Origin of the sequence: Pseudomonas sp. DNDY-54 (assembly GCF_019880365.1) — a bacterium.
Classification (GTDB): Bacteria; Pseudomonadota; Gammaproteobacteria; order Pseudomonadales; family Pseudomonadaceae; genus Stutzerimonas; species Stutzerimonas stutzeri_P.
On sequence record NZ_CP082271.1, the window covers coordinates 452,021 to 678,958 of the forward strand.

The following is a 226,938-nucleotide window of genomic DNA, read 5'->3' on the forward strand; positions in this document are numbered from 1 at the left end:
AACCCGTGAAGAGCTTGCGGAAATCGAGGATTCGTCTCGCTTTTACGAAGAGGACGGTGCGGTCTTCATGACCACCACCGTGGTGATGGGAATCGCCGATCGGCGTCCGGAAAATGCAGAAGTGACCTTCGTGCTAACCAAACGGTGCCTCGTAACGGTCCGATACACCGAGCTCAGTGCGTTCCGGCAGTTCGAAACAAAGAGCGCTCGGCAACCCTCAACCTTTTCCTCCAGCCACCAGATTTTCCTTGCCTTGGCCGACGCGGTGGTGGACCGCATTGCCGACGTACTGGAAAGCGTTCAGGTCGAGCTACAGACCTTGTCGCGATGCATCTTCGACAAGCGGAAAGAGCAGCGAACAGACTTGCAACAGATCATCCAGCAACTCGGTCAGCACCGCTCGTTGCTGTCGCAACTGGGCGAAAGCCTGTTCAGCTCCAATCGGTTGATCGCTTTTTACCGTCTGCATGCCAATGAGCCGGGGCAGGGCGTCGCCAAAGGACTGCTGAAAGCGTTGGAGCGGGACGTACGGTCACTGGGCGAGCATCAGGCGCGTTTGCTGGGTGACATTGCGTTTCTGCTTGATGCCACCTTGGGTCTGATCAACATTGAGCAGAACGCGATTATCAAGGTGTTTTCCATCGCGGCTGTGCTGTTCCTGCCGCCGACGCTGGTCGGTACCGTGTACGGCATGAACTTCGACCGCATGCCGGAGCTCAGCTGGCCGTTCGGTTACCCAATGGCCCTGGGCATGATGGTGGTGTCGGCGATCATCCCTTACGCCTGGTTCAAGTTTCGCGACTGGCTCTGATCAGCCGAAAAAATGCAGCACGATGCAGAACGCGCCGAGCACCGCCCAGACGCTCCCGAAGATGACAGGGGTGCGTAGAGAAAACATCAGCGTACGCTTGTAACGCTCACCGCCTGCCGGGGTGTTGCCTTCGCCGAACAGTGCCGAGTCGTTGTTGGGTAACAGGCCAACAGTCCCTTCAAACTGAAGCAATTCACTCTGTTTGTGATGCCAGCGCTCGATCACGTTGTAACTCGCCCGGATGCCCGGTATGGCATGCAGCGACGTGACGAGTCCGAGTAACGCCAGCACCGTTGGCACCACCAGCCGAAACAGACTTCCCCAGTCAGGGTTGGTGTTGGCCATTGATGACGCGAAGGCGATGATCAGAAACGACTGCGACGACAGATAGCCGCTGGTGCGGCTGGCGAGCAGGGTGGACTCGAAATGAATTTCCGAGCGGTAGAAGGTCAGCCGCTCTTTTGGGGAGTCGAAGACTTCGCCGGCTTGGGTGTCCTGGTTCAGTAGCAACGTGCGCAGATCGGTCATGGTTGTCTCGAGCAAACAGTCGTCAGAGCGATAAAGAAACGTCTCTACTAGAGGCCGGCGGACGCCCCCAGAGTTCCGGCGGCTGCTAGTCGGCAGCGGGTCGGGACCTTGGGCGCGGCGGCAGTCGGGTCCGCCAGAGTAATGCTGCCAGGGCGATGAACGCGGATGACCAGCAGGCTGCGGCAACCAACCACCAGGCGTTGGTTTCGATGCCCAACAGCGGCGGTAGGACGCGCGCCAGCACCGCTATGCTGATCAACAAGGCAAAGGGATGAATCCAGGGCTGCGCATTGGCATCGTGGAAGCGATACAGCAGACGTGTGCGCACCATCACGCCGAATGTCAGGCTTCCCAGCGCACCGATGGTCAACACATGCAGCGTGGCATGGACGGGCAGCCATGGCCCGCTCATGGCAACCCCGAGCAGCACTAGGCCCAGCGAAAGCCAGGTGTAGCCAACGAGCAGGACCATCAAGTCGGGGCGGGCGTAGTAGCGCCATGGCTGCCAGCGCATCAGTCGGATCGCGCTGAGTGCACCGGCGGCAACCAGCATGCCCCCTGTCAGTCGCCCCAGTAGCGGCCAAGGCAGCAGGCTCAACCCAAGTGCCAGGCCCAGCAGGATCAGCACGGCACCTTCTAGTTGGGGCTGCACACGTGCGTCGAGACGGCGTCCTTCGCTTTGCGCGTGCCCCGCCAGTGCAGGCGCGATGATGCGTCCACCCATGAAGAACATCAGTACCGCGAAAAGAATCAGCGCCTGCTCCCGCAGCGGTAGCGACGGGCTGATGCCAACGCTGGCCAACAGGCTGGTCAGCCCGATTCCGATGACTACGGGTGCCACCGTCTGGTTGCGCCATTTCTTGGCGGCCCCGACAAAACGCGGCACTACCGTCCACAGCAGCCCGGCGGCAAATAACAGGTTGGCGCCGACTGCAAACCACGCGCCTGGAGAGAGAAGAAAACCGACACGTGCAGCTAACCAGCAAACGAGCAGCGCAAGCGTGAGCCGTTGAGGCTGGGGGCCAAGCAGATAGCCCGCAACAACCGCAAGCGCGTAGCCAAACAGCATCTCGTGAGCGTGGCCGGCAGGTGTGGTCAGTCCAGGCAGAGCCGGCACAAGGCCAAGCATGGTCAACACAGACCACGGCAGGACAAGGGCCGCATAGAGCGCGGCGGCGGGAAAGAACCAGGCGTTGGCGAAGGGGAGGCGCGGCTTGCGTGGGGCCATCTGCAACTCCGGGAAAGCTGGGGCGCGCGGGCGCCCCGTTACCGAGCGCCCGTGTCAGCGGCCGGCGAGGAGTTCGTGCCCGCGCTGAACAGCCGCGCGTACTTGCGCCGGCGCCGTCCCGCCGATGTGGTCGCGTGCGTTCACCGAGCCTTCAAGTGTCAGTACGGCAAAGACGTCGTCAGTGATCTGGTCGCTGAACTGCCGCAGCTCGTCGAGGCTCATCTCGGCGAGATCCTTGCGGGTGTCGATACCGTACTTGACCGCATGACCGACGATCTCGTGGCAATCACGGAACGGCAGGCCTTTGCGCACAAGGTAATCGGCCAGATCCGTCGCGGTGGAGAAGCCGCGCAGTGCCGCCTCGCGCATGATCTCGCGCTTGGGCTTGATTGCCGGGACCATGTCGGCGAAGGCGCGCAGGCTGTCGCGCAGCGTATCGGCCGCATCGAACAGCGGTTCTTTGTCTTCCTGGTTGTCCTTGTTGTAGGCCAGCGGCTGGCCTTTCATCAGCACCAGCAGGCCTGCCAGCGCGCCGAATACGCGGCCGGTCTTGCCACGCACCAGCTCGGGCACGTCCGGGTTCTTCTTCTGCGGCATGATCGAGGAGCCGGTGCAGAAGCGGTCAGGCAGGTCGATGAACTGGAACTGCGCGCTGGTCCAGAGCACCAGCTCTTCGGAGAAGCGCGACAGGTGCATCATCGCCACCGAGGCCGCGGCGCAGAATTCGATGGCGAAGTCGCGATCCGAGACGCCATCCAGCGAGTTGCCGGAAATGGCCTCGAAGCCCAGCAGTTCGCAGGTGATCTCCCGTTGGATCGGGTAGGTGGTGCCGGCCAGCGCGGCCGAACCCAGCGGCATGCGATTGGTGCGTTTGCGGCAATCGACCAGGCGCTCATAGTCGCGGCTGAGCATTTCGAACCAGGCCAGCAGGTGATGCCCGAAGGTCACCGGCTGTGCGGTCTGCAGGTGGGTGAAGCCGGGCATGATGGTGTCGGCTTCGGCCTCTGCCAGGCCCAGCAGGCCCTGCTGCAAACGCGTGATTTCGGCGAGGATGATATCGATTTCGTCGCGCAGCCACAGGCGGATATCGGTGGCGACCTGGTCGTTGCGCGAGCGGCCAGTGTGCAGCTTCTTGCCGGTGACGCCGATGCGGTCGGTCAACCGTGCTTCGATGTTCATGTGCACGTCTTCCAGATCGACGCGCCAGTCGAATGTGCCGGCCTCGATCTCGCTCTGGATGTCTTTCAGATTGGCGATGATCTGGTCACGCTCGGCGTCGCTCAGCACGCCAGCCTTTTCCAACATGGTGGCATGGGCGATGGAACCCATGATGTCGTGGCGGTAGAGGCGCTTGTCGAACTCGACGGAGGCGGTGAATCGGGCGACGAAGGCGTCGACGGGCTCGCTGAAACGGCCGCCCCAGGACTGGTTGGTCTTGTCGGTGCTCATGAATGCGCTCGCATAAATCGGTGGGCGAAAGAAGGCGCGAATAATAACAGGGTTCGGCAACCCCTCATCGGTCCGGCGAGGCGTCTGGGGACGTCGCGCCGGGGCGGTCCGCTACCGAATAGGCGTTTCAACCGGGGTCGGCGCGGCGCTTTTGGCGGTCAAGCCTTGAACTGGCCCAGGCTGGCGTCGAGTCGTTGCGCCAGGCTGCCCAATTCCCGGCCGCTGTTTGCGGTCTCGGTAACCGCTTCAGCTGATCGTTCGGCTTCGGTCAGGATCACTTGCACGCGTTCGCGTACGTTCGTCGCAGCGCCGGCCTGTCGTTCGGCGCCACGCGTCGCCTCCAGCACAGCCTCGTGCACCTGAGTCACGGCGAGTTGCAGTTCGCGTTGCAATTCGCGGCTAGTGGTGAGCGAGGCGAGGCCGCTGTGGGCCTGCTCACCTGCGTTGCCGATGGCCGCGACAGCCGCTCGAGCACCTTGTTGCAGGCTTTCGATGTGCGTCCGGATATCGCCAGTGGACTGCTGGGTCTTGCTGGCCAGCGCACGAACTTCATCGGCGACGACGGCGAAACCGCGACCACTTTCGCCGGCGCGGGCCGCCTCGATTGCCGCATTTAGCGCAAGCAGGTTGGTCTGCTCGGCAATCCCCTGGATTACCGTCAGAACCACCTCGATCTGTTCGCTCTGTTTGGCCAGTTTCTCGATCACCTCGGCACTGCTTCGTACGCCGTCACCGAGTGTTTCGATGGCTTTGCCAACTTGCTCGGAGATCGCTTCGTTATCTATCGACGACTGACGAATCGCCACGACCTGTTTCAGAGCGGCCTGCATGACCCGACTGTCTTCCTGGGCATGGTGCGTCATGTCAGCGAGTGCCTGCAGACTACCGGCCACCTCATCTCGCTGACGCCCAACGGCAGCGGATGCGGTGGTGCTGCGTGCGCCAAGCGCGGTGATTTCGGCGCTGGTCTGCACAGAAATGGTGCGGGCTTCCTGAACAATGGGCTGCAGTTTGGCCAGAAACCGATCGACCGCGTCCGCCATGTCGCCCACCTCATCGTTGCTGTGGATATTCACGCGCTGCGTGAGATCACCGTGACCTGCCGAGAGATCGCGCAGCGCGGTCACCAGCAAGCCCAGGCGATGCAGGACCCGGCGGCCCAGCACCAGCGTCACGGCCATCATCAACAACGCGCCGGTGACGACCAGGCCCAGGCTGATTTGCCACAGCAAAGCCGTGGCCGAACGTTTGACGGCCTGCTGGCTGTTCATGTCGATCGCTTCGGCCACTTCAGAGGCGGCGGCCAAGCGTGACCCAAGCGCTTTCGCGCTGTCGCTTGCGGTTGTGGCAAGGCCGGTCTCGACCAGGCTGGCGGTGCCCGCGATTAACGTCTGGAAGCGCCCATTGAACGCTGAGAGTTCCGTGGTTACCGCTGATGTGGAGAGACCCAGAATGACCTGGCCGATCTCGGCGCCTTTGGGATTGATCGCTGCCCTGGCGAGATAGAGCGCCGGGTCACTCTCGGCGGCAGACAAAACCTTGTCGAGCGAGGTTCTGCCTTCGCCTTTGTCCAGCAGCGCTTTGACCCTAGGGTCCTTTCGGTTCAGGTGGCGAGTGAGCTGGTTGCCGCTGGCGTCGAAATACACGACAAAAACGACTGCCGGGTTCTGGTGGGCCATCCTGACGAACTCGGTCAGCGCCGGAATATCGGCGTCCCAGATGGCCGCCGGTGCGACGCCGGCCAACAGCACCGCCAAGTCGTCGCCCGATTGCTTGAGGTGGCGTTCGAGCACGTTCTGCAGCTGTGTCTGCTCCTCGGTGAGCCGCTGCGTCAGGCCTTGCGCGAGTTCGCCTTGCATGCGCTCGGACAGACCGGACAGCCCATCCCGCACCTCGACATCAGCAGACTTAAGCTCGCCAAGCAGGCGCGCGGCGTCTTCGCCCAGGCTCGTCTGTATCTCTTGCTCAAGTGCGCCGATGGTGCTCCGTGTCAACGCCAGCGAAACAGCGACCTGCACCACCACCGCAGCACATAGCGTGAGAAATACCGGGCGTAGCAAGCGGCTACGCAAAGCGGAAAACAGCAGCACGGCTCAACTCCTGCCGCAGCGCGCGGCGTATGGTTTTGCGGGTTACGATGCAATCGTTACGCCATCATGGCGTTATCGGCTCGACCGTCCTGGTTCTTTAATCCGCGGCCTCGCATTGCCCTGTTGCAGTGCGGAACTTGCGAACGTCTAGTGCTACTGTTTCGCAACGCCTCGATAGACTAAGCACCTGCGGATGCGGCGGCGCATTTCGTGCCCTTTCGGTCTGCCCATTGCGTTGCGTCCTGGCTGCGCGGAAAACTCGATCCATGCAAATAAAAAGACTTGCCCGGCGACGCGCGGCTGCGCCAGCTGATGAATTCTTCGTGCCCGAACTGTGTGAGCCGGAAGCCCTGCTCGGCCTGGTACTGCTCGCCGAGTTGTTGGTGCTGGTACTGGTGTTGGCCGAGCCGATGCAACCGGGTTTCAACTGGCTGCGCTTGGCGCTGGCATCGCTGTTCGTTCAATGGGTGATGTTGCTGTCCGCCGGATTGACCTGCCAATTGCGGCCGCTGCTGGCGCGGCTGTCGCCCTGGCTGGCGGGGCTCGCCTGTTGTGCGCTGGTGGTCGGCCTGACGCTGGCCTGCACGGCAGTGGCTGATATCTACCAGCTGGGCGGACCGCTGATGCGCGTTGGCGAAGCCAACCTTTACCTCCGTCATGCGCTGATCAGCCTGATCATGTCCGGACTGCTGTTGCGCTATTTCTACCTGCAAAGCCAATGGCGACGGCAGGAGCAGGCCGAACTCAAGGCGCGCATCGAGTCACTGCAAGCACGCATTCGTCCACATTTCCTGTTCAACAGCCTGAACAGCATTGCAAGCCTGGTGGTGACCGATCCCGCCAAGGCCGAGCAGGCGGTGCTGGATCTGTCCGACCTGTTCCGTGCGAGCCTGGCCCGCCCCGGTACGCTGGTGCCTTGGCGAGAAGAGCTGGAGCTGTCACGCCGTTATCTGTCGATCGAGCAATACCGCATGGGCGAACGGCTGCGGGTTGAATGGCAAGTCGATGGCGTTCCGGACGATTTGCCGATTCCTCAGCTGACGTTGCAGCCGCTGTTGGAAAACGCGCTCATCCATGGAATTCAGCCGCGAATCGACGGCGGGGTGGTCAGTGTGGTGGCGCATTATGCTGACGGCGTGTTTCATTTGGAGGTCAGCAACCCATTTGATGAAACCGCTCAAACGCTGCCGTCTCGGGGGACTCAACAGGCGCTGCACAATATAGACGCACGACTAACGGCACTTTTCGGTCCCGCAGCGAGTCTCAGCGTGAAGCGGCATAACGCCCGTTACTACACCTGTCTACGCTATCCGTGTGCGACACAAAAGCAGGAAGCCAGAACCATATGAATGTGCTGATTGTCGATGACGAACCTCTAGCCCGCGAGCGCCTTGCCCGACTGGTAGGTGATCTTGACGGCTATCGTGTCCTGGAACCTTCCGCCTCCAATGGCGAGGAAGCGCTGTCCCTGATTGAGGAACTGCGTCCCGATGTCGTGTTGCTGGATATCCGTATGCCGGGCCTTGATGGACTTCAGGTCGCGGCCAAGCTCTGCGAGCGTGATGCGCCCCCTGCGGTGATTTTTTGTACGGCCCATGATGAGTTCGCGCTGGACGCGTTTCAGGTCAGCGCAGTGGGTTATCTGGTCAAGCCGGTGCGGCCCGAGCACCTGGCAGAGGCGCTGAAGAAAGCTGAGCGGCCGAACCGGGTCCAGCTCGCTGCGCTCACCCGGCCAGCGGCGGTTTCTGGCACCGGCCCGCGTAGCCATATCAGTGCCCGAACCCGCAAAGGCATCGAGCTGATCCCGTTGCCCCAGGTGATCTACTTCATCGCCGATCACAAGTACGTCACATTGCGCCACGAGGGCGGTGAGGTGTTGCTGGACGAGCCGCTCAAGGCGCTGGAGGACGAGTTTGGAGATCGCTTTGTGCGGATCCACCGTAACGCGCTGGTCTATCGCGACCGCATCGAGCGCCTGCAGCGTACCCCGCTCGGCCATTTTCAGTTATTCCTCAAAGGACTCGAAGGCGAGCCGCTTACGGTCAGCCGGCGGCATGTCGCCGGCGTCCGCAAATTGATGCAGAACCTTTGAACGGCCTCTGCTCATAGGCGAAACGCCCTCCAGCACTGCCTCGCATCGCGCGGGGCGCTGGGTTTGCTCTGCTGCCTTTCCTTGATTCGGGCCAACCCGTTTGCCGGGACCAGCCTGTTATCATCGTCGGCAGTCAATTGCAGGAATCGCCCATGTCTCGCGAAATTCGCATCGCCACCCGCAAGAGTGCCTTGGCCCTATGGCAGGCCGAATACGTCAAGGCGCGTCTCGAAGCCGCCCATCCAGAAGTGACCGTCAGCCTGGTGCCAATGGTCAGCCGCGGTGACAAGTTGCTCGATGCGCCGCTGGCGAAAATCGGTGGCAAGGGCCTGTTCGTCAAAGAGCTGGAGACGGCGCTGATGGAAAATCAGGCCGATATCGCCGTGCATTCCATGAAGGATGTGCCGATGGAGTTCCCCGAAGGGCTTGGCCTCTACTGCATCTGCGAGCGCGAGGATCCGCGCGACGCCTTCGTATCCAATCACTTCGACACGCTTGACGCCCTGCCGTCGGGCGCCGTGGTCGGTACGTCTAGCCTGCGTCGTCAGGCGCAGCTATTGGCGCGTCGTCCGGACCTGAAGATTCAGTTTCTGCGAGGCAACGTCAATACCCGTCTGGCCAAGCTCGATGCGGGCGAATACGACGCGATCATCCTTGCCGCCGCCGGGCTGATTCGCCTCGGTTTTGGCGAGCGCATCCGCTCCAACCTCACGGTAGAGGACAGTTTGCCAGCGGGCGGGCAGGGCGCGGTCGGTATCGAGTGCCGTACGGGCGATACCGAGCTGCACCGGTTGCTGCAATGCATGAACGACCCACACACGGCGCTGCGTGTCAGTGCCGAAAGGGCGCTGAACCGCCATCTTAACGGCGGGTGCCAGGTGCCGATCGCCTGCTATGCGGTGCTTGAAGACGATCAGTTGTGGTTACGCGGCCTGGTTGGCCAGCCGGATGGCACCTTGCTGCTTCGCGCCGAGGATCGCGCGCCGGCAATCGAGGCCGAAGCCTTGGGCGTCAGGGTCGCCGAAGCGTTGCTGGCGCAAGGCGCAGAAAAGATCTTGCAGGACATCTACGGCGAGGCCGGCGGGGCGTGAGCGCGTGGCGGCTGCTGCTGACGCGTCCCGCCGAGGAGTGCGTCGCGCTGGCTGCAGCCCTTTCCGATGTCGGTATCCATAGCGCCAGCGTGCCGCTGCTGGCCATCGAACCGCTTTCTGAAACGGCTGAACAACGCGCGGCGATGCTTGAGTTGGATCGCTACTGTGCCGTGGTCGTGGTGAGCAAGCCGGCCGCCAGGCTGGGGTTGGCGCGCCTCAAGCGCTACTGGCCGCAGCCGCCAGCCGGTCAAGCCTGGTTCAGCGTTGGGGCCGCAACCGGCGCCATCCTGAAAGAGCACGGTCTGAATGCCTACTGGCCCGATGTTGGGGATGATAGCGAGGCGCTGCTGGCCTTGCCGCGCCTCGCAGAGGCGCTTGATGTGACGAGTCCACGCGTGCTGATTCTGCGGGGCGAGGGTGGTCGTGAGCTCATTGCCGAGACGCTTCATCAACGAGGCGTTCTGGTGGACAAGCTTGAATTGTATCGACGCTACCTGCCGGATTATCCCCCCGGAATTCTGGCTCAAACGCTTCGCTCTGAACGGCTGAACGCGGTGGTGGTCAGCAGTGGGCAGGGTTTGCAGTCTTTGCGCGAGCTGGCGGGATCTGATTGGACCGCATTGCGTGAGCTACCCTTGTTCGTACCCAGCCCTCGTGTCGCCGAGATGGCGACTACCTTGGGTGCCAAAATAATAGTGGATTGCCGTGGTGCCGGAACCGCGGCTTTGCTAGCGGCGTTACGGGAACATCCCGAGCCCGCTTCCTAATGCAAAGGATGGAAACGTGAGCGAAGTAGACTCCGATAAGGCAGCGCAGCAACCATCGGGCAGCGATCCCGCCATCGTCAAAAAGCCCGTCAATACAGAGCCTCCGAAGGATTCGAAGACGCCGCCCAAGACGCCGCCACCTACCTCGCCCTCTGCCGGCGCATCCGACGCCCGTGGCGGCGGCAAGGCGATGGCTGGCCTGGCGCTGCTGGTCGGCCTGGCCGGTTTGGCTGCTGGCGGCTACAGCGTCTGGCAGACCCAGCAGCTCGCCGGGCAGGAGAGTCAACAGCTCAATGCGGCGCAGGCAGCACGTGAGCAAACTCAACAGTTGGAGCAGCGCAGTCAGCAACTGGCCAGCCGTCTTGGGAAGCTCGAGCAGCTACCCTCCGCAGAGCAGCTGGAGGAACGGCGCCGACTGCTTTCAGCATTGCAAAGCGATCAGCAACGCTTGTCGGGCCGGGTCGAGCAAGTGCTCGGCGCCAGCCGTGAACAGTGGCGTTTAGCCGAGGCGGAGCACCTGTTGCGCATGGCTATGTTGCGTCTGTCAGCGATGCAGGATGTGAACAGTGCTGAATCACTGCTCGCCGAAGCCGACCTTATCCTGCGTAAGCAGGACGATCCGGGCGCGTACGGCGCGCGGCAGAAGCTACTGGAGGGGCTCGAAGCATTGCGCAGCCTGCCGGAGCTGGACCGCACCGGGCTGTTCCTGCAGTTGGGCGCGTTGCGCAATCAGGCGAGTCAGCTCAGCGGTCTGGCACCGGAGTTCGAAAACGGGGTGAGCCAGTCCGAGACGCAGGGTGCCAGCGGTTGGAAGACGTGGCTGGACGAGCTGACGCGCTATGTGCGAATCGATTTCAACGCGGGCACCGATGTCAAGCCACTGCTTGCCGGCCAGAGCCTGGCGCAGGTACGGCTTGCCTTGTCGTTGGCCATCGAGCAGGCGCAGTGGGCAGTGCTCAACGGCAACGAAGAGGTGTATCGGCAATCGCTGGATCAGGCTGCCCGCCTGATCGAAGGTCATTTCAGCGAGGACAACGGCCAGAGCCGTGGATTGCGTGACCGCATCAAGCAGCTAGTGCCGCGCCAAGTCTCGGTCGAGTTGCCTGATCTCACGCCAGCATTGCAGGCCCTGCAGGCCTACGTACAAAAACGCGAGTCTCCAGAGGCGGAGGAACCTGAGGCAACCGAACGTGCCGAACGCGGCGAGCGTCCCGAAGAAGAAGCTCCGCAGCCGGCCGAGCCTGATCAGGCAGCTGAAGAGGGGCAGCGCACATGAAACGGTTGGCCATTATCCTCGTGCTGCTGCTGGCGGCAGCGGGCTTTATCGGTTGGGCCATCTATCAGGATGCGGGGTACGTCCTGATCAGTTATGACCAGTTTCGCTACGAGTCGAGCTTCTGGATTTTTGTCGGTCTGATTGGTTGCCTTTGGTTGTTCGCCACGGTGGTTCACTGGGTGCTTGGATTGCTTTACACCTCTGGTGCGTTGGTTAACCCGTGGTCCCGGCGGCATCGTGCGCGGCGCGTTGCCAACGCCTCGCGATCCGGGCTGCGCGAATTAGCCGAAGGGCAATGGAACCAAGCGCTGACGCATCTGAGCACAGCGGCCGAGCATGATCGTCAGCCGTTGGTGCATTACCTGGGTGCTGCTCGGGCCGCGAGTGAGCTGGGCGATTACGAGCAGAGCGACGCGCTTCTACACAAGGCAGCAGAGCGCGAACCCGAGGCCGGTTTGGCCATCGGCTTGACCCAGGCCCAGCTGCAAATCGACCGTGGCCAGTACGCCGAAGCGCGCGAATCGTTGAAAGCGCTGCATAGTGACCATCCCCGTCATCCCCGTGTGTTGACCCTGCTGCAGCAACTCTACGTACAGCTGAAGGACTGGCCTGCTCTGTGCCGCTTGCTGCCGGAGTTGCGCAAGCACCGCGTGTTACCTCCAGCGAAGCTGGATGAGCTTGAATTGCTCGCCTGGACTGCCGCGGTAGAGCAGGCAGGGCAAGGTGAAGTGGCGACTGCAGAGGACCCGCAACAAGGCCTCAATCAGTGCTGGCAGACCGTACCCAGCAAACTGCGCAATGAGCCACTGCTGATGCGAGCGTATGCGGATGGTTTAAGCCGGCTTGGGGCGGAGGAAAAAGCGGAGGAGGTGTTGTACGCCGCCCTCAAACGCCAGTTCGATGATCGCCTGGTTGAGCGCTATGGTCGCGTTCGCGGGCGCGAGCCTGCACGCCAGCTGGCCCATGCAGAAGGCTGGCTCAAAGCCCATCCAGAAAACGCCGAGCTACTGCTCGCGCTGGGCCGCTTGAGTTTGCGCAACGAGCTCTGGGGCAAGGCGCGCGACTATCTGGAGGCGAGTCTGCGTATGGAGCACCGAGCGGAAACCTGCGCTGAGCTGGCACGCCTGCTGGCCCAGCTGGGCGACAACGAGCGCAGCAACCGTCTCTTCCAGGAAGGGCTTGGACTGCTTGATCAGACCGGCGCCAGTCGATTGCCGGTGACCAGCCCCACCTAGCTAGCAGCATGGCGCGGACGTGACGAGCGTCCCGTGCCACTGCACGGAGTTCCGTATGGCTTGCAGCTCGCCGCGTCCAGCACTACCGTAGCGAACTTTTCCTGTCTGCGGAGTCACCATGAACCTGGCCAGCCCACGCTCGCTGTTTCTTCTGGCTTTCATCGGCAGTGCGCTGATGATGATCGCCGCACTGTATCTCGAGCATGTGGTCGGCTTGGCGCCGTGCCCCTTGTGCATCGTTCAGCGAATCTGCGTGATCGGTTTTGGATTGGTCTGCCTGATCGCAGCGCTGCACGGGCCGCACAAGACCGGTCGCCGGGTGTACTCGGTACTGGCGCTGCTATTTGCTGTTGCGGGTGGTGCCACGGCGATACGGCAGATTTGGCTACAGAACATGCCGGCTGACCAGCTGCCGAGCTGCCTGCCCAGCCTTGAATACATGATGGATGCGCTGCCGTTTCAGGAGATTGCCCGACTGGTACTTCACGGCACCGCGGAATGCGCCGAAGTCAGCTGGACGTTGCTGGGTATGAGCATCCCGGAGTGGACATTGCTTGCGTTCATCGCGATGGCGTTGTTTTGCTTCTGGCAGCTGCTGCGCCGCGACTGAAACTTTCTCTCGAGGCGGGCGAATGATCGCTGCGCTTGGTGGTCAATCCAGCAGCGCGAAGCATTGCTGACATCACCGCCCCGATGATTTTCATCCCTGCTGCTTGATGCTTCGATCGCCGCAGCATAGTCTGCTCTGGCGGCGTCGGTTTTCCGCCGAATGCGCTGCCACTCACCCAAGGCCGATATCCCAAGACAAAAAACCGTCTCGGAAGGCGCAACAAGCAACATCGATTAGGGAAGTGAGGTCATCATGCTCGAGAGCTGTCGGAACGCCCAGGAACGCTGGGGAGGTGTGCACCTGCTGATCGACCGCTGGCTGCAAGAACGCCATGCACTGATCAACGCATTCGATGAGCTGCATGTCAGCGACGCATCTGCCACGAGTCGCTCCACATTGCAAAAGTTTTGCGAAATACTCCTCGACTACGTGTCGGCCGGGCATTTCGAGATCTACGAGCAGCTGCTCAATGAAGCCGAAGCGTTCGGTGATAAGCGTGGGCTAGACCTGGCCCGCCAGATCTATCCCCGCATCGAAGCCATTACCGAGGTGGCTGTGGTCTTCAATGATCGTTGCGATAGTGGCGATTGTTTGGACAGCCCAGGCTTGCCGGAAGAGTTGAAGCGTCTGGGGCAGCTGCTGCACGAGCGCTTCGAACTTGAGGACTGCCTCATCGAAGTGCTCCACACCGCACACAAGCAGGCCGCCGCAACGGTTTGATGGTGCTCAGCTGAGCAAGGCCGCTGTCCTCTTCGATGGCGGGCTTGGTGGATCGTTGGGAACGTCAATCCGGCGGACCCATCCCGTCAGGAGGCGTCTTAATGCCCGCAAGGAAAGAATCGGTTTCGACTCCGCTGCATCTGCTCCAGCAGTTGTCGCAGAGCCTCGTGGTCCATCTGCGAAAGGCTTGCACTGAAGCCCAGAATGAGGCGGAAGGTCTGCTGGCCAACCTTGAGAAGCAGCGCGGCAAAACGCAAGAGAAGGTGATCAAGGCACGTGCCAAGCTTGATGAGGCGGGCAACGCTGGCAAATCGAAGGCACAAGCCAAGGCGCGGGCCAAGCTGTCAGAGCTGGACGACATGCTCGCCGTGCTGCAGGCGCGGCAGAATGAAACGCTGAATTATCTTTCCGAATTGAAACGCGACGCGGAACAGAGTCTGAAACTCGCCCAAGGGATCACGCAGGTTGAGAATGCGGCCGCCCAGGCGCTGGCGTCGCGCGGCAAGCCCGATGCCGCTCGTTCGTCGAATCGTAGCAAGGGTTCGCCACAGGCCCAGAAGCGCGCTACTGCCGAACCTGCCGCTAGCAAAACCGCCGCAGCTCGATCGTCCTCACGTGCGGCGCGTCCGGCTACCAACCCCTCCCCAAAAACCACAGCAGCCAAGAACAGCGCGGCGGAAAAGCCGGTCGCAGCGAAGGCGCCGGTGTCCACTGCGCCAACGCGTAAAGCGCCGAGTGGCGCCCGCCGGCGCCCCGCCAGTAATGCTGGGAAGCCCACATTAGCCGCGGATTCTGCATTGGCTGCCAAACCCTCGGTCGCTAAGAAACCGGCTCGCAAGCCAGCCGCAGCCAAGGGTGAGTCCGCCGCTCAGTCGTCACCCATCAACTGAGCGGTCGCCGCGCGTCGCAGTAGTTGTACTGCGACGCGCGTATCACCCTCTAGCCCAGCACACAGGCGATCCAGCCAGCCAGTTGAGTCATGACCGGCCGGCCATTGCTCGGCGACCGATTGCAGGCGCCTCAGCTGGACCTTCTCGGCGTCCAGCTCTAACGCTTTTACCCGTGCGCGTAGACCCGCCAATTCTTCATCCAGCGTCGCTTGCTGACGCCAGGTTTGGCGCACGCTGCGCAATGGCGCGACGACTTGGGTGCGCCAATCATCGCTGATTGCGCGCAACCGTTCGAGACGGGCTTCATCACAGCTAATGCCGCGGTGTTCCAGCCAGGCCCCGGTCAGCAGCAGGCAGACATCGGCACCGGCAGACTGCAATTCGAGGCAGGCGGCTTCCACGCCTGGCTGGGCATAGCAGCCAAGGGCGAAGGACCAAAGATCATCACGCTTCATAGGTCGGTTTTTTTCATAAGCACCCGGATGGATTTCCGGGCGACCTGATAAACTCCGCCGCCATTATGATCCGACTCCAGAACCTGACTCTACAGCGCGGGCCCCAGCGTTTGCTGGAAGGCGCCGAGCTGACCCTTCATCCTGGCCAAAAGGTCGGGCTGGTTGGTGCCAATGGCGCCGGCAAGTCCAGCCTGTTCGCATTACTGCGCGGTGAATTCACGCCCGACGGAGGCGATTGTCAGCTGCCTCCGGACTGGCGGATCGCCCATATGCGGCAAGAGGTCGATACGCTTGATCGCTTGGCCGTCGATTATGTGCTCGATGGCGACACGGAGTTGCGTCGTGTCCAGGGCGCGCTAGCGGTGGCTGAGGCGGCACATGACGGCACCGCTCTGGCGCGCCTGCATACTGAGTTGGACAATGCCGACGGCTACACAGCCGATGCCCGAGCGCGCAAGCTGCTTGCTGGCCTTGGCTTTGGGCACGAGCAAATGGATTTGCCGGTCAGCAGCTTCTCCGGCGGATGGCGGATGCGGCTGAACCTCGCGCAGGCGTTGATGTGCCCGTCCGATTTGCTCTTGCTCGACGAGCCGACCAACCACCTCGATCTGGATGCCATCCTCTGGCTGGAAGCCTGGCTGAAGAGCTATCCGGGCACCTTGATGTTGATCTCCCACGACCGTGATTTCCTCGACGAGGTGGTTGGCAATGTGGTGCACGTCGAACAGCGCAAGCTGACCCTCTATCGCGGAGGCTATTCGGCCTTTGAACGAGCCCGGGCCGAGCGGCTGGCACAGCAACAGCAGGCGTTCGAGAAGCAGCAGGCTCAGCGCGAGCATATGGAACATTTCATCCGGCGCTTCAAGGCCAAGGCGAGCAAGGCGCGCCAGGCTCAGAGCCGGATCAAGGCGCTCGAGAAGCTCGAGGAGCTGGCGCCGGCGCATATCGACTCCCCGTTCGATTTCGTTTTTCGTGAAGCGGACCGGGTTTCCAGCCCCTTGCTGGATTTGTCCGAAGGACGCCTCGGTTACGGTGAAAAAAAGTGGGTGCTGGACAAGGTCAAACTGCAGCTAGTGCCGGGTGCGCGGATCGGTCTGCTCGGCCCCAACGGCGCAGGCAAATCGACGCTCATCAAGACGCTGGCCAACGAGCTCCAGCCAATGGGTGGCCGCCTTCAGCGCGGAGAAAACCTCGTGATCGGCTACTTCGCTCAGCATCAGCTCGACGCGCTGGACGCCAATGCCAGTCCGTTATTGCATCTGCAGCGTATTGCGTCGGGTGAACGTGAACAGGTTTTGCGCGATTTCCTGGGCGGGTTCGATTTCCGCGGCAACCGCTGCGACGAACCGGTGCTCAATTTTTCCGGCGGTGAAAAAGCCCGGTTGGCATTGGCCCTGATCGCGTGGGGCAAACCCAACCTGTTGCTGCTCGACGAGCCGACCAACCACCTGGACTTGGAGATGCGTCTCGCCTTGACCCTGGCGTTGCAGGATTTTGAAGGCGCGGTATTGGTGGTTTCGCATGATCGGCATTTGCTCAAGAGCACGACTGACGAGTTTCTGTTGGTGGCCGAGGGGCGCGTCGTTACCTTCGATGGCGACCTTGAGGACTACGCGCGGTGGTTGGTGGACTACCGTGCCCGCCAGCAACCGGTAAGCGACGTTGAGCCTGCGGGCGACAAAACGGACAAGCGTGCTCTTCGTCAGGCGGCCGCCGCGTTGCGTCAGCAGTTAGCGCCGCTGAAGCGTAAAGCCGACACGCTCGAAAAGGATGTTTCCGCCGTGCATGAAAAACTGGCCTTGCTGGAGCAACGGCTCGGTGATGCGTCACTGTACGAATCGACACGGAAAGATGAACTGCGCGAGCTTTTGTCGAAGCAGGCAGACCTGAGGGTGCGCGAGGGCGAACTAGAGGAGGCCTGGCTGGAGGCACTGGAGGCGCTGGAAAGTCTGCAGCGCCAGCTCGAGGCCAGCGCATGAACGAACGACTGCTTATGCTTGCCCAGCATTGGCGCGACCCTTTGCTGCTTGCGCTGCAAGTGGTACTGATACTGTTCATCGCGTACTTGTTGCAACGATTGGTGGTGCGCGGATTGGGCAGGCTTGGCAGCCGTTACCCGCTGCCACCCGAGCTGCTGTTGCCGCTGCGTGGCGGTATCCGCTGGTTCATCATCGGCGGCGCGCTGATTATGGTGCTTGAGCGTTTCGGCGTATCGGCAACGGTGCTCTGGACTGCTTTTTCCGGCTTCGTTGCCGTGGCGGCAGTCGCCTTCTTCGCGATCTGGAGTGTGCTGTCCAACCTACTGTGTGCCGTTCTGATCATGGCCGTCGGACCCTTCCGCCTGGGTGATCTCGTAGAGTTGGTCGAGAGCTTCGACAAGCCGATCGTCAAAGGACGCGTCCTCGACATCAATATGCTCTACACCACGCTGGAGGAGGTGTCCGAGAGCGGAACCGGCGCGATCGTTCAGGTGCCGAACAGTTTGTTCTTCCAGAAAGTCCTGCGCCGTTGGCGCGGGACTGACATCCAACCTTCCAATCACAGCACACTCGAGTAACTCTCATGGAATGGCTTAGCAGCCCGGAAATCTGGGTCGCATTTCTGACCCTGACCGCCTTGGAAATTGTCCTCGGCATCGACAACATCATCTTCATCTCCATTCTGGTTGGGCGCCTGCCCAAAGAGCAGCAGCCCAAGGCGCGCTTCTTCGGGCTGGCCCTGGCGATGGGGACGCGGATCCTGTTGCTGTTGTCGATCGCCTGGGTGATGCGCCTGACCAACGACCTGTTCACGGTGTTCGAGCATGGCGTGTCCGGACGCGATCTCATTCTGTTCTTCGGCGGCTTGTTCCTGTTGTTCAAGAGCACCATGGAAATCTGGCACAGCGTCGAAGGTGAAGAGCAGCAGGACGGCACGACTAGCGGTGCGGTCAAAGCCGGCTTTGTCGGGATCATCTTGCAGATCGCAGTCATCGACATCGTCTTCTCGCTCGACTCTGTCATTACCGCGGTCGGCTTGGTGGACAACGTACAGGTGATGATCGCTGCGATCGTCATCGCGGTCGGCGTCATGATGCTGGCAGCGGGCACCATCAGTGATTTCATCGAGAAGCACCCGACGCTGAAGATCTTGGCGCTGTCCTTCCTGATCGTGGTGGGCACCTTGCTGGTCGCAGAGGCCTTTGGCGCCCACGTGCCGAAAGGCTATGTGTATTTCGCCATGGTCTTCTCGCTCGGCGTCGAAGCGATCAACATCCGTATGCGCAAGGCGATGAACCGCAAGCTGAAAGAGCCCGTCAAGCTTGGCAAGGACATCCCGGACTGAGACGGCTGTGCCGCTGCCGCCACGCGGCGGCAGTGTCGGCCTGAGGAACAACCATGACGATCGAAACCTGGCTTGCGTTCTTCGTTGCCTGTTGGGTCATTAGCCTGTCGCCGGGGGCCGGTGCGATAGCGTCGATGTCGTGCGGGCTGCAGTATGGATTCTGGCGCGGTTACTGGAACGCGATTGGGCTGCAGATCGCGCTCGCGCTGCAGATCGCCGTCGTCGCGGCCGGTGTCGGCGCGGTGCTGGCGACCTCATCGCTCGCGTTCAGCCTGATCAAATGGTTCGGCGTCGCTTACCTGTTGTGGCTGGCGTTGAAGCAATGGCGTGCCATGCCGGAGACGCTCGATGACAGCGCTGCACCGCGCCCGATTGGACGCCCGCTGGCATTGATATTCCGCGGTTTTCTGGTTAACGCGAGCAACCCAAAGGCCATCGTTTTCATTCTTGCGGTGCTGCCGCAATTCCTCGATCCGAATCGGGACCTTGTGGTGCAGTACCTGCATATGGGCATGACGATGGTGGTGGTCGATCTCGTCGTCATGGCGGGCTATACCGGTCTGGCGGCCAAAGTGTTGCGGTTGCTGCGCACGCCGCGTCAGCAGCGCCTGGTCAACCGCAGCTTTGCGGCCATGTTTGCGGGTGCCGCGGCTTTACTGGCGACGGTGCGGCGGGCCGCGGTATGACCGCATCTGGGCCGTTGCGGGTGTGGGTCGACGCGGATGCCTGCCCGAAGGCAGCTAAAGAGCAGCTGATCAAGTTCGCCCTCAAACGTAAATTCGAGGTGGTGCTGGTTGCTGGCCAGAGCCAGATAAAGCCGGCGTTCGCCTGTGTTCGGCTAATCGTAGTGCCGAGCGGCCCTGACGCGGCAGATGATTATCTAGTCGAACATGCCAAGCCTGGCGAGCTGGTGATCTGCAGCGATGTGCCGCTGGCCGACCGATTGGTCAAGAAGGGCGTGGCTGCGCTCGATTCGCGTGGTCGCGAGTTCGATGAGCGCAACATGGGTGACCGGCTGGCGGTGCGCAATCTCTTTACCGACTTGCGGGAACAGGGGCAGGCCAGCGGCGGGCAGGCGGCTTACGGTGAGCGGGATCGCCAGGCATTCGCCAACACCCTTGATCGCCTGCTAACACAGCTGGCGCGAGCCAGAGCCCACTAGGCGAAGCCGATTTCCCTCGCGCTACGGTGCTGTACGTCAGCCGCAGAGGTAAGTACCCGTCCCGACCGCCACCAGCACCTGCTCTTCGTTGTGCAATTCAGAGCGAACCACCGCTACCTTGTTGCCAGAGCGCAATAAGGTTGCGCTGGCGCTAAAGCGCGTGCCTCGGCCGGGGCGCAGGTAGTCGATGCGCAGATCGATGGTGCCCAGACGCGAAAGACGCAAGGCGCGCTCCTCGCTGGTGAGGTGTTGGTGCTTTTCGAACACCCCGATCATTGCCATCGCGCCGCCCACAACATCGAGCAGCGAAGCGATCACGCCACCATGCAGGATGCCGTGGAAGAAGTTACCGACCAGCTCGGGCTTCATGGGCAGGTGCATGACGACTCGCTCGCGAGATACCTCGTCCAGCTCGATGCCCAGATATTCGTTGAAGGGGATGCGCTCGAAGAGCTGACGCACGGCCTGTTGGTGCACTTTGACGGAATCGCTCTCGTTGGTTGGCATCAGTAGGGCTTCCTGGCAGACCAGTCAACGCTGCCGGAGCCAAGCAGAATTGACCAGTGGCGCGGCGGGAGTGCCGGTACGATTGGCCGTATAGCCCCACGCTAAACGAAAAATCCCGAGGCTTGCTCGGGATGGGGGAAGCCGAGGCGGTGATTACGCGTGGGTCAGCTCCAGCACTCGATCGACGAGTTTGTAGATGCCGGATGCCGCATCGCTGATTGACTGCGCGAGCATGTAGGCTGGGGTCGTCACCAGCTTGTGCTGGGTGTCTTCAACGATGTCTGTCACCTCACACGCCTGATGTTCGATTCCCATTTCTTTGGAAGCGGTTGCCGCCGGGTCGTCGTCATTGCCCAGCGTGCAGACTATGCCCGGGCCGAAGATCTGTGCCGCCATGGTGGGGGCGATACACATCATTCCGACCGGTTTTCCTGCCTTGACGAAGGCCTGCGCAACAGACAACACGTCCGGGAGGATCTTGCAGGCTGCCCCTTGTGTGGCGAAATCAGACAGATTCTTGGCCGCGCCAAAGCCGCCGGGCATGATCAGCGCGTCGAACTCCTCTGCATTCGCTTCGCGCAGGTCCTTGATCTCGCCGCGTGCCAGGCGTGCAGATTCGACCAGCACGTTGCGGCGCTCCGGCATTTCTTCGCCCGTCAGATGGTTGATCACGTGCATCTGGTCTATATCTGGCGCAAAACACTGAACCGTAGCGCCACGCTGATCCAGGCGCAGCAGCGTGATTACACTTTCATAGATCTCCGAGCCGTCGTAGACGCCACAGCCGGAAAGGATTACGGCGACTTTTCTGTTCATTAGAAGATACTCCTGGTCTGATTCATTGGCCCTACAGGCGAGCCGGGCTAAAGAACCTTCGATGCTAATCCCTGGCAGTGTTCCAGGTAAGCCCAAGCCTTCTAGCTTGGATATCTCAGGGCCGCCGGTGTTCAGTCCGCGTGGCCTTGGCTGATAGGCTTTCTTGCTGAGCCCGTATGATCAAAGCACTGGAAGTGCCTGCCGAGGGTGGCGACAATGAGCCTCTTCGGATGCCGGTACCGATGGCATTGTCATCGGCTTGTCATGATGCTGGCCTATAAACGTCATATTCGCCCGCCTTGCGGGCCAGGAGTGCGCTGTGAGTTTCGTTCCCGCCAATCGATTGTTTCCCGCTACGCGCCTGCGTCGGAACCGCCGGGACGATTTCTCCCGCCGACTGGTGCGCGAGCATGCACTGAGCGTGGACGATCTGATCCTGCCGGTATTCGTCCTCGACGGTGAGAATCGCCGCGAGCAGGTGCCGTCCATGCCAGGCGTGGAGCGGTTGTCCCTCGATCTGCTGCTCAAAGAGGCGGAGGAGCTGGTGGCGCTAGGGATTCCGGCGCTGGCGCTGTTCCCGGTGACGCCGTTGGAAAAAAAATCTCTCGACGCTGCCGAAGCCTGGAATCCGGACGGCATCGCGCAGCGGGCGACGCGCGCGTTGCGTGAACGCTTCCCTGAGCTGGGCATCATCACTGATGTGGCGCTCGATCCGTTTACCACGCATGGCCAGGACGGCATTCTCGATGATCAGGGTTATGTGCAGAACGACGTGACGGTCGATGCGCTGGTTCGCCAAGCGCTGTCTCATGCCGAGGCCGGTGCTCAGGTCGTGGCGCCTTCGGACATGATGGACGGGCGGATCCAGGCAATTCGCGAGGCGCTTGAAGTCGCCGACCACCATAACGTTCGCATCATGGCGTATTCCGCCAAGTACGCCAGCGCCTATTACGGCCCCTTCCGTGATGCGGTGGGGTCGGCTGCGAACCTGGGCAAAGGCAGCAAGAACACCTATCAGATGGATCCCGCCAACAGTAACGAGGCGCTCCATGAAGTGGGTGCTGATCTCGCCGAAGGCGCCGACATGGTGATGGTCAAGCCCGGTATGCCCTATCTCGATATTCTCTGGCGGGTAAAAGATGCCTTTCGCGTGCCAACCTTCGTCTACCAGGTTAGTGGTGAATACGCGATGCATATGGCGGCCATTCAGAACGGCTGGCTGAGCGAGGCGGTAATTCTTGAGTCGTTGACCGGCTTCAAGCGGGCCGGGGCAGACGGCATCCTCACCTATTTCGCCAAACAGGCGGCACAACAATTAAAACAGGGCCAGTGAGCCCTGCCGAGGCAGATTGATGACGACCCAGGTATTCAGCGAAAGCGAATTGCAGCGTGTGGCTAACGAGGCACAGCCCCTTGAGGCGCTGGCTACCCCGGCGCCTGAGCTGGAGAAGGTTGAGGACGCCCCGACACCGCAGGCGCCGCCGCCGAACCTGGACGACAACAGCCTCTACATCCACCGTGAGCTGTCACAGCTGCAATTCAATATCCGCGTGCTGGAACAGGCGCTGGATGAGTCCTACCCGCTGCTGGAGCGGCTCAAGTTTCTGCTGATCTTCTCCAGTAATCTCGATGAGTTCTTCGAGATTCGCGTCGCCGGGCTGAAGAAGCAGGTCACCTTCGCGCGTGAGCAAGCCGGTGCAGACGGCCTCCAGCCGCACCAGGCCCTTGCGCGCATTTCCGAGCTAGTGCATGAGCAGGTCAGCCGACAGTATTCGATTCTGAACGAGGTTTTGCTACCCGAGCTGGCCAAGCATCAGGTGCGGTTCATCCGGCGCCGTCACTGGACGGCCAAGATCAAGGCGTGGGTGCGTCGCTATTTCCGCGACGAGATCGCGCCGATCATTACCCCGATTGGCCTGGATCCGACCCATCCGTTCCCTTTGCTGGTGAATAAGAGCCTCAACTTCATCGTCGAACTGGAAGGCATCGATGCGTTCGGCCGTGACTCGGGGCTGGCGATCATCCCGGCGCCGCGGCTACTACCTCGCGTGATTCGCATACCCGAGGAGGTCGGCGGCGCCGGTGCCAATTACGTATTCCTGTCATCGATGATCCACGCGCACGCGGACGATCTGTTTCACGGCATGAAGGTCAAGGGCTGCTACCAATTCCGCCTGACGCGAAACGCCGACTTGTCAGTGGATACAGAGGACGTTGAAGATCTCGCCCGAGCGCTGCGCGGCGAATTGATCTCCCGTCGTTACGGAGATGCGGTGCGGCTGGAGGTGGTGGATACCTGTCCGAAGCACCTCGCCGACTTCCTGCTCAAACAGTTCAGCCTGAGCGAGAGCGAGCTTTACCGCGTCAACGGTCCGGTCAACCTGACCCGGCTGTTCAGCATCACCGGGCTTGATAGCCATCCAGAACTGCAGTACGCGCCATTTACGCCGGCGATCCCCAAGCTTCTGCAGAACAGCGAGAATATTTTTACCGTCGTCGGCAAGCAGGACATCCTGCTATTGCATCCCTATGAATCGTTCACGCCGGTGGTTGATCTCTTGCGTGAAGCGGCCAAGGACCCCTGCGTGCTGGCCGTCAAACAAACGTTGTACCGTTCCGGTGCCAACTCAGAGATTGTTGATGCCCTCGTCGAGGCGGCGCGTAACGGCAAGGAAGTCACTGCCGTCATCGAGCTGCGCGCCCGCTTTGATGAGGAGTCCAATCTCCAACTGGCAAGCCGGCTACAACAGGCCGGGGCCGTGGTTATCTATGGCGTCGTGGGCTACAAGACTCACGCCAAGATGATGTTGATCCTGCGCCGCGAAGACGGCGAACTCCGGCGTTACGCTCATTTGGGGACCGGCAACTACCACGCGGGCAATGCGCGCCTCTACACGGACTACAGCTTGCTGACGTCCGATGATGCACTGTGTGAGGATGTCTCCAAGCTCTTCAGTCAGCTGATCGGCATGGGCAAGACCATGCGCATGAAAAAGCTGCTGCACGCGCCGTTCACGTTGAAAAAAGCGCTGCTCGACATGATCGCCCAGGAAACCCAACACGCCAGCGAAGGCAAACCGGCGCATATCATTCTCAAGGTCAATTCCTTGACCGACGCGAAGATGATCCGTGCCCTTTATAAGGCCAGCCAGACGGGGGTGCGGGTCGATTTGATCGTGCGTGGCATGTGTTGCCTTCGCCCGGGGGTGATTGGCGTCTCGCACAACATTCAGGTGCGCTCGATAATCGGACGTTTCCTCGAGCACAGTCGAGTTTTCTATTTCCTCAACGCCGGCGACGAAAAGCTTTATCTATCGAGTGCCGACTGGATGGAGCGAAATCTGGACCGGCGCGTGGAAACGTGTTTCCCGGTCGAAGGGAAGAAGCTGATCACACGGGTAAAAAAGGAACTGGAAGGTTTTCTTACCGACAATACCCAGAGCTGGGTACTGCAGTCGGATGGAAGCTATGTGCGCAACAGCCCAAGCGGCAACCAGAACCCGCGTAACGTTCAGAACACGCTGCTGGAGCGCCTGGGCAGCTCGACCGCGCGTTGAGGCTGTCGCTGCGCGCTTGCCAGGCGGGCGGCGCAGAGGGCGATCAACGCACGGTAAGGATAAAGTCGATCCGTTTCAGCCATTCTGCCTCCAGCGCAAAGTCGGCCTGTGTCAGCGGGTTGTTTTCCAGCCAGCCTTGCGGAAAGGCTACGTCAAGGCTGTTGTCGCCGGCCCCGAGGGTAAACGCTGGCGCTTGCTGCGGGCCGCGGATGTGATGGAAAAGAATGGCGAATCGCAGGAGCACACAGAGGCGGGTGAGCTTCACGCCATCTTCGCTCAGCTCTTCGAACTTCTGCCGGGGGATGTTGCGGCGATGCCCTCGCACAAGCAACGCAAGCATCTGCTGATCCTGGCGTGAAAATCCGGGCAGATCGGAGTGTTCGATCAGGTAGGCGCCGTGCTTGTGATAGTGATAGTGCGCGATGTCCAAGCCCACTTCGTGAACACGCGCCGCCCAGCTCAGCAACTCTCGATGCCAGTCCTCGACCAAACCCCAATCGGAAGCGACCTGATCGAACGCCTCTAATGCTTTGCTTTCCACACGTGTCGCCTGCTCGGTATCGACGTGATACCGCTCCATCAGAAAGCTCAGCGTGCGGTCGCGAATGTCTTCGTGATGATGGCGGCCTATTAGGTCATAGAGCACGCCTTCGCGCAGGGCGCCTTCCGAGTGGGTCATGCTGGACAATTCGAGCGCGTCGAAAATCGCTTCAAGGATGGCCAGGCCCGCCGGGAAAATACTGCGACGGTCCGGCTTGATGCCATCCATGTCGAGCTTGTCCACGTCGCCGAGCTTGAACAGCTTGCGCTTAAGCCAGCCGAGCCCTTCGCTGGTGACTTGGCCGTTGCTCAATCCGGCACCCTTGATTGCCAGGCCGATAGCGCGAACAGTGCCAGAGGCGCCTACGGCATCCTGCCAGCCGAGCCGTCGAAGGCCGTGTTCGATACTCATAAGCTCCAAGCGTGCGGCGGTATAGGCTTGAGCGTAGCGAGCAGCGGTGATCTTGCCATCACGGAAGAACCGTTGGGTAAAGCTCACGCAACCCATCTGCAGGCTCTCGCGGAGCAGCGAGTCAAAACCTTGGCCCACAATAAACTCGGTACTGCCGCCACCAATATCGACCACCAGCCGCTTGCCAGGCGCCGCCGGAAAGGTGTGCGAGACGCCAAGGTAAATCAGTCGGGCTTCCTCACGACCGGAAATTACCTCCACCTGATGATCGATGATTGTCTCGGCCTGGCGAATGAACTGCGCACGATTACGCGCCTCACGCAGCGCATTGGTGCCCACCACCCGCACCGCGCCCTGAGGCAGATGATTGACCAGCTGCGCAAAACGGCGCAGGCAATCGAGACCACGCTGCATGGCGGCATCGTCAAGCATACGGTTTTCATCGATGCCGGCGGCCAGTTGCACCTTTTCGCCCAAGCGCTCGATGATGCGCATTTCGCCGTTGCTGGTACGTGCCAGGACCATGTGGAAGCTGTTCGACCCGAGATCGAGGGCGGCGATCATCGGAGAGGGTTCGGTGGCTGGTGGTCGCATTGGGCAGTCTCTGTGCAAAACCCCGACATCCTGACATGATCGCCCCCATCCGCCAACGCGTAGGATTGCTTCGCAGACAACCGCTCGCAGCGCCGGGCTCATAGCGTTTACCTATCGCTCCAAGCGACAGGCTGCGACTTTCGGTCCGTCCCAAGCCGGGCTATGATGGCGTCACTTTCGGTTTTGACCCTGGAGATCATCCATGAGCGAATACATCAACAATGTCACTGACAGCAGTTTCGAGCAGGACGTGCTCCAAGCTGACGGGCCTGTGCTGGTAGATTACTGGGCCGAGTGGTGTGGCCCGTGCAAGATGATCGCTCCGGTCCTCGATGAGATTTCCAAGGAATACGAAGGCAGGCTCAAGGTCTGCAAGTTGAACATCGACGAAAACCAGGAAACCCCACCGAAGTATGGTGTTCGCGGTATTCCGACGCTGATGCTGTTCAAGAATGGCAACGTCGAGGCCACCAAGGTGGGCGCGCTGTCCAAATCACAGCTGGCCGCGTTTTTGGATAGCAATATCTAATTGGGTACGGCTGGTTTTGAAAGCCCTCGCAAAAAGCGGGGGCTTTTTTATGACTGCAGGGTGGACGCTTCGCCTACACGGTGCTAAATTCGGCCTCGCGACGCTCTTCCGTCGCCCTCTTGCATGCCGTCGCCGACGCACTTCAGCCTCATAAAGCACAACGAACCTGTTCGTCTCTTGCTGCGCGGCTTCTCAAGCTAATCGCTTTCTTCATCCCTTCTGATCTCTCTCTATGAATCTGACCGAACTTAAGCAAAAGCCCATCACCGAACTGCTGGAAATGGCCGAACAGATGGGCATCGACAACATGGCCCGTTCGCGCAAGCAGGACGTGATTTTCTCTCTGCTGAAAAAGCACGCGAAAAGCGGTGAGGAAATCTCCGGTGATGGCGTGCTGGAGATTCTTCAGGATGGCTTCGGCTTCCTGCGCTCCGCGGATTCGTCCTATCTTGCCGGCCCTGACGACATCTATGTCTCGCCGAGCCAGATCCGCCGCTTCAATCTGCGTACCGGCGATACCATCGTCGGCAAGATCCGCCCGCCGAAAGAAGGCGAGCGCTACTTCGCGTTGCTTAAGGTCGACACGATCAACTTCGATCGTCCAGAGAACGCCAAGAACAAGATTCTGTTCGAAAACCTGACGCCGTTGTTCGCCAACAAGCGACTGACGATGGAAGCCGGTAACGGTTCCACGGAAGACCTTACTGGCCGGGTAATCGACCTCTGCGCCCCAATCGGCAAGGGCCAGCGCGGCCTCATCGTCGCACCGCCGAAAGCGGGCAAGACGATCATGCTGCAGAACATCGCCAGCAACATCACCCGCAATAACCCTGAGTGCCACCTGATCGTTCTGCTGATCGACGAGCGCCCGGAAGAAGTGACTGAGATGCAGCGCACCGTTCGCGGTGAAGTGGTTGCCTCGACCTTCGACGAGCCGCCGACCCGCCACGTGCAGGTCGCCGAGATGGTGATCGAGAAGGCCAAGCGCCTGGTCGAACACAAGAAAGACGTGGTCATCCTGCTCGATTCCATCACCCGTCTGGCGCGCGCCTACAACACCGTGATTCCGAGCTCTGGCAAAGTACTGACCGGTGGTGTCGATGCCCATGCCCTTGAGAAGCCCAAGCGCTTTTTCGGTGCTGCACGGAATATCGAGGAAGGCGGCAGCTTGACCATCATCGCCACCGCGCTGGTAGAAACCGGCTCGAAGATGGACGAGGTGATCTACGAAGAATTCAAGGGCACCGGCAACCTCGAGCTGCAGCTCGATCGTCGCATCGCCGAGAAGCGGGTGTTCCCGGCGATCAACATCAACCGTTCGGGCACTCGCCGCGAAGAGCTGCTGACCAGCGAGGAAGAGCTTCAGCGGATCTGGATCCTGCGCAAGCTGCTGCACCCAATGGATGAGAGCGCGGCCATCGAGTTCCTGCTCGACAAGCTCAAGGACACCAAGACCAACGACGAATTCTTCATGTCCATGAAGCGCAAGTAACCGTCTGGTTGTGTCACCGAGGCCGGGGAAACCCGGCCTTTGTCTGTCTGCAAGTTTTGGAAGTGCCTGCGTCAAGGCTAAACTCTGCGGCTCAATCCTGCCGGCCCACAAGAGGCTCAATCATGCAGTATCGTGATCTGCGCGACTTCATCAGCGGTCTGGAAAAGCGTGGCGAACTCAAGCGCGTCTCGACTGCTGTCTCTCCCGTTCTGGAGATGACGGAGATCTGTGATCGCACCTTGCGTAAGCAGGGGCCAGCGCTGCTGTTTGAGAATCCAACCGGATTCGAGATGCCGGTGCTCGGTAACTTGTTCGGCACGCCCAAGCGAGTTGCGTTAGGGATGGGGGCTGAGGAGGTCTCCGAACTGCGCGAGATCGGCAAGCTGCTGGCCTTTCTCAAAGAGCCGGAGCCGCCGAAAGGGCTGAAGGATGCCTGGAGCAAACTGCCGATCTATAAGAAAGTCATCAGCATGGCGCCCAAGACGCTCAAGGACGCAGCCTGCCAGGAAGTCGTGCTGGAAGGCGATGACGTTGACCTGGCCAAGCTGCCGGTGCAGACCTGCTGGCCGGGTGATGCGGGTCCGCTGATAACGTGGGGGCTGACGGTCACCAAGGGACCGAACAAGGAGCGGCAAAACCTCGGCATCTATCGGCAGCAGGTGATTGGTCGCAACAAGGTCATCATGCGCTGGCTCAGCCATCGCGGCGGTGCGCTGGATTTTCGTGAGTGGTGCGAGAAATATCCGGATCGGCCCTATCCGGTAGCGGTTGCGCTTGGCGCCGATCCGGCCACCATCCTCGGCGCAGTAACCCCCGTTCCCGATTCGCTCTCCGAATACGCGTTTGCCGGCTTGTTGCGCGGAAGCCGAACCGAGCTCGTCAAATGCATTGGCAACGATCTACAGGTGCCGGCGGGTGCGGAGATTGTCCTCGAAGGTTATATCCAGCCCGGCGAGATGGCCGATGAGGGCCCTTACGGCGATCACACCGGCTACTACAACGAGGTCGATCGCTTCCCGGTACTCACCGTCGAGCGCATCACCAAGCGGCGCGATGCGATTTATCACAGCACCTACACCGGGCGGCCGCCAGATGAGCCGGCGATACTGGGCGTGGCGCTCAACGAAGTGTTCGTGCCGATCCTGCAGAAGCAATTCCCCGAGATCACGGACTTTTATCTGCCTCCGGAAGGGTGTTCCTACCGCATGGCGGTAGTGACGATGAAGAAGCAGTACCCGGGTCATGCGAAGCGCGTGATGCTCGGCGTCTGGAGCTTTCTGCGGCAGTTCATGTACACCAAATTCGTCATCGTCACCGACGACGACATCAATGCGCGCGATTGGAACGATGTGATTTGGGCGATCACCACCCGCATGGATCCCAAGCGCGATACCGTGCTGATTGAAAACACCCCCATCGATTACCTTGATTTCGCTTCGCCGGTTTCCGGCCTGGGCAGCAAGATGGGGCTCGATGCCACACACAAGTGGCCAGGCGAGACCAATCGCGAGTGGGGCCGCGCCATTGTTCAGGATGAGGCTGTAAAACGTCGCGTCGACGAACTATGGACTGAGCTGGGCATCGACTGATGACCCCTAGCCGTTATTTTCAGGTTTTTGAATAGATGAAAGTTACGCTGCAACCCTCCGGTGCCGTGCTCGAAGTCCAACGTGGCGAGTTGATACTCGATGCCGCTCGACGCCTGGGCTACGACTGTCCCCAGGCCTGCCGCAACGGCAACTGTTTGATCTGTGCCGCTTTGCTGGTCAATGGTCGGGTCCGTCAGCGCGGTGAAACGCAAAGTCATGGTGAAGTGTTTGCCTGCCTTGCCGAACCTGAGGAGGACTGCGTTCTGCTGTGGGACGGCGTCCTATCACCCGGTGAGCTGCCCGTGCGCACGCTCAGCTGTCAGCTGATCAGTTGCGAAGATGTCGGTGGGGATGTGTATCGCGTTTTGCTCCGCGCGCCCGCCGGTAAACCGCTGCGCTACCACGCTGGACAGTATTTGTTGCTGGAGCGTGAAGACGGTGAGTTCAGCGCCTTTTCGCTAGCGTCCGCGCCCGGGCGTGGGCGGGAGTTGGAACTGCACGTCCTGGCCCGCGAATCATCTGCGATCGAGCTGCTCGAATTCATCCAGCGCAACGGCATAGTCAAAGTACAAATGCCGTTCGGCGACACGCACTTGGCTGAGCTGCCCAACGGCCCACTGGTGTTAATCGCGGCAGGGACCGGCATGGCGCAGATGCACAGCCTGATCGAGCACTGCCGGGCGGAAGGCTTCGCCCATCCAGTGCACCTGTATTGGGGGGTGCGTCGTCCAGAAGACTTTTATCAACTGCCGCATTGGGCGGAATGGCAGCATATGCCCAATCTGTTCCTTCATCAGGTGGTCAGTGACGTCTGTGGCTGGCCAGGGCGTTGCGGCATGCTGCATGAGGCTGTTTGTGAGGACTTCACGGACCTCTCGCCGATACACGTCTATGCCAGTGGCTCTCCGGCGATGATCTACGGCACGCTGGACGCGCTGGTCGAAGCGGGGATGGACGCCATGCAGATGCGGGCTGACGTTTTTGCCTATGCCCCGCGGGAGCCTTGAGTCGGGGCGCGTTGTAGTTATAAGCGCGCTTAGGTGTGCGCAGGGCATTTTCTAGCCGTTGCGGCAGAGCATCGGCCCAGAAGAGCGCGCAAAAAAGGGGAAAGCCGGCTGATCGGGCGCTAAGTAGACCCGGTCGGTTCCTATGATCAGCTATCAAAACGGCTCGCGTCAGGGGGCTGAGCTTTCTAACCGTCGCCTATGCGACTAAGCGACGATCCGGCCCGCGGCGCCAGCGTAAGGCGCCGTGTAAGTCAAAACACCACTGCAAGCCTGCCCTAGCGCACCTGGCGCTGCTGAAGGAGCAGGTTCTTGTACCCGCTTGCCGACAAGGTCTTCTGCGCCTGATCGAGCTGCTCTCGATTGGCATACGGGCCTACCAATACCCGATACCAGTCCTCGTCCCGTACGGTGACGTTTTCGACCCGGACGTCCTGACCCAGCAGAATGATCTGTGCTCGGACCTTTTCCGCTTCGGGCTTCTTGCGGAACGACCCTGCTTGCAAGAAGAACTGAGTGACCGGTGCCTTGGCGACCGTCGGCGGAGGCGGCGGTATCTGACCGTTGAGCGCCGCCTCGGCGCGTGCCGTGTCTATCTTGGCCGCCTCTTCGGGGGTGACGGGCTTGGCTGGTTCTGGCTTCGGCGCTTCGGGCGGCAGGATGACTTCGGATTCTGGCAGCAGTGTATAGAAGTCATATTTTGGCTTCACGGGCTGACCGGTTGCCGGCGCGGTACGCTTTGGTTGTTCTTTGGGTTTTGGGTTGTCCTTGGTGCGTTTGATCTCGTCGCCACCGGGCTCTAAATTCATCAGAAACACGATGAAACCGCCAATCACCAAGCCGCACACCAGCCAGACCCAGCCGGGAACGGGTTTTTTAGCAGGCGCCTGATAGCGGCTTGCCCCGCGCTTAGGGGCGGGTTTCTTCCGGGCGGCCACTTACATCCGCTCCAATGTTTCCAGACCGAGCAGCTCGAGGCCCTGCTTAAGGGTCTTGCCAGTCAAGGCAGCAAGGCGAAGCCGGCTCTGTTTCCGAGATTCGTCTTCCGCGGAGAGTATTGGGCAATGCTCGTAGAAGCTGGAGAACAGCCCTGCCAAATCGTATAGGTAGGCACACAGCACATGCGGAACGCCTTTGTCGCCAACACTGTTCAGTACCTCTGAGAACTGAGCGAGCTTTGCACCGAGGCTTTGTTCCTGCTCGGCTTCCAATCGAATCTCGCCGGACAGCCCGTCCATGCCGGTGCCGAGCTTGCGGAACACGCTGGCGACGCGGGTATAGGCGTACAGCAGGTAGGGGGCAGTGTTGCCTTCGAAGCTGAGCATCTGCTCGAAGTTGAAGCTGTAATCGCTGGTGCGATGCTTGGAAAGATCGGCGTACTTGACGGCACCGATGCCCACTGCACGAGCGATCTTGCGCAGTTCTGCTTCATCCAGCTCTGGGTTTTTACTCTTTACCAAGCTGAAGGCGCGTTGTTCGGCTTCGTCGAGCAAGTCGACAAGCTTCACGGTGCCGCCGTCGCGTGTCTTGAACGGGCGGCCATCGGCGCCGTTCATGGTGCCGAAGCCCATATGCTCGAGCTGCATGGCGCTGTGGACGAAGCCAGCACGGCGCGCCACTTCGAAAGTCATCTGGAAGTGCAGGGCCTGACGCTGGTCGACAAAATAGAGCGCGCGATCCGCTTTGAGTTGCTCGCTGCGGTAGCGCATGGAGGCGAGGTCGGTGGTTGCGTACAGATAACCGCCGCCGGCCTTCTGAACGATCACCGGAAGCGGATTACCTTCGGCGTTTTTGAACTCGTCGAGAAAGACGCACTGAGCGCCATTGCTCTCGCTGAGCAGGCCCTTTGCCTTTAACGATGCGACGATGTCGCTCAGTTCAGCGTTGTAGGCGCTTTCTCCCTTGACGTCATCGGGCGTCAGTCTGACGTTCAGACGGTCATACACTATCTGACAGTGTGACAGGGATATCTCGTTGAAGCGGGTCCATAGGCGCAGACAGTCAGCGTCCCCGGCCTGCAGCTTGACTACCAGTTCACGGGCGCGTTCAGCGAACTCGGACGAGTTGTCGAAGCGCTGTTTTGCTGCACGATAGAACTCTTCAAGATCCGATAGCTCGCTTTCGGCAACGGCGGGGTTTTCCTCCAGATAGGCCAGCAGCATGCCGAACTGCGTCCCCCAGTCACCCACATGGTTCTGACGGATCACCTCGTCGCCAAGATACTCGAGTACCCGGGCTACTGCGTCGCCGATGATGGTTGAGCGCAGGTGGCCGACATGCATCTCCTTCGCCAGGTTCGGTGAGGACAGGTCAACCACGACCCGCTGTGCGGGGCCTGCTTTGCGGACGCTCAGCTGCGGGTCGGCAAGAGCGGCATCAAGGCGCTCGGCCAACGCTGCGCTGTTCTGAAAGAAATTAAGAAACCCCGGGCCGGCGATTTCCACCTTGCTGAGGCCAGAGTCTGCCGGCAACGCGTCGATGAGCTTCTGCGCCAGTTCCCGGGGTTTCATCCCGGCCGGTTTGGCGAGCATCATCGCGATGTTGCTGGCGAAATCACCGTGAGTCTTGTCGCGAGTGTTCTCCACCTGAATGGTCGGACTCAACCCTTCCGGCAGCACACCTTCAGCGGTGAGGCGAGTCAGGGCTTGCTGGATCAGGTGGCGAATGCTGTCTTTCATCGTGTGCTCGGTCGGCCCAAAGGCTTTGGTCGAAAACTGGGCATTATCAGTGCCCGCGGGGCGAACCTTCAAGGCTTAAGGCGCTAAGTTGCACGCTGCAACTGGATTCGGATCGGGTCAGAACAGATCTATCGGGTCGACATCCAGCGACCAGCGTACCGTACGGCTACCTGGCAGCGCTTCCACCTGTGGCAGCCAGCCACTCAACAGCTTGTGCAGCGGCGCACGGGCGTTGGCCTGGAGCAGCAATTGTGCGCGGAAACGCCCGGCGCGACGCTCCATCGGAGCGGGCACCGGCCCGAGCAGCTCAATACCGCTTAGGCCAAGTTGTGCTATGAGGCGTTCCGCTTGGTCGCAGGCCTGGTCGAGGAAATCTTCGGCTTGGCCAGGTTTCACCGCTTCGGCGCGTAATAGCGCAAGGTGGCTGAACGGAGGCAGGCCGGCGGCACGCCGCTCGCTCAGGGCTTGATCGGCGAACGCGAAATAGCCTTGCTCCGTGAGCTGTACAAGCAGCGGGTGGTCGGCCAGATGCGTCTGAATAATCACCTTGCCGGGTTCTTCGGCACGCCCCGCGCGGCCGGCCACCTGCACGATCAGCTGGGCCATCCGCTCGCTGGCGCGGAAATCGGCCGAGAACAGGCCGCCGTCAGCATCGAGAATGGCAACCAGAGTGACGCGCGGAAAATGATGGCCTTTGGCAAGCATTTGTGTGCCGACCAGCAGGCAGGGTTCGCCTCGGTGGATGGTAGCCAGCAGCTGTTCCATCGAGCCTTTTCGCGAAGTGCTGTCGCGGTCGATACGCAGCACCGGATAGTCGGGAAAGATAGTGCTTAGCCGCTCCTCGGCGCGCTCGGTGCCGGCGCCTACGGGGCGCAGGTCGAGCTTGCTGCATTCGGGGCAGCTGCGTGGTGGTCGCTCGGCATGGCCACAGTGATGGCAGCGCAATTCGTGATGGCGCTGATGCAGGGTCATTCGTGCGTCGCAGCGTGGGCACTGGCTGAGCCAGCCACAATCGTGACACAGCAGCGAGGGGGCGAAGCCGCGGCGGTTCAGAAAAACCAGCACTTGCTGTCCGGCGGCCAGTGTCTGTGCCATTGCCTGCTGAAGCGGGCCCGAAATCCCGGAATCCAACGGGCGGCTCTTGACATCGAGGCGCAGGAAGCGCGGTGACTGTGCGCCGCCAGCCCGCTGGGTCAGCTTAAGGAGTGCATAACGGCCACTATGCGCATTGTGTAGGCTCTCCAGCGACGGAGTCGCCGACCCGAGAAGAATCGGCAGATTTTCTTGACGCGCCCTGATCACTGCCATGTCGCGGGCGTGGTAGCGCAGACCCTCCTGCTGTTTATAGGAGGCGTCGTGCTCCTCATCGAGAATAATCAGGCCCGGGTTTTTCATTGGGGTGAACAGTGCCGAGCGCGTACCGATGATGATGTCCGCCTCGCCGTCCCGTGCAGCCAACCAAGCGTCCAGGCGTTCACGGTCGTTGACGTTGGAATGCAGCAGGGCGATGCGGGCATTGAAGCGTTTTTCGAACCGCGCCACGGTTTGTGGGCCGAGGTTGATTTCCGGGATCAGCACCAGTGCCTGTTTTCCGGATTCGAGTACCTGATGGATCAGTTGTAGATAAACCTCGGTCTTGCCGCTGCCTGTCACCCCCGCTAGCAGAAAAGTCTGGAACCCGTTCATGCCGGCCCGAATGGCTTCGAGCGCAGCCCTTTGCTCCTGGTTCAGCGGCAGTTCCGGCTGCAGCAGCCAGCTACCTTGGTGTCGCTGACGTTCATGGCTGCGGCGTGTCTCGATACGCAACAAGCCTTTCTGCAACAACAGATCCAAGCTGTCCTTGCTCAGCTGAAGCTGGCTCAGCAGCGAGTGGGCGACGCCATGGGGGTGCTGGGCGATGGTTTTTAGCGCTTCTCGCTGACGTGGCGCTCGGCTCAATCGCGGGTCTTCCGGCCTTGCGCCGTTTGCTACGTGCCAGAAGCGTTCTTGCCGCGCCTCGGCTGGTTCGCCCTGGCGCAGCAGGACCGGTAGTGCCCAGCTGAGGGTATCGCCGAGGCTGTGCTGGTAATACTGAGCTGTCCACAAACACAATCTGAACAACGCGGGTGGAAGAGGAGGGCGGGCGTCGAGCAGCTCCAGCGCTGGTTTTAGCTTCGCCTCGGGAACCTCGCTATGACTGACAACTTCTACCAGAACCCCGACGATCTCGCGCCGGCCAAACGGTACCCTGAGTCTCACGCCGGGCAGCAGCGTCTCGTAGGGAGTGCCGGCCGGTGGAAGGTAGTCGAAGAGTCTGCGCAGTGGTGAGGGCAGCGCGAGTCGAAGTATGGGCTGGGGCACGGGGGAGTCCTTGGCGACGAACGACGATCTTAAACGATCCGTGCGTTAAGCCGGGGATGCGGGCTGATCGCTTTGTCTGCTACGCCACGCCTCGCGTCTGCTGGGCGATCAGCTGCCCTTGCATCACTACCCGGCTCTGGTATTATTCGCGCCCTTCCGTGCGGTACTCGACATAGGGTCGGGTGGCGGCACAAGTCTTAGAGGATTCTTCCATGAAAGCCGATATCCATCCTAACTACGTTGAAATCGAAGCCACTTGCAGCTGCGGAAACGTCATCAAGACCCGTTCGACGCTGGCTAAGAACTTGAGCATCGATGTTTGCTCTGAGTGCCACCCGTTCTACACCGGCAAGCAGAAAGTGCTGGATACCGGCGGCCGTATCGACCGCTTCAAGCAGCGTTTCGGTGTGTTTGGCGCCAAGTAAGCGGTCCCCGCGACGGGAATCCCATGAGATTTTCCGAGCACCTGAGAAAGGCGTCCCTAGTGGGCGCCTTTTTCGTTTCTGTCCTGCTGAGTTTTCAGGCGCAGGCACTTTGCTCCGTCAGCAAACCGCTGCAGCAAGTCCCAGTAGAAACGGTGATCGATGGCGATACGCTGCGACTCTCTGACGGGCGAAGCGTCCGCCTGATCGGTTTGAACGCCCCGGAGATAGGCCGTAAAGGCCGCCAATCAGAGCCATTCGCGCAGTCAGCCAAGCGACGGCTGCACGAGTTGGTGCATGCCAATGATGGGCGCGTAGGGCTTCGCTTCGGTCCACAAGCGCGTGACCATTACGGCCGCGCTCTGGCGCATGCGTTTAATGCGCGCGGGGAAAACCTGGAAGCGCTCATGTTGGCCGAGGGGCTGGGCTTCTTTGTCGCGATTGCGCCGAATACCGCGTTTGCTGAATGTCACCTCCTGGCGGAGCATCAGGCGCGTGCCGCCGGAAGGGCCATATGGCGTGATTCGCCTGTCATCCCGGCAGAGAGGTTGCGCCGCGGTGGGTTTGCAGTGATCACTGCGCGCGTCGAGCGACTGGACAGTAACCGAGGCGGCATATGGCTGGAGCTCGGAGGCTCAACGGTTCTACAGATCCCTCGTCAGGCCATCAGTCATTTCGGAAATACACTGCGTGACCTGGCTGGCAAGGAGATCGAAGCCAGAGGGTGGGTCATCGATCGCAAGGGGCGCGTAGATCTGTCGCACCAGGCGCGCTGGCTGATCAAAGTGAGCCATCCTTCAATGCTTGTAGTGCCCGACTAAGGCGCTGTGTATTGGCCCGAATTGGGTGCCATTCCAGCCCGACCTCTACGCTGAAAGTCTTAGGGTTGGCGCTTGACAGTCAGCGTTTCCCCTCAGCTTGTGACGGCGATCGGTCTTGGCGTATGCTCGGTCCCCTGTCTGTCCCAGTAAAATAAGCGGAAATGCCTCATGACTGACCTGAAAACCGCCGCTCTCGATTATCACGCCAAGCCCCGTCCAGGGAAGCTGAGTGTCGAGCTGACCAAACCCACCTCCACTGCACGCGACCTGTCGCTGGCTTACAGCCCGGGCGTAGCGGAGCCGGTCCGTGAGATTGCGCGCGATCCGGAACTGGCCTATCGATACACTGGGAAAGGCAATCTGGTTGCAGTGATTTCCGATGGTACGGCGATTCTTGGCCTAGGCAATCTAGGACCGCTGGCGTCCAAGCCGGTGATGGAAGGCAAGGGCGTCCTGTTCAAACGATTCGCCGGCGTCGACGTGTTTGATATAGAGGTCGACGCGGAAAGCCCGCAGGCCTTCATCGATACGGTGAAGCGCATCTCTATCACCTTCGGCGGCATCAACCTGGAAGATATCAAGGCGCCGGAGTGCTTTGAAATCGAACGGGCGCTTATCGAACAATGCGACATCCCAGTGTTTCATGATGACCAGCACGGTACGGCGATCGTCACCGCGGCCGGCATGCTCAATGCGCTGGAAATTGCTGGCAAGACGTTGGAGCAGGCCAAGATCGTCTGTCTTGGTGCCGGTGCGGCCGCTACCTCCTGCATGAAGCTGCTCGTGAGCATGGGGGCGAAGATCGAGAATATCTTCATGATCGATCGCAAGGGCGTCGTTCACGCCGGTCGAGACGACCTCAATCAGTACAAAGCGATATTCGCTCACGAGACAGAGAAGCGAACGCTGGACGATGCGCTTGATGGCGCTGATGTCTTTGTTGGCCTTTCCGGCCCGAACCTGCTGACCGCTGAAGGACTTCAGCGGATGGCTGCCAACCCGGTTGTGTTTGCTTGTTCGAACCCGGATCCGGAGATTAGTCCGGAGCTGGCTCACGCAACCCGTTCCGATGTGATCATGGCAACAGGTCGCTCGGATTATCCGAACCAGGTAAATAACGTGCTTGGCTTCCCATTCATTTTCCGTGGAGCGCTGGATGTTCGCGCGTCACGCATTAATGAGGAAATGAAGATCGCTGCCGCTGTCGCGCTACGCGATCTGGCCAAGCTACCAGTCCCCGCTGAAGTTGCTGCTGCCTATGGTGTCGAGCAGCTGCAGTTCGGGCGCGAGTACATCATTCCGAAGCCGATGGACCCTCGTTTGATTACGCTCGTCTCTGATGCCGTAGCTAAGGCTGCGATCGAAAGCGGCGTAGCGACACTGCCGTACCCATCAAACTACCCGCTCAAATCGGTTGACGACGTGTTCAACGGCTAACGAGATCATTGATGGTCACGTCTTGGTATCGCTAATGGCGGTACGTCCAAAACCCCAGCCGTTGGCTGGGGTTTTTTATTGGCATTCCGTTTTTGCTTTCCGCCTTAAGGAATCGCTTCGTTTGGCATTAGCCATTATGTTGGCTCCGCTTTCTTTACTGGGGCGAGTCAAGTAGCGGGCCTTCGATTTGCGACCTTCCCGTAATTAGTCAGAACAGATCGATTGGGGCTGCCTCGGATGCTGGTAATGGGCTGTCAGGCAAGGAGGAGCCGGGCATCAGCTCGCCATTCATGTCAGGTGGCGAATCTTCGCTTCGAAAAATCTCAAAGTAAGCATCAGGCGTGCCGGGCGCGGCAGCGCGGCCGCTTCTTGGATCGATCCTCAGAGTGAGAATGCCCTCAGGCTCGGCGGGTGCATGCTCGGGTGTGCCATCCAGCACCGAACTCATGTACTTCATCCATATCGGTAGCGCAACCGTTCCGCCATACTCGCGGCGACCGAGGCTCTGGGGTTGATCGAAACCGGCCCAGACGGTCGTGACGATATCGGCGTTGTAGCCGGAAAACCAGCTGTCCTTGGACTCGTTGGTAGTGCCTGTCTTCCCTGCGAGATCCCCGCGCCCCATCGAAAGGGCTTTTCTGCCTGTCCCTCGCTTGATTACATCCTGCAGCATGCTGGTCATGATGTACGCAGTACGCTCGTCGATAATCTGCTCGGCGTAGGTGGGCGACTGTTTGTCAGGCTCAAGCTCACCGGTCAGTGTCGTGTCGCTCTGTGCAAAGGTAGTTGCTACCGGCTCGCCTTCGTCTGTTGGCGCCGTGAGAGGCGAGTCTGGTACGCGCCTCGGATTCGCCTCGAATACCACTTTGCCGTCCCGGTCCTCGATGCGCTCGATGAGATAGGGTTCTATCTTGTAGCCGCCGTTGGCAAATGCAGTCCAGCCTATGGCGATTTCCATGGGGGTAAGTGTTGCTGTGCCGAGTGCTAGCGATAGATTCGCGGGAAGGTCTTCGGTTTTGAAGCCAAATCGCTTGATGTAATCGATGGTGTATGGAAGGCCGAGGGTCTGCAGCAGGCGAATCGAGACCAGATTGCGGGACTTATAAAGTGCCTCGCGCAGGCGGATCGGCCCGAGGAACGTGTTGTTGTCGTTCTTCGGGCGCCAAACCCGATCAAGACCTTCTTCGACAAAGACGATGGGCGAGTCGTTGACCAGGGTGGCGGGGGTAAAGCCCGCGTCCAATGCGGCGCTGTAAACAAATGGCTTGAAGCTAGAGCCCGGTTGGCGTTTTGCCTGGATGGCGCGGTTGTAGTTACTTTGTCCAAACGAAAAGCCGCCGGTCAGCGCCTCAATGGATCCGTCGAGCGGGTCAAGGGATACCAGGGCGCCCTGCGCTTGCGGTATCTGGCTGAAGAGTGTTTCGTCGGAGGTTATTCGGACACGGATGACATCTCCGGGCTTGACGATGTCCGAAGGTGATTTTGGTTGTGGGCCAAGGCTGTTCGTACTAAGGAATGGGCGAGCCCACTTCATGCTCTGCCAGCTGATCCGCCGTTCGCTGCCGTCTCGCAGCAGTGCAATGATTGTGTCCGCTGCGACTTCGCTGACAACAGCGGGTAGCAGGCCGGACTGATTGCGGAAGGCACCAAGCTCCTTCAGCCAGATCGCCTTGTCAGTGCCTGCCAACTGGGCTTCCGGGCCTCGGTAGCCGTGACGCTGATCGTATTCGATCAGCCCTTCCGTTAGCGCTTGGTTGGCGGCAGTCTGACGCGCACTGGTGGTGGTCGTGTAAACCCGAAACCCTTCGGTGTAGGCATCGCTGCCGAACCGGCCGACCATTTCGGCGCGGGCCATCTCGGCTATATAGGGGGCGTCGAGTTCAGGTGATGATCCGTGATAGGAAGCGTCAACCACTTCTGCAAGTGCTTGGTGATAACGGGCTTCGTCGATCTTTCCAAGTCGGTACATTCTGCCAAGAATCCAGTCGCGCCGTTCTTTGGCGCGCTCGGGGTTGGCGAGCGGGTTGAATGCTGAAGGTGCCTTCGGTAGCCCGGCGATCATGGCCATTTGCGCCAGGCTTAGCTCCTTCATAGTCTTGCCATAATAGACGTGAGCGGCTGCCTCGATGCCATAAGCCCGGTTGCCCAGGTAGATCTTGTTGACGTACAGCTCAAGTATCTCGTTTTTGCTCAGCTCCCGTTCTATCTGCAGCGCAAGGAGGATCTCATTGATCTTGCGAGAAAAACTCCGCTCGCTGCTGAGGAAGTAATTCTTCGCCACCTGCATGGTAATAGTGCTGCCGCCGGTCTGAATCTCTCCAGTCTTCAATAATTGCGTGGCAGCGCGCATCAGGCTGGATACATCGACGCCATAATGATTAGCGAAATTGTCGTCTTCGGCCGCCAATAGGGCTTCGATGAAGTCGCTGGGTATTTCATCGAAGCCCACGGGAGAGCGGCGCATTTCGCCGTATTCAGCGATCAGCTTGTGATCATCGCTATACACACGCAGTGGTATCTGCAGCTGTATGCTGCGGAGCGAGTCGACTGATGGCAGGTTGGGGCTGAGATAAAGAAATGCGCCACTGAGACTGAGCGAAAGTCCGCAGAAAATAGCCAGGCACGACCAGAGGAAAAACTTCAGAAAACGCATCAGGGTTCGTTGAATCCAGGGTGGGGAATGAGGTGTAAGCCGCAGACGATGCTGAAAGGAAAAACCGTTCACATTATAAGCGGTTTTTTTGCTAGGGAGCCATTTGCGCTTCTGTCAAGGCTGTTATCTAATGCGGACATACATAATTAATCCGTAAGTAGCGGATAAAGATAGGAAATCGGCCGTGCTAGGGCTCTTCACTAAGAAAGCGAACACGCTGCTTGGGATCGACATCAGTTCGACGTCCGTCAAGCTACTGGAATTAAGCCGCTCAGGCTCCCGCTACCGGGTTGAGTCCTATGCGGTCGAGCCGCTTCCGCCAAATGCTGTGGTGGAGAAAAATATCGCCGAGCTGGAGGGGGTGGGGCAGGCGTTGTCCCGGTTGCTGGCCAAAGCGAAAACCGGGGTGAAGTCGGCCGCTGTAGCGGTTTCCGGTTCAGCGGTCATTACCAAAAGCATCGAGATGGAATCGGGTCTGACCGACGATGAGCTGGAGAATCAGCTCAAGATCGAAGCGGATCAGTACATTCCCTATCCATTGGAAGAAGTCGCTATCGACTTCGAGGTGCAGGGTGCCGCAGCTCGCTCCCCAGGCCGAGTCGAAGTCCTGTTGGCTGCGTGCCGCAAGGAGAATGTTGAGATCCGCGAGGCAGCGCTCGCCTTGGCGGGGTTGACGGCTAAGGTAGTCGATGTTGAAGCCTACGCCTTAGAACGCTCCTATGGTCTGCTAACTCCCCAGTTAGGGGCGGGGCATGAAGAGTTGACTGTGGCGCTGGTGGATATAGGTGCGACCATGACGACTCTGAGCGTGCTGCATAACGGTAGAACAATCTATACGCGAGAGCAGTTGTTCGGTGGCCGCCAGCTGACAGAAGAAATCCAGCGCCGCTACGGTCTGTCGATGGAAGAGGCTGGACTGGCTAAAAAGCAGGGCGGGCTTCCAGATGACTACGACAGCGAAGTGTTGCAGCCGTTCAAAGAAGCCGTCGTTCAACAAGTTTCTCGCTCGCTGCAGTTCTTTTTTGCCGCCGGCCAATTTCATGACGTGGATTACATTCTTCTCGCCGGCGGCACGGCTTCGATTCAAGGACTGGATCGTTTGATTCAGCAGAAAATCGGAACCCAGACTCTAGTTGCCAACCCCTTCGCCGATATGGCCTTGAGTAACAAGGTCAACGCGGGTGCGCTTGCCAGCGATGCGCCGTCTCTGATGATTGCCTGTGGGTTGGCCTTAAGGAGTTTTGACTGATGGCCCGGATCAACCTTTTACCCTGGCGCGAGCAGCTCCGCGAAGAGCGTAAGCAACGCTTCCTTGTGTCGCTTGCGGGCGTCGCTGTCGTTGCGGTGGGTCTGCTGTTTCTTGCTGATCAGTATTTTACCCACGCCATTGAACGGCAAAACGCACGAAACGAGTTTGTTCGTAAAGAGATTGCGGTGCTGGATGCCCGCATTGCCGAAATCAAGGAATTGCGCGAGCGTCGGCAGCAATTGCTTGAAAGAATGAAGATCATCCAGGACCTGCAGGGCAATCGGCCAATCATCGGTCGGGTATTTGATCAATTGGTGCGAACGCTTCCCGACGGCGTCTATTTCACCGGGTTGAAAATGACAGGCAAGAACATCGCCATCGTCGGTGGCGCCGAATCAAACAACCGGGTCTCTAATTTGATGCGTAACTTGGACGGGTCGGAGTGGTTGGATGCGCCCAACCTGAACGAAGTGAAGGCTGTTACAGCCGGTGCGGTCGATCAGGAAAACGTATTCCAACTAACGGTACAGCAAACCCAGCCTGGCGCAGCGGTTGAAGGAGGTAAGCCATGAGTCTGGCAAGCTCTATGCAGGGCCTGCGCAGCGTCGATCTGTCCGAGCTGGACATGAACAACCTAGGCTCATGGCCCTCTGCGGTAAAGGTGATTGCGGCCGCTTTGCTGATGGCTCTGTTGCTCGGCGGCGGCTATTACTTTTATCTAAGTGATTTACAAGCCAGCCTGGATCAGGAAAAGGCTCAGGAAGAGACGCTGAAACAGCAGTTCTCCACGAAGGCGTTTCAGGCTGCAAACCTCGAAGCCTACAAGACGCAGATGGCTGAGATGGAGGAATCGTTCGGCGCCCTATTGCGACAGCTGCCAAGCGATACCGAGGTGCCTGGCTTGCTTGAGGATATTACCCGTACCGGGCTTGGAAGCGGACTTGAGTTCGAGGAAATCAAGCTGCAGCCGGAAGTAACTCAGCAGTTCTACATTGAATTGCCCATACAGATCAAAGTGGTCGGTGCTTACCACGATCTCGCGACGTTTGTTAGCGGCGTCTCAAGCCTGCCGAGAATCGTCACGCTGCATGATTTCGAGATTAAGCCTCAGAGCAAGGATTCTGCGTCCAAGCTGCATATGAATATCCTGGCGAAAACCTACCGTTACAACGACAAGGGGCTGCAGAAATGAATGGAGCCCGACTTGTCGCGATGGGCTTGAGCCTCGTATTTCTAGCTGGGTGTGGCGTTAGCGGTGATTTTGACGATCTGCGCGCATACATGAGCGATGTGCGAGCTAAGCCCAAAGGAACGATTGAGCCGTTGCCGGCGTTCCTGCCGTATGAAGCGTTCACTTATAGTGCTGCGTCGCTGCGTCATCCATTTCAGCCTCCAATGAAGATTGATCTGGCCCAGCGGCAGAAAGGTTCAAAGGATATTCGGCCCGACGAAACACGCATCAAGCAATTCCTTGAGGAATTCAATATCGAGAATTTCGTCATGGTCGGTACGTTGGCCAATGGCGCGGGCAATTACGCCTTGATTAAAGGTGGTGACGGGGTTCACCGAGTCAAGGTCGGTGACTATCTGGGGCGCAACCACGGTCGTATCGTTGAGATCAGCGAAGCCGAGGTGGATGTGCTTGAAATCGTTCCGGACGGAGAGGGTGGGTGGCTTGAGCGCCCGCGTAGCCTGACCTTGAAAGAGCGCTCTTGAGTCATGGCAAAAATGGAAAACCTTTACCGGTCTGCACAACGGAAGCCTTTTATGAATACCTCTCTATCACGCCTTGGTTTGTCATTGCTGGCAGTACTTATTTCGCCCGCGCTATTGGCTGCAAATCTGAATTCACTCGACGTGGCGTCGCTACCTGGCGACCGCGTTGAGCTAAAGTTGGCTTTCGATGAGCCGGTGCCGACGCCGCGCGGCTACACACTTGACCAGCCAGCGCGCATCGCGCTGGATTTGCCGGGTGTTTCCAGCAATCTTGCATCCAAGAACCGCGAGCTGGGTGTCGGCAATGCCCGTAGCGTGACGGTCGTTGAGGCGCAAGGCAGAACTCGCCTCATCGTAAACCTGACGGCGCTCGTTCCATACTCGACCCGTGTGGACGGAAACAATCTATTCGTCGTGCTAGGCGAGAGCGGTGCTTCACCGGCCGCTGTATCCGCCGCTCCGCTTGCGCCGGTGGCCAAGACTGCTCCAGTCGCCGCGATGGCAGCGAGCAAGTCGATCACCAATATCGATTTCCGTCGCGGAGAGGGTGGTGCGGGCGACGTGGTTATCACGCTATCGGACCCGACGATCAGTCCCAGCATCGAGGAGCAGGGCGGCAAGATTCGTGTCTCTTTCGCCAAGACACAACTGCCAGAGTCGCTACGCGTCCGGTTGGACGTGCAGGATTTCGCCACACCGGTCAAGTTCGTCGACTCAAGCAGTAAGGCTGAAGGGGCGAGTATTGCTATCGAGCCGACGGGACGATACGACTATCTCGCCTACCAGACCGATGACAAGCTAACAATCAGCGTTAAGCCGCTTAGCGAAGCGGATGCCGAAAAGCGAAAGGCTGAACACTTCACTTATTCTGGAGAGAAGCTGTCGCTGAACTTTCAGGATATCGATGTGCGGTCTGTGCTGCAGCTGATTGCAGACTTTACTGACCTTAACTTGGTGGCGAGCGATACCGTACAGGGCAATATTACATTGCGTCTGCAGAATGTACCTTGGGACCAGGCGTTAGAACTCGTATTGAAGACCAAGGGTCTCGATAAGCGGCAGGTTGGCAATGTGTTGTTGGTCGCGCCGGCAGATGAGATCGCCGCCCGGGAGCGTCAGGAACTGGAGTCGCAGCGGCAGATTGCTGAGTTGGCGCCCCTGCGTCGCGAGGTCGTGCAGGTTAACTATGCGAAAGCTTCCGATATTGCTCGGCTGTTCCAGTCCGTTACGGACCAGGGCGGTGCGAGTGAGGATCGTGGGTCTATCGCTGTAGATGACCGCACGAATAATATCATCGCGTATCAGACTCAAGAGCGTCTCGACGAGCTGCGACGGATCGTTGCTCAGCTGGACATTCCGGTGCGCCAAGTGATGATCGAGGCTCGCATCGTTGAGGCGAATGTTGATTACGATAAAAGCCTGGGTGTCAAGTGGGGCGGCAACCTGAACCTGAATGACAATTGGAGCGCCTACGGAAGGGGGGCGGAGGGCTTAACATTAGAAGAGGGTGGGGAAGGTGAGCCGGATATCATTAATCGTCCGTTTAATCTACCGTTTGTAGATATGGGGGCGATTGGTGCGAACTCCGGTATTGGTCTGGGCTTTGTGACAAACAACGCTATTCTAGACCTGCAACTTTCAGCGATGGAAAAGACCGGTAATGGTGAGGTCGTTTCGCAGCCTAAGGTTGTAACGGCTGATAAAGAGACGGCGAAGATTTTGAAAGGGTCCGAGGTTCCTTATCAGGAAGCGAGTTCCAGCGGTGCAACCAGCACTTCGTTCAAAGAGGCGGCCCTGTCGCTTGAGGTTACTCCGCAGATTACGCCAGACAACCGGATTATCATGGAGGTGAAGGTCACCAAAGATGAGCCAGATTTCTCGCAGGCGGCTAGTACTGGCGGTATCCCCGCCATCCGCAAGAACGAAGTCAATGCGAAGGTATTGGTTACCGATGGTGAGACGATCGTGATCGGCGGCGTGTTCTCCAATACGCAGAGCAAGTCCGTCGACAAGGTTCCGTTCCTAGGCGATCTGCCGTTCGTGGGTCGGGTGTTCCGTCGCGACTTGGTGCAGGATCGAAAGTCTGAACTGCTGGTGTTCATCACTCCACGGATCATGAATAATCAGGCGATCCAAGCCAGTCGTTAATTAGTTGATGTTCAATATCATCCTCGTGGGTCCGATGGGCGCTGGAAAAAGCACCATCGGACGCCTGCTCGCCAAGGAGCTACGTCTCCCCTTTCGGGATTCCGACAAGGAGATCGAGCAGCGCACGGGTGCCAGCATACCGCTGATATTTGACGTTGAAGGAGAGCTGGGTTTCCGCGAGCGGGAGCACGCGGCCATCAAAGATATTTGCCAGATGCGAGGCGTGGTACTCGCAACTGGAGGTGGTGCGGTACTTCGACAGGATAATCGTCAGCTTTTGCGCGCGAGCGGTCGGGTGATCTATTTACGCACATCGGTCGAACAGCAACTCGACCGCACCTCTCGTGATCGCAATCGACCGCTGCTGCAGACAGCCAACCCTCGTGAGATTCTGACAAGTTTGATGGCGGTGCGGGATCCTCTCTATCGCGAAGTCGCGGATATCATCATCCTCACAGACGAGCGCCCTCCGCGCTTGGTAGTGGTCGAAATTCTCGGTCAGCTACAGGCGCTGGCTCCTCGTGAAAGCCTGGGGCGATCTGCGCTATCCTAGCTCCCTTTATTCGTGGGGGCCTTATGCAGACTCTTCAGGTCGATCTCGGTGAGCGTAGCTATCCGATCTTCATTGGCGAGCAGCTCATCGATCGCGGCGAGCTGTTGTCCCGTCACATTCGCGGCAAGCAGGTTGCGGTCGTCACTAACGACACCGTTGCGCCGCTCTATATCGAACGCCTTTTGCACAGCCTTGCCGGCTTCTCAATCACTCCTGTTGTGCTTCCAGATGGAGAAGGATTCAAGAACTGGCAGACTCTGCAGTCAATCTTCGATGCGTTATTGACGTCCAGGCTCGACCGTAGCGCCACGATCATTGCGCTGGGAGGCGGTGTTATCGGCGACATGGCTGGTTTCGCAGCCGCCTGCTATCAGCGCGGTGTCGATTTCATCCAGATCCCGACCACTCTTTTATCCCAGGTGGATTCGTCTGTCGGTGGTAAGACAGGCATCAACCATCCGCTCGGTAAGAACATGATCGGTGCGTTCTATCAGCCGCAAGCTGTTCTCATTGATACCACGACGCTGGCTACGCTTCCGGCGCGTGAGCTGTCAGCCGGCCTGGCGGAAGTTATCAAGTACGGTTTGATCTGCGATGGGCCGTTTTTGGGATGGTTGGAGAGCAATATTGGCAAGCTGCGAGCCCTGGATCAGGCTGCACTTACTGAAGCCATAAGTCGCTCCTGCGCCGCCAAGGCGAGAGTCGTAGGGGCGGATGAGCGAGAGGCAGGTATTCGCGCCACGCTCAATCTTGGTCATACATTCGGACACGCGATCGAAACCCATCAAGGCTACGGCGCCTGGTTGCATGGTGAAGCCGTATCCGCGGGGACAGTCATGGCGCTGGAAATGTCGTGCCAGCTGGGCTGGCTTTCCGTCGAAGATCGAAACCGTGCAGTGCGCTTGCTGTCACGTGCCGGGTTACCCGTAGTGCCCCCGGCGAACATGTGCGCGGAAGATTTTCTCCAGCATATGGCAGTCGACAAAAAGGTCTTGAATGGGCGGTTACGCTTGGTGTTACTCAAACGGCTGGGTGAGGCTGTGGTCACAGATGACTTCCCATCTGAAGTGTTGGAAGCCACATTGAACGTCAACTACGAAGCGCTAACGCAAGAGTTGAGAACCTAAGAGATTTCCATGACCAGTTTGTCTGCCGACGATTCGTACCTGAACCATTACGGGTTCAGTCATGACCCTTTCGCTGCTCGGGTGCCCGGTTTCAAATTCTTCCCAGCTCAACGCAAGCCTGTTTTAGGACAGCTGCATCACCTTGCCCGCTACAGTCAGTTGTTGCTGGTCGTAACCGGTCCCGAGGGGAGCGGTAAGACGCTCGTACGCCAAGCGCTTGTTGCGAGTAGCAACAAACAGTCCGTTCAGAGCGTGATCATTTCCCCGCAGGAAACCATCGATTCCAGCGCCGTGCAGCAGCAGATCGCTCAGGCGCTCGGCAGCCAGCGCGCGGATTTCGATTCGATCATGGCGCAAATCATTCAGCTGGCATTGACCGGACAAGAGGTTTACTTGTTGGTCGATGATGCTGAGCGGCTTACCGGTGCTGCGGTTGAGACCCTATTGCGATTGGCGCAAGGTAGCCCCGAGGGGAGGCCGCATGTCTTCCTGTTTGGTGAGCAATCATTGGTGTCGCGCCTGGAGGCACTGGTCGAGGGTGAGGAGCGGTTCCATGAGATCGCCTTGCAGCCCTACGAAGAGGACGAGACCCGAGAGTACCTGTCGCTGCGTCTCGACGGGGCCGGGACAGGGCTGGATTGCCTTACCGAAGAACAGATCGTTCGAATCCACGAAAGCTCGGGCGGCTGGCCCGGGGCGATAAATCATGCGGCGCGTGAAGAACTGCTCGAGGCGATGTCGCATTCCAAAGGGCGGCGAAAGTCGCCTGGATGGCGCTTGCCACTGCCGATGAAACACCTGGCGGCGTTGGTCGCGGTGGTGTTCGCCATCGCCATCGCGTTATTCATGAGGGATTCCGGCGACGAGGCATCGCCGCCCGTGGCCACCAGCTTGCCGCTCGAAATGGATGGCTCGCCCGACTCCAGGGGTGAAGCGCGGCCGTCCGGGGAGCTTGACAGCGTTGAGTCCGCTAGCGCGGACGTCGCTGAGTCTCCGCCCGATCAGCCAGTCATTCGTGAGCCGCTTGCTGCTGCCGGAAGTGGAGAGTCGGACGATCTCTCGGCTCAGCCGGTGGAGTCTCCAGTCCGACCGACGGGTGACCGTCCTGCAGAGGTTGCTGTGCCTACGGCAGTACAACCGCCTGTCGCTGAGCCTGAGCCAGTCGCGGACCTCCCGCAGAAGGAGCCGGTGCGGCAGGTTGCCGCGCAGGCCGCTCCCGGTGCGGCTGCGGCTGGCTGGTACGCCAGTCAGCCGAAAACCAACTACCTGGTTCAGGTGTTAGGTACCCGAACGCAGGGTAATGCCGAAGCATTGATAAAACAGCATGGCGAACATTACCGCTACTTCGCTAAGCGCCACGAGGGCAAGCCGCTGTATGTCGTGACCTACGGCAGTTTTGCCAGTCGCAACGCGGCATTGGAAGCCATCCAGAAATTGCCGGCTTCGCTGCGGGCCGGACAACCTTGGCCTCGTACGTTTGCAAGCGTGCAACAAGAGATTGTCCAGGTGCGCTAATAATTGCCCTAAAAAGGTGCGATATGCACCGTTTTGGGGCTTGCAAAAATAAATTGTGTCGTTCTACTCAGCTTTGTAAACTGCTCCCCCTTTTGCCCACGTGTATGACGGGGCGATTCTGTGCGCCGTCAATAAGGGGTTGATTTACATCGTATTTAGCTGGTGGAGTGCCTATGAGAGCAGGTCTTTTTCGTCCTGAAGAGTTCAAGGATAACTGCGGCTTCGGTCTGATCGCCCATATGCAGGGCGAGGCAAGCCATCACCTGCTTCAGACCGCTATTCAATCGCTCACCTGCATGACACACCGAGGTGGCATCAACGCCGACGGCAAAACCGGCGATGGTTGTGGCCTGCTGATGCAAAAGCCCGATGCGTTTCTTCGCGCGATGGCCAAGCAGCATTTCGACACCGATCTCCCGGCGCTATACGCCGTCGGCATGATCTTTCTCAGCCAGGACACGACCAAGGCGGACGCTGCCCGCGCCAGTCTCAACGAACACATCGCCGCGCAAGGTTTGAGACTCGTGGGCTGGCGCGAGGTGCCGGTCGATACCAGCGTGCTGGGACGCCTGGCGCTTGAGCGCCTGCCGCGCATCGAGCAGGTCTTCGTTTGTGCTGATGGCCTGTCCGAGCGTGACTTCGGCATCAAGCTGTTTTTTGCCCGGCGCCGCGCTGAAGTAGCCCTCGCCAGCGACAAAGAATTCTATGTCTGCAGCCTCTCTGACAGGGACATCATCTACAAAGGGCTGATGATGCCGGCGGATCTCGCGCAGTTCTATCCCGACCTCGGCGACGAGCGGCTTGCAACTGCCATTTGCGTGTTCCATCAGCGCTTCTCCACTAACACCATGCCGCAATGGCCGCTGGCTCAGCCGTTTCGTTTTCTTGCCCACAACGGTGAGATCAACACCATCACCGGCAACCGTAACTGGGCACAGGCGCGCCGGTTGAAGTTTGCCAACGAGCTGCTGCCTGATCTGGAGAGCCTCGATCCGCTGGTCAACCGGACCGGCTCCGACTCGTCCAGCATGGACAACATGTTGGAGTTGTTGGTCACCGGGGGCATGGATTTGTTCCGCGGTCTGCGCATGATCATCCCGCCGGCCTGGCAGAACGTCGAGACCATGGATCCCGACCTTCGCGCTTTTTATGAATTCAACTCCATGCACATGGAGCCGTGGGACGGTCCGGCGGGCGTGGTGCTCACCGATGGGCGTCACGCGATCTGTTTGCTGGATCGGAACGGTCTGCGTCCGGCGCGCTGGGTGACCACCACGAATGGTTACATCACGCTGGCCTCTGAAGTGGGCGTATGGGATTACAAGCCTGAGGATGTGATCGCCAAGGGCCGCGTAGGACCGGGCCAGATTCTGGCGGTGGATACCGAAACGGGGCAGGTACTGCATACCGACGACATCGATAACCGTCTGAAATCTCAGCAACCTTATAAGAAGTGGCTGCGTCAGAATGCGTTGCGCATCCAGTCGACGCTGGATGATAACGATCACGGCTCGGCTTTTTACGATGCCGATCAGCTCAAGCAGTACATGAAGATGTTCCAGGTCACGTTCGAGGAGCGTGATCAGGTCCTGCGTCCGCTCGCCGAGCAGGGGCAGGAAGCCGTGGGCTCTATGGGCGACGACACGCCGATGGCCGTACTGTCACGGCGGGTGCGCTCTCCGTTTGACTATTTTCGCCAGCAGTTCGCCCAGGTAACCAACCCGCCGATAGATCCTCTGCGTGAATCTATCGTGATGTCGCTCGAAACCTGCCTGGGCGCTGAGCGTAACGTCTTCGAAGAAACCGCCGACCACGCCAACCGCGCGATTCTGACCACTCCGGTCATATCGCCCGCCAAGTGGCGCACGATCATGGAGCTCGACCGCCCAGGCTTCGAGCGCCAACTGATCGACCTCAACTATGACGAGTCCATCGGGCTCGAAGCCGCCGTGCGAAACATTGCCGATCAGGCAGAGGAAGCGGTGCGCAGCGGCAAGGTCATGCTGATTCTCAGTGACCGCAATATCGGGCCAGGCAAGCTGCCGGCACATGCGTCGCTAGCAGTAGGCGCGGTGCATCACCGCCTGATTGAGACGGGTCTTCGCTGCGATTGCAATATCCTGGTCGAAACTGCCACGGCGCGTGATCCGCATCACTTCGCCGTGTTGATTGGCTTTGGTGCGACGGCGGTCTACCCCTTCCTCGCGTTCGAAGTGCTCGGCGATCTGATCCGTACAGGCGAGGTGCTCGGTGACCTCTACGAGGTGTTCAAACACTATCGCAAGGGCATTTCGAAAGGCCTCCTGAAAATCATCTCCAAGATGGGTATCTCTACCATCACCTCGTACCGCGGTGCTCAGTTGTTCGAGGCGGTCGGTCTGGCTGATGATGTGGTCGAAACCAGCTTCCGCGGTGTGGCCAGTCGTATCAAAGGTGCGCGGTTCGCCGATCTGGAAGCCGAGCAGAAAGCGTTGGCCGCGGAGGCCTGGAGCGCGCGTAAGCCGATCCAGCAGGGTGGCTTGTTGAAGTTTGTTTATGGTGGCGAGTACCACGCCTACAACCCAGACGTGGTCGCCGCGCTCCAGGTTGCGGTGCAGCAAGGCGATTACCATCGGTTCAAAGAGTACACCGCCCTTGTCGACCAGCGCCCGGCCGCGATGCTGCGCGATTTGCTCAAGCTGAAAGTGTCGGAGCAGCCTCTGGCACTCGAAGAGGTCGAGCCGCTTGAGCAGATTCTCAAGCGGTTCGACTCCGCCGGTATTTCGCTCGGCGCGCTATCGCCTGAGGCGCACGAAGCGATCGCCGCGGCGATGAACCGCATCGGTGCACGTTCCAATTCCGGCGAAGGCGGCGAAGACCCGGCGCGATACCGCACCGAGCGCAGCTCGAAAATCAAGCAGGTGGCTACCGGTCGTTTCGGTGTCACGCCGGAGTATTTGGTTAATGCTGAAGTGCTGCAGATCAAAGTCGCTCAAGGCGCCAAGCCTGGCGAAGGTGGTCAGCTACCCGGTGGCAAGGTTAACGGCCTGATTGCAAAGCTGCGCTATGCGGTGCCCGGCGTGACGTTGATTTCTCCGCCGCCGCACCATGACATCTATTCAATCGAAGACTTGGCCCAACTGATTTTTGACCTTAAGCAGGTCAACCCCAAGGCACTGGTATCGGTCAAACTGGTGGCCGAGCCTGGCGTCGGTACCATCGCCGCTGGCGTGGCCAAAGCCTACGCGGACCTGATTACCATCTCCGGCTACGACGGTGGCACGGGCGCGTCGCCGCTGACCTCGATCCGTTATGCCGGCTCGCCGTGGGAGCTCGGGCTTGCTGAAACTCATCAAACGCTGCGTGGCAACGATCTGCGTGGCAAGGTCCGGGTACAGACCGACGGAGGCTTGAAGACCGGCCTCGATGTGGTGAAGGCTGCCATTCTGGGTGCCGAAAGCTTCGGCTTTGGTACTGCGCCGATGATCGCGCTGGGCTGCAAATACCTGCGTATCTGCCATTTGAACAATTGCGCTACCGGTATTGCCACGCAGAATGATCAGCTGCGCAAAGACCATTTCATCGGCACCGTTGATATGGTCGTTAACTTCTTTACGTTCATTGCAGAAGAAACACGCGAATGGCTGGCTCGGCTGGGTGTGCGCAGCTTGCAAGAGCTGATCGGGCGTACCGATTTGCTCGAACTGCTCCCCGGCGACACTGCGAAGCAAAATCATCTCGACCTGACACCGCTGCTCGGAAGCGACCACGTTCCGGCCGATAAGCCGCAGTTCTGTGAAGTTGAGAAAAACCCGCCCTTCGATCAGGGGCTGCTGGCTGAGGAAATGGTCAAGCTCGCCCGCGCTGCCATCGACGCGAAGAGCGGCGGCGAGTTCGATCTGGATATCTGCAACTGCGATCGTTCTATTGGCGCTCGTGTGTCGGGCGAGATCGCTCAGGTGCACGGCAACCAGGGTATGAAGGACGCGCCGATCACCTTCCGCTTCAAGGGGACCGCGGGGCAGAGCTTCGGTGTCTGGAACGCCGGAGGCCTCCACCTGTATCTCGAAGGGGATGCTAACGACTACGTTGGCAAGGGCATGACCGGCGGAAAGCTGGTTGTCACCCAGCCGAAGGGCAGCGTTTTCGAGTCGCAGAACTCGGCCATCGTCGGCAATACCTGCCTGTACGGCGCCACTGGCGGGAAGTTGTTTGCCAGTGGTACCGCTGGTGAGCGATTCGCTGTTCGCAACTCCGGCGCGCATGCGGTCGTGGAAGGCACCGGCGATCATTGCTGCGAATACATGACAGGCGGCTTCGTCTGCGTCCTCGGCAAAACCGGCTACAACTTTGGATCCGGCATGACCGGCGGCTTCGCCTATGTACTCGACATGGATAACAGCTTTGTCGACCGGGTGAACAATGAGCTGGTTAACCTGCAGCGCATCACGGGCGAGGCGATGGAAGCCCACCGTAGCCACCTGCAGGATGTGCTGCGCGAGTATGTGGCTGAAACCGGCAGCGCATGGGGCGAGACACTTCTTGAGAACCTCGACGACTACTTGCGTCGCTTCTGGCTCGTCAAACCGAAGGCGGCCAACCTGGCAACGTTGCTGTCGTCCACTCGGGCCAACCCCCAATAAAAAGCAGGTTCAGCGGCGAGCCTCGGCCATGAATTCGAGGCTCGCCCCGCTCCGTGATTGTCATGCAGCTTGCAGCCTTGGGCTTGCGGCTGCCGCTAAGAGGTTTTGAAATGACTGAACGTCTGAATAACGACTTCCAGTTCATCGAAGTCGGGCGCAAGGATCCGAAGAAGAAGCTGCTGCGCCAGCGCAAGAAAGAGTTCGTCGAGATCTATGAACCCTTCAAACCACAGCAGGCCTGTGAGCAGGCTCACCGCTGCCTGGGTTGCGGCAACCCTTATTGTGAATGGAAGTGCCCGGTCCACAACTACATCCCCAACTGGCTCAAGCTCGTCTCCGAGGGCAACATCCTCGCGGCCGCCGAGCTGGCGCATCAGACCAACACCCTGCCAGAAGTCTGTGGGCGGGTTTGCCCCCAGGACCGTTTGTGCGAGGGCGCCTGCACCCTGAACGACGGATTTGGCGCCGTCACGATTGGCTCGGTCGAGAAGTACATTGCGGATACCGCGTTCGCCATGGGCTGGCGCCCCGATATGTCCAAGGTCAAACCGACCGGCAAGAAAGTCGCCATCATCGGTGCGGGCCCGGCGGGGCTCGGGTGCGCCGATGTGCTGGTGCGCAGCGGCGTCACCCCGGTTGTATTCGACAAGAATCCTGAGATTGGCGGTTTGCTCACGTTCGGCATTCCGGAGTTCAAGCTGGAGAAAAGCGTACTCAGCCGTCGCCGCGAGATTTTCGGCGGCATGGGTATCGAGTTCCGCCTGAACACTGAAGTGGGCAAGGACGTGACGATCGACCAACTGCTCGCCGACTATGACGCGGTGTTCATGGGCATGGGCACCTACACCTACATGAAGGGCGGCTTTCCGGGCGAGGATTTACCCGGTGTTCACGATGCGCTGGACTTCCTGATCGCCAACGTTAATCGCAACCTTGGCTTCGAAAAATCGCCCGAGGATTTCGTCGACATGAAAGGCAAGAAGGTCGTGGTGCTGGGTGGCGGTGACACCGCGATGGACTGCAACCGCACTTCCATTCGCCAAGGCGCGAAGAGCGTGACCTGCGCTTACCGTCGTGACGCGGCGAACATGCCGGGTTCGCGCAAGGAAGTGAAGAATGCCAAGGAAGAGGGCGTTAAATTCCTCTTCAACCGACAGCCGATTGCAATCGTTGGCGAAGGCAAGGTCGAGGGCGTGAAGGTGGTCGAGACGCGTCTTGGCGCGCCGGACGCGCGGGGCCGTCGGAGTCCCGAGCCGATTCCCGGTTCTGAGGAAGTGCTGCCGGCAGATGCCGTGGTCATCGCCTTCGGTTTCCGTCCGAGCCCGGCCGAGTGGTTTGAAGGCCAGCGTATTCAGACCGACAATCAGGGGCGTGTCGTGGCACCGGAGTTGGGCCAGTTCAAGCACCAGACCAGCAATCCCAAGATTTTTGCGGGTGGCGACATGGTGCGCGGTTCCGATCTGGTCGTGACGGCAATCTTCGAAGGCCGTCAGGCCGCTGAGGGCATCCTGGACTACCTGGAAGTCTGATCCGTCGGGCGGGTCCGCTTCTTCGATCCACCGGGCAGAGCAATGTGGATGTAAGAAGCGACATCCACCCACAGGCTTTACTTGGAGCATGCCTCCAAACGGGCCTGACCAGAATCAAGCCTATAGATAAAAGGCACGGCGCTCGCCGTGCCTTTTGTTTTCCGCTTTGCGACAATGCCGCCACTCTTTTGCTGGAACCCAGACATGACTGCCTTGAAGAACGATCGCTTCCTCCGCGCCCTGCTCAAGCAACCTGTCGACGTCACCCCGGTGTGGATGATGCGTCAGGCCGGACGCTACCTGCCGGAATACCGGGCCAGCCGCAGTAAGGCGGGCGACTTCATGAGCCTGTGCATGAACCCCGAATTGGCCTGCGAGGTCACGCTGCAGCCACTGGAGCGTTATCCGCTGGATGCCGCCATCCTGTTCTCGGACATCCTCACTGTGCCGGACGCCATGGGCCTGGGCCTTTATTTCGAAACCGGGGAAGGGCCGCGCTTTAAGAAAGTCGTCAGCAGCATGGCCGACATCGAGGCGCTGCCGATCCCGGATCCGGAGAAGGACCTGGGATACGTGATGAGCGCGGTGCGCACCATCCGCCGAGAGCTGAACGGGCGAGTGCCGCTGATCGGGTTTTCCGGCAGCCCGTGGACGCTAGCGACCTACATGGTCGAAGGCGGCTCCTCCAAAGACTTCCGCAAGTCCAAGGCGATGCTCTATGAAAATCCGCAAGCGATGCATGCGTTACTCGAGAAGCTCGCACAATCGGTGACCAGCTACCTCAACGGGCAGATTCTGGCCGGGGCGCAGGCGGTACAGATCTTTGATTCCTGGGGAGGTAGCCTTTCTGCTGCCGCCTATCAGGAGTTTTCGCTGGCCTACATGCAGAAGATCGTCAACGGCCTGATCCGCGAGCATGACGGGCGCCGCGTACCGGTGATTCTGTTCACCAAGGGCGGCGGACTCTGGCTGGAATCCATGGCCGATACCGGAGCCGAAGCGCTGGGACTCGATTGGACCTGCGATATCGGCCAGGCGCGGGCGCGGGTCGGTAACAAGGTAGCGCTGCAAGGCAACATGGATCCGAGCGTGCTGTTCGCGAAGCCGGACGCCATCCGTGCCGAGGTTGGGCGCATTCTCTCGAGTTTCGGTGCGGGTGAAGGGCACGTCTTCAACCTGGGTCATGGCATCACGCCGGAGGTTGATCCGGCCCACGCTGGCGCCTTCATCGAGTCGGTGCACGAGCTGTCGGCCAAGTATCACAGCTGAGTAAACTGCCGGGAAAAGAAAGAGCCGCTTACCGCGGCTCTTTTTGTTTATGGCTGCTGGTAATGTCCGGGTGTCGTGCCCGGCTTATGTTCGTGGACCAGCTTGGTCACGCGGATATCGGTGATGCCGATGACTTCGGCCTGCTCCAGCAGCTTGGCCTCGTCGGCGCTCGCCTCCGGCATCACCAGGCTGTTCTCGGCATCACCGTTATGCAGTTCGATCAGATGCCGAGCGGCGCTGCCTTGGGACATGCGCTCCTCCTCAGACTCGATGATCTGAACGCGCGGGTCGTTCTGAAAGATGTAATTGACCTCAAACTTGTGCGACGACTTATCGAACATGAGCAGCTCCTCGATTGTTGGAAGGTAACTGCTCAGTTGACTCGCCGGTCCAGTTGTTTGTTCGGCTGTAGCCGACGCTGAGGTGACCACCGGGCCCGTTACTTGGCCGCTGAGACCGCCACCCGCCGCAGTAAGGGCACGCTGACAGGGCTACTTCAGTTTGGCTAGATTGCCCTTGATTGCGACCCCCGCCATGATGGCTCCGGCGTGGCACTCATACTTCTGGCTGTCCTTGTACTCAACATGCTTGTAGTTGCTGGCGACATCGACCACCGCATTCGCGCCGGCGGCCTTGGCCGCCTGCTGCATGCTGATCAGCGCCGATTGCAGCGCCCAGCTGCAGGCATTCTCGTCGGTCTTGTTGAACGCGTTGGTTTTCTTGCTGGTGGTGACGTCACGGCGAATGATTTGCGCACCCTTGGGGGTCGTGCCAGCGAGATAGAACTTGACGCTTCCGTCCAGCTTGCCAGAGGCCGTCGCTTCGGCCACGACCTGATCGAAAGGAAGGAAGTGAGTAGTGTCGCGGGCCTGGCTGATACCGGGCATTGCACAAAGCATGAGTGCAGCACCGATCCCTATGGTTTTCTTCATGGCGTTCTCCTTGCGGCTTTGGGGGTAATCAGGCCCAGCGGCGGAAGATCAGCGAGGTGTTGATCCCGCCAAAGGCGAAATTGTTGTTCATCACGTACTCATGGCACATCACACGGGGCGCGCCGATGAGGTAGTCCAGCTCACCGCAGCGTGGGTCGATGTTGTCCAGGTTGAGCGTGTGAACATAGCGGTCGCTGTTCATCATCTCGATGCTAAACCAGGATTCCAGCGCACCGCAGGCCCCGAGGGTGTGTCCGAAGTAGCTTTTTTGCGAGCTGATCGGCATGCGGGGGCCAAACAGGCCGTGGGTCGCCTGCGTTTCGGCGATGTCGCCCTGTTCCGTGGCGGTGCCGTGGCCGTTGACGTAGCCGATCGCATCGGACGACAGGCCGGCGTCTTCCAGCGCCAGCTCCATTGCCCGGCGCATGGTCAGCTGCTCGGGTTTGGTGGCGTGCTGGCCGTCGGCATTACTGCCGAAACCCACCAGCTCGGCGTGAATGGTGGCGCCGCGGGCCAGCGCATGCTCCAGCTCTTCCAGTACCAACATGCCGGCGCCCTCACCAATCACCAGTCCGTCGCGACCGGCGTCGTAGGGGCGAGGGGTGGTATGGGGCGCATCGTTCTTGAGACTGGTCGCGTAGAGCGCGTCGAAAACCATCGCTTCAGTTGCGCAGAGCTCCTCGGCACCGCCTGCGAGCATCATCGGCAGGCGACCGAATTTGATGGCTTCATACGCATAACCAATGCCCTGACTGCCACTGGTACAGGCGCTCGACGTGGGAATCACCCGTCCGGTCAGGCCGAAGAAGATGCTGATGTTGGCCGCCGTGGTGTGCGGCATCATGCGGATGTAGGAGTTGGCGTTCAGCCCGTCGGCCACGGAGTTGAGCAACATGTTGCCGAAGGCTTTGATTTCCTCGGTGCTGCCGGTGGATGACCCGCAGGCGACGCCCATGCGGCCGTCTCGGATCGAGACATCATCGAGCAGGCCGGCGTGATCGAGCGCCTGCTCCGCCGCCTTCACCGCCAATCGGGAGACCCGACCCATGCTGCGCAGCTGTTTGCGCGTCCAGTGCCCAGGGACAACGAAATCGTCCGCGGGCCCGGCCAGGCGGGTGTTGAGTTCGGTGAAACGATCCCACTCGCGCATGTAGCGGATGCCGCTGCGGTTGCCGCTGAAGCGGGCTTCGATGGTTGCCCAGTCGCTGCCGAGCGACGTGATGCCGGCCATGCCGGTAACGACGACCCGCTTCATCAGCACAACCCGCCGTTAACCGCCAGCACCTGGCGCGTGATGTAGCTGGCCTCTTCCGACATGAGGAAATTGACCGCACCGGCGACTTCTTCGGGTGTGCCCATGCGTTGAGCGGGGATCATCTTGAGCATTTCCTCGATTGGCAGACCATCATCGAGCATGTCGGTATCGATCAGGCCGGGTGCGACGCAGTTTACGGTGATGCGACGTTTGCCAAGCTCCACTGCCAGCGCCTTGGCGGCGCCGATCACACCGGCCTTCGATGCACTGTAGTTGACTTGCCCACGATTGCCGATCAGGCCCGAAACCGATGTGATGCAGACGATGCGGCCGGGCTGTCGGCGGCGGATCATCGGCATGGTCAGCGGATGCAGGACATTGTAGAAACCATCCAGATTGGTGCGCATCACCAGGTCCCAGTCATCCTCGGTCAAGGCGGGAAAGGCACCGTCACGCGTCAGACCGGCATTACAGACCACCCCATAGTAGGCGCCGTGCGCCTCGATATCGGCTTGCAGTGCGGCGCGACAGGCGGCCCGATCCGCGACATCGAATTGCAGGATGCGCGCCTGACGACCCAATTCCTGCAGCTCGGCCTGCACAGCTTTAGCCTCATCAACTCGGGTACGGCAATGGAGGACGATGTCGTACCCGCTTCGCGCCAGGCGCAGCGCGATAGCGCGACCGATGCCACGGCTGGAGCCGGTGACCAATATGTTGTGGCTCATGGGTTAGGCTCTTGCAGATAGCTCGCCACTTCGGGCGGGCGGAACACATTGAGGCGCGCCTCGGCATGGATGCCGGGCCCGTCGAGATGGCATTCGAATACGCCCATGCCGTTGTCATCCTGCAATGAGCGAATCGCGCGGATGCGCAGCAGGCTGCCGGCTGGGAAATGCTCGACATTGCATTGGAAGCTGCGGGTGCCGAGCAGAAAGCCCAGTTCGACGGGCAACCCGGCCTGGCGGGCGTGGCAGCCGGCGAAGGCGGCGACCGTTTGGGCCATGATTTCGATGCCCGCCCACGCCGGCAGGCTGCCGTCGGGCAGGTTCAGCAGTCCGAACGGCTTAACTTGGAGGCGCGTTTCGATGCTTTCCGCGTCGAACACCTCCACGGCGTCGAGTAGGACCATGTCCCCCGCATGGGGGAGCAGTTCGGCGACTGGCCAATCAATCATGGCGCGTCTCCCAGGATCAGGCTGATGTTGTTGCCGCCGAAGGCGAAGGAATTGCTCATCATCCGACGACAGTCGGAGCCTGCCATGACCGTGCCGGCTGTGTTCAGATTAAGGCGAGGCAAGTCGGCGTCCGGCTGGTTGTCCCAGCGATGAGGCGGCAAACGCTGTAGCGGGTTGTGCTCGGACAGTGCCAACCAGCAGAACGCGGCTTCGAGCGCGCCGGCGGCACCGAGCGTATGCCCAGTAAGGGGTTTACTGGACGAGCAGGGCACGCCATTTGGAAACACGGCGGCAACCGCGAGGCTTTCCATTGCGTCATTGTGTGGTGTGGCGGTGCCATGCAGGTTCAGGTAATCGATTTGCTCAACCCGTATCGCCGCGTCGAATAGCGCTTTGCGCATGGCCTCGATAGCGCCCTGGCCGTGCGGGTCGGGTGCTGAAATGTGGTGCGCGTCGGAACTGGCGCCAGCGCCAAGCAAGGCAATCGGGCCCTTCTCGCGCGTCATCAGGAAGACGGCCGCCCCCTCGCCGATGTTGATACCGTCACGGTTAGCTGAAAACGGATTACAGACATATTCGCTGGTCGCTTCAAGGGAGCTGAAACCCTGCAGCGTCAGGTCGCAGAGGCTATCAACACCACCACAAATCACCGCGTCGCAAATTCCTGCATCCAGCTGTCGCTTTGCACTGAGCAGCGCGCGGGCGCTAGAGGTGCACGCGGTGGAAATCGAATAGCTCGGGCCGCTGAGCTGTAGCCGCTCGCTGATAAAGCTCGCCGGCGCCGACAGTTCCTGATGACCGTAGTGGTAGCTTGCGGGCAGTTGTCCTTCGCGGACCAGCTGAGTGATGGCCTGGGTCGCTTCCTGGATACCCGTCGTACTGGTGCCCATCACGACACCCACACGCGATGAACCGAAGCGTGCAATCGCTGCCTTCAGCTCGGTTCCGATTTCCTCCATCGCTGCCAGCAGCAGTTGGTTGTTGCGCGTGGCGTAGCGCAGCGGTGTGTCGCCGAGTGACGGAAGCTCGCCGGTGACCGCACCGACTGGAAGCTGACGACCCGCTACCGGTCGCGGGTAGAGCTGCATGCCCGAGCTGTCGCCATCCAGCAATCGTCGGGCGACTTCGGCTTTGCCACGCCCCAGCGCGCAGATCACCCCGAGAGCGTTCAGGTAGGCGATGGTCATCAGTGGCGGGCTCCAGCGGTCGCAATGGGGGCGACACGATAGGTCAGCGCTGGCCCGACGTCGAGTTCGATGCGCTCATCTTTCAGATAGCGGACGTGCCAGGCTGCAGCGCCATCAACCAAGGTTCGCCCGTCGTGCTGCAGCATCCAGGCTGCGTGAGAGTAGAGGTCCGCCAACTGTTCGGCCGGCGTGAGTGCGAACAGCAATGCCGCAAACAGCTCACGTGCCTGAGGATTGGGGGGTAGCAGGCCATCCGCCTGCCAGCGTCCATCGAGCAATAGCTGGCGCGCCAGAGGAATGCCCAGCGGATCTAACAACGACCAGCGTAAAGCACGGTCTTCCTGCTGGATGACCAGCAGCCAATCCCGCGTGCCATCCTGATCGTGCTGTATGTGCAGCTGCATCGGCAGCGATAAGCGCGGGGTGTCCGAGGGCAGTGGCATACGTTGAGCGCAGGCAACGAGCATCAACGCCAGCGATAGCAAAGCCAGAGATCGCGCATAGCGAGCCGGCAGGATCATGAGGGTAGGCTCACAGCAGTTCCGTTGAAGCGCACAGCTCAGCCAGCACCTTCAAGCGCCGCCGGGGTTCGGCGACGTAGGGGTTGTTGGTGTCCCAGGCATAGCCCGCCAGTATCGAGCTGATCATGCGGCGTATCTCGGGTTGAGCGCGCTCGTAATAGATCACGTCCTGGAAACTGCCGTCATACCAGCCTTCGACGTAAGTGCGGAAGGTGTCAACGCCACGTTTGAGCGGTGCGGCGAACTCGGTTTCCCAATCTACCGTTTCGCCCGTCAGCTGACGGTGTAGCACTGCCGCCGCCATGCTTGCTGAGCGCATCGCGATGGTGACACCCGAGGAAAACACCGGGTCGAGGAATTCTGCTGCGTTACCCAATAAAGCGAAGCCCGGGCCATGCAGTGTTTTGACGTTTGCCGAGTATCCGCCAATCAACCGGGCCGGTGTGTCCCACTCGGCATGCCTTAGGATGCGTTTGAGATTGGGCGCCTCCAGCACGAACTCGCTCAGGCAGGCGTCCAGGTCCAGCGGGCGTTGTTCGTAGCGTTCGGCGCTGGCGACCACACCCAGGGAACAGCGGCCATTGCTGAAAGGGATGGTCCAATACCAGACATCGCGCAGTTCGGGATGCGTGGTGACGAGAATCTTGTTGCGGTCGAAATGCGGGTCGTCGATTTTGTCGTTGATGTGCGTGAACACGGCGCGGCGTAGCGGAAAGCTCGACGGTGCTTCCAGCTCGAGCAAGCGCGGCAATACCCGGCCGTAGCCGCTGGCATCGAGCACGAACTCCGTCTCGACCACATAGGCGCTCCCGTCCTGCCGGCGCACCTGCAGACTGGGGCGCGGGCCGTTGAAATCGGCAGCGGTTATTTCTTCCTCGTAGCGAATCTCCACGCCCTGCGATTCGGCCTGATCGGCCAGCAATTTGTCGAAATCAGCGCGTTGGACCTGATAGGTGCTGCCATGCCCGTCGGTGAACTTGTCGCGAAAGTCGAATTCGGTGTAGCGCTCACCCCAGCCGAAGGCGGCGCCATGTTTGGTCTGAAACCCGGCAGCCTGCACCGCTTCGAGCATGCCTGCTTCGTCTAGGAAGTCGAGGCAGTGTGACAGGAGACTTTCACCGATCGAGAAGCGCGGAAAGCGCTGTCGCTCGATGATCAGCACATCGTGCCCCTTGCGCTTGAGCAGGGCTGCCGCGATGGCGCCAGAGGGGCCAGCGCCAATAACCACGACGGTGCGACGTTCTGATTGCGGGGAAGCCTTCATCTGTATGACTCGATAGGAGTGGGTGCTGACGGAGGTTCCGGCAGCCGGGAAGGTATAACGGCCACCAACAGCGTGGCGGGCGCCTTAGGAAAGGCTACCGGTTGCGGAAGTCGCGCCTCGCATGATCCGCTCAGCATTTCTCGTCGCCATCCGGTTCAGCGGCCCACGGGGCCAACAGGAACGCGAACACCAGGCCGAGTCCCACCGCCAGCCCGAAATTACTCACCGCTGGCGTGCTGGACAGGGCCAGCAGACCGAACGACAGCCAGGTGGTGGCGGCTGCCAGCAGGGTGCCCGCTAAACTCACCGCGGCGCCACCGATTCGTTCGCGCATAAGAATGGCGTAGTCGACACCAATGGCTGTCACCAGCAGCAGCCCGAACAGGCCAAACAGGGTCAACGGCTGACCCAGCCAGCCGAGGCAGGCAAGGCTGCCGAGCGCCGCCAGCAGCGGAACGGCCAGGCAGCGTAAGGCGCCACGCCAGCCAAACGGAAGACACAACAGCGCAAAGATCAGCACCGCGGCGGACACCTTGAGCAGCGCGGCTTGACGCTGGGTCTCGGCGAACAGCCGGTTCAGTTCGGCCGGTCGGTCGATAAGGCTGACCCCGCCAATACCCTCGCCCAGACTGTGAAGCGCTGCGCTGTCTCTCAAGCCCTGAAGACTGACCAAGCCGGCAACCGAGCCGTCCGGCTGCGCGCCCAACCATAGCGGGCGCCAGGGTTCGGCGAGCGGTCCGGCCAACACCTCGTCAAGACCGGCGACGGGCTTGGCCAGCAGGTCGGCCAGTTCCTGTTCGAGCATGCCGGGCGTCACGCCAAGATCCAGCAGCGGCTGACTCACCTCCAGCAAACGAGGCAGCGCGAGATGCAGGCTTTCCTGGGCGACGGCCGGGGCGGCCAGCTGGCTCAGCGCGAGATAGCCGTGCAGCTGTTGTGCGGCAACCAGGTCATCGAGGCGAGTGCCAAGGTTTTCCTGACGTGCCAGCAGTTCATCCGGGGTCTCTGCGCGTACCAGAAAGTACTGGCTGGTCGGCTCGAAACCAGTGATCTGGCCAATGCGTTCGGCGTGTTGTTGAAGCATCGGCGCCCGGCTGACCCACTGGCGGAGATCGTCCTTGAACGAGACTTGACTGATACCTGCGATGCAAAACAGCGCGAACGCGACCAGTAACCAGCGTGCCGGGACCCGCCTGAGCAAGGCCTGACGCAGATCCAGGCCGCGCCGCGCCCAGCTTAGCGGTGCGGTCCACGGTTGCAGAGGCGCGTTCAACAGCGCTGGCAGCAAGCATGTAGCGCACGCGAAGGCGCCAAACAGGCCCGCGGCAGAGAAAACCGCCACCTGGCTGAGCGCTGGAAATGGAGTGAACGCCATGGCCAGGTAGCCAATCACGTTGGTCGCCAGCGCCAAGGCCAGCCCCGGGAGCGTCAGGCGTAAGGCTCGGTAAGCGTGCCATGGTTGCAGGCCCCAGCTCTTCGAGAGGTAGTGCAACGGAAAATCAATGCTGACGCCAACCAGGCTGGCGCCAAGTACCAGCGTCAGGACATGGATCTCGCCGAACAACGCGATGCACGCCGCGGCGCCGCTGAGGGCGCCGACCACCACCGGTAACGCCACCAGCAACACACGTGGCGTACGAAACAGCAGATGTAGCAGGGCGAGGGTGGCAATGAGCGATACGCTGCCAATCAGGCCCGCTTCTTCCCGCGCCTGGCGTTGCCCATACGCGGCATGCAACACGCCGCCGGCCGCGAGCAGCTCACCCTGCTCGGACTCGACCCGGCGACGGGCTGCTCGGATTTCATCGTCCACCAGGAGCGGAAGCTGATCATCGAAGGCGTCGCCATCGATCCGTGCATGAATGACCACCCAGCGCTGTCCATCATGCTCTGCGATCAATAGGCCATCGAGGCGTGGGCGAATATGGCCCGGCTGCGGCAGTTGGCGCTGCGCCAGATCGGCGAAACCGAACCAATCCTGCTCGACTGGCACGAGGCTTGCGCTTTCGAAGGGACTGTACAGACGCTGCAGGCGTTGTTGAATGAAGTCTTCCGGTGCGGCAATCAGGGCTTCGCGACTGGCCGGGCTCAGCAACACCAGACGCTGATCAAGCAGTTGTTGGCGTACTGCCGGCAGGTCGGCTTGCACCGAACGGCGAACCTGGGCGAAGAGGCCGCTGGCCCGGAGGTTATCAGTGATTTCATCTGCCAGCCCGACGGCGATGTCCTCATCAGGATGATGGATCAGCACCATCACGTCTCGGTTCAGCGGTTCCTGCACCCGCTGTTCGGCCAGTTGCTCCAGCTCGTCTGGCGTATCGCTGGGCAAAAGCTGCAGCAAGTTCGCGGTCACCGGCGATCCGTCGCGCCATTGCCATGCTGTCAGTCCCACCAACCCGAGCAGCGCCAGGAAAAAAAGGACGGACAGCCAGGCCGGAAACCTGAGCGCTTGATCAGTCGGCGAGGTCATGGAGTTCGTTGGGGTCCAATTGATCGTCGATCTCGATGTCGTTCAGCACCAGCACTGTGCTGTCGCCCTGGGTCTCGAGCAGCTCGATGCGCTCGGCTGTGGCGCTGCCCTGGATCAGAATGGCGGTGAATATCTGTCCGAGCAGTTTCGAGCGTGGGGTCAGTGCCAACGCCCACGCCTGCGCAGTGCCGTTGAGCTCCAGCTCGAAATCACGCTGTAGTGCCACGGTGTCACCGTGCAGAACAGCGAGAAACAATTCGTTGTGACGTGCGGCAGGACCCTGCTGATTGGTCTGCTGCCAGCCGTTGGGATCGCGCTGCGCAATGCCCGAGTCGCTGATGCGGTAGTCGCGCTGCACCGGCTGCTGCAAGGACCAGAGCAGGCCGCGGTTACGTGCCAGCACGAAGCTGCCGGTGCTGGTCAGTGGTTGCGGCAGCGCCCGCAAGTATTTTTCCTGAACGAAACTGCCGCGAACGACCTCGGGCGCGCTCAGTTGGCGGCTGAGCTGCGCGAGATCAAAGGCGTCGGCGTTCGCCATCAAGGGCAGCAGGCCGAATGCACACAGGGCTAGTCGCGCCAGCACGTCGCGCACGCGTATCACGAGAGGGCCCGCTCTACGGCGTCGATAAAGATGTTCGGCGACGCCAGCAGCATCTCGCGGCTGGCGATCTCTACCGCGACCTGCACGGTACTCCCGCGCGTCATCCGCTCCCCAGTCTCAGCGTCCGTGATCAGGTAATTGATTTTCAAGCGGTTCTCCCATTCCACCAGATCGGCACGTACGATGATGCGCTGGTTGAAACGGGCGCCACGCACGTAACGCAGCTGCACGTCGATGATGGGCCAGGCGTAGCCCGCCTCGCGCATCTGCGTGTAGTTGTGCCCGATTCGCTCCAGCAGGGCGCAGCGAGCCATCTCGAAGTACTTGATGTAGTGGCCGTGCCAGACCACGTCCATGGAGTCGACGTCGAAAAACGGTACCAGCACGTCAATCTCTGCCTGCAGCACGCCTTCCTTACGCATAGAGCCTCCAGTGCTGTGCGCGGATGCGGCCCAAGCACAGGCGCAGCTCGCCTTCCAGCGCACGGTCTTCGATCACGGGTGGAAAATCCTCTCCCAGCGCAGCGTGCATATATGCCAAAGGGGCCGGGAGCGCCCTTGAACCAACATGCCGCTGACGCAACCAGACGCCCTGGTTGGCGGCGATCAGCGTGGCGGCGGCAACCTGCTCGGTCAACTCGAGGCTGCGCAACGCATCGCGTGCGGCGATGGTACCCATGCTCACCTTGTCCTGGTTGTGGCATTCGGTAGAGCGGGAGAAAACGCTGGCTGGCATGCTGTTCTTCAAGGCTTCAGCGGTCCAGGCGCTGGCGCCGATCTGCACCGCCTTGAAGCCGTGGTTGATCATCGCCGTGGCTTCAGGGGCGCCGGACAGATTGCTCGGCAAGCCGTGGTTGTAGCGGGTATCCACCAATAGCGCGAGCTGGCGGTCGAGCAGGTCGGCGACATTGGCGACGAGGTTTTTCAAGCTGTCCATGGCGAACGCGATATGGCCGCCGTAGAAGTGCCCGCCGTGCAGCACGCGCTCGTTGTCGGCGTCGATGATCGGGTTGTCGTTGGCGCTGTTTAGCTCGGTCTCGATGAATTGCCGCAGCAGGCCCAAGCTGTCGGCGAGAACGCCTAGCACGTGCGGCGCGCAGCGGATGGAATAGCGATCCTGCAGGCGATGCAAGGGTGCGGTCGGTGCCTCGATGGCGAGGTCCTGACGAATCCAGGCGGCCACCTGCATCTGGCCTGGGTGGGGCTTGGCAGCAAACAGGCGCTCGTCGAAATGCTCGGGGTTGCCCTCCAGTGCGACGACGTTGAGGGCTGTGATACGGGTGGCCAGTTTCAGCAGGTAGTCCGCGCGGGCGTAGGCGAGGCAGGCGAGGCCCGTCATCACGGCAGTCCCGTTCATTAGGGCCAAAGCCTCCTTGGGGCGGAGGATCAAGGGCGTCCAGCCGAGCAGACGATGCACCTCCGCCGCGCTGCGCCGCTCGCCGCGATACATCACGTCTCGCTCGCCAGCCAGGGCCGCCGCGACATAGGACAGCGGCGTCAGGTCGCCGCTCGCGCCCACCGATCCTTCTTCCGGGATCAGCGGCAGCACGTCGTGTTCAAGAAACGCCTGCATACGATCGAGCAATTCGATCCGCACGCCCGACATACCATGGGTCAGGGAGCGCAAGCGCGCCGCCAGCACCGCGCGCGTGGCTTCGGCGTCGAGCAGCTTGCCCAGACCGCAGCCATGAAAGGTGAACAGGTGCTGTGGCAGCGCCTCGACCTGGTGCAGCGGCACCGCCACCACACAGGAATCGCCGTAGCCGGTGGTCACACCGTAGATCACCCCTTCGCGATCAAGCAGCGTGTCGAGAAACTGGGCGCCACGGGCGATCCGCTCGCGGAACGCCGTCTCGGCCTGCAAGCGTGCCGGCGCCCGGCCTTGCACCACTGCCAGCAGGTCCTCAATGGTCAGATGGTTCTCGCCAAAGATCACGGGCTCAACGTTGGTCATGGATGTTCCAAAAGGGGTAAAAGTTGAACCACTGTAAGGGCGCTTCCAGGCAACGGGCCGCCAGGCGGTCCGCGTAGCGCTGCACCCACTGTTGCACCACAGCATCCCGTTCCCCACGGCGCCATTCGATAGATTTGGCGAAGGGCTCGAGATGGACATGGAATCGCGTGTCGTGTTTCAGGCAGAACAGCAGATTGGCTGGGCATTTGAGTAGTCCAGCCAGCAACCATGGCCCCTGGGGGAAATCCGCCGGTTGACCTAAGAAATCAACCGTTGCGATGCGCGCACCGCGCAGAGGCACGCGATCACCTGCGATCGCCAGCCATTCCCCTGCATCCAGCCGTCGCGCCAGCTCCATCATAAGTGCCGGATCGAGTTCGCTGACCTGAATCAGCCGCAGGTTGTCTGCGCCCGACTGATTCAAGAGCCGGTTGAACCGTTCGGCGTGCCGGGTATGCACCAACACATTCATCTTCACCTTGCGGCCCATTTCGGCCAGTGCCCGGCAGATTTCCAGGTTGCCCAAATGCGAGCCGACCAGCAGCTGACCTCGCGCGCCTTCAAACTCGGCATGCAGGTTGGCCGGATCATGCAAGGCCAGACGGGCCAGGTCGAGACGGCCACCCCAGGCGTCGAGTTTGTCCAGCAGGGCGTCGGCGAAGGCCATGAACTGTCGATAGACCGAGCGCCAGCTGGGCATCAGGTCGCCTTGGCCACTCCAGTCGGCCAGTCGCCGCTGGTAGATCCAGGCGCTCTGCCGGGCACTGCGGCCGCACAGATAGAAATACAGCACGATGACGTACAGCAGCGGCGCCATGGTGCGACGGCCGAGCAGGCGCACGGCAGACGCGGTAAACCGCATTAACGCAAAGCTGCCGCGTTCCCGGTGTGCTGCCCAATGCGAGTTGGGCGTGGTTTTTTCGATCACCTTTGCCACCGGCGCCAGAGCAGCGCAGGGGCTCGCAGCAGCATGCCGCCAAATAAGCGGGCGTGCATCGAGGAGATCAGCACGTTGTCGCGCCACAGGCGGAAGTGCGATACACCGTCAGTGGGGTAATGCACGCGCGTGGGCAGCCAGACCATCGGCTGCTCTCGCCAGTACAGGCGCACCAGGATTTCCGTGTCGAAGTCCATTCGTTGCCCCAGCGCAGTCGAATCGAGCAAGGCCAGGGTTGGTTGCAAGGGATAGACGCGAAAACCGCACATGGAGTCGCGAACAGACAGCGACAGCGTATTGATCCAAACCCAGACGTGGGTCAGATAGCGTCCGTAAAGCCGGCTTTTCGGCACGCTTGAATCGTATTCGGGATAACCGCAGATCAGCGCCTCCGGTGCCTGGCAGGCGCGGTCGAGAAACAGTGCCACGCTGCCGAGATCATGCTGGCCGTCGGCATCGACCTGTAACGCATGGCTGAAACCCAGGCGGGACGCTTCGCGCAATCCTGAGGCGACCGCCGCGCCTTTGCCGAGGTTTTGCTGATGCCGGAGCAGATGCACCTGGGGGTGCTCGGCAAGCTGGTCGATGACCTGCGCCGCGGCGAGGCTGGACCCATCGTCCACCAGTACGCAGTGCAGGTCGTCGGCGAGCAAAGCGCCGATGACTGCCGGCAGGCTGCCCTCGTGGTTGTAGACCGGTACGACTGCACAGGGCTTGAACCAGTCGTCATCGATGGCCAGTGACAGCTGCGGATGGCTTTCGGGCTGTGTCGATGACGCGCCGGTAATCGGTGCGATGGGGGCGAGTGTGGTCACGGGTGTTCTCCCAGCAGAATGCGGCCAGACGAGCAAGGCGCATCGCCGTTGCGGTATGCGAAGTGCAACTTGCTGCGCTCGCGGTCAAAGCGCAGGGTCAGATGCAGCGGATCGCCGGGGCGGGCGAGCTGCTGAAACTTGAGGACTTCCATACCTTGAAAGCGCGGTGGCAGGTGTTCGATCAGCTCTCGGGCGAGTCCGATTGCCCAGTCGATCTGCACGACGCCGGGCAGTACCGGCGTCTTGGGAAAATGACCGGAAAAATGGGCGAGGTCCGGCGGCACGACAAGATCAAGGTGCCACTGCCCCTCGTTCAGCGCTGCGCCCAGGCGTTCCGGGAGCAGAGGGCGAGGTGCCTGCAATAGCTCGTCGAGCTGCGCGTGTGGCAGTTTGCCTTGGCTGTTGCAAGGCAGCTGTGACACTAGGCGCCAGCGCCTGGGCAGCGCCAGCGCTTCGCAGTGATTGGACAAATGCGTGCGTAACGTTTCGGTCAATGCCCGGCGCCCACCGTTGCGCAGTGCATGCAGGCCCGCAGCGCTGAGCGCGACAAGTGCCGCGAGGTAAGCGCGGTTTTCGGTGATCACGCCGACACGGGCCTCGTCGACGAAAGGGTGCGTAGCCAGCGCCGCTTCCAGCATGGGTAAGGCGATGCGCTTTTCTTCCAGCTTGACGATACGATCCAGCCGCCCGAGCAGTTCGAAGCGACCATCAGCGTCAATTCGTACCGCATCCGCGGTTTGCTCGACATGGCCCGGAGGCAGGCAGGGTGAGGCGACGCTCAAGGCACCCTGTGGATTCACACTCAGCTTCACGCCAGGGAAGGGTTGCCACGATGAGCCGCCCTGACGCCAGGCGATGCCGCCGGTTTCCGAGCTGCCGTAGATTTCCGTCGGGAGCTGGGCCAGCCGATCTTGAAGCCGCTGCGCGGCGTCGGCATCGAGTGGGCCTCCCGAAGAGAAGACTCGACGCACGCTGCGCAATGCCGGCCAGTCGAGGTTGTCGCCCATCCGTTTTAGCAGCGCTGGGCTGGCTACCCAGTAGAAGCTGGAATGCTGGCGGCTGGCTAACTGGATATCTTCAGAGAAGGGCAGCGCGCGTCGCAGAAAGGGTCGGCCGGCACACAGCGGCCATAGCACGCGGAACAGCAAACCGTAGATGTGTTGCGCGGCGACGCTGGCGATTACGCAGGCGTCGCCAAGATCCGCACCCCAGCAGTCCTCGAGCAGTTCGACTTCGTTCGACAGCTGGCGCAGACGCTTGTCGATCAGCTTTGGCTCGCCGCTGGAGCCGGAAGTGCACAGCAGCAGGCGGCACTGGTCCAGATCCAGCTTCGCCCCTTCGAGCGGCTCGGCGGTGAGGTCGGAGATCCGAGCGTCGCCGTCCTGATCCGTCAACCAGAGATCGGCCTGGTGCGCCAGCCGGGAACGGTTCGCCGGTTGCAGGTCGGCCGGCAGCACTACAGTCACGCCGGCTCGCCAGGCGCCAAGCAGCGCGATCGCGAGCTCGCCGGCATCCTCAAGATGAATCGCGAGCCGGGCGACGCCACGATTGCGCAGCCCGGCGGCCACGCGCAGTGCTTGCTGGCGCAGCTCGGTATGGTCCAGGCTGGGGTCCAGCGTGACCGGACGCGACCTGGGCGTCTGATCGAGCAGGTTTTCCAGTGAAATCCAGTTCATTTTTCGTTCCTGATTCGCTGGCGCACCAGCCACTCACCGGCAAATAACAGGCCCATCAGCAGATAGGCGATCAACCCGGTGTATAGCGTCCACCAGCTGAGCGGCGCCCAGAGCGCGAGGCCGCTGGCGATGCTGGCGTTGACGAGGAAGTAACCCACCCAGACCCACGTGACCTGTCGCGTGTAGCGCACCGCTGCGGCCGGAAGATCGGGCTCGCTCAGGCGTGCCAGACGCTCGATGATCGGCATGCCGGACCAGAGGCTGCTGGCAAACAGACCGAGCAGCGCCAAGCTGATCAGCACCGGATACCAGCGCAGCAGTGCAGGTTCACCTGCCAGCCCCAGCAGCAGACAAAACAGCAGGGCCACCGATGCAAGGGTGCGGCTCAGTGGCGTCTGTTTGCCGCTGACGAGCCGTGCCAGCCACAGCCCCCCGAGCAGTAGCGCGAAGAGGCGTGGCGACAGATGCTCCAAGCCGAGATAGACAGCAAACGGGTAGGCGAGACCTGCCACTAACAGACAGAGGCCAATCAGTCGGCTGGTATTCGTCTTGCCTGTTCCGGTGGGTGCGTGCATCGGGTGCTGTCCGCTTACGGGCACGTGACGCAGCAGCTACCCTCTCACTTCGGGCGGCTGCCAACGTTCTTGGTTTGTAGCCCTCAGGCCGTTTCCGGGTTCACCAGGCGGTAAACCGCCTCGACGACGTCGCCCACGGTACGCACCGACTTGAACTCTTCTGCAGCGATTTTTTTGCCGGTCTGGCGTTTGATGTGATCGATCAAATCAACGGCGTCGATGGAGTCGATTTCCAAATCCTGATACAGGTTGGCTTCGAGGCTAATCCGGGCGGGATCAAGCTCGAATAGCTCGACTAGCGCGTCGCGCAGGGTCTGGAAGATTTCGTTGCGGTTGTTCACGGTGAGCTCCTCCTCAGGCGACAGCGCGGTTGGCGCTGACGTAGGCGGCCAGGCTGTCGACACTGGCGAAATGCTTGCGGGTGTCTTTGGCGTCCGCATCGATACGGATGCCGAAGCGCTTCTGGATTGCCAGGCCCAGCTCCAGCGCGTCGACCGAATCGAGCCCTAGCCCTTCGCCGAACAGCGGCTGGTCTGCCGCAATGTCATCCGGGCCGAGGTCTTCCAGACCCAGTGCGTCGATGATCAGTTGCTTGATTTCAAGCTGCAGTTGGCTCATCGAGTGCGAGCTCCTTTATGAAGTGTCGGTGCAGATGGTCATTGAGTCGCCGCGAGGCGATGGGTGCCGCGGCTTGCGCGGCGAACAGCTGCGGGTCGATGTCCTCACCGACACGCAGATGGAAATGAAAACGTCTTGCCGGAATCCGGTACCAGGGCTCAGCCTTGGTCAGCGTCGTCGGCGTGACGGTGATAACCACTGGCGTCACCAAGCGCGCGCCCCGCAGGGCGATAGCCGCCGCGCCGCGATGGAACTGCGGGGCCTGGCCGGGTGTGGTCCGAGTGCCTTCCGGAAAAATGATCAGCGTCTGGCCTTGCTGCAGTGCTGCAGCGGCGTCGTCGAGCATTTCGGCGCTGCCATTGTTACTGATGTACTGCGCGGCGCGGATCGGACCGCGGGTGAAGGGATTGTCCCACAGGCTTTGCTTGACCACACAGTTGGCATCGCGGATCAGGGCGATCAGGACGACCACGTCGATCAGAGAAGGGTGGTTGGCAATCACAAGTTGCCCTGGGCGGCCGAGCCGCTCGGCGCCTTCGACTTCGTACGTCAGCACACCGCTGCGATACATGAACTGCACAAACAACCAGAACAGTCGGCTGACCGTCTGGCGAGCACGAAGACGGCGTCTGGTTGCGTCGCCGGGGAGCAACCCGAGGAGAGGGAAAATAACCAGCCGCAGGCAGAGCCCCCCAAAACCGAAAAGAGCGAACGAAAGCCCAGTCGCGATCAGGCGCCACAGCCATGGCGCGTTTGGCCGATTGTTCAATGAGTCTGCTGCCAATTCCATTGGCGGCTCTCCCATCGATGCTGGAACGCGGACCAGCCATTGAGCAGCGCACCAATCAGTTCGATGGCATGCGGTCGCTTCGTTGAGGGCGTATCGGCGTCAGCAATCCCCAGGCTCAGTTGCCAGGTCCGCCCTGGCTTGAGCAGCAACGCCACGGCATAAGGAAAGCTGACGTCGCTGATCCAGGGTGAATAGATGTCTGGAGTCTGGTCTTCGGCCACCACCACCAGAACGGCAGGTGCTCCTTCGCTGAGCAGAAACGACGCCTCGAGCACGGCATGCTCCAGCCCGTCGCCTTCCGCAGCGAGCGCGGTCATTTCGCTGGTGTCCTTCTGCTGAATGGACCAGAGGCCGATAATCGCGTTGTGCACCGACAGGCTGAACTGCGTCGGGGAGAGGGGCTCACCACTCGCCAGGTCTTTGAGGATGGCGAAGGTGCGCGCGGTTTCGCCGTGGCGTGAGGCGTAGACCAGGGGCATTTCAGGTTGGCCAGCAGCCAGGGGCGTGGCGACCGTAAAGACCATGCGTGCCAGACGGCTGAGTCGCCGACGCTGCATGGCTGGCAGGAAGCTAACGTCCGGCTGCGCGTCACTGCTCGGCAAGTCGCACGGATTTCTGGCCCACTGCGCCCAGTCGTGCGCGCATGTCAAACCCGGAGCCCAGGCTTGCCATTGATCGATATCGAATTGAATCACGCGAGAACTCACCGGCTCGTTTGCGAGCCTTGTTGTTGGCGTGTCGACGTCCCTGTACAGCGACTATCGGTAAATTATCCGCCGTGAAAGTGGCGGCATTATCCAATCGCGTTCTGGCAGAGGCAAACGTTGCGTGAAATATCCTGATAAAAGGTAGGCTTGCTTCGCGGAACTGGGGCGGACTCACGCGGTCAGTTAAGAGTTTTCAGTTTGCGAGACAGCGCAATGCGGTCCCGCTTACCGCAACGCGCCGAATGGGATGTTGGAACGCGATTAGTCGTTCGATCCCTGGATGGCTCGTCAGATCCCCTGTTGTTTAAGCCATGCCATGAGCTGCGGCAGCGGTAGCGCGCCACTTTGGCGCGCAATCTCACGGCCGCCCTTGAACAGGATAAGACTGGGAATTGAGCGGATACCGAGTTGGGCCGACAGCTGCGGGCTGGCTTCGCTGTCCAGCTTTCCAAACCTGCATCGTCCGTGCAATTGGGCAGCTGCTTGGACGAAGGTCGGGGCGAAGCTTCGGCACGGCCCGCACCAGCTCGCCCATACATCCACCAGTAGCGGCAGGTCGCATTTAATCTGGTTAGCGAACTGGCTTTCTTGCATATCGAACGGCTTGCTGGGCAATGCTTCGGACTTGCATCGACCGCAGAGGGGCGCATCCTGCAGGCGATTGGCGGGAATGCGATTAAGGCTTGCGCACTGTGCGCATGGGACGATCAGCGAGTCAGACATGGCGAGGCTCCACAGCAGGATCTCCTAAATGTGGTGCCTCTCAGCCTGATATCAAGCATCTACCGGATCCGCCAAAGCTAATCCGCGTTGGCTGCATCCAGCGCCTGAGCCAAGTCGGCGAGAATGTCGTCGATGTGTTCGATGCCAATCGACAGGCGGATCAAGTCCTGGGACACCCCGGCCCGCTCGAGCTCTTCGGCATTCAACTGGCGATGCGTGGTGCTGGCGGGGTGGCACGCCAGCGATTTGGCATCGCCAATGTTGACCAGGCGCACGACGAGCTTGAGCGCATCGATAAAACGCGCGCCAGCCTGAATGCCGCCCTTGATTCCGAAGCAGAGAATCGACGCCGGGGTGCCGCGCATGTAGCGGCGCGCCAGCGCGTGCTCGGGGTGGTCGGCGAGCCCTGCGTATTTCACCCAAGCCACCTGCGGGTGCGTCTGCAGGTAGGTGGCGACCTTCATCGCGTTTTCGCAGTGCCGCTCCATGCGCAGCGCCAGCGTTTCCAAGCCCTGCAGGATCAGGAACGAATTGAACGGCGAAATCGCCGCGCCCATATTGCGCAGCGGCACCACCCGGCAGCGGCCGATGAAGGCAGCCGGGCCGAACGCCTCGGTGTAGGTGACGCCGTGATAGGACACGTCTGGCGTGTTGAGCAGCGCAAAGCGCTCCTTGTGCTGCGCCCAGGGGAACGAGCCGGAGTCGACGACGATGCCGCCGATGCTGGTGCCGTGGCCACCCATGTACTTTGTCAGCGAATGCACCACGATGTCGGCGCCATGCTCGATGGGTCGGCAGAGCATTGGCGTGGCGACCGTGTTATCCACAATCAGTGGCACACCGTGACGGTGCGCGGCGTCTGCCAGGGCTTGAAGATCGATGACGTTGCCGGCGGGGTTGCCAATCGACTCGCAAAACACGGCCTTAGTGCGTTCATCGATCAGGGACTCCAGCGCAGCGATGTCATCATGTGCGGCGAAGCGCACCTCGATGCCTTGGCGCGGCAGCGTATGGGCGAACAGGTTGTAGGTGCCGCCGTAGAGTTTGGCGACCGAGACAATGTTATCGCCCACTTCGGCGATGGTCTGGATGGCATAGGTGATCGCCGCCATTCCAGAGGCCACTGCCAGCGCAGCCACACCGCCCTCCAGTGCCGCCACGCGCTGCTCGAGCACATCGGTGGTGGGGTTCATGATGCGCGTGTAGATGTTGCCTGGAACCTTCAGATCAAACAGGTCCGCGCCATGCTGGGTATCGTCGAACGCATACGAGGTGGTTTGGTAGATCGGTACTGCGACCGCTCGGGTCGTCGGGTCCGGACTGTAACCCGCATGTATGGCGAGAGTTTCCAGTTTCATGGCGTGCTCCTTGTAGTTGTTCGTCGGCTCAAAGGCCAGAGAGCATGAAACTGAACGCCAACGCGGTCAATGACTCGGGGTGAAGGCTCTTGTCAGAGCGGCGTGAGCGGCCAGAACAGCGGTATCACCAACGTCGCGACAACCCAAAGCAGGAGGTTTAACGGGATGCCGACCTTGAGAAAGTCGGTGAAACGATAGCCGCCGGCGTTGTAGACGAAGGTGTTGGTCTGATAACCGATGGGCGTGGCGAAGCTGGCGCTGGCGGCAAACATCACGGCGACGACAAAGGCGCGCGGGTCAATGCCCAGCTGCTGCGCGAGGCCGATGGCGATCGGAGTCACCAGCACGGCGACGGCATTGTTGGACAGAATCTCAGTAAGCACTGACGTGAACAGGTAGAGAAACCCCAACATGAACAGCGGGCCCGCCCAAGGCGTCAGCGCTACCACGCTGGAGACAATCAGCTGGACCAGTCCGACCTTGTCCATTGCCACGCTAATAGCGAGCATCCCGAAGATGAGGCTAAGGATTTTCCAGTCCACGGCCTTGTAAGCATCTTCGACATCCAGGCAGCGGGTGGCCAGCACCGCCGCGGCGCCCATGATCGCCAGGCCCTCAATGGGCATCACGCCGAACGCTGCGAGCAGCAGCACCGCCAATGTCGTGCCGATGGCAATCGGTGCCTTGTCGCGCCGAAACGAGCGTTCTTGTACGGCGTTGAGGCTGATCAGCTCACCATTGTCTGCAAAGCGCTTGATCTGGGCTGGCGTGCCTTCGACCAACATCACATCACCGAACTGCAATTGGAAGTCGTCAAGATTGCCCTGGATGTTTTCATCCTGCCGATGCACTGCCAATACATTGATGCCGTAGCGGGCACTTAGGTCGAGGTCGCGCATCGGTCTGTGGCTGTAACGGGAATTGCGACCAACGATGGCTTCCGCGAGGACTTCATCCGCACTGCTGATGGTTTCGAATGCCTCGCCGCGGTTGAAGGTCAGATGGCCGCTGCCCCTTAGTTCGACGACATCCTTCACCTGTCCGTGGATTACCAGCACATCACCCGCCAGCAAGCTGAAGTCCTCCTCCGGTCGGCTGTGCAGATGAACGCCACGGTTGACCTGTAGCACCCGCAAGCCGCTGCCGCCGTTGAGGTTGGCTTCAGCAATGCTCTTGCCTATCACTGGCGAGCCCTGCGGGACGCGGAGCTCACTCATGAAGGTGCGATCGAGCCTCGGTCCGAGCAGCTTGGAAAGCGTGTCTCGCTCGGGCAGTAGGCGCTTGCCGATGGTCATCATGTACACCATGCCGGCCGCGGCGAGCACTAGCGCGGCGCCGGTGATCTCGAACATGCCAAACGGCTCAAGACCGGCCTTGCGTGCCACGCCATCTACCAGGATGTTGGTGGACGTGCCGATCATCGTCAGCGTGCCGCCGAGAATCGTGGCGTAGGAAAGCGGGATCAGCAATTTCGATGGTGTGGTGCCGGCGCGCTTGGCCAGTGAGATGGCCACTGGCGTCAGAATCGCGACGACAGGCGTGTTGTTAAGGAAGGCAGAAATGACCAGCGCGGTAATCGTCAGTCCGCCGAGCACGCGGGTCGGGCTGGTGCCGACGAGCCCGCCCAGCCAATTACCCAGCGCATCGATGCAACCGGTGCGCTCGAGCGCCGCGGAAATAACGAACATGCACGCGATGGTGACGGGCGCGGAATTGGACAGAACGCCGAGCACTTCCGCTGGGGTCAGTAACTGGCTTGCGATCAACACCGCTACGGCGATCGCCACCACGATATCCGGGCTCCATGTCTCTCGCACGAATGACACCAGAACCCAAATCAACAAGGCGCAGACGAACAGGAGCGGTAGCGGTTCGGAAAGCATGAACGTCCTTAACGTGTCGTAACGACCCACTATCGACAGTGGCCCCGCGCGAACGATAGGGGGCATGCCTTAGAGAGTCTAGGAACGTTTTTGGATGTTTATATGCTTTTTAGCTATTTGCATGGCTCGAGTCGATTTTGCGTCAATCAAACTCAAGCAAGCGGCCTTTTGTTGCGGGCTGCGCCTAGAAAATGCAGCGACATAGAGCTGGTGAAACTTGGTGCAAATCGACGTTTCGTTTTCCAGCTTCCGCTTACCCGCAGCTAGCGTGTGTGATCGGCAGTGTCCAACTCGCTAATCAACATGCCGCATGAAACCTGGAAAAGCTGGCCCCCGCGCTTGATGGTGAGCGGCGTCCGCCTCGCGATAACGGCGCCGTTTCCGAGCATGCGGTCGATATGGGTGCGCAATTGGTGATATTGCCTGACGTAGTCTCGGTTCATCTCGGTCCCCTGGCTCGTATTTCAAGGCTCAGGGGATATGACCCTCGATCACTCGTTTCGTTGACTCATAATCGCAGGCGTCCGTTCTCGCTTCGTCTCACTGCAGGTTTATAAGTGGGCGGTCTGTGGCATCATTTAGCCACTAAGAGGCTCAGTCGAGCTTCCAGCCGCCTGAGAAAAACGCCCATGAACCAACATGCCATGCCCGTATTGATCGCGTTCTTGAGCGTAGCGGGTATAGCGGCCTTTTTGCTGCGCCGCGCATTTACGGAGTTGAACGTGCAACGGCTGAAGAGTCGAGCCGATGCATGTCCGGCCACGTCCAGTCCGGACGGGAAAACGGGTGGAGAGCCTAAAACAATGTGAGCACCGTTCGAGCGCTGCCGGACGGCAATCACTGCGTAGCCGCGGTTGGCCCTGACGCTATGCGATGGTTGTATCAGTGCCGCTGTGCTGGTCATATCAGCCAATTGCACAGGACAAAGAAAAAGCCGCGCAATGCGCGGCTTTGGAGTTGGTGGGCCCACACGGACTCGAACCGTGGACCAAAGGATTATGAGTCCTCTGCTCTAACCAACTGAGCTATAGGCCCTCAGAGGCCGGCGGATTATACCGGGGCTGTTGCGCGTGCGCCAAGTGAAGCTCAACGTACGTTGTTGATTTATCTAATGCTGAATGCAAAACCCCCGGCGTGAGCCGGGGGTTCTGGTTTACTCGTCGAGGAAGGAGCGCAGATGCTCGCTTCTCGTCGGGTGGCGCAGCTTGCGTAGCGCCTTGGCTTCTATCTGCCGGATCCGCTCACGTGTGACATCGAACTGTTTACCGACTTCCTCGAGGGTGTGGTCGGTGTTCATATCGATGCCGAAGCGCATGCGCAGTACCTTGGCTTCGCGGGCAGTGAGGCCGGAGAGGACTTCGCGAGTGGCTTCCTTGAGGCTCTCCACGGTCGCCACGTCGATTGGCGATTGCATGGCGGAGTCTTCAATGAAGTCGCCCAGGTGCGAGTCTTCGTCGTCACCGATCGGGGTTTCCATGGAGATCGGCTCTTTGGCGATCTTCAGGACCTTGCGGATCTTGTCCTCGGGCATTTCCATGCGCTCGCCAAGCTCCTCAGGGGTGGGTTCGCGACCCATTTCCTGCAGCATCTGACGGGAGATGCGGTTGAGCTTGTTGATCGTCTCGATCATGTGTACCGGGATACGGATGGTCCGCGCCTGGTCAGCAATGGAGCGAGTGATTGCCTGGCGAATCCACCAGGTCGCATAGGTCGAGAACTTGTAGCCGCGACGGTATTCGAACTTGTCCACCGCCTTCATCAGGCCGATGTTGCCTTCCTGAATCAGGTCGAGGAACTGCAGGCCGCGGTTGGTGTACTTCTTGGCGATGGAGATGACCAGACGTAGGTTCGCCTCGACCATCTCTTTTTTCGCCCGGCGAGCCTTGGCTTCACCGATGGACATGCGGCGGTTGATGTCCTTGATGTCGGCAATAGCCAACACACACTCTTCTTCCAGCGCGAGCAGCTTTTGCTGACAACGCTGAATGTCTTCCTTGCGTGCGGCGATCGCTTCGGCGTACTTGCCTTTGCCGCTGGCCAGCTTATCGGCCCAGCCCAGGTCAGTTTCGTTGTTCGGGAACTGGCGCAGGAAGTCAGCGCGCGGCATACGTGCATCGCGGACACAGATCTGCATGATGGCGCGTTCCTGGGCGCGAATCTGGCTCAGGGCACTGCGTACACGCTCAACCAACGCATCGTACTGCTTGGGAATGAGCTTGATCGGCATGAACAGTGTAGCCAGTTCTTGCAGGGCATCTGTCGCCTGCTGGCTGCCACGGCCGTGTTTCTTCAGGGCTTTCTTGGCGACGTCCAATTGTTCGGCAACGGCACCGAAGCGAACGCGAGCGACTTCTGGATCCGGGCCGCCATCGCCTTCTTCCTCGTCGTCGGAATCGTCGTCTTCCTCGTCGTCCTTATCATCGCCAGCCGGCTTCGCCGCCGCCTGAGGTGTGACGGGCTCGACTTCCTGCTGCGGGCCGGCTGCGCCGTCGTCGTCAGGGTCGATATAACCGCTAAGAATGTCAGAGAGGCGACCGCCTTCGGTGGTGACGCGCTCGTAGTCAGCGAGAATGCTGTCCACAGTGCCCGGAAAATGGGCAATGGCGCTCATCACCTCTCGAATGCCTTCCTCGATGCGTTTGGCGATTTCGATCTCGCCTTCGCGGGTAAGCAGTTCGACGGTGCCCATTTCACGCATATACATGCGTACGGGATCGGTAGTGCGGCCGATGTCAGTTTCAACAGCGGCAAGCGCCGCTGCCGCTTCTTCGGCTGCGGCTTCATCGGTATCGGCTTCGGCCAGCAACAGGGCATCGGCATCCGGGGCAACCTCGAATACATTGATACCCATGTCGTTGATCATGCGAATGATGTCTTCCACCTGTTCCGGATCGGAAATATCCTCCGGTAGGTGGTCATTGACCTCGGCGTAAGTCAGGTAACCCTGCTCACGGCCACGCTGGATCAATTCTTTGAGACGGGACTGCTGTTGCGCTTTTCCGGACATATAACCCTATCCACTGACGGTTCTGGCGGGCTGAAAACAAGCTGAGCATTATAGCTGAGCAGGGACCTCACGCGCCAGTTGAGGTCGATTTAGGGCGCCTCTACAAACTATCTGCGTTGGCAATACTGCGTCAAAAACAGGCTTGGACTGCTCATTTAGACCACTAAACTCCGCGTCCTCGCCTGTTTTTTCCTTGTCTTGCCTGCCTCGCCTACGTTTTTAGAGGAGCCCTATAGCGGGTGTTAAGTTGCGATTTAGCAGGTTGCGCAGCTGCTCCTTTTCTTCTGCGCTGAGGTCGCCTTGGCGAGCCTTGCGTAGCAACGTTTCGAGGCTGCGCTCGCGTTGTCGGGTGGCAAGGCTTGTTATGGTGTCGAAAAACTGTTGTTCAAGGTTATCGGCCGAGATTAGCCATTCTTTCTCAGCAAGTGCCCGTAAAAGGCGCCCTTGGTCGGTTCCATGCCAGCGTGCAATCAATTGCAGGCTGCGCAGCTTCGGATTCTTTTGCAGTGTGCCGAGAAGTGCGACGAGTAACTGCGCGTATGTGTCGTCTTCCGCCGCAAAGTGGCTGACATCTTCGACCTTCTGCGCAAGCTCCGGGTGATGCAGCAGCGTGCGCAGCGTAGTCAGTGCCGGTGGTTCTACCGTTGACGATGTTCTCGGTGCACGTGATCTTAAGTCTGGACGCTGGCCGGGCTTTTTCCAGTCTTTCTTCCACTCTTTCTTGCCGCTTTGCTTCTTTGGGGTCGCCTCTGGTGGCGCGTAATAGTCGTCTTCGCTTCCGGGGCTGGTGTCGTAATAGACGTTGTCATCGTATTGCGGGGCGGCGTGCGCCGGCGCGGCACTCATCTGCTGAAGCGCTTCGCTATGCAGGCCGGTGATCTCTCCGAGGCGCTGACGCATCAATGCGCGCAGGTTGGCGCCAGGTATTTTTTCGATGAGCGGCGCGGCCAGCGTGGCCAGATGGGCCTTGCCTTCCAGCGAGCGCGGATCTGCTTCTTCGCAAAGCTGCTGGAAGAAGTAGTCGGCCAGCGGCTGAGCGTGTTGCTGTATTCGTGCCCTGAAGGCGTCGGTGCCTTCGCTGCGTACCAGCGTATCCGGGTCTTCGCCGTCTGGAAGGAAAAGGAAGCGCGCTCGTCGCCCGTCCTGAAGGTTGGGTAGCGCTGACTCCAATGCGCGCCAGGCGGCCTTGCGGCCTGCTGCGTCACCGTCGAAACAGAACAGCACGCTGGGTACGATGCGATAGAGGCGCTTGAGATGCTCGTCGCTCGTAGCGGTGCCCAGCGTGGCGACGGCGTTGCGCAGGCCCTGTTGTGCCAGTGCGATGACATCCATATAGCCTTCAACGACCATGATTTCGTCCAGGTCGCGGCTGGCTTTGCGTGCTTCGTAAAGGCCGTATAGCTCCTGGCCTTTGTGGAAAACCGGCGTTTCCGGTGAGTTGAGGTACTTGGGCTTGTCATCGCCAAGTACTCGGCCGCCAAACGCAATAACGCGTCCGCGGCTGTCCCGTATGGGGAACATCACTCTGTCACGAAACCGGTCATAGCTTCTGCCGGTCTCGGCATTTTCAATCAGCAAGCCCGCGTCAATCATTGCTTTCTGTTGAAGGGCGTCACCACCCAGGTGCTTTAACAGATTGTCCCAGCCGGGGGGCGCGAAACCGAGACCGAAATCCCTGGCAATGACGCCGGACAGTCCCCGGCCCTTGAGGTATTCCACTGCAGCCTTGCGTGCAGGGTGTCCCTTTAGCGCCTGTCGATAGTAGGTGGCAGCCGATTCGAGCAGCGGGTAGAGCGGAGAGTCCACAGGCTGGCGAGGCTTGCGCCCTGGGCCGCTTTCTCCGCGTGGAACCTCCATGCCTGCTCGCTTGGCCAGTTCCTCGACCGCCTGGGGGAATTCCAGGCTGTCGTGATCCATGATGAAGCCGAGTGCATTGCCGCCGGCGCCGCAACCGAAGCAGTAGTAGAACTGCTTGTCCGGGCTGACGCTGAAGGAGGGCGTCTTTTCCTTGTGAAAGGGGCAGCACGCCGTGTAATTCTTGCCCGCTTTTTTCATTTGGATGCGCGAACTCACCACTTCGACGATGTCGGAGCGGTTGAGCAGATCATCAATGAAGGATTGCGGGATCAAGCCGGCCATAGGGGTATGAGAATACGCTCGCAGTGTTCAGGCCGGAATGAAAAAAACTCCGACCATTCGCCGGCCGGCGAAGCGGAGTCTTTTCCAAATGCAAAGCCCGGCTTTGGCCGGGCTTGAAGCAGCGTCAGCAGTACTGGATCAGTACAGGCGAACGCTGCGGCGCTGTTCGCGCTGCACTTTCTTGGCGTGACGCTTAACTGCGGCAGCGGCTTTACGCTTGCGCTCGGCAGTAGGCTTTTCGTAGAACTCACGGCTGCGGACTTCGGCCAGAACACCGGCCTTTTCGCAAGAGCGCTTGAAGCGACGCAGAGCTACGTCGAATGGTTCGTTCTCTTTGACTTTAACGTTGGGCATCCAGGACGTACCTTCACTTGTTTACCGGTTACAACGCGCTTCGGCAAATATCGCGAGCACGCTGGTTTTAAGGGTTGCGGATGTTAACGCCTTGCCGCTTGGAATGCAAAGCCCCCTGATCGAAAAGCGCTGGTCGGTCGCTAGGCCCGGCGATTAATATGCGCGGCTTCATTCGCTTCTTTGAAAGGGTCGTGCCCATGCTGGTGCTGGGGCTGGAAACTTCATGTGATGAAACTGGCGTCGCGCTCTATGACAGCGAGCAAGGGCTGCTGGCTGATGCATTGTTCAGTCAGATCGACCTGCACCGCGTCTATGGCGGCGTCGTGCCTGAGCTGGCCTCGCGCGATCACGTCAAGCGCATGCTGCCGCTGATCCGTCAGGTGCTTGCCGAGGCCGGGCGCGAATCCAGCGACATCGATGCGGTTGCCTACACGGCGGGCCCCGGTCTGGTTGGTGCCTTGCTGGTCGGTGCGTCCTGTGCGCAGGCGATGGCCTTTGCCTGGGGCGTGCCGGCAGTGGGTGTGCATCATATGGAAGGTCATCTGCTGGCGCCGATGCTTGAAGCGCAGCCGCCATCGTTTCCCTTCGTGGCATTGCTGGTCTCCGGCGGTCATACGCAGCTGGTCAGGGTCGATGGCATCGGTCGCTACGAACTCTTGGGCGAGTCGGTGGACGACGCCGCCGGTGAGGCGTTCGACAAAACGGCGAAGCTGATGGGGCTGCGTTACCCAGGTGGTCCTGAAATCGCCCTGCTCGCCGAGCGAGGCACCCCGGGCCGCTTCCTCTTTCCTCGCCCCATGACCGATCGGCCGGGACTGGATTTCAGCTTTAGCGGACTTAAAACCTCCACGCTCACGACTTGGCAGCAATGCCGTAACGCCGGTGACGACGGCGAACAGACCCGTTGTGACATTGCCTTGGCGTTTCAGCAGGCGGTGGTCGAAACGCTGACCATCAAATGCCGACGCGCTTTGCAGCAGACGGGCTTGAACAGTCTGGTCATCGCGGGCGGTGTGAGCGCCAACCTCGCATTACGTCAAAGCCTCGAAGCCATGCTCGGAGAGCTGAAGGGACAGGTGTTTTATGCACGGCCACGTTTCTGTACCGACAATGGTGCGATGATCGCGTACGCCGGCTGCCAGCGATTGATGGCCGGGCAGCGGGACGGGCCGGAGATTTCCGTGCAGGCACGCTGGCCGATGGAGACGCTGGCGGCGTTATGAGCCGCTTGCTGCTTAGAAGTGCCGCTCTGTACCCGCAAGCAGGCTGCGGAGGTTGTTCCGGTGACGCCAGACGATCAGGCTGCCCAGCAGTGCCATCGGCCAGAGCGCGTCAGGTTGTTTCCAGGCCAGAAAGGGCAGGCATAGCGGTAATGCGGCAAGCGCAGCAATCGAGCTGGTGCGGGTCACCTTGAATGCCACCAGCCAGATGGTCAGCGCGAGTAGCGCGGTCGGCGGGTGCAGGCCGAGCAGGGCGCCCGCAGCAGTGGCCACACCCTTGCCGCCGCGAAAGCGGAAGTACAAGGGGTAGAGGTGACCCAATACGGCCGCTAGCGCTATCCAGGCTTGTTGCTGCACGGACATGCCGAGGGTGGCGGCAAGCAGCACAGGAAACAGGCCCTTGAGCAGATCGCCGAATAGCGTGCCAATGGCCAGCCCTTTGCCGGCGAGCCGCAGCATATTGGTGGCGCCGGGGTTGCCGGAGCCGCTGGCGCGTGGGTCAGGTGCGCCTGTCAGGCGACTGAGTAGAATGGCGAATGACAGTGAACCGGTCAGATAGGCGAGCAGTGTCAGTTGCCAGAACATGGCATCCATCCGGGGCAAGGAGCTCCTGAGTCTAACGGCGTGCAGCGACATTGTCCTGCTGCGGGAGAGAGTGGCTTGGATACAGTTTTCATCGAAGGCCTGGAAGTGGATACGCTGATTGGCGCCTATGATTGGGAGCGCGGCATTCGGCAGTGTCTGCGTCTGGATCTGAACCTTGGTTGGGATATACGACCGGCCGCAGAGAATGACGAGCTGAGCAAGGCGTTGGACTACGCACAAGTGACGGCCGCCATCGACCAGTTCGCTCGCGCGTCACGCTTCGAGCTGGTGGAGACGTTCGCCGAGCGGTTGGCTGCCACGCTGATGAGTCGATTCGGCATCCCTTGGCTGCGGCTACGCGTCACCAAGCCGGGCGTCAATACGCGCGCATCGGCCCTGGGCGTGGAGATCGAACGCGGATGCCGCTGACACGCGTACTGCTCGGCCTCGGCAGTAATAACCGCCGCGAACAGAACCTGACCGCCGGTCTCGATGCGCTGGAGGAGCTGCTCGGCGACCTGCGCTGCTCGCCGGTTTTTGAAAGCCATGCGGTCGGGTACAAGGGCGACAATTTCTATAATCTGGTCGTTTGCGGAACCACTGAGCTGCCGCTGATGGAATTGGACCGTCGCCTGAAGTTCATCGAAGCGGACAATGGTCGCTATGCACCGGACCGCAAAGGCTTGCCACTGGATATCGACGTGTTGATGTACGACGATCTGGTGGGCAACTTTCACGGCCTGCGGCTGCCGAGACCGGAGACGCTGAAAAATGCGTTCGTGCTCTGGCCGCTGGCGCTACTGGTGCCGGACGTTATGCACCCCGGCGTTGGCCGGAGCTTCGCAGAGCTCTGGCGGGATTCGGTTATCGCACAGCAGCTATGGCCGGTGCCGTTTCGTTGGCGCGGAAAAGAACTGACGCCAGCTACGCTGCTGCCGCCCAGTCCCAGTCCCAGTCCCAGACCCTAACCGGCAAGCTTGCGGCCTGTGTGGAATGCCATCGAGCGCCGCGCAGCCATGGCGTCTCACACCACACACGCCTGACACCTACGCCGTAATCAGTAGGACGCCTGCTGGTCCTGATACTGCTGGATTGCGCGCAGCCGTTCTCGTTTAAGCGCCTCGCCCAGTTCCGCGCCCTTGTAACCCTGCTCGATCAACGGCTTCACCGGCACGCCGCGAGCGGCGTCGGCGGCGCCGCGCAGGTAATCGGTTTGAAGATCCTCATACGGTGGGTGGCCGGTGCGATCCAAGGCATCCATTTCGCAAACTGCCAGGAAATGCTCGAAGCGTTCCGGGCGTCGATAGATGTCGAAGCGTTGAAGCAGTTCGAAGAGCTCTGATGCTGACAGCGCTGCCGCCTTATTTGCTTGGGTATGAAACTCACCGGCCAGCATGGCAAGTTCCTGGCATTCACGCGGTACCTTAAAGCGAGCGTTGATCGCTGCGATTGGTTGCAATGCGGTCTCAGCAGACTCTCGGCCATCCCCAGCTGGAGTCGTCTCGCTCAAATATTGCAGCAGGCAGGCCCAGCGCACCGGCAGCGGCTGATCTTGTCCCGCGCATTGGCGCAACACATTGAGAACATGACTACCAATGTCGGTCCCGGATGCGTTGGGGGCCGCCGGCGAACGGCTGAACAATGAGTCGAGTTCTGGAAACAACTCCTGCAAAGCGCCGCATTCACGGAGCGCGGTGACGAACACGTCGGGCCGCGGCTCCATAAGCGCCCTGGAAATCTCTTTCCAGCTGCGCTCCGGTGTCAATGCCAGGAGTTCGCCCGACGCGGCGAGCTGGCTCATCAACGCCAGGGTTTCGGCTGCGACGGTGAAACCGAGCTCGGCATAGCGTGCGGCAAAGCGAGCCACACGCAAGACCCTGAGCGGATCCTCGGCGAAGGCAGGGGAAACGTGTCGGAGTTGGCGAGCGGCAAGGTCGCCCTGGCCATCGTAGGGGTCAATGAGATTGCCCTGTTGATCTTCGGCCATGGCATTGATCGTCAGGTCGCGACGGATCAGGTCTTCCTCGAGCGTCACGTCTGGGCTGGCGTAAAAGGTGAAGCCCCCATAACCGCGGCCACTCTTGCGCTCGGTGCGGGCCAGCGCGTACTCCTCGCCAGATGTCGGGTGCAGAAATACCGGAAAATCCGCGCCGACCGGGCGAAACCCTTCCGCTTGCATGTCCTCAGCGCTGGAGCCAACCACGACCCAGTCCACTTCGGTTACCGGCCGCCCCAGCAACCGATCCCGTACTGCGCCGCCGACTTTGTAGATCTGCATGTGTTCCTCCGTTGCGGCGGAGGATAAACGAAAGTACCGCAGCAGCAAGCTGCGGTGGGTTCCGGTTGATCTGGCGAAACGCGCGCCGCTCAGATTGGCGGCAACGCCAGGTTTATCCCGGGAAATTTATTTTCGACGTCCGGCTCAACCCGCGGTGGCATGTGGTGCGTGGTGACCAACTTGTCGTCCTGCATCGACTGAAGGTGTACGTCGAACCCCCAGAGCCTGTGCAAGTGCTTAAGCACCTCATCGGTGGAGCTGCCCAGCGGCTTACGATCGTGTTGCTGGTGGCGCAGCGTCAGCGAGCGATCGCCGCGGCGGTCGACGCTCCATATCTGAACGTTGGGCTCACGGTTACCGAGGTTGTACTGCGCCGCCAGAAGCTCACGAATGGCGTGGTAGCCGTTCTCGTCATGGATCGCCGGGACCAGCAACTCGTCCTTGTGGTCGTCGTCGAGAATGCTGAACAGCTTGAGATCCCGAATTACCTTTGGCGACAGGAATTGAAGGATGAAGCTCTCATCCTTGAAGTTGTTCATCGCGAATTTCACCGTGGTCAGCCAGTCGCTGCCAGCGATGTCGGGGAACCAGCGCTTGTCTTCCTCGGTGGGGTGTTCGCATATCCGGCGAATGTCCTGATACATGGCGAACCCCAGCGTGTAAGGGTTGATGCCACTGTAGTACGGGCTGTCGAAGCCGGGCTGATAGATTACGCTGGTGTGAGACTGAAGGAACTCCATCATGAAGCCATCAGTCACCAGTCCTTCGTCGTACAGATCATTGAGCAGCGTGTAATGCCAGAACGTCGCCCAGCCTTCGTTCATGACCTGGGTTTGGCGCTGTGGATAGAAATATTGCGCGATCTTGCGCACGATACGCACCACTTCGCGCTGCCAGGGCTCAAGCAGCGGCGCGTGCTTCTCGACGAAGTACAGGATGTTTTCCTGAGGTTCGGATGGGAAACGCTGGTCGCGGGTGCGCTCGTCACCTTTTTCGCCGAACTTGGGAATGGTCCGCCAGAGATCATTGATCTGCCGTTGCAGATGCTCCTCGCGGTCCTTCTGGCGTCGACGTTCTTCCTCGGCGGAGATGGGGTAGGGGCGCTTGTAGCGATCCACGCCGTAGTTCATCAGCGCATGGCAGGAATCGAGCAGGTCTTCCACCGCATCGATGCCGTGGCGCTCCTCGCACTGCATGATGTACTGCTTGGCAAACACCAGGTAATCGATGATCGAGCTGGCGTCGGTCCAGGTGCGGAACAGGTAGTTACCTTTGAAAAAGCTGTTGTGTCCGTAGCTGGCATGGGCAATCACCAGCGCCTGCATGGTGATGGTGTTTTCTTCCATCAGGTAAGCGATGCAGGGATCGGAATTGATCACGATCTCGTAGGCCAGGCCCATCTGCCCGCGTGTATAGGATTTCTCCGTGCTGAGGAAATGCTTGCCGTAGGACCAATGGTGATAGCCCAGCGGCATGCCCACCGAGGCGTAAGCATCCATCATCTGCTCGGCGGTAATGACCTCGATCTGGTTCGGGTAGGTGTCCAGCGCGTAGCGTTCGGCAATACGGCCGATCTCGCGGTCGTAGGCGCGGATCAGCTCGAAGGTCCATTCCGAGCCGGTGGAAATGGGCTGTCGTTTCATGCTGCGTACCTCAGCTAGCCATGCGCCGCTGGAAGAGTTCGCGGAACACCGGGTAGATGTCTCCGGCCGTCACCAATTGCTGCTGGGCGAACGAGTCACCGAAGGCTTCGGCCACCTGGTTGTATTCGTACCACAGCGCCTGATGTTCGCGAGGCGTGATTTCCACGTAGGTAAAATACTGGACGAACGGCATGATCTGGTTGATCAGGATGTCTCGGCAGATGGGCGAGTCATCGTTCCAGTTGTCGCCGTCCGACGCTTGCGCTGCATAAATATTCCACTCGTTCGCCGGGTAACGCTCGGCCATGATTTCCTGCATCATTTTCAGGGCGCTGGAGACGATGGTGCCTCCGGTTTCCCGTGAATAGAAGAACTCTTCCTCGTCGACTTCCTTCGCACTGGTGTGGTGCCGGATGAACACGACGTCAATCTTGTCGTAGTTCCGCTTGAGGAAAAGATACAGCAGGATGAAGAAGCGCTTGGCGATGTCCTTGGTGGCTTGGGTCATGGAGCCGGAGACGTCCATCAGACAGAACATCACCGCTTTTGAACTGGGATTGGGCTGCTTGACCAGCAGGTTGTACTTGAGGTCAAACGTGTCGAGAAACGGGACGCGGTGGATCCGAGCACTGAGCCGTTCGATTTCTTCTTCTGCCGCCTGAATGTCGGTGAAATTGGCGGGCTCTTCGAGCTTCAGCCGCGCTAACTCGGCCTTGACCTCGCGCAGCTTGGCGCGGCTACTGCCTGACAAGGCGATACGTCGCGCGTGGGCCGAGCGCAGAGTACGGACGATGTTGATGCGCGACGGGTTGCCTTCGTTGCTGATGCCCGCGCGGACCGTCTTGAAGGTGTCGGTGCCCGTGAGATGACGCTTGACCAGATTGGGCAGCTCAAGGTCTTCGAACATGAAATCGAGGAACTCTTCCTGGGTGATCTGGAACACGAAGTCATCCATGCCCTCGCCTGAATTGCTCGCCTGCCCTGCGCCCTGGCCGCCACCGCCGCCTTGGGGGCGGGGAATTCGCTCACCCGCGACAAACTCCTTGTTCCCTGGATGGACGATTGTCTGCCGGCCACCTCGTCCGTGATGCAGGATCGGTTCGTCGATATCGCGACCGGGGATGCTGATTTGCTCGCCGTGTTCCATGTCAGTAATGGAGCGGCGTCCCACAGCCTCTTCGACCGCTTTCTTGATATGCCCTCGGTATCGCTGCAGGAATCGCTGGCGATTCACTGTGCTCTTGTTCTTGCCGTTAAGACGGCGGTCGATCACGTAACTCATAGGCCCCTCCGGGGCCAGCTGCAGGCGCTAAGCTACAAGCTGGCCGTGCGGACTATCGGTTCGCGCCGGGGTCCCGGCGCGAAGGAACGGCTTGCCGCTCAAAGCTTGCCGCTTGAAGCTGCTTTACTGCGATTTACGTACCCGCAGATACCATTCCGATAGCAGACGTACCTGTTTTTCGGTATAGCCGCGCTCGACCATGCGCACGACGAAGTCGTTGTGCTTCTTCTGATCCTCCTTGCTGGCCTTTGCGTTGAAGCTGATGACCGGGAGCAGATCCTCGGTGTTGGAGAACATCTTCTTCTCGATCACCACGCGCAGCTTCTCGTAGCTGAGCCAGGACGGATTCTTGCCGTTGTTGTTCGCCCGAGCCCGCAATACGAAGTTGACGATTTCGTTGCGGAAGTCTTTCGGATTGCTGATGCCAGCCGGCTTCTCGATCTTTTCCAGCTCTTCGTTAAGCGCGGCGCGGTTGAGGATTTCCCCGGTCTCGGGATCGCGATACTCCTGATCCTGGATCCAGAAATCCGCATAGAGCACGTAGCGATCGAAGATGTTCTGGCCGTACTCGCTGTACGACTCGAGATAAGCGGTCTGAATCTCCTTGCCGATGAAGTCGACGTAGCGCGGTGCGAGGTATTCCTTGATGAAGCGTAGATACCGCTCGCGCACCTCGGCCGGAAACTGCTCCTGCTCGATCTGCTGCTCCAGCACATAAAGCAGGTGCACCGGGTTGGCGGCGATCTCGTGCGGATCGAAGTTGAACACTTTGGACAAAATCTTGAAGGCGAAGCGAGTCGACAGTCCGTTCATGCCTTCGTCGACGCCGGCGGTGTCGCGGTATTCCTGGATCGACTTTGCTTTGGGATCGGTGTCCTTGAGGTTCTCACCGTCATAAACCCGCATCTTCGAATAGATGTTGGAGTTCTCCGGCTCCTTCAGGCGGCTCAATACGGAGAACTGAGCCAACATTTTCAGCGTGTCGGGCGCGCAATGGGCTTTCGACAGTGAGCTGTTGAACAGCAGTTTGTCGTAGATCTTGATCTCGTCAGTCACCCGCAGGCAGTACGGCACTTTGACGATATAGATACGGTCGATAAACGCTTCGTTGTTTTTGTTGTTGCGGAAGGTGTGCCATTCCGACTCGTTGGAGTGGGCCAGCAGAATACCGTTGTAGGGAATCGCGCCGAGGCCTTCGGTGCTGTTGTAGTTACCTTCCTGGGTGGCAGTCAGCAGCGGATGCAGCACCTTGATCGGCGCCTTGAACATCTCCACGAATTCCATCATGCCCTGGTTGGCACGGCAGAGCGCCCCGGAGTAGCTGTACGCGTCGGCGTCGTTCTGCGGAAATTCCTCCAGCTTACGAATATCGACCTTGCCCACCAGGGCGGAAATGTCCTGGTTGTTCTCGTCCCCCGGCTCGGTCTTGGCGATCGCGATCTGGTTGAGGATCGATGGGTACAGCTTCACAACGCGGAACTGGCTGATGTCTCCGCCAAACTCCTGCAGGCGCTTGGTGGCCCAGGGCGACATGATCGAGTTCAGGTAGCGGCGGGGGATGCCGTAGTCTTCTTCGAGAATCTGCGCATCTTCGGCCGGATTGAACAGGCCCAACGGCGACTCGAAAACCGGTGATCCCTTGATGGCGTAAAAGGGCACCTTTTCCATCAGCTGCTTGAGCTTTTCGGCGAGAGATGACTTGCCGCCACCCACGGGACCCAGGAGATAGAGAATCTGTTTCTTCTCTTCCAGACCCTGAGCGGCATGGCGGAAGTACGAGACGATCTGGTCGATACAGTCTTCCATGCCATGGAAGTCCTCGAACGCCGGGTAGCGGCGGATCACCTTATTGGAAAAGATGCGCGACAGTCTCGAGTCGGCGGAGGTGTCGATCAGCTCGGGTTCACCGATGGCCATCAACAGGCGCTCGGCGGCGGTGGCGTAGGTTCCCCGGTCTTCCTTGCACAGGTCGAGGTACTCCTGAAGCGAGTATTCCTCCTGACGGGTTGCTTCGAATCGTTGTTGGAAATGGCTGAAAATGCTCATGACTTCACCTCGGACGATGCGCGGAGCCGGTGTTGTCATCAGGCATTCAGGTGCGGCCGATTGATCGGCCTGCGGAGTCCCCCCGAACACCTAATGGTCGAAAACCTGAGGCCGGTAGCCGGTACACGGCTTTCTCCTGTTTGGATGGCCTGAACTGAAGGATAGTTCGGATTCAACAAATTCAAGGGGCGAGGGCGGTTTTTACCGCTGCGTTTCGTCGGATGGGAGGCGCAAGGCCGCGCGATACGAGGCCTCGGAAGGCAGATTATTTTAGTGCGAATCGCTTGTTTCAACGTCTTGCGGGAACGTCTGGCGCCATAACTCGAACCCGCCGTCCAGGCTATAGACGTCCGAAAAACCTTGATTGGCCAGATACGCCGCCGCGCTTTGGCTGGAGTGGCCGTGGTAACAGGTCACGACGAGTGGATGATCAAGATCCGCTCCCGCGATGAAGTCAGGCAGCGATTGGTTGTCGAGATGTGTCGAACCCGCAATGTGGCCGCTGGCGTAGCTCTGAGGGTCGCGAATGTCGACGATCACGCCGCCTTCGCTGCGCAGCGCCTGAGCTTGCTCTGGGGTGATGCGTTTGAATTCAGTCATCGGTTGCCTCGCAATCGCAGCGGTACATTTCGCCGCTCTCGATATTCATCAGTGTCATGGTGTTGCCCCATACGCAGCCGGTATCCAGCGCGTAGACGTTGGGTTCGTCGCAGTGACCTTCCAACGCGGCCCAATGCCCAAAAATGATTTTGCAGCCTCGGGTTTTACGGTTGGCATGGCTAAACCAAGGCGCAAACCCCTGGGGTGCCGAGTCGAGCCCCTCCTTGGCTTGCAGGTCGAGCGTGCCGTCAGCCTTGCAGAACCGCATGCGAGTGAAATAGTTCGTGATTAGGCGTAGCCGCGGTACCCCGTGCAACTCTTTGTCCCACTTGGCCGGCTGGTTGCCGTACATGCCGTCCAGGAACGGCGGCAGCAAGGCGTCGTCACGCAGCGCATGTTCCACTTCCGCGGCGCGCCTGAGCGCTTTGGTCAATGTCCACTGCGGTGGGATGCCCGCGTGGACCATCGTTGTCTCTCGTTCCGTGTCGTGATGGATCAGCTTCTGCTGGCGCAGCCAGTCGATCAGGTCCGTTCGGTCGGGTGCCTCGAGAATGGGTGTGAGGGTGTCCGAGCGCTTCAGTCGTTCGATATTGTGCGCAACGGCTAGCAGGTGCAGATCATGGTTGCCCAGCACGGTGATGGCCGAACTGCCCAGATCACGTACGAAACGCAGGGCCTCGAGGGACTGCGGGCCTCGGTTGACCAAGTCTCCGGCGAGCCAAAGACAGTCCCGCGAGGGGCTGAAGTCGACTCGCTCAAGCAAACAGCGAAGTGGTTCGAGGCAACCTTGCAGGTCGCCGACAGCGTATGTAGTCAATGCAATGCTCCGGGCACGGCCAGCCGGAAGGGGGCGATCACGGCATCGAAGCGTTGGCCATCTTCCGCAAGCATTTGATAACTGCCTTGCATCGTTCCGACGCGTGAGGTCATCAGCGTTCCGCTGGTATAGACATGGCGTTGGCCCGGCGCGATTACCGGTTGTTCGCCAACCACGCCCTCTCCACGTACCTCCTGCACCTGACCATCGCCATCGGTGATGATCCAGTGGCGAGACAGCAGCTGTACGGTGAGCTGACCCTTGTTTTCGATCGTTACCCTGTAGGCAAAGGCATAACGGCTTTGTTCCGGCTGCGACTGGTCGGCCAAATAAGCCGGGCTGACGCTCACGTCGATCCAGTAGCGGAGGTCCTCAGGCATATTGACTCCTTGCTGGTGGGTTCGCCTTCAGACACGGGCGGAAAGTTGGTCTGACAATCTTACGAACGCTGCCAGGTCGAGCTGTTCCGGGCGCAGGCTACCGTCGACATTGGCCGCCGCGATGGCGTCTGCGTCGAGCAAGCCCTTTAGCGTGTTGCGCAGTGTCTTGCGGCGCTGGTTGAACGCTTGGCGGACGACCGTTTCCAGCTGACGATGATCTTTTGCAGGGTGGGGCAGCACGTCGTGCGGTACCAGGCGGACGATGGCTGAATCAACCTTGGGCGCGGGGTTGAAGGCGCCCGGACCGACGTCGAAGAGGTGCTCAACGCGGCAGTGGTACTGAACCATGATCGACAGGCGCCCCCAGTCACCGCCGCCTGGCGCTGCGGCCAGACGCTCGACGACTTCTTTCTGCAGCATGAAGTGCATGTCGCGGATCAGTGCGGCGTGATCGAGTAAGTGAAAGATCAGCGGCGTGGAAATGTTGTACGGCAAGTTTCCGACGATGCGCAGGCTGCCAGGCGCTTGGCTCAGTTCGGCAAAATCGAATTTCAGCGCATCGCCCTGATGCAACGAGAAATTTTCCCGCTCCGCAAACTTGTGCTGAAGGATCGGAATGAGGTCTAGATCCAGCTCGACCACATCCAGGTGCGCACCGCTGTCGATCAAGCCTTCGGTCAAGGCGCCTTGGCCCGGGCCAATCTCCACCATGCGCTCGCCCGATTTGGCGTGGATGGCGCGAAGGATGCGGTGAATCACGCCGGCATCATGGAGGAAGTTCTGGCCGAAACGCTTTCGCGCCCGGTGTTGATAGTTATCGGACATGGACTGCAGTACCCAGGAGCAACGTCAAGCGAGCAGCCTGACGCTGGAAGCGAAAAGGCGTGCAGTTTAACAGGTGCAATCACCAAGGCGACTAACTGCCCAAAGGCAGGGCCGGGGGTGCTGCTAGAGAAGCAACCTCGGCCGGCGGTGCTGGTGTAGCCGTAGTGGAACCGACCCGTGTTGATCGGCCTTGTTTGGGTGGCTCGCACAACCTGTTCGAGCTCGAGCGGAGGCTAGCGATTAGCGGCCATTTGATACGCGGTTTCCAGTGCGACCCGCAGGCTTCCGGTGTCAATCCGCCCGGAGCCAGCGAGATCCAGCGCTGTACCGTGATCGACAGAGGTGCGCACGATTGGCAGGCCCAGGGTGATGTTAACGGCCGCGCCGAAGCCCTTGTATTTGAGTACCGGCAATCCCTGGTCGTGATACATCGCCAGCACCGCATCGCAATGCTCGAGATGCTTGGGCGTGAAGAGCGTGTCGGCGGGTAGCGGGCCGATCAAATCGAGGCCCTCATGACGAAGCTCGTTCAGTGCTGGCTCGATGACCTCGATTTCTTCGCGGCCTAAATGCCCGCCCTCACCGGCATGCGGGTTCAGGCCGCAGACCAAAATGCGCGGGTGGGGGATGCCAAACTTTTCCACCAGGTCGGTGTGGAGAATACGCGCCACGCGCTGCAGCCGTTCGCGAGTAATCGCCGACGCAACGTCTTTGAGCGGCAGGTGCGTGGTTACCAGCGCGACCCGCAGACCGTGGGTCGCAAGCATCATCACAACTTGCTCGGTGCCCGTAAGGTCGGCGAGAAACTCGGTGTGGCCTGAAAACGGTATGCCGGCCTCGTTGATTACGCCCTTGTGCACGGGCGCGGTGATCACACCGGCAAAGCTTCCGTCAAGGCAACCGTTTCCGGCGCGCTGCAACGTGGCGATCACATAGTCGGCATTCGCCGGGTTGAGTTGTCCACTGCAGACGGGAGCGGCCAGCGGTGTATTCCAGACATACAGGCTACCGGCAGGGGCTGGCTGGTCAGGCCAGTGCTCTGGGGTGACCTCGAGCAGTTGAATGTCCAAGCCTAGCTCGTTAGTGCGTGTGCGCATCAAGTCAAGACTGGCGACAGCGATCAGCGCGTGGGGTTGGCTGTCGCGCGCGAGCAGCAGGCAAAGATCTGGGCCGATGCCGGCGGGCTCGCCGGGAGTCAGGGCGAAGCGTTTGACGGTCATGCCGATCGGCCTCATGCAGGATAAAAAAACGGGCCGGCCAAACTGGCAGGCCCGCTATGGGTGCTGCGATCGCGTTGCTGTCAGATCTTAATCTCGACGTACGCTTCGTCGCGTATCTGGCGCAGCCAGGCTTGCAGCTCTTCCTCATATTTGCGGTTGCGCAGGAGCGTCTGCGCCTGCTGCTCGCGGAACTCTTCGCTCGCATCCGTAGCGCGACGTCCCAATACTTCGAGGATATGCCAGCCATAGGGCGTCTTGAAGGGCTCGGACAGCTGACCATTCGGTGTGTTGGCCATGACCTCGCGGAACTCCGGTACCAGCGAGCTTGGATCGATCCAGTTGAGGTCGCCGCCGTTGAGCGCTGAGCCTGGGTCTTCAGAAAAGTTCTTCGCCAGGTCAGCGAAGCTTTCGCCTGCAAGGACGCGGTCGCGCAGTCGTTGAATCAGCCGGCGGCTTTCTTCTTCGCTGCGAATCTGGCTCGGCTTGATCAGGATGTGGCGGACGTGAACCTCGTCGCGTACCTGGGTATCCCCGCCGCGCTTGTCCAGAACCTTGAGCAGAATGAAGCCAGGCGGGGTGCGGACAGGCTGCGTGAAGTCGCCAGCGTTCATGCTGCGCACTTCGGTGTCGAAGGGCGGTGGCAGCTGCGCTGCCTTGCGCCAGCCCATATCGCCGCCTTCCAGCGCGTTCTCACTGGCCGAGCGCGATACCGCCAGCTTGGCGAAGTCAGCGCCGTTCTGCAGCTGTTCGTAGGTATCCCTTGCGGTTTCTTCAGCCGCCCGGACCGCAGCCGAATCAGCAGATTCCGGAACGGGTATTAGGATGTTGGCCAGCCGGTATTCTTCGGAAAGCTGCAGCTTGCCCAAGTCGGATGCGAGGAAGTTCTCCACTTCCTGGTTTGAAACTTGAACACGCTCGGCAATGCGGCGCTGGCGCACCCGGCTAATGACCATCTCGCGGCGAATCTGCTCACGAGCAGATTCCAGGCTCAGACCGTCGCGTTCCAGCGCGGCGCGGAACTGATCAAGGCTCATGTTATTGCGCTGGGCAATAGTGGCCATGGCCTGATTGAGCTCCTCGTCGGAAATACGAATGCCTGACCGTTCACCGATCTGCAACTGCAGGTTCTCGGTGATCAATCGTTCGAGAACCTGTTGCTGCATCACGTCCCGCGGCGGCATCTCCGCGCCACGCTTCTCAATGGTTTGCTCGACCTCACGCAGACGCTGGTCCAGCTGGCTCTGCATGATGACGTCGTTGTCGACGATAGCGACGATGCGATCAAGAGGGCGAACCTCGGCGGAGGCCGAGGTAGCCAGGGTGGCGTTGCCTAGTAGAAGCGCGCCCATTAGCAGTGGGCGCAGGTAATCAGAAAGCTTGATCTTCACGTTCACGGTAACCTTGTATGCCTTCGTCGAGGAATGTCTCGGTCGAGCTGCCGAACACGCCGCCGAGTCCCTTGAGGACGATTTGCAGGAAGATGCCGTTGTCCGGTTCATCGTTCTGCGATGGGTTGAGACTGGTTTCGTCGTAGTCGATCCAGTAGCGGTTGATCAGGCGAAGCTTCCAGCAGCAATTGTCGTACTCGAAGCCGCCGAAGGCCTCCAGCGTACGGTTGCGGCTGTAGTCATGCTGCCAGCGCGCAATCACGCTCCACTGCGGCACGATCGGCCAGATGGTGGATATGTCGTGCTGGTTGATCTTGTAGTAGTCCTTGATGTACTCGGGTGTACCTGGCGTGCCGTAGTCACCGCCGTACGTCCACTCACCGGTGGCCTGATCAAAGCGCACGGTGTCGTTGCGGTAGCGGTAGCCAACGTTGACGATCTTGTTCGGGTTATCAGCGGGCTGATAGTGGAACATGGCGCTGCCCGACTGCGTTCGGCCTTCGTCCGGGTCCCAGTTGAAGGTCGAGGTGAAGCGCCAGTCGCGGTTGAAGCGGAAGAGGTATTCCAGCGCATAGGGCGACACGTCCGAAGTGGCGCCTGGGCGATCTTCCAAGTTCGGCAGCTGCACTTCGCGGTCACGGAAGTAAACGGTTTGACCGATGCTGAAGCGTTGACGCTCCATGCCGTTCGGCTCGATCCAGCGATTGGTCACGCCCAGGGATAGCTGGTTGGCGTCCCCGATCCGATCCTTGCCGGAGAAGCGGTTTTCACGCCACAGGGACGAGTAGCTGAAGGTGTTCTCCCCGGTGTCGAACACAGGGATATTGTCCTGATCTTCTTCCGGCACATACAGATAGAACATCCGCGGCTCAAGGGTCTGACGGTAGTTTTTACCGAACCACTCGGTGTCGCGATCAAAGTACAGACCGCTGTCAACGCTGAAGATCGGTACGCTCCGATCGGGCGAGTCGTTGAAATCATTCACCTGATTTCGGCCGGTGTTATCCAGCGTCAGGTCGTACTTGGTATAGGCATACTTCAACGAGGGTTTGACGAAGCCCCAGCTCCAATTGAGGGGAAGGCTTACGCCCGGTTCCAGATGCAATCGTTCACCTTCTGCGCGGGTCAAGCCGCTCAGTCGATCGTCATACCAGCGCTCGGGGTTGCCATCATCGTTGATGAAGTTGCCGCTGCGCAGGCTGCGCTGGAAACTGACGAATTCGGTGTTATAGGCGAAGCGCAGACCGCCTGGCTGAAATGGCAGAGCGCCGTCCAGTGTTAGCTGAGGCAGGCGCTCGTAAGGCGTGACGTCCGCAATGGTGGCGCGCTCATAAGCATGCACATTCAGGCGCGCCGTATAGGTTGGCGCCCGGTAAGTCAGAGTGCCGCGCTGGTCCAGATGATCCGGCTGATCAATGCTCAGGCTGGTGTCGAGGTCCTGGAAATAGTATGGGTCGCTAATATCCGTGTAATCGGCCTCGGCCAACCAGCGACTGTCCAGGCCGGTGCGATGCTGCCAGCTGTACATCCAGCGTTGATCTTCATACTCGGACTGGAGCTTACGATCATCATTGCTGTCGTCCAGGTAAGCAGCGCCGAACTGGCCTTCGCTGCTGCGGGTCAGGTAGCGGAATTCGCCCTCCATCAGCAGGCCGCGGTCAGTCATGTAATTCGGATAGAGCGTGGCGTCGAAATTGGGCGCCAGGTTGAAGTAATACGGGGTGACCAGCGAAAGGCCCGTATCGCTCGAGGAGCTGATGCTGGGCGCGAGGAAACCAGACTGGCGCCGATCATCGATCGGGAAGTGGATATACGGTGTATAAAACACCGGGACGCCCTTGACCCGAAGTGTCACGTTGGTTGCCGAGCCAAAGCCGGTCGCCGGATTCAGCGTGACGTTGTTGCCTTGCAGATACCAGTCGTTGTCACCTGGCTCGCAGCGCGTATAGGTGCCGTCCTTAAGACGAATGATGGCGTCGTCGGTGCGCTTGGCATACAGCGCGCTACCGCGGATCTTGCCTTCGTGAACCACATATTCCGCGTTGTCGACCTGGGCTTCACCGGTGTCGAGGAAGATCTCGGCGCGGTCACCGACCATAAGGGCACTGCGGTCACGCAGTCGGACATTGCCTTTCAGCTCGCCGCGGTTCTCCAGCTGATGCAGGCTGGCCTCATCGGCTTCGGCCTGGATGCTTCCCTGCCGCAGCACGACGTCACCGGCCAGCGTTGCGATTTCCTGCTGCTGTTCATAACGCGTGGCTTTTGCCGAGACGTACGTCGGGGCGTCGCTCATCGGCGTATCGTCGAACTGACCGGGGCGGCTCGGTTCAACATAGGTGCCGGCGCAATAAGGACCCGTCTCCGCCAGCTGCGCATTGGTCAGCTGGTCACGCGGCACCCAGTCCAGATGGCTATAGTCGGCGCTGCGTGATGCCAGCGCACGGCCTTTGCTCTCGGTCACCAGCTTGGTGGTGGCTACCTGACGCTTAGGCTTGCTAGCACGTGGCTGCGCCGGGTCGGTGGTGCTTCCAGCAGCGCTACCACGGTGAACAGGGCGGGGTGGTAGCTCGGGGCTCGCGGCATCGGAGGCGCAGCTCCAGCCGCCACCCGCACCGGGCTGGCAGGCGAACTGTTCGGCTGCAATTACCAGAGGGGTCGCCACAGGTTGTAAAGCGAGCAGGCCGCCGGTAACCAGTAGAGGGAATTTTTTACGAAAAGCGGGATATTTGACTGCCATCTTGTTTTTAGGGTCCGTGCTTGCGGCGAGCCATCGGCCGGGCTGGGCCGCACGCCTCTCGATGGGCTGAAAAAGATGCTGGATAATAAAGCATGACCCGTCTATCGGCTAGCGCCGCGGAGAGCACTGATATGCCGCAACACGATCAACGCCTGCAGGACCTGAACGCCTGGCTGCAACCTCAACTGAGCGCGCTTTTCGCGCGTCGCGGCTGGGGGGACGTGCCCGAGGCGCGGATGGTTCCGGCCAGCAGCGATGCCAGTTTTCGTCGCTATTTTCGCTGGGAGGCGGACGGGCGCAGTTTCATCCTGATGGACGCGCCACCGCCACAGGAGAACTGTCGGCCATTCGTTGCCGTGGCGGCGCTGCTGGACAATGCGGGGGTCAATGTACCGGAGGTTCTCGCTCAGGATCTGGAACGCGGCTTTTTGCTGCTTAGCGATCTGGGACGCCAGACCTACCTCGACATCATTGACGAAGCCAACGCCGACGCCCTGTTCGCCGACGCCATTCAGGCGCTGCTAGCCTTCCAGGTCCAGCCGTTGGAGCAGTCATTGCCAAGCTATGACGAGGCGCTGCTGCGTCGTGAGCTGCAGTTGTTTCCTGAGTGGTATGTGCAGCGTCATCTTGGCTACCAGTTCAGCGCGGCCGAGCTGAGCGTCTGGGAGCGTACATGCCGATTGCTGATTGATTCGGCCCTGGCGCAGCCGCGTGTGCTTGTGCACCGCGACTACATGCCGCGCAATCTGATGGCCAGCGAACCGAATCCCGGCGTGCTGGATTTTCAGGATGCCGTTGTCGGTCCCGTCACGTATGACATCACCTCGTTGTTCAAGGATGCGTTTCTGAGCTGGTCAGAGGAGCGCGTGTGCGGTTGGTTGCAAGGCTATTGGGAAGCCGCGCGGGCACGCGGTGTTCCGGTCCAGTCCAGCTTCGAGGAGTTCCAGCGCGCTAGCGATCTGATGGGCCTTCAACGGCACCTGAAGGTCATCGGTATATTCGCGCGGATCTGTCACCGTGACGGCAAGCCGCGCTATCTGACCGACGTTCCACGGTTCTTCGCGTACATCGAGACGGTCGCGGCGCGTCGCCCGGAACTGGCAGAACTGAGGGCGTTGTTGCAAGACCTGCCATCCGCACAGGTACAACCATGAAAGCCATGATTCTGGCAGCAGGCAAGGGCGAGCGTCTGCGCCCGCTGACTTTGCACACGCCCAAACCATTGGTGCAGGCCGGTGGTATGCCGCTGATCGAATACCACGTCCGCGCCCTAGCTGCTGCGGGTATCAACGATCTGGTCATCAACCATGCGTGGCTTGGCGAGCAGATCGAGGCATACCTGGGAACAGGCGACCGGTTCGGCGTGCGAATCCGCTATTCAGCCGAGGGCGAACCGCTCGAAACCGGCGGCGGAATCTACCGCGCGTTACCGCTGTTGGGGGAGCAACCGTTCATTGTGGTCAATGGGGACATTTGGACCGACTACGACTTCGCTGCGCTGATGCGGCCGCTGGCCGGTCAGGCGCACTTGGTGCTGGTAGACAATCCGGGCCATCATCCGGCGGGCGACTTCTCGCTGACTCACGGCGCGGTGGTCGATGCAGGCCCGCCAGATACCATGCTTACCTACAGCGGTATGGCAATTCTTGATCCGCGCCTGTTCGACGGGTGCAGTGCGGGTGCATTCAAGCTCGCGCCGCTGCTGCGCCAGGCAATCGCCGCGGGCCAGGTCAGTGGGGAGTACTACCGTGGACGCTGGGTGGACGTTGGCACCCATGAGCGACTGGCGGACGTCGAGCAGATCCTCGAGGCGCGACGCTAGATGTTCTGGCCCATAACGCTGCTGGGTGCACTGATTGGCTGGTTGCTTGCGAGTATCCCTGGGGCACTGCTTGGCGCATTGCTTGGGCAGGTTCTCGACCGGCGCTTCGGGCTCAATTCCTGGGCCAGGCTGCGCGAGCGCATGGGCGGCGGCAAGGCCGTGATGCAGGGCGACGAGTTGCTTTTTTTTCTGCTCGGACGCCTTGCGAAAAGCAGCGGACGAATCAGCGAGGCGCACATCCAGGCTGCCCGTCGAGAGATGCAGCGGCTGCGCCTGACTGCAACCGCTCAGCGTGCCGCCATCGACGCCTTTTATCGCGGCAAGTCCAGCGGCGATGGTTTGCGCGACCCGCTACACCGATTGAAAGGCAGGCATGAAGACACCAAGTCCGTGCTTCAGGCTTGCTGGAGGATGGCGCGCGCTCAGGGCGCGATTGATGCGCGCCAGCATGAGCTGATCATGCTCTGGGGCAAGTGGATGGGGTGGGGCTCGGCGGCCATTGCGGCGCTGGATGTCAGCGGCGGGCGAAGTCAAGGGGCGCCGAGCAATCCGGCTGGTGCCTATGAGCAGGCGCTGCGGTTGCTTGGCGTGCGTGCCGACAGCGAGCCCCAGGTGATCAAACGCGCATATCGACGGTTGCTCAGTAAGCATCATCCGGACAAACAGGCCGGCGCGGGTGCAACGGTCCAGCAGGTTCGTGATGCGACCGAGCGGACCCGCGAGCTGCACAGTGCTTATGTCTTGATCCGCGAGCGCCGAGGCTTTCGCTGAGCCCTAAGTCGCAGCTGGGGCGGGCGCTGGCTACCTCTGCTTGTCCAGCCAGCCGCGTACCCGGCGCACTAGCTGTTCTTGATCGGCCGTGCGGTCACCTGTGAGCGCTGGCAACCCCACCTGGCGGTAGGCCGGGTGCTCGATTCGGCGACTTGCGTTCAAGCGCGCCCGTGCCGCCGAAGGCTCGCCATGTTCTTCCCTATAGTAGAAATCACCCGTCGCTAACCTGAGGGTGGGTATCAGCTGTTCTAACGATTCATCTTGTCCTTCCGGCTGGCGTGGTCGAATCACCCCCAGATGCCTGACATCGCCAGGAGCCCGTTGCTGAAGATAGCGCGCTGCCCAATAACCGCCGGTGCCTTGGCCAAGGAGAATGATGGTCGACGGCTGTTTGCTACGAGCGAACGCCAGTGCTGATTCGATACGTTCAAGGATCTGTTCAGCCTGATCAACGACCGGTGCATTCGACTCGAGCGGTGCGCCCGTCTCGGTATTGTCGGCAGGTTCAACGGGGGCTGCTGCGGCTTCCTCGGGCAGGTAGCCGGCCTCATTGGGCGCTGCGTCGTCCATCTGCTGTTCGGTCATCGCTTCGGGTTTTACGGCCAGGGCAGGCGTGTCCTCTTCGTCGTCCACCAGGTCTGTCGCTGCAGGCAGCAGAAAGCCAGGCGAATGAGGCAAACTCAGGCTAAGGGTATGCCAGCCATGATCAGGCAGGCCTCGACGTAACGGTCCGATGCTGCGTGGCCAATCGGCACTTTCACCCTCACTGGGAAGCAGAATCACCACACCTTTTGGCTTGCCGACATTGGCCGGTTTCCAGAGCGCAGTAAAGTCTGTTTCGCCGGCCGTCAGGCTGATGAACTCACTGGCGGACAGCTGGCGCACCAGGCTTTCAGCCATGGCATCGCTGCGCGACTGCAGCGGTGGGCGCTCGGCAGCGGCAGGCGCTGAAGTGCGGTCAGCACCGGTTTGAGCTATCTCGCTGGCATCGTCGGCATGACTGACGACAGCGGCAACGATCAGCCACAACAGGGCGGACCACCTGATCGAGTTACACATGCGAGGCATCAAGGGCTCCGGGTTATCTACCGCACGGGTGGGACTGCGCCGCTTATCGCGTACGCCTTACCCGTTTTCGGCATGATGGACAAATGTGTGAGGCCTTCGTGTCGAAGGCTACCGCGAAGAGCGCCAAGTTGTACCGATGCTGGGCGCCTTACGAAGGCGGCTCCGCGCAGCAGGACAGCGAGCACGCGACAATATACGAGCGATGCTGTTAAAACATTCGCCGTGCAAAATAACGAACATCGCTCTACTGTTATCCGAACGCCGCATGGCCCGGCAGTCGATCATCGTATGCTGCTGTGCTCGCTTCCTGGCGTCTTTCCCGACCCGTGCCGACGATGAGCGGCTACTGAGGAGCTTATGAGCAAGACCAACGAATCCATGATGCAACGCCGTGTCGACGCCGTTCCCCGTGGCGTCGGCCAGATTCATCCAATCTTTGCCGATCATGCGAAGAACAGCAGCGTGGTCGACGTCGAGGGCCGTGAATTCATCGATTTTGCCGGCGGCATTGCTGTGCTGAATACTGGCCACCTGCACCCTAAGATCATCAAGGCGGTGGAAGCGCAGCTGCACAAGCTGACCCACACCTGCTTCCAGGTACTCGCCTACGAGCCGTACGTCGAGCTGTGCGAGAAGATCAACGCACGGGTGCCGGGTGATTTCGCCAAGAAGACGTTGCTGGTCACCACCGGCTCCGAGGCAGTGGAGAACGCGGTGAAGATTGCCCGCGCCGCCACCGGCCGCGCCGGAGTGATCGCCTTCACTGGCGCTTATCACGGCCGCACCATGATGACCCTGGGGCTGACTGGCAAGGTTGCGCCGTACTCCGCTGGAATGGGGCTGATGCCGGGCGGCATCTTCCGCGCGCAGTATCCCTGCGCAATCCATGGCGTCAGCGTTGATGAGTCGATCGCCAGTATCGAACGCATTTTCAAGAACGACGCCGAGCCGCGCGATATCGCCGCGATCATCATTGAGCCGGTGCAGGGCGAGGGCGGCTTCAACGTCGCACCCAAAGAGTTCATGGTCCGCCTGCGCGCGCTGTGCGACGAGCACGGCATCCTGCTGATCGCCGATGAAGTGCAGACCGGCGCTGGACGAACCGGGACGTTCTTCGCCATGGAGCAGATGGGCGTGGTCGCTGATCTGACCACCTTCGCCAAGTCGGTCGGCGGCGGCTTTCCGATTGCCGGCGTCTGCGGCAAGGCTGAGATCATGGACGCCATCGCGCCTGGCGGGCTGGGCGGCACCTACGCCGGCAACCCGTTGTCCTGTGCGGCGGCGCTTGCGGTGATGGAAGTTTTTGACGAAGAAAAATTGCTCGACCGCTGCAAGACCGTGGCCGGGAAGCTAACGGCGGGCCTTGAGTCGATTCAGGCACGGCACAAGGAAATCGGCGAGGTCCGCGGACTGGGCGCGATGATCGCCATCGAGCTGTTCGAGGACGGCGACCATGCGCGACCGGCCGCGGCGCTGACCTCGCAGATTGTCGCCAAGGCACGGGACAAGGGCCTGATCCTGCTGTCCTGCGGCACCTACTACAACGTGCTACGTGTGCTGGTGCCGCTGACTGCCGAGGACGAGCTGCTCGAACGTGGCCTGGCGATCATTGCTGAGTGCTTCGACGAGCTGACCTGACCCGAGCGGCACGCCGACATCCCAGCGGATGTCGAACGCGCCGCCACCCTGACCCTCGGGTACAATGCGCGGCATTCCGCCGTGCTACCCGAGGTCGTCATGCAGCCGTTCGCCATCGCCCCCTCCATTCTCTCCGCCAATTTCGCCCGCCTGGGCGAGGAAGTGGACAACGTGCTCGCCGCGGGCGCGAACATCGTTCACTTCGATGTAATGGACAACCACTACGTTCCCAACCTGACGATCGGCCCGATGGTCTGCTCGGCGCTGCGCAAGCACGGCGTCACCGCACCTATCGATGTGCATCTGATGGTCAAGCCGGTGGATCGCATGATTGGTGACTTCCTCGAAGCGGGCGCCAGCTACATCACCTTTCACCCGGAAGCTTCGGATCACATCGACCGCTCGCTGCAGTTGATCAAGGACGGCGGTGCCAAGGCTGGCCTGGTGTTCAATCCGGCGACGCCGCTGGACGTGCTCAAGTACGTCATGGACAAGATCGACATGGTCCTGCTGATGAGCGTCAACCCCGGCTTCGGCGGGCAGAAATTCATCCCCAATACGCTGGACAAGCTGCGCGAAGCCCGTGCGCTGATCGATGCCAGCGGCCGCGAGATCCGGCTGGAAATCGATGGTGGCGTCAATCCGAAGAACATCCGCGAGATCGCCGCAGCCGGTGCCGATACCTTCGTCGCCGGCTCGGCCATCTTCAACCAGCCGGACTACAAGGTCGTGATCGACCAGATGCGCGCCGAGCTGGCGCTGGCACGCCCATGACCCGTCTCGAGCAACTGTTCGACGGCCAGCTGCCGCGGTTGGTGATGTTCGACCTGGACGGCACCCTGATGGATTCGGTGCCGGACCTGGCCGCCGCGGTCGACAAGATGCTGATGTTGCTGGGGCGTGAGCCCGCCGGCATTGATCGGGTGCGTGACTGGGTGGGCAACGGCTCGCGGGTGCTGGTGCGTCGCGCGCTGGCCGGTCAGCTGCAGCACGAGGGTGTAGCCGAGGAGCTGGCCGACGAGGCGCTGGCGCTGTTCATGCAGGCCTATTCCGGCGGACACGAACTGACCACGGTCTACCCCGGCGTTCGCGAGAGCCTGGACTGGCTGCGCGAGCGTGACGTGAAGCTTGCGATCATCACCAACAAGCCGGCCCAGTTCATCGAACCTTTGCTGGAAGAGAAGGGACTGGCGGGTTATTTCCAATGGTTGGTCGGTGGGGACACGTTGCCTCAGCAGAAGCCCGACCCGGCGGCGCTGCTGTGGGTTATGGATCAGGCCGGGGTGGAACCCGGCGATTCGCTGTTCGTCGGTGACTCGCGTAACGATGTGCGCGCGGCGAAAGCGGCGGCCGTTCCCTGTGTCGCCCTCAGTTATGGCTACAACCACGGCGAGCCCATCGCTAATGAGGAGCCTGCGTTGGTACTCGACGACCTGCGCGAGCTGGTTGCTTCGGTTTCGGGGCTGCGCTAGTGTGGCCTCTGTCCCCTGAACCCCGCAGACGAGATCAGATCGTGGTGGTCACCCGCAAACAATGGATGAATGTCATCAAGGCCCTGGCCCGTTGGCGCTGGCGCGCCTGACATTTCCTGCCGGCTCGGCCGGTACGTTTGCATTCGACCCAAGTAGCTCCCTCCGACCACGAGGCTGACATGACCCGCGAAGAATTCCTGCGTTTGGCCGCCGAAGGCCACAACCGCATCCCTCTGTCGTTCGAAACGCTCGCCGATTTCGATACGCCGTTGACGCTTTATCTCAAACTCGCCGACGCGCCCAATTCCTACCTGCTCGAGTCCGTGCAGGGCGGCGAGAAGTGGGGCCGCTATTCCATTATTGGTCTGCCGTGCCGCACCGTGCTGCGGGTGCGTGATCACTGTGTCAGCGTGACGACCGATGATGTCGAGATTGAACAAACCGAAGTCGATGATCCCCTGGCGTTCGTCGAAGCCTTCCAGCAGCGCTATCGTGTGGCGCCAGTGGAAGGACTGCCGCGTTTCAACGGTGGGCTGGTGGGATACTTTGGTTACGACAGCGTGCGCTATGTCGAGCGCAAGCTTGCAACCTGTCCCAGCCCCGATCCGCTGGGTACACCGGACATCCTGCTGATGGTCTCCGACGCCGTGGTGGTGTTCGACAACCTCGCCGGCAAACTGCACTGCATCGTGCTGGTCGATCCGGCGCAACCAGACGCCTACGAGGCGGGGCACGCGAAGCTGCAAGCGCTTCGCGAACGGCTACGTCAGCCGATCACCCCACGCCTCGGGTTGGATTTCGAAAAGGGCGGCGGTACCGAGCCGACGTTCCGCTCCAGCTTCAGCCGCGAGGACTACGAGCAGGCCGTCAACCGCATCAAGGATTACATTCTCGCTGGCGACTGCATGCAGGTAGTGATTTCCCAGCGCATGTCGATTCCCTTCAAGGCCGCGCCGATCGATCTGTACCGCGCGCTGCGCTGCTTCAACCCGACGCCTTATATGTACTTCTTCAATTTCGGCGATTTCCACGTGGTGGGCTCGTCGCCGGAAGTATTGGTGCGCGTCGAGGAAGGCCTGGTCACGGTTCGGCCGATTGCCGGGACCCGTCCACGCGGGGCCAACGAGGAGGCCGATCTGGCGTTGGAGCAGGACCTGCTCAGCGACGCCAAGGAGCTGGCCGAACACCTGATGTTGATCGACCTGGGTCGCAATGATGTGGGCCGTGTCGCCGAAAACGGCTCGGTACGGCTGACGGAAAAGATGGTCATCGAGCGTTACTCCAACGTCATGCATATCGTCTCCAACGTCACCGGCCAGCTCAAGGCACCGCTGACGGCGATGGATGCCCTGCGCGCGATCCTTCCCGCGGGCACGCTGTCCGGCGCGCCGAAGATCCGCGCCATGGAAATTATCGACGAGTTGGAGCCGGTGAAGCGCGGCGTCTATGGCGGCGCAGTCGGCTATCTGGCCTGGAACGGCAACATGGACACGGCTATCGCGATCCGCACCGCGGTCATCAAGGACGGCGAACTGCACGTGCAGGCGGGCGCCGGCATCGTCGCCGATTCGCAGCCGGCGCTGGAGTGGGAAGAAACACTCAACAAACGCCGCGCCATGTTCCGCGCGGTCGCTCTGGCCGAACGCGACCTGCAGGAGAACTGATCATGCTGTTGATGCTCGATAACTACGACTCCTTCACCTACAACGTCGTGCAGTATCTCGGTGAGCTGGGGGCGGAGGTTAACGTGGTGCGTAACGATGAGCTGAGCGTGGCTGAAATCGAAGCCCTCAATCCCGAACGCATCGTCGTCTCGCCCGGCCCATGCACGCCCAACGAAGCAGGCGTCTCGCTGGAGCTGATTCGTCATTTCGCTGGCAAGCTGCCAATTCTCGGCGTCTGCCTGGGCCACCAGAGCATCGGTCAGGCCTTTGGCGGTGACGTGGTGCGTGCGCGTCAGGTCATGCACGGCAAGACCAGCCCGGTCATACACGAGAACAACGGGGTATTCGCCGGGCTTAATAATCCGCTCACGGTGACCCGTTATCACTCATTGGTGGTCAAGCGCGAAACGCTTCCAGATTGTCTCGAAGTCACGGCGTGGACCCGGCTTGAGGACGGCAGTGTCGACGAAATCATGGGGCTACGGCATAAGACGCTGAATATTGAGGGTGTCCAGTTCCACCCCGAGTCTATCCTCACCGAGCAGGGTCACGAACTGTTCGCCAACTTTTTGAAGCAGACCGGAGGCGTGCGCTGATGGATATCAAGGAAGCCCTCAACCGTATCGTCGGCCAGCTGGATCTGAGCACCGATGAGATGAAGGCGGTGATGCGGCAGATCATGACAGGACAGTGCACTGATGCTCAGGTCGGCGCGTTCCTCATGGGCATGCGCATGAAGAGCGAAACCATCGACGAGATCGTCGGTGCGGTGCAGGTCATGCGAGAGCTCGCCGAGCCGGTGCATTTCGATACGTATCGCTTGGTCGATACCTGCGGCACCGGTGGCGATGGCATGAATATCTTCAACGTCTCGACCGCCGCAGCCTTTGTGGTTGCCGCTGCGGGCGGCAAGGTCGCCAAGCACGGCAACCGGGCGGTGTCGGGCAAAAGCGGCAGTGCCGATCTTCTCGAGGCGGCCGGCGTCAATCTCGATCTCACCCCGGCGCAGGTCGCACGTAGCGTGGATGCGGTTGGCGTAGGCTTCATGTTCGCGCCGGCGCATCACGGCGCCATGAAGTATGCCGCCGGCCCTCGCCGCGAGCTGGGGCTGCGTACCTTGTTCAATATTCTGGGGCCCATGTCGAACCCGGCGGGGGTCAAGCATCAGGTGCTCGGCGTGTTCAGCAAGGAGCTATGCCGCCCCATGGCCGAGGTGCTATCACGCCTCGGCAGCCAGCATGTGTTGGTGGTACACGCTCAGGACGGCCTCGACGAAATCAGCCTGGCGGCACCGACCTATGTCGCTGAGTTGAACAAAGGGGAGATCAGCGAGTACCGCGTTCAGCCCGAAGATTTCGGCATCAAGAGCCAGAGCCTGATTGGCCTCAATGTGGAGGACGCGCAGGGTTCGCTGACCTTGATTCGTGATGCGCTCGGGCGTCGCAAGACCGAAAATGGCCAGAAAGCCGCAGACATGATTGTGCTCAATGCTGGGGCGGCGTTGTACGCGGCCGACGTGGCCAGTAGCCTCAAGCAGGGCGTCGAGATCGCCCACGATGCGTTGCATACAGGTTTGGCGCGCGACAAGTTCGAGGAGCTGGTGTCCTTCACAGTAGTGTTCAAGCAGGAGACTGCTCAATGAGTGTGCCGACGGTTCTGGAAAAGATCATCGCGCGCAAACGCGAAGAAGTGATCGAGCGTCAGGGGCGTGTCGGATTAGCAGAGCTTGAGGCGAAAGCGGCGGCGGCGGATCCTGTCCGCGGTTTTGCTCGGAGCATGCAAGAGCAAGCGCGAAGAAAGCAGCCGGCGGTCATCGCAGAGATAAAGAAAGCATCACCTAGCAAAGGCGTACTGCGCGAAGACTTCGTGCCGGCTGACATCGCCAAGAGTTACGAGGCAGGGGGCGCCACCTGTCTGTCGGTGCTGACTGACATTGATTTCTTCCAGGGCGGGGATGAATACCTTAAGCAAGCCCGAGCTGCCTGCAAGTTGCCAGTGATCCGCAAGGATTTCATGATCGACCCGTACCAGGTGATCGAGGCGAGGGCTTTGGGCGCCGATTGCATTCTGTTGATTGTCGCCGCGCTGGAGGACGCGCAAATGGCCGAGCTGGCCAGCGTCGCGAAGGAGCAGGGGCTAGACGTGTTAGTCGAGGTGCATGACGGTGCGGAACTGGAGCGCGCCTTACGTCTCGAAACGCCGCTGGTCGGCATCAACAACCGTAACCTGCATACGTTCGAGCTGAGCCTGGAAACAACACTGGATCTGCTGCCGCGCATTCCGCGAGATCGTTTAGTCGTAACCGAGAGCGGCATTCTCCATCGCGCCGATGTCGAGCTGATGGAAATAAACGAGGTGTACGCGTTTCTGGTTGGTGAAGCGTTCATGCGCGCTGAACAACCCGGTGTGGAATTGCAGCGCTTGTTCTTTCCTGGGCGCGCGGTTCAGCGGCGTGTCAGCGACCCAGGCTGACAGTGGTTAATGAAAAAGCCGGCAGATGCCGGCTTTCTTCATGGCGCTCAATGGCATATTCAGCGCGTGCCGAATACCACCATTGTCTTGCCTTTTACATGAACAAGGCCCTGAGCTTCCAGGCTCTTCAGAACCCGTCCGACCATCTCTCGTGAACAGCCGACGATGCGTCCAATTTCTTGGCGTGTAATCTTGATTTGCATGCCGTCGGGGTGAGTCATCGCGTCGGGCTGCTTGCAAAGATCGAGCAGCGTACGGGCGACGCGCCCTGTCACATCGAGGAATGCCAGGTCACCAACCTTGCGCGTTGTGTTGCGCAGGCGTTCGGCCATTTGGCTTCCGAGCGCATATAGAATGTCGGGGTCTTGCTGGGTCAATTCACGAAACTTTGCATAGCTCAGCTCTGCGACTTCGCATTCAGTTTTGGCGCGAACCCAGGCGCTACGTTCTTTCTCGGAACCTTCCTTCTCGAATAACCCCATCTCACCGAAGAAGTCTCCGGAGTTCAGGTAGGCGATGATCATCTCGCGACCATCGTCATCCTCGATCAGGATGGTGACTGAACCTTTGACAATGAAGAAAAGCGTCTCGCACCGGTCACCTGCATAGATGATCGTGCTCTTTGCTGTATAGCGTCGGCGATGGCAATGCGCGAGTAGTTTATCGATGTTCTTAATCTTGGGCGTGAGTGTAATAGCGACCATGCTTTAGTCCCGGAAGATGTGTCCAATAGAGGCAGTTCTTATTATTTATGACTGAGTTCAGTTATCAGGCCTGGGGAGCTTAACAGACCGGTCCGGATCGACAACTGGACTGCGACACGAATATCAACTTTAGGGCAATCATTTCGTCGGATTGCTCTATCCGGCTCTTGCCAAGCGGCGTGCTAAGCTTTGCTCCTTTTTTACCGGAGTCTATCGATGAAAGCGCGCATTCAATGGGCCGGCGAGGCAATGTTTCTTGGCGAGTCGGGCAGCGGTCACGTCGTCGTCATGGATGGACCGCCGGAAAGCGGCGGGCGCAACCTTGGGGTTCGTCCGATGGAAATGCTACTGCTGGGGCTCGGTGGTTGCAGTAACTTCGATGTGGTGAGCATTCTTAAGAAGTCCCGCCAGGCCGTGGAAAGCTGTGAAGCCTTCCTTGAGGCTGAGCGCGCTAATGAAGATCCGAAAGTATTTACCAAGATCCATTTGCGCTTCGTGGTCAAGGGGCGCGGTTTGAAAGAAGCCCAGGTCAAGCGGGCCGTTGAGCTTTCAGCCGAAAAGTACTGCTCCGCCTCCATCATGCTCGGACGCGCGGGCGTCGAAATCACCCATGACTATGAGATTGTGGAGTTGGGCTGACGGTTCGGGGCGCGCACTCGGTGCGTATAGGCGTAAGCCACTCCTGCACCAGGCCAATCCGGCCAGTGAGACTGGAACCGCGCCTCATCAATCTGCATAATGCGCGCCCCGTTTTTCAACGGGGCGTTTCGTTAGTACAGCACAGTCGCAATTGCGAAGAGGTGTATACGGTCCTACGCAGATACAGAGGTATCTGACGGGCATGCTCAATCACGCGGTAAGCCGCATCTAAGAGAGTCTCCAATGGTGAAAAGCAAACTCAAGCTCCACGGGTTCAACAACCTGACGAAGTCCTTGAGCTTCAATATCTACGACATCTGCTACGCCGAAACCCAAGAGGATCAGCAGGCGTACGTGCAATACATCGATGAGCAGTATGACGCGGAGCGCCTCACGCAGATTCTGACTGATGTTGTGGACATCATTGGCGCGAACATCCTCAATATCGCGCGGCAGGATTACGAACCGCAGGGCGCCAGTGTAACCATCCTCATATCCGAGCAGCCGGTCACGCCAACTGACAGCCAGATAGAAGAATCGCCCGGCCCGCTGCCCGATACAATCTTGGCGCACCTGGATAAAAGTCACATAACGGTCCACACCTACCCGGAGATTCACCCTGTCGAAGGCATCGCGACGTTCCGCGTTGATATTGATGTTTCAACCTGCGGGGTGATCTCTCCGCTCAAGGCGCTGAACTACCTGATCCATCAGTTCGATTCGGATATCGTCACTGTCGATTACCGAGTTCGCGGTTTCACGCGCGACGTGGAAGGCAAGAAGCACTTCATTGACCACGAGATCAATTCGATTCAGAACTATCTATCTGACGACACGCGTTCGGCCTATCAGATGACCGATGTGAATGTTTATCAGGAGAACCTGTTCCACACCAAGATGCTGCTGAAAGAGTTTGAGCTGGAGAATTATCTCTTCGGCGATGCCACCATCAATCTCTCGCCGGAGCAGCGTGACCAGGTAGAAGATCGGCTGCGTCACGAGATGTTGGAAATCTTCTATGCCCGTAATATGCCAGGCTGAAGCGTAAAGCATAAGAAAGGGCGCCAATGGCGCCTTTTCTTTTCGGCGACGTTAAATTCGGTAGGTGGTTTTGGTCATTACCTTCGCCATCAGGCTCATACCGAACTTGATCGGGGCCGGAAAACGTAAGCCCCCTGCCTCAAGGGCTGCAGTCGAGTGCTGCGCTTCATCCGTACGCATCTGTTCAAGAATGGCGCGAGATTTCTCATCGTTAGGTGGGATCTGCTCGAGATGCTCGTCCAGATGCTTGCAGACTTGATCTTCGGTAGCCGCAACGAAGCCCAAACTAATGCGGTCACTGATCAACCCTGCAGACGCGCCGATGCCGAACGACAGTCCATAGAAAAGGGGATTGAGTACGCTGGTATGGCTGCCCAGCTGATGGATACGCTGTTCACACCAGGCCAGATGGTCGATCTCCTCGTCAGCAGCTCGCTCCATTGCCTCGCGAACCCGAGGCAACCGCGCCGTTAACGCCTGTCCTTGATAAAGCGCCTGCGCGCAAACTTCGCCGGTATGATTGATGCGCATCAAGCCAGCCACGTGACGTGCTTCGCTGTCGCTCAGTTCGGTCTCGTTCTTCAATACCGCTGGCGTCGGACGCTGGGGCTGGCCGCTGAATGGCAACAGAGTTCTTAGCGCGGCATCCGCTTGCATTAGCAGGCGGTCAGCGGGGGAGTATTCGCGGGTATTGGGCATGTCGCCTCCAGGGGTCGGAGCAGCCATAAGTTGAGCTAGGTTCGGGCGGATGTGTCGGTCAACCCGGGGGCCAGTGCATCTGGCGTTGTCCAAGCACATGCATGTGAATGTGGTAGACCGTCTGGCCACCCAGGTCGTTGCAGTTCATCACGACGCGAAAGCCCTGCTGGCAACCCTGCTGTTCGGCGAGGCGCTGGGCAGTGAAGAGAATATGCCCAGCGAGTCGTTTGTCGTCCTCTTCGCTCAAGTCGTGGAGTGTCGCTATATGCTTCTTCGGAATGACCAAGAAATGCACCGGCGCCTGTGGCGCAATGTCGTTGAAAGCGATGACCTCATCGTCTTCAAATACCTTTTGCGCGGGGATTTCCCCGGCCACGATCTTGCAAAATAGACAATCCATGGCGTGTCTCCAGCGATGGCAACGATCAGGCAGTGTAACAGGCCCTTTTGGGCCTGGTCAGCCTGTACAGGGAGGTGGCAAGTGAAGAACGATGTCCATGACTTGATGTTGGTGCTCGAATCAAGGCTTCGATTGGTGGTGATTGAATCCTGGGATGAGCGGCGTGTGTTGGAAACCTTATCCGGCCTGGCTGTCAGCCGCGGTTTAACGCTTCACCTCTGGTCCGTGACGGAGGGACTCAGGCATTTGACGTTTGGCGGTGAGTCGCTGGATGCCGGTGAAAGCTGCCAGCCGGAGGTCGCGTTAAAACGGGTTAAATACGATCCGCTTGGCAGTCTCTATGTCTTCTGTGACTTGCATCCATTTCTTGACGAGCCCCGCCTGGTGCGCTTGCTGAAGGAAATTGCCATGGCCCAGGGCCCGTCGGCCTCCACGCTGGTTCTGGTATCTCACGCGGTCAAATTACCAGCTGAAGTTCAGCGCTATGCTGCGCGGTTTTGCCTGGCGTTACCCAGTGAGGAAGAGCTGTTGAGCATCGTTCGCGAAGAGGCGACGCACTGGAGCGAGCGAAATCGTGGCGCCCGGGTGCGTACCGACAATCGCACCTTGCAGCAGGTAGTTAAAAACCTGCGCGGCCTCAGTCATGCCGAGGCGCGCACCCTGGCGCAGAGCCTGATATGCGATGACGGCGCAATCACGCAAGACGATCTTCCCGCGCTCAACCGCAAGAAATTCGAGCTGCTGGATATGGAGGGGGTGCTGGGCTATGAGCACGAAACCGCGCGTTTCGCGGATGTGGGCGGGCTGCCGAACTTCAAGCGCTGGCTGGGTGAAAGGCAAGCAGCCTTTCTCGCGCCGCAGAGTGGTGATATGCCCCGAGGTGTCATGCTCGTCGGTGTGCAGGGCGGCGGTAAGAGCATGGCAGCTAAGGCTGTAGCGGGCCTCTGGGGCTTGCCATTGCTGCGCTTGGATTTTGCTTGTCTGTACAACAAGTTTTTCGGCGAGACCGAGCGAAATCTGCGCGAAGCGCTGAAGCTTGCCGAGAGTATGGCGCCTTGCGTGCTCTGGATGGACGAGCTGGAAAAGGGACTAGCGACGGGCGAGATGGATGGCGGGGTCAGCCAGAGGGTTTTGGGGACGTTACTCACCTGGATGGCTGAGCGCGATGCACCGGTATTTATGGTCGCAACTGCCAATGCGGTGGACCGCCTCCCGCCGGAGCTTTTGCGCAAGGGACGCTTCGACGAGCTGTTTTTCGTTGACCTGCCTGACGAGGCGGTCCGCGCCGAGATTTTCCGTGTTCATTTGCAGCGTCGCGATCTGGAACTCGGAAACTTCGATTTGTCTGCATTGGCGCGTGCATGTGATGGCTTCTCCGGGGCAGAGATAGAGCAGGTTGTCGTGGCTGCCGTATACGCTGGACAGGCGCAATCACGCGAAGCAGATCAAAACATGCTGTTGGAGTGCATCCGGGGGACCTCGCCGCTTTCCGTGCTAATGGCGGAGCAACTGGAAAAGTTACGAGGTTGGGCTTCAGAGCGCACCGTATTGGCCTGATGCGGACGTGGTGCCGCGCCAGCTTTTGCAGAGCAACTAATCGGACGCCGAGACAGCTGTCTCAAGGGGACATCGAGCGATATGCCAATGGGATGTCCATCACCGTTGCGGCAACCAGCGTTGCGAGAGCTGCATGGCGTTGCGCTGGGCGGCACGATATTCAGCATCCAACCGGGCAATCAGTGCTTCTGTGCTTGGCAAATCACGTATCTCCCCAACGCCTTGCCCAGCAGACCAGACTGTCTTCCAAGCCTTTGCCTCATCGCTGACCGGCTTTAGTTTTTCTCCGTAATTCATTTCACCCTTGCTTTTCAGGCGCTCCTCGTCGAAACCGGCCTGCTGCAGGCTTTGACGGAGGAAGCTTGCCGGTACGCCTGAAACGGCGGCCGTATGGACAATGTCCGCGGCATGCGCCTCCATTAGCATCTGCTTGTACTCATTCGAAGCCTGGCTTTCACGGGTCGCAATGAAGCGGGTCCCCATATAGCCGAGGTCGGCGCCCAGCAACTGCGCCGCGAGTATTTCATGGCCATGGTTGAGGCAGCCTGACAGAAGCAATGTCTTCTCGAAGAATTGGCGGATCTCGGCAATCAGCGCGAACGGGCTCCAGGTGCCTGCATGCCCGCCGGCACCGGCCGCGACAGCAATAAGGCCATCGACTCCGGCTTCGGCTGCCTTCTCCGCATGGCGTCGTGTAGTGACGTCATGGAAGACCAGACCGCCGTAGCTATGGACCGCATCGACCACCTCCTTCACCGCGCCGAGACTGGTGATGACGATTGGGACTCGCTGTTCCACGCAGATGGAAAGATCAGCCTGCAGCCGGGGGTTGCTGTGGTGAACGATCAGGTTCACGGCATAGGGCGCAGGCTTATCTACGCCGTAAAGAAGCTGATCGATTTCCTGTAACCATTCTCTGAAACCACTGCTTTCCCGCTGATTGAGCGCAGGAAAGCTCCCAACCACCCCGTTACGGCAGCAGGCGGCTACCAGGGCCGGGTTGGATACAAGAAACATTGGAGCGGCAACCAGAGGCAGGCGAAGACGTTCTTCTAGCAGAGAGGGAAGTGACATGCCGGATTTCCTTAGTCGATTCAGAACGGTTTAACGACCACCAAGATGACAATGGCTAAAAGCAGTAGCACAGGAAACTCATTGAACCAACGGTAGAACACATGCCCGTGTCTATTTTCATTGCGAGCGAAGCGCTTCAGCTGTGCGCCGCATACGTGGTGATAGCCAATCAGAATGACGACCAACGCCAGCTTGGCATGCAGCCAGCCGCCGCTACTGAATAGCGCAGGGTTCAGCGCGATCATGCCGATCCCGAACAGTAGCGTGGCGATCATCGAGGGAACCATGATGCCCCGATACAGCTTGCGCTCCATGATCTCGAAACGCTCTCGACTGACGGCGTCCTCGCTCATGGCGTGATAGACAAACAGCCTCGGTAAATAAAACAGCCCCGCGAACCAGCAAACGATTGCAACGATGTGGAGGGCTTTCAGCCAGAGATAAAGCATCGAAAATTCCTTGTTTGAAAATGGCCGGATAGTAGTGGCTGAACGTCCACGCGTCATCCAAGTGGTTGGCCCAGGGCGCAGGCACCTTTATCATCCCATTCTTTACTGTTTCACTGCGCGAGGCAGCTCATGATCAAAGTCGGAATTGTTGGCGGCACAGGCTACACCGGGGTTGAACTGCTGCGCCTGCTTGCGCAGCACCCGCAGGCCGACGTGGTCGTGATTACCTCCCGCTCCGAGAATGGCATGAAGGTGACGGACTTGTACCCGAACCTGCGTGGCCATTACGACGAGCTCGCCTTCAGTGTGCCGAATACCGAGACGCTAGGCGCCTGTGATGTGGTGTTCTTCGCCACGCCACATGGTGTTGCTCATTCTCTGGCCGCAGAGCTGCTGAACACAGGTACACGGGTTATCGACTTGTCTGCTGACTTCCGTTTGCAAGATGCGGATGAGTGGGCCAAATGGTATGGGCAGCCGCATGGCGCGCCAGCCCTTCTGCCAGAAGCGGTTTATGGCCTTCCAGAAGTCAATCGCCAGCAGATCAAGGGCGCCCGCCTGATTGCTGTTCCGGGGTGTTACCCGACCGCTACGCAGCTCGGTTACCTGCCACTGCTGGAACACGGCCTGGCGGATAATTCCCGGCTGATTGCCGATTGCAAATCCGGTGTCAGTGGGGCTGGCCGTGCCGCGAAAATCGGCTCCTTGTTCACTGAAGCGGGGGAAAGCATGATGGCCTATGCGGTTAAAGGTCATCGCCATCTGCCTGAAATCACCCAAGGGCTCCGTCGTGCAGCAGGAGGGGATATCGGACTGACGTTCGTACCGCACTTGACACCGATGATCCGGGGCATTCATGCCACGTTGTACGCCACTGTGTCCGACACCTCGGTAGATCTGCAGGCCTTGTATGAGCAGCGTTACACCAACGAGCCGTTCGTCGACGTGATGCCGGCCGGAAGTCATCCAGAAACGCGCAGCGTGCGCGGGGCTAACATGTGCCGGATCGCCGTTCACCGGCCGCAAGGGGGGGATTTGGTGGTCGTGCTGTCGGTCATCGACAACCTCGTCAAGGGCGCGTCCGGTCAGGCGCTACAGAACATGAACATCATGTTCGGCTTGGACGAGCGTCTCGGCCTCGGCAACGCTGCATTGTTGCCGTAATCGTAGGGCGGGTCGTCCTCGGGAGTGGCATCGTCCGGTGTGGTCAGTAACTGATGAATAGTTGACCAATTTTGTAGGAGAAGCCGATAATGCAGCGTCCACGCAGTAATGTGCGCTCCCGCGCCAGGAGAACCAAATGAGTGTCGAATCCTTCACGCCCACCGCGATTCAGTTTAGTCAGGGTGCTGCGAGCAAGGTGAAGAGTCTCGTCGACGAAGAAGGTAACCCGCGACTGAAACTGCGAGTCTTCGTCACGGGCGGTGGTTGCTCTGGTTTTCAGTACGGTTTCACGTTCGACGAAGATATGGCTGACGATGACACCATCATCGAGCGCGAGGGCGTGAGTCTCGTTGTCGATCCGATGAGCTACCAGTATCTGGCTGGAGCCGAAGTGGATTACCAAGAGGGGCTGGAAGGTTCCCGCTTCGTCATCAAGAATCCCAACGCCACAACGACCTGCGGTTGCGGTCAATCCTTTTCGATCTAGTGTCGGGCCGCTGCAACCTAACACCGTGCCCAGCGCGGTGTTTTTGTGAGTGCATTACGCGAAGCGAGCGGGTATGGCGAGTGTCAGGCAGGGTAGATCGCGCCAAGTATTCGCGGCCCAGTGGCGCCCGTTACACTCGGTCGGTTGGCGGCTATGCCTTCGATACAGCAATGCGCCAGCCAGCCGAAGGCCATGGCTTCGATCCAGTCCGGCTCTATACCGCATTGAGAGGTACTCATCACCTGGCTTTCAGGCAGTAACGCTTGAAGCCTTTGCATCAATGCGGTGTTATGTGCGCCGCCACCGCAGACCAGCACGTCTTCGGTATCCGGCTGGGCTGCCCTTACGGAATCAGAAATGCTCCGAGCGGTAAGTTCCAGTAGGGTGGCTTGTACATCGACAGGTGAGGTAGCTGAGCGAGAGGCTAGATGAGCTTCTAGCCATGGCAGGTTGAAAAGTTCGCGCCCGGTGCTCTTCGGCCCTTGAACAGCGAAGAAGCTGTCGCTCAGCAACTGCGCAAGAAGCCCTTCGTCCACTAGTCCGCTCGACGCCCAGTCGCCGTTTCGGTCGAACGATTGATTCTTGTGGCGCTGAACCCAGGCGTCTAGAAGTACATTGCCCGGCCCGCAATCGAAGCCGCGTATTGTCCTAGCCGGGTGGATGAGGCTCAAATTGCTGAATCCGCCAATGTTCAGAATGGCTCTGATTCGAGCGGCGTCGCCAAACACCGCTTCATGAAACGCCGGGACTAACGGCGCACCTTGTCCGCCGGCGGCTACGTCGCGCCGACGGAAATCGGTTACGACGCTGATGTTGGTCAGCTCAGCAAGCAGCGGAGCATGACCAATTTGAACAGTAAACCCGCGTTTCGGCTCATGCCGTATCGTCTGCCCGTGGCTTCCGATTGCTCGGATCGCCGCGGCCTCGATGCGGCTTTTGCTAAGTAGCGTATGTATTCCTTCACTCGCCAGCTCGGCCCAAGCTTGTTCCGCAGAGGCTACCCGGGCGATTTCGTCATCGCCAGGTGAGCACAGTGTCAGCAAGTCCTGCCGTAACCCTTGCGGCATTGCCTCGTAATGTGTGTCGACTAGCGTTGTCCGCTGGCTCTGCTCGACTAAAGCGAAATCGAGGCCGTCCAGACTGGTACCTGACATGACCCCGATATAGAGCGGCATTACTCGTTCTTCAGTGCCAGCATGGTTGCGCGTTCTTCATCCATGCGTGCCATCAATGGCTTGCTCAGTTGAAGAAAACGTTGTTTCTCGTTCTTCGCAATAGGGTCCGCCATGGGCAGCTTCAGGCCCAGAGGGTCGACATGCACACCATCAACTTGGAACTCATAGTGCAGGTGTGGACCGGTAGATAGGCCTGTTGTGCCAATGTAGCCGATGATCTGCCCTTGCTTCACGGATGCTCCGTTGCGTACGCCCTTGGCGAATCCTTGCATATGCGCGTAGAGCGTGCGGTAGCGATTGCCATGCTGAATGACTACGGTGTTGCCGTATCCGCCTTTGCGGCCAGCGAGAAGCACTTTACCGTCACCCGCGCTCTTTATCGGGGTACCGTGTGGGGCGGCATAGTCCACGCCTTTATGAGCCCGGATTTTGTTCAGGATCGGATGTTTGCGGCCGTTAGAAAAACGGGAGCTGATGCGCGCGAAATCCACCGGCGTTCGAATAAAGGCCTTGCGCATGCTGTTGCCATCAGCCGTGTAATAGCTGCTGGTGCCCTGCTTATTAGTGTAGCGAACCGCTGTATAGCTTTTGCCGCGGTTGGTAAAGCGAGCAGCGAGAATGTTTCCGGTTCCTACCTTCTCGCCAGAAACGGTCTTCTGCTCATAGACCACCTCGAAGGAGTCGCCTTTACGTATATCCATGGCGAAATCGATGTCGTAGCCGAACACGTTGGCCAAATCCATCGTCAGATTGTGGCTGAGGCCCGCGCGTTTCGCGGCGAGGAATAAGCTGCTGTCGATACGCCCATAGGCAAATGCCGTCACCACGTCAGGCTTCACTTGCTCTTTCTTGAACACGTAGCCTTTATCGGACCGTTCCAGCTGCACGCTTTCTAGCTTGCTCAATGGGCTGCGCAGCTTCGAAAGGTTGCCTTGCTCGTCAAGTTCGAATTCGAGGCGCTGGCCGACCTTCAGGCGTGTGAGCTGTTTGGCTTCTTTGCTGCTCGATAGAACCTCGTGAACTGTTGCTGGAGGTAGACCTACTTTTGCAAATACGGTCGATAGCGTATCGCCATTAGCGACAACCACCTCTTTAGAGAGAGGATTCGCTTCAACCGCCGGTTCATGGGGTGCTGGTGAGACTGATTGAATCTCGGGCTGAGCGGTGCCTTCTATCTGAGCAAACGGGGTCTCTGCGGATGCGCTCACAAGAGGGTCCGCGATGGAAGTCACCTGCTCGGTGGAGGTTTCGATGCGAAGATCTAAAAATGTTTTCTTCGCTTCGACTTCACGGGATGGGAATACAAGGAGTGCCAGGCTCAGAAGCGCAGCTACACCGCTTGCAGCCAGGAGATGGCTTTTCGGGTAGAGAGGTGCTTTCGATTTTGAATAGGTCATTAGATGTCTGAAAGTATCTGGCGATTATTTGTACAGGAAAAATAGTTGCCTAAAATATAACCAAAGTACCGCTGTGGCAACCCTTGGGTGGCCTGGCTGGTCAGTGGTTCGCGTTCTTAAGCGTTGAATTTTCCCTGTGTTCTTGTAAGGTTGACCGCCTTTAATTTTGTGATCGGGGCTCCAATGAAGTCGGTTCAAGAGCAGCTATCTGTCATAAAGCGGGGCGCTGACGAAGTGCTCGTCGAGTCCGAGCTGATCGTTAAGCTCGAACGCGGCCGTCCTCTTCGAGTCAAGGCCGGATTCGACCCGACGGCTCCAGACCTTCATCTTGGCCATACCGTACTCATTAATAAGCTGCGGCAGTTTCAGGAGCTGGGGCATCAGGTTGTCTTCCTTATAGGTGACTTCACTGGAATGATCGGTGATCCGAGTGGCAAAAGTGCAACGCGACCGCCATTGACGCGTGACCAAGTTCTTGAAAACGCGGAAACGTACAAAAGTCAGGTTTTCAAAATTCTTGATCCAGCCCAAACGGAGGTGGCATTCAACTCGTCCTGGATGGATCAGCTATCACCATCTGATTTCATTCGGCTGGCGTCGCAATACACCGTTGCCCGAATGCTTGAGCGAGACGATTTCAGTAAGCGTTATTCGACAAATCAGCCAATCGCGATACATGAGTTTCTTTATCCCCTAGTCCAGGGCTATGACTCCGTTGCGTTGCAAGCTGATGTTGAGCTGGGCGGCACTGATCAGAAGTTCAACCTGCTGATGGGGCGGGAGTTGCAACGCTCATACGGGCAAGAGTCGCAGTGCATTGTCACCATGCCGCTTCTCGAGGGTCTCGATGGTGTGAAAAAGATGTCCAAGTCGCTCGGTAACTACGTCGGAATCCAGGAAGCGCCTGGCGTGATGTATGGAAAGCTGGTGTCGATTCCTGATGAGCTGATGTGGCGCTATTTTGAATTGCTTAGTTTTCGCGATATGGCGGAGATTGCCGAGTTTCAAGCGGACGTGGCGCGCGGTGCAAATCCCCGGGATATTAAGATCAAGCTAGCAGAAGAGATCGTTGCCCGTTTCCATGGCGAGGAAGCTGCCGCGACAGCTCATCGCTCGGCCGGTAACAGGATGAAGGAGGGCGAGCTGCCTAAGGACATTCCAGAGATTGAGCTGCGCTCTGCTGAAGATATGCCTGTTGCTTCGGTACTGAACCGGGCGGGCCTCGTGAAGAATGCGGCGGTAGCTCGTGATCTACTCGCTTCGGGTGGTGTGCGAGTGGAGGGTGAGATTGTCGATCGGGCGTTCATCTTCAGAGTCGGGCATACCTACGTATGCCAAGCGGGTAAAAAGGCGTTCGGACGAATTTCGCTTAAAGCTGAATAAAACCCAAACCAACCGTTGACGTGACATTCTGACCCCCTATAATGCGCACCTTCTCCGGCGCAGGCCTTTGGCGAAACCTCTTGTAAATCAAGAAGTTAGCGAAAATAAAGGCTTGCACGGATGGCGAATTCGAGTAGAATGCGCCGGGCTGACAGGGTGGCGGTTTCGCGCTGTTGGTGGCTTCGGTCAGGTTGGTCGGAGGTGGTTGAAAGAGGTGGTTGACAGCGGTTTTAGACGCTGTATGATTCGCCTCCCGCTGACGAGAGACGCTAGGTTGATCGGAAGCGCAAGCGGTTGAGAAGAAAGAAAAACTTCTTCAAAAACAGCTTGACGAGACACAAGGCTGCTGTAGAATGCGCGGCCTCGGTTGAGACGAAAGACTTGATCGAAACGCTCTTTAACAACTGAATCAAGCAATTCGTGTGGGTGCTTGTGAGGTAAGACTGATAGTCAGCAAGATTATCAGCATCACAATGTACTCAACGAGAAATCATTGAGTGCTCTTCTTGAGGGTGACCTTTGGAAGAGATTGCGATTGCTGAGCCAAGTTTAGGGTTTTCTCAAAACCCATGCAGTATTGAACTGAAGAGTTTGATCATGGCTCAGATTGAACGCTGGCGGCAGGCCTAACACATGCAAGTCGAGCGGATGAAGAGAGCTTGCTCTCTGATTCAGCGGCGGACGGGTGAGTAATGCCTAGGAATCTGCCTGATAGTGGGGGACAACGTTTCGAAAGGAACGCTAATACCGCATACGTCCTACGGGAGAAAGCAGGGGACCTTCGGGCCTTGCGCTATCAGATGAGCCTAGGTCGGATTAGCTAGTTGGTGAGGTAATGGCTCACCAAGGCGACGATCCGTAACTGGTCTGAGAGGATGATCAGTCACACTGGAACTGAGACACGGTCCAGACTCCTACGGGAGGCAGCAGTGGGGAATATTGGACAATGGGCGAAAGCCTGATCCAGCCATGCCGCGTGTGTGAAGAAGGTCTTCGGATTGTAAAGCACTTTAAGTTGGGAGGAAGGGCATTAACCTAATACGTTAGTGTTTTGACGTTACCGACAGAATAAGCACCGGCTAACTTCGTGCCAGCAGCCGCGGTAATACGAAGGGTGCAAGCGTTAATCGGAATTACTGGGCGTAAAGCGCGCGTAGGTGGTTTGTTAAGTTGGATGTGAAAGCCCCGGGCTCAACCTGGGAACTGCATCCAAAACTGGCAAGCTAGAGTATGGCAGAGGGTGGTGGAATTTCCTGTGTAGCGGTGAAATGCGTAGATATAGGAAGGAACACCAGTGGCGAAGGCGACCACCTGGGCTAATACTGACACTGAGGTGCGAAAGCGTGGGGAGCAAACAGGATTAGATACCCTGGTAGTCCACGCCGTAAACGATGTCGACTAGCCGTTGGGATCCTTGAGATCTTAGTGGCGCAGCTAACGCATTAAGTCGACCGCCTGGGGAGTACGGCCGCAAGGTTAAAACTCAAATGAATTGACGGGGGCCCGCACAAGCGGTGGAGCATGTGGTTTAATTCGAAGCAACGCGAAGAACCTTACCAGGCCTTGACATGCAGAGAACTTTCCAGAGATGGATTGGTGCCTTCGGGAACTCTGACACAGGTGCTGCATGGCTGTCGTCAGCTCGTGTCGTGAGATGTTGGGTTAAGTCCCGTAACGAGCGCAACCCTTGTCCTTAGTTACCAGCACGTTATGGTGGGCACTCTAAGGAGACTGCCGGTGACAAACCGGAGGAAGGTGGGGATGACGTCAAGTCATCATGGCCCTTACGGCCTGGGCTACACACGTGCTACAATGGTCGGTACAAAGGGTTGCCAAGCCGCGAGGTGGAGCTAATCCCATAAAACCGATCGTAGTCCGGATCGCAGTCTGCAACTCGACTGCGTGAAGTCGGAATCGCTAGTAATCGTGAATCAGAATGTCACGGTGAATACGTTCCCGGGCCTTGTACACACCGCCCGTCACACCATGGGAGTGGGTTGCTCCAGAAGTAGCTAGTCTAACCTTCGGGAGGACGGTTACCACGGAGTGATTCATGACTGGGGTGAAGTCGTAACAAGGTAGCCGTAGGGGAACCTGCGGCTGGATCACCTCCTTAATCGAAGACTTCAGCTTCTTCATAAGTTCCCACACGAATTGCTTGATTCACTAGCGAAAAGCGATTGGGTTTCGACCCGAGAGAGACGATTGGGTCTGTAGCTCAGTTGGTTAGAGCGCACCCCTGATAAGGGTGAGGTCGGCAGTTCGAATCTGCCCAGACCCACCAATTGTCATGGGATGTGGCCGATCTGTAGATGGGGCCATAGCTCAGCTGGGAGAGCGCCTGCTTTGCACGCAGGAGGTCAGCGGTTCGATCCCGCTTGGCTCCACCATTAACTCGATAATCGCTGAAAGCACAGAAATGAATGTATTCCTTAGGGAGTGTATTGATTTCTGGTCTTTGCGCCAGTAACTGTTCTTTAAAAATTTGGGTATGTGATAGAAGTAGATTTGAGTGGTCACTTTCACTGGTGATTATTCAAGTCAAGGTAAAATTTGCGAGATGCTCGAGAGAGCAAAATGCGGATTTTCGGCGAATGTCGTCTTCACGTTATAGACAGTAACCAGATTGCTTGGGGTTATATGGTCAAGTGAAGAAGCGCATACGGTGGATGCCTTGGCAGTCAGAGGCGATGAAAGACGTGGTAGCCTGCGAAAAGCTTCGGGGAGTCGGCAAACAGACTGTGATCCGGAGATGTCTGAATGGGGGAACCCAGCCATCATAAGATGGTTATCACACACTGAATACATAGGTGTGTGAGGCGAACCAGGGGAACTGAAACATCTAAGTACCCTGAGGAAAAGAAATCAACCGAGATTCCCTTAGTAGTGGCGAGCGAACGGGGACTAGCCCTTAAGCTTCTTTGATTTTAGCGGAACGCTCTGGAAAGTGCGGCCATAGTGGGTGATAGCCCTGTACGCGAAAAGGTCTTAGAAGTGAAATCGAGTAGGACGGAGCACGAGAAACTTTGTCTGAATATGGGGGGACCATCCTCCAAGGCTAAATACTACTGACTGACCGATAGTGAACTAGTACCGTGAGGGAAAGGCGAAAAGAACCCCGGAGAGGGGAGTGAAATAGATCCTGAAACCGTATGCGTACAAGCAGTGGGAGCCTACTTTGTTAGGTGACTGCGTACCTTTTGTATAATGGGTCAGCGACTTATTTTCAGTGGCGAGCTTAACCGAATAGGGGAGGCGTAGCGAAAGCGAGTCTTAATAGGGCGTCTAGTCGCTGGGAATAGACCCGAAACCGGGCGATCTATCCATGGGCAGGTTGAAGGTTGGGTAACACTAACTGGAGGACCGAACCGACTACCGTTGAAAAGTTAGCGGATGACCTGTGGATCGGAGTGAAAGGCTAATCAAGCTCGGAGATAGCTGGTTCTCCTCGAAAGCTATTTAGGTAGCGCCTCGTGTATCACTGCTGGGGGTAGAGCACTGTTTCGGCTAGGGGGTCATCCCGACTTACCAAACCGATGCAAACTCCGAATACCAGCAAGTGTCAGCACGGGAGACACACGGCGGGTGCTAACGTCCGTCGTGAAAAGGGAAACAACCCAGACCGTCAGCTAAGGTCCCAAAATCCTGGTTAAGTGGGAAACGATGTGGGAAGGCTCAGACAGCTAGGAGGTTGGCTTAGAAGCAGCCACCCTTTAAAGAAAGCGTAATAGCTCACTAGTCGAGTCGGCCTGCGCGGAAGATGTAACGGGGCTCAAACCAGGTACCGAAGCTACGGGTTCATCGTAAGATGAGCGGTAGAGGAGCGTTCTGTAAGCCTGTGAAGGTGAGTTGAGAAGCTTGCTGGAGGTATCAGAAGTGCGAATGCTGACATGAGTAACGACAATGGGAGTGAAAAACTCCCACGCCGAAAGACCAAGGGTTCCTGCGCAACGTTAATCGACGCAGGGTGAGTCGGTCCCTAAGGCGAGGCTGAAGAGCGTAGTCGATGGGAAACGGGTTAATATTCCCGTACTTCTAGTTACTGCGATGGGGGGACGGAGAAGGCTAGGCCAGCTTGGCGTTGGTTGTCCAAGTTTAAGGTGGTAGGCAGAGGTCTTAGGTAAATCCGGGATCTTAATGCCGAGAACTGATGACGATCCTTCTTTTAGAAGGAGAAGTGGTTGATGCCATGCTTCCAGGAAAAGCCTCTAAGCTTCAGGTAACTAGGAACCGTACCCCAAACCGACACAGGTGGTTGGGTAGAGAATACCAAGGCGCTTGAGAGAACTCGGGTGAAGGAACTAGGCAAAATGGCACCGTAACTTCGGGAGAAGGTGCGCCGGTGAGGGTGAAGGGTTTACCCCGTAAGCTCATGCCGGTCGAAGATACCAGGCCGCTGCGACTGTTTATTAAAAACACAGCACTCTGCAAACACGAAAGTGGACGTATAGGGTGTGACGCCTGCCCGGTGCCGGAAGGTTAATTGATGGGGTTAGCGCAAGCGAAGCTCTTGATCGAAGCCCCGGTAAACGGCGGCCGTAACTATAACGGTCCTAAGGTAGCGAAATTCCTTGTCGGGTAAGTTCCGACCTGCACGAATGGCGTAACGATGGCGGCGCTGTCTCCACCCGAGACTCAGTGAAATTGAAATCGCTGTGAAGATGCAGTGTATCCGCGGCTAGACGGAAAGACCCCGTGAACCTTTACTATAGCTTTGCACTGGACTTTGAATTTGCTTGTGTAGGATAGGTGGGAGGCTTTGAAGCGTGGACGCCAGTTCGCGTGGAGCCAACCTTGAAATACCACCCTGGCAACTTTGAGGTTCTAACTCTGGTCCGTTATCCGGATCGAGGACAGTGTATGGTGGGTAGTTTGACTGGGGCGGTCTCCTCCTAAAGAGTAACGGAGGAGTACGAAGGTGCGCTCAGACCGGTCGGAAATCGGTCGTAGAGTATAAAGGCAAAAGCGCGCTTGACTGCGAGACAGACACGTCGAGCAGGTACGAAAGTAGGTCTTAGTGATCCGGTGGTTCTGTATGGAAGGGCCATCGCTCAACGGATAAAAGGTACTCCGGGGATAACAGGCTGATACCGCCCAAGAGTTCATATCGACGGCGGTGTTTGGCACCTCGATGTCGGCTCATCACATCCTGGGGCTGAAGCCGGTCCCAAGGGTATGGCTGTTCGCCATTTAAAGTGGTACGCGAGCTGGGTTTAGAACGTCGTGAGACAGTTCGGTCCCTATCTGCCGTGGACGTTTGAGATTTGAGAGGGGCTGCTCCTAGTACGAGAGGACCGGAGTGGACGAACCTCTGGTGTTCCGGTTGTCACGCCAGTGGCATTGCCGGGTAGCTATGTTCGGAAGAGATAACCGCTGAAAGCATCTAAGCGGGAAACTTGCCTCAAGATGAGATCTCACTGGAGCCTCGAGCTCCCTGAAGGGCCGTCGAAGACTACGACGTTGATAGGTTGGGTGTGTAAGCGCTGTGAGGCGTTGAGCTAACCAATACTAATTGCCCGTGAGGCTTGACCATATAACACCCAAACAATTTGATGTTTGCGTGTCAGACGGTTGAAGTCGACAAACAAACCGAAAAGACGCATCGCTCGCAAAGCAAAAGCAATACCGAAACACCATCACATACCCAATTAGGGGAAGCGACTCAACACCGATTCCCCAACCGAATTGCTTGACGACCATAGAGCGTTGGAACCACCTGATCCCATCCCGAACTCAGTAGTGAAACGACGCATCGCCGATGGTAGTGTGGGGTCTCCCCATGTGAGAGTAGGTCATCGTCAAGCTTCTACACCAAACCCCCGATACTCGTAAGAGTACCGGGGGTTTGTCTTTGCGCAGCGGAAAACGCGCTCTTACCTGGCCGTATCGCTATGATGTCCGCTCGCTGGCTAGGGGGTCTTATGTACGAGTTATTGCGGCTGCTCGCTGACGGCCGCTTTCATTCCGGTGAAGAGCTTGGTGCGGTGCTTGGTATGAGTCGCAGTGCAGTGTGGAAGCATGCTCGCCGGCTTGAAAGTCAGTTGGGTATCGCGCTGTTTAAAGTACCAGGAAAAGGGTACCGTCTGGCCGGCCCGCTCTCCCTTTTGAGTCAAGAGGCACTTTCAGATGTGATGAACAGCCTAGGGTGGAGGTTGTTCCTCCATGACTCAGTTGACTCTACCAATGCCGAAGCGTTGAGGCTGCTGCAGTCAGGAGTGTTGGCACCGTTGGTGGTGATGGCGGAGGGTCAAACCGGTGGAAGGGGCCGTAGGGGTCGAGCGTGGGTAAGTCCTCCAGCAGAAAATATTTACTTTACGCTGTGCGTCAAAATAACAAACGGGGCTCAAGGGCTTTCCGGTCTGAGCCTCGTAACAGGCTTGGCGGTGTTACAGGCCTTGCGCAATATTGGTGTTGAAGATGTGGGTCTTAAATGGCCAAACGACATATATGCAGGCGGTAAGAAGATCGCCGGTATCCTCTTGGAGTTGACTGGCGATCCAGCGGATGTATGTCATGTTGCTATTGGTATCGGAGTCAATGTCAATATGATTTCCGATGCTGTCGATATCGATCAGCCATGGACATCGATCAGAGCCCAGTTGGCGAAATTGGTAGACCGGGTGGGTGTGGCTCTCTTAATTGCTGAGTCTCTGCATCGGTACTTAGAGAGGCACGCATATGCAGGCTTCGCCTCCCTTCGCGACGAATGGGAGGCAAATGATCTTTGGAAGGGTAGGCGCTGTACCTTAAGTACTGGCACTCGACAAATCAAAGGCGTGATGATGGGTGTGAACAAGTTGGGTGAGCTAAGGCTTCTGGTTGATGGTGAAGGTGAGCAGCATTTTAGTGGCGGTGAGCTTAGCTTGAGGCTCAACCATGATTCTTGAGCTGGATTGCGGGAACAGCTACATCAAATGGCGTGTTCTTTCAGGCATTGGGGGGGCGGGGGTTGCCCACGGGGTCTCAGCTCAGGTGGGCGATGTCATTCGGGCTATTCTGGATAGTGATGTCGGGCCAGTCACACGTGGTCGTTTGGTAAGCGTACGAGGTGACGGCGAGACCCAAGCAATCATAGATGCGATATCTACGGACCTTAATATACGTCTGGACAAGGCCCATTCAGAAAAGGCAGTCGCTGGCGTCGTAAATGGCTATCGCGATCATCAGCGCCTTGGCTTGGACCGGTGGCTAGCTATCGTGGCTGCTTATGATATGTGCCGTGGGGCATGCCTAGTTATTGATCTCGGGACCGCAATCACTGTTGACTATGTTGCTCATGATGGCACGCATCTCGGAGGCTATATTGCACCGGGGGTAGCTATTCTTCGCGCGAAGCTCCTTGATCACACTCGGCGTATCCGGTACGACGAGGCCGAGGCCGAGCTCGCGCTGACAAACGTCGCCCCTGGCAAAAGTACCGCCGAGGCTGTGGAGCGTGGGTGTTTGATTATGGCTCGTAGCTATATTTCTACTCAGATTGCGGCCGCTGCGGACTATATGGAGGACGGATTTGTCACCTTTGTTACCGGGGGCGATGCAGCGTTAGCAACTGATCTTCCTGGCGTGAAGTATGTGCCGGATCTTGTCTTCAGAGGTTTAGCGATAGCCTGTCCCTAATGAGGTGTCGATGCGCTGGCTTTTAATATTTTTAGTGGCAGCCAATTTGCTGTTTTATCTGTATCAGATCAATCAGGCGCCGCCGGTGGCCGGCCAAATTGCGGCGCTTGAAGTCCCTTCTCGAGGGGAAGGCATCCAGCTGTTGAGTGAGACAGCCCCGCTGAGTCCTCGTCAGGCCACACAAAACCCGGATACCGCCTGTCTATTTCTCGGGGGTTTCGATCAAGAATCAATGGCCTTGGCGGTTGAGCAGCGGTTGCTCAGTTTGGATATCGATTCGCGGGTTGAGCCGGCTGATGAAGCGGCCGGTGTCGACTATTGGGTATATCTGCCGCCGCTTGTGTCCCGGCAAGCGTCGTTACGCCAGCTGCGAGAGCTCCAGTCACGGAATATCGATAGCTACATCATCACTGTTGGGGACTTGACCAATGGGATCTCACTGGGGATTTTCTCGCGCAAAGACTCTGCGGAAAGTGTGGTGAGCCGTTTGAACGGTGTGGACTACGTTGCGTCAATCCGGGAGCTGCCTCGAACTCACCGCCGTTATTGGGTGCGGGTGTCCAGTGATAGTCAACGCTTGCTGAACGACGAGTTGCTTGCTGAGCTCAACAGAGATTTTCCTGACCTCGAACATCGACAAATGCCGTGTTCAGCCGTTGCAACTTCCTCATAGTTTAAATAGAATGGCGCCCGCTCAGCAGCATGCCTTATCAGGTGACGCTGCTGAGCGCTGTCAAAGAGCCTAACCTCAGGTTTTTAATGAAAAAACTCTTGACAGTAAGAGGGTAGGCATTGAGAATGCCGCCTCGTTTTGGAGGGGTTCCCGAGCGGCCAAAGGGATCAGACTGTAAATCTGACGTCATCGACTTCGAAGGTTCGAATCCTTCCCCCTCCACCAGATTTTAGCGTAGGCCTCAGCTAGCGCGGGTATAGTTTAGTGGTAGAACCTCAGCCTTCCAAGCTGATGATGCGGGTTCGATTCCCGCTACCCGCTCCATGTTTAAAATGTCTACGCGGCAAGATTTGCTCATGTAGCTCAGCTGGTAGAGCACACCCTTGGTAAGGGTGAGGTCAGCGGTTCAAATCCGCTCATGAGCTCCAACTCCAAAGGCAGATATGTATATATCTGCCTTTGTTTTAATGGTGGCGTGACTAGCTCAATTCAACGATGGGAGACGGTCTCGATGGCTAAAGAAAAATTCGAACGTAACAAACCGCACCTGAACGTCGGTACCATTGGTCACGTTGACCATGGCAAAACCACGCTCACCGCTGCACTGACCAAGGTCTGTGCGGAAACCTGGGGCGGCTCTGCGCGTGACTTCTCGCAGATCGACAACGCGCCGGAAGAGAAGGCTCGTGGTATCACCATCAACACCTCCCACGTTGAATATGATTCCTCGATCCGTCACTACGCACACGTTGACTGCCCAGGCCACGCTGACTATGTGAAGAACATGATCACCGGTGCTGCGCAGATGGACGGCGCGATCTTGGTTTGCTCTGCTGCTGACGGCCCGATGCCTCAGACTCGCGAGCACATCCTGCTGTCCCGTCAGGTTGGTGTTCCCTACATCGTTGTCTTCCTGAACAAGGCTGACATGGTGGACGACGCCGAGCTGCTGGAGCTGGTCGAAATGGAAGTGCGTGACCTGCTCAGCACTTACGATTTCCCAGGCGACGACACGCCGATCATCATCGGTTCAGCGCTGATGGCTCTGAACGGCCAGGATGACAACGAAATGGGCGTATCGGCCGTGCGCAAGCTGGTTGAAACTCTGGATAGCTACATTCCAGAGCCTGAGCGTGCCATCGACAAGCCATTCCTGATGCCGATCGAAGACGTGTTCTCCATCTCTGGTCGCGGCACTGTTGTGACCGGTCGTGTTGAGCGCGGTATCGTCAAGGTTCAGGAAGAGATCGAAATCGTCGGCATTCGTGACACGACCAAGACCACCTGCACCGGTGTTGAGATGTTCCGTAAGCTGCTCGACGAAGGTCGTGCGGGTGAGAACGTCGGCGTGCTGCTGCGCGGTACCAAGCGTGATGACGTCGAGCGTGGTCAGGTTCTGGCCAAGCCGGGCACCATCAAGCCGCACACTAAGTTCGAAGGCGAAGTCTACGTCCTGAGCAAGGAAGAAGGCGGCCGTCACACGCCGTTCTTCAAGGGCTATCGTCCGCAGTTCTACTTCCGGACCACCGACGTGACCGGTAACTGCGAGCTGCCAGAAGGCGTTGAGATGGTAATGCCGGGCGACAACATCAAGATGGTTGTCACCCTGATCGCCCCGATCGCCATGGAAGATGGCCTGCGTTTCGCAATTCGCGAAGGCGGCCGTACCGTTGGCGCTGGTGTGGTTGCCAAGATCATCGAGTAATCGGTTGATCTGATCTATTCAGGCCGGCATAATAGTCGGCCTGTCTCTTGTTAGGCCAGTAGCTCAATTGGCAGAGCGGCGGTCTCCAAAACCGCAGGTTGGGGGTTCGATTCCCTCCTGGCCTGCCACTTTCAATATCGAAATTGGCAGTTTTTACAGGGTTCTAGCAGATGAATATCAAGGCTGAAGCCAAAGACACGCGCTTCGATCTGGTGAAGTGGCTTGTTGTGGCTGCTTTGGTGGTTGTGGCGGTCGTAGGTAATCAGTATTACGCCGCAGAGCCGATTCTGTATAGGGTTCTCGCGTTACTCGTTCTTGCTGTGGTTGCTGCATTTGTAGCGCTGCAGACGTCTAAAGGTCGTTCCTTTTTCGTTTTGCTGAAAGAGGCGCGCGTTGAGATTCGTAAAGTCGTTTGGCCGACCCGTCAGGAAACCACTCAAACCACGTTAATTGTCGTTGCGGTTGTGCTGGTTATGGCGCTGCTGTTGTGGGGGTTAGATTCCCTGCTCGGTTGGCTGGTTTCTATGGTTGTAGGTTAAGGGTGTCCCGTGGCTAAGCGTTGGTATGTGGTTCATGCTTACTCGGGTTACGAGAAGCATGTCATGCGCTCGCTGGTTGAGCGTATCAAGCTTGCTGGTATGGAAGATCATTTCGGCGAGATTCTGGTTCCCACTGAAGAAGTGGTCGAGATGCGCAATGGGCAGAAGCGCAAGAGTGAGCGGAAGTTCTTCCCGGGCTATGTTCTTGTTCAGATGGATATGGCTGAAGGTGCTTGGCACCTGGTCAAAGACACGCCGCGAGTGATGGGCTTTATCGGTGGCACTGCTGATAAGCCTGCCCCGATTACCGATAAAGAGGCAGAAGCAATCCTTCGTCGCGTGGCGGATGGTAGTGACAAGCCGAAGCCCAAGACGCTTTTTGAGCCGGGCGAAGTTGTGCGTGTGGCCGATGGTCCATTTGCTGATTTCAACGGCGTGGTCGAAGAGGTCAATTACGAGAAGAGCCGCATTCAAGTTGCGGTTTTGATCTTTGGTCGCTCAACGCCGGTAGAGTTGGAGTTCAGTCAGGTCGAAAAGGTCTAGTTGAAGTATGCATCCCACACCCCGCAGCTGCTGGCTGCGGGGTTTTGTCGTCACTGGGATATTCAAGTGAATAGGGGAGCCGAAAGGCGCTAAAACCCGGAACGGAGTAGTTATGGCTAAGAAGATTCAAGCTTATATCAAGCTTCAGGTAAAGGCCGGTCAGGCCAATCCATCGCCACCTGTTGGGCCTGCGCTGGGTCAGCATGGCGTCAACATCATGGAATTCTGCAAGGCATTCAATGCCCGTACTCAAGGCCAGGAGCCTGGTCTGCCTACGCCGGTGATCATCACTGTCTATAGCGACCGTAGCTTTACCTTCGAGACTAAGAGCACGCCAGCTGCCGTTCTGCTGAAGAAGGCTGCGGGCATTACTAGTGGTTCTGCTCGTCCGAACACCCAGAAAGTCGGCACCGTTACTCGTGCTCAGCTGGAAGAGATCGCGAAGACCAAGAACGCTGATCTTACCGCTGCTGATCTTGAGGCGGCCGTGCGTACCATCGCCGGCTCCGCTCGCAGCATGGGCCTGAACGTGGAGGGTGTGTAATGGCTAAGTTGACTAAGCGTCAGAAGGCTTTCGCTGACAAGATTGAAGCAGGCAAGCAGTATGCATTTGAAGATGCAGCCACTCTGCTAGCTCAGCTGTCGGCTGTGAAGTTTACCGAGTCCTTTGACATCGCCATTAACTTGGGTGTGGATCCGCGTAAGTCTGATCAGGTTGTTCGCGGGGCTACCGTACTGCCGAACGGCACTGGCAAAAGTGTGCGAGTCGCTGTGTTTACTCAGGGCCCGGCCGCTGAGGCTGCTCTGGCTGCAGGCGCTGATCGTGTTGGCATGGACGAGCTGGCTGCCGAAATGAAAGGTGGCGACCTGAACTATGACGTTGTCATCGCTTCGCCTGACGCAATGCGTGTTGTTGGTCAGCTGGGTCAGATCCTAGGTCCGCGTGGACTGATGCCTAACCCGAAGGTTGGCACCGTGACGCCCGATGTAGCAACCGCCGTCAAGAATGCAAAGGCCGGTCAGGTGCGTTTCCGTACGGACAAGAACGGCATCATCCACACTTCAGTGGGCAAAGTTGGTTTTGAGGCTATGCAATTGAAGCAGAACGTCGAGGCGTTGCTGTCTGACCTCAAGCGCCTAAAGCCATCTACCTCTAAAGGTATCTATGTTAAGCGCGTGACCCTCAGCACCACCATGGGTCCGGGCCTTGTCATCGATCAGGCCTCCCTCGAGGCCTAATACTTAGGCGTCTCGCTCCGGCGAGGCGCTTTACAGATTGGGGTCCCTGCCTGGCGGGGGCTATCCAAGACCGTAGGCGACGAAGGTCTTAAACCGAAAGGGCTCTGCTTTTTCAAGCCTACGCAGAGGTGCTCCCGATTCGTACCGAATCAGACACCAAAACCCGTCCAGTCCCGACTGGGCGAACCGGTAACATCCAGGAGTAAAAACCCGTGGCAATCAAACTCGAAGACAAGAAAGCCATCGTCGCTGAAGTCAACGAGGCTGCCAAAGCTGCCCTTTCCGCTGTCGTGGCTGATGCCCGTGGCGTGACCGTGGGAGCCATGACCGGACTCCGTAAAGAGGCCCGCGATGCTGGTGTGTACGTACGTGTTGTGCGTAACACTCTTCTTCGCCGCGCCGTTGAAGGCACGCCGTACGACGTGCTCAGCGACGTGTTCAAAGGCCCGACCCTTATCGCGTTCTCCAATGAACATCCGGGTGCTGCTGCCCGTATTTTCAAAGAGTTTGCCAAGGGCCAGGACAAGTTCGAGATCAAGGCTGCTGCGTTCGAGGGTCAGTTCATCGCAGCCAACCAGATCGACGCTTTGGCAACCCTGCCGACCTATGACGAAGCTATTTCGCAGCTGATGAGCGTGATTCAAGGCGCTACCAGCAAGCTGGCTCGTACTTTGGCGGCCGTTCGCGACCAGAAAGAAGCTGCCGCTGCTTGACGCGCGGAAAGCACTTTCGATTTCTTTTAGATTAGATGGCCGCAGGCCGTCACTTATATACAGGAACAAGAGTCATGGCTCTGACCAACGAAGACATCATCAACGCCGTTTCCGAAATGTCTGTGATGCAGGTTGTTGAACTGATCAAGGCAATGGAAGAAAAGTTCGGCGTAACCGCAGCCGCTGCTACCGCCGCTGCTGCTGGCCCGGCTGCTGCCGCGGCTGAAGAGCAGACCGAGTTCAACGTTATGCTGCTGGAAGCTGGCGACAAGAAAGTCAACGTGATCAAGGCGGTACGCGAACTGACCGGTCTGGGTCTGAAAGAAGCCAAGGCAGTCGTAGACGGCGCCCCTGGCATGGTCAAGGAAGGCGTGTCCAAGGACGAAGCCGAAGCTGCCAAGAAATCCTTGGAAGAAGCTGGCGCCAAAGTCGAGCTCAAGTAAGCACGACCTTGCGTCTACAGCCGAAGCGACTCGCGTAAGGCTGATGGCTGGTGGCTTTTGCCACCGGCCTTTTTCCGTTATAGCTGCATGATGTGCATCTGGCAGCTCGAATGGAAAAATCGCCCCGATGGGCGGTGCGAATCGAGAATTCGCAAGATTTTCTGGCTGCTCCCGTCGGGAGAAGCCAAACAAGCAGGTGACCAAGCTGGGGAACGCTGATGGCTTACTCATACACTGAGAAAAAACGAATCCGCAAGGACTTTAGCAAGTTACCGCACGTTATGGACGTGCCGTATCTTTTGGCCATCCAGCTGGATTCGTACCGCGAATTCCTGCAGGCGGGAGCGACCAAGGATCAATTCCGCGACATTGGCTTGCATGCAGCCTTCAAATCCGTTTTTCCGATAATCAGCTATTCTGGCAACGCAGCGCTGGAGTACGTCGGCTATCGCCTGGGCGACCCGGCCTTCGACGTCAAGGAATGCGTGTTGCGCGGCGTGACCTTTGCTGTCCCGCTGCGAGTGAAAGTGCGCCTGATCATCTTTGATAAGGAATCCTCGAGCAAGGCGATCAAGGACATCAAGGAGCAGGAAGTCTACATGGGGGAAATCCCCCTGATGACCGAGAACGGTACCTTCATTATCAACGGTACCGAGCGCGTTATCGTGTCTCAGTTGCACCGTTCGCCAGGCGTATTCTTCGATCACGACCGCGGCAAGACCCACAGCTCGGGCAAGCTGCTTTATTCTGCTCGCATCATTCCGTACCGCGGATCCTGGTTGGACTTCGAGTTCGATCCGAAGGACGCTGTTTTCGTGCGTATCGACCGTCGTCGTAAGTTGCCGGCGTCCGTGTTGCTCCGCGCCTTGAATTACAGCACCGAAGAAATCCTCGATGCGTTCTACGACACCAACGTGTTCCATGTTAAGGGTGAAGCGCTGAGCCTCGAGCTTGTACCTCAGCGTCTGCGTGGCGAGATCGCTTCGTTCGACATCAAGGACGAGAATGGCAAGGTAATCGTTGAGCAGGGCCGCCGGATTACAGCGCGCCATATCAACCAGCTCGACAAGTCCGGCATCAAGGCGCTCGATATGCCGATGGACTACGTGCTGGGTCGCACTACGGCGAAGGCTATTGTTCACCCCGCCACTGGTGAAATCATTGCCGAGTGCAACACCGAGCTGACCGTCGAAGTGCTGGCCAAGCTGGTCAAGGCGCAGGTCGTGCGCTTTGAAACGCTGTACACCAACGACATCGATTGTGGGCCGTTCATTTCCGACACGCTGAAGATCGATTCGACCACCAATCAACTCGAAGCGTTGGTTGAGATCTACCGCATGATGCGTCCTGGCGAGCCGCCAACCAAGGACGCTGCCGAGACGTTATTCAACAATCTATTCTTCGCATCGGAACGTTACGATTTGTCGGCTGTAGGGCGGATGAAGTTCAACCGCCGCATCGGTCGTACTGAGATCGAAGGTTCTGGCGTACTCAGTCGCGAAGATATCGTTGCGGTATTGAAGACTCTGGTCGACATCCGTAACGGTAAAGGCGTAGTCGACGATATCGACCACCTGGGTAACCGCCGTGTCCGTTGTGTTGGCGAGATGGCCGAGAACCAGTTCCGTGTCGGTCTTGTGCGCGTTGAGCGTGCGGTCAAGGAACGTCTGTCGATGGCCGAAAGCGAAGGCCTGATGCCGCAGGATCTGATCAACGCCAAGCCGGTTGCGGCAGCGGTGAAGGAATTCTTCGGCTCCAGCCAGTTGTCGCAGTTCATGGACCAGAACAACCCGCTGTCAGAGATCACGCACAAGCGTCGTGTCTCTGCGCTCGGCCCGGGCGGTCTGACCCGCGAACGTGCAGGCTTTGAAGTGCGCGACGTACACCCGACCCATTACGGCCGGGTGTGCCCGATCGAGACGCCGGAAGGCCCAAACATCGGTTTGATCAACTCGCTGGCGGCCTACGCCCGCACCAACCAGTACGGCTTCTTGGAAAGCCCGTACCGCGTTGTGAAGGAAGGCGAAGTTACCGACGAGATCGTGTTCCTGTCGGCAATCGAAGAAGCTGACCACGTCATTGCGCAGGCCAGCGCCAAGCTGGACGGTCGTAAGTTGGTCGACGAGCTGGTTGCTGTTCGTCATCAGAACGAATTTACGGTCAAGGCGCCGGAAGACGTGACCCTGATGGACGTATCGCCGAAGCAGGTCGTATCCGTTGCCGCATCGCTGATTCCATTCCTCGAGCACGACGACGCCAACCGCGCTCTAATGGGCTCGAACATGCAGCGTCAGGCTGTACCGACCCTGCGTTCGGACAAACCGCTGGTCGGCACCGGGATGGAGCGTAACGTTGCGCGCGACTCTGGCGTTTGCGTTGTAGCCCGTCGTGGCGGCGTGATTGACTCGGTCGATGCGAGCCGTGTGGTTGTGCGTGTGCATGATGCGGAAGTTGAAACCGGTGAAGCCGGCGTCGACATCTACAACCTGACCAAGTACACCCGTTCCAACCAGAACACCTGCATCAATCAGCGCCCGCTCGTGAGCAAGGGTGATGTAGTCGAGCGTGGCGACATCATGGCAGACGGTCCGTCCACTGACATGGGTGAGCTGGCGCTCGGGCAGAACATGCGCGTCGCGTTCATGCCTTGGAACGGCTACAACTTCGAAGACTCCATTCTCCTGTCGGAGCGTGTGGTTCAGGAAGATCGTTTCACAACCATTCACATTCAGGAACTGACCTGCGTTTCCCGCGACACCAAGCTCGGCCCAGAAGAGATCACGGCGGACATTCCGAACGTGGGCGAAGCTGCGCTGAACAAGCTGGACGAGGCGGGCATCGTTTACGTCGGTGCTGAAGTAGGCGCTGGCGACATCCTGGTTGGCAAGGTCACGCCGAAGGGCGAAACCCAGCTGACGCCCGAAGAGAAGCTGCTGCGTGCGATCTTTGGTGAAAAGGCGTCGGACGTTAAAGACACCTCCCTGCGCGTGCCGACTGGTACCAAGGGCACGGTCATCGACGTTCAGGTCTTCATCCGTGATGGCGTAGAGCGAGATTCCCGCGCACTTGCGATCGAGAAGATGCAATTGGACGAGATCCGTAAGGATCTGAACGAAGAGTTCCGCATCGTTGAGGGTGCAACCTTCGAGCGTCTGCGTTCCGCACTTGTCGGCGCGACTGTAGAGGGTGGTGCGGGCCTTAAGAAAGGCGCGGTCATCACTGACGAGACCCTTGATGGACTCGAGCATGGGCAGTGGTTCAAGCTGCGCATGGCCGAGGACGCGCTCAACGAGCAGCTGGAGAAGGCGCAGGCCTACATTTCCGACCGCCGTCAGCTGCTCGACGACAAGTTCGAAGATAAGAAGCGCAAGCTCCAGCAGGGCGACGACCTGGCGCCGGGCGTACTGAAGATCGTCAAGGTGTACTTGGCAATCAAACGTCGCATCCAGCCTGGCGACAAGATGGCAGGCCGCCACGGCAACAAGGGTGTAGTCTCGGTCATCATGCCGGTTGAAGATATGCCTCACGATGCCAACGGCACGCCGGTCGATATCGTGCTGAACCCGTTGGGTGTTCCGTCGCGTATGAACGTCGGTCAGATTCTTGAAACCCACCTGGGCCTCGCGGCCAAGGGGTTGGGTGAAAAGATCAATCGCATGCTGGAAGAGCAGCGTAAGGTCGCTGAGCTACGCAAGTTCCTCACCGAAATCTATAACGAGATCGGTGGCCGTCAGGAAAACCTGGAAAGCTTCAGCGACCAGGAAATCCTCGATTTGGCGAAAAACCTTCGCGGTGGCGTGCCAATGGCAACGCCGGTGTTCGACGGTGCCAAGGAGCGTGAGATCAAGGCCATGCTGAAGCTGGCTGATCTGCCTGAGAGCGGTCAGATGCAGCTGTTTGATGGTCGTACCGGTAACAAGTTCGAGCGCACCACCACGGTTGGTTACATGTACATGCTCAAGCTCAACCACTTGGTCGACGACAAGATGCACGCGCGTTCCACCGGTTCCTACAGCCTGGTTACTCAGCAGCCGCTGGGTGGTAAGGCGCAGTTCGGTGGCCAGCGTTTCGGGGAGATGGAGGTATGGGCACTGGAAGCCTATGGTGCCGCCTACACCCTGCAGGAAATGCTCACGGTCAAGTCGGACGACGTGAACGGGCGGACCAAGATGTACAAGAACATCGTGGACGGCGATCACCGTATGGAGCCCGGCATGCCGGAGTCCTTCAACGTGTTGATCAAAGAGATCCGCTCGCTCGGTATCGACATCGATCTGGAAACCGAATAACCACGCACCGCCTATGCGGCGTCCGGCATCAGCCGGCCGTCGCAGGTCCGTGAGGAGGAAAGGCCTTGAAAGACTTGCTGAATCTGTTGAAAAACCAGGGTCAAATCGAAGAGTTCGATGCCATCAAGATTGCATTGGCTTCGCCCGAGATGATCCGTTCCTGGTCCTTTGGTGAAGTCAAGAAGCCAGAGACCATCAACTATCGTACGTTCAAGCCCGAGCGCGACGGCCTGTTCTGCGCCAAGATCTTTGGCCCGGTCAAGGACTATGAGTGCCTGTGCGGTAAGTACAAGCGCCTCAAGCATCGTGGCGTTATCTGTGAGAAGTGCGGCGTTGAAGTTGCGCTGGCGAAGGTGCGCCGTGAGCGTATGGCCCACATTGAGCTGGCTTCGCCGGTTGCTCACATCTGGTTCCTGAAGTCGTTGCCGAGCCGTATCGGCCTGCTGCTGGACATGACCCTGCGTGACATCGAGCGTGTGCTTTATTTCGAAAGCTACGTGGTGATTGATCCGGGCATGACCACCCTCGAGAAGGGTCAGCTGCTCAACGATGAACAGTATTTCGAAGCGTTGGAAGAGTTCGGTGACGACTTCGATGCCCGCATGGGCGCTGAAGCGGTGCGCGAGCTGCTGCACGAAATCGACCTGGAGCACGAGATCGGTCGGCTGCGCGAAGAGATTCCGCAGACCAACTCGGAAACCAAGATCAAAAAGCTGTCTAAGCGCCTCAAGCTGATGGAAGCCTTCCATGGCTCGGGCAACCTGCCTGAGTGGATGGTACTGACCGTGCTGCCGGTTCTGCCGCCGGACCTGCGTCCGCTGGTTCCGCTGGATGGCGGCCGTTTCGCGACATCGGATCTCAATGATCTGTATCGTCGTGTGATCAACCGTAACAACCGTCTGAAGCGCCTGCTCGACCTGTCGGCGCCGGACATCATCGTGCGCAACGAAAAGCGCATGCTGCAGGAAGCTGTCGACGCCCTGCTGGACAACGGCCGTCGCGGCCGTGCCATCACCGGTTCGAACAAGCGCCCGCTGAAATCCCTGGCCGACATGATCAAGGGCAAGCAGGGGCGTTTCCGTCAGAACCTGCTCGGCAAGCGCGTGGACTATTCCGGTCGTTCGGTGATCACCGTTGGCCCGACCCTGCGTCTGCATCAGTGCGGTCTGCCGAAGAAGATGGCCCTCGAGCTGTTCAAGCCGTTCATTTTCGGCAAGCTGGAAATGCGTGGCATGGCGACCACGATCAAGGCCGCCAAGAAGATGGTCGAGCGTGAACTGCCAGAGGTATGGGACGTTCTCGCTGAAGTCATCCGTGAACATCCCGTGCTGCTCAACCGCGCGCCGACCCTGCACCGTCTCGGTATCCAGGCGTTCGAGCCGGTCCTGATCGAAGGCAAGGCGATCCAGCTGCATCCGCTGGTCTGCGCCGCGTACAACGCCGACTTCGACGGTGACCAGATGGCCGTTCACGTGCCGCTGACGCTGGAAGCCCAGCTGGAAGCGCGTGCGCTGATGATGTCCACCAACAACATCCTGTCGCCCGCCAACGGCGAGCCGATCATCGTGCCGTCGCAGGACGTCGTCCTCGGTCTGTACTACATGACCCGCGAGGCGATCAACGCCAAGGGCGAGGGGCGCGTGTTCGCCGACCTGCAGGAAGTCGACCGTGTGTTCCGTGCTGGCGAGGCATCGCTGCACGCTCGCGTTAAGGTTCGGATCAACGAGACCATCAAGGATCGCGACGGCTCCATTACCAAGAACGTGCGTATCGTCGATACCACGGTCGGTCGCGCTCTGCTGTTCCAGGTCGTTCCGGCGGGTCTGCCGTTCGATGTGGTCAACCAGCCGATGAAAAAGAAGGCGATCTCCAAGTTGATTAACCTGTGCTACCGCACGGTTGGTCTGAAGGACACCGTCATCTTCGCTGACCAGCTGATGTACACCGGTTTCGCTTATTCCACTATCTCCGGTGTGTCGATTGGCGTTAATGACTTCGTCATCCCGGACGAAAAGGCCCGGATCATCGATGCGGCGACCGAGGAAGTGAAGGAGATCGAATCGCAGTACGCCTCTGGCCTGGTGACTCAGGGTGAGAAGTACAACAAGGTGATCGACCTCTGGTCCAAGGCCAACGATGAAGTGTCCAAGGCGATGATGGCTAACCTCTCGAAGGAGAAGGTCATCGACCGCGACGGCAATGAGGCTGAGCAGGACTCGTTCAACTCCATGTATATGATGGCCGACTCGGGCGCGCGGGGTTCCGCTGCCCAGATCCGTCAGTTGGCCGGTATGCGTGGCCTGATGGCCAAGCCGGATGGCTCGATCATCGAGACGCCGATTACAGCGAATTTCCGTGAAGGTCTGAACGTACTCCAGTACTTCATCTCCACTCACGGTGCTCGTAAAGGTCTGGCGGATACCGCGCTGAAAACCGCGAACTCCGGTTACTTGACCCGCCGTCTGGTAGACGTCGCGCAGGATCTGGTTGTTACCGAAGTGGATTGCGGTACCGAGCAGGGGCTCTTCATGACGCCGCACATCGAAGGCGGCGACGTCGTCGAGCCATTGGGTGAGCGTGTACTGGGTCGCGTTATTGCTCGTGATGTACTCAAGCCTGGTACCGAGGAAGTCCTTGTACCAGCCGGTACTCTGGTTGATGAGCAATGGGTCGATTTCATCGAGCTGAACAGCATCGACGAAGTTGTCGTTCGTTCGCCCATCAGCTGCGAAACCCGCTACGGGATCTGCGCCAAGTGCTACGGGCGTGACTTGGCACGTGGTCATCAGGTCAACATCGGTGAGGCGGTAGGCGTTATTGCTGCCCAGTCCATTGGTGAACCTGGTACCCAGCTGACCATGCGTACGTTCCACATTGGTGGTGCGGCCAGCCGAACGTCTGCTGTTGACAACGTTATGGTCAAGAACGGGGGTACTATCCGCCTGCATAACCTGAAGCACGTCGAGCGCGCAGATGGCGCCCTGGTCGCGGTTTCCCGTTCCGGTGAGCTGGCTGTCGCTGACGACTTCGGGCGTGAGCGCGAGCGTTACAAGCTCCCGTATGGTGCTGTTATTTCCATCAAGGAAGGCGACAAGGTCGATGCCGGCACTGTCGTGGCCAAGTGGGATCCGCACACTCACCCGATCGTGACCGAGATGAAGGGTGTCGTGACCTTCGTTGGCATGGAAGAGAACATCACCATCAAGCGTCAGACCGATGAGCTCACCGGTTTGACCAACATCGAAGTGATGGATCCGAAGGATCGTCCTGCTTCCGGCAAAGACATTCGCCCAGCGATCAAGATGGTCGATTCCAGTGGCAAGGAATTGCTCCTGCCGGGTACCGACGTACCTGCACAGTATTTCCTGCCTGCGAACGCCTTGGTAGGGGTGGCTGACGGCGCCGAGATCAATGTGGGTGACGTCATCGCACGTATCCCTCAAGAAACTTCGAAAACTCGCGACATCACGGGTGGTCTGCCGCGTGTTGCGGACCTCTTTGAGGCTCGTCGTCCTAAAGAGCCTTCAATCCTCGCAGAAATCAGCGGCACGATTTCCTTCGGCAAGGAAACCAAGGGCAAGCGCCGTCTGGTTATTACCCCAACCGATGGTACGGATCCTTACGAGGAGCTGATTCCGAAGTGGCGCCACCTGAACGTGTTTGAAGGCGAACAGGTAAATAAGGGTGAGGTAATCTCGGACGGCCCGAGCAACCCGCACGACATCCTGCGACTGCTTGGCGTGAGCGCACTGGCGAAATACATCGTCAACGAGATTCAGGACGTTTACCGCCTGCAGGGCGTAAAGATCAACGACAAGCACATCGAGACCATCCTGCGCCAGATGTTGCGCAAGGTTGAAGTCGCTGAGTCGGGGGATTCCAGTTTCATCAAGGGCGACCAGATGGAGCTTACCCAGGTCTTGGAAGAAAACGAGCGCCTCTCCGGCGACGACAAGTTCAGTTCGAAGTATATTCGGGTCTTGTTGGGTATCACCAAGGCGTCGCTCTCTACCGAATCGTTTATTTCGGCTGCCTCTTTCCAGGAAACCACTCGGGTTCTTACCGAGGCAGCGGTTACTGGAAAGCGCGATTACTTGCGCGGCCTGAAAGAAAACGTCGTCGTAGGTCGGTTGATTCCCGCGGGTACCGGTCTTCAGTATCACAGTGAACGCAAGCGCAAGCGTGAAGCTGACAAGCCGGTTCGCGTGAGTGCTGATGAAGTCGAAGCAGCGCTGACCGAGGCGCTGAACTCGAGCAGCAACTGATAGGGTCGCCTCGACGTAAGTCGGGGCGCACCTTGACGGTGTGCAGGAAGCTCTTTAGACTCTTGTACCCCTAAATTGGCGGGGCATCGCGCCCTGCCATTTTTCGTTTGTGTCGAAAGACAACAGTGGAGCTAGTAGATGGCAACGATTAACCAGCTGGTACGCCAGCCGCGCAAGCGCGTCGTCGAGAAAAGCGACGTCCCTGCGCTGCAGAACTGCCCGCAACGCCGTGGCGTGTGCACTCGTGTGTACACCACCACGCCAAAGAAACCGAACTCCGCACTGCGTAAAGTCTGCCGTGTTCGCCTGACCAACGGTTTTGAAGTCGCCTCCTACATTGGTGGTGAAGGTCATAACCTGCAAGAGCACAGCGTCGTGCTGATCCGTGGCGGTCGTGTAAAAGACCTCCCGGGTGTTCGCTACCACACTGTTCGCGGTTCGCTGGATACCTCCGGTGTTAAGGATCGTAAGCAGGGCCGTTCCAAGTACGGCACCAAGCGTCCGAAGTAATCAGAATTTTATTTACCTAAGTCGATAAGAGTAAGGTCGGGCGTAATGTCATCGTTACAGTCCCGAGCTAACCTGAAGACCGTTTGAGGGCTTATCAATGCCAAGACGTCGTGTAGCAGCCAAGCGCGAGATCCTTGACGATCCGAAATACGGAAGTCTGATCCTGGCCAAATTCATGAACCACGTGATGGAGAGCGGCAAGAAAGCCGTCGCAGAGCGTATCGTTTATGGTGCCTTGGAAAAGGTTAAAGAGCGCAAGAACACCGATCCCCTGGAAATCTTCGAAAAAGCACTCGACGCCATCGCTCCGCTGGTCGAAGTGAAGTCGCGCCGCGTAGGTGGTGCGACTTATCAGGTTCCGGTCGAGGTTCGTCCTTCCCGTCGTAACGCCCTGGCTATGCGCTGGCTGGTGGATGCCGCGCGTAAGCGTGGTGAGAAGTCCATGGCTCTGCGTTTGGCTGGCGAGCTGTCGGATGCGTTTGAGGGCAAGGGCGCTGCTGTGAAGAAGCGTGAAGATGTGCATCGCATGGCTGAAGCCAACAAGGCGTTCTCGCACTACCGTTTCTAATTCTGGCACCACTCAACTTGCGAGGGCTTTATGGCTCGTAACACAGCAATTAACCGCTACCGCAACATTGGTATTTGCGCACACGTTGATGCGGGCAAGACCACTACGACCGAGCGGATCCTGTTTTATACAGGTCTCAGCCATAAAATGGGTGAGGTTCACGACGGTGCGGCGACCACTGACTGGATGGTGCAGGAGCAGGAGCGTGGTATCACTATTACCTCTGCTGCTGTTACGACCTTCTGGAAGGGCTCAGCTGGTCAGTATGACAACTATCGCGTAAACGTCATCGACACCCCCGGCCACGTTGACTTCACTATTGAAGTAGAGCGCTCGCTGCGCGTGCTTGACGGCGCTGTCGTTGTCTTCTGCGGCACTTCCGGTGTAGAGCCTCAGTCCGAGACTGTATGGCGTCAGGCCAACAAGTACGGCGTTCCGCGTGTTGTTTACGTGAACAAGATGGACCGTGCGGGTGCAAATTTCCTGCGCGTCGTTAGTCAGATCAAGAATCGTCTCGGTCATACCCCGGTTCCGATTCAGCTCGCCATTGGCTCGGAAGAAAACTTCCAGGGTCAGGTCGACCTGATCAAGATGAAGGCTATCTACTGGAGCGACGAAGACAAGGGCACTACCTATCGTGAGGAAGAAATTCCTGACGATATGCTGGAGCTGGCTGAAGAATGGCGCTCCAACATGGTTGAGGCTGCTGCCGAGTCCAGTGAAGAGCTGATGAACAAGTATCTGGAAGGCGAAGAGCTGACCATAGACGAGATCAAAGCTGGTCTTCGCGCTCGCACCCTGGCTAATGAAATCGTTCCGGCTGTCTGCGGGTCGTCCTTCAAAAACAAGGGTGTTCCTCTTGTTCTCGACGCCGTTATCGAGTTCCTCCCGGCTCCGACCGAGATTCCTCCGATCAAGGGCATTCATCCGGATCTCATTGATAAGCCTAAGGAAGAGCTCGTTGATGCTGACTTCGATGAGCGTCATGCCGACGACGCGGAGCCGTTCTCCGCTCTAGCGTTCAAGATTGCCACCGACCCGTTCGTTGGTACCCTGACGTTCGTGCGGGTCTATTCAGGTTTCCTGAGTTCCGGCGACTCCGTGATCAACTCGGTCAAAGGAAAGAAAGAGCGCGTTGGTCGTATGGTGCAGATGCACGCCAACCAGCGTGAAGAGATCAAGGAAGTTCGCGCGGGTGATATCGCGGCTCTTATCGGCATGAAGGACGTCACCACTGGTGACACGCTGTGCAATGCTGACAAGCCGATCATCCTTGAGCGTATGGATTTCCCCGAGCCGGTTATCTCGGTAGCAGTCGAGCCGAAAACCAAGGCTGACCAAGAGAAGATGGGTATCGCGCTGGGCAAGCTTGCTCAGGAAGATCCTTCGTTCCGAGTCAAAACCGACGAAGAAACGGGTCAGACCATCATTTCCGGTATGGGTGAGCTTCACCTGGATATCCTCGTTGATCGCATGAAGCGTGAGTTCAACGTTGAGGCGAACATCGGTAAGCCGCAGGTTTCCTACCGCGAGAAAATCACCAAGAACTGCGAAATCGAAGGCAAGTTCGTGCGTCAGTCGGGTGGTCGTGGTCAGTTCGGTCATTGCTGGATTCGTTTTGCGCCGGCAGATGAAGGCCAGGAAGGTCTGGTCTTTGTGAACGAAGTCGTGGGTGGTGTGGTTCCGAAGGAATACATACCGGCCATCCAGAAGGGTATCGAAGAGCAGATGAAGAACGGTGTTGTTGCCGGTTATCCGCTTATCGGCCTGAAGGCGACCGTGTTCGATGGCTCCTACCATGACGTCGACTCCAACGAGATGGCGTTCAAGGTGGCCGCTTCCATGGCGACCAAGCAGCTGGCCCAGAAGGGTGGCGGTGTAGTGCTTGAGCCGATCATGAAGGTAGAGGTGGTAACCCCTGAGGACTACATGGGTGACGTGATGGGCGACCTGAATCGTCGTCGTGGTTTGATCCAGGGTATGGAAGACACAGTGTCCGGCAAGGTAATCCGTGCCGAAGTACCGCTGGGTGAAATGTTCGGTTATGCGACCGACGTTCGTTCCATGTCTCAGGGTCGCGCGAGCTACTCTATGGAATTCTCCAAATACTCCGAGGCTCCGTCGAATATCGTCGAAGCACTGGTTAAAAAACAAGGTTGATTCAGCCCTTTAAGTAAGAGGTTTACTGTCGTGGCTAAAGAAAAATTCGAACGTAACAAACCGCACCTGAACGTCGGCACCATTGGTCACGTTGACCATGGCAAAACCACGCTCACCGCTGCACTGACCAAGGTCTGTGCGGAAACCTGGGGCGGCTCTGCGCGTGACTTCTCGCAGATCGACAACGCGCCGGAAGAGAAGGCTCGTGGTATCACCATCAACACCTCCCACGTTGAATATGATTCCTCGATCCGTCACTACGCGCACGTTGACTGCCCAGGCCACGCTGACTATGTGAAGAACATGATCACCGGTGCTGCGCAGATGGACGGCGCGATCCTGGTTTGCTCCGCTGCTGACGGCCCGATGCCTCAGACTCGCGAGCACATCCTGCTGTCCCGTCAGGTTGGTGTTCCCTACATCGTTGTCTTCCTGAACAAGGCTGACATGGTGGACGACGCCGAGCTGCTGGAACTGGTCGAAATGGAAGTGCGTGACCTGCTCAGCACTTACGATTTCCCGGGCGACGACACTCCGATCATCATCGGTTCGGCGCTGATGGCTCTGAACGGCCAGGATGACAACGAAATGGGCGTGTCGGCCGTGCGCAAGCTGGTTGAAACTCTGGATAGCTACATTCCAGAGCCTGAGCGTGCCATCGACAAGCCATTCCTGATGCCGATCGAAGACGTGTTCTCCATCTCTGGTCGCGGCACTGTTGTGACCGGTCGTGTTGAGCGCGGTATCGTCAAGGTTCAGGAAGAGATCGAAATCGTCGGCATTCGTGACACCACCAAGACCACCTGCACCGGTGTTGAGATGTTCCGTAAGCTGCTCGACGAAGGTCGTGCGGGTGAGAACGTCGGCGTGCTGCTGCGCGGTACCAAGCGTGATGACGTCGAGCGTGGTCAGGTTCTGGCCAAGCCGGGCACCATCAAGCCGCACACTAAGTTCGAAGGCGAAGTCTACGTCCTGAGCAAGGAAGAAGGCGGCCGTCACACGCCGTTCTTCAAGGGCTATCGTCCGCAGTTCTACTTCCGGACCACCGACGTGACCGGTAACTGCGAGCTGCCAGAAGGCGTTGAGATGGTAATGCCGGGCGACAACATCAAGATGGTTGTCACCTTGATCGCCCCGATCGCCATGGAAGATGGCCTGCGTTTCGCAATTCGCGAAGGCGGCCGTACCGTTGGCGCTGGTGTGGTTGCCAAGATCATCGAGTAATATCTACGATGATGGAAAGGGCCCTTCGGGGCCCTTTTTCTATTCTTGATCATTTATTGACACCCCCTGGACCCATCCGTACAATTGCGCCTCCTTTTACCGGGCGTATGCGTTTGGTAGGGATGGCTAATTGGAGTCTGAGGTCAAAATGCAAAACCAACAAATCCGTATTCGGTTGAAGGCTTTTGACCATCGCCTGATCGATCAATCAACCCAGGAAATCGTGGAAACCGCGAAGCGTACTGGGGCTCAGGTGCGTGGTCCGATTCCACTGCCGACCCGCAAAGAGCGGTTCACTGTTCTGGTTTCTCCGCATGTCAACAAGGATGCGCGCGACCAGTATGAGATCCGTACTCATAAGCGTGTGCTGGATATCGTCCAGCCGACCGACAAGACTGTCGATGCGCTGATGAAGCTTGATCTAGCGGCTGGCGTGGAAGTGCAGATCAGCCTCGGCTAAAACCTCGAGTTTTAGTCGTGTAACGCTCTGAAATGGGCGGCCATAGCGGGTGAAAGCCCCGTACACTCAAGAGGTTACAACATGACTATTGGTGTAGTCGGTCGTAAATGCGGCATGACCCGCGTTTTCACCGAAGATGGTGTCTCTATTCCGGTTACGGTCATTGAGATCGAGCCGAATCGCGTCACTCAGTTCAAGAATGAAGAGAGCGATGGCTATCGCGCCGTGCAGGTCACTGTCGGTGAGCGTCGCGCGTCCCGTGTTACCAAAGCTCAGGCTGGTCATTTCGCTAAGGCGAACGTGGCTGCAGGTCGTGGCGTCTGGGAATTCCGCCTTGATGGCGAGGAGTTCCAGGTTGGTGACCAGATCAACGCTGAAATCTTCCAGGCAGGACAGATGGTGGATGTCACCGGTCAGTCCAAGGGTAAAGGCTTTGCCGGTACCATCAAGCGCTGGAATTTCCGTGGTCAGGACAATACTCACGGTAACTCCGTATCCCACCGCGTCCCGGGTTCTATTGGCCAGTGCCAGACTCCAGGTCGTGTTTTCAAGGGCAAGAAGATGTCCGGGCACATGGGCGCCGAGCGCGTAACCGTGCAGTCCCTGGAAATCGTGCGTGTCGATGCCGAGCGTAACCTTCTGCTGGTCAAGGGCGCAGTGCCCGGCGCCACCGGTGGTGACGTTGTCGTGCGTCCGGCCGCCAAGGCTCGCGGGTAAGGGGGAGTTCACATGCAATTGAATGTAAATGGCGCACAGGCCATCGAAGTCTCCGAGCAAACCTTTGGTGGTGAGTTCAACGAGACGCTGGTGCACCAGGCGGTCGTGGCCTATATGGCTGGCGGTCGTCAGGGCAGCAAGCAGCAGAAGACTCGCTCCGATGTCTCGGGTGGCGGTAAGCGTCCCTGGCGTCAAAAAGGTACTGGCCGAGCCCGTGCGGGTACTTCGCGTGGTCCGATCTGGCGTGGCGGTGGCGTAACCTTCGCTGCTCGTCCGCAGAACCATGAGCAGAAGCTCAACAAGAAGATGTACCGTGCGGCGATGCGTTCCATTCTTTCTGAATTGGTTCGCTCTGAGCGCCTGGTCGTCGTTGAAGATTTCGCTGTCGATAGCCCCAAGACCAAGCTGCTTGCCAACAAGCTGACCGGTATGGGCCTGAATGACGTACTGATCGTTTCCGATGCTGTCGATCAGAACCTGTACCTGGCGGCTCGCAACCTGCCGCACGTCGATGTTCGTGACGTTCAAGGTTCCGATCCTGTCAGCCTGATCGCCTATGACAAGGTGTTGATCACCGTGTCGGCTGTGAAGAAATTCGAGGAGCTGCTGGGATGAACCAGGAACGCGTATTCAAAGTCCTGCTTGGTCCGCACGTCTCCGAGAAGGCAACCATGCTGGCTGACAGCAAGAGCCAGTTCGTTTTCAAGGTTGCTACTGATGCAACCAAGCTGGAAATCAAGAAGGCCGTCGAAAGCCTGTTCAACGTGAAGGTCGCCAAGGTCAGTACTCTGAATGTTCAGGGCAAGACCAAGCGTACCGCTCGCGGTCTGGGCAAGCGCAACGACTGGAAGAAGGCATACATCGCGCTTCAGCCGGGCCAGGATCTCGATTTCTCCGGCAACGCTGAGTAAGGAAGGGGTGCATCATGGCAATCGTTAAATGCAAACCGACTTCCGCGGGCCGCCGTTTCGTGGTCAAGGTGGTCAATCAGGAGCTGCATAAAGGCGCTCCTTATGCTCCGCTGCTCGAGAAGAAGTCGAAGTCTGGCGGTCGTAACAACAACGGTCGCATCACCACGCGTCACATCGGTGGTGGCCACAAGCAGCATTACCGTCTGGTCGATTTTCGTCGTAACAAGGATGGCATTCCTGCCGTCGTTGAGCGCGTTGAATATGATCCGAACCGCACTGCGCACATTGCGTTGCTGAAGTATGCGGACGGTGAGCGTCGTTACATCATCGCGCCCAAAGGCGTGAGTGCTGGCGATCAGCTGCTTTCTGGCGTCAATGCGCCGATCAAGGCTGGCAACAGTCTGCCGCTGCGTAACATTCCGCTTGGTTCTACCGTTCACGGTGTTGAGCTCAAGCCGGGCAAGGGTGCGCAGATCGCTCGTTCTGCTGGTGCTTCTGCACAGTTGGTCGCTCGTGAAGGTGCCTACGTGACCCTGCGTCTTCGCTCCGGCGAGATGCGCAAAGTACTGGCTGAATGCCGTGCGACATTAGGCGAGGTCTCGAACTCCGAGCACAGCCTGCGTTCGCTGGGTAAAGCGGGTGCCAAGCGCTGGCGCGGTGTTCGCCCGACCGTCCGCGGTGTGGCAATGAACCCGGTCGATCACCCCCACGGTGGTGGTGAGGGTCGTACCTCCGGTGGTCGTCATCCGGTGTCGCCATGGGGCTTCCCAACCAAGGGCGCGAAGACTCGCTCTAACAAGCGCACCGATAACATGATCGTCCGTCGTCGCAAGTAACTAGAGGGATACGACAGTGCCGCGTTCTCTGAAAAAAGGTCCTTTTATCGATCTTCACCTATTGAAGAAGGTCGAAGTGGCGATGGAAAAGAACGATCGCAAGCCGGTTAAAACCTGGTCGCGCCGTTCCATGATCCTGCCGCAAATGGTCGGTCTGACCATCGCTGTGCATAACGGCCGTCAACATGTTCCCGTTCTTGTGAACGAAGACATGGTCGGTCATAAACTCGGCGAGTTCGCTGGTACCCGCACCTATCGCGGGCACGTAGCGGACAAGAAAGGCAAGCGCTAAGGGGTAAGGAAAGATGGAAGTAGCCGCTAAGTTGTCGGGCGCTCGCATCTCCGCCCAGAAAGCCCGCCTGGTCGCCGACCAGATCCGCGGGAAGAAGGTGGGCGAAGCGCTCAACCTGCTGGCTTTCAGCAGTAAGAAAGCCGCCGAGATCATGAAGAAAGTGCTGGAGTCGGCCGTAGCCAACGCCGAGCACAACGAAGGCGCAGACGTGGATGACCTTAAGGTCTCCACTGTTTTCGTCAACGAGGGGCGTTCGCTTAAGCGCATCATGCCGCGTGCCAAAGGCCGCGCTGATCGCATCGTCAAGCGGTCTTGCCATATCACTGTCAAGGTTGCGGACAAGTAACGGAGTCGATCAGATGGGTCAGAAAGTACATCCCACTGGCATTCGCCTGGGAATCGTCAAGGAGCACACTTCCGTCTGGTACGCAGACGGTCGTACGTACGCCGATTATCTGCTTGCAGATCTGAACGTGCGTGAGTACCTCCAAGACAAATTAAAAAGCGCGTCCGTAAGCCGTATCGATATCCATCGTCCGGCTCAGACAGCACGCATCACTATCCACACTGCTCGTCCCGGTATCGTGATTGGCAAGAAGGGTGAGGATGTTGAGAAGCTGCGTCAGGACCTGACCAAGAAAATGGGTGTGCCTGTGCACATCAACATCGAAGAAATCCGCAAGCCGGAACTCGATGCAATGCTGGTAGCACAGAACGTTGCTCAGCAGCTGGAGCGTCGCGTTATGTTCCGTCGCGCCATGAAGCGCGCGGTACAGAACGCAATGCGTATTGGTGCCAAAGGCATCAAGATCCAGGTGAGCGGTCGTCTGGGTGGGGCTGAAATCGCCCGTACGGAATGGTATCGGGAAGGTCGTGTGCCGTTGCACACCCTGCGTGCCGATATCGACTACAACACCTACGAAGCGCACACCACATATGGTGTGATCGGCGTCAAGGTCTGGATCTTCAAAGGCGAAGTGATTGGTGGTCGCCATGAAGAGCTCAAGCCGCAAGCGCCAGCGCCTCGTAAAAAAGCTGCCAAGTAAGGAGTACGCCAAATGTTACAACCTAAGCGTACAAAATTCCGCAAGCAGATGACCGGTCACAATCGTGGCTTGGCTCAGCGCGGTAGCAAAGTCAGCTTCGGCGAGTTCGCTCTTAAATCTGTCGCTCGTGGTCGTTTGACTGCACGCCAGATCGAGTCCGCACGTCGTGCGTTGACTCGCCACGTTAAGCGTGGCGGCAAGATCTGGATCCGCGTTTTCCCCGATAAGCCTATTTCCAAAAAGCCGCTTGAAGTGCGGATGGGTAAAGGTAAGGGTAACGTTGAGTACTGGGTAGCCCAGATTCAGCCGGGCAAAGTGCTCTACGAGATCGAGGGTGTTTCCGAAGAGCTGGCGCGTGAGGCATTCGCCCTGGCTGCTGCAAAGCTGCCGCTCGCCACCTCCTTTGTTAAGCGGACGGTGATGTGATGAAAGCGAATGAACTTCGTGAAAAATCCGCTCAGCAGCTGAACGAGCAATTGCTCGAGCTGCTGCGCGACCAGTTCAATCTGCGTATGCAGAAGGCAACTGGCCAGTTGGGGCAGTCGCACCTGCTCTCGCAAGTCAAGCGCGACATCGCTCGTGTCAAGACTGTGCTCAACCAGCAGGCAGGTAAGTGATCATGGCTGAAGTTGAAAAAACTGTCCGCACGCTGACTGGCCGCGTCGTCAGCGACAAGATGGACAAAAGCATCACCGTTCTGATCGAGCGTCGCGTTAAGCACCCGATCTACGGTAAATACGTGAAGCGTTCGACCAAACTGCACGCCCACGACGAAACCAACCAGTGCCGTATTGGCGACAAGGTCACTATCCGCGAGACTCGTCCGCTGGCGAAGACCAAGTGCTGGATGTTGGTTGATGTCATTGAACGTGCCGTCGAAGTCTAAGGGCTAGGGGTCGGAGAAATTATATGATTCAGACTCAATCAATGCTCGATGTGGCGGATAACAGTGGCGCTCGTCGCGTCATGTGTATCAAGGTGCTCGGCGGTTCGCACCGCCGTTACGCCGGCATCGGCGACATCATCAAGGTTACCGTCAAGGAAGCGATTCCACGTGGCAAGGTCAAGAAAGGCCAGGTAATGACTGCTGTTGTGGTCCGTACTCGTCACGGTGTTCGTCGTCCGGATGGCTCCATTATTCGCTTCGATGGTAATGCTGCTGTTCTACTGAACAACAAGCAGGAGCCAATTGGCACCCGTATTTTCGGGCCGGTGACGCGTGAGCTTCGTTCCGAGAAGTTCATGAAGATCGTCTCGCTCGCGCCTGAAGTGCTGTAAGGAGAAGCCGCATGCAAAAGATTCGTCGCAACGACGAGATCATCGTCATCGCCGGCAAAGACAAGGGTAAGCGCGGTAAGGTGCTCCGGGTGCTCGCTGACGACCGTCTCGTCGTCGGTGGTATCAACCTGGTCAAGCGTCATACCAAGCCGAACCCGATGTCGGGCGTTCAGGGCGGGATCGTCGAAAAGGAGGCGCCTCTGCACGCCTCTAACGTCGCTATTTTTAATGGTGAAACCAACAAGGCTGACCGCGTTGGGTTCAAGGTTGAAGACGGCAAGAAAATTCGTGTCTTCAAGTCGACCCAAAAGCCGGTTGAAGCTTGAGACTGCTAGGTAGATAACCATGGCACGACTAAAAGAAGTTTATCGGAAGCAAATCGCTCCCAAGCTGAAAGAAGAGCTTCAGCTTGGTAACGTGATGGAAGTTCCGCGCATTACCAAGATCACCCTTAACATGGGTATCGGCGAGGCCATCGGTGATAAGAAGATCATCGATAACGCGGTTGCCGATCTTGAGAAAATCACCGGCCAGAAGGTCGTCGTGACTCACGCTCGCAAGTCCATCGCTGGCTTTAAAGTCCGCGAGGGCTGGCCGATTGGTGTCAAGGTGACCTTGCGCAGCGATCGTATGTATGAATTCCTGGATCGTCTGCTTGCGATCTCCCTGCCTCGGGTGCGCGACTTCCGCGGCCTGAATGCCAAGTCCTTCGACGGTCGTGGCAATTACAGCATGGGTGTGAAAGAGCAGATCATTTTCCCGGAAATCGATTACGACAAGATCGATGCCCTGCGTGGTCTGGACATCACGCTGACCACTACTGCTCGAACGGACGAGGAAGGTCGCGCGTTGCTGCGTGCCTTCAACTTCCCGTTCCGTAACTAATTGGAGTAGGAAATGGCAAAGCAAAGCATGAAAAACCGCGAGCTGAAGCGTCAGCAGACGGTTGCCAAGTACGCAAAGAAGCGTGCTGCGTTGAAGGCTGTCATCGCTAATCCCGAGTCGTCTTCGGAGGCGCGTTGGGAAGCTCAGGTTGCGCTGCAGAAGCAACCGCGTGATGCCAGTGCTTCGCGCCTGCGCAACCGCTGCCGCCTAACTGGCCGTCCGCATGGTGTGTATCGCAAGTTTGGTCTTGCGCGCAATATGCTACGCCAGGCTGCGATGCGTGGTGACGTACCCGGTCTGGTGAAAGCCAGCTGGTAACAGCGCTTCGGCAGTCTCTGTCGGTACTGCTGCTGTCTAATCAAGCCCCTTATGGGGCTTGATTCGTTTCAGAACTATCTTTAGAATGTCCGGCTCGCCCGAGTCACGCCTTTGGGCGTCTGCTCATCAAGCGGGCGACACGAGCCCTAGCGGGCTTATATTTTTGAATTAGGAGCCAAGCGCCCATGAGTATGCAGGACCCGTTAGCGGACATGCTAACTCGTATCCGTAATGCCCAGATGGCCGAAAAGTCCGTCGTAAGCATGCCGTCTTCTACGTTGAAGGTGGCTGTAGCCAACGTTCTTCAAGGTGAAGGCTATATCGCAGGATACAACGTCAGCAGCGACGCCAAGCCGCAGCTGTCTATCGAGCTCAAGTACTTTGAGGGCCGTCCGGTCATTGAAGAACTTAAGCGCGTAAGTCGTCCTGGCCTTCGCCAGTACAAATCCGTTGATCAGTTGCCGAAAGTTCGCGGCGGTCTGGGTGTTTCGATCGTGTCCACCAATAAAGGTGTGATGACTGATCGGGCTGCTCGCGCTGCTGGCGTTGGCGGCGAAGTGCTCTGCACAGTGTTCTAAGGGGGGATAAGCATGTCTCGCGTTGCTAAGAACCCCGTCAAGCTGCCCGCTGGTGTTGAATTCAACATGGCCGGCCAGCAGCTTTCGGTGAAGGGTGCCAAGGGTACTCTCGAACTGAACGTACACTCGTCCGTGGAGGTGATTCACGAGGCTGGTGAGCTCCGTTTTGCTGCGCGTAATGGCGATCAGCAGAACCGTGCTATGGCCGGTACCACCCGCGCGCTGGTTAACAACATGGTGATCGGTGTCAGTCAGGGCTTTGAGCGCAAGCTCCAGCTGGTTGGTGTCGGTTACAAGGCGCAAGCCAAAGGTCAAGTGCTGTCCCTGGCTCTCGGCTTCTCGCACCCGGTGGACTATGAACTGCCGCAAGGCGTTACCGCTGAGACCCCCAGCCAGACCGATATCCTGATTAAGGGTGTCGACAAGCAACTGGTCGGTCAGGTGGCTGCTGAAATCCGTGACTTCCGTCGCCCTGAGCCTTACAAGGGCAAAGGCGTGCGTTACTCGGACGAAGTGGTCCGTCGTAAAGAAGCTAAGAAGAAGTAGGGCATAGCAAATGAGCGTAAAGAAAGTTACTCGTCTGCGTCGCGCTCGCAAGGCACGCCTGAAGATGCGCGAGCTGGAAGCCGTACGCCTTTGTGTGTACCGGTCTTCCCAGCACATCTACGCCCAGGTCCTTTCGGCCGACGGCGGAAAGGTCCTGGCCAGCGCCTCGACACTCGACAAAGAACTGCGCGGCGGTGCCACTGGCAACGTCGACGCTGCCAAAAAAGTTGGTCAGCTGGTCGCTGAGCGTGCTAAAGCCGCAGGTGTCACCCAGGTGGCGTTCGACCGTTCTGGCTTCAAGTACCACGGTCGTGTTAAGGCACTGGCTGATGCTGCTCGTGAAGGCGGGCTGGAGTTCTAAGTTATGGCATATAACGAGCAAAAGCGCGACGAAGGCTACATTGAGAAGCTGGTTCAAGTTAACCGCGTCGCCAAGACAGTAAAGGGTGGTCGTATCTTCACCTTCACCGCTTTGACGGTAGTGGGTGATGGTAAGGGTCGTGTAGGTTTCGGTCGCGGTAAGTCCCGCGAAGTCCCTGCGGCCATTCAGAAGGCTATGGAAGCGGCACGCCGCAATATGATCCAGGTTGACCTGAATGGTACAACGCTGCAGTACGCCACCAAGGCTGCTCACGGCGCCTCCAAGGTCTACATGCAGCCTGCTTCTGAAGGTACCGGCGTTATCGCTGGAGGCGCGATGCGCGCCATTCTGGAAGTGGCTGGCGTGCAGAACGTCCTGGCGAAGTGCTATGGCTCTACCAATCCTGTGAACGTGGTGCATGCCACCTTCAAGGGTTTGAAAGCCATGCAGTCGCCTGAGTCGATCGCTGCAAAGCGTGGCAAGAGCGTTGAGGAGATTTCCTGATCATGGCTAACACCGTCAAGGTCACGCTGATCAAAAGCGTCAGCGGTCGTATCCCCAATCACAAGCTTTGCGTCAAGGGCCTCGGTCTGCGTCGCATTGGTCACACTGTCGAAGTTCAGGATACTCCTGAAAATCGCGGCATGATCAACAAGGCTTATTACATGCTCCGTGTGGAGGGCTAAGCCATGCAACTGAACGATCTGCGTTCTGCGCCAGGTGCCCGTCGCGAAAAGCTGCGTCCGGGCCGTGGTATCGGCAGCGGTCTCGGCAAGACCGGTGGCCGTGGTCACAAGGGTCAGACTTCCCGCTCCGGCGGCAAGATCGCTCCCGGTTTTGAAGGCGGCCAACAGCCTTTGCATCGCCGTCTGCCTAAGTTCGGCTTCGTCTCCTTGAAGGCTATGGATCGTGCAGAAGTGCGCACCTCCGAGCTGGCAAAGGTGCAAGGCGATGTCGTAACTGTGCAGAGCCTCAAGGATGCCGACATCATTAACCAAAACGTTCAGCGCGTAAAAGTCATGCTGTCGGGTGAGGTTGGTCGTGCGGTAACTCTGAAGGGCATCGCCGCCACCAAAGGTGCGCGTGCGGCTATCGAAGCAGCTGGCGGCAAGTTCGAGGAATAAATGGCTAAGCAAGGTGCTCTCTCCGCGCTGAGTAATGGCGGGCTTTCTGAACTCTGGGCTCGTCTGCGTTTTCTGCTGATGGCGATCATCGTCTATCGGGTTGGCGCACACATCCCGGTGCCGGGAATAAATCCCGACAGGTTGGCCGAGCTGTTCCGTCAGAACGAAGGGACCATCCTTAGCTTGTTCAACATGTTCTCCGGTGGTGCCCTGGAGCGTATGAGTATCTTTGCGTTGGGGATCATGCCGTATATCTCGGCATCGATCATCATGCAGCTCATGACGGCTGTCAGTCCGCAATTGGAGCAGTTGAAGAAAGAAGGCGAGGCTGGTCGTCGCAAGATCAGTCAATACACGCGTTACGGTACGCTTGTGCTGGCTATCGTGCAGGCCATTGGGATGTCGGTCGGTCTCGCCGGTCAGGGTGTCGCATTCAGCACAGACTTCGGCTTCTACTTCGTGGCTATCACCACGTTTGTGGCTGGGGCGATGTTCATGATGTGGCTAGGTGAGCAAATTACCGAGCGAGGTGTCGGCAACGGTATCTCAATGCTGATCTTTGCCGGTATCGTTGCGGGTCTCCCTGGTGCGCTGGGGCAGTCGTTCGAGTCGGCGCGGCAGGGTGATGTCAATATCATCGCATTGTTGGCTGTCGGTCTGCTGGCCGTTGCCATCATCGGCTTCGTGGTGTTCATCGAGCGTGGTCAGCGGCGGATCGCTGTGCATTACGCCAAGCGTCAGCAGGGTCGCAAGGTCTTCGCTGCGCAAACGAGCCACCTGCCGTTGAAGGTGAACATGGCTGGTGTTATTCCGGCGATTTTTGCCAGCAGTATTCTGCTGTTTCCGGCTTCTCTGGGGCAGTGGTTTGGTCAGTCGGAGAACATGGGTTGGCTGGCTGATATTTCTCAGTCGATCGCTCCTGGTCAGCCGTTGAACATTCTGTTGTTCAGCGCCGGGATTATCTTCTTCTGCTTCTTCTACACGGCATTGATGTTTAATCCGAAAGACGTTGCGGAAAATCTGAAAAAGTCCGGTGCGTTTATTCCGGGGATTCGGCCTGGTGAGCAGTCGGCACGCTATATCGACGGCGTATTGACTCGTTTGACCATGTTCGGTGCCCTGTACATGACGGCCGTATGCCTGCTGCCTCAGTTCCTTGTGGTGGCTGCTAATGTGCCGTTCTACCTTGGCGGGACGTCGTTGCTGATCGTGGTCGTGGTCGTGATGGACTTTATGTCACAAGTTCAATCACACCTGATGTCTCACCAGTACGATTCCCTGATGAAAAAAGCCAACCTGAAGGGCTATGGCAGCGGAATGCTTCGCTGATCTAGGCTCGTAAGGTTTTAGGAGTTGCTCATGAAAGTTCGTGCATCGGTTAAAAAGCTGTGCCGCAACTGCAAGATCGTTCGTCGCGAAGGCGTCGTCCGAGTGATCTGCAGCGCAGAACCGCGACACAAACAGCGCCAAGGCTGATTGTGAGCTAAGGCTCGAGCCCGGCAGCTAGTGCGCTGCCGGGTTGATTATTTGTTATTACAGCGTTAGTATCTCGCGCCCTTTTCTTGGCTTCCGGGGCGTTGGGTAGCTGTCAATTGGAGTTTCACTGAATGGCCCGTATTGCAGGCGTAAACATTCCGGATAACAAGCACACTGTTATCTCGCTGACCTACATCTATGGTGTCGGTCGCACTCGTGCGCAGACGATCTGTGCTGCTACCGGTGTGAATCCGGCAGCGAAAATCAAGGATCTCACCGACGAGCAGGTAGAACTGCTTCGTGGCGAAGTGGGCAAGTTCATCGTTGAAGGTGACCTTCGTCGCGAAGTCAACATGAAGATCAAGCGCTTGATGGACCTGGGTTGCTACCGCGGCCTGCGTCATCGTCGTGGTCTGCCGGTCCGCGGTCAGCGTACCAAGACCAACGCTCGCACCCGCAAGGGTCCGCGTAAGCCGATCCGCAAGTAATCGCGTTAGCGCATCGACAGGAATCTAATCATGGCAAAACCTGCTGCTCGTCCTCGTAAGAAAGTCAAAAAGACGGTGGTTGATGGCATCGCCCATATCCACGCGTCTTTCAATAACACCATCATCACTATCACTGACCGCCAAGGCAACGCGTTGTCCTGGGCTACTTCCGGTGGGTCCGGTTTCCGCGGCTCGCGTAAAAGCACACCGTTTGCTGCCCAGGTAGCTGCAGAGCGTGCTGGTCAGGCGGCTCTGGAATATGGCCTCAAGAACCTCGACGTCAATGTCAAGGGTCCTGGTCCGGGTCGTGAATCTGCTGTTCGTGCATTGAACGGCTGTGGTTATAAAATCGCCAGCATCACCGACGTGACGCCGATCCCCCACAACGGGTGCCGTCCGCCGAAGAAGCGTCGCGTGTAATCAGGAGACAGTGAGAAATGGCTCGTTATATTGGTCCCAAGTGCAAACTGTCTCGTCGTGAAGGCACCGATCTCTTTCTGAAGAGTGGTGTGCGCGCGCTCGAATCAAAGTGCAACATCGAAACCCCACCGGGTGTTCATGGTCAGCGTCGTGGTCGTCTGTCTGACTACGGCACACAGCTGCGTGAAAAGCAGAAAGTGCGCCGTATTTATGGCGTGCTCGAACGTCAGTTCAGCGGCTATTACAAGGAAGCGGCCAGCCGTAAGGGCGCTACCGGCGAAAACCTGCTGCAACTGTTGGAATGCCGTCTGGATAATGTGGTTTACCGCATGGGCTTCGGCTCCACTCGTGCCGAGTCGCGTCAGCTGGTATCCCACAAGGCTATCAGCGTCAACGGCAAGACTGTAAACGTTCCGTCCTTCCAGGTGAAGGCGGGTGACGTGGTCGCCGTTCGTGAAAAGTGCCGTAACCAGCTGCGTATCGCCCAAGCCCTGGAACTGTGCGCACAGCGCGGTCGCGTTGAATGGGTCGAAGTAGATACCGACAAGAAATCCGGTGTTTTCAAGAATGTTCCGGCTCGCAGTGATCTGTCCGCCGACATCAACGAAAACCTGATTGTCGAGCTCTACTCCAAGTAAGGGCTAGAAAATAGGTGTATCCATGCAGATTTCGGTAAATGAGTTCCTGACCCCCCGCCATATCGATGTGCAGGTGGTCAGTCCGACCCGTGCCAAGATCACGCTCGAGCCGCTCGAGCGTGGTTTTGGCCATACCCTGGGCAACGCGCTGCGTCGTATTCTGTTGTCCTCCATGCCCGGCTGCGCTGTGGTCGAGGCTGAGATCGACGGTGTGCTCCACGAGTACAGCGCCATCGAGGGCGTGCAGGAAGATGTCATCGAAATCCTGCTGAACCTCAAAGGTATCGCCATCAAGCTGCACGGCCGTGATGAAGTGACCTTGAGCCTGGTGAAGAAGGGCGCGGGCGCTGTTACCGCTGCCGATATCCAGCTGGATCACGATGTCGAAATCGTCAATGGCGATCACCTGATCGCCAACCTGGCGGCTAACGGCTCGATTAACATGAAGCTCAAGGTCGCTCGCGGCCGTGGCTACGAGCCGGCGGATGCGCGTCAGAGCGATGAAGATGAGAGCCGCAGCATTGGCCGTCTTCAGCTCGACTCCACTTTCAGCCCGGTTCGTCGCGTTGCTTATGTTGTCGAAAACGCTCGTGTTGAGCAGCGTACCAACTTGGACAAGCTGGTCATCGATCTGGAAACCAACGGAACCCTGGATCCCGAAGAGGCGATCCGTCGTGCCGCGACCATTCTGCAGCAACAGCTGGCCGCGTTTGTCGACCTTAAGGGTGACAGCGAGCCGGTCGTGGTCGAGCAGGAAGACGAGATTGATCCGATCCTGTTGCGTCCAGTTGATGACTTGGAACTGACCGTTCGTTCGGCCAACTGCCTCAAGGCAGAAAACATCTACTACATCGGTGATCTGATTCAGCGCACCGAAGTCGAGCTGTTGAAAACGCCAAACTTGGGCAAGAAGTCTCTGACCGAAATCAAAGACGTTCTGGCTTCACGTGGTCTGTCCCTCGGCATGCGCCTCGACAATTGGCCGCCGGCTAGTCTCAAGAAGGACGATAAGGCTACGGCCTGATCGCCCATAGTCACCGAACTGATCGTTTGGTAAGGAATTTCAATCATGCGTCATCGTAAAAGTGGCCGTCATCTCAGCCGCACAAGCGCTCACCGTAAGGCCATGTTTCAGAACATGGCGGTGTCGCTGTTCGAGCACGAACTGATCAAAACAACCCTGCCCAAGGCCAAGGAACTGCGTCGCGTTGCCGAGCCGCTGATCACCCTGGCCAAGGAAGACAGCGTCGCCAATCGTCGCCTGGCTTTCGACCGCACACGCTCGAAGGCTATCGTTGGCAAGCTGTTCAATGATCTGGGCCCGCGTTACGCCACCCGTCAGGGCGGTTATCTTCGCATTCTCAAGTGCGGTTTCCGCGCTGGAGACAATGCACCTATGGCTTACGTTGAGCTGGTTGACCGTCCGGTTACCGGTGAAGTGGAAGCAGCCGAATAAGCTCCGGCTTTTTGGCAAAAGGAACCGAGCCCTAGGGCTCGGTTTTTTTATATCCAAAATTTTCTATGGCCTGCGTTGATTCAACGCATTGGTCCCGGTTCGCTTCAGTTCCTATGATGGCCCTCGTACCGCCGGCTAGCCGGCAAGAAGTAAGTGCGGTCAGCCCGCTCAAGGAGCTTCATATGACTGATAAACCCAAGTTGACTTCCGTTGCAGGTGCGCCGGTAGCCGAAAATCAGAATTCCATGACCGCCGGTCCTCGCGGTCCCATGTTGCTGCAGGACGTCTGGTTCCTTGAAAAGCTTGCGCATTTCGATCGAGAGGTGATTCCGGAGCGGCGTATGCATGCGAAGGGCTCTGGCGCCTTCGGCGAGTTCGTGGTCACTCATGACATCACGTGCTATACCAAGGCAGCGGTCTTTTCCGAGGTTGGCAAAAAGACGCCAATGTTTGCGCGATTCTCCACTGTGGCCGGTGAACGCGGCGCGGCAGACGCCGAGCGTGACATTCGGGGTTACGCACTGAAGTTCTATACCGAGCAGGGCAACTGGGACATGGTGGGCAACAACACGCCGGTCTTCTTCTTCCGGGATCCGCTTAAGTTCCCGGACCTGAACCATGCGGTCAAGCGCGACCCGCGTACGAACATGCGAAACGCAAACAACAACTGGGACTTTTGGACCGGTCTGCCCGAGGCGCTGCATCAAATCACTTACGTGATGGGTGATCGCGGGATCCCAGCGTCTTACCGGCACATGCACGGCTTCGGCTCGCACACGTACAGCTTTATCAGTTCCGACAATCAGCGCTACTGGGTCAAATTCCATTTCCGCACCCAGCAAGGCATCAAGAACCTCACGGACGCGGAAGCTGCCGCGATAGTCGCTGGTGACCGGGAGAGCTCGCAGCGCGACCTCTTCGAGGCCATTGAGCGTGGCGACTATCCGCGCTGGACCATGTACATCCAGGTGATGCCGGAAGCTGAGGCTGCGACCTATCGCTTCCATCCGTTTGACCTGACCAAGGTTTGGTCGAAGAAGGATTACCCGTTGATCGAAGTCGGTTACTACGAACTCAACCGTAATGCCGACAATTACTTCCAGGATGTTGAGCAGGCTGCGTTTACTCCAGCTAACGTGGTTCCCGGGATAAGCTTTTCGCCGGATCGCATGTTGCAAGGGAGACTGTTCTCCTATGGCGATGCGCAGCGCTATCGGTTGGGTGTGAACCACCACCAGATTCCGGTTAACGCGCCTCGCTGCCCAGTGCACAGTTTCCATCGCGACGGTGCGATGCGGGTCGATGGCAATCACGGCGGTCGCCTCCACTACGAGCCGAATACCTACGGCGAATGGCAGCAGCAGCCAGACTTCAGTGAGCCGCCTTTGGCGCTCGAAGGTCCTGGAGCCCGCTATGACTTCCGCCTAGACGATGCTGACTACTTCACACAACCGGGTGATCTTTTTCGGCTGATGAAAGCGGATGAGCAGCAACGGCTGTTCGGCAACACTGCGCGCGCGATGGGTGATGCAGCACGGCACATCAAGCTGCGCCATATCAGGCACTGCTACCTGGCCGATCCGGCTTACGGTGCGGGTGTCGCAGGAGCATTGGATCTTCCGGTCGAAGAAGCCTTAGCCTGACTACATCGCTGTAAAAAAGTCCGCGGTTTACTGCGGGCTTTTTGTTGCGGATAAGTGATGGCGTTGCTCGTCGGTTAGGACTGAGCAGCCACGGGGAAGGTTTTTCTCGATACGGCGATCTTGTGGACAATTGTAGCTCGCCGCGCCGTGGCTATCTAAAGCAGGTAAAAACGAGGAAATCCGTTTCCTCGCTCTCGGCGTCAGCTTCTGTCGCGCGTAAGCAACGGTTTCAGAAAATGCCCGGTATGCGACTGCGGCATTGCAGCAACGTCCTCCGGCGTACCCGTCGCGATAATTTGCCCACCTTTCGAGCCGCCTTCAGGCCCAAGGTCTACCAGCCAATCAGCCGTCTTAATAACGTCAAGGTTGTGCTCGATGACAACTACCGTGTTGCCGTGATCGCGCAGCCTGTGCAACACATCAAGCAGCTGCTGGATGTCCGCGAAGTGCAGGCCGGTAGTAGGTTCGTCCAGAATGTACAGCGTCTTGCCGGTATCCCGCTTTGAAAGCTCACGCGAGAGCTTTACCCGTTGTGCCTCGCCGCCGGACAAGGTCGTGGCGCTCTGCCCCAGCTTGATATAGGAAAGGCCCACGTCCATCAGCGTCTGCAGCTTACGCGCCACAGCGGGTACTGGATCGAAGAAGTCCCGCGCCTCCTCGATAGTCATGTCGAGCACTTCGGTGATGCTCTTGCCTTTGTATTTCACCTCCAGTGTCTCGCGGTTGTAGCGCTTGCCTTTGCAGACGTCGCAAGGCACGTATATGTCAGGTAGGAAATGCATTTCTACCTTGATGACGCCGTCGCCTTGGCACGCTTCGCAGCGGCCGCCCTTCACGTTGAAGGAGAAGCGCCCTGGGCCGTAACCGCGGGATCGCGCTTCCGGCACGCCGGCGAACAGTTCGCGAATTGGCGTAAATAAGCCGGTGTATGTGGCGGGGTTTGAGCGCGGCGTTCGGCCGATCGGGCTCTGGTCAATGTCTACAACCTTGTCCAGATGCTGCAGGCCGTCAAACGAGTCATGGGCCGCGACCTCGAGAGTGGTTGCGCCGTTAAGTGCAGTTGCCGTGATCGGGAAGAGCGTGTTGTTGATCAAGGTCGACTTACCTGAGCCGGACACCCCGGTTATGCAGGTGAGCAGCCCGACCGGGATCTCGAGATCAACGTTACGCAGGTTGTTCCCGCGCGCGCCTTTGAGCCTCAGTAACTTATCAGCGTCGCGCGGCGTGCGCCGTTCCGGATAGACGATTTTCACCCGCCCTGAAAGGTAACCGCCCGTCAGAGAGGCTGGATTGCTCATCACTTCGTCGGGCGTGCCTTCGGCAACGATTTGGCCGCCGTGTACCCCGGCGCCCGGACCGATGTCGACTACGTAGTCGGCCAGACGAATAGCGTCTTCGTCGTGTTCGACGACGATTACCGTATTGCCGATGTCGCGCAGGTGCCGAAGGGTGCCGAGCAGGCGTTCATTGTCACGCTGATGCAATCCGATTGAGGGTTCATCGAGGATGTACATGACGCCGACCAACCCCGCGCCAATCTGACTGGCCAGGCGAATGCGCTGAGCTTCGCCGCCTGAGAGGGTGTCCGCGCTGCGGTCCAGCGTCAGGTAATCGAGGCCGACATTGACCAGAAACTGCAGGCGTTCGCAAATTTCCTTGAGGATCTTGTCGGCAATCTCGCCGCGGCGACCGGGCAGCGAGAGCGCTGCGAAATACTCGGTAGCATCGCCAATGGGCAAGCCGGTGACGGCCGGCAGGGTCTTGTCGCCGACCCACACGTGACGGGCCTCGCGGCGCAACCGGGTGCCACGGCACTCCGGGCAGGGCTGAGTGCTGAGGTATTTGGCCAGTTCCTCCCGTACCGAATTGGACTCGGTCTCCCGGTAGCGGCGTTCGAGGTTAGGAATGATGCCTTCGAAAGGGTGAGAGCGTTTGACGATATCGCCGCGGTCGTTGAGATAGCGGAAGTCGACATTCGCCTTGCCACTGCCGCGCAGCACCACCTTCTGCTGCTCAGCCGGCAGGGCGTCGAACGGCTCGTCGAGACTGAAACCATAATGCGACGCGAGCGAGCCGAGCATCTGAAAGTAATACACGTTGCGCCGATCCCAGCCGCGAATAGCGCCTTCGGCCAAGGTCAGCTCGCCATTGACCAGACGCTTGGCATCGAAGAACTGTTTGACACCCAGGCCGTCGCACGTCGGGCACGCTCCGGCCGGATTGTTGAACGAGAACAGCTTGGGCTCGAGCTCACTGATCGAGTGCCCGCAGATCGGGCAGGCGAAGCGGGCAGAAAAAATCATCTCCTCGCTCTGCTGTTCCTCTTCCATCGACGCGACCAGGGCGATGCCATCAGCGAGCTTCAGCGCGGTTTCGAAAGATTCAGCAAGACGCTGTTGAAGGTCGCTGCGAACTTTGAAGCGATCCACCACAACATCAATGGAATGCTTCTTCTGCTTGTCCAGTTTTGGCAGCTCGTCTAGCTCGTACAGCCGTCCGTTGACCCTTGCCCGTACGAAACCTTGCGCACGCAGCTCATCAAATACCGCCAGGTGCTCGCCCTTGCGTTCCCGGATGACCGGGGCGAGCAGCATCAGCTTGCGGCCTTCCGGCAATGCGAGGACCTGATCGACCATCTGGCTCACCGTCTGCGCCTCCAGCGGCGCATCGTGGTCGGGGCAGCGCGGCGTGCCCACGCGGGCATAGAGCAAGCGCAGGTAATCGTAAATCTCGGTGATGGTGCCGACGGTAGAACGAGGGTTGTGTGACGTCGACTTCTGCTCGATTGAAATGGCTGGAGAGAGCCCTTCAATCGTGTCGACGTCCGGCTTTTCCATCATCGAGAGAAACTGGCGCGCGTACGCCGAGAGTGATTCGACGTATCGGCGTTGCCCTTCGGCATAAAGCGTATCGAAGGCCAGTGAGGACTTGCCGGAGCCCGATAGGCCCGTGATGACGATCAGCTTGTCGCGTGGCAGCGTCAGATCGATGTTTTTCAGGTTGTGGGTCCGAGCCCCACGAATCAGAATCTTGTCCAAAGCAGCCTCGCATGGCGGGCGAAAACCCGAAAGTATACGGCCAGCGGCGACATCTCGCCAAAGCGGCGAGCCTGTGCCGAGCAGGTGATGACTGCTAGAATCGCCGCCGGTTAATTCAAGCGAGACCCCACATGCAGGATCCTTACAGCGAGCGCATGAGCGCCAGAGAAACCCGCGCAGCGTCCGGGCTGGCCCTGGTTTTCGCGTTTCGCATGCTTGGCATGTTCATGGTTCTGCCTGTATTGGCGACCTATGGCATGGAACTGCAGGGCGCGACACCCGCGCTGATCGGTCTCGCTATCGGTGCTTATGGTTTGACCCAGGCGTTGCTACAAATTCCGTTCGGCATGCTTTCAGATCGAATCGGTCGGTTGCCGGTGATCTATTTCGGCCTGTTGATCTTCGCAGCCGGTGCCGTACTGGCCGCGACAGCCGATTCAATCTGGGGCGTCGTAGCCGGTCGTGTTCTGCAGGGCGCCGGGGCTATTTCTGCTGCGGTAATGGCGTTGCTGTCGGACCTTACCCGCGAGCAGCATCGCACCAAGGCGATGGCCATGATTGGCATGAGCATCGGCGTTTCCTTTGCGGTGGCGATGATCGTCGGCCCACTGCTGACTCGTGCGTTCGGTCTGTCCGGCCTGTTCTGGACCACGGCCGGTATGGCGCTGCTGGGCGGCGTCGTGGTCGCTACGCTACCGCGTGCGCACCAGCATCTGCGCCATCGCGAGTCCGGTGTGGCCAAGCAGGCGCTCGGCGCCACCCTTCGGCATCCTGACCTGTTGCGTCTGGATTTCAGCATTCTGGCGCTGCATGCCATCCTCATGGCCAGTTTCGTTGCCCTGCCGCTGGCGTTGGTGAATGAGGCGGCCTTGCCTCGGGATGAGCATTGGTGGGTATACCTGACGGCGCTGGTGGTTGGATTCTTCGGCATGGTGCCTTTCATCATTTATGGCGAGAAGAAGCGTCAGATGAGGCGGGTCGTGCTGGGTGCGGTGGTCGTATTGCTGTGCACCGAATTGTTCTTCTGGTGGTTCGGCAGCGGGCTGTGGACGCTGGTCGGCGGCATGGTCGTGTTCTTTATCGCCTTCAACCTGCTGGAGGCATCGTTGCCGTCCTTGATCAGCAAAGTGGCGCCGGCTGGCGGCAAGGGCACGGCCATGGGCGTTTATTCCACTAGCCAGTTTCTGGGTGCCGGCATCGGTGGCGTTCTTGGCGGCTGGTTCTATCAGCAGGGTGGGCTGGCGCTGGTTTTCGGAGGATGTGCGGCGCTGTGCGTGCTGTGGCTGCTGGCAACCTTCGGTATGCGCGAGCCGCCTTACGTGACGGGCCTGCGGCTGCCATTGTCGGTCGACGCGGTGCGCAATCCTGCCCTGGCCGAGCACATGCTCGCGGTTCAGGGTGTGTCGGACGCCGTGGTGATTCCTGAGGAGTTGGCCGCCTATGTCAAGGTCGACATGCAGGCCCTGGATCGGGCCGCTCTCGATCGGCTGGTCGCCTGATGCGGGCTTTTCGCTGAGCGTGAATGCCGCTTTGTAGCGTCTACTGTTCCACCGCCGGAGGTCGCGCCGGTTGGCCGAGGGGGGGCGGTAAGGTAAGATTCACGGTCATTGGCATTTTCCCGGTTTGCGGGGATTCTCTCCAATGAGCCAACCCAAACTATGTTCAATCGAAGGAGTTACCCATGGCCAGAGGGGTGAATAAAGTCATCTTGATCGGCAATGTCGGCGGCGACCCGGAAACCCGCTACATGCCCAATGGCAATGCGGTGACCAACATCACGCTGGCCACGACCGACAGCTGGAAAGACAAGCAGACCGGCCAGCAGCAGGAGCGCACCGAGTGGCATCGTGTCGTGCTGTTCGGAAAGGTTGCCGAGATTGCCGGCGAGTACCTACGAAAGGGCTCGCAGTGTTATATCGAAGGTCGTCTGCAGACGCGCGAGTGGGAAAAAGATGGCGTGAAACGTTACACCACCGAGATCGTGGTCGACATGGGCGGAACCATGCAGCTGCTCGGGGGTCGTGGTGGTAGTTCCGATGACGCTCCACGGCAGTCGCAGCCGCGCCCGCAGCGTGAGTCGCAGCCGCAACAGCAGTCACGCCCGCAGTCTCAGCCGCAGCCTGCCCAGCAGCCGGCTCCGGACTACGACAGCTTCGACGACGATATCCCGTTCTAGAGTTTTCTCCATGCGAATGCGCCTGATGCTGTTGGGCGGCGGTAATGCCCTGGGTCAGGCGCTTATCCGCCTGGGCGCCGAGGAAGACATCGGCTTCCTCGCCCCGCGTCCGCCCGATCAGGGCTGGGATGCGCCAAGTCTTACGAATCTACTCGACGACAACCGTCCGGATGTCGTGATCAACCTTGCGTACTATTTCGACTGGTTCCAGAGCGGGCACGTCGATGACGCGGTGCTGGCCAAGCAAGAGCGGGCGGTAGAACGGCTGGCGGAGCTATGCCAGCACCATCAGTTCATGCTGATGCAGCCGTCCAGCTACCGGGTATTCGACGGTGCTCGGACAACCGCTTACAGCGAGAAGGATGAGGTCGCACCGCTGGATGCGCGCAGTCGTGCGCTCTGCCGTATGGAACAGAGCGTTCGCGCGCTTTGCCCTCGGCATGTCCTGCTTCGTTTCGGATGGCTGCTCGACGACAGTTCCGATGGGTTGCTGGGGCGTTTCCTTCAACGCCTCGAAGGCAGCGACGAGTTGTGTCTCGCTGATGATCGTCGCGGCAACCCAACACCAGTCGAGGATGCCGCGCGGGTCATCCTGGCCGTGCTGAAGCAGCTGGATTGCCACGCGCCCCTTTGGGGAACCTATCATTACGGCGGGCACGAGGCGTCCACGCCGTTGGTGGTGGGGCAGGCATTGCTCGCCGAGGCGGGGCGCCATCGCCAGCTGACGATTGATCGTCTCACCCCGGTCGCTCACGCCGCCTGCCCGGATGCGGCAGACGAGCCACAGCATGGCGTGCTGGCCTGCAGAAAAATCTTCAATACATTCGGCATCAAGCCGCGTGCCTGGCGCACGGGGCTGCCGAGCCTGCTGGAGCGATACTACCGTCATGGGTGATTCACCGATTCTGGTCACCGGAGGGGCTGGCTTCATCGGCTCCAATCTGGTCGATGCCCTTGTGGCTCGCGGCTATTCGGTGCGGGTGCTCGATAATCTGTCCACCGGCAAGCGAAGTAACTTGCCCACCAGTGCCAATGTGGAGTTTGTCGAGGGTGATGTGGCAGATGCGCAGCTAGTGCGTCGTGCTGTTCTGGGGTGCGGCGCCGTGGTGCATCTGGCGGCGGTGGCTTCGGTGCAAGCCTCAGTTGACGATCCTGTAGGTACTCACCAGAGTAATTTCGTGGGTACGCTGAACCTGTGCGAAGCGATGCGTGAAGCCGGCGTGCGGAGGGTGGTCTTTGCTTCTAGCGCGGCCGTCTATGGAAACAATGGCGAAGGTCAGGCCATCGACGAAGACGTTCCGAAAGCCCCACTGACGCCGTACGCGGCGGATAAGCTGGCCAGCGAACACTACCTCGACTTCTATCGGCGCCAGCATGGACTTGATCCGGTGGTGTTTCGCTTCTTCAATATCTACGGGCCGCGACAGGATCCGTCTTCGCCCTACTCGGGCGTGATCAGCATCTTCACGCAGCGCGCGCAACAGGGGCTACCGATCGCCGTGTTTGGCGATGGCGAGCAAACCCGCGACTTTTTATATGTCGGCGATCTGGTGGAGATTCTGCTTCAAGCGCTTGAGAGCGCTGTCGCCGAGGCGGGTGCGGTTAACGTGGGACTGAACCGCGCGACCAGCTTGAATGAATTGCTGGCGGCAATCGGCGACGTCTTGGGTGCGCTGCCACCCGTGACCTACGGGCAAGCCCGCGGCGGCGATATCCGCCATTCGCGCGCGGATAATACGCGGTTGTTGCAGCGTTTCCGTCTGCCTGAGCCCGCTACGGATATGCGTACGGGGCTGGCAACGCTGTTGGGGCATTAAAAAAGTAGAAAAGCAAAGGCGCCCTAGGGCGCCTTTGTCATACCTGCGATCCGGCGAAATGCTGGGTTCGTCAGAATTTGTAGCCGAGGCCGACCATGTAGACCATTGGGTCTACGTCGATATCGACCTTCACTTTACTGTCACCTAGGTAGGTGGTGCCGGTGGTGTCAATATCAATGTATCGAACCTGCGCGTTGAGCATGATGCTGTCTGTCAGCATGTAATCCATGCCGACCTGAGCAGCCACTCCCCACGAATCCTGAACGTCAAAGCCGTCAAAGACTTGGTCGGCGGAACTGCTTAGCTTGGTATCGAAGAACCACGTGTAGTTGATGCCCGCGCCGACATACGGCTGGAAGGATGAACTCTTGTCGAGCGGGTAATAGACGATGCTCAGTGTCGGTGGCAAATGTTTCAGGCTGCCTAGCTTCCCATCGATGCCCTGCGCCACGCCTTTCACTCCGACGTCATGGCTAAATGGCGTGGCTGCTAGCAACTCAATACCTACGTTGTCAGTAACCATATACGCGAAGTTCAACCCGAGTTGCGTATCGCTATCCAGGGTGGCTTGGCTGCCATCAAACGTAGTGGCTCCGGCACTGACTTCACCGCTGTCCTCGCGCGGATCAACAGTAATGGCACCGGCACGCAGAATCACATCACCAGCCTGATGGGCCTGAGCGAAAGGGGCGGCGAGGGCTACGGCCAGCACGGACGCGGTAAAGAGGGTCTTGCGCATAATGGAACTCCATCCAGACATGATGTGTTGCGACTGGTGACCATGGTAGGGCGCGGCGCTTCCTCGATTTTGATCCAGCTCAACGAAACGCTCCGGTTTGAAGGGGCTGCGACGTATTGCCCGGGTTGCCTTCCTTTGTGCATCTAGATGATAATGTTTCTCTTTCGAGTTTGACCCTTCGTCTGCAAGGACCCATCAATGCAAGCCCTTATTCCCCGCCTCCTGGCGGTCGCCGTGCTGCCATGCTGCGTGCAGCTTCATGCAGCCCCGTTGGATGCCGCGCTCGAAGAAAGTCAGCGTCTGGCCGCTGAGGCGAAGGCGTCGCAAGCGCGCATCGAACAGCTCGATGACGCCACCCGGCAGATGCTCAATGACTACCGCAGTGCAGTGCAGCAGGCCGAGGCATTGAAAGCCTATAACGAGCAGCTGACTCAGCTCACCGCGGGGCAGCGCAAGGAACTTGATGGTTTTCAGCGTCAGCTGGATAGCATCGAGCGCACCCAGGAAGCCGTTGCGCCACAGATGGGGCGGATGGTTGAAGTGCTCGAGGAGTTCATCGCCGCTGATCTGCCATTTCTGCCAGACGAGCGCGCAGACCGTCTGGCCAGTCTGCAGGACATGCAGGCTCGCGCCGATGTCAGTTTGGCCGAGAAATACCGGCGAATTCTTGAGGCCTATCAGATCGAGAGTGATTACGGCCGAACGCTGGAAGCCTGGCGGGGCGAGCTGCCCACCGAAGGCGGCAGCCGTAGCGTCGAGTTTCTCCGCCTGGGTCGAACCATGCTGTATTACCAGACCCTAGATGCTCATGTGAGCGGCTGGTGGAACCCTCAGTCCCAAGCCTGGGAAGTGCTCGACGGTGGCGCTCGCCGACCAATCACCAAAGCCATCGCCATTGCTCGGCAACAGCAGGCGCCCACCTGGCTGGAACTACCCGTGAATACGCTGGCCAAGGAGGCTGCACAATGAGCCGCTTGCTGACTTTGCTATTAATCGGGCTATTGCCAGCTCTGGCTCAGGCGGCAGAGCCATTGACCCCTGACCAGTTGTTACAGCGCATTCGCAGTGAACGCGCGGCGGAGGTCGACGCGATGCAGGCGCGCGAACAGGCTTTTGTTCAGAATCGCAGCGAGCAGGCACAGCTGCTGGCGCGTGCCAACGCCGCGCTGGAACAGCAGAAAGCCGAAGCCGAGCGGTTGAAAGCCGAGTTCGACCGTCAAGAAGCCGAGCTGGCCGAGCAGGAAAAGCTTTTGGCACAGCGTGTTGGCCATCTCGGCGAGCTGTTCGGCGTGGTGCGTCAGAGCGCCGGCGATATTGCCGGGCAGTGGGAGGATAGCCTGCTCAATGCGCAGTTCCCCGACCGGCTCGAGCGACTCAAAGCATTAGCCGAAAGCCGTGAGCTGCCTTCAGCGGAAGATCTGGACAGCTTCTGGATGATGCTGCTTGAAGACCTTGCCGCCAGCGGCCGGGTCGAGCGGGTTGACTTGCCTGTCGTGGGCGTTGATGGCCAGCGCAGCGTGCAGTCGGTCCTCCGTGTCGGCAGTTTCTCGGCGTTTACCGATGATGCCTTCCTGCGCTACGAAAGCGGTGCCGGTGAGCTGCTGACTCCGAGTCGCCAGCCATCCGGTATGGATCAGGTAAACGATTACCTGGGTAGCACCGATGCGCTGGCGACGCTGCCGATCGATCCAAGCCGCGGCTCATTGCTGGCTCAGTTACAACGTCAGCCACAGCTGTGGGACCGCGTGCAACAGGGCGGCCTGGTCGGTTGGGTCATTCTGGTGCTCGGCGCCATCGGCCTGCTGCTCGCCATCTGGCGGATGGTCTATCTGTCCGGTGTCAGTCGCGCCGTGGGCCGTCAGATGCGCGAACTCAATCAACCACGCGGTGACAATCCGCTGGGCCGCATCATCGGCGTGCTCGGGCCCAAGCCGCAGCTGTCCGATCTGGAGACCCTCGAGCTCAAGCTGGACGAGGCGATCCTCCAGGAAACCCCGCCGCTGGAGCGCGGACAGCCGCTGCTCAAGCTGCTGGCTGCCGTTGCACCGCTGCTTGGCTTGCTGGGCACCGTAACCGGAATGATCGTGACGTTTCAGGCCATCACCCAGAGCGGTGGCGGCGACTCGCGGCTGATGGCCGATGGGATTTCCCAAGCGCTAGTGACCACGGTGTTGGGCCTGGTGGTCGCGATTCCGCTGCTGTTCCTGCACAGCCTGCTGGCCAGCCGCAGCAAGTCGCTGATTCAGCTGCTTGAACAGCAGAGCGCGGGCCTTATCGCGCTGCATCTGTCGGGGACGCCACGTCGTGAGTGATCTGCACGGGCAGTGGCTGCGCCTCGTCGACAGTGGCTACTCGCTGCTCGATTTCATGGCTGCGGGCGGCGCGGTCATGTGGGCGTTGGCCGCCTTGTGCGTGCTCTATTGGACGCTGGTCTTCGAGCGCTTGTGGTTCATGCGACGGGTATTCCCGCGCTGGGTCGAGGCGCGCCGCGAAGCCTGGACACGGCTGGGCGATGAGCCCGGCAACTGGCAACGCGCAGTGCGCAGCGCCTGGCTGGCTCAGGCGCAGCAGCAGCTCACGGGCCCGCTGCGAATGAGCAAGACGCTGGTGGCGATGTATCCGTTGCTGGGCTTGCTCGGCACCGTCAGCGGCATGATTGCCGTATTCGATGTGCTGGCGCTCAACGGCACCGGCAACCCCCGCGGCATGGCCGCCGGGGTCTGGCAGGCAACCCTGCCGACCATGGCGGGCATGGTACTGGCCATCACTGGACTATTTAGCCTGGCGCGTCTCGAACGTATTTCACGCCAGGCTCTCGACCGGCTGGCCGACCAGCTGCGTCACGATTGAGGATTACCGGATGCGTATGCGTCGCCATCATTATCAGCAGGAAGAAGACACGGGCATCGATCTGACGCCGATGCTCGACGTGGTCTTCATCATGTTGATCTTCTTCATCGTCACCAGCTCCTTCATCAAGGAATCCGGGGTCGAGGTCCAGCGTCCACAGGCGGACACGGCCAGCGCGCAGGACAAAGGCAACATTCTCATCGCGGTGACCGCTGACGGCCAGGTCTGGATCGACAAGCAGCCGGTGGATGTGCGCAGCGTGCGCGCCCATGTGGAGCGTATGCGCGTTGACCAACCGGAAGGTGCTGTGGTGGTTCAGGCCGATCAGGACGCGCGGACCGGACTGGTGGTTCAGGTTATGGACCAGGCACGGCAGGCCGGCGTCCAGGATGTTGCGCTTGCCGCCAGCTCGGGAGCTCAATAATGGTACGGGGACTGACCCGCGTTGGGTTGTCCTTTATCGCCGCCTGCGTGGTAGCGCTGCTGCTGTTTGCTTTGATGCTGAGCATGGTCAATCCGCCGCGCAGCAACGTGTCGGACGATCCGGTCGCGATCGCCAACTTCGTGCGCATGGACAGCCGTAACGAAAGCACCGCGACACGCTCACGGCAGCAGGCGCCACAGCCGCCCCAGCCAAAGACGCCGCAGCCGCCGACCCCGCCCACTCCGAGCATGGCTACGCCCAGCGCCAACCTGCCGAAGCTCGATCTTCAATTGCCGAACATCGACAGCGGGATGGCCGTTGCCAGTGCGCCTGCGCCTAGCCTGACCGGCCTGACCGCGGCGGCGCCCGCCGCGACGCCAACCCCGCCGCCCGCAGCCCCCGCGGCAGCCGACGAGGGTTCGCGGTCCGGCGGTCCCGAGCAGGAAGTCATGCCGCTCAATGATGTGCGTCCCGAGTATCCGTATCGGGCGCGTCAGCGCGGCATCGAAGGGCACATCAAACTCGCGTTTACCATCACGCCCGCGGGTCGGGTCGAGAACATTCGGGTTCTTGAGGCATCGCCACGCAACGTATTCGATCGAGAAGCGCGTCGTGCAGCTGCCCGCTGGCGCTTCGCGCCGCGCACCGAAAACGGTTCTGCGGTATCGCGCGAGGCCGTCAAAACCCTGCATTTCCGCCTGCAAGGAGAACGCTGACATGCCACGTTTGCTGTTATTGATCTCGTTGTTGTTCGCTGTCTCGACTCATGCTGCACAAAGCATCGATCCGGCCGTGTTCCAGGCCTTGGAACGTGCGCAGAGCGCGCAGGAAAAGAATGACTACGGCGCGGCACATCGAGCCCTCAAGCAGGCTGAAGCAAAGCCAGGCAGCCTTGAAGAAGCGCTTCTATGGCGCAGTCGGGCCTATCTGGCCTGGGCGGAGGGCGATAACCGTCAAGCGCTGGAGCTGCTCGACAAGGCAATCGCCAGCGGGAAACTCGACGAGACGATGCTGCCAAACGAGCGTGTCAATCTGGCTAAGCTGAATCTGATCGAGCGCCGCTATGCCAAGGTGGTCAGCCTGTTGGGCTCACCTGAGCAGGCGAGCGAGGACGTACTGCAGATGCTGGTGCAGGCCTACCAGGGCCTCGGCCAGCACAGTAAGGCGTTACCGTTGGCCGAGCGTTATGTCCAGGCCAACCCTCAGGCAGCCGACACCTGGTTGCAGTTCCTGGTCGCCGGCAACGCCGAATTGAAACGCTACGAGGCCGCCGAACGGTGGCAGCGCCGTTTGTTGGTACGCCACCCGGACCAGCCCAAGGCCTGGCGTCAGTTGGCCGGGTTGCAGCAGATGGCTGGCGCAGAAGACAAAGCGCTGGCGACATTGCGTGCGGCGCACGCCAAGGGCGTGCGTTTCAACGCCTCGGAGCTGGACAACCTGGTCGTGCTGGCGAGCGCTGCCGGGCAACCATGGCAGGGTGCGAAGTTGCTGCAGGGGATGATCGAATCAAACCTGCTGCCCGCCGACGCTACCCGTCGCGAGCGGCTCGGGATGCTGTGGTGGCAGGCACGCGAGCGCCCGGCTGCCGCGCGAATCTACCGCGATCTGGCTGCCCAGTCAGGCAGCGCCAAATTCTGGCTGAACGTGGCTCAGTTGGAGCTGGAACAAACGCACTGGCAGGCGGGACTCGAGGCGCTGAAGCAGGCTGAGCGTGCAGGCGCGGAGCGGCGCAAAGTACGCGCCTGGCGAGAGTGGGCTGAAGGCGAGCTGAGCTTTGAACGCGAGCGTCAAGTTGCCAGCGCGCGCTGAGCGGTAAAGCGTGTTGGCAAGGCCGCGACCTGAGCAATATCTGTTAGATGCCAGGCGGCGCCAGCCTCGGCGTTAGCGGGTCATTTTGCAGCCTGCCGCTAATGTCTAGCCGGTCACTCCATCTCGTAGAAATAGATCTTTTGAGCATCCATACGGTAGCCCGCCTCGGCCAGTTCGCTACTGGCGTGTTCGACCTTCAAGCGGCCCTCTATCCAGAAAGGCTGGTAGAGCTCATCCACCTTGACACCCAGCTCGCTGGTCCCATGCACGATCTGGTTGGATGGGGGGGGAGGAACGTGGATGCAGGCCCCGAAATAGGGGACGAGCAGGAACTCCATTACCCGCCCATCCTCGCTCATGTCCAGCGGCACGATGTAGCCTGGCAGCTTCACCTCAATACCATCGAGCGCTTCCACCACCGGTTCTGCAGGCGATTGCTGCGCCGCGGCAGGGCCGCTCTCGGCCGCGAGCACGTCGGCGAGCTGTGACATGTCATGAATCGCCACCGGCGATGGTGGGGGCGGCGCGTCCGCTGGAATCAGGTCTGACCATTGAAGTTCACGCACCTCGCCGTGGGCGAGGGTCGTCGCAACGGTGAGCAGCGTGGCAAGCAAAAGGCGTGGCATGGGTATCCTCAGAGTCGTATCGACAGGCCGTCAGCGAGTGATTGCCGGTAGGCGCGCCACGCAGGCACGCTGCCCATCAACAGGCCGACTAGCAGTATCGCCGCCAGTAGCGACCACTCATAGCTGCTCGGCCAGGCAAGAGGTAGATAAAGGCCATAGTGGGTTTGTAGCGGTGTCTGGGCAACGGCAATGGCGAGGTACAGCAGCAGTAACCCGAGCAGCACCCCCGCGAGCGCCAGACTGAACGCCTCAGCCACCAGCAGCCCGCCAATGTGCCAGGGCCTGGCACCGACCGAGCGAAGGATGGCCATTTCCCGGCGCCGTTCGTTCAAGCTGGTAAGGATCGCTGTCAACATGCCGATCAGCCCGGTGAGCACTACGAACAGCGATACCACGAACAACGCCTTTTCGGCGGTCCCCATCAAGCTCCAGAGCTCCTGCAGCGCCACCCCGGGCAGGATCGCCAGCAGCGGTTCGCCGCGGTGCTGGTTGATTTCACGTTGCACGGCAAAGGTTGCAATCTTGCTGTCCAGGCCGAGCAGAAAGGCGGTGATCTGTTTGGGCTGCAAGTCCAGCTGACGTGCTTGGTCGGCATCGATCCGCGCCGCGCCCCGTGCAGGCATACCGTTCTGCCAGTCGATGTGCAGTGCTTCCATGCCTTGCAGATTGATGTGCAGCGTGCGGTCGACGGGCGTGCCGGTTCGCTGCAGGATGCCAACCACCCGGAATGGCTTGTCGTCGTGTTTGACCAGGCTGACCGTTGCGACGCCGTGCGCCAGGACCAGCTCATCATTCAGTTTATAGCGCAGCGTCTGCGCGACGTCGGCACCGAGTACCACCTCGAACGGGTCATCGGCGAAGGGGCGTCCTTCCGCCATTTGCAAAGGTTGCTTGCGGCCGAAGCGGTAGTGCTCGAAGTAGCTGCTACTGGTGCCCATGACGCGATAGCCGCGATGTGAGTCGCCGAGCGAAATGGGGATTGCCCAGCTCACCCGCGGGTGCTGGGCGAAATGTTCGAAGCTGTCCCAGCGGATGTTGTTTGTGGCGTTGCCGATGCGGAAGACCGAATACAGCAGCAGGTTCACCGAGCCCGAGCGGGCTCCAACGATCAGATCCGTACCACTGATGGTACTGGCGAAGCTGGCGCGGGCTTCGGTGCGCACCCGCTCGACGGCCAGCAACAGGCACACCGACAGGGCAATGGCGAAGACGGTGAGCACGGCAGTGAAGCGGCGGTTGTTCAGGCTCGCCAAGGCCAGTCGCAAGAGATACATGCCTAGAGCTCCGGCGCGCGGGCGGCGCGATTTAAATCCGCCAGCGACAGGCTTCGGTCAAACAGCGACGCATGGCTCTGGTCGTGACTGACGAACAGCAAGCTCGAGCCGGCCTCGCGGCATTCGGCGAAAAGCAACTGCAGAAAAGCCTCACGAGCGTCGGTGTCCAATGCCGAGGTGGGTTCGTCAGCAATCACCAGTTCAGGTTGACCAATCAATGCGCGCGCCGCCGCGACGCGTTGCTGCTGGCCAATGGACAAAGCGTCGGCGCGTCGACCGAGAAGGTTCTGAGACAGGCCCAGATGCGACAACAAGCTCGCCGTTGCCTGCGCAACGCTGCCGTGCCGCTGTCGGGCGCGTTCGGCGCGGCTTTCTGAGAAATGACAAGGCAAGCCGACGTTTTCGGCGACTGAAAGAAAGGGCAGGAGGTTGAACTGCTGGAAAATATAGCCCGTGTGATCGACGCGATACCGATCCCGTGCACCGGCGGAAAGCGCTGCGAGATCTGTTCCGAGTAAGCGAACCGTTCCGCGCTTGGCCTTTTGCACGCCGCCGATCAAACCGAGCAATGTGGTTTTGCCGCTGCCCGACGGCCCTTTGAGAAACAGGCTCTGGTTATGCTCGAGCCTAAAGGTTGGAATATCGAGCAGCTCAGCCTGGGCAGGCCAGGCGAAACCCAATTGGTGGAGTTCAAGCAGCGGTGCGGTCATTGGTGGGTCCGTTCGAGGCGAGCCGGGAGTTTACTGCGTCTGCGGCAGGCGGAGGTCGGATCAGAACTCAGCGCGGGGTTGACCCTGACTAAGTTGCGCACCGCGCTGCCCATTCGGTCCGATCAGCTGTGCCTGGATTTTCTCGGTGCCTGGGAATGCTTTGAACCAGCCCTGTAGGTTGATCTCTGTTAGTGCTTGGGGTGTAGCGCAATCAAACTGGTAATGCGCATGGATTTCGCTGTGACCGCTTTCGTGGTCGTCCGGGTGCGCGTCAGCATGGTCTTCAAACAAAGCGCTCTCCAGCTCTGTTGTAGTTAGCGTGCAACCGGCTGCCGCCGGTAGACCCAAGAGAGGGTCGGGTATCTCCAGTTGATCGTGGGCATTGGTGATCTTGCGTCGCTCCGCTTCGTTGCCGGGCGTGTGTTCGAAGCCCACCAGGTTCATGGCCGGGCTGCGCAGCTCGATCTCCAATGTGGAGCCATCGAGGGCAGCGTCCAGTTCGGCGGCGCCATGCTCATGAGTGGCGAGGCTATTGTGTTGGGCATGGTCATGATCGTGATGCTCGGCGCCCAGCGCAAAACCAGGGAGGAGGGCGAAGGGCAGGGCCAGCAACAAAAAGCGCATAACGAACTCCATAGGGCAGGGTGGGTTACGTTATAACAAAAGTTAGTTGTTGCTGGCCAGCGGGTAAGGGCCATGGGAGGATGTTGCGGTCTTCAGGAGAGCAAACGATGATTCGAATTCGTGGCCATGTCGGCGATTGGCCGGTAGACCTCAGTGTCGAAATGGATGATCAGGATTGGGTGCAGTTGGCGCGTCAGCTGCCGTTGAGCGCCAATGTGCAGGCGGCGAAAGCACCCGTGGAGGCCGGGTCCGATGACCTCTGGCTTGGCGCGCAACAGCTATTGCGCGAAGCGGGGCGCATGGAGGGACCGCAGCTGTTAGCTGAGCTCGAAGCACTGAGTGGTAGCGCAATGGCCGGCAAGCGGCTGCTGGTACGTTTGCGTCACAGCGCTCAGGTGAAGGTGCAGAGCGGCACTGACGCGCCGGTCTACAGTTGGGTGACCGCCGCGGGCTGAGCGCCTAGAGGCGCCTTGCCTGAAACGTGTCGCAGCGCGCCGGCTCACCCCTTTCGAAGCCTGCGCGGAACCATCGGACCCGCTGCGCCGATGTGCCGTGCGTAAACGCATCCGGCACTACACGGCCCTGGCTCTGCTGCTGCAGATGATCGTCACCGATGGCATTGGCGGCATTCAGCGCCTCTTCCAGATCCCCCTCTTCCAGCCAGTCGTGACGCTGCTGGGCATGGTAGGCCCAGACGCCGGCGAAGCAATCGGCTTGAAGCTCCTGACGAACCAGTAAGCCGTTGTCTCCCTCCATCTGGGCGCCGCGCTGGCGAGCGGCCTGCATCTGCTGCGACACGCCCAGCAGCGTCTGAACGTGATGACCGACCTCGTGCGCGATGACGTAAGCCTGCGCGAAATCACCGGCGACCGAGAAGCGTGAAGCCATCTCGTCGAAGAACTGAAGATCGAGATACACCTGCTGGTCGCCCGGACAATAGAAGGGGCCGACCGCAGAGCTGGCGAAACCGCAGGCGGAGTTTACGCCACCGCGGAAGAGCACCAGTGTCGGGTCCCGGTACTGCTCGGCGGATTGCTGAAACAATGCGCGCCAGGTGTCTTCGGTATCGCCCAGGATCGCTTGGACAAAAGCCACCTGCGGATCATCGCTACGCGCTGGGGTGTCGCTCTGCTGGGTGGGCGCCGAACCGGTCTGATTTGCCAGTTGCCCGAGAATCTGCATCGGGTCCTGACCGGAAATCAGCCCAATCACCACCACGATGGCGACCCCGGCCAGACTTAGGCGTCCCCGACCAATACCGCCGCTGCGGCCCCGCGCATCCACCACGTTGTCACTGCGACGTGCCTTCTTCCAACGCATGTCCGAGTCCTCACCAGAAATTACTGGAGGGTAGACCCGTGCCTGCGTCTGCTAATTCAGCCGCAACCTAGCGCGTCGTCTATTTCGGTCATTTCGCCGGGTAGGTGGCCAGCACGGACTCTTCGCCCTGCTTGTTCAGGCCGACTACCTTGTAAGCATCCTGCCGATCGCCCATCTCCATGCCGGGTGAACCCACGGGCATGCCAGGCACCGCCGCGCCGATCAGATCAGGTTGCTCGCGAAGCTTGAAAATGTCGGCGGCAGGAACATGGCCCTCCACGAACTTCCCATCGATCACACCGGTATGGCACGAGCCGAGTCGATGCGGCACACCGAGACGTGCTTTCACCGCAGCCATATCGGTTTCGACATGGTCGTTAACCTGGAAGCCGTTCTCTTCGAGGTGCTTGATCCACGACGTGCAGCAGCCACAGTTGGCGTCGCGATGAACATCGATGGCAATGGGTTCGGCGGCCTGAGCCAGGCTGGCGAAAAGGGTAGTGGCGAGTAACAGACGGCGCATGAGCGTTCCTCCAACAGATGGGTCGCAGGATAGCGCTGAGCGACTGCTGGCCCAAGCATCAGCCGGTGGACGATTGTCACAGGTTGCTACGCCTTCCAGGGCGAACCAATGTAAGCCGTTTCGGTCGGATGACCATTGTGGTGCGGAGCCGCTGTCAGGAGAGTTTTCGATGCGTTTTGCCCGTTTCGTTCTGGTCATCCAGGCTGTGATCATGATTGGTTTCAGCCTTGCCTATTGGCTGCGTCCTTATGAGATGGCCAATCTGAACGGGATGCTCCTGATGGAAACCGCCTCTGTCAGCCATATGCGCGTCTATTACGGCGGTATGCAGTTGGGCCTGGCGCTGTTTCTGCTCTGGGCCATGCGTGCACCGGAGCATGCCAGGGCGGGGTTGGTCATGGTGTTGATCACCATGCTGGCGCTGGTCGCCGGGCGGCTGGGATCCTTGTGGCTCGATGGTGGATCTCTGGTTGGATTTGATTTGGCTTCATTGTTGTATCGTGTGCTGGCGGCGGTACTGGCAGGTGCGGCCTTGATCCTGATCCGGGCTAGAACGGAACCCGAGCCTGAGCGTATCGAACCCGCTACGCGGCGGTTCGCCAGCGAACCGCCCAAACCATTTCAAGTTGGCGATACGCCGCCAAGCGCGGAGCCGCCGGCGGGTGTCGCGCCGCAGCCGTTCCGTCGCGGTGATCCTTCCGTTTAAACCCATGCGCTCGCGGTGTCAGCGAGCGTCGTCTGCTCCGAAAGCCCCCGGTCAGCCGATCCGTCTTGCGCAGCAGCGAGTCGCGGGTCGTGACGATGGCCGTCGGTACGAAGCGTGAAGCGTCTGCCAGGTTGACGCCCGCGCGGGCGAAACGCCACTGAGCGGTGGCGTGTTCAAGCTGGCGGACCACATGCTCGGTGTTCTGGGGCGCGGCTCGGAGCTCTGCCAAACCACACGCGAGATACAAAACTGCCGCTTCTAATGCCATGCCACTGGTCATCGGGTCGCTTTCCACGTCAACGGCAGATAACTGCCAGCGCGCCGAAGCGGCGCAACACAGACAGCAGCGACCCGTGGTCGCATGCCGGTGCATGGCTCGCGTGAAGCGGCTAGGGTGAGCGGATCATTCAGCGGGCCACATCGACTCGGCCCGATTACCGCTCTGTGGAGTCAATGCGCTATGCCCCATCCTTTCCCGCGCTGGTTCCGGCGATCCCGCTTTACCCCGAGTGCCAGCGATGTTCCGGCGTCGGTGTGCCAAACGCTTATGCGGGTTCCAGCGTTGACGCTCCGCTGGTGCCAGCCATGAGTGTCTGTGGCTGCGACAGTACAGGCCTGCGACCCGTCGACGAGGCGATAAGCGAGCTGTTGGCCCGCGTACCTGCGCCACCCCCGATCGAACACATGGCATTGGGGGATGCGTTAGGACGCGTGCTGGCTGAACCGCTGGTCGCGCCATTCGCCGTACCAGCCTGGGACAACAGTGCGATGGATGGCTACGCCTTGCGTGCCGCCGACCTGTCCGCTGACGGTGGCTCGTTGCCGTTGGCCGGGCGGATCGCTGCCGGCGATGATGCCGGTGTGACCCTGCCAGCCGGGCACGCGGTGCGGATTTTCACCGGTGCGCCGTTACCACCGGGTGCCGACACGGTCGTCCCGCAAGAGCGCTGCCGGGTGGAGGGCGACCAGGTTTGGTTGCCATCCGTAAGGCGAGGGGATCATGTACGTCGCCAGGGTGAGGAACTGCAGGCGGGAAGCCTGGTGCTTGAGCCGGGCAAGCGCATACGGCCACAGGAGCTGGGCGTACTGGCAAGCTTTGGTGTCGATCGGGTGGCCGTGTACCGGCGCTTGCGCGTCGGGTTGCTGTCGAGCGGCAACGAACTGCGCGAACCGGGCGAGCCGCTGGCGCCTGGTCAGATCTACAACTCCAACCGCTACAGCCTGCTTGGTGTCCTGCGCAGCTTGGGACTGGAGGTGCACGATTATCCAGTCCTTGTCGATGAGCTGGCGGCCAGCCGCGATGCGCTGTCTCTGGGTGCGGCCGAGATGGATGTGCTGATCACCTCCGGTGGCGTTTCGGTGGGTGAGGAAGATCACCTCAAACACGCGATTCGGGAGCTGGGGGAGTTGCACCTCTGGCGGCTGGCGATTCAGCCAGGTAAACCGCTGGCCTTTGGCGAAGTGGGCGGCAAACCCTGGATCGGTTTGCCGGGCAACCCGGCTGCTGCCTTGATCACATCGCTGGTGGTTGCGCGGCCGTTCCTCCTCCGCGCTCAGGGGCAGCGTGACGTGTTGCCCACAACAGTCCAGCTGCCAGCAGGCTTTACCTGGTCCAAGGCCAACGGCCGTCGGCAGTATCTGAGGGCCCGGTTGGAAACCATTGCTGGCGAAACGCGGGTTTGTCTGCACCCGGGTCAAGGCTCGGCGATGTTGAGCTCGGCCAGCTGGGCCGATGGGCTGGCGATCGTTGAGTGCAATCGCACAGTGGCCGAAGGCGAGCCCGTTGGTTATCTCGCGTTCAGCGATTTACTGAGCTGATCGTTACGCCGTTGGCGCGGCACGAGGCCGCCAAGCCGTGCTCAGCCTAGCGGCGGACCAACAACACGCCCGACTCCATATGGTGCGTGTAGGGGAACTGGTCGAACAGCGCGCAGCGCTCTATGCGGTGGGTGTCGTGCAGTTGGGCGATGTTGGCCGCGAGCGTTTCGGGGTTACAGGAGATGTAAAGGATACGTTCGAAGCGGCGCGTCAGCTCGCAGGTGTCCGGGTCCATGCCGGCGCGTGGCGGGTCGACGAACACGCTGCCGAAGGTGTAACGCTTCAGGTCGATCCCGGCCAGGCGACGGAACGGCCGCACCTCGTTGAGTGCCTGGGTCAGCTCTTCGGCGGACAGGCGTACCAGGGTAACGTTGTCGATGCCATTGTCGTCGAGATTGGACAGCGCGGCATTCACCGAAGATTTGCTGATCTCGGTGGCCAGCACCTTAGGGACACGGGTCGCTAAAGGCAGGGTGAAGTTGCCGTTGCCGCAATACAGCTCGAGCAAATCGTCGGTGCGCTCGCCAAGGACGTCATACGCCCAGTTCAGCATCTTCTGGCACACCTCGCCGTTGGGCTGGGTAAAGGCGCCTTCCGGTTGGCGATAGCTGAAGACGCGGCCGGCAACGGTCAACTGCTCGGTCACATAGTCCCGGCCGATGACGATGCGCTTGCCCTTGGACCGTCCGACGATGCTTACGCCAAGCTTCGCCGCGAGCCCTTCGGCTTCGGCCTGCCAGGTGTCGTCCAGCGGACGATGATAGGCGAGGGTAATCAGCGCATCACCGGAAAGCGTCGTCAGAAATTCGACCTGGAACAGCTTGAAACTCAGCGTTTCGCTGGCTTGCCAGGCGGCCTTGAGCTGCGGCATCAACTCATTGATGCGGCGACTGGCGATCGGGAACTCATCGATCAGAATGGGCGTGTGCTTGTCGCCTTGCTCGAACATCGCGTAGTGGCGTTGGCCGTCCTCGCGCCACAGGCGGAACTCGGTGCGCAGGCGATAGTGCTCACGTGGCGAGTCGAAGACCTCCGGCGCGGGCGCGTTGAAGGGTGCCAATAGCTCAACCAGCCGCGCGGTTTTCTCGGCGAGTTGGGCGTCGTAAGTGGCGGGGTCGAATTGCGGAGCGCTCATGAAGACTCTTGGGGAATTTGATGAATCGTAAGGTGGATCGGGGCGCGCAGCTGGCGCTTCATCCATCCACCGTCTCCGTATGAAGGGTGGATGAAAAAAGCGTCATCCACCCTACGCAACCGGAGAGCGCGGATTGTACGGTCGTCAGCTGTGGTTGTCAGGAGCGGTCTGGTCCCGCTCCGGGCTGTTTTGGTGGGCTGAAGCCCACCCTACGACACTCATCAAGACTCTTGGAAGGCAGATAAAACGTAGGGTGGATCGGGGCGCGCAGCGGGCGCTTCAGCCATCCACCGTTACCGCACGGCAGGTGGATGGTGAACGCGTTATCGTGCCCTTGGCGGCATCAGCCGGCAAACCAGCCCAGCTTGATCACGAATAGAATCGACAGGACCCACATCGCCGGGCTCAGGTCGCGCCAGCGGCCGGCGAGCAGCTTGATCGCGGTCCAGGCAATGAAGCCGAAGGCGATGCCGTTGGCGATGGAAAAGGTCAGTGGCATGGCCAGGGCAGCGATCACGACCGGTGCGGCAACGGTCAGGTCGTCCCAGTCGATGTTGGCCAAGCTGCTCATCATCAATACGGCGACGAACAGCAGAGCGGGTGCAGTGGCGTAGGCCGGCACGGCGCCGGCCAGCGGCGCGAAGAATAGGCTGAGCAGGAACAGCAGGGCGACTACGCAGGCGGTCAGGCCCGTGCGGCCACCGGCGCTGATGCCGGCTGCCGATTCGATGTAGCTGGTGGTGGTTGAGGTACCGAGCGCGGCGCCGGCCATGGTGGCGGTGCTGTCGGCCAGCAGTGCGCGGCCCAGGCGTGGCATGCGGCCGTCCTTATCCAGCAGGTTGGCTTTCTGCGCGACGCCGATGAGGGTGCCGGACGTATCGAAGAGGTCGACGAAGAGGAAGGCGAAGATCACGCTGAGCAGGCCAATGTCCAGCGCGCCCATGATGTCCAATTGCATGAAGGTTGGAACCAGCGAAGGTGGCATCGACACCACGCCGTTGAGCTCGGACAGGCCAAGGATGATCGAGAGCCCGGTAACCACCAGAATGCCGATCATCACCGCGCCGGTAATCTTGCGATAGGCCAGCGCCGCGATCAGAAAGAAACCCAGGCAGGCCAGCAGCGGGCCGCCGGCGGTGAGGTCGCCCAGGCCGACGAGCGTGGCCGGGTTGTCGACGACGATGCCGGCATTCTTCAGCGCGATGATCGCGAGGAACAGGCCAATGCCCGCGGCAATACCGGAACGCAGTGCCAGCGGAATGCTGTGAATAATCCACTCGCGGATCTTGAAGATCGACAGCAGAAAGAAGATCGCACCCGATAGGAACACCGCACCCAGCGCTGTCTGCCAGGTGTAGCCCATCGTCAGGACCACGGTGTAGGTGAAGAAGGCGTTCAGCCCCATGCCCGGTGCCAGGGCGATCGGGTAGTTGGCAACCAGGCCCATGATCGCCGAGCCGATGGCGGCGGCGAGGCACGTCGCGACGAATACCGCGCCGTGATCCATGCCGGTCTCGGCGAGGATGCTCGGGTTGACGAACAGGATGTAGGCCATTGTCAAAAAGGTGGTGAGACCGGCGAGGATCTCGGTGCGCAGCGTGGTGTTGTGCGCCTTGAGTTGAAACAGCTTCTCCAGCATTGTCAATCCTCGAGTGTGCCGGTCAGGGCTGGCGGTTGGGCATCGTCTGCCTCTAAGGGCAGTTTCGCTCGCTACAGCAAAGCTCATAAGGGCCTTGCTCGCAAAAGCCGCGCATCTTACACCGGCCCCGCATCCGGTTGAATTTTCCGTTGCGTGACCGGTGGGTTCCGCCGATACGGGGCGTCGCATGGTCAGCGCCTGCATGCATGACGCTGCGAACTATCCACCATCATGGCCAGTCATTGAAGGCATGCCGGTTCTGAACGGCACATCGACCGAATCGAAGAGGACGCGGATGGACAGTGTGGATCTGGCGGTGCTGCGGCGCGCACGCGATTGGCTGCGCGAAGGCCACGCCGTGGTGCTGTATACCGTCCTGGAAACCTGGGGCAGTGCACCGAGACCGGTGGGCGCGCTTCTGGCGCTGCGTGATGATGGCCGCGTAGAAGGGTCGGTCTCCGGCGGTTGTGTTGAAGACGATCTGCTGGCCCGCCGTCAGGCTGTTGCCGACCGTGGCATGGCCTGTGAGCTGATCACCTATGGCGTCAGCAAGGAAGAGTCTGCGCGGTTTGGCTTGCCATGTGGCGGAACCCTGCGGCTGCTTGAGGAGCCCTTGCGCGACGTCAGCTGGCTCGATGAGTTACTGCAGCGCTGCGCCGATCATGAGCGGCTGGTGCGCTGCCTTGATATGGTCAGCGGTGCCGTCAGCCTGGCGCCGGCCAGCCGGAACGAAGTGCTGCAGTTCGATGGCGCATCCCTGCGCGCCCCCTTCGGTCCGACCTGGCGCCTGTTGCTGATTGGGGCCGGTCAGCTGTCGCGCTATACCGCCGACCTGGCGCTTGGGCTCGGGTTCGAGGTGTTGATTTGCGATCCGCGCGAGGGCTACGACCACGACTGGAGCGACACGGGCGTGCGCTTCGTGTCGGGCATGCCGGATGATGCCGTGTTGGCGATCGAGCCGGATGCCCACACCGCCATCGTTGCCCTGACGCATGACCCGCGGCTGGATGACATGGCGCTGCTCACCGCATTGCAGTCCGAGGCGTTCTATGTCGGCGCGCTGGGCTCGCGGGTTAACAGCGAGAAGCGCAAGTCTCGGCTGCTCACCCTTGGGCTCGGTGAGCATGAGGTTAATCGACTGCACGGGCCCATCGGCTTGTCCATCGGCAGCCGCACGCCGGCCGAGATCGCGCTGTCGCTGATGGCACAGGTGGTGGCGATCAAGAACGGTGCGCTGCGCGAGCAGGCCGAAGCGAAACGTCGCTGTGCCTGAACCGGCCGAGGGGGTCTGCGCGATCGTGCTGGCGGCGGGGCACGGCAGCCGCTACCGAGAGCACGCCGACGAGGACAAGCTGCTCGCGCCCAGCCTCGCCACCGCCGAGTCGTTGCCGGTACTGGCGCAAACCTTGACCGCGTTGAGCGGCGTCACCGAGCGGCTGCTGGTGGTCACCCGCGACGATAACCTGCCGCTGCTGGCCTGGCTCGATGAAGTGGCCACGGGGTTCGGTGCGGAGGTCCTGTCGGTACGCAGCAATGGCCTCGGGCACAGCCTGGCGCAGGCGGTTGGCTATCACCCGGCTCGCCGCGGCTGGCTGGTGGCCTTGGGCGATATGCCCTACGTGCGCCGAGGAAGCATCGCTCGTGTCGCTGCAGCGATCGAGCCGCAGCGACTGGTGCTGCCGACCTGCCACGGCCGGCGCGGGCACCCGCGAGGAATTGGTGCCGCTTACCTTGATCAGTTGCTCGCGCTGGACGGAGAACGTGGCGCGCAGGCGTTGTTCGTCGGCTCCTCGATCACCGAGATCGAAGTGGGCGACCCAGGTGTGCTGCAGGATATCGATCGGCCCGCAGACCGCCGTCCCGCCTGAAACGGCCTGGCGGATCGCAGCGCTCGAATGACCTCAACCCGTGCCCGGTGAGGCCGCCTGTATCGGCGGCAGCATGCGGGTTCGCCGTCTGGTTGCAACTGGCTGGCCGCTGTCGGTCCGCTCGCCACCCGGCTGAACATTCTCGTCGCTCGGGCAGTCGTAAACCTAGACGCACGGACAGCGCACCCAATGCCTGAGGTCGTCGGCGAACCTGCCCAGAACAGGAGCCGGACGGCCCCCAACCGTGAGACTGCCATGAGCGATATGTCTTCCCCTGCAAGCGGGATTGCCGCCTGCACGATCTCCCTTGAGCTGAACGGCCAGCAGCGCCAGGTCGATGTCTATCCGTGGACCACCCTGCTTGATCTGTTGCGTGAGCAATTACACCTGACCGGCACGAAGAAGGGCTGCGACCACGGCCAGTGCGGCGCGTGCACGGTGCTGCTCAACGGCAAGCGGATCAACAGCTGCCTGACACTGGCGGTGATGCACGACGGCGCCACGCTGACCACCATCGAAGGATTGGCGAACGGCGAGGAGCTGCACCCGATGCAGGCTGCCTTCGTCAGCCACGATGCCTTTCAGTGCGGCTACTGCACGCCGGGACAGATCTGCTCGGCGGTGGGCCTGGTTGGCGAAGGCCACGCACAGACCCGCGACGAACTGCGCGAGCAGATGAGCGGCAACGTATGCCGCTGCGGCGCCTACCCGAACATTCTCGCGGCGATAGAAGAAGCCATGCCGCAAACCCGCGATCGCCTCACTGCCGTGCGGGAGGTCAAGCCATGAATCCGTTCAGTTATGCACGCCCAAGCGGTATCGACGAAGCGATTGGTCTGTTCCGACCGAACAGCCGTTATATCGCCGGTGGCACCAACCTGCTCGATCTGATGAAGGAAAACGTCACTCGTCCCGAGCAGCTGATCGATATTACCCGTCTGCCGATGTCCGATATCGAACAAACGCCTGACGGCGGGTTGCGCATCGGTGCGCTGGTGAGTAATTCCGATCTCGCCTGGCATCCGCTGGTCCAACAGCGTTACCCCTTGCTGTCTCAGGCGATTCTTGCGGGCGCCTCGCCGCAGTTGCGCAACATGGCGAGCACTGGCGGTAACCTGCTCCAGCGCACGCGCTGCTATTACTTTTACGACAGCACCACACCTTGCAATAAGCGAGAGCCAGGCAGCGGCTGCCCCGCACGTGACGGCCTGAACCGCATCCACGCCATCCTCGGCCACAGCGATGCCTGCATTGCTGTGCATCCGTCGGACATGTGCGTAGCGCTGGCGGCGCTGGAAGCCGTGGTACACGTGCAGGGGCCTCAGGGTGAGCGTCGCATTGATTTCGCTGACTTCCACCGGTTGCCTGGCGATACGCCCGAGCGTGACAACACGCTGAGCGACGGCGAGCTGATTACCGCGGTCGAGCTGCCCGCGCAGAATTTCTCCGCCCACAGCAGCTACCTCAAGCTGCGTGATCGCGCCTCGTATGCCTTCGCCCTGGTGTCTGTGGCGGCGGCGTTGGAAATGGATGGCGACCGCATCGCTAACGCCCGGATTGCAATGGGCGGCGTGGCGCACAAACCCTGGCGCACCCTCGAGGCAGAGGCGGTGCTGGTTGGCAAGACGGCTGACGAGGCCGCGTTCACCGCCGCGGCAGACAGCCTGCTCCATGGTGCCAGTGGCTTCGAACACAACACCTTCAAGATCGAACTGGGCCGGCGCGCCATCGTTCGTGCGCTGACCGACGCCGCCAAAGGAGCCGCCCAATGAAGCCCGTCTCTTCCCCGTTTGGCCAACCCCTCGACCGCGTCGACGGCCCCCTGAAAGTCACAGGCCAGGCGCATTACGCGGCTGAGTTCGACCTCCCCGGCCTGCTCTATGGCAGCGTGGTGAACAGCAGCATCGCGCGTGGTCGGATCGTGAACATCGATGCCAGCGCCGCCGAGGCGGTGCCGGGCGTAGCGCTGGTGCTGACTCACCAGAATCGCCCGCCCGTCGCCAGCTACGACGAGCCCTACGAGGACGACGATGCTGCCGATGGTTCGCCGTTCCGCCCGCTGTTCAACGACCGCATCCTCTACAGCGGCCAGCCCGTCGCATTGGTCGTCGCAGATAACCTCGAGCTGGCCCGGTACGCCGGGAGTCTGGTGAAGGTGGAGTATGTGGCTGAGCCCCATCGGACCGACTTGCTCAGCGAGCTGGAAACCATGCACAAGGCGCCGGCCGAGCTGCCGCCACCCCGTGGTGATGCAGATAGCGCGTTACACAATGCTCCGGTCAAGCTCCATCTCGAGTACACCACACCCGTCGAACATCACAACCCGATGGAGCCTCACGCGTCGACGGTTCATTACCTGCCAGAAGGCAACCTGGAAATCTACGACAAGACCCAGGGTGTGCAGAACTGCATGCGCTACCTCGAAGAGGTGTTTGGCATGAAGGGCAAGATCCGCATCCTGTCGCCCTTCGTCGGCGGTGCTTTTGGCTCCGGCCTACGTCCGCAATACCAGCTGCCGCTGGCCGTGATGGCAGCGCTCAAGCTCAAGCGCTCGGTTCGCGTTGCGCTCAAACGCCAGCAGATGTTCACCTTTGGCTACCGCCCACGCACCGTGCAGCGCCTCTCGATCGGCGCCGCATCCAATGGTCAGTTGCAGGCGCTGACCCACCAGGCGATCGGTCAAACGTCGTCGTTCGAGGACTTTACCGAACATGAAGTGGAATGGTCGGGGATGCTCTACCAGTGCCCGAACGTAACGCTGGATTACCAACTGGTGCCCCTGGACGTCTACACCCCACTCGACATGCGTGCGCCAGGCGCGACCATCGGCGTGTATGCGCTGGAATGCGCGATGGACGAATTAGCCTACGCGGCGAATGTCGATCCGCTGGCGCTGCGCCTGCTCAACTACTCCGAGCGCAACGAAAACGAGGACAAACCGTACTCAAGCAAAGCGCTGCGCGAATGCTACGAGCAGGGCGCCGAGCGCTTCGGTTGGTCTCGCCGTTCGATGGCGCCACGCTCCATGCGCGACGGTGATCAACTGATTGGCTGGGGCATGGCCACGGGTGTGTGGGAAGCCATGCAGATGCCGGCCAGCGCCAAGGCGTGCATGGAGCCTGATGGCCGGTTGGTGGTGAGCAGTGCCACGTCGGATATCGGCACCGGCACCTACACGGTGATGACGCAGATTGCCGCCGCCGCCCTGGGCCTGCCGATGGATCGCGTGGAGTTTCGCCTGGGTGATTCGAGCCTGTCCCAGGCGCCGTTAGAGGGCGGATCGGCGACCGTCTCTTCGGTGGGCAGCGCGGTACAGCAAGCGTGCGACGGGTTGCGCCAGAAAATCCTCGATGCGGCCCAGCAGTCGCCCGTGTCCCCGTTCACGGGGGCAAAGCTCGACGATGTGAAGTTTGTGGACGGTCAGATGCGGCTGAAGGCCTCGCCCGCGCGCAGCGTGGAAATCGAGGAGGTGGTGGCCGTCAGCGGTGTGCTGGAGGCCGAGGTGAGCGTCAAACCTGGTGAAAAGCGCAACGATTATTCGACCGCCACGCATTCGGCCGTGTTCATCGAAGTACGCGTTGACGAAACCCTGGGCACGGTCAAGGTGAGCCGGGCAGTGAGCGCCGTGGCGGCTGGGCGGGTGGTCAATCCCAAAACGGCCGGTAATCAGATTGTCGGCGGCGTGGTGTGGGGCATCGGCCAGGCGCTGCATGAGGAGACCATGATCGACCATAACCTGGGTCGTTACATGAACCACAACCTGTCGGAATACCACGTCCCGGTGAACGCCGACATCGGCGAGATAGACGTCATCTTCGTGGAGGAGAAAGATGAGATCGTCAACGCGCTGGGCTCCAAGGGCGTAGGGGAGATCGGTATCGTCGGGGTGGGCGCGGCGGTGGCCAACGCCATCTTTCACGCGACCGGTAAGCGCGTACGCGACCTGCCGATCACCCTGGATAAGCTGTTGTAGGCGTTGGCGTTCCGTAGGGCGGGCTTCAGCCTACCTCTCTGGAGCGACAAGATGCTCTCGGGTTGGGCTGAAGCGGCCCACGCAACGGTCTGCGGTTCAGGTTTGTGGCGTGGACCGGTCGGGTGAGTATGTAGGGTGGGCTTCAGCCCACCATCGAACCCCACCCTGAAGCGGAGCGCGTGGCGTTTACGTTATGCCGCCTCGTTTCAACGTTAATCTAGATCCCGATGCAACTGGTCCCGATTGGCCAGCGTCGGAAACAACTTCATCCAGACGCCGGTAACGATCAGCGTACCGACGCCGCCGATCACCACAGCCGGTACCGTGCCGAACCAGTGAGCCGTCAGGCCGGACTCGAACTCACCGAGCTGGTTGGACGCGCCAATGAACAAACCGTTGACTGCACTGACCCGGCCGCGCATCGCGTCCGGCGTCTCCAACTGCACGAATGCACCGCGGATCACCATGCTGATCATGTCCGCCGCGCCGAGCACTACCAGCACGGCCATGGACAGCCAGAACGATGTCGACAGGCCGAAGGCGATGGTCGCAACGCCAAACACCCCGACGGCCGCGAACATGACCCGCCCGACTCGCTTGTTGATGGGGTAACGCGCCAGCCACAACGACATCAGCAGCGCACCCACCGCCGGCGCCGAGCGCAACAGCCCAAGGCCCCAGGGGCCGGTGAGCAGGATGTCCTTGGCGAACACCGGCAACAGCGCCGTGGCGCCGCCGAGAAGAACGGCAAACATGTCCAGGGAAATAGCGCCGAATATGTCCGGTCGGCTGCGAATGAAGCGCATGCCCGCGAGCAGGTTGTCCATCGCCGGGCCGGTCTGCTTCGGCGGCGCCGGGCGTTTCGGCAGGCTCAGCATCAAACTGCAGGCCAGAGCGAAGAGCAGCGCGACCGGTCCATAAACCCATAAGGGGCCGATGGCGAACAACAGCCCACCGAGCGCGGGCGCGACGATGGTGGCTGTCTGCATCGCCGACGATGAAGCTGCGACCGCCGCGGGAAACAATTGGGCAGGCACCAGGCTCGGCAACAGCGCCTGGGTCGCCGGGCCCTCAAAGGCACGTGCTGTGCCGAGCAGAAACGCCAGCACGAAGATCATCTCCCGTGTCACGCCGAGCCCACCGACGCCGATCACCAGCGCCAGGGCGATCAGCCCTTGCAAGCCCTGACACAGCGCGGCGACCCGTCTTCTGTCGAAGCGATCGGCGACATGTCCGGTCCAGAGGATAAACAGCAGCCGGGGAAAGAATTCGGCCAGGCCCACCAGCCCGAGGTCGAGCACGCTGCCGGTCAGTTCGTACATGTGCCAGCCGATGGCAACCGCCAGCATCTGAAAGCCGCTGGCGGTGAACACGCGGGCGAACCAGAACTTGATGAAAGGGCGCTGATGGCGGAGCAGGAGTTTGGCGTGTGTGGACATCAGGTCGAGGCGCAAGGTGGGCAGTGGGCCAGATTAGCATTCAGCCCCGGTGGCGCTGTGAGGCAATCTGCCCGCAGAAAGCCGAACGGAATGGACGAGCGGCGTTTTGCTTTGGCTCGCCAGCAGTCGAGACAGGGTGTCTCTGGTGGGCTGAAGCCCACCCTACGTATCAGACCCTTGCGGTGGCTTGCCCTGTAGGGTGGGCTTTAGCCCACCGTGGCGTGATCTCTCGCAGGCTGAGTTCGCTGCGCGTATGCAATCACGCACCGGATTCAATTCCCTGCAATAGCCCGCGCTCGGCGAACACCGTCTTGGTCGTGCTCATGCCGTTGAGCGCGGCAGGGAAACCGGCATAGACGGCCATTTGAATGATCACTTCGACGATCTGCTCACGCGTGCAGCCGACGTTCAGCGCGCCGTGGATATGCACCGCCAGTTGCGGTTGGCAATGCCCGAGCGCGGTCAGTGCTGCAACGGTCGCCAGCTCACGCTGCGGCAGATCCAGCCCGGGGCGCTGGTAGATATCGCCAAACGGAAACTCGATGACGTAACGGGCCAGATCCGGCGCAATGGCTTGCAGGCTGTCGATGACCTTTCGCCCAGCCTCACCGTCGATTTGCTCGAGTTTGGCCAGTCCTTCGGTATAGCGGGTGGATGCAGGCATGAAGCGTTCCTCTTGGTTGGATAGAGGAAGAGGCTGAGGGTTGGAGTCGACTCCAGGTCAAGCAATTGTTTGCTGCCGGTACAGCTCTATCTTCGCCTGCAGCGCGGTCAGATGCTCGCGGTCGCGCTCGAGGCGAGCTTGCAACTTGGCGGCATGGGCTTCAAGCAGGGACTGGCGCGCCGCGAGAGTAGATTCGCCGCGCTCACGCAGATCGGCGTAGCGAATGATGTCGTCCAGCGCCATGCCGGTGTCCTTCAGACGCAGGATAAAGCCGACCCACTCCAGATCACGCGGGCCGTAGACCCGAAAGCCGCTCGCGTCCCGCGCGACGTGGCGCAGCAGGCCGATCTTTTCGTAGTAGCGCAGGGTGTCGGCCGAGAGCCCGGTTCGCTGGGCGAACTGTTGGATGCTCAGCCGAACCGGCGCTTCGCTCACGGCTTGATCGCCCTCAGGATGACAAACTTGGGCGTCGCCGCGACCTGCTCGACCTTGCCGAACAGGCGCTTGAGCTTGAGGTGATAGCGCAGGTGGCGGTTACCGACGATCCACAGCTCGCCGCCTTTGGTGAGCGCCGTCTTGGCCTGGGTGAACATTCGCCAGGCAAGGAAATCGCCGACCACTTGCTGCTGGTGGAAAGGCGGATTGCACAGCACCAGATCCAGCGAATCCATCGGCTGCTCGGCCAGCCCGTCCCCGGCACGGATATCGACCGGGCGTTCGCCAAGGATCGCCTGCCAGTTCTCCCGTGCCGACTGCACTGCCATGTAGCTCTCGTCTACCAATGTCATCTGCGCCTGGGGGTTGCTTAGCGCATAAACGATACCGAGCACGCCGTTGCCGCAACCCAGGTCTGCCACACGCAGGTTGCCGAGCGCCTTGGGCAGATGCGGAAGAAAGGCGCGGGTGCCGATATCCAGGTCTTCCCGGCAGAACAGGTTGGCGTGGTTGATCAGCTCCAGGCCCGGCTGATCAAGGCGGTAGCGCGTCGGGTAGGGCGAGGTGGGTGCTGGCTTTTGCGCTGGCGTGGCGAACAGCAACCGTGCCTTCTTCACCGCCAGCGAAGCCTGCACCGGGCCGATGTACTTCTCCAGCAGATCGCCTGCAGCCCGCGGCAGGTGTTTGATCATCGCGCCGGCGACCACCTGCGCACCGGGCGCCAGTTGGCCATGCAAGCCAATCAGCTGTTCTTCCAGCAGGGCGAGGGTTTTGGGGACGCGAATCAGTACCCGGTCGAACGGGCCTTGCGCTGCCTCACTGGCGGGCACGAAGGCCACCGCGTCACTCGGCAGGGCGTTGCGTTGCAGGTTCTTTTCCAGCGCCACATGCGCCAGATGGGAGTCGCCGCTGCTGGTCACTTGCGCCTGCGCCGCCAGCGCACAGGCCAAGGCGCCAAAACTGTCGTTGAGGATCAGCACCCGCGATGATGCAGGCAAACCCTGCTCATGCAGCTGCGCCAACAGGTATTCGTCCGCCGCATCGAACGCCTGCAAGGGTTCGTTGGGCTGCTCCGGCTGGCGGATCAGATCGAGGCGTACATAGGGGGATTCGAGAATAGGCATAAGAACTGGCGGTGTTTGTGGACGTCGGAATGGAGTATCAAGGAAACAGTCAGTGAAGAAACTATCCCCGAATCCGCAGTTGTCCGCGAAGGGAGCGAAGTATGACCGTCAGCGAAGAGAAGTTCACCCGTCAGCGTCTGCTCGAGGTGCAGACGTTGACGCCCAGTCTGTTCACCCTGCGTACCACGCGTGATCCCGGCTTTCGCTTCACTGCCGGGCAGTTCGCCCGCCTCGGCGTCCGTAAACCCAGCGGCAGCATTGTCTGGCGCGCTTACTCCATGGTTTCGGCGCCCCACGATGAGTTTCTTGATTTCTTCTCGATCGTCGTGCCGGACGGCGAATTCACCAGCGAGCTGAGCCGGCTGAAACCTGGCGACGAGCTGCTGGTGGATAAGCAGGCGTTTGGCTTTTTGACGCTCGATCGTTTCCCTGATGGCCGGGACCTCTGGTTGCTGGGCACCGGGACCGGCATCGCACCGTTCCTCTCGATCCTGCAGGACTTCGACGCCTGGCAGCGTTTCGAGCGGATCATCCTCGTCTATAGCGCACGTACCGCAGCCGAACTGGCATATCAGGAGCTGATCCGCGAGCTACCGCAGCGCGATTACCTGGAAGGCTTGGGCAGCAAGCTCACGTATCTGCCCGTGATCACACGCGAAACGGTGCCTGGCGCGCTACAGGGGCGCATCACTGCGCTGATTGACAGTGGCGAGCTGGAACGTGCCGCAGACCTTCAACTTGTCCCCGAGCACTCGCGCATCATGCTTTGTGGCAACCCGCAGATGATCGAAGACACCCGAAGCATCCTCAAGACACGGGACTTGAACCTCGCCCTGACCCGCCGCCCTGGACAGGTCGCCGTGGAAAATTACTGGTAGCTGATGCGGCTGCAACCCGCCGCGTGTCGTCGCGTGCGTGGGCATGAAAAAGCCCCCGCCGGTTAGCCCATGCGGGGGCTTTCTCACTAGCGCCCAATGCCGCTGCGTTAAACCACGCCTTGCGCCAGCATCGCGTCGGCGACTTTGACGAAGCCGGCAATGTTGGCGCCCTTCACGTAGTTGGTGCGGCCATCTTCTTCGCCATAAGCGACGCAGGCATGGTGGATGGATTGCATGATGCTGTGCAATTTGGTGTCCACTTCGCCGGCTGTCCAGTGCATGCGCATCGCATTCTGGCTCATTTCCAGGCCGCTACAGGCGACACCGCCAGCGTTCGAAGCCTTGCCCGGCGCGAAGAGGATACCCGCCTCGAGAAACAGGTCCACCGCTTCCAGCGTGGACGGCATGTTGGCTCCTTCGGCGACGCAAATGCAGCCGTTGTTCAACAACAGGCGAGCGTCATCGCCATCGAGTTCGTTCTGCGTGGCACAAGGCAGCGCGATTTCGCAGGGCAGGCTCCACGGGCGCTGATCTTGAAGGTGAGTTACACCGAAATGGTCGGCCATTTCCACCAACCGACCGCGGCGAACGTTTTTCAGGTCCATCAGGTAGGCCCACTGTTCCTCGGTCAACCCCTCAGGGAAGTGCAGCGAGCCGCCGGAATCGGACAGCGAAACCACCTTGCCGCCCAGCTCCATGACCTTCTGCGCCGCGTACTGAGCGACGTTGCCCGAGCCGGAAATAGCCACCCGCTTACCGTCGAAACTGGTGTGGGTGCTCTTGAGCATTTCTTCAGCGAAATACACGCAACCGTAACCCGTGGCTTCCGGGCGAATCAGGCTACCGCCATAGGACAGGCCCTTGCCGGTCAATACGGAGGTGAATTGGTTGGACAGACGCTTGTATTGGCCAAACAGGAAGCCGATCTCGCGCCCGCCAACACCAATGTCGCCGGCCGGCACATCAAGGTCGGCGCCAATGTGACGGTACAGCTCGGTCATGAACGACTGACAGAAGCGCATGACTTCATTGTCGCTCTTGCCCTTGGGGTTGAAGTCCGAACCACCTTTACCGCCGCCCATGGGAAGCGACGTCAGCGAATTCTTGAAGACCTGCTCGAACGCGAGGAACTTCAGTACGCCGATATTGACCGAAGGATGGAAGCGCAGGCCGCCTTTGTAGGGGCCGATGGCGCTATTCATCTGTATCCGGAATCCGCGGTTAACGTGTACGACGCCCTGATCGTCTACCCAGGGTACCCGGAACATGATCGCGCGCTCCGGCTCGACGATGCGCTCGAGGATGCCGGCCTGAAGGTAGCGGGGATTGGCCTCCAGAAATGGCCAGAGGCTGCGAACCACCTCTTCTACAGCCTGATGGAATTCCGGCTGATGGGGGTCGCGTTGTTTGATTCGGGCGAGAAAAGCGTCAACTGTTTCTGACATGTGCGTCCTCGGTTCGCCTGGCGGCGGCTGGAAAATTTGGCTAGCGACTCTAGCAAGTTTTTGCCCGTTCGAGGTGCACGGAATTTTAGGATGCCCTGAATGGGCGCATGGATATGTTGACTGACCGTTAGGCTGTTGCCCCTGTCAAACGCTCTCAGTAGGTTCAGCAGAGGTAGTTATGATCGCCATCGTGATGGGCGTATCCGGAAGTGGCAAGACGACCATTGGCGAGCAACTGGCTGCCCGCCTGGGGTGCGGGTTCTCAGACGCTGATGAGTTCCACGGCCCAGCCAACAAAGCGAAGATGAGCGCAGGAATCGCGTTGACCGATGCTGATCGCGAGCCCTGGCTACAGGCCATGCATGAGGCTATCGCCGACCAGGCCCGGCAAGGCAACGATCACGTTTTTACCTGTTCAGCGCTCAAGCGACGTTATCGCGACGTACTGCGGGGCGATGTCGCGGATGTGAAATTGATCTTTCTGGACGGACCGCGTGAGGTGCTGGCCGAGCGGGTTGGCAAGCGCAGGGGGCATTTTTTCGCGGCGACCCTGCTGGACGATCAGCTGGCTAATCTTGAACCGCCGCAGGCGGACGAGGCGCTGATTCTGGATATTCGAAAAACTCCTGACGAGATCGTCGAGGAGATTGTTCAGGTGCTGTCCGCGGGTGATCGAGAGGGTGGCGGGGCATGTGAAGCCAGTCGTCGTGAGTGATGCACTAAAAAAAACGGAGCCTTTCGGCTCCGTTTCTGTGTCTGCCCGTACTACTGGGCCAGCTTCTTGTACTTGACCCGGTGCGGCTGGGCCGCAGCATCGCCCAGGCGCTTCTTGCGATCGGCTTCGTACTCGGTGTAGTTGCCTTCGAAGAAGATGATGTCGCCGTTGTCCTCGTAGGAAAGGATGTGAGTCGCGACACGGTCCAGGAACCACCGATCGTGCGAGATCACGATGGCGGCGCCAGGGAAGTCCAGCAATGCTTCTTCCAGCGAACGCAGGGTTTCCACGTCGAGGTCGTTGGATGGTTCGTCGAGCAGCAGCACGTTGGCGCCTTCCTTGAGCGTCAGCGCCAGATGCAGACGGCCGCGTTCACCACCGGAGAGGTCTTTGACGAACTTCTGCTGATCGCCGCCCTTGAAGTTGAAGCGGCCCACGTAAGTGCGTGAGGGGACTTCGTAGTTGCCGATGCGGATCAAGTCGGCGCCGTCGGATACCGCTTCCCACACGGTCTTGCCGCCGTCCAGGTCATCGCGGCTCTGATCGACACAGGCGACTTGCACGGTATCGCCGATTTCGATGCTGCCCGAATCCGGCTGCTCTTTGCCCATGATCATGCGGAACAGAGTGGACTTGCCCGCGCCGTTGCCGCCAATCACACCGACGATGGCACCCTTGGGCATGCTGAACGACAGGTTTTCGATCAGTACGCGATCACCGTAGCCCTTGGTGACGTTGTTGAAGTCGATGACCTTGTCGCCCAGACGCGGACCGGCGGGGATATAGATTTCATTGGTTTCGCTGCGCTTCTGGAATTCCTGCGACTGCATTTCCTCGAAACGCTGCAAGCGTGCCTTGGACTTGGACTGGCGGGCCTTGGCGCCTTTGCGCACCCACTCCAGCTCTTCCTTCATGGCCTTTTCATGCGCCGACTGCTGCTTGGATTCCTGCGCCAGGCGGTTGGATTTCGCCTCCAGCCAGCCGGAGTAGTTGCCCTCGTAAGGAATGCCCTGGCCGCGGTCGAGTTCCAGAATCCAGCCAGCCACGTTGTCGAGGAAGTAACGGTCGTGGGTGATCGCGACCACGGTACCGTTGAAGTCGTGGAGGAAGTGCTCCAGCCAGGCCACTGAGTCAGCATCCAGGTGGTTGGTCGGTTCGTCTAGCAGCAGCATGTCAGGAGCAGACAGCAGCAGACGGCAGAGCGCGACACGGCGCTTTTCACCGCCGGACAGGTGCTCGACCTTGGCATCCCACGGCGGCAGTCGCAGGGCGTCGGCGGCGACTTCCAGCTGGCGCTCGAGGTTGTGACCGTCGCTCGCCTGCAGGATGGCTTCGAGCTTGGCTTGTTCGGCGGCCAGCTTGTCGAAGTCAGCATCGGGTTCGGCGTAGGCGGCATAGACCTCGTCGAGGCGCGCCTGGGCGTCCTTGATGCTGCTGACGGCCTCTTCGACGACTTCACGGACGGTCTTGTTGGGGTCGAGCTCGGGCTCCTGCGGCAGGTAGCCGACATTCAGCTCGGGCATCGCCCGCGCTTCACCGTCAAACTCGTTGTCGACACCCGCCATGATTTTCAGCAGTGTGGACTTGCCCGAGCCGTTGAGGCCGAGCACGCCGATCTTGGCGCCTGGGAAGAAGGACAGGGAAATGTTCTTGAGGATTTCACGCTTTGGCGGAACGACCTTGCTCAGCCGGTGCATGGTGTATACGTAAGAGCCTGTTTTGCCTGATTTGTCACTTTTGGACATGGTTTGATTCGCCTTTAATCCTGTGTCTTCAGTGCTTTGAATGGTAGCGGCAAGCGCTTAAATTAGGAAAATAAAACGTTAGGTTTGCGCTGGCCAGCCGATGCGCCTGACTATACTTAGAAAAAGTTAATTTTTATGAGGGAGCAACATGGGTTTGCAAGTCATAGAGCAGGTGGTGAATGCTGCTCGAAGAAAGATGCTGGTGCAAGACTGCATCCCGGTCTACTACCCCAACCTATACATCACCATGGAGCACTCGGGCAGAGCCCTCGAAACAACCAAGAAGTACCTTGAGCATCTGGCTGTGTTTGAGGAGTTTCTGGCGTTTTCCTCCATTGATCTGATTTCTCACCTCGAACAGCGCCCTCACAGCCGGTACCTGACAGACAGTGAGCTTTCAAGGTTTGTGTCGGACGCGGGGTTCAGCAAGGAAACCTTGGCCATGAAGTATGCGGGGATGCGCTTGCATCCGACCGCCTACAAATCCGTTGGCAAAGTCCATGCGCAGCAGCGAATCGAGGCGGTACGCGACTATCTGGCCTTCCTCTATGACAAGTTGGGTGATCACTCAACACGATATGAGGCGGTTGACGATCTGAAGAAGCGCATCAACCGCAAGATCAAAGCGGCCAGCCCTGCGTGGAAAAAAACGCGAACGGACGAAATGAAGGGGCTTACTGCCCAGGAGCGAACTCGGTTGCTGGAAATCATGCATCCGAATAGCGCCGAGAATCCCTTTTCAGATGACGCCATCAGGCTGCGTAACTACATCATTTTGCTGTTGGGTCTCGACATGGGGCTGCGACGCTCCGAGATGCTGCTGATCAAGACCAGAGATATTCACTGGCACAGTCGTCAACTGGCGGTGGTCAACCTCGAGGATGAGAGCATCGATCCACGAACCATGGCCCCGCAATTCAAAACCCACGAGCGCATGCTGGTGATGACCGATGACCTGTATGACGCGATCACTGAGTACGAATCGAAATATCGCCACAGAAAGCCCCGTAGCGGCACATCGCAAGCAAGGAAGCATCCGTTTTTGCTGGTGGCGCACAAGCGAAATGAGGGCGGGCCTCTGACCATCAAGGCAGTGGATGGCGTTCTGTCGAGGGTTCGAGAAATAGCGCCGGAACTGGCTCATGTGCACCCGCATATTCTCAGGCATGACGCGGTCTACACCATGCTGGAAAGCATGCGTGAGGAGCTGGCAGCGCTCACGCCGGAGGATCGCACCACGCAAGTTCAAAAGACCCTGACATGGATGTTCGGCTGGAGTCCCGAGTCGAACATGCCCGGCCTCTACGGCGCAAAGTTCTGGAAGGAGGAGGCAGACAAAGCGATACAGAAACGGGCCGAGCGGTTTACGTCCAGCCGTCATAAGGCCGGCATGACACCAGGAGGTTCAGCGTGAACATCGCCGTCGAAGCACTTCAGGCCCCCACAAAGGACAGCCTCGATGCATGGCTGAGCACGCCTCGCCTGGCGAAATGTGGGGAGGTGTTCACACCGACTCACCCCATGTGGAAACCCGATAAATCGGCCACACGCCCAGTCAACTGGAAAGCGGCCCTCGCCTGCGTCTCGCCGGATTGGCAGCCCTGGTTGCACGCCGCCATGGCCTATCGAATGGCTGATCATGCAACGGGCTCGGTTGCTAAAGTCGCCAGTGTGTTGTCGCGGGCTGCTCAGGCCGGTCTTGACCCGCTCAACGAGGATCACCTGATCGCTCTGCGGGAGCGCTTTAACGTCAGCGAGTTCAGTCAGTTAGCCGCTTTCATGGCGTTTTGGCGCGACTGCGAATCCCTCGAACAACGTCCGCCGCAATCCCTGATCGAGGCCTACCAGGCACTGCCCAGAAAAAAGAAATCCAGCCACGATGTGATCCTCAGCCTGGACCCCGAACAGGGCCCGTTCACCCAGGTGGAGCAGGACGCGCTGCACCAATGGATACATGAGCAGTTCTGTCACGGTCAGCTAGATCCCGACCAATACCTGTATCTGCGCCTGTTGATGATTTACGGGCAGCGTGGCGCTCAGGTGCGCATGATGGTGTTTGGTGATTTAACGAAGACCGATCAGGGCTGCAAGGTCAGGTTTCATTGGGCAAAGCAAAAACACGGCGAGGCGGGTTGGCGAGCCAAGTCCGAAACCTTCAGTCTGGATCAGGACCTGTACAACACCGTGCAGGCCTACAAGGCCATGGTTCTGGCGCAACTCTGGCAAACCTATCCAGACCGCGCCTACTGGGATGCAGCCATTGAGAATGTGCCGCTCTTTCGTCGGAAGATAGATGATGAAGCAGAATTTTTGGAACGGGTGAATCCCCCTGTTTTACTCGATAGCCCTCTGCAAAAAGCCCTCGAAGAGGCGCCGCAGCCAATCTTTCATGTTGGAGCAGGCACGGTTCAGGCATGGCTTGATCGCATCGAGCGGATGGAGGGCTTTCCAATTTCGCCTCGCACCCATCAGCCGCTGAAAGTGACGCGGGGGCACCGGTTCAGGCACACCCTCGGCACGGACTTGTCCAATGCCGGGCTGGATGAGTGGACGATGGCCAGCGCATTGATGCACAACAATACTCGGACAGTACGAAAGTACCGCCAGGTGTCGCCGGAGCTGCTGGCCTTGATCGACGCGAAGATGAGCGACCATCTGGCCTTGGTTGTGAATGCGTTCACCGGGATCATCGTCACGGATCGCACCTCAGCAAAAAACGGGGATCGAGCGGATCGACAAATCGAGGATCTGGCAGTGTGCGGTGCCACTGCCGCCTGCCATCTCGATGCGCCCTTTACCTGTTACGCATGCGGAAAATTCCAACCCCTTCTGTACGCCAATCACCGCGCGGTTCTTGAGCGATTGGAACGTCGGCGGGCGCAAACCATTGCCACGGATAAAACGACCGGTGTGCTCTGGGATCGGGCCATTCTGGCGTGCCGCAAGGTGATTCTGGATTGTGAGGCCACGCGCCAATCAGGGAGGAAAGGCGAATGACCGATGCGTTTGATTCTGAACTGACGAACAACATTGTTGATTTCAAGCCCAGGAGCCAACTGGCTACGGAGGCTCAGCTCACGGCGTTTATCGAATGGGCAAAACAGACCCTGCCCAAAGGCATTCCCAGTCGCGTGCACTCGAGTATTTGCTGGGAAGACGGCAGTTGGCACAAGCATGGCGTCCATAGCTGTAGCTTCACGGCGCTGGGATCGACCAACGCAGCCCCAAAGGCGATACAGGCACCCTTCACGGAGTTTGCCAAGGCCATCATGGTGTACCGACGGGTGTATTTGCAGAAAAAGGCAATTAAAGACTGGCTGACTGCCCTGAAGGTGCTGGAAGCCGCCTTGGTCGAGCTGACCGGCACGCGGGATGTGACGCAGGTGTCCGCCGCTGTCTGCAATAAAGCGTGCGAGCACCTGAGTCGTCACTGGGCAAAATGCAACAACGCATACGTTGGCAGCAAGGCACTTGAGGCGCTCATCACCCTGATGCGGGCCAAAAAACTGCTCAAGGCCGATTTTCGGTGGACCTCTCCGCTGACGATGAAGTCGCGTGGCACGCTCAAGCAGCAAAAAGCGGATCGGGAACAGAAACTGCCCAACCCCGAAGCGATCAAAGCGCTCGGGGAAGTGTTCACTAACGAATTGACCCGCCCTCTGGATATCGTTGTGACATCCGCCTGTGCGCTGTTGCTGAGCGCCCCGAGTCGCGTGGGTGAGTTGGCGGATGTTGAATTGGATTGTCGGGTGTTCAAAGAGGATACCCACGGCAACCGGCGCATGTTCCTGCGCTGGTACGCGGAAAAGGTAAACCAGGTCACGCTGAAGCCAGTCGTTAAGCCCGAGATGGAGCCGGTCGTCGAGCGGGTCATCACCTTACTGAAACCGATCACCGATGAGGCGCGGGCTTACGCCGCCTGGCTGGAAGAGCATCCCGATGACTTTCCGCCCCATGAAGGGCTGCCACCCAAGGGGCCTGATGAACCGCTCACCTATGCCGAAGCCTGTGCCGCGCTGAAACTCAGTGTTCATGAGAACCACAACCCGCGAACTACATTCCAAACAGGTTTCCTAAAACCCATGGAGCAGAAAAAGGCGCTCAGCCCCGCCGCCCGAGCCCTCTTGGCCGAGATTCGTGATGGTTTGGATGCCAGTAGAGGGACGCGGATATACGTGAAGGACAAGCCAGGAGTCCAGGGTGTTGAGTTTGACGACCGGTGTGTGATCACGCTGCGCACGCTCAATGTGCTGCTGCGTGAGAAGTATCTCCCAAAGGATTTTCCCTACACCACGCCGTACACGGAGGGCAAGGCGCGGGTGAAGTTTCGTGATGCCTTGTTCACCGTGCGCACGGGAGCGCTGGCTGAAGACGCAGGTGGCACTGCTGTGACGCACGGGTTTGGCGTAGAGATCGCGGCGAACCCTAACCGAATGAAGGCGCAATTATCCAGTACGAACAACCCGGCAAGGAAAAGTCTGTTCGAGCGCCATGGCTACCCCGGTGTCAAGGTCAACACGCATGCGTTTCGACACGAATTGAACACGGCAATGCACCAGGCCGGTCTGTCGCAGCTCCTTATTGACGCCTTCTCCGGGCGCACGACGATGGGATCGGTCTACAACCATGAAACCAGCGAGGACCGCACCCAGAGGGTTGCGGATTACCACCCAAAAACGAAGCACAGCAACGCTGCTCAGCTTATGGACAAGATCAAAACCAATCAGCCGCTGAACCTGGTTGATGTGAGGGAACTGCACGAGGGTGAGCAGGACCGCATTGTCCATCAAACCCACCTCGGCGTTTGTGTGCACAACTTCGCATCCGAGCCCTGCCCGAAAATGGGTGCCTGTTTGGGCTGCGGGCGGCTCGGCTGCGTCAAAGGGGATGACGTGAAGCTGCGCAACCTCAGGGAAGAATGCGACGACCTTAAACGCCGCCTAGATAAAGCCATGGATGCACAGTCTCGTGGCGTGTTTGGGGCATCGGAGTCGGCCAAAAAACTGGGTGAGATGCTCTTTAAGTGCGAGGCGCTCATCCAAACGCTGGAAAACCCCGAACTCGAAAACGGTGACATTGTGTGGAACGCCGATAACGGTTGGACGCTGACCAAGAACGCCGCCGCAATGTCGGGGTTGATCGAAGTCAAAGTCATTGAAGAGAACCAGGCGCAAGAGGCGTTGCCATCTTTGGATGACGTCCTGGCTTTGCTGGATGAGATCGAGGGTTAACGATGGGGCATTTAACGCCAAAGGATCAGAAACGCATCATTAAGCTGATTGAGGAATGGTCAGAGCCGAAGCTGACCTGGCCTTTGCTCGTTGAGGCCTGCAAAGAGAAATTGGGTATCAGCCGTGCTCGCCAGTCCCTGATGAATCTACCTGCCGTGGATTTGGCGATGAAGAATCGCAAGGCGGCATTGAAGGCCAAGAAGCTGAAGCCGGGCTGGATTGGCGATATTCAGACAGCCAACGAGCGCATCGAGGAACTGACAGCGACCAAGCAGAAGCTGTTAGCGGCTGTTCGAGATATGCGTAGCCGGTTTTTGATCTGGCAAGCCAATGCGGATATGCACGGGCTGACGCAATCGATGTTGGAGCGGCCGGTTTCACAGCTTCAAAAAAAGATCTGATCCGGTGTTCGGAAACTTATACTTGGGAAATACTCATGGCAGCTACGTCCTGAAATTCGAGCACTTGGACCATGCTCCGCGCTAAGTTCTGGAGGGGTGCGAGTTGATGACCCGGCCATATTACAAGCCATAACCGGGGATGAGGGTACCAGAGGAGCAACAGTAGCAAATCACATACTCAATCATGGCTACCGTCGCCAGCGATTTGATTTCCATGCTCACACCTGAATAATTTTCTTGTGAATGAAGCGGTCTGTTGCCGCTGGCCAACAATGACCGCTTTTGACCGCTTTGAGCCTTTCGGATTAGGCAGGAATCGGCCAAAACCTGCCCGTGGTGACAGTCGCAGTCGAACCTGGATTTCCTGCGTCTTTAGTGATGTAAGTCAATCATAATCGTGCCGGCGGGAATATCGCGGAACAGCCATCGCCCATCGGATAGCTTTTGCATGGCGCTGCCAGAGACCGGCCGCAGGCCAGTTGGCAACTCAAATACCAGATCTTTAATAGGCTCTTGCGCTTGGACGTTGAGCACAATTTGACCGCGTTGCGCCAGCACATCGACCTCGACTTTATCGCGTGCAGCCCACCAGCTGCCGTACTGGCTCATGGTTCCAAACCAGGCGAATGGTTTGAGTCGAGGAAGGATCTGTTCCAAGAAGCGGTACTTATGGTCAACTTCATTCGGGTGAAGCAGCATCACGTAACTTGCGCCATATCGGGCAAGCTTCTCGGCCAGCTCAACCGCCTCCTCGACTCGCTGATCCATAATCGGCGGTATCTCATCTTCAATCGCAATTGGAAACTCAAACACTGTCGTTTCATCGCTATACATCCGTTGCGTGTTTGTGCGAAACGGTAAGTGTGTGGTGAGGTTCCCTGCAGTTGCTGAACTCGAAAAGCGATAGCCCGATGCGGCCAGAGCCTCAGGGAGGCGAGGCGGTGTTGCTAGATAGCCGGGACGGAACGAGACCACCGAGCGACCGGTCAGTTGCTCCAACAAAAAGCGGCTCACCCTAAGCTCGCCCATCACCGTCGCACCTTGCGTATCGCCGAGAGCCTTAACCCTCGGCTGATAGGTCGGATATTGCTCGCTCCCATCACCAAGCTGAAGCGAGGCGTAAATGTCGGAATGGCTAACAGAGTGGCTGGCTATCTCCATACCAGCCGCCACCAAGGCATCCATCGCAGCAAGCGTACGGTCGTTGAAAAAACCTTCGTCCTGAAAGTCGCGGTAGTATTTTGTTTGTAGGAAAAAGGTTGCCGGTATTCCTTCCCGCACGAGCAAGTCCCGATAGGCAAGTAGATTGCCCATCGACTTGACGTAATCCACATCAAACGTCACGACCGCAGCCAGGCGTTGGCCTTGTGGCACAGAGCCAATCGTGACGGCTAGCGGTTCGTGCTGGCGATAGACAGCCCTGAGCCAGCGCAGCCATACGTCGACGGAGGGCTCATAACCATTGGCATAGGCCCGGTAGCCTTGGTCATTACGATCGTTGTGCGCTCGCATGATGAAAAAGCCGAGGTCAAAACCCAACGCATATGCGCTGCCGCCTGCCTTGTTGTCTCCTCTGACCAAAGCGGCGGATCCGTCTTCGAACCTGGCCAAAACCTGCTGCGCATTCACATACGTTTGCGTGCCGATCCAACTTGTCGGCAGATCAGGCTGGCCAAGCAGTACTGTCTTTTCATGGGGATCGCTGATCCAGCCAAGGGCTGGCGCTTGTTCGAAGGTGATACTGTGGTGAGCTCGCGATTCCAAAGTCGATTCGAAGCCAAACAGATCGTGTAGTCCGCCACCCAGCACTTGTGTGGCTATTAGAGTCCGTCCTGCTTCCACGTGGCGGCGCAGCGCTGTGCGCCCAGCATCGTCAAGGGTGCGTCCCGAAAGCAACGGATACACGAGGACGACGTTATGACGAGTAGCCTCGGCGACGTCATCGGTAATAGTGAACGGCACGCCGATACTTTTGAGGCCATGAGACAGGCCGAGCCAAGCGGAATCCTTATCAGTCAACAAGATTGCAAGACGAGAAGGCTCTCCGCTGGCGAAGCGATTCCAGTCGGAACGCCCCTGGTCAGAGATATGGCTCACTTCAGTGGGCCCGTTTAGATCATCTAAGCGATCAAATGTGTTTCGCTCGATAAAAGCGGTAACGGCAACTATCAGCAAACTGACAAGAACTATAATGGCGATGGCACGTGCCAAGATGGCAGGCTTGTTTACGAACGGCACGAAGACCTCGTCGGTGCAAGTTGAAAATTAGCATCTTGGAGCAATGCGAGGCAGGAAACGTTAGAGCGGCAACCGGCTCCTGCTGCTTCCGGATCGTAGCTGTTTCGTTTATTAGCAATAGATTTTCATAGTTGTTGGCCGGTTGGATAATATTCCCACTCTTGCCAGTCGATACCCCCTACAGCCAAAGGCTGCAGCCTAGCCCGCCAAAAGCTGTCCTGCTCTTGAAGTAGAGCCTGTGCTGCGCCGCCCCAGGTTTCTTCAGGCGCAAGCTGAGGCTCTATGCTCTGCGCGAGTCGAAAGCGCACGGCCGGCCAGCGCTGAGCGATTTTCTCCGTGAGCTGGGCGCTGCGTTCAGCACTGCGGGTGTAGATCATCAAACTCACCTTACTAACACCGATGGAAGGTAGCTCACACGGAGCGCAAGGAAAGCCACCCATCTCCTCAGTAAACCAGCGGTAATGGCTCGATATTTCGACAGGCCAAGGACTAGCGGCTGCCACATGCTTTAGCGTGTCCAGCCATTCACGCACATGTTTCGCCGGAACCGGCCAGCCACGCTGCTCAACTTCCAGATCCAGATGAAGTGCTGAGAACGACACAGACTTCAATTTCGAAATGATGGCGATCAGCGAAGCGCGGTGCTCAGGCGCCATCCAGTCTGGATCACCCAAAAGCAGCACAGGCTCGAAGCCACGTTTTCTGAGCGTTATGGCAACCGCATCGAGCGTCCGCACAACTTCCGGTTGCGCTAATTGCTCGGCGCTCAGCCCGATATATAGACGTTGGATGCCCGTGCGGTCCAGGCGAGACAGCTCGTCGGTTCGAGTAGCAGGATTGAGCAACGCACGGCTATCCCAAATGTACACGCCCCGCCTCCAGGCCTGGGTAGCCTCGGGTTCAGCAGCGTTTACTTCCAGAAAGTGCAATTGCGCCGGTGACATAACCTCTGCCGGCGCAGCGAAAGCCAGGCAACTTAGCAAGCAGCACACTAGAAGCTGGCGCATTTGAAACTTCTTCGCTTTAAGGAGAACCCACCACGGTGCCATGGCTGATGATTCACGATCACGTCGCAGCATTTCATTGAGCATCGCAACCGCGCTCCAGCATCGAATGACAATATGAGCCACGGAAGATCTGGACGCCCCGCCACAGGCGTAGGTATCCGCGTAGCGATAGTTTTGCACCATGCGAATCTAACCGAGTGGCGGTTTCACGTTATCAACCAAAACCGTCACTAGTGACTAGGAAGTCTCAGGGGTACGAGTCGTCAAGAAGCCAGCGGACATTGAGGGGCAAGTCCAATGTGCCGAGAAGAGGTTTACAATCCCCGCCCCGCTAAACGGTATGTTGCATACAGCCAGCGCTGCAAGCGAACTGCATAGGTCAGCCCGTCCAGCTACACGGGTGGACACCATCTGCTTCGGGTCGATCGCTCTCAAGGACTGCTTTTGGCCGGTTAGCGACCACTGCTCTGGCTAGCCATGCTTGCCCTCCCACATGTGGAGGACTTGCCATGAAACATCATTGCTACCTGTAGCCGTCAGCCCTGGAACAAAGGTAAGTTGGTCGGGCAGAAAACCCCACTCCGACTGAGAGATATCTGGGCCATCCGAGTAAGGCTTCAAATTGCAGAAAGATCCCGGGATCTGGCTCTCTTCGATCTGGCCATCGACAGCAAGCTTCGAGCCTGCGACTTAACCAAACTCCGTGTGTGCGACGTTGCTCAGTAAGCGCGTGCGCTTCTACTCCACGGTCGATCTGGTCAATCTGCTGGAGCGCGAAAAACACGACGGCAAAGCCGGGCGGATCGCCCAGGCACTGCTGCGCATGGATCTGGTCATCCTCGACGAACTGGGTTATCTGCCGTTCAGCCAGGCTGGCGGTGCGTTGCTGTTTCACCTGCTGTCCAAGCTGTACGAACACACCAGCGTGGTGATCACCACCAACCTGAGCTTCGCCGAATGGTCGAGCGTGTTCGGCGACGCCAAGATGACCACCGCCCTGCTGGATCGGCTGACCCACCACTGCCACATCGTCGAAACCGGTAACGAGTCCTATCGCCTGCAACACAGTAGCTTGGCGGCCCAGGCCAAGATCAAATCACGGGAGCGAAAGCGTAAGGGCGGCCAAGAACCGGAGGACGATGAGCCGTTCTGATTTCATGGCGACGACGGCCTGCTACATGGCTGCGTGTGGCAGGTCTTAAACAACTGAACTGGGCTAGCGAAGGAGTGGGGGCAACAGCAGCTGCGCTGGTAGACTTATCCACAGTTGCTGGTAACAAAATCAGCAATCCGTCCTGGGTCAAATTTCAATCGGCAGGGTGGGTCAATTTTCCATCAGCGCCAACACCAGTACCTGCAGGAAGACCCGGCGACGGTGCTGAGCATGCTCTGGCACGGCTTCCCGGTGCTGCGGCTGCTGGCCGCCTGGCTCGCGGCGAGCGCCGCGCTGTTCGCGCTGTTCGGCTGGCTGGAGCGCCGCACCCGCGCCGCTCCGGTGAGCCTGGCGAGCGCGCCGGCCCGCCGCGGCGCGAGCTGGCCGGCGCGGTTCGCGGTGTTCGGCGTGTTGCTGGTGGTCAGCGTGGTGGCCGCGCGCGGCACGCTGCGTCAGGGCCCGCCGCTGCGCTGGGGCGATGCCTTCACCACCGCCTCGACCTTCGCCAACCACCTCGGGCAGAACGCCACGCTGTCGCTCTACGATGCGGCGCGCAACCGCTTCTCGAGCCATCGCGACAACAGCTGGAAGGCGACACTGCCGGTTGCGGATGCGCAGGCGATCGCCCGCGAGCTGCTGCTGACCGCCAACGACCGGCTGGTGGACGCCGAGCTGGCGCCGGTGCGCCGTGACTTCCAGCCGCCGGCGGACGGCCAGCTGGCGGTGCGCAACGTGGTGGTGATCCTCATGGAGAGCTTCGCCGGCCGCTATGTCGGCGCGCTCGGCAGTGCCGACGGCATCACGCCGAACTTCGACCGCCTGGCCGGCGAGGGGCTGTTGTTCGAGCGCTTCTTCGCCAACGGCACCCACACCCACCAGGGCATGTTCGCCAGCATGGCCTGCTTTCCCAACCTGCCGGGCTTCGAGTACCTGATGCAGACGCCCGAAGGCGGCCATCGCTTCTCCGGCCTGCCGCAGCTGCTCGGTGCGCGGGCGTTCGACGACGTTTACGTCTACAACGGCGATTTCGCCTGGGACAACCAGGCGGGGTTCTTCGGCAACCAGGGCATGAAGCGCTTCGTCGGCCGCAACGACTACGTGAATCCGGTGGTTTCCGACCCGACCTGGGGCGTTTCCGACCAGGACATGTTCACCCGCGCCGCCGAGGAGCTGGGCAAGCTGGATAACGGCGCGCCGTTCTATGCGCTGCTGCAGACGCTGTCCAACCACACGCCGTATGCGCTGCCCGAGCAGTTGCCGGTCGCTGCTGTCGAGGGGCATGGCGCGCTGGATCAGCATCTGACGGCGATGCGTTATTCGGACTGGGCGCTGGGGCAGTTCTTCGACAAGGTGCGTAACCAGCCTTGGTTCAAGCAGACCTTGTTCGTGGTGGTCGGCGACCACGGTTTCGGCGCGCCGGAGGAAGTCACCGAGATGGACCTGCTGCGCTTCCACGTGCCGCTGCTGCTGATCGCCCCGGGCGTCACCGAGCGTTTCGGCAGCCGTCGCGAGGTGGTCGGTACGCAGGTGGACGTGGTGCCGACCATCATGGGCCGCCTCGGTGGCGAGGTGCGTCATCAATGCTGGGGCCGCGATTTGCTCAGCCTGCCGGCGGACGATCCGGGTTTCGGCATCGTCAAGCCGTCGGGCAGCGACCAGACCGTGGCGCTGATCCGCGGTGATCGGGTGCTGGTACAGCCCAAGGAGCAGCCGGCGCGGCTGTATCGCTATCGCCTGGGCGGTGAACCGGCTGGCGAGCGGATCGCCGCTGCCGAGGATCAGCCGCAGCTGCTGCGCCAGCTGCACGCCTACCTGCAGACCGCCACCGCCAGCCTGCTGGCCAACACCAGCGGAGATCGCAGCGGCGAGGGCGAGTCGGAAGCGGTGGCCGCCGAGGTGCCGCTCGCGGTGAAAGCGGCCCCGCCGGCACGGCCGGACAAGGGTTGAGCGCGGCGGTCGATCAGTGTTCCAGCGGCTTGAAGCTGTCGTCGGCGAAGTAAGTGGCGTAGTCGCCCAGCGCGCCGACCACCGTCACCGCGCCGTCGCGCTGACCGGCCGGGGCGCCGCTCATGGCGTCGGCACCGGCGAGCAGCTGGGCGATGATCAGGTGCAGCTGCGCGTCGGCCTCGGCGCTCAGCTTGCAGTTCTCCACCATGTAGGCGACCTGGCCGCGCACCGTCTCGGCCAGTTCGCCGTAGCGGGCGGCGGGCAGACGGTCTTCGTGGATCGCCGGCAGCGCCTGGCGCATATCGTTGTTGATGGTGCCCATTGCCTGGCGCAGCGGCGCGTCGGTGGCCCAGCGCTTGCCGGCATCGAGTTGCAGCGCCGGCGCGCCTTCGCCGTGGCCGTGGTCATGGCTGGTGGCGGCGAGGCTGGTGCCGGCGTGGCCGAGGGTGCCGGCGAGGATGATGGCGAGGGCGAGAGCGTAAGGTTTGCGGATCATCGATAGAACTCCATTGAGCGAGCCGGCGAAGTGCGGCTCCTGATGTTCTAACGCAGGCGCGACGGTTTTGTTCCATCGCGCCGTGCAATCCGTCATTTGCGGTGCAATTGCTCGATGCTGTCGGCGCCGAACGACTGCTGCGTGAGCACCTGGGCGAGCCGCGCGCGCTGCTGCGGTTCGAGGATCTCGCGCTCCTGCAGCAGCTGGTCGATGAGCAGGCGCTGCTGTTCGTTCTGCAGTTCGGCGATCTTCGCCTGCTCGGCGTCGATCACCGTGCGGTCCACCTGTTCGGCGAAGATCGCCTCGATCAGCCGGTTGCGGTGTTCGCCGAGGCTGGCGTTGGAGGCGCGCAGGTAGGCCAGGAACGGCGCCTCGGCATCGTGCCAGCGCTGCAGCTGGCTGGCGCTCAGTTGCAGCTCGCGCGACAGCTCGGTCGGTGCGCCGGAGGGCATCGGCAGGCCATCGCGACTGAGTTTCTGCCAGCCAAGGCCGGCGAGCACGCCGACGTTGACCAGCACGGACAGGACCAGGGCATTGCGCAGGGTGGTGTTGCTCATTTCAGGTTTACCTTCAGGTAGCAGAATTCGGGGCGCGCGCAGAGCGCGCCGGGTGGGGTGCTGCCGAGGACGGCGAGCAGGTCGTGGCTGGGTGAGCTGCCCGGCGGCTGGCCGGGCAGGGCATAGCCGAGCAGCAGGCCGAGCAGGACCGACGCCGCGGCGCCGATACCCTGCGCCCAGTGCCGGGCCCACCAGCTGCGCACGGGCGGCGGCGCGAAGGGCCGCTGCAGACGCGCCTGCAACTCGGCCGGCAACTCCGGGCAGGCCAGCGCACGCAAGCCCTGGCCGAGCCCGTCGAGTTCGGCCAGGGTGGCGCGACACTGCGGACAACCCGCCAGGTGGGCGGCGGCGTGGCGCTGTGCGGCGGCGTCGAGTTCGTTGTCGAGGTAGGCGGACAGGATCGCCATGTCCAGATGCTCAGTCATCGAGGGTGCCTCCGTTGGCCTGGCGATAGCCGTGCAGCAGCGCCTCGCGGGCGCGTGCCAGGCGCGACTTGACGGTGCCGGCGGCGAGCTGCAGCGTGGCGGCCAGTTCGTCGTAGGCCAGCCCCTCCACCTCGCGCAGCAGCAGGATCTCGCGCTGTTCGTGGGGCAGGCGGGCTAGCAAGCGTTCCAGCAATGCCAGATCGCGACCGGCCTGCAGTCGGCTCAGCGGCGATGGCGCTGGATCGACCGGCTCGGCCAGTTCCTCCGGCGCCACGTCGACGTAGCGTTGCCGCTGGCGCAGCGTATCCAGCGCGGCATTGCGTGCGATCTGCAGCAACCAGGTCTGCAAGCGTGCTTCCGGGCGCCATCTGGGCAGCGCCTGGAAGGCGCGGATGAACGTTTCCTGAGTCAGGTCAGCGGCCTCGTCGGCGCTGCCGAGCAGGCGACGGAGGAAGTGGAAGACCCGCGCCTGATGGACGCGCACTAGCGTGCCGAACGCCTGGCGATCACCACGCGCGGCCTGCTGGATGAGGTCCTGTTCGCTGTCGTTCATTAAGCGCTCGTCTGGGTTGACCGCGCAGGGCGCCGCTAAAACCTGCTGCGTTGCCAACGCCTCGGTTTTTACCGGTGCCCGTGCGCTGCCGGCCGGGTTGCCGCAGGGATATAACGCAACGGTTGGCGAAATGTTCCGGCTATTTTTGTCTCAGCGCGGAATCTTCACCCGGTCCTCGTCGAAGTCGCCTTTTTCCGCGTCGCGATGGCAGGCCACGCAGTTGAAGCGGCCGCCGACCGACTCGCGGGCGAACTTGGCTTCGCTGAGCTCGTCGTGTTTGTGCTCGAACCAGCGCGTCTGGCTGATGCGTGGCGGCTCGCCGGCGGTGGGTGACGGCTCCACCGGTAGGCGGTTGGCGGCCGAGGCGCGGACCAGGAAGTCGAGGATTTCCTTTTCCTGCACCGGGTCCAGCGACGCGTTGCTGCCGTAGTGATCGCCCAGGGTGCGCATCTGCTCGCGCCAGGCATCGGCAGGCAGCAGGCCGGGAGAATAGAGCATGTGGCAGGCCGCGCATTCTTCCTTCCACACCAGCGGTGCGTCGCTGGGTACCGTCAGGCGCTTGGGCCGCTTGTAGCCCTTGCGCTCTCGATGGTCGTCGTCATCGGCGAAGCTGAGGCCGGCCAGTACCAGGGTCAGGCCCAGCCCGGCGACGGCAGCGAGGGGTGCGATCTTCATGGCAGGCTCCTTATCTGATGCTGTCGATCCAGCTGATGAAGTCACCTTTTTCCTGCGCGGTGCATTCACGGGCGTAGACGTCGTCGCAGTTGCGGCGGAACCATTTCTCGACCTTCTTCAGGTCGGTGAAGCGCTCGGGGTTGGCTGCCGGCGCCAGCGGATCGACCTTGCGATGCGCCGGCGTCTTGCCGGGCTGACGCGGGTCGGCGGTGTGGCAGGTGGTGCAGCTCATGGTCTTGCCATTGCGCTGCTCCTCGGCGAAGTACAGCGCCTTGCCGCGCTCGGCGGAGAAACCGGCGAAGTTCGGATTCTCCTGACGCGCCTGGGCGGCGTAGCCGGGCAGCAGTGGGTGTTCGGTTTCGGCCAGGGCGGGCAGGCTCAGGCAGCAGGACAGGAGGATGATCCAGCGGGCTTTCATGGTGCGCTCTCCGGTTGGGAATGAGTGCAGCCTAGGCGCGCCGCCTTACGCCAAGCTGAACCGCAGCGGCTGGCGGCGTTCAGTTTCGTTTCAGCTCGCAGGAATACAAAGGCGGCATCCATTCAATGAGGATCGCCGTCGTGGCTGCTTTCAATCGTTTCCGTCTGTTCCACTGGCTGCTGGCCGGTTTCTTTCTTGGCGCCTACCTCAGCGGTGACGACGCCGAGACGCTGCATATCTGGCTGGGCTACGGCCTGGTGGCGCTGTTGGTGTGGCGCCTGCTGATCGTGCCGCTGCGCCTGCGCGGCTTCCCACAGCTGCTGCCGCCGAAGGGCCAGCGGAGCAAGCCGGGCCTGTCGAGCGTCGGCAAGTGGCTGACGGTCGGCGCGCTGGGCAGTTTCGCCATTGCCAGCGTGGTCGGCCTGGGTATGGTCGACAACGGCGATGTGCTGGCCGCCCTGCCGGGCGTGGGGCCGGATGTCTTCGGCGCTGCCAGCGACATCGATTTCATCGGCTGGATGGGCGATGCCGAGGAGGTGCACGAGTTCTTCGCCAACCTGGGGCTGTGGCTGATCGGCCTGCATGTCGGCTATGTGCTGCTGTTCCGCCGCAAGTCGGTATGGCCGATGCTGCGCGGCGTGCCCAAGGCGGGGCCGGCTTCGACTGCACCTTCGGCTTCGACGTCGACACCGGCAACGACGTCGGTCGCGACCGCGTTCGCATCGGCGCCAGCGCCTGCCGCCGGGGAGTTCACCCGTCTGCGCATCGTCTCACGCCAGGCCGAAACCGCCGACAGCTGCTCGTTCACCCTGCAGGTGCCGGCCGCCCAGCGCGCACGCTTTGCCGCGCAGCCGGGGCAGTTCCTCACGCTGAAGGTGCCCGCTGCCGAGCCGGCGCTGCTGCGCTGCTACTCGCTGTCGCAGCGACCGCAGGCGGATGGCGCGCTGCGCATCACCATCAAGCGGGTGCCCGGCGGCCGCGCGTCGAACTGGCTGCTGGACAACCTGCAGGCCGGCGATTGCATCGAGGCGCTGCCGCCGGCCGGCGTGTTCGTGCCGCGCAACCTGGATGACGATCTGCTGCTGCTCGGCGCCGGCAGCGGTATCACGCCGCTGATGGCGATCCTGCAGGCGGCGCTGGTCGAGGGCAGCGGGCAGGTACGGCTGTTCTATGCCAGCCGCGATGCCGCCTCGCTGATCTTTGCCGAGGAGCTGGCCGAGTGGTCTGCGCGTTACCCCGATCGCCTGCAGCTGCGCATCTGGCTCGATGCCGAGCAGGGTGTGCCGAGCGGCCCGGCGATTGCCACGAAGATCGCTGACTGGTCAGCCGCCGACGCCTTCATCTGCGGGCCGCAACCGTTCATGGATGCCGCGGGTGCCGCGCTGGGCGAGCGGGGTGTGGATGCGGCGCGTATCCATCTGGAACGCTTTGCCGCCGCAGCGCCGACGGCCGCACCGGGCGGGCGCCGCAGCCGCCTGCGGGTCGCGCTCGACGGTCGCCGTCACGAGCTGGACGTGCCGCGCGGCGAGGTGCTGCTGGAGGCCATGGAACAGGCTGGCCTGCAACCGCCGAGCGCGTGCCGCTCGGGTGTCTGCGCCGCCTGCAAGTGCCGGGTGGTGGAGGGCAGCGTGAGCATGCGCAGCAACCAGGTGCTGAGCGAAAGCGAGGTGCGTCAGGGCTGGGCGCTGGCCTGCCAAGCCGAACCGCGCAGCGCCGAACTGCAAGTCGAATACTGACGTGTGGGAAAGGCCGCTGGCCGTTTTCCACCCTGCGCATCGGGTGATCGACGGGGCGTAGGGTGGATAACGGCGCAGCCTTATCCGGCAGTACCTGTGCCTCTGGCCGGTGGAAAAAGCGATTGGCCATTTGCCGAGGGTGGAGTGGCGACGGTCACCGATGGATTTGCCGCAGGCCGAGCCGGCGCCGTGGCAGGGGTAGATCTCGATGCGTTCGCCGAGCGGCAGGTAGCGGGTGAACAGCGTGGCGTAGAGCTGCGCTGCCAGCTGCTTGGTGCTGTCCTCGCCGAGCAGGTCGGGGCGGCCGACGTCGAGGTTGAACAGCGTATCGCCGGTGAACAGCGCGAAGGGCGCTTCGCCCTGCTGGCTGTCACGTAGCAGCAGCGAGATGTGCTCGGGGGTGTGGCCTGGCGAGTGCAGCACTTCCAGGCTGACCTGACCCAGTTCCAGCACCTCGCCGTCGTCCACCTGACGCAGCCCGAAGGCGTAGTCCGCCGATGATCTCGGCGCCGCAGCGTTCGGCCAGCGCCTGGGCGCCGGAAACGAAGTCGGCGTGGATGTGCGTCTCGATGGCATAGGCGATGCGCAGGCCCTTGTCGCGCGCCAGGTCGAGGTAGACCTCGACGTCGCGCCGCGGATCGATCACCGCGGCGACGGCGGCCTTGCTGTCGCCCACCAGATAGGAAATCTGCGCCAGACCTTCGGTGTAGATCGACTCGAATACCAGCATGCGTGTGCCTCCGTAATCCGTGAGGGTTACGGATGTGAGCGCCGGTTGGCCGCCGGCGTTCAATCGCAGCGGGTCACTTGCGGACCAGCAGCACCCCGTGGTTTCGTCGGGGATGCGCTCCAGGTTCAGCCCGGCAAACTGGCGCAGGATCGTGGTTTCGTACAGCGCTTCCTCCATCGCTGGATCGCTGTAGCCGAACCAGTTCTGCAGCAGATGCACACGCAGCATCGCCATCAACGGGTAGGCCGGACGGCCACCTTCACCCTTCGGATAATGTGGCTCGATCAAAGCAATCAAGCCCTTCCACGGCACCACCCGATCCATCTCGATCAGGAACAACTCCTTGCGGGTTTGCTTGCGCTTGCCAGCGTACTCGGCGTCGGCGAAGGTCATCTGCTTCATCGGGAAACTCGGTGGGTGGGGTCGCGGTATTTTGCCAAATCAGAAAGTCTTTTTCAGAGTTTCCCTAGGCTGACAAGCCAAGCGCTGGATCGCAACCATCCATCACCTTATCCAGCTAGATCTGCCTCCTCCAATAAGTGCCGCACAAATCCCGGCGGGTGCAGATTTCCGGGAGGTTTGCGCCAGATCAGTTGGAGACGCTTTTCAAGCCCCGGGATGGGAAGAGCTACCAGCGCGCCACTGCGAACTTCGTCTTGTACTGCGGAAGCCATCACCAACGACACGCCGAGTCCCGCCCTCACTGCTTGTTTGACTGCCTCGGTGCTGCCTAGCTGCATACCGCTGCGAGGCACGCCCAGTTCGCCAAAGTATTCGGTCAGAAGCCGTCCGGTACCGCTACCCGGTTCACCTCCCAGCATCGGCAGGTCCACCAGACGATCACGTTCTATGCACCCTGCTTCAGCCAGCGCATGGTCGGGGCTGACGATAAGCACCAGCGGCTCGACCCGCCAGAGGCGGTATTCGAAGTCGGGGTGAGGTAGCCACCATTCCATGATCGCGGCGTCGAGCTGGCCCGCCAGTAGCTGGTCGGCCACATCCGGGTTGGCGGCGATGCGCAGATCCACCTCGCCCCTCTCATTTGCGGTCGTCAGATAGTTGCGCACGAATGGCTGGAGAAGGTAGGTGCCGATGTTGGAGCTGGCCCCGACGCGCTCACGATTGCCATGCAGGGCTTCTAGCGCCCGGGCGTGCATGTCGAGCAAGGCGGTCGCATGCGGCATGAAGGCCAGCGCCCGTGTGGTAGGCTGGCAGCCGCTACGACTGCGCTGCACCAGCGTTACGCCGACCTGCTCTTCAAGCTTCTGCAAGTGCTGCGACACCGTCGGCTGGGCCAGCCCCAACGCCCTCGCCGCGCTCTGAAAACTGCCTGTTTGAACGATCGCTACCAGGCTCTTCAGCCAGACCGGATTCAACATGCGGCAGGCTCGGCCTTGGGCAGACGGTTCGCAGCGTTGATTGGGCGCGCACCTGCCAATACCTGGATGATGTTCTGCGCTGCACAACGTTCAATCTCCAGGCGCACCGCGCGCACTGCCGACCCTATGTGCGGAGTGAACAGCGTATTCGGATGCGCGAGCAGCGCAGGATCGATCAGCCGCGGCCGGTCCGCGCGAGCCCAGTCTTCCATTTCGAATACATCCGCCGCATACCCGCCGAGCTGGCCTCGCTCAAGCGCCGCGAGCACGGCGGCTTCATCCACTACCGAACCACGACAGGGGTTTACAAGCAGAGCGCCCGGCCGTACGAGGGCAAGCAGCTCGGCGTTGACCAGATGCTGGGTATCGGCATTCAAGGGAAGCGCCAGCAGGATGAAGTCCGAGCTGGCGAAGAGTTCGCTGCACGCCACCTGGCGCAGGCCGAGCCGTTGCTCGGTTTGTGTATCCAGAGCCTTCGCCTCGTGGTACTGCAGGGTCGCGCCCCATCCCTGCAAGCGATCAGCCATGGCCAGTCCGATGGCGCCCATGCCAAGGATGCCGACCGTAGCGTTATCCAGCCCCGTGCCGTAGAACTGTGGTTGCCAGCCCTGGAACTCGCCAGAGCGGACGAACGCATCTGCTGCCCGCAGATGCCGCCCCAGCCCCACCGCCAGTCCGATCGCCAGCTCGGCAGTCGGGACCGTCAACAGATCAGGCACGAAGGTCAGCCAGACCCCGCGGGCAGTACAGGCGTCCACATCGAAATTGTCGAAGCCCTTGAGCGCGCAGCCGACTACACGCAGCTCAGGGCAGGCTTGAAGAAAGTCTGCATCGACCCGATCGGGCATGAACGCCATCATCGCCTGAGCATCGCGACAGCGGCGCAGAATTTCCTCGCGCGTCAGCGTGCTGTCGGTCTGGTTGGTCATCAGCTCGCAATGTGGCGCCAGCAGTTGCAGGATCTCATCGTGTACTCGGTGAGTTATAACGAGTTTCGGCAGCATGGTTTGTCCTATTTGAAACGTTTGCGCAGCACGCCACTGAAGGCGTCTACTAGCGTGACCATGGCCAGGATGACCAGCAGGATTGCTGCAACCTCCTGGTACTGCATGATGCGCAGCGAGCCCATGAGTTCGAAGCCGATACCGCCGGCGCCAACCATGCCCATCACGGTGGAGGCGCGAAAGTTGTATTCCCAGCGGTAGATCGCCACGTCGGCGAACTGCGGCGTCACCTGTGGCAAAACCGCGTGCAGCAGCACTTGCATCGGCGTAGCCCCCGCCGCCCGAGCGGCTTCCACCGGCGCTTCGTCGACGTGCTCGATGGCCTCGGCGAAGAACTTGCCGACCATGCCGACCGAATGCAGACCCAGGGCAAGCACGCCCGGCAAGGCGCCGAACCCTACGGCTGCAACGAAGATGATGCCCATGATCAGCTCCGGCACCGACCGCAGGGCATTGAGCAGCACCCGGGCAACACCGAACACAAGGGGGTGCGGCGCCGTATTGCGCGCTGCAACGAAGGCCACCACCAGCGAGAACACCACTGCGATGGCCGTACCGGCGATGCTCATCGCCAAGGTGTCGATCAAGGGGCGAATCCAGCTTCGATAGCCCGAAAAGTCTGGCGGCATGGCCTCGCCTGCCAGGGTCGCGATGGAGGGCAGCCCGTTCAGCAGCGTGGTGGCATCGAGCAGCCCCACGTACCAGCAGGCCAACAGCACCACTCCGAATACAATCGCCACCTGCCCCAGCTGGCGCCACCAACCGAGGCCGAAGCCTCGAAGGATGTGCTCGCGTTGCTCTGCAGGCAGCGCCTGCACGTCGTAATGAGTAGACATATCGGTGCTCACATCGTGGCGAAGTCGAGGCCGAGCAGCGATCCCATGTTGCGGATCACATCGTAGTCGGCGTCGGTGATTGGCGCGAAGGCCTCGGCCTTGAAGTTGCGCAGCACTTCGGGATCGTCGATACCGACGAATACATCCCGCACCTTGGTTTTCAGCTCGGGGCTCAGGTTCGAGCGCATCGCCCAGGGGTACTGGGGGTATTCGCCGCTGTAACCAAGTACTTTCACCTTGCTCGGATCGATTAGGCCACGTTCGGCTACGTGATTGAAAATTACCTCCGACAGCCCACCCGCATCGGCGTTGCCGTTCGCCACGTTGACGGCAACGGCGTCATGCGTGCCCACAAAATGTTGTTCGTAGTCCTGCCCACCCGTCAAATCGGCCGTCTCAAGAAGCACGGTTTTGGGAATCAAATGGCTGGACGTCGATGCCCGGTCACCATAGGCCATCTTCTTGCCCTTAAGGTCGGCATACTCATTCACGCCTGACGCCACATTGGCGATAATCACCGAGCGATAGGTCGGCTTGCCGTCGATGACCATGGCAGCGAAGGGCTCGATGTCGCTTTTGCTTTTGGCCATGACGTAGGACAGCGGACCGAAATACGCCAGGTCGATACGGCCAAAGCGCATCGCCTCAATCATCGAGGAATAGTCGGTGGTTACGATCAGCTGCACCTTCTTGTCCAGATGCTCTTCCAGATAATCCTTCAGCGGCTGGTTACGCTTGATCAGCTCGGAGGCGTTTTCGTCCGGCAGCAGGGCAACCTTTAGCACATCCGGATCGGCATCGGCCGCTAGGGCGGACAAACTTGAAACAGCGGACAGCAAGCAAGTCAATAAGAGCGCGGATAAGCGTTTCATCGGGACATCTCCAGTGAAGGTTCGAGCATGACAGGTGGTTCAGCCGGAGCATTCGCTGGCTGAGTCGTAGAGCGGCCTGCATAGATGCGCTCAAGCTGCGCATCGGTGAGTTCCGAGGGCGCGGCATCGAAAACGATCTGAGAATCGGCCAGCCCGACGACGCGATCGGCGAAGCGGCGGGCATATTCGAGTTGATGCAGCGAAACGATGGCGGTGATGCCGTCTTCCTTGCAGATGTCGCGCAGCAATCCGAGAACACGGACCGAAGTGGCCGGGTCGAGACTGGCTACCGGCTCATCGGCCAGAATGATCGCCGGCTGTTGCGCTAGCGCACGCGCGATGCCTACCCGCTGCTGCTGGCCACCGGACAGTTTGTCCACCCGGCTTAGCGCCTTGTCTGCCAGACCGACCCGAGCGAGGCAACTGAGCGCAATCTCCTGATCGGCACGCGGCAGAGGAAACAGCGAGCGGAGCGTGTTGTGAAAGGCCAGCCGACCGGTAAGCACATTAGCCAGTGCGCTTTGACGTTCGATTAGCTGGTGGTGCTGAAAGATCATGGCGGTACGCCGACGATGCTGACGCAAGGCCGAGCCGCTGCCGAGCTCACCGAGTTCGCTGGTGACACTGCCGCCAGTGGGCGTGACGAGTCGATTGAGACTACGGAGCAAGGTCGACTTGCCTGCGCCCGAGAGACCAAGCAGCACGGTGAACTCACCACGCCGAAATGCAATCGAGGTATCGCGTAGGGCTGTCACGCCGCCTGGATAGACGACGCTCAACCGGTCGACCCGCAGCACGGCGTCCTGTATCGGATGGGGCGTCATTTGATCACCTTTCGCAATATTGCTGGCCGCACAATTGCGGTTCGCGATGCAAAGGGTAGAAATTCCTTGTTAACGCACTGCTTCTAAAGGATGACATTTCGATGAATACTTCGAATCTGCCGTAGCGGGGCGGCAAGCGAAGCCGTGGAAGAACGGGCGCAACGTAGCGTCTTTCTTCACGCGGGATACAGGAGGCTTTGATTGATACTGCTGCGGATTCGCTACAGTAACGTTGGGCCAGAACGTAATGCCATCCAAGCAAGAGAGCGCACACTAGGGAAACACGGTCTGCTCTCGCCGCCTGGATACATCAAGCACAGCTCCGGAGCCAGGACTGCCTTTTCCCGAGCAGGCTGCATACATCAGACCATCTATCCACTCGTCAATACGCTCGTATCGTCAAAGGCTGGGTAAAAGCCATTGGCCTAGATCCTGCCATATATGGCACACACACGATGAGACGTACGAAGGCATCGCTGATCTATCGCAGGACGAAGAACCTACGGGCGATTCAAATTCTGCTCGGCCATACGAAGCTTGAGAGCACCGTCCGATATCTTGGGATTGAGGTCGATGACGCTCTGGAAATGGCGGAGCAGACCGAGGTCTGACCATATATTGCGACGGTCGAAGTCAGACCGTCGCTAACCGGCCAAAAGCTGCCTGTCGTTGAGTGCAATTTTTGACTCATGGCTGCCAGCAACGGCAGCAGTTAAAATGCTCAGAGACGATCACTCAACGAGCAATAGACCTAGTTTGTTCGACCGAGCTAGATTAGTAAAAGCTCTTTCACTTTTTGCTTGATTTCAGCAGGACTTTCTTCAAATCCGTATTTACCGGCATTATCTTTAGAAGAGTTATATCCCAAGAAATAACCATTGTATTGAAAGTAGTTAGTGTCAATTTTTCGCCTGCTTGGCTTGCCTTTTTCCAGCATATCCAGAAGCGTTTTTAAGTGTGAGCGTGTTAGCCAGAATTTTAGAAGTAATCCGCTCCCTAGCACTTCAGTGCCGATCATTGGAGCTGCTTGAAAGCCCAAGGCCTAGCTCAGGGCTAGTCGTCTACACCAGTTCCGCTATGTATGCTGAAGGGGGC

At 59.6% G+C, this 226,938-nt stretch carries 216 protein-coding genes, 7 tRNA genes, 3 rRNA genes and 5 pseudogenes (2 of these 231 only partly in view); 139 read left to right on the forward strand and 92 right to left on the reverse strand.

Going from position 1 to position 226,938, the window contains the following annotated elements:
* Positions 1-811: the 3' portion of a magnesium transporter CorA family protein gene (locus K4O48_RS02155; protein ID WP_222910550.1), read on the forward strand. It extends 155 nt beyond the left edge of the window; only the last 811 of its 966 coding nucleotides appear in the window; the start codon falls outside the window, past its left edge; it ends in the stop codon at positions 809-811.
* Here K4O48_RS02155 and K4O48_RS02160 read toward each other — a convergent pair whose 3' ends face one another.
* The 5 genes and pseudogenes from K4O48_RS02160 to K4O48_RS20620 form a co-directional block, all read right to left on the reverse strand.
* Complete coding sequence (locus K4O48_RS02160) at positions 812-1,339, reverse strand: hypothetical protein (RefSeq protein ID WP_222910551.1); 528 nt, start codon at positions 1,337-1,339, stop codon at positions 812-814.
* An 85-nt stretch (positions 1,340-1,424) separates the two neighbouring features.
* Positions 1,425-2,567: an NnrS family protein gene (locus tag K4O48_RS02165; RefSeq protein ID WP_222910552.1), complete on the reverse strand. Its 1,143-nt coding sequence runs from the start codon at positions 2,565-2,567 to the stop codon at positions 1,425-1,427.
* Positions 2,568-2,621: 54 nt separating this feature from the next.
* Positions 2,622-4,016 (reverse strand): argininosuccinate lyase, encoded by a 1,395-nt coding sequence (gene argH / locus K4O48_RS02170; RefSeq protein WP_222910553.1) that lies wholly within the window; start codon positions 4,014-4,016, stop codon positions 2,622-2,624.
* Between the two features lie 158 nt (positions 4,017-4,174).
* A complete protein-coding gene (locus K4O48_RS20615) occupies positions 4,175-5,059 on the reverse strand; it encodes a methyl-accepting chemotaxis protein (RefSeq protein WP_409518958.1) in 885 nt (294 codons plus the stop codon).
* A 21-nt stretch (positions 5,060-5,080) separates the two neighbouring features.
* Positions 5,081-5,875, reverse strand: a pseudogene (locus K4O48_RS20620) (methyl-accepting chemotaxis protein); the annotation flags it as partial.
* 497 nt (positions 5,876-6,372) lie between these two features.
* Between K4O48_RS20620 and K4O48_RS02180 the strand changes: the two are divergent.
* From K4O48_RS02180 to K4O48_RS02220, 9 genes are all read left to right on the forward strand, one after another.
* On the forward strand, positions 6,373-7,455 hold the full coding sequence (locus K4O48_RS02180) for a sensor histidine kinase (RefSeq protein WP_222910555.1): 1,083 nt from the start codon (positions 6,373-6,375) through the stop codon (positions 7,453-7,455).
* Positions 7,452-8,198, forward strand: a complete 747-nt coding sequence (locus K4O48_RS02185; protein WP_222910556.1) for a LytR/AlgR family response regulator transcription factor — start codon at positions 7,452-7,454, stop codon at positions 8,196-8,198. The genes K4O48_RS02180 and K4O48_RS02185 overlap by 4 nt, the downstream gene beginning before the upstream one ends.
* A gap of 152 nt (positions 8,199-8,350) precedes the next feature.
* Complete coding sequence (hemC, locus tag K4O48_RS02190; RefSeq protein WP_222910557.1) at positions 8,351-9,289, forward strand: hydroxymethylbilane synthase; 939 nt, start codon at positions 8,351-8,353, stop codon at positions 9,287-9,289.
* Positions 9,286-10,056, forward strand: a complete 771-nt coding sequence (locus K4O48_RS02195; protein ID WP_222910558.1) for a uroporphyrinogen-III synthase — start codon at positions 9,286-9,288, stop codon at positions 10,054-10,056. The genes hemC and K4O48_RS02195 overlap by 4 nt, the downstream gene beginning before the upstream one ends.
* A gap of 16 nt (positions 10,057-10,072) precedes the next feature.
* A complete protein-coding gene (locus K4O48_RS02200; protein WP_222910559.1) occupies positions 10,073-11,332 on the forward strand; it encodes a uroporphyrinogen-III C-methyltransferase in 1,260 nt (419 codons plus the stop codon).
* Positions 11,329-12,567 (forward strand): heme biosynthesis HemY N-terminal domain-containing protein, encoded by a 1,239-nt coding sequence (locus tag K4O48_RS02205; RefSeq protein ID WP_222910560.1) that lies wholly within the window; start codon positions 11,329-11,331, stop codon positions 12,565-12,567. Before K4O48_RS02200 ends, K4O48_RS02205 begins: the two co-directional genes overlap by 4 nt.
* Positions 12,568-12,685: 118 nt before the next feature.
* A complete protein-coding gene (locus K4O48_RS02210; protein WP_222910561.1) occupies positions 12,686-13,177 on the forward strand; it encodes a disulfide bond formation protein B in 492 nt (163 codons plus the stop codon).
* A gap of 252 nt (positions 13,178-13,429) precedes the next feature.
* Positions 13,430-13,897, forward strand: a complete 468-nt coding sequence (gene rsd, locus K4O48_RS02215) for a sigma D regulator (protein ID WP_222910562.1) — start codon at positions 13,430-13,432, stop codon at positions 13,895-13,897.
* Between the two features lie 35 nt (positions 13,898-13,932).
* Complete coding sequence (locus K4O48_RS02220; protein ID WP_260523690.1) at positions 13,933-14,787, forward strand: AlgP family protein; 855 nt, start codon at positions 13,933-13,935, stop codon at positions 14,785-14,787.
* Here the strand turns inward: K4O48_RS02220 and K4O48_RS02225 are convergent.
* Entirely contained in the window at positions 14,766-15,242 is a 477-nt protein-coding gene (locus K4O48_RS02225; RefSeq protein ID WP_222910563.1) for a TIGR02444 family protein, read from the reverse strand. The genes K4O48_RS02220 and K4O48_RS02225 overlap by 22 nt on opposite strands.
* Before the next feature lie 65 nt (positions 15,243-15,307).
* Between K4O48_RS02225 and K4O48_RS02230 the strand changes: the two genes are divergently transcribed.
* From K4O48_RS02230 to K4O48_RS02250, 5 genes are read left to right on the forward strand one after another with little or no spacing between them, the layout of a single operon-like run.
* Positions 15,308-17,221, forward strand: a complete 1,914-nt coding sequence (locus K4O48_RS02230) for an ATP-binding cassette domain-containing protein (RefSeq protein ID WP_222910564.1) — start codon at positions 15,308-15,310, stop codon at positions 17,219-17,221.
* Positions 17,218-17,799 (forward strand): mechanosensitive ion channel family protein, encoded by a 582-nt coding sequence (locus K4O48_RS02235; RefSeq protein WP_222910565.1) that lies wholly within the window; start codon positions 17,218-17,220, stop codon positions 17,797-17,799. The genes K4O48_RS02230 and K4O48_RS02235 overlap by 4 nt, the downstream gene beginning before the upstream one ends.
* 5 nt (positions 17,800-17,804) lie before the next feature.
* A complete protein-coding gene (locus tag K4O48_RS02240) occupies positions 17,805-18,566 on the forward strand; it encodes a TerC family protein (RefSeq protein WP_222910566.1) in 762 nt (253 codons plus the stop codon).
* Between the two features lie 53 nt (positions 18,567-18,619).
* Entirely contained in the window at positions 18,620-19,252 is a 633-nt protein-coding gene (locus tag K4O48_RS02245) for a LysE family transporter (RefSeq protein ID WP_222910567.1), read from the forward strand.
* 14 nt (positions 19,253-19,266) lie between these two features.
* On the forward strand, positions 19,267-19,728 hold the full coding sequence (locus K4O48_RS02250) for a YaiI/YqxD family protein (protein WP_222911952.1): 462 nt from the start codon (positions 19,267-19,269) through the stop codon (positions 19,726-19,728).
* Between the two features lie 36 nt (positions 19,729-19,764).
* On the opposite strand, the gene K4O48_RS02255 is transcribed toward K4O48_RS02250, so the two are convergent.
* Together K4O48_RS02255 and elbB are read right to left on the reverse strand one after the other, a co-directional pair.
* Positions 19,765-20,235: a thioesterase family protein gene (locus tag K4O48_RS02255; protein WP_222910568.1), complete on the reverse strand. Its 471-nt coding sequence runs from the start codon at positions 20,233-20,235 to the stop codon at positions 19,765-19,767.
* A 153-nt stretch (positions 20,236-20,388) separates the two neighbouring features.
* On the reverse strand, positions 20,389-21,051 hold the full coding sequence (gene elbB / locus K4O48_RS02260; RefSeq protein WP_222910569.1) for an isoprenoid biosynthesis glyoxalase ElbB: 663 nt from the start codon (positions 21,049-21,051) through the stop codon (positions 20,389-20,391).
* A 319-nt stretch (positions 21,052-21,370) separates the two neighbouring features.
* Between elbB and hemB the strand changes: the two genes are divergently transcribed.
* Both hemB and ppk1 read left to right on the forward strand, forming a co-directional pair.
* On the forward strand, positions 21,371-22,384 hold the full coding sequence (gene hemB, locus K4O48_RS02265) for a porphobilinogen synthase (protein WP_222910570.1): 1,014 nt from the start codon (positions 21,371-21,373) through the stop codon (positions 22,382-22,384).
* Positions 22,385-22,403: 19 nt separating this feature from the next.
* A complete protein-coding gene (gene ppk1, locus K4O48_RS02270) occupies positions 22,404-24,608 on the forward strand; it encodes a polyphosphate kinase 1 (RefSeq protein WP_222910571.1) in 2,205 nt (734 codons plus the stop codon).
* A 43-nt stretch (positions 24,609-24,651) separates the two neighbouring features.
* On the opposite strand, the gene ppx is transcribed toward ppk1, so the two are convergent.
* Positions 24,652-26,154, reverse strand: a complete 1,503-nt coding sequence (ppx, locus tag K4O48_RS02275; protein WP_222910572.1) for an exopolyphosphatase — start codon at positions 26,152-26,154, stop codon at positions 24,652-24,654.
* 202 nt (positions 26,155-26,356) lie between these two features.
* On the opposite strand from ppx, the gene trxA reads away from it, so the two are divergent.
* From trxA to K4O48_RS02295, 4 genes are all read left to right on the forward strand, one after another.
* Complete coding sequence (trxA, locus tag K4O48_RS02280) at positions 26,357-26,683, forward strand: thioredoxin TrxA (protein ID WP_222910573.1); 327 nt, start codon at positions 26,357-26,359, stop codon at positions 26,681-26,683.
* A 232-nt stretch (positions 26,684-26,915) separates the two neighbouring features.
* Positions 26,916-28,175, forward strand: coding sequence for a transcription termination factor Rho (gene rho / locus K4O48_RS02285; protein WP_122167035.1), 1,260 nt, complete (start codon positions 26,916-26,918; stop codon positions 28,173-28,175).
* Between the two features lie 122 nt (positions 28,176-28,297).
* Entirely contained in the window at positions 28,298-29,764 is a 1,467-nt protein-coding gene (gene ubiD, locus K4O48_RS02290) for a 4-hydroxy-3-polyprenylbenzoate decarboxylase (protein WP_222910574.1), read from the forward strand.
* Positions 29,765-29,799: 35 nt separating this feature from the next.
* Positions 29,800-30,771: a CDP-6-deoxy-delta-3,4-glucoseen reductase gene (locus K4O48_RS02295; RefSeq protein WP_222910575.1), complete on the forward strand. Its 972-nt coding sequence runs from the start codon at positions 29,800-29,802 to the stop codon at positions 30,769-30,771.
* Between the two features lie 275 nt (positions 30,772-31,046).
* Here the strand turns inward: K4O48_RS02295 and K4O48_RS02300 are convergent, their stop codons facing one another.
* The 3 genes from K4O48_RS02300 to K4O48_RS02310 all read right to left on the reverse strand — a co-directional run bounded on the left by K4O48_RS02300 (position 31,047) and on the right by K4O48_RS02310 (position 35,786).
* Positions 31,047-31,706 carry an SPOR domain-containing protein gene (locus K4O48_RS02300; RefSeq protein WP_222910576.1) on the reverse strand — a complete coding sequence of 220 codons (660 nt, stop codon included), beginning with the start codon at positions 31,704-31,706 and terminating at the stop codon, positions 31,047-31,049.
* Entirely contained in the window at positions 31,707-33,446 is a 1,740-nt protein-coding gene (gene argS, locus K4O48_RS02305) for an arginine--tRNA ligase (protein WP_222910577.1), read from the reverse strand.
* Positions 33,447-33,563: 117 nt separating this feature from the next.
* Positions 33,564-35,786 carry a primosomal protein N' gene (locus K4O48_RS02310; RefSeq protein ID WP_222910578.1) on the reverse strand — a complete coding sequence of 741 codons (2,223 nt, stop codon included), beginning with the start codon at positions 35,784-35,786 and terminating at the stop codon, positions 33,564-33,566.
* Between the two features lie 212 nt (positions 35,787-35,998).
* Here K4O48_RS02310 and rpmE point away from each other — a divergent pair, with 212 nt between their 5' ends.
* From rpmE to K4O48_RS02325, 3 genes are all read left to right on the forward strand, one after another.
* A complete protein-coding gene (gene rpmE, locus K4O48_RS02315) occupies positions 35,999-36,211 on the forward strand; it encodes a 50S ribosomal protein L31 (protein ID WP_003283472.1) in 213 nt (70 codons plus the stop codon).
* Between the two features lie 23 nt (positions 36,212-36,234).
* A complete protein-coding gene (locus tag K4O48_RS02320; RefSeq protein ID WP_222910579.1) occupies positions 36,235-37,029 on the forward strand; it encodes a thermonuclease family protein in 795 nt (264 codons plus the stop codon).
* Between the two features lie 168 nt (positions 37,030-37,197).
* On the forward strand, positions 37,198-38,466 hold the full coding sequence (locus K4O48_RS02325) for a malic enzyme-like NAD(P)-binding protein (RefSeq protein ID WP_222910580.1): 1,269 nt from the start codon (positions 37,198-37,200) through the stop codon (positions 38,464-38,466).
* A 208-nt stretch (positions 38,467-38,674) separates the two neighbouring features.
* On the opposite strand, the gene K4O48_RS02330 is transcribed toward K4O48_RS02325, so the two are convergent.
* Positions 38,675-41,119 carry a penicillin-binding protein 1A gene (locus tag K4O48_RS02330; protein ID WP_222910581.1) on the reverse strand — a complete coding sequence of 815 codons (2,445 nt, stop codon included), beginning with the start codon at positions 41,117-41,119 and terminating at the stop codon, positions 38,675-38,677.
* Positions 41,120-41,303: 184 nt separating this feature from the next.
* Here K4O48_RS02330 and K4O48_RS02335 point away from each other — a divergent pair, with 184 nt between their 5' ends.
* The 11 genes from K4O48_RS02335 (at position 41,304) to hemE (ending at position 56,847) form a co-directional block, all read left to right on the forward strand.
* A complete protein-coding gene (locus K4O48_RS02335; protein ID WP_222910582.1) occupies positions 41,304-42,368 on the forward strand; it encodes a pilus assembly protein PilM in 1,065 nt (354 codons plus the stop codon).
* On the forward strand, positions 42,368-42,940 hold the full coding sequence (gene pilN, locus K4O48_RS02340; protein WP_222910583.1) for a type 4a pilus biogenesis protein PilN: 573 nt from the start codon (positions 42,368-42,370) through the stop codon (positions 42,938-42,940). Before K4O48_RS02335 ends, pilN begins: the two co-directional genes overlap by 1 nt.
* On the forward strand, positions 42,937-43,560 hold the full coding sequence (gene pilO, locus K4O48_RS02345; protein ID WP_222910584.1) for a type 4a pilus biogenesis protein PilO: 624 nt from the start codon (positions 42,937-42,939) through the stop codon (positions 43,558-43,560). The genes pilN and pilO overlap by 4 nt, the downstream gene beginning before the upstream one ends.
* A complete protein-coding gene (gene pilP, locus K4O48_RS02350) occupies positions 43,557-44,084 on the forward strand; it encodes a type 4a pilus biogenesis lipoprotein PilP (protein WP_222910585.1) in 528 nt (175 codons plus the stop codon). Before pilO ends, pilP begins: the two co-directional genes overlap by 4 nt.
* A gap of 51 nt (positions 44,085-44,135) precedes the next feature.
* On the forward strand, positions 44,136-46,232 hold the full coding sequence (gene pilQ, locus K4O48_RS02355) for a type IV pilus secretin PilQ (RefSeq protein WP_222910586.1): 2,097 nt from the start codon (positions 44,136-44,138) through the stop codon (positions 46,230-46,232).
* A 7-nt stretch (positions 46,233-46,239) separates the two neighbouring features.
* Entirely contained in the window at positions 46,240-46,785 is a 546-nt protein-coding gene (aroK, locus tag K4O48_RS02360; RefSeq protein WP_222910587.1) for a shikimate kinase AroK, read from the forward strand.
* A gap of 23 nt (positions 46,786-46,808) precedes the next feature.
* Positions 46,809-47,912: a 3-dehydroquinate synthase gene (gene aroB, locus K4O48_RS02365; protein WP_222910588.1), complete on the forward strand. Its 1,104-nt coding sequence runs from the start codon at positions 46,809-46,811 to the stop codon at positions 47,910-47,912.
* A 9-nt stretch (positions 47,913-47,921) separates the two neighbouring features.
* Positions 47,922-49,427: an SPOR domain-containing protein gene (locus K4O48_RS02370; protein WP_222910589.1), complete on the forward strand. Its 1,506-nt coding sequence runs from the start codon at positions 47,922-47,924 to the stop codon at positions 49,425-49,427.
* A gap of 173 nt (positions 49,428-49,600) precedes the next feature.
* Positions 49,601-54,049, forward strand: coding sequence for a glutamate synthase large subunit (gene gltB / locus K4O48_RS02375; RefSeq protein WP_222910590.1), 4,449 nt, complete (start codon positions 49,601-49,603; stop codon positions 54,047-54,049).
* Positions 54,050-54,159: 110 nt separating this feature from the next.
* Positions 54,160-55,578: an FAD-dependent oxidoreductase gene (locus K4O48_RS02380; protein WP_222910591.1), complete on the forward strand. Its 1,419-nt coding sequence runs from the start codon at positions 54,160-54,162 to the stop codon at positions 55,576-55,578.
* 204 nt (positions 55,579-55,782) lie between these two features.
* Positions 55,783-56,847, forward strand: a complete 1,065-nt coding sequence (gene hemE, locus K4O48_RS02385) for a uroporphyrinogen decarboxylase (RefSeq protein ID WP_222910592.1) — start codon at positions 55,783-55,785, stop codon at positions 56,845-56,847.
* A gap of 47 nt (positions 56,848-56,894) precedes the next feature.
* On the opposite strand, the gene K4O48_RS02390 is transcribed toward hemE, so the two are convergent.
* The 27 genes from K4O48_RS02390 to rpsU all read right to left on the reverse strand — a co-directional run bounded on the left by K4O48_RS02390 (position 56,895) and on the right by rpsU (position 83,789).
* Positions 56,895-57,188, reverse strand: coding sequence for a hypothetical protein (locus K4O48_RS02390; RefSeq protein ID WP_222910593.1), 294 nt, complete (start codon positions 57,186-57,188; stop codon positions 56,895-56,897).
* A gap of 150 nt (positions 57,189-57,338) precedes the next feature.
* Positions 57,339-57,779 (reverse strand): excinuclease, encoded by a 441-nt coding sequence (locus K4O48_RS02395; RefSeq protein WP_222910594.1) that lies wholly within the window; start codon positions 57,777-57,779, stop codon positions 57,339-57,341.
* Between the two features lie 28 nt (positions 57,780-57,807).
* Positions 57,808-59,034, reverse strand: coding sequence for a beta-ketoacyl-ACP synthase (locus tag K4O48_RS02400; RefSeq protein WP_222910595.1), 1,227 nt, complete (start codon positions 59,032-59,034; stop codon positions 57,808-57,810).
* A complete protein-coding gene (fabG, locus tag K4O48_RS02405) occupies positions 59,034-59,762 on the reverse strand; it encodes a 3-oxoacyl-ACP reductase FabG (protein WP_222910596.1) in 729 nt (242 codons plus the stop codon). The genes K4O48_RS02400 and fabG overlap by 1 nt, the downstream gene beginning before the upstream one ends.
* Positions 59,759-60,211 (reverse strand): hotdog family protein, encoded by a 453-nt coding sequence (locus K4O48_RS02410; RefSeq protein WP_222910597.1) that lies wholly within the window; start codon positions 60,209-60,211, stop codon positions 59,759-59,761. The genes fabG and K4O48_RS02410 overlap by 4 nt, the downstream gene beginning before the upstream one ends.
* Positions 60,208-61,398 (reverse strand): beta-ketoacyl-[acyl-carrier-protein] synthase family protein, encoded by a 1,191-nt coding sequence (locus K4O48_RS02415; protein ID WP_222910598.1) that lies wholly within the window; start codon positions 61,396-61,398, stop codon positions 60,208-60,210. Before K4O48_RS02415 ends, K4O48_RS02410 begins: the two co-directional genes overlap by 4 nt.
* Positions 61,398-61,919 carry a DUF3261 domain-containing protein gene (locus K4O48_RS02420; protein WP_222910599.1) on the reverse strand — a complete coding sequence of 174 codons (522 nt, stop codon included), beginning with the start codon at positions 61,917-61,919 and terminating at the stop codon, positions 61,398-61,400. The genes K4O48_RS02415 and K4O48_RS02420 overlap by 1 nt, the downstream gene beginning before the upstream one ends.
* Positions 61,920-61,929: 10 nt before the next feature.
* Positions 61,930-63,183 (reverse strand): NAD(P)/FAD-dependent oxidoreductase, encoded by a 1,254-nt coding sequence (locus tag K4O48_RS02425; RefSeq protein WP_222910600.1) that lies wholly within the window; start codon positions 63,181-63,183, stop codon positions 61,930-61,932.
* A gap of 130 nt (positions 63,184-63,313) precedes the next feature.
* Positions 63,314-65,653, reverse strand: coding sequence for an MMPL family transporter (locus K4O48_RS02430; RefSeq protein ID WP_222910601.1), 2,340 nt, complete (start codon positions 65,651-65,653; stop codon positions 63,314-63,316).
* Entirely contained in the window at positions 65,637-66,191 is a 555-nt protein-coding gene (locus tag K4O48_RS02435; protein ID WP_222911953.1) for an outer membrane lipoprotein carrier protein LolA, read from the reverse strand. Before K4O48_RS02435 ends, K4O48_RS02430 begins: the two co-directional genes overlap by 17 nt.
* A gap of 59 nt (positions 66,192-66,250) precedes the next feature.
* Positions 66,251-66,676 carry an acyl-CoA thioesterase gene (locus K4O48_RS02440; protein ID WP_222910602.1) on the reverse strand — a complete coding sequence of 142 codons (426 nt, stop codon included), beginning with the start codon at positions 66,674-66,676 and terminating at the stop codon, positions 66,251-66,253.
* Positions 66,669-68,207: a histidine ammonia-lyase gene (hutH, locus tag K4O48_RS02445; protein ID WP_222910603.1), complete on the reverse strand. Its 1,539-nt coding sequence runs from the start codon at positions 68,205-68,207 to the stop codon at positions 66,669-66,671. The genes K4O48_RS02440 and hutH overlap by 8 nt, the downstream gene beginning before the upstream one ends.
* Positions 68,194-69,069, reverse strand: coding sequence for a glycosyl transferase (locus K4O48_RS02450; protein ID WP_260523757.1), 876 nt, complete (start codon positions 69,067-69,069; stop codon positions 68,194-68,196). Before K4O48_RS02450 ends, hutH begins: the two co-directional genes overlap by 14 nt.
* A 62-nt stretch (positions 69,070-69,131) precedes the next feature.
* Entirely contained in the window at positions 69,132-69,959 is an 828-nt protein-coding gene (locus tag K4O48_RS02455) for a glycosyltransferase family 2 protein (RefSeq protein WP_409518917.1), read from the reverse strand.
* Complete coding sequence (locus K4O48_RS02460; RefSeq protein ID WP_222910604.1) at positions 69,956-71,635, reverse strand: acyl-CoA synthetase family protein; 1,680 nt, start codon at positions 71,633-71,635, stop codon at positions 69,956-69,958. The genes K4O48_RS02455 and K4O48_RS02460 overlap by 4 nt, the downstream gene beginning before the upstream one ends.
* Entirely contained in the window at positions 71,632-72,210 is a 579-nt protein-coding gene (locus K4O48_RS02465) for a hypothetical protein (RefSeq protein WP_222910605.1), read from the reverse strand. The genes K4O48_RS02460 and K4O48_RS02465 overlap by 4 nt, the downstream gene beginning before the upstream one ends.
* Before the next feature lie 83 nt (positions 72,211-72,293).
* Positions 72,294-72,551: an acyl carrier protein gene (locus K4O48_RS02470; RefSeq protein ID WP_222910606.1), complete on the reverse strand. Its 258-nt coding sequence runs from the start codon at positions 72,549-72,551 to the stop codon at positions 72,294-72,296.
* Between the two features lie 13 nt (positions 72,552-72,564).
* On the reverse strand, positions 72,565-72,828 hold the full coding sequence (locus tag K4O48_RS02475) for a phosphopantetheine-binding protein (RefSeq protein WP_222910607.1): 264 nt from the start codon (positions 72,826-72,828) through the stop codon (positions 72,565-72,567).
* On the reverse strand, positions 72,809-73,618 hold the full coding sequence (locus tag K4O48_RS02480; RefSeq protein WP_222910608.1) for a 1-acyl-sn-glycerol-3-phosphate acyltransferase: 810 nt from the start codon (positions 73,616-73,618) through the stop codon (positions 72,809-72,811). Before K4O48_RS02480 ends, K4O48_RS02475 begins: the two co-directional genes overlap by 20 nt.
* Positions 73,594-74,313, reverse strand: coding sequence for a beta-ketoacyl synthase chain length factor (locus tag K4O48_RS02485; RefSeq protein WP_222910609.1), 720 nt, complete (start codon positions 74,311-74,313; stop codon positions 73,594-73,596). The genes K4O48_RS02480 and K4O48_RS02485 overlap by 25 nt, the downstream gene beginning before the upstream one ends.
* Positions 74,314-74,613: 300 nt before the next feature.
* Complete coding sequence (trxC, locus tag K4O48_RS02490) at positions 74,614-75,048, reverse strand: thioredoxin TrxC (RefSeq protein ID WP_222910610.1); 435 nt, start codon at positions 75,046-75,048, stop codon at positions 74,614-74,616.
* Between the two features lie 77 nt (positions 75,049-75,125).
* Positions 75,126-76,406 (reverse strand): bifunctional O-acetylhomoserine aminocarboxypropyltransferase/cysteine synthase, encoded by a 1,281-nt coding sequence (locus K4O48_RS02495; RefSeq protein WP_222910611.1) that lies wholly within the window; start codon positions 76,404-76,406, stop codon positions 75,126-75,128.
* A gap of 92 nt (positions 76,407-76,498) precedes the next feature.
* On the reverse strand, positions 76,499-78,289 hold the full coding sequence (locus K4O48_RS02500; RefSeq protein ID WP_222910612.1) for an SLC13 family permease: 1,791 nt from the start codon (positions 78,287-78,289) through the stop codon (positions 76,499-76,501).
* Between the two features lie 958 nt (positions 78,290-79,247).
* A tRNA-Ile gene (locus K4O48_RS02505) sits at positions 79,248-79,324 on the reverse strand.
* Positions 79,325-79,442: 118 nt separating this feature from the next.
* Positions 79,443-81,296 (reverse strand): RNA polymerase sigma factor RpoD, encoded by a 1,854-nt coding sequence (rpoD, locus tag K4O48_RS02510; RefSeq protein ID WP_222910613.1) that lies wholly within the window; start codon positions 81,294-81,296, stop codon positions 79,443-79,445.
* 219 nt (positions 81,297-81,515) lie between these two features.
* Complete coding sequence (dnaG, locus tag K4O48_RS02515; RefSeq protein ID WP_222910614.1) at positions 81,516-83,435, reverse strand: DNA primase; 1,920 nt, start codon at positions 83,433-83,435, stop codon at positions 81,516-81,518.
* Positions 83,436-83,573: 138 nt separating this feature from the next.
* Positions 83,574-83,789 carry a 30S ribosomal protein S21 gene (gene rpsU, locus K4O48_RS02520; protein ID WP_003283508.1) on the reverse strand — a complete coding sequence of 72 codons (216 nt, stop codon included), beginning with the start codon at positions 83,787-83,789 and terminating at the stop codon, positions 83,574-83,576.
* 197 nt (positions 83,790-83,986) lie between these two features.
* Between rpsU and tsaD the strand changes: the two genes are divergently transcribed.
* Positions 83,987-85,012 carry a tRNA (adenosine(37)-N6)-threonylcarbamoyltransferase complex transferase subunit TsaD gene (gene tsaD, locus K4O48_RS02525; RefSeq protein WP_222911959.1) on the forward strand — a complete coding sequence of 342 codons (1,026 nt, stop codon included), beginning with the start codon at positions 83,987-83,989 and terminating at the stop codon, positions 85,010-85,012.
* A gap of 12 nt (positions 85,013-85,024) precedes the next feature.
* Here the strand turns inward: tsaD and plsY are convergent, their stop codons facing one another.
* On the reverse strand, positions 85,025-85,594 hold the full coding sequence (gene plsY / locus K4O48_RS02530; RefSeq protein ID WP_222910615.1) for a glycerol-3-phosphate 1-O-acyltransferase PlsY: 570 nt from the start codon (positions 85,592-85,594) through the stop codon (positions 85,025-85,027).
* Between the two features lie 75 nt (positions 85,595-85,669).
* Between plsY and folB the strand changes: the two genes are divergently transcribed.
* Positions 85,670-86,023, forward strand: a complete 354-nt coding sequence (folB, locus tag K4O48_RS02535; protein ID WP_222910616.1) for a dihydroneopterin aldolase — start codon at positions 85,670-85,672, stop codon at positions 86,021-86,023.
* On the forward strand, positions 86,014-86,562 hold the full coding sequence (gene folK / locus K4O48_RS02540) for a 2-amino-4-hydroxy-6-hydroxymethyldihydropteridine diphosphokinase (RefSeq protein ID WP_222910617.1): 549 nt from the start codon (positions 86,014-86,016) through the stop codon (positions 86,560-86,562). The genes folB and folK overlap by 10 nt, the downstream gene beginning before the upstream one ends.
* Before the next feature lie 89 nt (positions 86,563-86,651).
* Here folK and K4O48_RS02545 read toward each other — a convergent pair whose 3' ends face one another.
* The 11 genes from K4O48_RS02545 to K4O48_RS02595 form a co-directional block, all read right to left on the reverse strand.
* The gene (locus K4O48_RS02545) at positions 86,652-87,872 is read right to left on the reverse strand and encodes a multifunctional CCA addition/repair protein (RefSeq protein ID WP_222910618.1); all 1,221 of its coding nucleotides are present in this window, start codon (positions 87,870-87,872) and stop codon (positions 86,652-86,654) included.
* Between the two features lie 89 nt (positions 87,873-87,961).
* Positions 87,962-89,515, reverse strand: a complete 1,554-nt coding sequence (locus K4O48_RS02550) for a SpoVR family protein (protein ID WP_222910619.1) — start codon at positions 89,513-89,515, stop codon at positions 87,962-87,964.
* Between the two features lie 10 nt (positions 89,516-89,525).
* The gene (locus K4O48_RS02555; protein ID WP_222910620.1) at positions 89,526-90,797 is read right to left on the reverse strand and encodes a YeaH/YhbH family protein; all 1,272 of its coding nucleotides are present in this window, start codon (positions 90,795-90,797) and stop codon (positions 89,526-89,528) included.
* 123 nt (positions 90,798-90,920) lie between these two features.
* On the reverse strand, positions 90,921-92,843 hold the full coding sequence (locus K4O48_RS02560; RefSeq protein ID WP_222910621.1) for a PrkA family serine protein kinase: 1,923 nt from the start codon (positions 92,841-92,843) through the stop codon (positions 90,921-90,923).
* Positions 92,844-93,113: 270 nt separating this feature from the next.
* Positions 93,114-93,443 (reverse strand): thiosulfate sulfurtransferase GlpE, encoded by a 330-nt coding sequence (gene glpE, locus K4O48_RS02565; RefSeq protein WP_222910622.1) that lies wholly within the window; start codon positions 93,441-93,443, stop codon positions 93,114-93,116.
* Positions 93,436-94,260, reverse strand: a complete 825-nt coding sequence (locus K4O48_RS02570) for a symmetrical bis(5'-nucleosyl)-tetraphosphatase (protein ID WP_222910623.1) — start codon at positions 94,258-94,260, stop codon at positions 93,436-93,438. Before K4O48_RS02570 ends, glpE begins: the two co-directional genes overlap by 8 nt.
* Positions 94,257-94,640 carry a Co2+/Mg2+ efflux protein ApaG gene (gene apaG / locus K4O48_RS02575; RefSeq protein WP_222910624.1) on the reverse strand — a complete coding sequence of 128 codons (384 nt, stop codon included), beginning with the start codon at positions 94,638-94,640 and terminating at the stop codon, positions 94,257-94,259. Before apaG ends, K4O48_RS02570 begins: the two co-directional genes overlap by 4 nt.
* 27 nt (positions 94,641-94,667) lie before the next feature.
* Positions 94,668-95,465, reverse strand: coding sequence for a 16S rRNA (adenine(1518)-N(6)/adenine(1519)-N(6))-dimethyltransferase RsmA (gene rsmA / locus K4O48_RS02580; protein ID WP_222910625.1), 798 nt, complete (start codon positions 95,463-95,465; stop codon positions 94,668-94,670).
* A gap of 233 nt (positions 95,466-95,698) precedes the next feature.
* The gene (pdxA, locus tag K4O48_RS02585; RefSeq protein ID WP_222910626.1) at positions 95,699-96,685 is read right to left on the reverse strand and encodes a 4-hydroxythreonine-4-phosphate dehydrogenase PdxA; all 987 of its coding nucleotides are present in this window, start codon (positions 96,683-96,685) and stop codon (positions 95,699-95,701) included.
* 80 nt (positions 96,686-96,765) lie between these two features.
* The gene (locus K4O48_RS02590) at positions 96,766-98,073 is read right to left on the reverse strand and encodes a peptidylprolyl isomerase (protein WP_222910627.1); all 1,308 of its coding nucleotides are present in this window, start codon (positions 98,071-98,073) and stop codon (positions 96,766-96,768) included.
* Positions 98,054-100,810, reverse strand: coding sequence for an LPS-assembly protein LptD (locus K4O48_RS02595; RefSeq protein WP_222910628.1), 2,757 nt, complete (start codon positions 100,808-100,810; stop codon positions 98,054-98,056). The genes K4O48_RS02590 and K4O48_RS02595 overlap by 20 nt, the downstream gene beginning before the upstream one ends.
* Before the next feature lie 131 nt (positions 100,811-100,941).
* Here K4O48_RS02595 and K4O48_RS02600 point away from each other — a divergent pair, with 131 nt between their 5' ends.
* Genes K4O48_RS02600 through K4O48_RS02610 form a run of 3 tightly spaced genes read left to right on the forward strand, consistent with a single transcriptional unit; the run spans position 100,942 to position 103,403 of the window.
* On the forward strand, positions 100,942-101,964 hold the full coding sequence (locus tag K4O48_RS02600) for an aminoglycoside phosphotransferase family protein (RefSeq protein WP_222911961.1): 1,023 nt from the start codon (positions 100,942-100,944) through the stop codon (positions 101,962-101,964).
* On the forward strand, positions 101,961-102,632 hold the full coding sequence (murU, locus tag K4O48_RS02605; RefSeq protein WP_222910629.1) for an N-acetylmuramate alpha-1-phosphate uridylyltransferase MurU: 672 nt from the start codon (positions 101,961-101,963) through the stop codon (positions 102,630-102,632). The genes K4O48_RS02600 and murU overlap by 4 nt, the downstream gene beginning before the upstream one ends.
* On the forward strand, positions 102,633-103,403 hold the full coding sequence (locus tag K4O48_RS02610) for a DnaJ domain-containing protein (protein WP_222910630.1): 771 nt from the start codon (positions 102,633-102,635) through the stop codon (positions 103,401-103,403).
* Positions 103,404-103,433: 30 nt separating this feature from the next.
* On the opposite strand, the gene K4O48_RS02615 is transcribed toward K4O48_RS02610, so the two are convergent.
* Positions 103,434-104,471 (reverse strand): alpha/beta hydrolase family protein, encoded by a 1,038-nt coding sequence (locus K4O48_RS02615; protein ID WP_260523691.1) that lies wholly within the window; start codon positions 104,469-104,471, stop codon positions 103,434-103,436.
* Between the two features lie 357 nt (positions 104,472-104,828).
* Here K4O48_RS02615 and gabT point away from each other — a divergent pair, with 357 nt between their 5' ends.
* From gabT to trpC, 7 genes are all read left to right on the forward strand, one after another.
* Positions 104,829-106,109, forward strand: a complete 1,281-nt coding sequence (gabT, locus tag K4O48_RS02620; protein ID WP_222910631.1) for a 4-aminobutyrate--2-oxoglutarate transaminase — start codon at positions 104,829-104,831, stop codon at positions 106,107-106,109.
* Between the two features lie 99 nt (positions 106,110-106,208).
* On the forward strand, positions 106,209-106,883 hold the full coding sequence (rpe, locus tag K4O48_RS02625; protein ID WP_222910632.1) for a ribulose-phosphate 3-epimerase: 675 nt from the start codon (positions 106,209-106,211) through the stop codon (positions 106,881-106,883).
* The gene (locus tag K4O48_RS02630; RefSeq protein ID WP_260523692.1) at positions 106,880-107,581 is read left to right on the forward strand and encodes a phosphoglycolate phosphatase; all 702 of its coding nucleotides are present in this window, start codon (positions 106,880-106,882) and stop codon (positions 107,579-107,581) included. The genes rpe and K4O48_RS02630 overlap by 4 nt, the downstream gene beginning before the upstream one ends.
* Before the next feature lie 179 nt (positions 107,582-107,760).
* A complete protein-coding gene (gene trpE, locus K4O48_RS02635; protein WP_222910633.1) occupies positions 107,761-109,245 on the forward strand; it encodes an anthranilate synthase component I in 1,485 nt (494 codons plus the stop codon).
* 2 nt (positions 109,246-109,247) lie between these two features.
* Positions 109,248-109,841, forward strand: a complete 594-nt coding sequence (locus K4O48_RS02640) for an aminodeoxychorismate/anthranilate synthase component II (protein WP_222910634.1) — start codon at positions 109,248-109,250, stop codon at positions 109,839-109,841.
* Entirely contained in the window at positions 109,841-110,887 is a 1,047-nt protein-coding gene (trpD, locus tag K4O48_RS02645) for an anthranilate phosphoribosyltransferase (RefSeq protein ID WP_222910635.1), read from the forward strand. Before K4O48_RS02640 ends, trpD begins: the two co-directional genes overlap by 1 nt.
* Complete coding sequence (trpC, locus tag K4O48_RS02650) at positions 110,884-111,717, forward strand: indole-3-glycerol phosphate synthase TrpC (RefSeq protein ID WP_222910636.1); 834 nt, start codon at positions 110,884-110,886, stop codon at positions 111,715-111,717. Before trpD ends, trpC begins: the two co-directional genes overlap by 4 nt.
* Before the next feature lie 59 nt (positions 111,718-111,776).
* Here the strand turns inward: trpC and crp are convergent, their stop codons facing one another.
* Positions 111,777-112,421 carry a cAMP-activated global transcriptional regulator CRP gene (gene crp, locus K4O48_RS02655; protein ID WP_025240288.1) on the reverse strand — a complete coding sequence of 215 codons (645 nt, stop codon included), beginning with the start codon at positions 112,419-112,421 and terminating at the stop codon, positions 111,777-111,779.
* Between the two features lie 216 nt (positions 112,422-112,637).
* Here crp and K4O48_RS02660 point away from each other — a divergent pair, with 216 nt between their 5' ends.
* Entirely contained in the window at positions 112,638-113,060 is a 423-nt protein-coding gene (locus K4O48_RS02660; protein WP_222910637.1) for an OsmC family protein, read from the forward strand.
* A gap of 246 nt (positions 113,061-113,306) precedes the next feature.
* Positions 113,307-114,101 carry an adenosylmethionine decarboxylase gene (speD, locus tag K4O48_RS02665; protein WP_222911964.1) on the forward strand — a complete coding sequence of 265 codons (795 nt, stop codon included), beginning with the start codon at positions 113,307-113,309 and terminating at the stop codon, positions 114,099-114,101.
* Positions 114,102-114,152: 51 nt separating this feature from the next.
* Here speD and coq7 read toward each other — a convergent pair whose 3' ends face one another.
* Positions 114,153-114,800 carry a 2-polyprenyl-3-methyl-6-methoxy-1,4-benzoquinone monooxygenase gene (coq7, locus tag K4O48_RS02670; protein WP_222910638.1) on the reverse strand — a complete coding sequence of 216 codons (648 nt, stop codon included), beginning with the start codon at positions 114,798-114,800 and terminating at the stop codon, positions 114,153-114,155.
* 58 nt (positions 114,801-114,858) lie between these two features.
* Complete coding sequence (locus tag K4O48_RS02675) at positions 114,859-115,200, reverse strand: histidine triad nucleotide-binding protein (RefSeq protein ID WP_222910639.1); 342 nt, start codon at positions 115,198-115,200, stop codon at positions 114,859-114,861.
* 81 nt (positions 115,201-115,281) lie between these two features.
* Between K4O48_RS02675 and K4O48_RS02680 the strand changes: the two genes are divergently transcribed.
* The gene (locus K4O48_RS02680; protein WP_222910640.1) at positions 115,282-116,757 is read left to right on the forward strand and encodes an AAA family ATPase; all 1,476 of its coding nucleotides are present in this window, start codon (positions 115,282-115,284) and stop codon (positions 116,755-116,757) included.
* A 99-nt stretch (positions 116,758-116,856) separates the two neighbouring features.
* Here the strand turns inward: K4O48_RS02680 and K4O48_RS02685 are convergent, their stop codons facing one another.
* Both K4O48_RS02685 and hemJ read right to left on the reverse strand, forming a co-directional pair.
* A complete protein-coding gene (locus tag K4O48_RS02685) occupies positions 116,857-117,831 on the reverse strand; it encodes an NAD(P)H-dependent flavin oxidoreductase (RefSeq protein ID WP_222910641.1) in 975 nt (324 codons plus the stop codon).
* A gap of 20 nt (positions 117,832-117,851) precedes the next feature.
* Positions 117,852-118,280, reverse strand: coding sequence for a protoporphyrinogen oxidase HemJ (hemJ, locus tag K4O48_RS02690; RefSeq protein ID WP_222910642.1), 429 nt, complete (start codon positions 118,278-118,280; stop codon positions 117,852-117,854).
* Between the two features lie 129 nt (positions 118,281-118,409).
* Here hemJ and argC point away from each other — a divergent pair, with 129 nt between their 5' ends.
* Together argC and erpA are read left to right on the forward strand one after the other, a co-directional pair.
* Positions 118,410-119,444 carry an N-acetyl-gamma-glutamyl-phosphate reductase gene (gene argC / locus K4O48_RS02695; RefSeq protein ID WP_222910643.1) on the forward strand — a complete coding sequence of 345 codons (1,035 nt, stop codon included), beginning with the start codon at positions 118,410-118,412 and terminating at the stop codon, positions 119,442-119,444.
* 136 nt (positions 119,445-119,580) lie between these two features.
* The gene (gene erpA, locus K4O48_RS02700; protein WP_222910644.1) at positions 119,581-119,931 is read left to right on the forward strand and encodes an iron-sulfur cluster insertion protein ErpA; all 351 of its coding nucleotides are present in this window, start codon (positions 119,581-119,583) and stop codon (positions 119,929-119,931) included.
* A gap of 83 nt (positions 119,932-120,014) precedes the next feature.
* Here erpA and K4O48_RS02705 read toward each other — a convergent pair whose 3' ends face one another.
* Both K4O48_RS02705 and K4O48_RS02710 read right to left on the reverse strand, forming a co-directional pair.
* Positions 120,015-121,106 carry an anhydro-N-acetylmuramic acid kinase gene (locus tag K4O48_RS02705; protein ID WP_222910645.1) on the reverse strand — a complete coding sequence of 364 codons (1,092 nt, stop codon included), beginning with the start codon at positions 121,104-121,106 and terminating at the stop codon, positions 120,015-120,017.
* Positions 121,106-122,503, reverse strand: coding sequence for a peptidoglycan DD-metalloendopeptidase family protein (locus K4O48_RS02710; protein WP_222910646.1), 1,398 nt, complete (start codon positions 122,501-122,503; stop codon positions 121,106-121,108). The genes K4O48_RS02705 and K4O48_RS02710 overlap by 1 nt, the downstream gene beginning before the upstream one ends.
* Positions 122,504-122,686: 183 nt before the next feature.
* Here K4O48_RS02710 and tyrS point away from each other — a divergent pair, with 183 nt between their 5' ends.
* From tyrS to K4O48_RS02985, 55 genes are all read left to right on the forward strand, one after another.
* Positions 122,687-123,886, forward strand: a complete 1,200-nt coding sequence (gene tyrS, locus K4O48_RS02715) for a tyrosine--tRNA ligase (protein WP_222910647.1) — start codon at positions 122,687-122,689, stop codon at positions 123,884-123,886.
* Between the two features lie 579 nt (positions 123,887-124,465).
* Positions 124,466-126,002 (forward strand): 16S ribosomal RNA (locus K4O48_RS02720).
* A gap of 91 nt (positions 126,003-126,093) precedes the next feature.
* Positions 126,094-126,170, forward strand: a tRNA-Ile gene (locus K4O48_RS02725).
* A 30-nt stretch (positions 126,171-126,200) separates the two neighbouring features.
* Positions 126,201-126,276 (forward strand) — tRNA-Ala (locus tag K4O48_RS02730).
* A 252-nt stretch (positions 126,277-126,528) separates the two neighbouring features.
* Positions 126,529-129,419 (forward strand): 23S ribosomal RNA (locus K4O48_RS02735).
* Between the two features lie 155 nt (positions 129,420-129,574).
* A 5S ribosomal RNA gene (gene rrf, locus K4O48_RS02740) occupies positions 129,575-129,690 on the forward strand.
* Together the 16S, 23S and 5S rRNA genes with 2 tRNA genes alongside form the textbook arrangement of a ribosomal RNA operon.
* A 117-nt stretch (positions 129,691-129,807) precedes the next feature.
* Positions 129,808-130,773, forward strand: coding sequence for a bifunctional biotin--[acetyl-CoA-carboxylase] ligase/biotin operon repressor BirA (birA, locus tag K4O48_RS02745; RefSeq protein ID WP_222910648.1), 966 nt, complete (start codon positions 129,808-129,810; stop codon positions 130,771-130,773).
* Positions 130,763-131,503, forward strand: coding sequence for a type III pantothenate kinase (locus K4O48_RS02750; protein ID WP_222910649.1), 741 nt, complete (start codon positions 130,763-130,765; stop codon positions 131,501-131,503). The genes birA and K4O48_RS02750 overlap by 11 nt, the downstream gene beginning before the upstream one ends.
* A 10-nt stretch (positions 131,504-131,513) precedes the next feature.
* On the forward strand, positions 131,514-132,176 hold the full coding sequence (locus K4O48_RS02755; protein ID WP_222910650.1) for an SPOR domain-containing protein: 663 nt from the start codon (positions 131,514-131,516) through the stop codon (positions 132,174-132,176).
* A 140-nt stretch (positions 132,177-132,316) separates the two neighbouring features.
* A tRNA-Tyr gene (locus K4O48_RS02760) sits at positions 132,317-132,401 on the forward strand.
* A gap of 25 nt (positions 132,402-132,426) precedes the next feature.
* A tRNA-Gly gene (locus K4O48_RS02765) sits at positions 132,427-132,500 on the forward strand.
* 28 nt (positions 132,501-132,528) lie between these two features.
* Positions 132,529-132,604 (forward strand) — tRNA-Thr (locus K4O48_RS02770).
* An 83-nt stretch (positions 132,605-132,687) separates the two neighbouring features.
* On the forward strand, positions 132,688-133,881 hold the full coding sequence (tuf, locus tag K4O48_RS02775) for an elongation factor Tu (RefSeq protein ID WP_073301046.1): 1,194 nt from the start codon (positions 132,688-132,690) through the stop codon (positions 133,879-133,881).
* 52 nt (positions 133,882-133,933) lie between these two features.
* A tRNA-Trp gene (locus tag K4O48_RS02780) sits at positions 133,934-134,009 on the forward strand.
* Positions 134,010-134,051: 42 nt separating this feature from the next.
* Positions 134,052-134,420, forward strand: a complete 369-nt coding sequence (gene secE, locus K4O48_RS02785; RefSeq protein WP_222910651.1) for a preprotein translocase subunit SecE — start codon at positions 134,052-134,054, stop codon at positions 134,418-134,420.
* A 9-nt stretch (positions 134,421-134,429) separates the two neighbouring features.
* Positions 134,430-134,963, forward strand: a complete 534-nt coding sequence (gene nusG / locus K4O48_RS02790; RefSeq protein ID WP_168426162.1) for a transcription termination/antitermination protein NusG — start codon at positions 134,430-134,432, stop codon at positions 134,961-134,963.
* A gap of 112 nt (positions 134,964-135,075) precedes the next feature.
* Complete coding sequence (gene rplK / locus K4O48_RS02795; RefSeq protein ID WP_041110223.1) at positions 135,076-135,507, forward strand: 50S ribosomal protein L11; 432 nt, start codon at positions 135,076-135,078, stop codon at positions 135,505-135,507.
* Entirely contained in the window at positions 135,507-136,202 is a 696-nt protein-coding gene (gene rplA, locus K4O48_RS02800) for a 50S ribosomal protein L1 (RefSeq protein WP_222910652.1), read from the forward strand. Before rplK ends, rplA begins: the two co-directional genes overlap by 1 nt.
* Positions 136,203-136,414: 212 nt before the next feature.
* Positions 136,415-136,915, forward strand: coding sequence for a 50S ribosomal protein L10 (gene rplJ / locus K4O48_RS02805; RefSeq protein ID WP_222910653.1), 501 nt, complete (start codon positions 136,415-136,417; stop codon positions 136,913-136,915).
* Positions 136,916-136,989: 74 nt separating this feature from the next.
* The gene (rplL, locus tag K4O48_RS02810; RefSeq protein WP_222910654.1) at positions 136,990-137,358 is read left to right on the forward strand and encodes a 50S ribosomal protein L7/L12; all 369 of its coding nucleotides are present in this window, start codon (positions 136,990-136,992) and stop codon (positions 137,356-137,358) included.
* Between the two features lie 218 nt (positions 137,359-137,576).
* Positions 137,577-141,647, forward strand: coding sequence for a DNA-directed RNA polymerase subunit beta (gene rpoB, locus K4O48_RS02815; RefSeq protein WP_222910655.1), 4,071 nt, complete (start codon positions 137,577-137,579; stop codon positions 141,645-141,647).
* Positions 141,648-141,712: 65 nt separating this feature from the next.
* Positions 141,713-145,912 carry a DNA-directed RNA polymerase subunit beta' gene (gene rpoC, locus K4O48_RS02820; RefSeq protein ID WP_222910656.1) on the forward strand — a complete coding sequence of 1,400 codons (4,200 nt, stop codon included), beginning with the start codon at positions 141,713-141,715 and terminating at the stop codon, positions 145,910-145,912.
* Positions 145,913-146,050: 138 nt separating this feature from the next.
* A complete protein-coding gene (rpsL, locus tag K4O48_RS02825) occupies positions 146,051-146,422 on the forward strand; it encodes a 30S ribosomal protein S12 (RefSeq protein WP_025240342.1) in 372 nt (123 codons plus the stop codon).
* 97 nt (positions 146,423-146,519) lie between these two features.
* Positions 146,520-146,990, forward strand: coding sequence for a 30S ribosomal protein S7 (rpsG, locus tag K4O48_RS02830; RefSeq protein WP_019342051.1), 471 nt, complete (start codon positions 146,520-146,522; stop codon positions 146,988-146,990).
* A 30-nt stretch (positions 146,991-147,020) separates the two neighbouring features.
* On the forward strand, positions 147,021-149,150 hold the full coding sequence (gene fusA / locus K4O48_RS02835; RefSeq protein WP_222910657.1) for an elongation factor G: 2,130 nt from the start codon (positions 147,021-147,023) through the stop codon (positions 149,148-149,150).
* Positions 149,151-149,180: 30 nt separating this feature from the next.
* The gene (gene tuf, locus K4O48_RS02840) at positions 149,181-150,374 is read left to right on the forward strand and encodes an elongation factor Tu (RefSeq protein WP_073301046.1); all 1,194 of its coding nucleotides are present in this window, start codon (positions 149,181-149,183) and stop codon (positions 150,372-150,374) included.
* Between the two features lie 148 nt (positions 150,375-150,522).
* Positions 150,523-150,834: a 30S ribosomal protein S10 gene (gene rpsJ / locus K4O48_RS02845; RefSeq protein ID WP_003186070.1), complete on the forward strand. Its 312-nt coding sequence runs from the start codon at positions 150,523-150,525 to the stop codon at positions 150,832-150,834.
* Positions 150,835-150,915: 81 nt separating this feature from the next.
* Entirely contained in the window at positions 150,916-151,551 is a 636-nt protein-coding gene (gene rplC, locus K4O48_RS02850; protein WP_045160596.1) for a 50S ribosomal protein L3, read from the forward strand.
* A gap of 12 nt (positions 151,552-151,563) precedes the next feature.
* Positions 151,564-152,166, forward strand: coding sequence for a 50S ribosomal protein L4 (gene rplD / locus K4O48_RS02855; RefSeq protein WP_127838370.1), 603 nt, complete (start codon positions 151,564-151,566; stop codon positions 152,164-152,166).
* Entirely contained in the window at positions 152,163-152,462 is a 300-nt protein-coding gene (gene rplW, locus K4O48_RS02860) for a 50S ribosomal protein L23 (RefSeq protein ID WP_021209378.1), read from the forward strand. The genes rplD and rplW overlap by 4 nt, the downstream gene beginning before the upstream one ends.
* Before the next feature lie 14 nt (positions 152,463-152,476).
* The gene (gene rplB / locus K4O48_RS02865) at positions 152,477-153,298 is read left to right on the forward strand and encodes a 50S ribosomal protein L2 (RefSeq protein ID WP_122166182.1); all 822 of its coding nucleotides are present in this window, start codon (positions 152,477-152,479) and stop codon (positions 153,296-153,298) included.
* A gap of 16 nt (positions 153,299-153,314) precedes the next feature.
* Positions 153,315-153,590, forward strand: a complete 276-nt coding sequence (gene rpsS, locus K4O48_RS02870) for a 30S ribosomal protein S19 (protein WP_019339974.1) — start codon at positions 153,315-153,317, stop codon at positions 153,588-153,590.
* Between the two features lie 13 nt (positions 153,591-153,603).
* On the forward strand, positions 153,604-153,936 hold the full coding sequence (gene rplV, locus K4O48_RS02875; RefSeq protein ID WP_003103908.1) for a 50S ribosomal protein L22: 333 nt from the start codon (positions 153,604-153,606) through the stop codon (positions 153,934-153,936).
* Positions 153,937-153,949: 13 nt separating this feature from the next.
* Positions 153,950-154,636, forward strand: a complete 687-nt coding sequence (gene rpsC, locus K4O48_RS02880) for a 30S ribosomal protein S3 (RefSeq protein WP_222910658.1) — start codon at positions 153,950-153,952, stop codon at positions 154,634-154,636.
* A 12-nt stretch (positions 154,637-154,648) separates the two neighbouring features.
* Complete coding sequence (rplP, locus tag K4O48_RS02885; protein ID WP_003176421.1) at positions 154,649-155,062, forward strand: 50S ribosomal protein L16; 414 nt, start codon at positions 154,649-154,651, stop codon at positions 155,060-155,062.
* Positions 155,062-155,253, forward strand: a complete 192-nt coding sequence (gene rpmC, locus K4O48_RS02890) for a 50S ribosomal protein L29 (RefSeq protein ID WP_003289209.1) — start codon at positions 155,062-155,064, stop codon at positions 155,251-155,253. The genes rplP and rpmC overlap by 1 nt, the downstream gene beginning before the upstream one ends.
* Before the next feature lie 2 nt (positions 155,254-155,255).
* Complete coding sequence (gene rpsQ, locus K4O48_RS02895) at positions 155,256-155,522, forward strand: 30S ribosomal protein S17 (RefSeq protein WP_222910659.1); 267 nt, start codon at positions 155,256-155,258, stop codon at positions 155,520-155,522.
* A 23-nt stretch (positions 155,523-155,545) separates the two neighbouring features.
* Positions 155,546-155,914, forward strand: coding sequence for a 50S ribosomal protein L14 (gene rplN / locus K4O48_RS02900; RefSeq protein ID WP_003289207.1), 369 nt, complete (start codon positions 155,546-155,548; stop codon positions 155,912-155,914).
* Between the two features lie 11 nt (positions 155,915-155,925).
* Positions 155,926-156,240: a 50S ribosomal protein L24 gene (rplX, locus tag K4O48_RS02905; RefSeq protein WP_019339971.1), complete on the forward strand. Its 315-nt coding sequence runs from the start codon at positions 155,926-155,928 to the stop codon at positions 156,238-156,240.
* A 19-nt stretch (positions 156,241-156,259) separates the two neighbouring features.
* On the forward strand, positions 156,260-156,799 hold the full coding sequence (gene rplE, locus K4O48_RS02910; protein ID WP_222910660.1) for a 50S ribosomal protein L5: 540 nt from the start codon (positions 156,260-156,262) through the stop codon (positions 156,797-156,799).
* Positions 156,800-156,811: 12 nt separating this feature from the next.
* Positions 156,812-157,117, forward strand: a complete 306-nt coding sequence (gene rpsN / locus K4O48_RS02915) for a 30S ribosomal protein S14 (protein WP_222910661.1) — start codon at positions 156,812-156,814, stop codon at positions 157,115-157,117.
* A gap of 185 nt (positions 157,118-157,302) precedes the next feature.
* Positions 157,303-157,695 carry a 30S ribosomal protein S8 gene (gene rpsH, locus K4O48_RS02920; RefSeq protein ID WP_003281824.1) on the forward strand — a complete coding sequence of 131 codons (393 nt, stop codon included), beginning with the start codon at positions 157,303-157,305 and terminating at the stop codon, positions 157,693-157,695.
* A gap of 12 nt (positions 157,696-157,707) precedes the next feature.
* A complete protein-coding gene (rplF, locus tag K4O48_RS02925; protein WP_222910662.1) occupies positions 157,708-158,241 on the forward strand; it encodes a 50S ribosomal protein L6 in 534 nt (177 codons plus the stop codon).
* A 10-nt stretch (positions 158,242-158,251) separates the two neighbouring features.
* On the forward strand, positions 158,252-158,602 hold the full coding sequence (rplR, locus tag K4O48_RS02930; protein WP_181295932.1) for a 50S ribosomal protein L18: 351 nt from the start codon (positions 158,252-158,254) through the stop codon (positions 158,600-158,602).
* 3 nt (positions 158,603-158,605) lie between these two features.
* Entirely contained in the window at positions 158,606-159,106 is a 501-nt protein-coding gene (gene rpsE / locus K4O48_RS02935) for a 30S ribosomal protein S5 (protein ID WP_019339966.1), read from the forward strand.
* A 2-nt stretch (positions 159,107-159,108) separates the two neighbouring features.
* Positions 159,109-159,288 carry a 50S ribosomal protein L30 gene (gene rpmD, locus K4O48_RS02940; protein ID WP_003281818.1) on the forward strand — a complete coding sequence of 60 codons (180 nt, stop codon included), beginning with the start codon at positions 159,109-159,111 and terminating at the stop codon, positions 159,286-159,288.
* 3 nt (positions 159,289-159,291) lie between these two features.
* Entirely contained in the window at positions 159,292-159,726 is a 435-nt protein-coding gene (rplO, locus tag K4O48_RS02945; RefSeq protein WP_222910663.1) for a 50S ribosomal protein L15, read from the forward strand.
* The gene (gene secY / locus K4O48_RS02950) at positions 159,727-161,055 is read left to right on the forward strand and encodes a preprotein translocase subunit SecY (RefSeq protein WP_168426055.1); all 1,329 of its coding nucleotides are present in this window, start codon (positions 159,727-159,729) and stop codon (positions 161,053-161,055) included. It abuts the gene before it with no gap.
* A gap of 30 nt (positions 161,056-161,085) precedes the next feature.
* Complete coding sequence (gene rpmJ, locus K4O48_RS02955; RefSeq protein ID WP_014854209.1) at positions 161,086-161,202, forward strand: 50S ribosomal protein L36; 117 nt, start codon at positions 161,086-161,088, stop codon at positions 161,200-161,202.
* A 131-nt stretch (positions 161,203-161,333) separates the two neighbouring features.
* The gene (rpsM, locus tag K4O48_RS02960; RefSeq protein WP_073301056.1) at positions 161,334-161,690 is read left to right on the forward strand and encodes a 30S ribosomal protein S13; all 357 of its coding nucleotides are present in this window, start codon (positions 161,334-161,336) and stop codon (positions 161,688-161,690) included.
* 30 nt (positions 161,691-161,720) lie between these two features.
* Entirely contained in the window at positions 161,721-162,110 is a 390-nt protein-coding gene (gene rpsK / locus K4O48_RS02965) for a 30S ribosomal protein S11 (RefSeq protein WP_014854207.1), read from the forward strand.
* A gap of 17 nt (positions 162,111-162,127) precedes the next feature.
* On the forward strand, positions 162,128-162,748 hold the full coding sequence (gene rpsD, locus K4O48_RS02970; RefSeq protein WP_222910664.1) for a 30S ribosomal protein S4: 621 nt from the start codon (positions 162,128-162,130) through the stop codon (positions 162,746-162,748).
* 22 nt (positions 162,749-162,770) lie between these two features.
* Positions 162,771-163,772, forward strand: a complete 1,002-nt coding sequence (locus K4O48_RS02975) for a DNA-directed RNA polymerase subunit alpha (protein ID WP_168426053.1) — start codon at positions 162,771-162,773, stop codon at positions 163,770-163,772.
* A 45-nt stretch (positions 163,773-163,817) separates the two neighbouring features.
* A complete protein-coding gene (gene rplQ, locus K4O48_RS02980; protein WP_019339959.1) occupies positions 163,818-164,204 on the forward strand; it encodes a 50S ribosomal protein L17 in 387 nt (128 codons plus the stop codon).
* A gap of 182 nt (positions 164,205-164,386) precedes the next feature.
* Positions 164,387-165,847 carry a catalase gene (locus K4O48_RS02985; protein WP_222910665.1) on the forward strand — a complete coding sequence of 487 codons (1,461 nt, stop codon included), beginning with the start codon at positions 164,387-164,389 and terminating at the stop codon, positions 165,845-165,847.
* Between the two features lie 200 nt (positions 165,848-166,047).
* On the opposite strand, the gene uvrA is transcribed toward K4O48_RS02985, so the two are convergent.
* Positions 166,048-168,885: an excinuclease ABC subunit UvrA gene (gene uvrA, locus K4O48_RS02990; RefSeq protein WP_222910666.1), complete on the reverse strand. Its 2,838-nt coding sequence runs from the start codon at positions 168,883-168,885 to the stop codon at positions 166,048-166,050.
* Positions 168,886-169,016: 131 nt separating this feature from the next.
* On the opposite strand from uvrA, the gene K4O48_RS02995 reads away from it, so the two are divergent.
* The 4 genes from K4O48_RS02995 (at position 169,017) to K4O48_RS03010 (ending at position 172,878) form a co-directional block, all read left to right on the forward strand.
* A complete protein-coding gene (locus tag K4O48_RS02995) occupies positions 169,017-170,384 on the forward strand; it encodes an MFS transporter (protein ID WP_222910667.1) in 1,368 nt (455 codons plus the stop codon).
* Between the two features lie 182 nt (positions 170,385-170,566).
* On the forward strand, positions 170,567-171,061 hold the full coding sequence (locus K4O48_RS03000; RefSeq protein ID WP_025240359.1) for a single-stranded DNA-binding protein: 495 nt from the start codon (positions 170,567-170,569) through the stop codon (positions 171,059-171,061).
* A gap of 10 nt (positions 171,062-171,071) precedes the next feature.
* The gene (locus tag K4O48_RS03005; protein ID WP_222910668.1) at positions 171,072-171,956 is read left to right on the forward strand and encodes a sugar nucleotide-binding protein; all 885 of its coding nucleotides are present in this window, start codon (positions 171,072-171,074) and stop codon (positions 171,954-171,956) included.
* Positions 171,949-172,878 carry an NAD-dependent epimerase/dehydratase family protein gene (locus tag K4O48_RS03010; protein ID WP_222910669.1) on the forward strand — a complete coding sequence of 310 codons (930 nt, stop codon included), beginning with the start codon at positions 171,949-171,951 and terminating at the stop codon, positions 172,876-172,878. Before K4O48_RS03005 ends, K4O48_RS03010 begins: the two co-directional genes overlap by 8 nt.
* Positions 172,879-172,948: 70 nt before the next feature.
* Here K4O48_RS03010 and K4O48_RS03015 read toward each other — a convergent pair whose 3' ends face one another.
* Positions 172,949-173,617, reverse strand: a complete 669-nt coding sequence (locus tag K4O48_RS03015) for an OmpW/AlkL family protein (protein WP_222910670.1) — start codon at positions 173,615-173,617, stop codon at positions 172,949-172,951.
* A 198-nt stretch (positions 173,618-173,815) separates the two neighbouring features.
* On the opposite strand from K4O48_RS03015, the gene K4O48_RS03020 reads away from it, so the two are divergent.
* Genes K4O48_RS03020 through K4O48_RS03045 form a run of 6 tightly spaced genes read left to right on the forward strand, consistent with a single transcriptional unit; the run spans position 173,816 to position 178,700 of the window.
* Positions 173,816-174,586 (forward strand): DUF3450 domain-containing protein, encoded by a 771-nt coding sequence (locus K4O48_RS03020; RefSeq protein ID WP_222910671.1) that lies wholly within the window; start codon positions 173,816-173,818, stop codon positions 174,584-174,586.
* Positions 174,583-175,929: a MotA/TolQ/ExbB proton channel family protein gene (locus tag K4O48_RS03025; RefSeq protein ID WP_222910672.1), complete on the forward strand. Its 1,347-nt coding sequence runs from the start codon at positions 174,583-174,585 to the stop codon at positions 175,927-175,929. Before K4O48_RS03020 ends, K4O48_RS03025 begins: the two co-directional genes overlap by 4 nt.
* A 55-nt stretch (positions 175,930-175,984) precedes the next feature.
* Positions 175,985-176,467 (forward strand): MotA/TolQ/ExbB proton channel family protein, encoded by a 483-nt coding sequence (locus tag K4O48_RS03030; protein ID WP_392569588.1) that lies wholly within the window; start codon positions 175,985-175,987, stop codon positions 176,465-176,467.
* A 10-nt stretch (positions 176,468-176,477) separates the two neighbouring features.
* Positions 176,478-176,891, forward strand: coding sequence for a biopolymer transporter ExbD (locus K4O48_RS03035; RefSeq protein ID WP_222910674.1), 414 nt, complete (start codon positions 176,478-176,480; stop codon positions 176,889-176,891).
* Entirely contained in the window at positions 176,891-177,607 is a 717-nt protein-coding gene (locus K4O48_RS03040; RefSeq protein ID WP_222910675.1) for a TonB family protein, read from the forward strand. The genes K4O48_RS03035 and K4O48_RS03040 overlap by 1 nt, the downstream gene beginning before the upstream one ends.
* Before the next feature lies 1 nt (position 177,608).
* A complete protein-coding gene (locus tag K4O48_RS03045) occupies positions 177,609-178,700 on the forward strand; it encodes a tetratricopeptide repeat protein (RefSeq protein WP_222910676.1) in 1,092 nt (363 codons plus the stop codon).
* Between the two features lie 113 nt (positions 178,701-178,813).
* Here the strand turns inward: K4O48_RS03045 and K4O48_RS03050 are convergent, their stop codons facing one another.
* From K4O48_RS03050 to K4O48_RS03065, 4 genes are read right to left on the reverse strand one after another with little or no spacing between them, the layout of a single operon-like run.
* Positions 178,814-179,326, reverse strand: coding sequence for a DUF3299 domain-containing protein (locus K4O48_RS03050; RefSeq protein ID WP_222910677.1), 513 nt, complete (start codon positions 179,324-179,326; stop codon positions 178,814-178,816).
* An 8-nt stretch (positions 179,327-179,334) separates the two neighbouring features.
* Positions 179,335-180,600 carry an ABC transporter permease gene (locus tag K4O48_RS03055; protein WP_222910678.1) on the reverse strand — a complete coding sequence of 422 codons (1,266 nt, stop codon included), beginning with the start codon at positions 180,598-180,600 and terminating at the stop codon, positions 179,335-179,337.
* 2 nt (positions 180,601-180,602) lie between these two features.
* On the reverse strand, positions 180,603-181,310 hold the full coding sequence (locus K4O48_RS03060; RefSeq protein ID WP_222910679.1) for an ABC transporter ATP-binding protein: 708 nt from the start codon (positions 181,308-181,310) through the stop codon (positions 180,603-180,605).
* A 60-nt stretch (positions 181,311-181,370) separates the two neighbouring features.
* The gene (locus K4O48_RS03065) at positions 181,371-181,934 is read right to left on the reverse strand and encodes a DUF2796 domain-containing protein (protein ID WP_222910680.1); all 564 of its coding nucleotides are present in this window, start codon (positions 181,932-181,934) and stop codon (positions 181,371-181,373) included.
* A gap of 107 nt (positions 181,935-182,041) precedes the next feature.
* Here K4O48_RS03065 and K4O48_RS03070 point away from each other — a divergent pair, with 107 nt between their 5' ends.
* Positions 182,042-182,389: a hypothetical protein gene (locus K4O48_RS03070; RefSeq protein WP_222910681.1), complete on the forward strand. Its 348-nt coding sequence runs from the start codon at positions 182,042-182,044 to the stop codon at positions 182,387-182,389.
* Positions 182,390-182,393: 4 nt separating this feature from the next.
* Here K4O48_RS03070 and K4O48_RS03075 read toward each other — a convergent pair whose 3' ends face one another.
* Both K4O48_RS03075 and K4O48_RS03080 read right to left on the reverse strand, forming a co-directional pair.
* On the reverse strand, positions 182,394-183,254 hold the full coding sequence (locus K4O48_RS03075) for a neutral zinc metallopeptidase (protein WP_222910682.1): 861 nt from the start codon (positions 183,252-183,254) through the stop codon (positions 182,394-182,396).
* Positions 183,255-183,342: 88 nt separating this feature from the next.
* Complete coding sequence (locus K4O48_RS03080) at positions 183,343-183,777, reverse strand: DUF411 domain-containing protein (protein WP_222910683.1); 435 nt, start codon at positions 183,775-183,777, stop codon at positions 183,343-183,345.
* 169 nt (positions 183,778-183,946) lie between these two features.
* On the opposite strand from K4O48_RS03080, the gene K4O48_RS03085 reads away from it, so the two are divergent.
* Positions 183,947-184,483 (forward strand): DUF4345 domain-containing protein, encoded by a 537-nt coding sequence (locus K4O48_RS03085; protein WP_222910684.1) that lies wholly within the window; start codon positions 183,947-183,949, stop codon positions 184,481-184,483.
* Between the two features lie 585 nt (positions 184,484-185,068).
* Positions 185,069-186,301: a gephyrin-like molybdotransferase Glp gene (gene glp / locus K4O48_RS03090; protein ID WP_222911966.1), complete on the forward strand. Its 1,233-nt coding sequence runs from the start codon at positions 185,069-185,071 to the stop codon at positions 186,299-186,301.
* Between the two features lie 46 nt (positions 186,302-186,347).
* Here glp and trmA read toward each other — a convergent pair whose 3' ends face one another.
* Together trmA and K4O48_RS03100 are read right to left on the reverse strand one after the other, a co-directional pair.
* Positions 186,348-187,436 carry a tRNA (uridine(54)-C5)-methyltransferase TrmA gene (gene trmA / locus K4O48_RS03095; RefSeq protein ID WP_222910685.1) on the reverse strand — a complete coding sequence of 363 codons (1,089 nt, stop codon included), beginning with the start codon at positions 187,434-187,436 and terminating at the stop codon, positions 186,348-186,350.
* Between the two features lie 343 nt (positions 187,437-187,779).
* On the reverse strand, positions 187,780-189,075 hold the full coding sequence (locus K4O48_RS03100) for an NCS2 family permease (RefSeq protein WP_222910686.1): 1,296 nt from the start codon (positions 189,073-189,075) through the stop codon (positions 187,780-187,782).
* A gap of 295 nt (positions 189,076-189,370) precedes the next feature.
* Between K4O48_RS03100 and K4O48_RS03105 the strand changes: the two genes are divergently transcribed.
* From K4O48_RS03105 to K4O48_RS03125, 5 genes are all read left to right on the forward strand, one after another.
* A complete protein-coding gene (locus K4O48_RS03105; protein ID WP_222910687.1) occupies positions 189,371-190,348 on the forward strand; it encodes an XdhC family protein in 978 nt (325 codons plus the stop codon).
* Positions 190,341-190,943 (forward strand): NTP transferase domain-containing protein, encoded by a 603-nt coding sequence (locus K4O48_RS03110; RefSeq protein ID WP_222910688.1) that lies wholly within the window; start codon positions 190,341-190,343, stop codon positions 190,941-190,943. Before K4O48_RS03105 ends, K4O48_RS03110 begins: the two co-directional genes overlap by 8 nt.
* 255 nt (positions 190,944-191,198) lie before the next feature.
* Entirely contained in the window at positions 191,199-191,732 is a 534-nt protein-coding gene (locus K4O48_RS03115) for a (2Fe-2S)-binding protein (protein ID WP_404439781.1), read from the forward strand.
* Positions 191,729-192,715 carry a xanthine dehydrogenase family protein subunit M gene (locus tag K4O48_RS03120; RefSeq protein WP_222910690.1) on the forward strand — a complete coding sequence of 329 codons (987 nt, stop codon included), beginning with the start codon at positions 191,729-191,731 and terminating at the stop codon, positions 192,713-192,715. The genes K4O48_RS03115 and K4O48_RS03120 overlap by 4 nt, the downstream gene beginning before the upstream one ends.
* On the forward strand, positions 192,712-194,916 hold the full coding sequence (locus K4O48_RS03125) for a xanthine dehydrogenase family protein molybdopterin-binding subunit (RefSeq protein ID WP_222910691.1): 2,205 nt from the start codon (positions 192,712-192,714) through the stop codon (positions 194,914-194,916). The genes K4O48_RS03120 and K4O48_RS03125 overlap by 4 nt, the downstream gene beginning before the upstream one ends.
* 212 nt (positions 194,917-195,128) lie before the next feature.
* On the opposite strand, the gene K4O48_RS03130 is transcribed toward K4O48_RS03125, so the two are convergent.
* The 4 genes from K4O48_RS03130 to K4O48_RS03145 all read right to left on the reverse strand — a co-directional run bounded on the left by K4O48_RS03130 (position 195,129) and on the right by K4O48_RS03145 (position 198,578).
* A complete protein-coding gene (locus K4O48_RS03130) occupies positions 195,129-196,355 on the reverse strand; it encodes an MFS transporter (RefSeq protein ID WP_222910692.1) in 1,227 nt (408 codons plus the stop codon).
* A gap of 259 nt (positions 196,356-196,614) precedes the next feature.
* Positions 196,615-197,019, reverse strand: a complete 405-nt coding sequence (locus K4O48_RS03135) for a carboxymuconolactone decarboxylase family protein (protein WP_222910693.1) — start codon at positions 197,017-197,019, stop codon at positions 196,615-196,617.
* Positions 197,020-197,076: 57 nt separating this feature from the next.
* The gene (locus tag K4O48_RS03140; RefSeq protein WP_222910694.1) at positions 197,077-197,454 is read right to left on the reverse strand and encodes a MerR family transcriptional regulator; all 378 of its coding nucleotides are present in this window, start codon (positions 197,452-197,454) and stop codon (positions 197,077-197,079) included.
* Positions 197,451-198,578 (reverse strand): methyltransferase, encoded by a 1,128-nt coding sequence (locus K4O48_RS03145; protein ID WP_222910695.1) that lies wholly within the window; start codon positions 198,576-198,578, stop codon positions 197,451-197,453. Before K4O48_RS03145 ends, K4O48_RS03140 begins: the two co-directional genes overlap by 4 nt.
* 101 nt (positions 198,579-198,679) lie before the next feature.
* Between K4O48_RS03145 and K4O48_RS03150 the strand changes: the two genes are divergently transcribed.
* Positions 198,680-199,456 carry a ferredoxin--NADP reductase gene (locus K4O48_RS03150; RefSeq protein WP_222910696.1) on the forward strand — a complete coding sequence of 259 codons (777 nt, stop codon included), beginning with the start codon at positions 198,680-198,682 and terminating at the stop codon, positions 199,454-199,456.
* Positions 199,457-199,563: 107 nt separating this feature from the next.
* Here the strand turns inward: K4O48_RS03150 and gdhA are convergent, their stop codons facing one another.
* Entirely contained in the window at positions 199,564-200,901 is a 1,338-nt protein-coding gene (gene gdhA, locus K4O48_RS03155) for an NADP-specific glutamate dehydrogenase (protein ID WP_222910697.1), read from the reverse strand.
* A gap of 178 nt (positions 200,902-201,079) precedes the next feature.
* Between gdhA and K4O48_RS03160 the strand changes: the two genes are divergently transcribed.
* Positions 201,080-201,616 carry a gluconokinase gene (locus K4O48_RS03160; protein ID WP_222910698.1) on the forward strand — a complete coding sequence of 179 codons (537 nt, stop codon included), beginning with the start codon at positions 201,080-201,082 and terminating at the stop codon, positions 201,614-201,616.
* A 50-nt stretch (positions 201,617-201,666) separates the two neighbouring features.
* Here the strand turns inward: K4O48_RS03160 and ettA are convergent, their stop codons facing one another.
* A complete protein-coding gene (gene ettA / locus K4O48_RS03165; protein WP_222910699.1) occupies positions 201,667-203,361 on the reverse strand; it encodes an energy-dependent translational throttle protein EttA in 1,695 nt (564 codons plus the stop codon).
* A gap of 148 nt (positions 203,362-203,509) precedes the next feature.
* Here ettA and K4O48_RS03170 point away from each other — a divergent pair, with 148 nt between their 5' ends.
* Genes K4O48_RS03170 through K4O48_RS03185 form a run of 4 tightly spaced genes read left to right on the forward strand, consistent with a single transcriptional unit; the run spans position 203,510 to position 208,993 of the window.
* Complete coding sequence (locus K4O48_RS03170) at positions 203,510-204,775, forward strand: site-specific integrase (RefSeq protein WP_222910700.1); 1,266 nt, start codon at positions 203,510-203,512, stop codon at positions 204,773-204,775.
* Positions 204,772-206,358, forward strand: coding sequence for a tyrosine-type recombinase/integrase (locus K4O48_RS03175; RefSeq protein ID WP_222910701.1), 1,587 nt, complete (start codon positions 204,772-204,774; stop codon positions 206,356-206,358). The genes K4O48_RS03170 and K4O48_RS03175 overlap by 4 nt, the downstream gene beginning before the upstream one ends.
* Positions 206,355-208,592, forward strand: coding sequence for a hypothetical protein (locus tag K4O48_RS03180; RefSeq protein ID WP_222910702.1), 2,238 nt, complete (start codon positions 206,355-206,357; stop codon positions 208,590-208,592). The genes K4O48_RS03175 and K4O48_RS03180 overlap by 4 nt, the downstream gene beginning before the upstream one ends.
* Before the next feature lie 2 nt (positions 208,593-208,594).
* Positions 208,595-208,993, forward strand: a complete 399-nt coding sequence (locus tag K4O48_RS03185; RefSeq protein WP_222910703.1) for a hypothetical protein — start codon at positions 208,595-208,597, stop codon at positions 208,991-208,993.
* 372 nt (positions 208,994-209,365) lie between these two features.
* Here the strand turns inward: K4O48_RS03185 and K4O48_RS03190 are convergent, their stop codons facing one another.
* Positions 209,366-211,231: a polysaccharide deacetylase family protein gene (locus tag K4O48_RS03190; protein ID WP_222910704.1), complete on the reverse strand. Its 1,866-nt coding sequence runs from the start codon at positions 211,229-211,231 to the stop codon at positions 209,366-209,368.
* 125 nt (positions 211,232-211,356) lie between these two features.
* Positions 211,357-212,322, reverse strand: coding sequence for a hypothetical protein (locus K4O48_RS03195; RefSeq protein ID WP_222912182.1), 966 nt, complete (start codon positions 212,320-212,322; stop codon positions 211,357-211,359).
* A gap of 432 nt (positions 212,323-212,754) precedes the next feature.
* On the opposite strand from K4O48_RS03195, the pseudogene K4O48_RS03200 reads away from it, so the two are divergent.
* The 3 genes and pseudogenes from K4O48_RS03200 to K4O48_RS03210 all read left to right on the forward strand — a co-directional run.
* Positions 212,755-212,958 (forward strand): annotated as a pseudogene (locus tag K4O48_RS03200) (integrase); the annotation flags it as partial.
* Positions 212,957-213,391: pseudogene (gene istB / locus K4O48_RS03205) on the forward strand (IS21-like element ISPst3 family helper ATPase IstB); the annotation flags it as partial. The pseudogenes K4O48_RS03200 and istB, both read left to right, overlap by 2 nt.
* A 231-nt stretch (positions 213,392-213,622) precedes the next feature.
* A complete protein-coding gene (locus K4O48_RS03210; RefSeq protein WP_234455018.1) occupies positions 213,623-215,338 on the forward strand; it encodes an LTA synthase family protein in 1,716 nt (571 codons plus the stop codon).
* 13 nt (positions 215,339-215,351) lie between these two features.
* On the opposite strand, the gene K4O48_RS03215 is transcribed toward K4O48_RS03210, so the two are convergent.
* The 6 genes from K4O48_RS03215 to K4O48_RS03240 form a co-directional block, all read right to left on the reverse strand.
* Positions 215,352-215,834: a hypothetical protein gene (locus K4O48_RS03215; RefSeq protein WP_033937765.1), complete on the reverse strand. Its 483-nt coding sequence runs from the start codon at positions 215,832-215,834 to the stop codon at positions 215,352-215,354.
* Between the two features lie 92 nt (positions 215,835-215,926).
* The gene (locus K4O48_RS03220) at positions 215,927-216,391 is read right to left on the reverse strand and encodes a periplasmic heavy metal sensor (RefSeq protein WP_003302067.1); all 465 of its coding nucleotides are present in this window, start codon (positions 216,389-216,391) and stop codon (positions 215,927-215,929) included.
* The gene (locus K4O48_RS03225; protein WP_003302068.1) at positions 216,388-216,816 is read right to left on the reverse strand and encodes an anti-sigma factor family protein; all 429 of its coding nucleotides are present in this window, start codon (positions 216,814-216,816) and stop codon (positions 216,388-216,390) included. The genes K4O48_RS03220 and K4O48_RS03225 overlap by 4 nt, the downstream gene beginning before the upstream one ends.
* Positions 216,809-217,369 carry an RNA polymerase sigma factor gene (locus tag K4O48_RS03230; protein ID WP_003302070.1) on the reverse strand — a complete coding sequence of 187 codons (561 nt, stop codon included), beginning with the start codon at positions 217,367-217,369 and terminating at the stop codon, positions 216,809-216,811. The genes K4O48_RS03225 and K4O48_RS03230 overlap by 8 nt, the downstream gene beginning before the upstream one ends.
* Positions 217,370-217,519: 150 nt before the next feature.
* A complete protein-coding gene (locus K4O48_RS03235; protein WP_003302071.1) occupies positions 217,520-218,044 on the reverse strand; it encodes a diheme cytochrome c in 525 nt (174 codons plus the stop codon).
* A 10-nt stretch (positions 218,045-218,054) separates the two neighbouring features.
* Positions 218,055-218,462, reverse strand: a complete 408-nt coding sequence (locus tag K4O48_RS03240; protein ID WP_034064865.1) for a DUF1924 domain-containing protein — start codon at positions 218,460-218,462, stop codon at positions 218,055-218,057.
* A gap of 125 nt (positions 218,463-218,587) precedes the next feature.
* On the opposite strand from K4O48_RS03240, the gene K4O48_RS03245 reads away from it, so the two are divergent.
* Together K4O48_RS03245 and K4O48_RS20425 are read left to right on the forward strand one after the other, a co-directional pair.
* The gene (locus K4O48_RS03245) at positions 218,588-220,198 is read left to right on the forward strand and encodes a 2Fe-2S iron-sulfur cluster-binding protein (RefSeq protein WP_219852604.1); all 1,611 of its coding nucleotides are present in this window, start codon (positions 218,588-218,590) and stop codon (positions 220,196-220,198) included.
* Between the two features lie 96 nt (positions 220,199-220,294).
* Entirely contained in the window at positions 220,295-220,576 is a 282-nt protein-coding gene (locus K4O48_RS20425; RefSeq protein WP_064481053.1) for a hypothetical protein, read from the forward strand.
* Here K4O48_RS20425 and K4O48_RS20625 read toward each other — a convergent pair.
* From K4O48_RS20625 to phnC, 7 genes and pseudogenes are all read right to left on the reverse strand, one after another.
* The gene (locus K4O48_RS20625; protein WP_230357762.1) at positions 220,569-220,928 is read right to left on the reverse strand and encodes an MBL fold metallo-hydrolase; all 360 of its coding nucleotides are present in this window, start codon (positions 220,926-220,928) and stop codon (positions 220,569-220,571) included. The two genes, K4O48_RS20425 and K4O48_RS20625, sit on opposite strands and share 8 nt — an antisense overlap.
* A 96-nt stretch (positions 220,929-221,024) precedes the next feature.
* Positions 221,025-221,330: pseudogene (locus K4O48_RS03255) on the reverse strand (IS5/IS1182 family transposase); the annotation flags it as partial.
* A gap of 107 nt (positions 221,331-221,437) precedes the next feature.
* On the reverse strand, positions 221,438-222,307 hold the full coding sequence (locus K4O48_RS03260; RefSeq protein WP_003118428.1) for a LysR family transcriptional regulator: 870 nt from the start codon (positions 222,305-222,307) through the stop codon (positions 221,438-221,440).
* On the reverse strand, positions 222,301-223,311 hold the full coding sequence (gene ptxD, locus K4O48_RS03265) for a phosphonate dehydrogenase PtxD (protein WP_003118429.1): 1,011 nt from the start codon (positions 223,309-223,311) through the stop codon (positions 222,301-222,303). Before ptxD ends, K4O48_RS03260 begins: the two co-directional genes overlap by 7 nt.
* Before the next feature lie 8 nt (positions 223,312-223,319).
* Positions 223,320-224,147 (reverse strand): phosphonate ABC transporter, permease protein PhnE, encoded by an 828-nt coding sequence (phnE, locus tag K4O48_RS03270; RefSeq protein ID WP_010466252.1) that lies wholly within the window; start codon positions 224,145-224,147, stop codon positions 223,320-223,322.
* Between the two features lie 8 nt (positions 224,148-224,155).
* On the reverse strand, positions 224,156-225,019 hold the full coding sequence (phnD, locus tag K4O48_RS03275; protein WP_010466255.1) for a phosphate/phosphite/phosphonate ABC transporter substrate-binding protein: 864 nt from the start codon (positions 225,017-225,019) through the stop codon (positions 224,156-224,158).
* A complete protein-coding gene (gene phnC / locus K4O48_RS03280) occupies positions 225,016-225,843 on the reverse strand; it encodes a phosphonate ABC transporter ATP-binding protein (RefSeq protein ID WP_003118432.1) in 828 nt (275 codons plus the stop codon). Before phnC ends, phnD begins: the two co-directional genes overlap by 4 nt.
* A 272-nt stretch (positions 225,844-226,115) precedes the next feature.
* On the opposite strand from phnC, the pseudogene K4O48_RS03285 reads away from it, so the two are divergent.
* A pseudogene (locus K4O48_RS03285) lies at positions 226,116-226,454 on the forward strand (tyrosine-type recombinase/integrase); the annotation flags it as partial.
* 158 nt (positions 226,455-226,612) lie between these two features.
* Here the strand turns inward: K4O48_RS03285 and K4O48_RS03290 are convergent.
* Positions 226,613-226,861, reverse strand: coding sequence for a hypothetical protein (locus tag K4O48_RS03290; RefSeq protein WP_101153433.1), 249 nt, complete (start codon positions 226,859-226,861; stop codon positions 226,613-226,615).
* 63 nt (positions 226,862-226,924) lie between these two features.
* Here K4O48_RS03290 and K4O48_RS03295 point away from each other — a divergent pair, with 63 nt between their 5' ends.
* Positions 226,925-226,938, forward strand: partial view of a hypothetical protein gene (locus K4O48_RS03295; RefSeq protein WP_003292677.1) — the start only. Its footprint extends 163 nt past the window's final position; the window shows 14 of its 177 coding nt (coding positions 1-14); its start codon is at positions 226,925-226,927; its stop codon lies beyond the right edge, outside the window.

Coding starts and splice junctions, on each gene's coding strand:
- K4O48_RS02160 (WP_222910551.1), bottom strand. CDS start 1,339: ATGACCGATCTGCGCACGTTGCTACTGAACCAGGACACCCAAGCCGGC.
- K4O48_RS02165 (WP_222910552.1), bottom strand. CDS start 2,567: ATGGCCCCACGCAAGCCGCGCCTCCCCTTCGCCAACGCCTGGTTCTTT.
- argH (WP_222910553.1), bottom strand. CDS start 4,016: ATGAGCACCGACAAGACCAACCAGTCCTGGGGCGGCCGTTTCAGCGAG.
- K4O48_RS20615 (WP_409518958.1), bottom strand. CDS start 5,059: ATGGCGGACGCGGTCGATCGGTTTCTGGCCAAACTGCAGCCCATTGTT.
- K4O48_RS02180 (WP_222910555.1), top strand. CDS start 6,373: ATGCAAATAAAAAGACTTGCCCGGCGACGCGCGGCTGCGCCAGCTGAT.
- K4O48_RS02185 (WP_222910556.1), top strand. CDS start 7,452: ATGAATGTGCTGATTGTCGATGACGAACCTCTAGCCCGCGAGCGCCTT.
- hemC (WP_222910557.1), top strand. CDS start 8,351: ATGTCTCGCGAAATTCGCATCGCCACCCGCAAGAGTGCCTTGGCCCTA.
- K4O48_RS02205 (WP_222910560.1), top strand. CDS start 11,329: ATGAAACGGTTGGCCATTATCCTCGTGCTGCTGCTGGCGGCAGCGGGC.
- K4O48_RS02210 (WP_222910561.1), top strand. CDS start 12,686: ATGAACCTGGCCAGCCCACGCTCGCTGTTTCTTCTGGCTTTCATCGGC.
- rsd (WP_222910562.1), top strand. CDS start 13,430: ATGCTCGAGAGCTGTCGGAACGCCCAGGAACGCTGGGGAGGTGTGCAC.
- K4O48_RS02220 (WP_260523690.1), top strand. CDS start 13,933: ATGGCGGGCTTGGTGGATCGTTGGGAACGTCAATCCGGCGGACCCATC.
- K4O48_RS02225 (WP_222910563.1), bottom strand. CDS start 15,242: ATGAAGCGTGATGATCTTTGGTCCTTCGCCCTTGGCTGCTATGCCCAG.
- K4O48_RS02230 (WP_222910564.1), top strand. CDS start 15,308: ATGATCCGACTCCAGAACCTGACTCTACAGCGCGGGCCCCAGCGTTTG.
- K4O48_RS02235 (WP_222910565.1), top strand. CDS start 17,218: ATGAACGAACGACTGCTTATGCTTGCCCAGCATTGGCGCGACCCTTTG.
- K4O48_RS02240 (WP_222910566.1), top strand. CDS start 17,805: ATGGAATGGCTTAGCAGCCCGGAAATCTGGGTCGCATTTCTGACCCTG.
- K4O48_RS02245 (WP_222910567.1), top strand. CDS start 18,620: ATGACGATCGAAACCTGGCTTGCGTTCTTCGTTGCCTGTTGGGTCATT.
- K4O48_RS02255 (WP_222910568.1), bottom strand. CDS start 20,235: ATGCCAACCAACGAGAGCGATTCCGTCAAAGTGCACCAACAGGCCGTG.
- elbB (WP_222910569.1), bottom strand. CDS start 21,051: ATGAACAGAAAAGTCGCCGTAATCCTTTCCGGCTGTGGCGTCTACGAC.
- ppk1 (WP_222910571.1), top strand. CDS start 22,404: ATGACGACCCAGGTATTCAGCGAAAGCGAATTGCAGCGTGTGGCTAAC.
- ppx (WP_222910572.1), bottom strand. CDS start 26,154: ATGCGACCACCAGCCACCGAACCCTCTCCGATGATCGCCGCCCTCGAT.
- trxA (WP_222910573.1), top strand. CDS start 26,357: ATGAGCGAATACATCAACAATGTCACTGACAGCAGTTTCGAGCAGGAC.
- rho (WP_122167035.1), top strand. CDS start 26,916: ATGAATCTGACCGAACTTAAGCAAAAGCCCATCACCGAACTGCTGGAA.
- ubiD (WP_222910574.1), top strand. CDS start 28,298: ATGCAGTATCGTGATCTGCGCGACTTCATCAGCGGTCTGGAAAAGCGT.
- K4O48_RS02295 (WP_222910575.1), top strand. CDS start 29,800: ATGAAAGTTACGCTGCAACCCTCCGGTGCCGTGCTCGAAGTCCAACGT.
- argS (WP_222910577.1), bottom strand. CDS start 33,446: ATGAAAGACAGCATTCGCCACCTGATCCAGCAAGCCCTGACTCGCCTC.
- rpmE (WP_003283472.1), top strand. CDS start 35,999: ATGAAAGCCGATATCCATCCTAACTACGTTGAAATCGAAGCCACTTGC.
- K4O48_RS02320 (WP_222910579.1), top strand. CDS start 36,235: ATGAGATTTTCCGAGCACCTGAGAAAGGCGTCCCTAGTGGGCGCCTTT.
- K4O48_RS02325 (WP_222910580.1), top strand. CDS start 37,198: ATGACTGACCTGAAAACCGCCGCTCTCGATTATCACGCCAAGCCCCGT.
- K4O48_RS02330 (WP_222910581.1), bottom strand. CDS start 41,119: ATGCGTTTTCTGAAGTTTTTCCTCTGGTCGTGCCTGGCTATTTTCTGC.
- pilN (WP_222910583.1), top strand. CDS start 42,368: ATGGCCCGGATCAACCTTTTACCCTGGCGCGAGCAGCTCCGCGAAGAG.
- pilO (WP_222910584.1), top strand. CDS start 42,937: ATGAGTCTGGCAAGCTCTATGCAGGGCCTGCGCAGCGTCGATCTGTCC.
- pilP (WP_222910585.1), top strand. CDS start 43,557: ATGAATGGAGCCCGACTTGTCGCGATGGGCTTGAGCCTCGTATTTCTA.
- pilQ (WP_222910586.1), top strand. CDS start 44,136: ATGAATACCTCTCTATCACGCCTTGGTTTGTCATTGCTGGCAGTACTT.
- aroK (WP_222910587.1), top strand. CDS start 46,240: ATGTTCAATATCATCCTCGTGGGTCCGATGGGCGCTGGAAAAAGCACC.
- aroB (WP_222910588.1), top strand. CDS start 46,809: ATGCAGACTCTTCAGGTCGATCTCGGTGAGCGTAGCTATCCGATCTTC.
- K4O48_RS02370 (WP_222910589.1), top strand. CDS start 47,922: ATGACCAGTTTGTCTGCCGACGATTCGTACCTGAACCATTACGGGTTC.
- gltB (WP_222910590.1), top strand. CDS start 49,601: ATGAGAGCAGGTCTTTTTCGTCCTGAAGAGTTCAAGGATAACTGCGGC.
- K4O48_RS02380 (WP_222910591.1), top strand. CDS start 54,160: ATGACTGAACGTCTGAATAACGACTTCCAGTTCATCGAAGTCGGGCGC.
- hemE (WP_222910592.1), top strand. CDS start 55,783: ATGACTGCCTTGAAGAACGATCGCTTCCTCCGCGCCCTGCTCAAGCAA.
- K4O48_RS02390 (WP_222910593.1), bottom strand. CDS start 57,188: ATGTTCGATAAGTCGTCGCACAAGTTTGAGGTCAATTACATCTTTCAG.
- K4O48_RS02395 (WP_222910594.1), bottom strand. CDS start 57,779: ATGAAGAAAACCATAGGGATCGGTGCTGCACTCATGCTTTGTGCAATG.
- K4O48_RS02400 (WP_222910595.1), bottom strand. CDS start 59,034: ATGAAGCGGGTCGTCGTTACCGGCATGGCCGGCATCACGTCGCTCGGC.
- fabG (WP_222910596.1), bottom strand. CDS start 59,762: ATGAGCCACAACATATTGGTCACCGGCTCCAGCCGTGGCATCGGTCGC.
- K4O48_RS02410 (WP_222910597.1), bottom strand. CDS start 60,211: ATGATTGATTGGCCAGTCGCCGAACTGCTCCCCCATGCGGGGGACATG.
- K4O48_RS02415 (WP_222910598.1), bottom strand. CDS start 61,398: ATGACCATCGCCTACCTGAACGCTCTCGGGGTGATCTGCGCGCTGGGG.
- K4O48_RS02420 (WP_222910599.1), bottom strand. CDS start 61,919: ATGATCCTGCCGGCTCGCTATGCGCGATCTCTGGCTTTGCTATCGCTG.
- K4O48_RS02425 (WP_222910600.1), bottom strand. CDS start 63,183: ATGAAGGCTTCCCCGCAATCAGAACGTCGCACCGTCGTGGTTATTGGC.
- K4O48_RS02430 (WP_222910601.1), bottom strand. CDS start 65,653: ATGACCTCGCCGACTGATCAAGCGCTCAGGTTTCCGGCCTGGCTGTCC.
- K4O48_RS02435 (WP_222911953.1), bottom strand. CDS start 66,191: ATGGCGAACGCCGACGCCTTTGATCTCGCGCAGCTCAGCCGCCAACTG.
- K4O48_RS02440 (WP_222910602.1), bottom strand. CDS start 66,676: ATGCGTAAGGAAGGCGTGCTGCAGGCAGAGATTGACGTGCTGGTACCG.
- hutH (WP_222910603.1), bottom strand. CDS start 68,207: ATGACCAACGTTGAGCCCGTGATCTTTGGCGAGAACCATCTGACCATT.
- K4O48_RS02450 (WP_260523757.1), bottom strand. CDS start 69,069: ATGCGGTTTACCGCGTCTGCCGTGCGCCTGCTCGGCCGTCGCACCATG.
- K4O48_RS02460 (WP_222910604.1), bottom strand. CDS start 71,635: ATGAACTGGATTTCACTGGAAAACCTGCTCGATCAGACGCCCAGGTCG.
- K4O48_RS02465 (WP_222910605.1), bottom strand. CDS start 72,210: ATGCACGCACCCACCGGAACAGGCAAGACGAATACCAGCCGACTGATT.
- K4O48_RS02475 (WP_222910607.1), bottom strand. CDS start 72,828: ATGAGCCAACTGCAGCTTGAAATCAAGCAACTGATCATCGACGCACTG.
- K4O48_RS02480 (WP_222910608.1), bottom strand. CDS start 73,618: ATGGAATTGGCAGCAGACTCATTGAACAATCGGCCAAACGCGCCATGG.
- trxC (WP_222910610.1), bottom strand. CDS start 75,048: ATGTCTGACTCGCTGATCGTCCCATGCGCACAGTGCGCAAGCCTTAAT.
- K4O48_RS02495 (WP_222910611.1), bottom strand. CDS start 76,406: ATGAAACTGGAAACTCTCGCCATACATGCGGGTTACAGTCCGGACCCG.
- K4O48_RS02500 (WP_222910612.1), bottom strand. CDS start 78,289: ATGCTTTCCGAACCGCTACCGCTCCTGTTCGTCTGCGCCTTGTTGATT.
- rpoD (WP_222910613.1), bottom strand. CDS start 81,296: ATGTCCGGAAAAGCGCAACAGCAGTCCCGTCTCAAAGAATTGATCCAG.
- dnaG (WP_222910614.1), bottom strand. CDS start 83,435: ATGGCCGGCTTGATCCCGCAATCCTTCATTGATGATCTGCTCAACCGC.
- rpsU (WP_003283508.1), bottom strand. CDS start 83,789: ATGCCCAACGTTAAAGTCAAAGAGAACGAACCATTCGACGTAGCTCTG.
- tsaD (WP_222911959.1), top strand. CDS start 83,987: ATGCTGGTGCTGGGGCTGGAAACTTCATGTGATGAAACTGGCGTCGCG.
- plsY (WP_222910615.1), bottom strand. CDS start 85,594: ATGTTCTGGCAACTGACACTGCTCGCCTATCTGACCGGTTCACTGTCA.
- folK (WP_222910617.1), top strand. CDS start 86,014: ATGCCGCTGACACGCGTACTGCTCGGCCTCGGCAGTAATAACCGCCGC.
- K4O48_RS02545 (WP_222910618.1), bottom strand. CDS start 87,872: ATGCAGATCTACAAAGTCGGCGGCGCAGTACGGGATCGGTTGCTGGGG.
- K4O48_RS02550 (WP_222910619.1), bottom strand. CDS start 89,515: ATGAAACGACAGCCCATTTCCACCGGCTCGGAATGGACCTTCGAGCTG.
- K4O48_RS02555 (WP_222910620.1), bottom strand. CDS start 90,797: ATGAGTTACGTGATCGACCGCCGTCTTAACGGCAAGAACAAGAGCACA.
- K4O48_RS02560 (WP_222910621.1), bottom strand. CDS start 92,843: ATGAGCATTTTCAGCCATTTCCAACAACGATTCGAAGCAACCCGTCAG.
- glpE (WP_222910622.1), bottom strand. CDS start 93,443: ATGACTGAATTCAAACGCATCACCCCAGAGCAAGCTCAGGCGCTGCGC.
- apaG (WP_222910624.1), bottom strand. CDS start 94,640: ATGCCTGAGGACCTCCGCTACTGGATCGACGTGAGCGTCAGCCCGGCT.
- rsmA (WP_222910625.1), bottom strand. CDS start 95,465: ATGTCCGATAACTATCAACACCGGGCGCGAAAGCGTTTCGGCCAGAAC.
- pdxA (WP_222910626.1), bottom strand. CDS start 96,685: ATGACCGTCAAACGCTTCGCCCTGACTCCCGGCGAGCCCGCCGGCATC.
- K4O48_RS02595 (WP_222910628.1), bottom strand. CDS start 100,810: ATGGCAGTCAAATATCCCGCTTTTCGTAAAAAATTCCCTCTACTGGTT.
- K4O48_RS02600 (WP_222911961.1), top strand. CDS start 100,942: ATGCCGCAACACGATCAACGCCTGCAGGACCTGAACGCCTGGCTGCAA.
- murU (WP_222910629.1), top strand. CDS start 101,961: ATGAAAGCCATGATTCTGGCAGCAGGCAAGGGCGAGCGTCTGCGCCCG.
- K4O48_RS02610 (WP_222910630.1), top strand. CDS start 102,633: ATGTTCTGGCCCATAACGCTGCTGGGTGCACTGATTGGCTGGTTGCTT.
- K4O48_RS02615 (WP_260523691.1), bottom strand. CDS start 104,471: ATGCCTCGCATGTGTAACTCGATCAGGTGGTCCGCCCTGTTGTGGCTG.
- gabT (WP_222910631.1), top strand. CDS start 104,829: ATGAGCAAGACCAACGAATCCATGATGCAACGCCGTGTCGACGCCGTT.
- rpe (WP_222910632.1), top strand. CDS start 106,209: ATGCAGCCGTTCGCCATCGCCCCCTCCATTCTCTCCGCCAATTTCGCC.
- K4O48_RS02630 (WP_260523692.1), top strand. CDS start 106,880: ATGACCCGTCTCGAGCAACTGTTCGACGGCCAGCTGCCGCGGTTGGTG.
- trpE (WP_222910633.1), top strand. CDS start 107,761: ATGACCCGCGAAGAATTCCTGCGTTTGGCCGCCGAAGGCCACAACCGC.
- K4O48_RS02640 (WP_222910634.1), top strand. CDS start 109,248: ATGCTGTTGATGCTCGATAACTACGACTCCTTCACCTACAACGTCGTG.
- trpD (WP_222910635.1), top strand. CDS start 109,841: ATGGATATCAAGGAAGCCCTCAACCGTATCGTCGGCCAGCTGGATCTG.
- trpC (WP_222910636.1), top strand. CDS start 110,884: ATGAGTGTGCCGACGGTTCTGGAAAAGATCATCGCGCGCAAACGCGAA.
- crp (WP_025240288.1), bottom strand. CDS start 112,421: ATGGTCGCTATTACACTCACGCCCAAGATTAAGAACATCGATAAACTA.
- K4O48_RS02660 (WP_222910637.1), top strand. CDS start 112,638: ATGAAAGCGCGCATTCAATGGGCCGGCGAGGCAATGTTTCTTGGCGAG.
- coq7 (WP_222910638.1), bottom strand. CDS start 114,800: ATGCCCAATACCCGCGAATACTCCCCCGCTGACCGCCTGCTAATGCAA.
- K4O48_RS02675 (WP_222910639.1), bottom strand. CDS start 115,200: ATGGATTGTCTATTTTGCAAGATCGTGGCCGGGGAAATCCCCGCGCAA.
- K4O48_RS02685 (WP_222910641.1), bottom strand. CDS start 117,831: ATGTCACTTCCCTCTCTGCTAGAAGAACGTCTTCGCCTGCCTCTGGTT.
- hemJ (WP_222910642.1), bottom strand. CDS start 118,280: ATGCTTTATCTCTGGCTGAAAGCCCTCCACATCGTTGCAATCGTTTGC.
- argC (WP_222910643.1), top strand. CDS start 118,410: ATGATCAAAGTCGGAATTGTTGGCGGCACAGGCTACACCGGGGTTGAA.
- erpA (WP_222910644.1), top strand. CDS start 119,581: ATGAGTGTCGAATCCTTCACGCCCACCGCGATTCAGTTTAGTCAGGGT.
- K4O48_RS02705 (WP_222910645.1), bottom strand. CDS start 121,106: ATGCCGCTCTATATCGGGGTCATGTCAGGTACCAGTCTGGACGGCCTC.
- K4O48_RS02710 (WP_222910646.1), bottom strand. CDS start 122,503: ATGACCTATTCAAAATCGAAAGCACCTCTCTACCCGAAAAGCCATCTC.
- tyrS (WP_222910647.1), top strand. CDS start 122,687: ATGAAGTCGGTTCAAGAGCAGCTATCTGTCATAAAGCGGGGCGCTGAC.
- birA (WP_222910648.1), top strand. CDS start 129,808: ATGTACGAGTTATTGCGGCTGCTCGCTGACGGCCGCTTTCATTCCGGT.
- K4O48_RS02750 (WP_222910649.1), top strand. CDS start 130,763: ATGATTCTTGAGCTGGATTGCGGGAACAGCTACATCAAATGGCGTGTT.
- K4O48_RS02755 (WP_222910650.1), top strand. CDS start 131,514: ATGCGCTGGCTTTTAATATTTTTAGTGGCAGCCAATTTGCTGTTTTAT.
- tuf (WP_073301046.1), top strand. CDS start 132,688: ATGGCTAAAGAAAAATTCGAACGTAACAAACCGCACCTGAACGTCGGT.
- secE (WP_222910651.1), top strand. CDS start 134,052: ATGAATATCAAGGCTGAAGCCAAAGACACGCGCTTCGATCTGGTGAAG.
- rplK (WP_041110223.1), top strand. CDS start 135,076: ATGGCTAAGAAGATTCAAGCTTATATCAAGCTTCAGGTAAAGGCCGGT.
- rplA (WP_222910652.1), top strand. CDS start 135,507: ATGGCTAAGTTGACTAAGCGTCAGAAGGCTTTCGCTGACAAGATTGAA.
- rplL (WP_222910654.1), top strand. CDS start 136,990: ATGGCTCTGACCAACGAAGACATCATCAACGCCGTTTCCGAAATGTCT.
- rpoB (WP_222910655.1), top strand. CDS start 137,577: ATGGCTTACTCATACACTGAGAAAAAACGAATCCGCAAGGACTTTAGC.
- rpsL (WP_025240342.1), top strand. CDS start 146,051: ATGGCAACGATTAACCAGCTGGTACGCCAGCCGCGCAAGCGCGTCGTC.
- rpsG (WP_019342051.1), top strand. CDS start 146,520: ATGCCAAGACGTCGTGTAGCAGCCAAGCGCGAGATCCTTGACGATCCG.
- fusA (WP_222910657.1), top strand. CDS start 147,021: ATGGCTCGTAACACAGCAATTAACCGCTACCGCAACATTGGTATTTGC.
- rpsJ (WP_003186070.1), top strand. CDS start 150,523: ATGCAAAACCAACAAATCCGTATTCGGTTGAAGGCTTTTGACCATCGC.
- rplC (WP_045160596.1), top strand. CDS start 150,916: ATGACTATTGGTGTAGTCGGTCGTAAATGCGGCATGACCCGCGTTTTC.
- rplD (WP_127838370.1), top strand. CDS start 151,564: ATGCAATTGAATGTAAATGGCGCACAGGCCATCGAAGTCTCCGAGCAA.
- rplW (WP_021209378.1), top strand. CDS start 152,163: ATGAACCAGGAACGCGTATTCAAAGTCCTGCTTGGTCCGCACGTCTCC.
- rplB (WP_122166182.1), top strand. CDS start 152,477: ATGGCAATCGTTAAATGCAAACCGACTTCCGCGGGCCGCCGTTTCGTG.
- rplV (WP_003103908.1), top strand. CDS start 153,604: ATGGAAGTAGCCGCTAAGTTGTCGGGCGCTCGCATCTCCGCCCAGAAA.
- rpsC (WP_222910658.1), top strand. CDS start 153,950: ATGGGTCAGAAAGTACATCCCACTGGCATTCGCCTGGGAATCGTCAAG.
- rplP (WP_003176421.1), top strand. CDS start 154,649: ATGTTACAACCTAAGCGTACAAAATTCCGCAAGCAGATGACCGGTCAC.
- rpmC (WP_003289209.1), top strand. CDS start 155,062: ATGAAAGCGAATGAACTTCGTGAAAAATCCGCTCAGCAGCTGAACGAG.
- rpsQ (WP_222910659.1), top strand. CDS start 155,256: ATGGCTGAAGTTGAAAAAACTGTCCGCACGCTGACTGGCCGCGTCGTC.
- rplN (WP_003289207.1), top strand. CDS start 155,546: ATGATTCAGACTCAATCAATGCTCGATGTGGCGGATAACAGTGGCGCT.
- rplX (WP_019339971.1), top strand. CDS start 155,926: ATGCAAAAGATTCGTCGCAACGACGAGATCATCGTCATCGCCGGCAAA.
- rplE (WP_222910660.1), top strand. CDS start 156,260: ATGGCACGACTAAAAGAAGTTTATCGGAAGCAAATCGCTCCCAAGCTG.
- rpsN (WP_222910661.1), top strand. CDS start 156,812: ATGGCAAAGCAAAGCATGAAAAACCGCGAGCTGAAGCGTCAGCAGACG.
- rpsH (WP_003281824.1), top strand. CDS start 157,303: ATGAGTATGCAGGACCCGTTAGCGGACATGCTAACTCGTATCCGTAAT.
- rplF (WP_222910662.1), top strand. CDS start 157,708: ATGTCTCGCGTTGCTAAGAACCCCGTCAAGCTGCCCGCTGGTGTTGAA.
- rplR (WP_181295932.1), top strand. CDS start 158,252: ATGAGCGTAAAGAAAGTTACTCGTCTGCGTCGCGCTCGCAAGGCACGC.
- rpsE (WP_019339966.1), top strand. CDS start 158,606: ATGGCATATAACGAGCAAAAGCGCGACGAAGGCTACATTGAGAAGCTG.
- rpmD (WP_003281818.1), top strand. CDS start 159,109: ATGGCTAACACCGTCAAGGTCACGCTGATCAAAAGCGTCAGCGGTCGT.
- rplO (WP_222910663.1), top strand. CDS start 159,292: ATGCAACTGAACGATCTGCGTTCTGCGCCAGGTGCCCGTCGCGAAAAG.
- secY (WP_168426055.1), top strand. CDS start 159,727: ATGGCTAAGCAAGGTGCTCTCTCCGCGCTGAGTAATGGCGGGCTTTCT.
- rpmJ (WP_014854209.1), top strand. CDS start 161,086: ATGAAAGTTCGTGCATCGGTTAAAAAGCTGTGCCGCAACTGCAAGATC.
- rpsM (WP_073301056.1), top strand. CDS start 161,334: ATGGCCCGTATTGCAGGCGTAAACATTCCGGATAACAAGCACACTGTT.
- rpsK (WP_014854207.1), top strand. CDS start 161,721: ATGGCAAAACCTGCTGCTCGTCCTCGTAAGAAAGTCAAAAAGACGGTG.
- rpsD (WP_222910664.1), top strand. CDS start 162,128: ATGGCTCGTTATATTGGTCCCAAGTGCAAACTGTCTCGTCGTGAAGGC.
- K4O48_RS02975 (WP_168426053.1), top strand. CDS start 162,771: ATGCAGATTTCGGTAAATGAGTTCCTGACCCCCCGCCATATCGATGTG.
- rplQ (WP_019339959.1), top strand. CDS start 163,818: ATGCGTCATCGTAAAAGTGGCCGTCATCTCAGCCGCACAAGCGCTCAC.
- K4O48_RS02985 (WP_222910665.1), top strand. CDS start 164,387: ATGACTGATAAACCCAAGTTGACTTCCGTTGCAGGTGCGCCGGTAGCC.
- K4O48_RS02995 (WP_222910667.1), top strand. CDS start 169,017: ATGCAGGATCCTTACAGCGAGCGCATGAGCGCCAGAGAAACCCGCGCA.
- K4O48_RS03000 (WP_025240359.1), top strand. CDS start 170,567: ATGGCCAGAGGGGTGAATAAAGTCATCTTGATCGGCAATGTCGGCGGC.
- K4O48_RS03005 (WP_222910668.1), top strand. CDS start 171,072: ATGCGAATGCGCCTGATGCTGTTGGGCGGCGGTAATGCCCTGGGTCAG.
- K4O48_RS03010 (WP_222910669.1), top strand. CDS start 171,949: ATGGGTGATTCACCGATTCTGGTCACCGGAGGGGCTGGCTTCATCGGC.
- K4O48_RS03015 (WP_222910670.1), bottom strand. CDS start 173,617: ATGCGCAAGACCCTCTTTACCGCGTCCGTGCTGGCCGTAGCCCTCGCC.
- K4O48_RS03020 (WP_222910671.1), top strand. CDS start 173,816: ATGCAAGCCCTTATTCCCCGCCTCCTGGCGGTCGCCGTGCTGCCATGC.
- K4O48_RS03025 (WP_222910672.1), top strand. CDS start 174,583: ATGAGCCGCTTGCTGACTTTGCTATTAATCGGGCTATTGCCAGCTCTG.
- K4O48_RS03030 (WP_392569588.1), top strand. CDS start 175,985: ATGGCTGCGGGCGGCGCGGTCATGTGGGCGTTGGCCGCCTTGTGCGTG.
- K4O48_RS03035 (WP_222910674.1), top strand. CDS start 176,478: ATGCGTATGCGTCGCCATCATTATCAGCAGGAAGAAGACACGGGCATC.
- K4O48_RS03040 (WP_222910675.1), top strand. CDS start 176,891: ATGGTACGGGGACTGACCCGCGTTGGGTTGTCCTTTATCGCCGCCTGC.
- K4O48_RS03045 (WP_222910676.1), top strand. CDS start 177,609: ATGCCACGTTTGCTGTTATTGATCTCGTTGTTGTTCGCTGTCTCGACT.
- K4O48_RS03050 (WP_222910677.1), bottom strand. CDS start 179,326: ATGCCACGCCTTTTGCTTGCCACGCTGCTCACCGTTGCGACGACCCTC.
- K4O48_RS03055 (WP_222910678.1), bottom strand. CDS start 180,600: ATGTATCTCTTGCGACTGGCCTTGGCGAGCCTGAACAACCGCCGCTTC.
- K4O48_RS03060 (WP_222910679.1), bottom strand. CDS start 181,310: ATGACCGCACCGCTGCTTGAACTCCACCAATTGGGTTTCGCCTGGCCT.
- K4O48_RS03065 (WP_222910680.1), bottom strand. CDS start 181,934: ATGCGCTTTTTGTTGCTGGCCCTGCCCTTCGCCCTCCTCCCTGGTTTT.
- K4O48_RS03070 (WP_222910681.1), top strand. CDS start 182,042: ATGATTCGAATTCGTGGCCATGTCGGCGATTGGCCGGTAGACCTCAGT.
- K4O48_RS03075 (WP_222910682.1), bottom strand. CDS start 183,254: ATGCGTTGGAAGAAGGCACGTCGCAGTGACAACGTGGTGGATGCGCGG.
- K4O48_RS03080 (WP_222910683.1), bottom strand. CDS start 183,777: ATGCGCCGTCTGTTACTCGCCACTACCCTTTTCGCCAGCCTGGCTCAG.
- K4O48_RS03085 (WP_222910684.1), top strand. CDS start 183,947: ATGCGTTTTGCCCGTTTCGTTCTGGTCATCCAGGCTGTGATCATGATT.
- glp (WP_222911966.1), top strand. CDS start 185,069: ATGAGTGTCTGTGGCTGCGACAGTACAGGCCTGCGACCCGTCGACGAG.
- trmA (WP_222910685.1), bottom strand. CDS start 187,436: ATGAGCGCTCCGCAATTCGACCCCGCCACTTACGACGCCCAACTCGCC.
- K4O48_RS03100 (WP_222910686.1), bottom strand. CDS start 189,075: ATGCTGGAGAAGCTGTTTCAACTCAAGGCGCACAACACCACGCTGCGC.
- K4O48_RS03105 (WP_222910687.1), top strand. CDS start 189,371: ATGGACAGTGTGGATCTGGCGGTGCTGCGGCGCGCACGCGATTGGCTG.
- K4O48_RS03115 (WP_404439781.1), top strand. CDS start 191,199: ATGAGCGATATGTCTTCCCCTGCAAGCGGGATTGCCGCCTGCACGATC.
- K4O48_RS03120 (WP_222910690.1), top strand. CDS start 191,729: ATGAATCCGTTCAGTTATGCACGCCCAAGCGGTATCGACGAAGCGATT.
- K4O48_RS03125 (WP_222910691.1), top strand. CDS start 192,712: ATGAAGCCCGTCTCTTCCCCGTTTGGCCAACCCCTCGACCGCGTCGAC.
- K4O48_RS03130 (WP_222910692.1), bottom strand. CDS start 196,355: ATGTCCACACACGCCAAACTCCTGCTCCGCCATCAGCGCCCTTTCATC.
- K4O48_RS03135 (WP_222910693.1), bottom strand. CDS start 197,019: ATGCCTGCATCCACCCGCTATACCGAAGGACTGGCCAAACTCGAGCAA.
- K4O48_RS03145 (WP_222910695.1), bottom strand. CDS start 198,578: ATGCCTATTCTCGAATCCCCCTATGTACGCCTCGATCTGATCCGCCAG.
- K4O48_RS03150 (WP_222910696.1), top strand. CDS start 198,680: ATGACCGTCAGCGAAGAGAAGTTCACCCGTCAGCGTCTGCTCGAGGTG.
- gdhA (WP_222910697.1), bottom strand. CDS start 200,901: ATGTCAGAAACAGTTGACGCTTTTCTCGCCCGAATCAAACAACGCGAC.
- K4O48_RS03160 (WP_222910698.1), top strand. CDS start 201,080: ATGATCGCCATCGTGATGGGCGTATCCGGAAGTGGCAAGACGACCATT.
- ettA (WP_222910699.1), bottom strand. CDS start 203,361: ATGTCCAAAAGTGACAAATCAGGCAAAACAGGCTCTTACGTATACACC.
- K4O48_RS03170 (WP_222910700.1), top strand. CDS start 203,510: ATGGGTTTGCAAGTCATAGAGCAGGTGGTGAATGCTGCTCGAAGAAAG.
- K4O48_RS03180 (WP_222910702.1), top strand. CDS start 206,355: ATGACCGATGCGTTTGATTCTGAACTGACGAACAACATTGTTGATTTC.
- K4O48_RS03185 (WP_222910703.1), top strand. CDS start 208,595: ATGGGGCATTTAACGCCAAAGGATCAGAAACGCATCATTAAGCTGATT.
- K4O48_RS03195 (WP_222912182.1), bottom strand. CDS start 212,322: ATGCTCAATGAAATGCTGCGACGTGATCGTGAATCATCAGCCATGGCA.
- K4O48_RS03210 (WP_234455018.1), top strand. CDS start 213,623: ATGCTCTGGCACGGCTTCCCGGTGCTGCGGCTGCTGGCCGCCTGGCTC.
- K4O48_RS03215 (WP_033937765.1), bottom strand. CDS start 215,834: ATGATCCGCAAACCTTACGCTCTCGCCCTCGCCATCATCCTCGCCGGC.
- K4O48_RS03220 (WP_003302067.1), bottom strand. CDS start 216,391: ATGAGCAACACCACCCTGCGCAATGCCCTGGTCCTGTCCGTGCTGGTC.
- K4O48_RS03225 (WP_003302068.1), bottom strand. CDS start 216,816: ATGACTGAGCATCTGGACATGGCGATCCTGTCCGCCTACCTCGACAAC.
- K4O48_RS03230 (WP_003302070.1), bottom strand. CDS start 217,369: ATGAACGACAGCGAACAGGACCTCATCCAGCAGGCCGCGCGTGGTGAT.
- K4O48_RS03235 (WP_003302071.1), bottom strand. CDS start 218,044: ATGAAGATCGCACCCCTCGCTGCCGTCGCCGGGCTGGGCCTGACCCTG.
- K4O48_RS03240 (WP_034064865.1), bottom strand. CDS start 218,462: ATGAAAGCCCGCTGGATCATCCTCCTGTCCTGCTGCCTGAGCCTGCCC.
- K4O48_RS03245 (WP_219852604.1), top strand. CDS start 218,588: ATGAGGATCGCCGTCGTGGCTGCTTTCAATCGTTTCCGTCTGTTCCAC.
- K4O48_RS20625 (WP_230357762.1), bottom strand. CDS start 220,928: ATGCTGGTATTCGAGTCGATCTACACCGAAGGTCTGGCGCAGATTTCC.
- K4O48_RS03260 (WP_003118428.1), bottom strand. CDS start 222,307: ATGTTGAATCCGGTCTGGCTGAAGAGCCTGGTAGCGATCGTTCAAACA.
- ptxD (WP_003118429.1), bottom strand. CDS start 223,311: ATGCTGCCGAAACTCGTTATAACTCACCGAGTACACGATGAGATCCTG.
- phnE (WP_010466252.1), bottom strand. CDS start 224,147: ATGTCTACTCATTACGACGTGCAGGCGCTGCCTGCAGAGCAACGCGAG.
- phnD (WP_010466255.1), bottom strand. CDS start 225,019: ATGAAACGCTTATCCGCGCTCTTATTGACTTGCTTGCTGTCCGCTGTT.
- phnC (WP_003118432.1), bottom strand. CDS start 225,843: ATGACGCCCCATCCGATACAGGACGCCGTGCTGCGGGTCGACCGGTTG.
- K4O48_RS03290 (WP_101153433.1), bottom strand. CDS start 226,861: ATGATCGGCACTGAAGTGCTAGGGAGCGGATTACTTCTAAAATTCTGG.